General features: G+C 41.7%; 213 protein-coding genes and 1 tRNA gene (1 of these 214 cut by a window edge). 87 read left to right on the top strand and 127 right to left on the bottom strand.

Annotated elements, in window-relative coordinates; all coding sequences use genetic code 11:
* The 5 genes from BLQ87_RS27895 to sucD all read right to left on the bottom strand — a co-directional run.
* On the bottom strand, positions 1-2,062 hold the 5' portion of the coding sequence (locus BLQ87_RS27895) for a ribonucleoside-diphosphate reductase subunit alpha (protein WP_074612188.1). 317 nt of this gene lie to the left of the window's left edge; the window shows 2,062 of its 2,379 coding nt (coding positions 1-2,062); it begins with the start codon at positions 2,060-2,062; its stop codon lies off the left edge, out of view.
* Positions 2,063-2,135: 73 nt separating this feature from the next.
* Complete coding sequence (locus BLQ87_RS27890) at positions 2,136-3,110, bottom strand: ribonucleoside-diphosphate reductase small subunit (protein ID WP_069382420.1); 975 nt, start codon at positions 3,108-3,110, stop codon at positions 2,136-2,138.
* Between the two features lie 385 nt (positions 3,111-3,495).
* Positions 3,496-3,894, bottom strand: coding sequence for a septal ring lytic transglycosylase RlpA family protein (locus tag BLQ87_RS27885; protein ID WP_074612187.1), 399 nt, complete (start codon positions 3,892-3,894; stop codon positions 3,496-3,498).
* A 109-nt stretch (positions 3,895-4,003) separates the two neighbouring features.
* Positions 4,004-4,483 (bottom strand): methionine-R-sulfoxide reductase, encoded by a 480-nt coding sequence (locus BLQ87_RS27880; protein ID WP_083362090.1) that lies wholly within the window; start codon positions 4,481-4,483, stop codon positions 4,004-4,006.
* 157 nt (positions 4,484-4,640) lie between these two features.
* Entirely contained in the window at positions 4,641-5,525 is an 885-nt protein-coding gene (sucD, locus tag BLQ87_RS27875) for a succinate--CoA ligase subunit alpha (RefSeq protein WP_074612186.1), read from the bottom strand.
* Between the two features lie 196 nt (positions 5,526-5,721).
* On the opposite strand from sucD, the gene BLQ87_RS27870 reads away from it, so the two are divergent.
* Positions 5,722-6,153, top strand: coding sequence for a hypothetical protein (locus BLQ87_RS27870; RefSeq protein ID WP_074612185.1), 432 nt, complete (start codon positions 5,722-5,724; stop codon positions 6,151-6,153).
* Positions 6,154-6,160: 7 nt separating this feature from the next.
* On the opposite strand, the gene BLQ87_RS27865 is transcribed toward BLQ87_RS27870, so the two are convergent.
* A complete protein-coding gene (locus BLQ87_RS27865; RefSeq protein WP_074612220.1) occupies positions 6,161-6,958 on the bottom strand; it encodes a slipin family protein in 798 nt (265 codons plus the stop codon).
* A gap of 25 nt (positions 6,959-6,983) precedes the next feature.
* A complete protein-coding gene (locus tag BLQ87_RS27860; RefSeq protein WP_074612184.1) occupies positions 6,984-8,267 on the bottom strand; it encodes an NfeD family protein in 1,284 nt (427 codons plus the stop codon).
* Between the two features lie 285 nt (positions 8,268-8,552).
* On the opposite strand from BLQ87_RS27860, the gene BLQ87_RS27855 reads away from it, so the two are divergent.
* From BLQ87_RS27855 to BLQ87_RS27790, 14 genes are read left to right on the top strand one after another with little or no spacing between them, the layout of a single operon-like run.
* Positions 8,553-8,987, top strand: coding sequence for a CBS domain-containing protein (locus BLQ87_RS27855; RefSeq protein ID WP_074612183.1), 435 nt, complete (start codon positions 8,553-8,555; stop codon positions 8,985-8,987).
* 43 nt (positions 8,988-9,030) lie between these two features.
* Positions 9,031-9,465, top strand: a complete 435-nt coding sequence (locus BLQ87_RS27850) for an NADH-quinone oxidoreductase subunit A (protein ID WP_074612182.1) — start codon at positions 9,031-9,033, stop codon at positions 9,463-9,465.
* Positions 9,462-10,100: an NADH-quinone oxidoreductase subunit NuoB gene (nuoB, locus tag BLQ87_RS27845; protein ID WP_074612181.1), complete on the top strand. Its 639-nt coding sequence runs from the start codon at positions 9,462-9,464 to the stop codon at positions 10,098-10,100. The genes BLQ87_RS27850 and nuoB overlap by 4 nt, the downstream gene beginning before the upstream one ends.
* A gap of 12 nt (positions 10,101-10,112) precedes the next feature.
* On the top strand, positions 10,113-11,861 hold the full coding sequence (gene nuoC / locus BLQ87_RS27840) for an NADH-quinone oxidoreductase subunit C/D (RefSeq protein ID WP_074612180.1): 1,749 nt from the start codon (positions 10,113-10,115) through the stop codon (positions 11,859-11,861).
* Positions 11,862-11,873: 12 nt separating this feature from the next.
* Complete coding sequence (gene nuoE, locus BLQ87_RS27835; protein ID WP_074612179.1) at positions 11,874-12,338, top strand: NADH-quinone oxidoreductase subunit NuoE; 465 nt, start codon at positions 11,874-11,876, stop codon at positions 12,336-12,338.
* Between the two features lie 8 nt (positions 12,339-12,346).
* Positions 12,347-13,618, top strand: a complete 1,272-nt coding sequence (nuoF, locus tag BLQ87_RS27830) for an NADH-quinone oxidoreductase subunit NuoF (RefSeq protein WP_074612178.1) — start codon at positions 12,347-12,349, stop codon at positions 13,616-13,618.
* A gap of 6 nt (positions 13,619-13,624) precedes the next feature.
* Positions 13,625-16,330 (top strand): NADH-quinone oxidoreductase subunit NuoG, encoded by a 2,706-nt coding sequence (gene nuoG / locus BLQ87_RS27825; RefSeq protein ID WP_074612177.1) that lies wholly within the window; start codon positions 13,625-13,627, stop codon positions 16,328-16,330.
* A complete protein-coding gene (gene nuoH, locus BLQ87_RS27820; protein ID WP_245723943.1) occupies positions 16,327-17,289 on the top strand; it encodes an NADH-quinone oxidoreductase subunit NuoH in 963 nt (320 codons plus the stop codon). The genes nuoG and nuoH overlap by 4 nt, the downstream gene beginning before the upstream one ends.
* Positions 17,290-17,330: 41 nt before the next feature.
* Positions 17,331-17,846, top strand: a complete 516-nt coding sequence (nuoI, locus tag BLQ87_RS27815; RefSeq protein ID WP_074612176.1) for an NADH-quinone oxidoreductase subunit NuoI — start codon at positions 17,331-17,333, stop codon at positions 17,844-17,846.
* A 2-nt stretch (positions 17,847-17,848) separates the two neighbouring features.
* Complete coding sequence (gene nuoJ, locus BLQ87_RS27810; RefSeq protein ID WP_074612175.1) at positions 17,849-18,379, top strand: NADH-quinone oxidoreductase subunit J; 531 nt, start codon at positions 17,849-17,851, stop codon at positions 18,377-18,379.
* Positions 18,376-18,687, top strand: a complete 312-nt coding sequence (gene nuoK / locus BLQ87_RS27805; protein ID WP_074612174.1) for an NADH-quinone oxidoreductase subunit NuoK — start codon at positions 18,376-18,378, stop codon at positions 18,685-18,687. Before nuoJ ends, nuoK begins: the two co-directional genes overlap by 4 nt.
* 2 nt (positions 18,688-18,689) lie before the next feature.
* Positions 18,690-20,579: an NADH-quinone oxidoreductase subunit L gene (gene nuoL / locus BLQ87_RS27800; RefSeq protein ID WP_074612173.1), complete on the top strand. Its 1,890-nt coding sequence runs from the start codon at positions 18,690-18,692 to the stop codon at positions 20,577-20,579.
* A complete protein-coding gene (gene nuoM / locus BLQ87_RS27795) occupies positions 20,576-22,147 on the top strand; it encodes an NADH-quinone oxidoreductase subunit M (protein WP_074612172.1) in 1,572 nt (523 codons plus the stop codon). Before nuoL ends, nuoM begins: the two co-directional genes overlap by 4 nt.
* Entirely contained in the window at positions 22,134-23,576 is a 1,443-nt protein-coding gene (locus tag BLQ87_RS27790; protein ID WP_245723942.1) for an NADH-quinone oxidoreductase subunit N, read from the top strand. Before nuoM ends, BLQ87_RS27790 begins: the two co-directional genes overlap by 14 nt.
* Positions 23,577-23,591: 15 nt before the next feature.
* Here BLQ87_RS27790 and BLQ87_RS27785 read toward each other — a convergent pair whose 3' ends face one another.
* Together BLQ87_RS27785 and BLQ87_RS27780 are read right to left on the bottom strand one after the other, a co-directional pair.
* Entirely contained in the window at positions 23,592-24,584 is a 993-nt protein-coding gene (locus BLQ87_RS27785) for a hypothetical protein (RefSeq protein ID WP_143010563.1), read from the bottom strand.
* A gap of 86 nt (positions 24,585-24,670) precedes the next feature.
* Positions 24,671-27,832: a lantibiotic dehydratase gene (locus BLQ87_RS27780; RefSeq protein ID WP_083362089.1), complete on the bottom strand. Its 3,162-nt coding sequence runs from the start codon at positions 27,830-27,832 to the stop codon at positions 24,671-24,673.
* Positions 27,833-28,354: 522 nt separating this feature from the next.
* Here BLQ87_RS27780 and BLQ87_RS27775 point away from each other — a divergent pair.
* The 18 genes from BLQ87_RS27775 to BLQ87_RS27695 all read left to right on the top strand — a co-directional run bounded on the left by BLQ87_RS27775 (position 28,355) and on the right by BLQ87_RS27695 (position 52,504).
* Positions 28,355-29,461, top strand: a complete 1,107-nt coding sequence (locus BLQ87_RS27775; protein ID WP_074612169.1) for a sensor histidine kinase — start codon at positions 28,355-28,357, stop codon at positions 29,459-29,461.
* 2 nt (positions 29,462-29,463) lie between these two features.
* Positions 29,464-30,237, top strand: coding sequence for a LytR/AlgR family response regulator transcription factor (locus BLQ87_RS27770; protein ID WP_074612168.1), 774 nt, complete (start codon positions 29,464-29,466; stop codon positions 30,235-30,237).
* A gap of 100 nt (positions 30,238-30,337) precedes the next feature.
* A complete protein-coding gene (locus BLQ87_RS33900) occupies positions 30,338-30,487 on the top strand; it encodes a hypothetical protein (protein WP_172664977.1) in 150 nt (49 codons plus the stop codon).
* Positions 30,488-30,537: 50 nt separating this feature from the next.
* Positions 30,538-30,927: a response regulator gene (locus BLQ87_RS27765; protein WP_074612167.1), complete on the top strand. Its 390-nt coding sequence runs from the start codon at positions 30,538-30,540 to the stop codon at positions 30,925-30,927.
* Positions 30,928-31,005: 78 nt separating this feature from the next.
* Positions 31,006-31,599, top strand: coding sequence for an RNA polymerase sigma factor (locus tag BLQ87_RS27760; RefSeq protein WP_143010562.1), 594 nt, complete (start codon positions 31,006-31,008; stop codon positions 31,597-31,599).
* Positions 31,600-31,650: 51 nt separating this feature from the next.
* The gene (locus BLQ87_RS27755) at positions 31,651-32,847 is read left to right on the top strand and encodes a FecR family protein (RefSeq protein WP_074612165.1); all 1,197 of its coding nucleotides are present in this window, start codon (positions 31,651-31,653) and stop codon (positions 32,845-32,847) included.
* Positions 32,848-33,104: 257 nt separating this feature from the next.
* Entirely contained in the window at positions 33,105-36,743 is a 3,639-nt protein-coding gene (locus BLQ87_RS27750) for a SusC/RagA family TonB-linked outer membrane protein (RefSeq protein WP_172664978.1), read from the top strand.
* Between the two features lie 20 nt (positions 36,744-36,763).
* Positions 36,764-38,215, top strand: a complete 1,452-nt coding sequence (locus BLQ87_RS27745) for a RagB/SusD family nutrient uptake outer membrane protein (RefSeq protein WP_083362088.1) — start codon at positions 36,764-36,766, stop codon at positions 38,213-38,215.
* A gap of 153 nt (positions 38,216-38,368) precedes the next feature.
* The gene (locus tag BLQ87_RS27740; protein ID WP_074612163.1) at positions 38,369-39,508 is read left to right on the top strand and encodes a TlpA disulfide reductase family protein; all 1,140 of its coding nucleotides are present in this window, start codon (positions 38,369-38,371) and stop codon (positions 39,506-39,508) included.
* 16 nt (positions 39,509-39,524) lie between these two features.
* Positions 39,525-40,679, top strand: coding sequence for an AhpC/TSA family protein (locus BLQ87_RS27735; RefSeq protein ID WP_074612162.1), 1,155 nt, complete (start codon positions 39,525-39,527; stop codon positions 40,677-40,679).
* A gap of 203 nt (positions 40,680-40,882) precedes the next feature.
* Positions 40,883-41,449 (top strand): RNA polymerase sigma factor, encoded by a 567-nt coding sequence (locus BLQ87_RS27730; RefSeq protein WP_074612161.1) that lies wholly within the window; start codon positions 40,883-40,885, stop codon positions 41,447-41,449.
* Positions 41,450-41,530: 81 nt separating this feature from the next.
* Complete coding sequence (locus tag BLQ87_RS27725; protein WP_074612160.1) at positions 41,531-42,697, top strand: FecR family protein; 1,167 nt, start codon at positions 41,531-41,533, stop codon at positions 42,695-42,697.
* Between the two features lie 257 nt (positions 42,698-42,954).
* Positions 42,955-46,335 carry a SusC/RagA family TonB-linked outer membrane protein gene (locus tag BLQ87_RS27720; RefSeq protein ID WP_074612159.1) on the top strand — a complete coding sequence of 1,127 codons (3,381 nt, stop codon included), beginning with the start codon at positions 42,955-42,957 and terminating at the stop codon, positions 46,333-46,335.
* A 19-nt stretch (positions 46,336-46,354) separates the two neighbouring features.
* Complete coding sequence (locus BLQ87_RS27715; protein WP_074612158.1) at positions 46,355-47,764, top strand: RagB/SusD family nutrient uptake outer membrane protein; 1,410 nt, start codon at positions 46,355-46,357, stop codon at positions 47,762-47,764.
* Between the two features lie 10 nt (positions 47,765-47,774).
* On the top strand, positions 47,775-48,572 hold the full coding sequence (locus BLQ87_RS27710) for a DUF4843 domain-containing protein (protein WP_172664979.1): 798 nt from the start codon (positions 47,775-47,777) through the stop codon (positions 48,570-48,572).
* Positions 48,573-48,577: 5 nt separating this feature from the next.
* Positions 48,578-50,089, top strand: a complete 1,512-nt coding sequence (locus tag BLQ87_RS27705) for a PKD-like family lipoprotein (protein ID WP_074612156.1) — start codon at positions 48,578-48,580, stop codon at positions 50,087-50,089.
* Positions 50,090-50,091: 2 nt separating this feature from the next.
* Entirely contained in the window at positions 50,092-51,285 is a 1,194-nt protein-coding gene (locus BLQ87_RS27700) for a TlpA disulfide reductase family protein (protein ID WP_074612155.1), read from the top strand.
* Positions 51,286-51,364: 79 nt separating this feature from the next.
* Entirely contained in the window at positions 51,365-52,504 is a 1,140-nt protein-coding gene (locus tag BLQ87_RS27695; protein ID WP_074612154.1) for a TlpA disulfide reductase family protein, read from the top strand.
* 150 nt (positions 52,505-52,654) lie between these two features.
* Here BLQ87_RS27695 and BLQ87_RS27690 read toward each other — a convergent pair whose 3' ends face one another.
* The 7 genes from BLQ87_RS27690 to BLQ87_RS27660 form a co-directional block, all read right to left on the bottom strand.
* Positions 52,655-53,239, bottom strand: a complete 585-nt coding sequence (locus BLQ87_RS27690) for a hypothetical protein (protein WP_074612153.1) — start codon at positions 53,237-53,239, stop codon at positions 52,655-52,657.
* Between the two features lie 2 nt (positions 53,240-53,241).
* Positions 53,242-53,721: a group II truncated hemoglobin gene (locus BLQ87_RS27685; protein ID WP_083362085.1), complete on the bottom strand. Its 480-nt coding sequence runs from the start codon at positions 53,719-53,721 to the stop codon at positions 53,242-53,244.
* A 101-nt stretch (positions 53,722-53,822) separates the two neighbouring features.
* Positions 53,823-54,398 (bottom strand): RNA 2'-phosphotransferase, encoded by a 576-nt coding sequence (locus BLQ87_RS27680; protein WP_074612151.1) that lies wholly within the window; start codon positions 54,396-54,398, stop codon positions 53,823-53,825.
* A 71-nt stretch (positions 54,399-54,469) separates the two neighbouring features.
* Positions 54,470-55,144: a YiiX family permuted papain-like enzyme gene (locus BLQ87_RS27675; RefSeq protein WP_074612216.1), complete on the bottom strand. Its 675-nt coding sequence runs from the start codon at positions 55,142-55,144 to the stop codon at positions 54,470-54,472.
* 161 nt (positions 55,145-55,305) lie between these two features.
* Entirely contained in the window at positions 55,306-55,542 is a 237-nt protein-coding gene (locus tag BLQ87_RS27670; RefSeq protein WP_074612150.1) for a hypothetical protein, read from the bottom strand.
* Positions 55,543-55,567: 25 nt separating this feature from the next.
* The gene (locus BLQ87_RS27665; RefSeq protein ID WP_074612149.1) at positions 55,568-56,029 is read right to left on the bottom strand and encodes a GNAT family N-acetyltransferase; all 462 of its coding nucleotides are present in this window, start codon (positions 56,027-56,029) and stop codon (positions 55,568-55,570) included.
* A gap of 76 nt (positions 56,030-56,105) precedes the next feature.
* Positions 56,106-57,260, bottom strand: a complete 1,155-nt coding sequence (locus BLQ87_RS27660; RefSeq protein WP_083362084.1) for a TlpA disulfide reductase family protein — start codon at positions 57,258-57,260, stop codon at positions 56,106-56,108.
* Between the two features lie 322 nt (positions 57,261-57,582).
* Between BLQ87_RS27660 and BLQ87_RS27655 the strand changes: the two genes are divergently transcribed.
* Positions 57,583-58,419: a DUF6266 family protein gene (locus tag BLQ87_RS27655; protein WP_074612147.1), complete on the top strand. Its 837-nt coding sequence runs from the start codon at positions 57,583-57,585 to the stop codon at positions 58,417-58,419.
* 21 nt (positions 58,420-58,440) lie between these two features.
* Here BLQ87_RS27655 and BLQ87_RS27650 read toward each other — a convergent pair whose 3' ends face one another.
* Together BLQ87_RS27650 and truA are read right to left on the bottom strand one after the other, a co-directional pair.
* Positions 58,441-60,213, bottom strand: a complete 1,773-nt coding sequence (locus tag BLQ87_RS27650) for an ABC transporter ATP-binding protein (RefSeq protein ID WP_074612146.1) — start codon at positions 60,211-60,213, stop codon at positions 58,441-58,443.
* A 4-nt stretch (positions 60,214-60,217) separates the two neighbouring features.
* A complete protein-coding gene (gene truA / locus BLQ87_RS27645; RefSeq protein ID WP_216857868.1) occupies positions 60,218-60,982 on the bottom strand; it encodes a tRNA pseudouridine(38-40) synthase TruA in 765 nt (254 codons plus the stop codon).
* Between the two features lie 84 nt (positions 60,983-61,066).
* Between truA and BLQ87_RS27640 the strand changes: the two genes are divergently transcribed.
* Together BLQ87_RS27640 and BLQ87_RS27635 are read left to right on the top strand one after the other, a co-directional pair.
* Positions 61,067-61,525, top strand: a complete 459-nt coding sequence (locus BLQ87_RS27640; protein WP_074612145.1) for a DUF4293 domain-containing protein — start codon at positions 61,067-61,069, stop codon at positions 61,523-61,525.
* A gap of 84 nt (positions 61,526-61,609) precedes the next feature.
* Positions 61,610-63,505, top strand: a complete 1,896-nt coding sequence (locus tag BLQ87_RS27635) for a DEAD/DEAH box helicase (RefSeq protein WP_172664980.1) — start codon at positions 61,610-61,612, stop codon at positions 63,503-63,505.
* A gap of 83 nt (positions 63,506-63,588) precedes the next feature.
* On the opposite strand, the gene BLQ87_RS27630 is transcribed toward BLQ87_RS27635, so the two are convergent.
* The 4 genes from BLQ87_RS27630 to BLQ87_RS27615 all read right to left on the bottom strand — a co-directional run bounded on the left by BLQ87_RS27630 (position 63,589) and on the right by BLQ87_RS27615 (position 67,804).
* Positions 63,589-63,912, bottom strand: coding sequence for a hypothetical protein (locus tag BLQ87_RS27630; RefSeq protein WP_074612144.1), 324 nt, complete (start codon positions 63,910-63,912; stop codon positions 63,589-63,591).
* 52 nt (positions 63,913-63,964) lie between these two features.
* On the bottom strand, positions 63,965-64,963 hold the full coding sequence (locus BLQ87_RS27625; protein WP_074612143.1) for an NAD(P)H-dependent glycerol-3-phosphate dehydrogenase: 999 nt from the start codon (positions 64,961-64,963) through the stop codon (positions 63,965-63,967).
* Positions 64,964-65,037: 74 nt separating this feature from the next.
* Positions 65,038-66,384, bottom strand: coding sequence for an efflux RND transporter periplasmic adaptor subunit (locus BLQ87_RS27620; RefSeq protein WP_074612142.1), 1,347 nt, complete (start codon positions 66,382-66,384; stop codon positions 65,038-65,040).
* Between the two features lie 46 nt (positions 66,385-66,430).
* Positions 66,431-67,804, bottom strand: coding sequence for a TolC family protein (locus BLQ87_RS27615; protein WP_083362083.1), 1,374 nt, complete (start codon positions 67,802-67,804; stop codon positions 66,431-66,433).
* Between the two features lie 85 nt (positions 67,805-67,889).
* Here BLQ87_RS27615 and BLQ87_RS27610 point away from each other — a divergent pair, with 85 nt between their 5' ends.
* Entirely contained in the window at positions 67,890-68,507 is a 618-nt protein-coding gene (locus BLQ87_RS27610) for a polysaccharide deacetylase family protein (RefSeq protein WP_074612140.1), read from the top strand.
* Between the two features lie 292 nt (positions 68,508-68,799).
* Complete coding sequence (locus tag BLQ87_RS27605) at positions 68,800-71,076, top strand: aconitate hydratase (RefSeq protein ID WP_074612139.1); 2,277 nt, start codon at positions 68,800-68,802, stop codon at positions 71,074-71,076.
* An 81-nt stretch (positions 71,077-71,157) separates the two neighbouring features.
* On the opposite strand, the gene BLQ87_RS27600 is transcribed toward BLQ87_RS27605, so the two are convergent.
* Genes BLQ87_RS27600 through BLQ87_RS27590 form a run of 3 tightly spaced genes read right to left on the bottom strand, consistent with a single transcriptional unit; the run spans position 71,158 to position 74,840 of the window.
* Entirely contained in the window at positions 71,158-71,622 is a 465-nt protein-coding gene (locus BLQ87_RS27600; RefSeq protein WP_074612138.1) for a putative signal transducing protein, read from the bottom strand.
* Positions 71,623-71,650: 28 nt separating this feature from the next.
* Positions 71,651-72,988: a GH1 family beta-glucosidase gene (locus BLQ87_RS27595; RefSeq protein ID WP_074612137.1), complete on the bottom strand. Its 1,338-nt coding sequence runs from the start codon at positions 72,986-72,988 to the stop codon at positions 71,651-71,653.
* Between the two features lie 37 nt (positions 72,989-73,025).
* Positions 73,026-74,840: a MutS-related protein gene (locus tag BLQ87_RS27590; RefSeq protein ID WP_074612136.1), complete on the bottom strand. Its 1,815-nt coding sequence runs from the start codon at positions 74,838-74,840 to the stop codon at positions 73,026-73,028.
* A 97-nt stretch (positions 74,841-74,937) separates the two neighbouring features.
* Here BLQ87_RS27590 and rlmH point away from each other — a divergent pair, with 97 nt between their 5' ends.
* Positions 74,938-75,411 carry a 23S rRNA (pseudouridine(1915)-N(3))-methyltransferase RlmH gene (gene rlmH / locus BLQ87_RS27585; RefSeq protein WP_074612135.1) on the top strand — a complete coding sequence of 158 codons (474 nt, stop codon included), beginning with the start codon at positions 74,938-74,940 and terminating at the stop codon, positions 75,409-75,411.
* Positions 75,412-75,657: 246 nt separating this feature from the next.
* Here the strand turns inward: rlmH and BLQ87_RS27580 are convergent, their stop codons facing one another.
* The gene (locus BLQ87_RS27580; protein ID WP_074612134.1) at positions 75,658-76,197 is read right to left on the bottom strand and encodes a DUF5606 family protein; all 540 of its coding nucleotides are present in this window, start codon (positions 76,195-76,197) and stop codon (positions 75,658-75,660) included.
* Between the two features lie 31 nt (positions 76,198-76,228).
* On the bottom strand, positions 76,229-76,690 hold the full coding sequence (locus BLQ87_RS27575; RefSeq protein ID WP_074612133.1) for a peptidylprolyl isomerase: 462 nt from the start codon (positions 76,688-76,690) through the stop codon (positions 76,229-76,231).
* 165 nt (positions 76,691-76,855) lie between these two features.
* Here BLQ87_RS27575 and BLQ87_RS27570 point away from each other — a divergent pair, with 165 nt between their 5' ends.
* Positions 76,856-78,118: an asparagine synthetase B gene (locus BLQ87_RS27570; RefSeq protein ID WP_074612132.1), complete on the top strand. Its 1,263-nt coding sequence runs from the start codon at positions 76,856-76,858 to the stop codon at positions 78,116-78,118.
* On the opposite strand, the gene BLQ87_RS27565 is transcribed toward BLQ87_RS27570, so the two are convergent.
* From BLQ87_RS27565 to lpxK, 3 genes are read right to left on the bottom strand one after another with little or no spacing between them, the layout of a single operon-like run.
* Complete coding sequence (locus BLQ87_RS27565) at positions 78,115-80,172, bottom strand: putative porin (protein WP_074612131.1); 2,058 nt, start codon at positions 80,170-80,172, stop codon at positions 78,115-78,117. The genes BLQ87_RS27570 and BLQ87_RS27565 overlap by 4 nt on opposite strands.
* Positions 80,172-80,987, bottom strand: a complete 816-nt coding sequence (locus BLQ87_RS27560; protein ID WP_074612130.1) for a purine-nucleoside phosphorylase — start codon at positions 80,985-80,987, stop codon at positions 80,172-80,174. Before BLQ87_RS27560 ends, BLQ87_RS27565 begins: the two co-directional genes overlap by 1 nt.
* Complete coding sequence (lpxK, locus tag BLQ87_RS27555) at positions 80,959-82,020, bottom strand: tetraacyldisaccharide 4'-kinase (RefSeq protein ID WP_074612129.1); 1,062 nt, start codon at positions 82,018-82,020, stop codon at positions 80,959-80,961. The genes BLQ87_RS27560 and lpxK overlap by 29 nt, the downstream gene beginning before the upstream one ends.
* Positions 82,021-82,132: 112 nt before the next feature.
* Between lpxK and pruA the strand changes: the two genes are divergently transcribed.
* Positions 82,133-83,767: an L-glutamate gamma-semialdehyde dehydrogenase gene (gene pruA, locus BLQ87_RS27550; RefSeq protein WP_074612128.1), complete on the top strand. Its 1,635-nt coding sequence runs from the start codon at positions 82,133-82,135 to the stop codon at positions 83,765-83,767.
* Between the two features lie 81 nt (positions 83,768-83,848).
* On the opposite strand, the gene can is transcribed toward pruA, so the two are convergent.
* From can to BLQ87_RS27535, 3 genes are all read right to left on the bottom strand, one after another.
* Complete coding sequence (gene can / locus BLQ87_RS27545; RefSeq protein ID WP_074612127.1) at positions 83,849-84,529, bottom strand: carbonate dehydratase; 681 nt, start codon at positions 84,527-84,529, stop codon at positions 83,849-83,851.
* A 7-nt stretch (positions 84,530-84,536) separates the two neighbouring features.
* Positions 84,537-86,141 (bottom strand): SulP family inorganic anion transporter, encoded by a 1,605-nt coding sequence (locus tag BLQ87_RS27540; protein WP_074612126.1) that lies wholly within the window; start codon positions 86,139-86,141, stop codon positions 84,537-84,539.
* Positions 86,142-86,219: 78 nt separating this feature from the next.
* On the bottom strand, positions 86,220-86,561 hold the full coding sequence (locus tag BLQ87_RS27535) for a hypothetical protein (RefSeq protein WP_074612125.1): 342 nt from the start codon (positions 86,559-86,561) through the stop codon (positions 86,220-86,222).
* A 199-nt stretch (positions 86,562-86,760) separates the two neighbouring features.
* Here BLQ87_RS27535 and BLQ87_RS27530 point away from each other — a divergent pair, with 199 nt between their 5' ends.
* From BLQ87_RS27530 to BLQ87_RS27500, 7 genes are all read left to right on the top strand, one after another.
* Complete coding sequence (locus BLQ87_RS27530) at positions 86,761-87,999, top strand: porin (RefSeq protein WP_074612124.1); 1,239 nt, start codon at positions 86,761-86,763, stop codon at positions 87,997-87,999.
* A 185-nt stretch (positions 88,000-88,184) separates the two neighbouring features.
* Positions 88,185-89,726 (top strand): acyl-CoA carboxylase subunit beta, encoded by a 1,542-nt coding sequence (locus tag BLQ87_RS27525; protein WP_074612123.1) that lies wholly within the window; start codon positions 88,185-88,187, stop codon positions 89,724-89,726.
* A gap of 7 nt (positions 89,727-89,733) precedes the next feature.
* On the top strand, positions 89,734-90,897 hold the full coding sequence (locus tag BLQ87_RS27520) for an MFS transporter (protein WP_074612122.1): 1,164 nt from the start codon (positions 89,734-89,736) through the stop codon (positions 90,895-90,897).
* Positions 90,898-90,909: 12 nt separating this feature from the next.
* On the top strand, positions 90,910-91,329 hold the full coding sequence (locus BLQ87_RS27515; protein ID WP_074612121.1) for a GNAT family N-acetyltransferase: 420 nt from the start codon (positions 90,910-90,912) through the stop codon (positions 91,327-91,329).
* A gap of 83 nt (positions 91,330-91,412) precedes the next feature.
* Positions 91,413-92,525 carry a M42 family metallopeptidase gene (locus BLQ87_RS27510; RefSeq protein WP_074612120.1) on the top strand — a complete coding sequence of 371 codons (1,113 nt, stop codon included), beginning with the start codon at positions 91,413-91,415 and terminating at the stop codon, positions 92,523-92,525.
* Between the two features lie 165 nt (positions 92,526-92,690).
* The gene (locus BLQ87_RS27505) at positions 92,691-94,232 is read left to right on the top strand and encodes a helicase HerA-like domain-containing protein (protein WP_074612213.1); all 1,542 of its coding nucleotides are present in this window, start codon (positions 92,691-92,693) and stop codon (positions 94,230-94,232) included.
* A gap of 89 nt (positions 94,233-94,321) precedes the next feature.
* On the top strand, positions 94,322-95,221 hold the full coding sequence (locus BLQ87_RS27500) for a nucleotidyltransferase family protein (protein ID WP_074612119.1): 900 nt from the start codon (positions 94,322-94,324) through the stop codon (positions 95,219-95,221).
* A gap of 122 nt (positions 95,222-95,343) precedes the next feature.
* On the opposite strand, the gene dnaK is transcribed toward BLQ87_RS27500, so the two are convergent.
* Positions 95,344-97,257 (bottom strand): molecular chaperone DnaK, encoded by a 1,914-nt coding sequence (gene dnaK, locus BLQ87_RS27495; protein ID WP_074612118.1) that lies wholly within the window; start codon positions 97,255-97,257, stop codon positions 95,344-95,346.
* Between the two features lie 162 nt (positions 97,258-97,419).
* Positions 97,420-98,637: a class I SAM-dependent methyltransferase gene (locus BLQ87_RS27490; RefSeq protein WP_074612117.1), complete on the bottom strand. Its 1,218-nt coding sequence runs from the start codon at positions 98,635-98,637 to the stop codon at positions 97,420-97,422.
* A 113-nt stretch (positions 98,638-98,750) separates the two neighbouring features.
* Between BLQ87_RS27490 and BLQ87_RS27485 the strand changes: the two genes are divergently transcribed.
* Positions 98,751-99,302, top strand: coding sequence for a 2'-5' RNA ligase family protein (locus BLQ87_RS27485; RefSeq protein ID WP_074612116.1), 552 nt, complete (start codon positions 98,751-98,753; stop codon positions 99,300-99,302).
* Between the two features lie 80 nt (positions 99,303-99,382).
* On the opposite strand, the gene rplQ is transcribed toward BLQ87_RS27485, so the two are convergent.
* The 31 genes from rplQ to BLQ87_RS27330 all read right to left on the bottom strand — a co-directional run bounded on the left by rplQ (position 99,383) and on the right by BLQ87_RS27330 (position 115,751).
* Positions 99,383-99,928, bottom strand: a complete 546-nt coding sequence (gene rplQ, locus BLQ87_RS27480; RefSeq protein ID WP_074612115.1) for a 50S ribosomal protein L17 — start codon at positions 99,926-99,928, stop codon at positions 99,383-99,385.
* A gap of 91 nt (positions 99,929-100,019) precedes the next feature.
* Entirely contained in the window at positions 100,020-101,012 is a 993-nt protein-coding gene (locus BLQ87_RS27475; protein WP_062550419.1) for a DNA-directed RNA polymerase subunit alpha, read from the bottom strand.
* A 79-nt stretch (positions 101,013-101,091) separates the two neighbouring features.
* Positions 101,092-101,700, bottom strand: a complete 609-nt coding sequence (gene rpsD, locus BLQ87_RS27470) for a 30S ribosomal protein S4 (protein WP_069379645.1) — start codon at positions 101,698-101,700, stop codon at positions 101,092-101,094.
* Between the two features lie 64 nt (positions 101,701-101,764).
* Complete coding sequence (gene rpsK / locus BLQ87_RS27465) at positions 101,765-102,154, bottom strand: 30S ribosomal protein S11 (protein WP_041878538.1); 390 nt, start codon at positions 102,152-102,154, stop codon at positions 101,765-101,767.
* Between the two features lie 21 nt (positions 102,155-102,175).
* On the bottom strand, positions 102,176-102,553 hold the full coding sequence (gene rpsM / locus BLQ87_RS27460; protein WP_062550421.1) for a 30S ribosomal protein S13: 378 nt from the start codon (positions 102,551-102,553) through the stop codon (positions 102,176-102,178).
* Positions 102,554-102,633: 80 nt separating this feature from the next.
* A complete protein-coding gene (gene rpmJ / locus BLQ87_RS27455) occupies positions 102,634-102,750 on the bottom strand; it encodes a 50S ribosomal protein L36 (RefSeq protein ID WP_073232286.1) in 117 nt (38 codons plus the stop codon).
* Between the two features lies 1 nt (position 102,751).
* The gene (gene infA / locus BLQ87_RS27450) at positions 102,752-102,970 is read right to left on the bottom strand and encodes a translation initiation factor IF-1 (protein ID WP_008244555.1); all 219 of its coding nucleotides are present in this window, start codon (positions 102,968-102,970) and stop codon (positions 102,752-102,754) included.
* Between the two features lie 71 nt (positions 102,971-103,041).
* Positions 103,042-103,827: a type I methionyl aminopeptidase gene (gene map, locus BLQ87_RS27445; protein WP_074612114.1), complete on the bottom strand. Its 786-nt coding sequence runs from the start codon at positions 103,825-103,827 to the stop codon at positions 103,042-103,044.
* Between the two features lie 8 nt (positions 103,828-103,835).
* Entirely contained in the window at positions 103,836-105,170 is a 1,335-nt protein-coding gene (secY, locus tag BLQ87_RS27440; protein WP_074612113.1) for a preprotein translocase subunit SecY, read from the bottom strand.
* 3 nt (positions 105,171-105,173) lie between these two features.
* Entirely contained in the window at positions 105,174-105,620 is a 447-nt protein-coding gene (gene rplO / locus BLQ87_RS27435; protein WP_073232283.1) for a 50S ribosomal protein L15, read from the bottom strand.
* Positions 105,621-105,728: 108 nt separating this feature from the next.
* Positions 105,729-105,908 (bottom strand): 50S ribosomal protein L30, encoded by a 180-nt coding sequence (gene rpmD / locus BLQ87_RS27430; protein ID WP_062550424.1) that lies wholly within the window; start codon positions 105,906-105,908, stop codon positions 105,729-105,731.
* A 4-nt stretch (positions 105,909-105,912) separates the two neighbouring features.
* Positions 105,913-106,431, bottom strand: coding sequence for a 30S ribosomal protein S5 (gene rpsE / locus BLQ87_RS27425; RefSeq protein ID WP_008244566.1), 519 nt, complete (start codon positions 106,429-106,431; stop codon positions 105,913-105,915).
* An 18-nt stretch (positions 106,432-106,449) separates the two neighbouring features.
* Positions 106,450-106,803 carry a 50S ribosomal protein L18 gene (gene rplR / locus BLQ87_RS27420; protein ID WP_073232282.1) on the bottom strand — a complete coding sequence of 118 codons (354 nt, stop codon included), beginning with the start codon at positions 106,801-106,803 and terminating at the stop codon, positions 106,450-106,452.
* A 5-nt stretch (positions 106,804-106,808) separates the two neighbouring features.
* Entirely contained in the window at positions 106,809-107,366 is a 558-nt protein-coding gene (gene rplF, locus BLQ87_RS27415) for a 50S ribosomal protein L6 (protein ID WP_074612112.1), read from the bottom strand.
* A gap of 18 nt (positions 107,367-107,384) precedes the next feature.
* The gene (gene rpsH, locus BLQ87_RS27410; RefSeq protein ID WP_069379639.1) at positions 107,385-107,783 is read right to left on the bottom strand and encodes a 30S ribosomal protein S8; all 399 of its coding nucleotides are present in this window, start codon (positions 107,781-107,783) and stop codon (positions 107,385-107,387) included.
* 114 nt (positions 107,784-107,897) lie between these two features.
* Positions 107,898-108,167, bottom strand: coding sequence for a 30S ribosomal protein S14 (rpsN, locus tag BLQ87_RS27405; RefSeq protein WP_055130472.1), 270 nt, complete (start codon positions 108,165-108,167; stop codon positions 107,898-107,900).
* Positions 108,167-108,736 (bottom strand): 50S ribosomal protein L5, encoded by a 570-nt coding sequence (rplE, locus tag BLQ87_RS27400; protein WP_074612111.1) that lies wholly within the window; start codon positions 108,734-108,736, stop codon positions 108,167-108,169. Before rplE ends, rpsN begins: the two co-directional genes overlap by 1 nt.
* Positions 108,736-109,074 carry a 50S ribosomal protein L24 gene (rplX, locus tag BLQ87_RS27395; protein ID WP_074612110.1) on the bottom strand — a complete coding sequence of 113 codons (339 nt, stop codon included), beginning with the start codon at positions 109,072-109,074 and terminating at the stop codon, positions 108,736-108,738. The genes rplE and rplX overlap by 1 nt, the downstream gene beginning before the upstream one ends.
* A gap of 1 nt (position 109,075) precedes the next feature.
* On the bottom strand, positions 109,076-109,444 hold the full coding sequence (gene rplN, locus BLQ87_RS27390) for a 50S ribosomal protein L14 (RefSeq protein WP_062550431.1): 369 nt from the start codon (positions 109,442-109,444) through the stop codon (positions 109,076-109,078).
* 1 nt (position 109,445) lies between these two features.
* Complete coding sequence (gene rpsQ / locus BLQ87_RS27385; RefSeq protein WP_037442595.1) at positions 109,446-109,700, bottom strand: 30S ribosomal protein S17; 255 nt, start codon at positions 109,698-109,700, stop codon at positions 109,446-109,448.
* A 13-nt stretch (positions 109,701-109,713) separates the two neighbouring features.
* The gene (gene rpmC, locus BLQ87_RS27380; RefSeq protein ID WP_074612109.1) at positions 109,714-109,923 is read right to left on the bottom strand and encodes a 50S ribosomal protein L29; all 210 of its coding nucleotides are present in this window, start codon (positions 109,921-109,923) and stop codon (positions 109,714-109,716) included.
* Positions 109,924-109,998: 75 nt separating this feature from the next.
* The gene (rplP, locus tag BLQ87_RS27375; protein ID WP_008244578.1) at positions 109,999-110,421 is read right to left on the bottom strand and encodes a 50S ribosomal protein L16; all 423 of its coding nucleotides are present in this window, start codon (positions 110,419-110,421) and stop codon (positions 109,999-110,001) included.
* 38 nt (positions 110,422-110,459) lie between these two features.
* The gene (gene rpsC / locus BLQ87_RS27370; protein WP_069379635.1) at positions 110,460-111,308 is read right to left on the bottom strand and encodes a 30S ribosomal protein S3; all 849 of its coding nucleotides are present in this window, start codon (positions 111,306-111,308) and stop codon (positions 110,460-110,462) included.
* Positions 111,309-111,313: 5 nt separating this feature from the next.
* Positions 111,314-111,676 carry a 50S ribosomal protein L22 gene (gene rplV, locus BLQ87_RS27365; protein WP_055130479.1) on the bottom strand — a complete coding sequence of 121 codons (363 nt, stop codon included), beginning with the start codon at positions 111,674-111,676 and terminating at the stop codon, positions 111,314-111,316.
* Positions 111,677-111,683: 7 nt separating this feature from the next.
* Positions 111,684-111,950, bottom strand: a complete 267-nt coding sequence (rpsS, locus tag BLQ87_RS27360) for a 30S ribosomal protein S19 (protein ID WP_069379634.1) — start codon at positions 111,948-111,950, stop codon at positions 111,684-111,686.
* Positions 111,950-112,774, bottom strand: coding sequence for a 50S ribosomal protein L2 (gene rplB / locus BLQ87_RS27355; RefSeq protein ID WP_074612108.1), 825 nt, complete (start codon positions 112,772-112,774; stop codon positions 111,950-111,952). Before rplB ends, rpsS begins: the two co-directional genes overlap by 1 nt.
* 23 nt (positions 112,775-112,797) lie before the next feature.
* Entirely contained in the window at positions 112,798-113,088 is a 291-nt protein-coding gene (gene rplW / locus BLQ87_RS27350; RefSeq protein WP_073232278.1) for a 50S ribosomal protein L23, read from the bottom strand.
* A 1-nt stretch (position 113,089) separates the two neighbouring features.
* Positions 113,090-113,719, bottom strand: coding sequence for a 50S ribosomal protein L4 (gene rplD, locus BLQ87_RS27345; RefSeq protein WP_073232277.1), 630 nt, complete (start codon positions 113,717-113,719; stop codon positions 113,090-113,092).
* A gap of 4 nt (positions 113,720-113,723) precedes the next feature.
* Positions 113,724-114,341, bottom strand: a complete 618-nt coding sequence (gene rplC, locus BLQ87_RS27340; protein ID WP_074612107.1) for a 50S ribosomal protein L3 — start codon at positions 114,339-114,341, stop codon at positions 113,724-113,726.
* Positions 114,342-114,522: 181 nt separating this feature from the next.
* On the bottom strand, positions 114,523-114,918 hold the full coding sequence (locus tag BLQ87_RS27335) for a DUF1634 domain-containing protein (RefSeq protein ID WP_074612106.1): 396 nt from the start codon (positions 114,916-114,918) through the stop codon (positions 114,523-114,525).
* The gene (locus BLQ87_RS27330; RefSeq protein WP_074612105.1) at positions 114,915-115,751 is read right to left on the bottom strand and encodes a sulfite exporter TauE/SafE family protein; all 837 of its coding nucleotides are present in this window, start codon (positions 115,749-115,751) and stop codon (positions 114,915-114,917) included. Before BLQ87_RS27330 ends, BLQ87_RS27335 begins: the two co-directional genes overlap by 4 nt.
* Before the next feature lie 138 nt (positions 115,752-115,889).
* On the opposite strand from BLQ87_RS27330, the gene BLQ87_RS27325 reads away from it, so the two are divergent.
* Positions 115,890-117,254 carry a Fic family protein gene (locus tag BLQ87_RS27325; protein WP_074612104.1) on the top strand — a complete coding sequence of 455 codons (1,365 nt, stop codon included), beginning with the start codon at positions 115,890-115,892 and terminating at the stop codon, positions 117,252-117,254.
* Between the two features lie 121 nt (positions 117,255-117,375).
* Positions 117,376-117,984, top strand: a complete 609-nt coding sequence (locus tag BLQ87_RS27320; protein ID WP_074612103.1) for a hypothetical protein — start codon at positions 117,376-117,378, stop codon at positions 117,982-117,984.
* A 69-nt stretch (positions 117,985-118,053) separates the two neighbouring features.
* Here BLQ87_RS27320 and rpsJ read toward each other — a convergent pair whose 3' ends face one another.
* The 6 genes from rpsJ to BLQ87_RS27290 form a co-directional block, all read right to left on the bottom strand.
* Complete coding sequence (gene rpsJ / locus BLQ87_RS27315) at positions 118,054-118,359, bottom strand: 30S ribosomal protein S10 (RefSeq protein ID WP_008244591.1); 306 nt, start codon at positions 118,357-118,359, stop codon at positions 118,054-118,056.
* Positions 118,360-118,418: 59 nt separating this feature from the next.
* Positions 118,419-120,533, bottom strand: coding sequence for an elongation factor G (gene fusA, locus BLQ87_RS27310; RefSeq protein ID WP_074612102.1), 2,115 nt, complete (start codon positions 120,531-120,533; stop codon positions 118,419-118,421).
* Between the two features lie 17 nt (positions 120,534-120,550).
* Positions 120,551-121,018 (bottom strand): 30S ribosomal protein S7, encoded by a 468-nt coding sequence (gene rpsG / locus BLQ87_RS27305; RefSeq protein ID WP_008244596.1) that lies wholly within the window; start codon positions 121,016-121,018, stop codon positions 120,551-120,553.
* Positions 121,019-121,034: 16 nt separating this feature from the next.
* Complete coding sequence (rpsL, locus tag BLQ87_RS27300; protein WP_008244597.1) at positions 121,035-121,448, bottom strand: 30S ribosomal protein S12; 414 nt, start codon at positions 121,446-121,448, stop codon at positions 121,035-121,037.
* A 481-nt stretch (positions 121,449-121,929) separates the two neighbouring features.
* A complete protein-coding gene (locus tag BLQ87_RS27295) occupies positions 121,930-123,009 on the bottom strand; it encodes an acyloxyacyl hydrolase (RefSeq protein ID WP_074612101.1) in 1,080 nt (359 codons plus the stop codon).
* Positions 123,010-123,100: 91 nt separating this feature from the next.
* On the bottom strand, positions 123,101-123,322 hold the full coding sequence (locus tag BLQ87_RS27290) for a VF530 family protein (protein WP_074612100.1): 222 nt from the start codon (positions 123,320-123,322) through the stop codon (positions 123,101-123,103).
* Positions 123,323-123,396: 74 nt separating this feature from the next.
* On the opposite strand from BLQ87_RS27290, the gene BLQ87_RS27285 reads away from it, so the two are divergent.
* The 3 genes from BLQ87_RS27285 to BLQ87_RS27275 all read left to right on the top strand — a co-directional run bounded on the left by BLQ87_RS27285 (position 123,397) and on the right by BLQ87_RS27275 (position 126,527).
* Entirely contained in the window at positions 123,397-124,038 is a 642-nt protein-coding gene (locus tag BLQ87_RS27285; protein ID WP_074612099.1) for a hypothetical protein, read from the top strand.
* Positions 124,039-124,055: 17 nt separating this feature from the next.
* On the top strand, positions 124,056-125,186 hold the full coding sequence (locus tag BLQ87_RS27280; RefSeq protein ID WP_074612098.1) for a PQQ-dependent sugar dehydrogenase: 1,131 nt from the start codon (positions 124,056-124,058) through the stop codon (positions 125,184-125,186).
* A 72-nt stretch (positions 125,187-125,258) separates the two neighbouring features.
* Positions 125,259-126,527, top strand: coding sequence for a mechanosensitive ion channel family protein (locus BLQ87_RS27275; RefSeq protein WP_074612097.1), 1,269 nt, complete (start codon positions 125,259-125,261; stop codon positions 126,525-126,527).
* A gap of 53 nt (positions 126,528-126,580) precedes the next feature.
* On the opposite strand, the gene BLQ87_RS27270 is transcribed toward BLQ87_RS27275, so the two are convergent.
* The 3 genes from BLQ87_RS27270 to BLQ87_RS27260 all read right to left on the bottom strand — a co-directional run bounded on the left by BLQ87_RS27270 (position 126,581) and on the right by BLQ87_RS27260 (position 129,788).
* Complete coding sequence (locus tag BLQ87_RS27270) at positions 126,581-128,533, bottom strand: M1 family metallopeptidase (RefSeq protein WP_074612096.1); 1,953 nt, start codon at positions 128,531-128,533, stop codon at positions 126,581-126,583.
* A gap of 77 nt (positions 128,534-128,610) precedes the next feature.
* Positions 128,611-129,348, bottom strand: a complete 738-nt coding sequence (locus tag BLQ87_RS27265; RefSeq protein WP_074612095.1) for a hypothetical protein — start codon at positions 129,346-129,348, stop codon at positions 128,611-128,613.
* A gap of 65 nt (positions 129,349-129,413) precedes the next feature.
* Positions 129,414-129,788: an arsenate reductase gene (locus BLQ87_RS27260; RefSeq protein WP_074612094.1), complete on the bottom strand. Its 375-nt coding sequence runs from the start codon at positions 129,786-129,788 to the stop codon at positions 129,414-129,416.
* Between the two features lie 180 nt (positions 129,789-129,968).
* On the opposite strand from BLQ87_RS27260, the gene BLQ87_RS27255 reads away from it, so the two are divergent.
* From BLQ87_RS27255 to BLQ87_RS27245, 3 genes are read left to right on the top strand one after another with little or no spacing between them, the layout of a single operon-like run.
* Positions 129,969-133,451, top strand: coding sequence for a hybrid sensor histidine kinase/response regulator (locus BLQ87_RS27255; RefSeq protein WP_074612093.1), 3,483 nt, complete (start codon positions 129,969-129,971; stop codon positions 133,449-133,451).
* Between the two features lies 1 nt (position 133,452).
* A complete protein-coding gene (locus BLQ87_RS27250; protein WP_074612092.1) occupies positions 133,453-134,277 on the top strand; it encodes a CheR family methyltransferase in 825 nt (274 codons plus the stop codon).
* A 46-nt stretch (positions 134,278-134,323) separates the two neighbouring features.
* Positions 134,324-135,925: a response regulator gene (locus BLQ87_RS27245; protein ID WP_074612091.1), complete on the top strand. Its 1,602-nt coding sequence runs from the start codon at positions 134,324-134,326 to the stop codon at positions 135,923-135,925.
* On the opposite strand, the gene pth is transcribed toward BLQ87_RS27245, so the two are convergent.
* From pth to BLQ87_RS27225, 4 genes are all read right to left on the bottom strand, one after another.
* On the bottom strand, positions 135,915-136,475 hold the full coding sequence (pth, locus tag BLQ87_RS27240; protein WP_074612090.1) for an aminoacyl-tRNA hydrolase: 561 nt from the start codon (positions 136,473-136,475) through the stop codon (positions 135,915-135,917). The genes BLQ87_RS27245 and pth overlap by 11 nt on opposite strands.
* 109 nt (positions 136,476-136,584) lie before the next feature.
* The gene (locus BLQ87_RS27235; RefSeq protein WP_073232260.1) at positions 136,585-137,163 is read right to left on the bottom strand and encodes a 50S ribosomal protein L25/general stress protein Ctc; all 579 of its coding nucleotides are present in this window, start codon (positions 137,161-137,163) and stop codon (positions 136,585-136,587) included.
* A gap of 32 nt (positions 137,164-137,195) precedes the next feature.
* On the bottom strand, positions 137,196-138,137 hold the full coding sequence (locus tag BLQ87_RS27230; RefSeq protein WP_074612089.1) for a ribose-phosphate pyrophosphokinase: 942 nt from the start codon (positions 138,135-138,137) through the stop codon (positions 137,196-137,198).
* A 71-nt stretch (positions 138,138-138,208) separates the two neighbouring features.
* Positions 138,209-138,279 (bottom strand) — tRNA-Gln (locus BLQ87_RS27225).
* A gap of 416 nt (positions 138,280-138,695) precedes the next feature.
* Between BLQ87_RS27225 and BLQ87_RS27220 the strand changes: the two genes are divergently transcribed.
* Entirely contained in the window at positions 138,696-141,725 is a 3,030-nt protein-coding gene (locus BLQ87_RS27220; RefSeq protein ID WP_074612088.1) for a glycosyltransferase family 117 protein, read from the top strand.
* A 73-nt stretch (positions 141,726-141,798) separates the two neighbouring features.
* Here BLQ87_RS27220 and BLQ87_RS27215 read toward each other — a convergent pair whose 3' ends face one another.
* The 15 genes from BLQ87_RS27215 to BLQ87_RS27135 all read right to left on the bottom strand — a co-directional run bounded on the left by BLQ87_RS27215 (position 141,799) and on the right by BLQ87_RS27135 (position 164,917).
* Positions 141,799-142,989, bottom strand: a complete 1,191-nt coding sequence (locus tag BLQ87_RS27215; protein WP_074612087.1) for a serine hydrolase domain-containing protein — start codon at positions 142,987-142,989, stop codon at positions 141,799-141,801.
* A 79-nt stretch (positions 142,990-143,068) separates the two neighbouring features.
* Complete coding sequence (locus BLQ87_RS27210; RefSeq protein WP_083362079.1) at positions 143,069-144,031, bottom strand: acetyl-CoA carboxylase carboxyltransferase subunit alpha; 963 nt, start codon at positions 144,029-144,031, stop codon at positions 143,069-143,071.
* A gap of 28 nt (positions 144,032-144,059) precedes the next feature.
* Positions 144,060-145,595, bottom strand: coding sequence for a S10 family peptidase (locus BLQ87_RS27205; protein WP_074612086.1), 1,536 nt, complete (start codon positions 145,593-145,595; stop codon positions 144,060-144,062).
* Positions 145,596-145,678: 83 nt separating this feature from the next.
* On the bottom strand, positions 145,679-148,285 hold the full coding sequence (locus BLQ87_RS27200; RefSeq protein ID WP_074612085.1) for a DUF4961 domain-containing protein: 2,607 nt from the start codon (positions 148,283-148,285) through the stop codon (positions 145,679-145,681).
* A gap of 24 nt (positions 148,286-148,309) precedes the next feature.
* Positions 148,310-149,653: an MFS transporter gene (locus tag BLQ87_RS27195; protein ID WP_074612084.1), complete on the bottom strand. Its 1,344-nt coding sequence runs from the start codon at positions 149,651-149,653 to the stop codon at positions 148,310-148,312.
* Between the two features lie 12 nt (positions 149,654-149,665).
* Positions 149,666-151,402, bottom strand: a complete 1,737-nt coding sequence (locus BLQ87_RS27190) for an alpha-amylase family glycosyl hydrolase (protein ID WP_074612083.1) — start codon at positions 151,400-151,402, stop codon at positions 149,666-149,668.
* Positions 151,399-153,714 carry a glycoside hydrolase family 65 protein gene (locus BLQ87_RS27185; RefSeq protein ID WP_074612082.1) on the bottom strand — a complete coding sequence of 772 codons (2,316 nt, stop codon included), beginning with the start codon at positions 153,712-153,714 and terminating at the stop codon, positions 151,399-151,401. Before BLQ87_RS27185 ends, BLQ87_RS27190 begins: the two co-directional genes overlap by 4 nt.
* Before the next feature lie 46 nt (positions 153,715-153,760).
* Positions 153,761-154,444 (bottom strand): beta-phosphoglucomutase, encoded by a 684-nt coding sequence (gene pgmB / locus BLQ87_RS27180; RefSeq protein ID WP_074612081.1) that lies wholly within the window; start codon positions 154,442-154,444, stop codon positions 153,761-153,763.
* Positions 154,445-156,292: a glycoside hydrolase family 13 protein gene (locus BLQ87_RS27175; protein ID WP_074612080.1), complete on the bottom strand. Its 1,848-nt coding sequence runs from the start codon at positions 156,290-156,292 to the stop codon at positions 154,445-154,447.
* Positions 156,293-156,348: 56 nt separating this feature from the next.
* Positions 156,349-157,488: a SusE domain-containing protein gene (locus tag BLQ87_RS27170; protein WP_074612079.1), complete on the bottom strand. Its 1,140-nt coding sequence runs from the start codon at positions 157,486-157,488 to the stop codon at positions 156,349-156,351.
* Positions 157,489-157,497: 9 nt separating this feature from the next.
* Complete coding sequence (locus BLQ87_RS27165; protein ID WP_074612078.1) at positions 157,498-158,280, bottom strand: hypothetical protein; 783 nt, start codon at positions 158,278-158,280, stop codon at positions 157,498-157,500.
* A gap of 11 nt (positions 158,281-158,291) precedes the next feature.
* Entirely contained in the window at positions 158,292-158,807 is a 516-nt protein-coding gene (locus tag BLQ87_RS27160; protein ID WP_074612077.1) for a DUF5004 domain-containing protein, read from the bottom strand.
* A 12-nt stretch (positions 158,808-158,819) separates the two neighbouring features.
* The gene (locus BLQ87_RS27155) at positions 158,820-160,235 is read right to left on the bottom strand and encodes a RagB/SusD family nutrient uptake outer membrane protein (protein ID WP_074612076.1); all 1,416 of its coding nucleotides are present in this window, start codon (positions 160,233-160,235) and stop codon (positions 158,820-158,822) included.
* Positions 160,236-160,255: 20 nt separating this feature from the next.
* Complete coding sequence (locus BLQ87_RS27150) at positions 160,256-163,372, bottom strand: SusC/RagA family TonB-linked outer membrane protein (protein WP_074612075.1); 3,117 nt, start codon at positions 163,370-163,372, stop codon at positions 160,256-160,258.
* Positions 163,373-163,903: 531 nt separating this feature from the next.
* Entirely contained in the window at positions 163,904-164,917 is a 1,014-nt protein-coding gene (locus tag BLQ87_RS27135; RefSeq protein ID WP_074612072.1) for a LacI family DNA-binding transcriptional regulator, read from the bottom strand.
* A 185-nt stretch (positions 164,918-165,102) separates the two neighbouring features.
* Here BLQ87_RS27135 and BLQ87_RS27130 point away from each other — a divergent pair, with 185 nt between their 5' ends.
* Complete coding sequence (locus BLQ87_RS27130) at positions 165,103-166,245, top strand: fatty acid desaturase family protein (protein WP_074612071.1); 1,143 nt, start codon at positions 165,103-165,105, stop codon at positions 166,243-166,245.
* Here BLQ87_RS27130 and BLQ87_RS27125 read toward each other — a convergent pair.
* The 3 genes from BLQ87_RS27125 to BLQ87_RS27115 form a co-directional block, all read right to left on the bottom strand.
* Positions 166,224-166,604, bottom strand: coding sequence for a hypothetical protein (locus BLQ87_RS27125; RefSeq protein WP_074612070.1), 381 nt, complete (start codon positions 166,602-166,604; stop codon positions 166,224-166,226). The genes BLQ87_RS27130 and BLQ87_RS27125 overlap by 22 nt on opposite strands.
* Positions 166,605-166,668: 64 nt before the next feature.
* Entirely contained in the window at positions 166,669-167,349 is a 681-nt protein-coding gene (locus BLQ87_RS27120; protein ID WP_074612069.1) for a GDSL-type esterase/lipase family protein, read from the bottom strand.
* Positions 167,350-167,422: 73 nt separating this feature from the next.
* Positions 167,423-168,334 carry a glycerophosphodiester phosphodiesterase family protein gene (locus BLQ87_RS27115; RefSeq protein ID WP_245723941.1) on the bottom strand — a complete coding sequence of 304 codons (912 nt, stop codon included), beginning with the start codon at positions 168,332-168,334 and terminating at the stop codon, positions 167,423-167,425.
* Between the two features lie 156 nt (positions 168,335-168,490).
* On the opposite strand from BLQ87_RS27115, the gene BLQ87_RS27110 reads away from it, so the two are divergent.
* From BLQ87_RS27110 to xrtN, 7 genes are all read left to right on the top strand, one after another.
* The gene (locus BLQ87_RS27110) at positions 168,491-169,255 is read left to right on the top strand and encodes a DeoR/GlpR family DNA-binding transcription regulator (protein ID WP_074612068.1); all 765 of its coding nucleotides are present in this window, start codon (positions 168,491-168,493) and stop codon (positions 169,253-169,255) included.
* A gap of 74 nt (positions 169,256-169,329) precedes the next feature.
* A complete protein-coding gene (locus BLQ87_RS27105; protein ID WP_074612067.1) occupies positions 169,330-169,971 on the top strand; it encodes a DUF47 domain-containing protein in 642 nt (213 codons plus the stop codon).
* An 89-nt stretch (positions 169,972-170,060) separates the two neighbouring features.
* The gene (locus BLQ87_RS27100; RefSeq protein WP_074612066.1) at positions 170,061-170,681 is read left to right on the top strand and encodes a hypothetical protein; all 621 of its coding nucleotides are present in this window, start codon (positions 170,061-170,063) and stop codon (positions 170,679-170,681) included.
* Positions 170,678-170,980, top strand: a complete 303-nt coding sequence (locus BLQ87_RS27095) for a winged helix-turn-helix domain-containing protein (RefSeq protein WP_124581371.1) — start codon at positions 170,678-170,680, stop codon at positions 170,978-170,980. Before BLQ87_RS27100 ends, BLQ87_RS27095 begins: the two co-directional genes overlap by 4 nt.
* A 51-nt stretch (positions 170,981-171,031) precedes the next feature.
* On the top strand, positions 171,032-172,399 hold the full coding sequence (gene creD, locus BLQ87_RS27090; protein WP_074612064.1) for a cell envelope integrity protein CreD: 1,368 nt from the start codon (positions 171,032-171,034) through the stop codon (positions 172,397-172,399).
* Between the two features lie 4 nt (positions 172,400-172,403).
* On the top strand, positions 172,404-174,920 hold the full coding sequence (locus BLQ87_RS27085; protein ID WP_074612063.1) for an XrtN system VIT domain-containing protein: 2,517 nt from the start codon (positions 172,404-172,406) through the stop codon (positions 174,918-174,920).
* Positions 174,911-176,248, top strand: coding sequence for an exosortase N (gene xrtN / locus BLQ87_RS27080; protein WP_074612062.1), 1,338 nt, complete (start codon positions 174,911-174,913; stop codon positions 176,246-176,248). Before BLQ87_RS27085 ends, xrtN begins: the two co-directional genes overlap by 10 nt.
* Here the strand turns inward: xrtN and BLQ87_RS27075 are convergent.
* Both BLQ87_RS27075 and BLQ87_RS27070 read right to left on the bottom strand, forming a co-directional pair.
* On the bottom strand, positions 176,219-177,664 hold the full coding sequence (locus tag BLQ87_RS27075; RefSeq protein WP_074612061.1) for a M28 family peptidase: 1,446 nt from the start codon (positions 177,662-177,664) through the stop codon (positions 176,219-176,221). The genes xrtN and BLQ87_RS27075 overlap by 30 nt on opposite strands.
* Positions 177,665-177,753: 89 nt before the next feature.
* On the bottom strand, positions 177,754-178,725 hold the full coding sequence (locus tag BLQ87_RS27070; RefSeq protein ID WP_074612060.1) for a polyprenyl synthetase family protein: 972 nt from the start codon (positions 178,723-178,725) through the stop codon (positions 177,754-177,756).
* A gap of 72 nt (positions 178,726-178,797) precedes the next feature.
* Between BLQ87_RS27070 and BLQ87_RS27065 the strand changes: the two genes are divergently transcribed.
* Positions 178,798-179,790, top strand: a complete 993-nt coding sequence (locus BLQ87_RS27065; protein WP_074612059.1) for an alpha/beta hydrolase — start codon at positions 178,798-178,800, stop codon at positions 179,788-179,790.
* Here the strand turns inward: BLQ87_RS27065 and BLQ87_RS27060 are convergent.
* From BLQ87_RS27060 to BLQ87_RS27030, 7 genes are all read right to left on the bottom strand, one after another.
* Positions 179,787-180,749 (bottom strand): YpdA family putative bacillithiol disulfide reductase, encoded by a 963-nt coding sequence (locus BLQ87_RS27060; RefSeq protein WP_074612058.1) that lies wholly within the window; start codon positions 180,747-180,749, stop codon positions 179,787-179,789. The two genes, BLQ87_RS27065 and BLQ87_RS27060, sit on opposite strands and share 4 nt — an antisense overlap.
* Before the next feature lie 26 nt (positions 180,750-180,775).
* The gene (locus BLQ87_RS27055) at positions 180,776-182,191 is read right to left on the bottom strand and encodes an MBL fold metallo-hydrolase (protein ID WP_074612057.1); all 1,416 of its coding nucleotides are present in this window, start codon (positions 182,189-182,191) and stop codon (positions 180,776-180,778) included.
* Positions 182,192-182,288: 97 nt separating this feature from the next.
* On the bottom strand, positions 182,289-182,948 hold the full coding sequence (locus BLQ87_RS27050; protein ID WP_074612056.1) for a formylglycine-generating enzyme family protein: 660 nt from the start codon (positions 182,946-182,948) through the stop codon (positions 182,289-182,291).
* Between the two features lies 1 nt (position 182,949).
* The gene (locus BLQ87_RS27045) at positions 182,950-183,969 is read right to left on the bottom strand and encodes an asparaginase (RefSeq protein ID WP_074612055.1); all 1,020 of its coding nucleotides are present in this window, start codon (positions 183,967-183,969) and stop codon (positions 182,950-182,952) included.
* Between the two features lie 3 nt (positions 183,970-183,972).
* Positions 183,973-184,740 (bottom strand): TatD family hydrolase, encoded by a 768-nt coding sequence (locus BLQ87_RS27040; RefSeq protein ID WP_074612054.1) that lies wholly within the window; start codon positions 184,738-184,740, stop codon positions 183,973-183,975.
* A 106-nt stretch (positions 184,741-184,846) separates the two neighbouring features.
* Positions 184,847-185,887 (bottom strand): FKBP-type peptidyl-prolyl cis-trans isomerase, encoded by a 1,041-nt coding sequence (locus BLQ87_RS27035; RefSeq protein ID WP_074612053.1) that lies wholly within the window; start codon positions 185,885-185,887, stop codon positions 184,847-184,849.
* 115 nt (positions 185,888-186,002) lie between these two features.
* Entirely contained in the window at positions 186,003-187,013 is a 1,011-nt protein-coding gene (locus BLQ87_RS27030; protein ID WP_074612052.1) for a DHH family phosphoesterase, read from the bottom strand.
* A gap of 107 nt (positions 187,014-187,120) precedes the next feature.
* On the opposite strand from BLQ87_RS27030, the gene BLQ87_RS27025 reads away from it, so the two are divergent.
* From BLQ87_RS27025 to BLQ87_RS27015, 3 genes are all read left to right on the top strand, one after another.
* Positions 187,121-187,540 (top strand): nucleoside-diphosphate kinase, encoded by a 420-nt coding sequence (locus BLQ87_RS27025; protein WP_073232224.1) that lies wholly within the window; start codon positions 187,121-187,123, stop codon positions 187,538-187,540.
* 118 nt (positions 187,541-187,658) lie between these two features.
* Positions 187,659-188,387 (top strand): BamJ family beta-barrel-assembly machinery protein, encoded by a 729-nt coding sequence (locus tag BLQ87_RS27020; protein WP_074612051.1) that lies wholly within the window; start codon positions 187,659-187,661, stop codon positions 188,385-188,387.
* A gap of 52 nt (positions 188,388-188,439) precedes the next feature.
* The gene (locus BLQ87_RS27015; RefSeq protein WP_074612050.1) at positions 188,440-188,619 is read left to right on the top strand and encodes a hypothetical protein; all 180 of its coding nucleotides are present in this window, start codon (positions 188,440-188,442) and stop codon (positions 188,617-188,619) included.
* A 3-nt stretch (positions 188,620-188,622) separates the two neighbouring features.
* On the opposite strand, the gene BLQ87_RS27010 is transcribed toward BLQ87_RS27015, so the two are convergent.
* Positions 188,623-188,913, bottom strand: a complete 291-nt coding sequence (locus BLQ87_RS27010; RefSeq protein ID WP_074612049.1) for a DciA family protein — start codon at positions 188,911-188,913, stop codon at positions 188,623-188,625.
* Positions 188,906-190,009 (bottom strand): DNA replication/repair protein RecF, encoded by a 1,104-nt coding sequence (gene recF, locus BLQ87_RS27005; protein ID WP_074612048.1) that lies wholly within the window; start codon positions 190,007-190,009, stop codon positions 188,906-188,908. The genes BLQ87_RS27010 and recF overlap by 8 nt, the downstream gene beginning before the upstream one ends.
* A 204-nt stretch (positions 190,010-190,213) precedes the next feature.
* Between recF and BLQ87_RS27000 the strand changes: the two genes are divergently transcribed.
* The 3 genes from BLQ87_RS27000 to ytxJ all read left to right on the top strand — a co-directional run bounded on the left by BLQ87_RS27000 (position 190,214) and on the right by ytxJ (position 191,999).
* Positions 190,214-190,882, top strand: a complete 669-nt coding sequence (locus tag BLQ87_RS27000) for a tetratricopeptide repeat protein (RefSeq protein WP_074612047.1) — start codon at positions 190,214-190,216, stop codon at positions 190,880-190,882.
* Between the two features lie 77 nt (positions 190,883-190,959).
* Positions 190,960-191,451, top strand: coding sequence for a 6,7-dimethyl-8-ribityllumazine synthase (gene ribH, locus BLQ87_RS26995; RefSeq protein ID WP_074612046.1), 492 nt, complete (start codon positions 190,960-190,962; stop codon positions 191,449-191,451).
* A gap of 215 nt (positions 191,452-191,666) precedes the next feature.
* Positions 191,667-191,999, top strand: a complete 333-nt coding sequence (ytxJ, locus tag BLQ87_RS26990) for a bacillithiol system redox-active protein YtxJ (RefSeq protein ID WP_074612045.1) — start codon at positions 191,667-191,669, stop codon at positions 191,997-191,999.
* Here the strand turns inward: ytxJ and BLQ87_RS26985 are convergent.
* The gene (locus tag BLQ87_RS26985; protein ID WP_074612044.1) at positions 191,989-192,393 is read right to left on the bottom strand and encodes an OsmC family protein; all 405 of its coding nucleotides are present in this window, start codon (positions 192,391-192,393) and stop codon (positions 191,989-191,991) included. The genes ytxJ and BLQ87_RS26985 overlap by 11 nt on opposite strands.
* 366 nt (positions 192,394-192,759) lie before the next feature.
* On the opposite strand from BLQ87_RS26985, the gene lipA reads away from it, so the two are divergent.
* The 3 genes from lipA to BLQ87_RS26970 all read left to right on the top strand — a co-directional run bounded on the left by lipA (position 192,760) and on the right by BLQ87_RS26970 (position 195,122).
* Entirely contained in the window at positions 192,760-193,638 is an 879-nt protein-coding gene (gene lipA, locus BLQ87_RS26980; RefSeq protein ID WP_069379571.1) for a lipoyl synthase, read from the top strand.
* Positions 193,639-193,699: 61 nt separating this feature from the next.
* Complete coding sequence (locus BLQ87_RS26975) at positions 193,700-194,251, top strand: RNA polymerase sigma factor (RefSeq protein WP_074612043.1); 552 nt, start codon at positions 193,700-193,702, stop codon at positions 194,249-194,251.
* A gap of 1 nt (position 194,252) precedes the next feature.
* Entirely contained in the window at positions 194,253-195,122 is an 870-nt protein-coding gene (locus tag BLQ87_RS26970; RefSeq protein WP_074612042.1) for an anti-sigma factor, read from the top strand.
* On the opposite strand, the gene BLQ87_RS26965 is transcribed toward BLQ87_RS26970, so the two are convergent.
* From BLQ87_RS26965 to BLQ87_RS26950, 4 genes are all read right to left on the bottom strand, one after another.
* Entirely contained in the window at positions 195,119-196,066 is a 948-nt protein-coding gene (locus BLQ87_RS26965; protein ID WP_074612041.1) for an NAD(P)H-hydrate dehydratase, read from the bottom strand. The two genes, BLQ87_RS26970 and BLQ87_RS26965, sit on opposite strands and share 4 nt — an antisense overlap.
* 10 nt (positions 196,067-196,076) lie before the next feature.
* Positions 196,077-198,920, bottom strand: coding sequence for an excinuclease ABC subunit UvrA (gene uvrA / locus BLQ87_RS26960; RefSeq protein WP_074612040.1), 2,844 nt, complete (start codon positions 198,918-198,920; stop codon positions 196,077-196,079).
* Between the two features lie 114 nt (positions 198,921-199,034).
* Positions 199,035-200,087, bottom strand: a complete 1,053-nt coding sequence (locus BLQ87_RS26955; protein WP_074612039.1) for a 2Fe-2S iron-sulfur cluster-binding protein — start codon at positions 200,085-200,087, stop codon at positions 199,035-199,037.
* Between the two features lie 85 nt (positions 200,088-200,172).
* Positions 200,173-201,027: a lytic transglycosylase domain-containing protein gene (locus tag BLQ87_RS26950; RefSeq protein WP_074612038.1), complete on the bottom strand. Its 855-nt coding sequence runs from the start codon at positions 201,025-201,027 to the stop codon at positions 200,173-200,175.
* A 175-nt stretch (positions 201,028-201,202) separates the two neighbouring features.
* Between BLQ87_RS26950 and BLQ87_RS26945 the strand changes: the two genes are divergently transcribed.
* On the top strand, positions 201,203-202,759 hold the full coding sequence (locus BLQ87_RS26945; protein ID WP_074612037.1) for a pseudouridine synthase: 1,557 nt from the start codon (positions 201,203-201,205) through the stop codon (positions 202,757-202,759).
* A 239-nt stretch (positions 202,760-202,998) separates the two neighbouring features.
* A complete protein-coding gene (locus tag BLQ87_RS26940) occupies positions 202,999-204,069 on the top strand; it encodes a lactonase family protein (RefSeq protein WP_245723940.1) in 1,071 nt (356 codons plus the stop codon).
* Positions 204,070-204,120: 51 nt separating this feature from the next.
* Here the strand turns inward: BLQ87_RS26940 and bshA are convergent, their stop codons facing one another.
* The 3 genes from bshA to tilS all read right to left on the bottom strand — a co-directional run bounded on the left by bshA (position 204,121) and on the right by tilS (position 207,260).
* Positions 204,121-205,266 carry an N-acetyl-alpha-D-glucosaminyl L-malate synthase BshA gene (gene bshA, locus BLQ87_RS26935; protein WP_074612035.1) on the bottom strand — a complete coding sequence of 382 codons (1,146 nt, stop codon included), beginning with the start codon at positions 205,264-205,266 and terminating at the stop codon, positions 204,121-204,123.
* A 71-nt stretch (positions 205,267-205,337) separates the two neighbouring features.
* A complete protein-coding gene (locus BLQ87_RS26930; protein ID WP_074612034.1) occupies positions 205,338-205,820 on the bottom strand; it encodes a hypothetical protein in 483 nt (160 codons plus the stop codon).
* Between the two features lie 57 nt (positions 205,821-205,877).
* Positions 205,878-207,260 carry a tRNA lysidine(34) synthetase TilS gene (gene tilS, locus BLQ87_RS26925; protein WP_074612033.1) on the bottom strand — a complete coding sequence of 461 codons (1,383 nt, stop codon included), beginning with the start codon at positions 207,258-207,260 and terminating at the stop codon, positions 205,878-205,880.
* Between the two features lie 339 nt (positions 207,261-207,599).
* Here tilS and BLQ87_RS26920 point away from each other — a divergent pair, with 339 nt between their 5' ends.
* Positions 207,600-209,939, top strand: a complete 2,340-nt coding sequence (locus BLQ87_RS26920) for an OstA-like protein (RefSeq protein WP_245723939.1) — start codon at positions 207,600-207,602, stop codon at positions 209,937-209,939.
* Here the strand turns inward: BLQ87_RS26920 and BLQ87_RS26915 are convergent.
* Positions 209,902-210,492 carry a non-canonical purine NTP diphosphatase gene (locus BLQ87_RS26915; protein ID WP_143010561.1) on the bottom strand — a complete coding sequence of 197 codons (591 nt, stop codon included), beginning with the start codon at positions 210,490-210,492 and terminating at the stop codon, positions 209,902-209,904. The genes BLQ87_RS26920 and BLQ87_RS26915 overlap by 38 nt on opposite strands.
* The gene (locus BLQ87_RS26910; protein WP_074612030.1) at positions 210,489-211,073 is read right to left on the bottom strand and encodes a hypothetical protein; all 585 of its coding nucleotides are present in this window, start codon (positions 211,071-211,073) and stop codon (positions 210,489-210,491) included. Before BLQ87_RS26910 ends, BLQ87_RS26915 begins: the two co-directional genes overlap by 4 nt.
* A gap of 113 nt (positions 211,074-211,186) precedes the next feature.
* Here BLQ87_RS26910 and BLQ87_RS26905 point away from each other — a divergent pair, with 113 nt between their 5' ends.
* The 4 genes from BLQ87_RS26905 to BLQ87_RS26890 all read left to right on the top strand — a co-directional run bounded on the left by BLQ87_RS26905 (position 211,187) and on the right by BLQ87_RS26890 (position 215,120).
* Entirely contained in the window at positions 211,187-211,777 is a 591-nt protein-coding gene (locus BLQ87_RS26905; RefSeq protein WP_074612029.1) for a hypothetical protein, read from the top strand.
* Between the two features lie 63 nt (positions 211,778-211,840).
* Positions 211,841-213,205: a peptidylprolyl isomerase gene (locus tag BLQ87_RS26900; protein ID WP_074612028.1), complete on the top strand. Its 1,365-nt coding sequence runs from the start codon at positions 211,841-211,843 to the stop codon at positions 213,203-213,205.
* Positions 213,206-213,209: 4 nt separating this feature from the next.
* Positions 213,210-214,172: an AAA family ATPase gene (locus BLQ87_RS26895; protein WP_074612027.1), complete on the top strand. Its 963-nt coding sequence runs from the start codon at positions 213,210-213,212 to the stop codon at positions 214,170-214,172.
* 156 nt (positions 214,173-214,328) lie between these two features.
* Positions 214,329-215,120: a vacuolar protein sorting family 37 protein gene (locus tag BLQ87_RS26890; protein ID WP_074612026.1), complete on the top strand. Its 792-nt coding sequence runs from the start codon at positions 214,329-214,331 to the stop codon at positions 215,118-215,120.
* Positions 215,121-215,161: 41 nt separating this feature from the next.
* On the opposite strand, the gene BLQ87_RS26885 is transcribed toward BLQ87_RS26890, so the two are convergent.
* The 8 genes from BLQ87_RS26885 to mutL all read right to left on the bottom strand — a co-directional run bounded on the left by BLQ87_RS26885 (position 215,162) and on the right by mutL (position 224,247).
* The gene (locus BLQ87_RS26885; RefSeq protein WP_074612025.1) at positions 215,162-215,983 is read right to left on the bottom strand and encodes a hypothetical protein; all 822 of its coding nucleotides are present in this window, start codon (positions 215,981-215,983) and stop codon (positions 215,162-215,164) included.
* A gap of 244 nt (positions 215,984-216,227) precedes the next feature.
* Complete coding sequence (locus BLQ87_RS26880; RefSeq protein ID WP_074612024.1) at positions 216,228-217,112, bottom strand: glycerophosphodiester phosphodiesterase family protein; 885 nt, start codon at positions 217,110-217,112, stop codon at positions 216,228-216,230.
* 139 nt (positions 217,113-217,251) lie between these two features.
* Positions 217,252-218,109: a DUF4440 domain-containing protein gene (locus BLQ87_RS26875; protein ID WP_074612023.1), complete on the bottom strand. Its 858-nt coding sequence runs from the start codon at positions 218,107-218,109 to the stop codon at positions 217,252-217,254.
* 79 nt (positions 218,110-218,188) lie between these two features.
* Positions 218,189-219,649 (bottom strand): cysteine--tRNA ligase, encoded by a 1,461-nt coding sequence (gene cysS, locus BLQ87_RS26870; RefSeq protein ID WP_074612022.1) that lies wholly within the window; start codon positions 219,647-219,649, stop codon positions 218,189-218,191.
* A gap of 18 nt (positions 219,650-219,667) precedes the next feature.
* Complete coding sequence (locus tag BLQ87_RS26865; RefSeq protein WP_074612021.1) at positions 219,668-220,780, bottom strand: endonuclease/exonuclease/phosphatase family protein; 1,113 nt, start codon at positions 220,778-220,780, stop codon at positions 219,668-219,670.
* Entirely contained in the window at positions 220,780-221,643 is an 864-nt protein-coding gene (locus BLQ87_RS26860) for a rhomboid family intramembrane serine protease (RefSeq protein ID WP_074612020.1), read from the bottom strand. Before BLQ87_RS26860 ends, BLQ87_RS26865 begins: the two co-directional genes overlap by 1 nt.
* The gene (locus BLQ87_RS26855) at positions 221,636-222,385 is read right to left on the bottom strand and encodes a rhomboid family intramembrane serine protease (RefSeq protein ID WP_074612019.1); all 750 of its coding nucleotides are present in this window, start codon (positions 222,383-222,385) and stop codon (positions 221,636-221,638) included. Before BLQ87_RS26855 ends, BLQ87_RS26860 begins: the two co-directional genes overlap by 8 nt.
* 5 nt (positions 222,386-222,390) lie before the next feature.
* The gene (gene mutL / locus BLQ87_RS26850; protein WP_074612018.1) at positions 222,391-224,247 is read right to left on the bottom strand and encodes a DNA mismatch repair endonuclease MutL; all 1,857 of its coding nucleotides are present in this window, start codon (positions 224,245-224,247) and stop codon (positions 222,391-222,393) included.
* Between the two features lie 350 nt (positions 224,248-224,597).
* Between mutL and BLQ87_RS26845 the strand changes: the two genes are divergently transcribed.
* From BLQ87_RS26845 to BLQ87_RS26835, 3 genes are read left to right on the top strand one after another with little or no spacing between them, the layout of a single operon-like run.
* Positions 224,598-226,232: an amidohydrolase gene (locus tag BLQ87_RS26845; RefSeq protein ID WP_074612017.1), complete on the top strand. Its 1,635-nt coding sequence runs from the start codon at positions 224,598-224,600 to the stop codon at positions 226,230-226,232.
* Positions 226,219-228,036 carry a serine hydrolase domain-containing protein gene (locus tag BLQ87_RS26840; RefSeq protein ID WP_074612210.1) on the top strand — a complete coding sequence of 606 codons (1,818 nt, stop codon included), beginning with the start codon at positions 226,219-226,221 and terminating at the stop codon, positions 228,034-228,036. The genes BLQ87_RS26845 and BLQ87_RS26840 overlap by 14 nt, the downstream gene beginning before the upstream one ends.
* Before the next feature lie 49 nt (positions 228,037-228,085).
* On the top strand, positions 228,086-228,658 hold the full coding sequence (locus BLQ87_RS26835; RefSeq protein ID WP_074612016.1) for a DUF1579 domain-containing protein: 573 nt from the start codon (positions 228,086-228,088) through the stop codon (positions 228,656-228,658).
* An 81-nt stretch (positions 228,659-228,739) separates the two neighbouring features.
* Here the strand turns inward: BLQ87_RS26835 and BLQ87_RS26830 are convergent, their stop codons facing one another.
* Complete coding sequence (locus BLQ87_RS26830) at positions 228,740-229,702, bottom strand: isopenicillin N synthase family dioxygenase (RefSeq protein WP_074612015.1); 963 nt, start codon at positions 229,700-229,702, stop codon at positions 228,740-228,742.
* A gap of 249 nt (positions 229,703-229,951) precedes the next feature.
* On the opposite strand from BLQ87_RS26830, the gene msrA reads away from it, so the two are divergent.
* Positions 229,952-230,560: a peptide-methionine (S)-S-oxide reductase MsrA gene (msrA, locus tag BLQ87_RS26825; protein WP_083362078.1), complete on the top strand. Its 609-nt coding sequence runs from the start codon at positions 229,952-229,954 to the stop codon at positions 230,558-230,560.
* Positions 230,561-230,686: the final 126 nt, after the last annotated feature.

Here is a 230,686-nt window from a genome sequence, read left to right as displayed (position 1 = left end):
TTTTAATCTCCCAAACTGTTTTGTACAATTCTTTGATATAATCAGGGATCTCAGCGATGTCCTGGATAGAACCGTTCGCCAAAATGATCCTGTCTTTCATTGCAGGGGTCCAAAGACCTAAAGCAACAAGATCTTTCAACAAGTGTTTGTTCACAACGATGAACTCTCCGCTCAATACCCTTCTGGTATAGATGTTAGAAGTATAAGGCTCAAAGCACTCATTGTTACCTAGGATCTGTGAAGTAGAAGCAGTAGGCATTGGTGCTACTAACAGTGAGTTATACACCCCATCTTTTACTACTTTCTTGCGTAATGTTTCCCAATCCCAACGGTTGCTGCTTGGTTTCACATCCCAAAGGTCAAACTGGAATTTACCTTTCGATAAAGGAGATCCTTTAAAAGTCTGGTAAGGGCCATTAACTACCGCAAGATCATGTGAAGCAGTCATTGCTGCGAAATAGATGGTTTCGAAAATTTCTTTATTCAATTCACGTGCACCTTCGCTTTCGAAAGGTAAACGCATTAAGATAAAGGCATCCGCCAATCCCTGCACACCTAAACCAATTGGTCTGTGGCGCATGTTGGAATTTTTAGCCTCTTCAACAGGGTAATAGTTATAATCGATGATTTTATTCAGGTTCAAAGTCGCCTGATAAGTTACATCATACAATCTCTGGTGATCGAACTCACCATTGATCACGTATCTTGGTAAAGCCAGTGAAGCTAAGTTACATACCGCAACTTCATCTTTAGAGGTATACTCAATGATCTCAGTACAAAGGTTGGAACTTTTGATCGTACCCAGGTTTTGCTGATTTGATTTACTGTTGGCAGCATCTTTATACAACAAATAAGGAGTACCGGTTTCAATCTGTGAATCCAGAATGGCGAACCATAATTCCTGAGCTTTGATTGTTTTACGGGCTCTTCCTTCTTGTTCGTAACGCTCGTATAAATCTTCAAATTCTTTACCGAAACAATCCGCTAATCCCGGAGCTTCATGCGGACAGAATAAACTCCAGTCTGCATTCTCTTCCACACGTTTCATGAACAAGTCACAAACCCAAAGTGCATAGAATAAATCACGGGCACGAAGTTCTTCTTTACCATGGTTTTTACGCAGGTCAAGGAAACTGAATACATCTGCATGCCAAGGCTCTAAGTAAATTGCAAAGGCACCTTTACGTTTACCTCCACCCTGATCTACGTAACGTGCAGTATCATTGAACACTTTTAACATTGGAACGATACCGTTGCTTGTTCCATTGGTACCACCAATATAAGAACCTGTTGCGCGGATATTGTGAATGCTCAGTCCGATACCACCTGCACTTTGTGAGATCTTAGCCGTTTGTTTTAAAGTATCATAAATACCTTCAATACTATCATCCTGCATCGTTAATAAGAAACAAGAAGACATTTGAGGTTTTGGTGTAGCCGCATTAAACAAGGTTGGTGTCGCATGTGTAAACCAACGCTCACTCATCAGGTTGTAAGTTTTGATTACGCTGTCGATATCTCCTTTATGGATACCTACAGAAACCCTCATGAATAAATGCTGAGGACGTTCTACAATCTGACCTTCAATTTTCAACAGATATGATTTCTCTAATGTTTTGAAACCGAAGTAATCAAAACCAAAATCTCTGTCGTAAATGATGGTACTGTCAAGAATATCTGCATGCTCTTTAATCACTTCCCATACATCATCAGCAATTAATGACGCATTTTTATCTGTTTTGGAATCTACATACAGATACAACATTTCCATCGTTTTTGAGAACGATTTTGTCGTGTTTTTATGCAGATTGGAAACAGCAATACGGGAAGCCAGTAAAGCGTAATCAGGATGCTTTGTGGTTAAAGAAGCTGCAGTTTCAGCGGCAAGGTTATCCAGCTCTGAGGTAGTTACTCCATCATATAAACCTTCGATTACCTTTTTAGCCACATCGATCGGATCCACCAGTTCGACGTTAAAACCATAACATAATTTTTCGATACGAGCGGTGATCTTATCAAATCTTACCGCTTCTTTACGGCCATCTCTTTTTATTACAAACATATTTTTCAGGTATTTAAAGGTGCATATCGGCTTGTGATGAGCAAGTCAGCATCGGCACCAAATTTCTAATTATTTAAAAGTCGTCGTCTAAGGAGAATGCTGCTGCTTTATCTTCTGTTGAAGTCAGCACGCCGCTCTTCTGGTAATCCCCTACTCTTTTCTCAAAGAAGTTGGTTTTTCCCTGAAGAGAGATCATCTCCATAAAATCAAACGGATTTGTCGCATTATATATTTTGGTATATCCCAATTCCTGCAACCATCTGTCGGCCACAAACTCGATGTACTGAGACATCAGCTTCGCGTTCATTCCGATCAATGCTACCGGAAGTGCATCCGTCACAAATTCTTTTTCAATTTCAACCGCATCGCGGATGATGCCATGAACCTGCTCTTCGCTCAGTTTATTTTTAAGCATACCGTACAACAGACAGGCAAATTCACAGTGTGAACCTTCATCTCTTGAGATCAGCTCATTACTGAAAGTTAATCCCGGCATTAATCCACGTTTCTTCAACCAGAAGATGGAGCAGAAGCTACCACTGAAGAAGATTCCTTCTACCGCAGCAAAAGCAACCAAACGTTCGGCAAAATTTCCGTTGTCAATCCAGCGCAAGGCCCATTCTGCTTTCCTCTTTACACAAGGAACAGTTTCTATGGCATGGAATAACCTGTCTTTTTCGTCAGGATCTTTGATATAGGTATCGATCAGTAAGGCGTAAGTCTCAGAGTGGATATTTTCCATCATGATTTGAAACCCATAGAAGCAACGTGCTTCCGGAAGCTGAACTTCACTCATAAAGTTCACTGCAAGGTTTTCATTTACAATTCCGTCGCTGGCAGAGAAGAAGGCTAAAATATGAGAAATAAAGTGTCTTTCACCATCATTAAGATTGTCCCAATGCTTCTGATCATCCGAAAGGTCGATTTCCTCTGCCGTCCAAAAACTTGCTTCACTCTTCTTATACATTTCCCAGATTTCAGGATATTTAATCGGCAAAAGAACAAAACGATCTTTGTTTTCTTTTAATAATACTTCTTCTTCTTGCATAAGCATCTTTTTAATAGGTAAATGTATAGGATAATTGAAAAGTCTTTAAAAATTCCAGCAGCCGTGCAATCCATACCTAGTTTAAAAAAGATGAAAAGAAATCGAATCTTATAACAACCTTAAGCAACTAAATATTAAACCTTTAACTAAAAATCTGGATGTGATTTATTAAAGAACTTTGTAATAACAAATATAAAGTCTGGGACCTTGATTCGTGTACATAAGTTGTTAACAAGCGGTCATATTTATCAACACGTTGAACAGAATTTGACATACCAGTTACCTTGAAAATTGGTATTTATTTCTTTTTTTCAATTCCGGAACTTTGGCCGCAATGTTAATAAATATTAGGAAACTGACTATAGCCGCTTTAAAGTTAAAAAAGCTATTCTCTGTGAAGCTGGTAGCTGATCTCTACCTTTGAATGTCCCATCCTGTAGAAGCCCAGTTTTTTTGCTGCGCCTGCGGAAAGATCGATGATGTATTTTTTACTATGCGGACCTCTGTCGTTTACCTTTACATCGACAGATTTACCGTTAGATAAATTGGTTACTTTTACTACAGTTCCGAAAGGTAATGACAAATGTGCAGCAGTCATTTTATTCGCACGGTACCTCACCCCACTCGTTGTTTTGCGTCCTTCAAATTTCCGGGCATAATAAGTAGCATATCCTGTTTTTGTACGAACAGTGGAGTCTGCTTCTGTCTCTTGCTTCCTGAAATTTTCCCGGGCAGAGATGCCCGCGAAAGACAACATAAAACATAAAAATAAACAATACTTCATATTTACAATTGTTGGTGAAAGGACAAACATAAGCAAACTCCCCCCGGATAAACAAGAAATGCCCGACAAGTTATCATCGGGCATCATAGCAATATCATTATAAAATAAACTATTTCTTATCTGGCACAAAACTCATGGAGACCGAGTTCACACAGTTACGTGTATTTTTAGCGGTGAAGCCTTCTCCAATAAATACGTGACCCAGGTGAGCCTTACAATTTGCACATACAATCTCTGTTCGCATGCCATCTGCATCAGCGATTCTTTCCACCGCACCTTTGATCTCATCGTCGAAACTTGGCCACCCGCATTCCGACTCAAATTTCGACTCAGAACGGTACAATGGCGCATTACAACGTCTGCAGATATAGGTGCCCTTTTCCTTGTTATTCAACAGTTTCCCTGTACCCGGATATTCAGTACCCTTACGTACAATCACATCCTCTTCTTCTTTGGTTAATTTATTCCACTCCATATTCCTGGTTGTTTTTTTTGAATCTTCTTTTTTCTGCTGCTGGGCGCAAGCCATCAGGCTGGTTAAAACTAACAAACCTGCCAGTATAAATGTTTTGTTGATCAGGGTCTTCATATGCATCTCCTCTATTTTATACAATATACGGCTAAAGTCTTTTCATAGTTTTAGTACTCTGCCATAATTTGGTCATCCTTATCCCAGAAACTTATCCCAATAAAAAAAGCTCCGATGAAATTCACCAGAGCTTTTGAATTTATACAAGAAGATCTTCTTATTTCTTCAATGGTTCAGCCAATAGTTCAGCCATTGCATCACCGATTTCAGCAGGACTTTCTACTACACGGATACCACATTCAGCCATAATTTTCATTTTTGCTGCAGCAGTATCATCAGCACCACCAACGATTGCACCAGCATGGCCCATTCTACGTCCCGGAGGCGCAGTTTGTCCGGCGATGAATCCTACAACTGGTTTAGTACCGTGTTCTTTGATCCAAAGCGCTGCTTCAGCTTCCATACCACCACCGATTTCACCGATCATGATAATACCTTCAGTTTCAGGATCATTCATCAACAATTCAACCGCTTCTTTAGTAGTTGTACCAATGATTGGGTCACCACCGATACCGATAGCTGTAGTAATTCCCAAACCTGCTTTAACTACCTGATCAACGGCTTCGTAAGTCAAAGTACCTGATTTAGATACCACACCAACTGTACCTTTTTTGAAGATAAAACCTGGCATAATACCAATTTTAGCTTCGTCAGCAGTGATGATACCCGGGCAGTTTGGACCGATTAAACGACAATCCCTGTCAGAAATATATTCTTTTACCTGAATCATATCCTTTGTAGGGATACCTTCAGTAATACAAACGATAACTTTAATTCCTGCTTCAGCAGCTTCCATAATGGCATCTGCAGCAAAAGCCGGAGGAACGAAAATGATAGATACATTGGCACCGGCTTTATCAACCGCATCTTTTACCGTATTAAATACGGGCCTGTCTAAATGAGTCTGGCCACCTTTGCCTGGCGTTACACCACCAACAACGTTAGTTCCGTAATCTATCATTTGAGAGGCATGATAAGTACCCTCATTTCCAGTAAAACCCTGAACAATAACTTTTGAATCCTTATTTACTAAAACACTCATGTATCTATTTTTTTTTGTGCAAATCTAAGCTAATTGAAATGGATTGTCAAATGCATTACCATTTTTATTACAATCGATTTTTTTTCTACAAAAAGGGCAATCTATACAGGTTCCAGCCTTAGCCCCCGACATTTACTCAAATATTTTCGCCGGGAAATGCAAATACTTCTTTCTTTGCACAAAACAAATTCCCGCAATGAAACCACTCAGAATCTTTTTTAAAATTATCAAAACAGGGAACGGAAAATTTCTGGCCACTAAAAATGAAGTGAATAACCTGATTGTAGATGTGATCAACAGAAATCCCAGTCAGTCTTCCAGTGCTTTAAGGGAAACTGCCATTAAAGAGCTCAACAGCAAGCCTGCATCGCAACAGGTATTGAAAACAAATGAATATTTCTTTATCGATAAGGTCGCAGATATTGAGATTGTCATCACCTACTTACCACAGGAAAAAATACTTTCAGAACAATTCTATACCCAATGGAGATATGTACAGATCTCTTCTCCTTACCGGCTGATCCAATACCTGGATGAGACCAGGGTAGTCGTATATAGCGAAAAGACCAGGGTACTCCATACCATCAAATTAGATAAGACAGTAACTGTCGTGGTTGACGAGGACTAAAAACGCGTCATTCCTCCTTCAAGGGTTTTTCCTCAGCGGGGTGAACCGTTACAGAAGGCTGCATAAACGGTTTTAAAAGGTCAATTGGAACGGGGAAAATCGTGGTTGAATTATTTTCTGTCGCAATTTCACGCAGGGTTTGCAAATAACGTAAAGTAAGCGCACTCGGTTGTTCACTTAAAATTTTTGCCGCGTCAGACAAACGCTGTGAAGCCTGGTATTCCCCTTCAGCAGAAATCACTTTCGAACGACGTTCACGTTCTGCTTCTGCCTGTTTCGCCATCGCCCGTTGCATTTCCTGAGGAAGGTCTATTTGTTTCACCTCAACAGCAGTCACCTTGATCCCCCAGGGTTCCGTTTTTAAATCGATGATCTGTTGTAAGATGAGGTTAATTTTATCCCGCTGTGAAAGCAGGTCATCAAGTTCAGATTGCCCCAATACACTACGCAGGGTCGTTTGGGAAAACTGAGAAGTAGCCGTTAAGAAGTTCTCGACTTCTACAACTGCCTTTTGAGGGTCTATGACCCGAAAGTAAATGACAGCATTTACCTTAATAGACACATTATCCCTGGTGATGACATCCTGAGGCGGTACATCCATGACTACAATCCGCAGCGATATCCTGACCATTTTATCGATAAAAGGAATCAGCAGGATAAGGCCCGGCCCTTTTGCTCCTCTTTCCAGCACACGGCCTAAGCGGAAAACAACCCCGCGTTCATATTCGCGAAGTATCCGGATCGCGCTGGAAAGAATCATGATGACAAAAAACACGAACACAATAGCAAATACATTGTAGAACATAATACCTCCTTTTTTTTTAAAAAAATTATAGTGCAGGTCCAAGCGGCTCTACAAACAAAGTAAGCCCCTTCACCTTAATTACTTTTACCAGTTCTCCCTTATTAATTTCCCCTTTTACCGACTCTGCCGTCCATACTTCCCCATTGATTTGCAACTGACCAAGGGGATCCAAGACACTCAAAGTCTCCCCCGTTAACCCCAATAATTCATTAACACCCACAACGGGGCTTAACCGCTGCGCCCTCAATCCCATTCCAATCACATATAGAAAGAAGATCGAGCTGATCGCCGTAACCGAAAGCAGGATTCCTGTTGAAATTTCAACCATATCTAAGGAAGAACTTGATTTGAACAACATGATGGAACCGAGCAATAGGGAAACAATCCCGCTTATCACCAGCACCCCGTGGCTAACCACTTTAACTTCCAGCAGGAACAGGATGAGCGCAAAGACAATTAATATCAATCCGGCATAATTCACAGGCAGGGTATTCATAGCATAAAAAGCCAATACCAGACCGATGACTCCAACCACTCCCGGCAAAATTGCACCGGGATTGAATAATTCAAAATACAATCCAAATAACCCAAGCATTAATAAAATATAGGCAACATCGGGATTACTGATGAAGTCAAGAAGCCGGTCGGAGCTGCTCATCTCCACATAGTGAATCTTCGCTCCCCTGGTATGGAGCGTAACCTCGCTGGAATTCAGGCTTACCTTTCTGCCATTGATCTGGTTAAGCAGTGTCATTTCATCCAATGCGATCACATCGATCACCCCTTTTTTGAGGGCTTCATTCTCTGTAATCGACAAGCTATTTCTTACCGCCTCTTCCGACCATTCCAGATTGCGTTTTCGTTTTTCTGCGATACTCCGGATAAAGGCCGCCGCATCATTCGTCGCTTTGATGTTCATCACCGAATCGGCCTTTCCAATAAGGTTGATGGGATGTGCTGCACCAATATTAGTCCCGGGTGCCATAGCGGCGATATGCGCTGCAAGGGTAATAAAAACCCCTGCAGAACCGGCATGTGCTCCGGAAGGAGAAACATAAACAACCACCGGAACCGGTGACACCAATATATCACTCACAATAGTACGTGTGGATTGCAACAAGCCCCCGGGGGTATTCAGCTGAATAATCAGACATACTGCTTTTTCCATTTTTGCCTTTTCAATCCCATGATGAATAAAAGCAGCCGAAACCGGATTAATGGTACCATCGACCCTGATCACCACCACAGTTTGCCCTCTCAGTAATACCGGAGTCCAGAAAAGAAAAAACAGGAACAAGATGCGGTACATGACACGTTTTTTTAAAACTAAACCTCATAGAAAAATCAAAGGGATGGTTAATTTTCAATTAACCGCGGGAAGTGTTACTCCTAGATAAAAACACTTCAAAAGGAAACGCAATTTAACACTTAAAGTTACTGAAAATCAAATACAAACAACAAAAAAAACCGCTAAAACCATATCAATAAGTTAAAAATTTATTACTTTCTTTTTAACTAAAAAAAAGTTAACTTTAATATGACCATCCTATTGTGGCTTTACAATCCAAATGTGTAAACAGAAAGGAGTTCAGTTATGGGAAAAGTTAGAAATATCTTACAGGGAAAACCCAATTCCGCCATCTTTGTAAGCCCAGATGTCACCGTATTTGAAGCGCTGGAATTAATGTTTGAAAAAAACATCGGATCGCTTCTGGTGATGGAACAAAATCAGTTCATCGGGATCTTTACCGAGAGAGATTATGCCCGAAAAGTTATTCTGAAAGGGAAATCTTCGAAAAACATCAAGATTAAGGAAATCATGACCGAAAATGCGCTTACCGTATGTTCTGATACGACTATCGAAGAGTGTATGTGGCTAATGACCAATAAGTTTATCCGGCATCTGCCAGTCATAGACGACGGAAAACTAACGGGCATTATCTCCATTGGTGATGTTGTGAAATACATCATAGAAGAGCAAAAATTCATCATCGGAAACCTGGAGCATTACATTACAGGCAGCGTATAGCATCATCAGCATTTATTGAGGTTCTTTTATAATAAGGAAAATTATGAACTCGTCAAGCCTTTCCAGCCCGCCGCTTTGGCCTTTTGTTGTTTATGGAGTTTTTGTGTTGGTCTTAATGGTCCTTATTATTTCGCTTTCTTTTTTCTTAGGTCAGCGGCATAAAGACCGCGCCACCGGCCAGCCCTATGAATCAGGGATCCTGGAAACGGGATCAGCAAGGCTGCGCTTTTCAGCTCAGTTTTACCTCGTGGCCATGATGTTTGTCATCTTTGATATCGAGGTCGTCTTTATTGTGTTGTGGGCCCTGGCATTTAAAGAACTGGGATGGCCTGGTTACCTCAGTATCTGTATTTTTATCGGACTGCTCTTTGCCGTGTTAATTTATGAGTGGAGTCTGGGAGCCTTGAATTTTGGCCCTGATGGAAAGAAAATTCTGAAAGCATATCATAAACTCATCTTAAAGACCCCTCCCCTATGAAATGGTGGTTAAGCGATCCGGCGGAACCGGCAAATGCAATTAAAGGAACCGGTTCTTTTGAAGAGTCGGTACAGCAAAGTGTCATGCTGACCACCGTTCAGGGCTTACTCGCATGGGGTAGAAAAAATTCCATGTGGCCTTTTCATTTCGGACTCTCCTGCTGCTTTGTAGAGATGGCCACGAGCCTCACCAGCAAATATGATGTGGCGCGGTTTGGCGCTGAAGTGATTCGGGGCACCCCTCGTGAAGCCGACGTGATGGTGATTGCGGGAACTGTTTTTGTAAAAATGGCACCCATCATCAAACGCCTGCATGAGCAGATGATGGAACCAAAATGGGTGATCTCTATGGGTTCCTGTGCAAACTCAGGTGGTATGTACGACATTTATAGCGTTGTGCAGGGGGTAGACAAGTTTTTACCGGTAGATGTTTACGTCCCGGGATGCCCGCCCAGGCCGGATGCCTTCATGCAGGGATTGATGCTGTTGGCCGACTCGGTAGGCAAAGAACAAAGGCCTTTAAGTTGGGCCATCGGTCCTCAGGGTGTAATTAAACCTGAGCAAATATCCATGAAAGAACAAAAAAGAGAAGCGCGTAAAAAGATGATCAATTTTCGTACGCCCGATCAGATTTAAATCAAAGAAAGCATGAACAATGATTCAGGCTTGGCCCAAGAATTGGTCTCCAGATTCGGAGCCTCCTTTTTCACTCCGCAACTTACCGTTGACGAGGTGGTCACACTATGGGTTGCAAAAGAAAATATCAGCACCGTACTTCAATACCTCAAGCAGGAGATCCCACAACCTTTTCAGTTACTTTACGACCTCTGCGCTATCGATGAACGAAGCCGCGCTAAAAATAACGGATCTCCGGCGTCCGATTTCAGCATTGTCTATCACCTGCTCTCCATTCAGCGAAACTGCTTTATCCGGTTAAAGGTAGCCTTACATGGCAGCTACCCAAGCCTCCCCTCCATCAGCTCTTTATGGAAAAATGCAAATTGGTATGAGCGGGAAGTGTTCGATATGTTCGGGATAAACTTTGAGGGCCATCCTAACTTACGACGCATTCTGATGCCATTAACCTGGGAAGGGCATCCGCTAAGAAAAGAACATCCCGCCAGGGCAACTGAAATGGGGCCTTTTAAACTTTGGGATGAAAAGCAAGACAATGAACAGGCTGCCCTTCAATTCCGCCCGGAAGACTGGGGAATGAAAAGACAAAGCGAAGATGCGGATTTCATGTTCCTCAATCTTGGTCCGCAACATCCCGGCACGCATGGCGTTTTACGCATTATTCTCCAGCTGGATGGCGAAGACATCGTTGATGCTGTCCCTGAGATTGGCTTTCATCACCGCGGGGCAGAAAAGATGGGCGAACGCCAGTCGTGGCATACCTATATCCCTTATACCGACCGGGTGGATTATCTGGGTGGTGTGATGAACAACCTGGCCTACCTGATTGCAGTGGAAAAACTGGCCGGTATTATCGTCCCTGACCGCGTAAAAGTAATGCGCATCATGTTGTGCGAATTTTTTCGCATTGCCAGCCATTTGGTATGGTACGGCACCTTCGCACAGGATCTTGGGCAGCTCTCACCGGTATTTTACATGTTCACCGACAGAGAGAAAATTTTTGACATTGTAGAAGCCATATGCGGCGCCAGAATGCACCCCAATTGGTTTAGAATTGGCGGAGTAGCCCAGGACCTGCCCATAGGCTGGGAAAAACCAGTGAGCAATTTTGTGGCCTATTTCCCTAAAAAACTGAAAGAATACCACCAGATGGTGATGCGCAACAGTATTTTCAAGGCACGTACCGTGGGCATCGGCATTTACACCTTAGAAGAAGCACTCGAATGGGGGGTAACCGGCCCAGGCTTACGCGCCTGTGGGCTGGACTGGGATTTCAGAAAAAAACAACCCTATTCAGGTTACGAAAATTTTGAATTTGACATCCCTACCGCACAAAACGGCGATTGCTATGACCGGGCGCTGGTCCGGGTAGAAGAGATGTGGCAAAGCCTGCGCATTATTGATCAATGCCTGAAAAATATGCCTGAAGGAAATTATAAATCTGACCACCCTTTAACCACCCCTCCCCTCAAAAAAAACACCATGCAGGATATTGAGACCCTGATTACTCATTTTTTAAATGTAAGCTGGGGACCTGTAATTCCCTCCGGGGAAGCCATGAGCTGCATTGAAGCCACCAAAGGAGCCAATAGCTATTACCTCAGCAGCGATGGCAATACTTCCGCTTACCGGGTCCGGATCCGGACCCCCTCGTTCCCACACATGCAAATGCTCCCATACATCAGTAAAGGATATACCATTGCCGACTTATTATCCATTTTAGGAAGTATGGATTATGTGCTCGCAGATATTGACAGATAAATAAGAAAAGAGATGTTATCACCGGATGAAATAAGGAAAATAAATCATGAGATCGCACTTGTTCCGGTACGGAAAGCGGCCTGTATAGAGGCTTTAAAAATCGTACAGCAACATCGCGGCTGGATTTCGGACGATAGTCTCCGGGCCATTGCGGCATACCTGGAAATGTCGGCCGAAGAACTGGACAGCGTAGCTACATTTTATAACCTTATTTTCCGTAAACCTGTTGGCAGGAACATTATTCTAATGTGCGACAGCATCAGCTGCTATGTAATGGGCTACAGGGAAGTTTACGAAAAACTGCAAGTCCTGCTGAACATCCGATTCGGAGAAACAACGCCCGATGCCAGATTTACGCTTCTGCCCAATGCCTGCCTTGGCAGCTGTGACCATGCCCCGGTATTGATGATCAACGAAGATACCTATCGGGGTCTGACCATAGAAAAACTGGAAGAGATCTTACAAGAATATAAATAGATAACCAGATGGAAATGCCACTCACACAACACATCAGTTCCAATCGTCCTGCACTCCATCTTAAGGATTATACCAGTGTGGGTGGTTATCAGTCTGTCCACAAAGCCCTGCAATCCCTGACTCCCCAGGAAGTGACAAAAATGGTACAGGATTCAGATCTTAAAGGCCGTGGAGGGGCCGGCTTCAATACCGGGATGAAGTGGAGCTTTGTACCGATGAACACGACCGGGCAAACAAAATACCTGATTGCCAATGCCGATGAGATGGAACCTGGAACGTTCAAAGACCGCCTCCTGCTGGAAGGCAATCCTCATCAGTTAATTGAAGGAATGATCGTATCGGCTTATGCCATACAAGCTAACATTTCCTATATCTTTTTGCGCTGGGCGTATAAAAAAGCGGCCCGGCTCATCCAGACGGCAATTCACGAAGCCTATGCCGCCGGATACCTGGGTAAAAACATTCTGGGCTCCGGCTTCAACCTGGAAATGCACTTGCATACCGGTGTTGGCCGGTATATATGTGGAGAAGAAACAGCCCTGTTGAACGCACTGGAAGGGAAACGGGCCACCCCACGAACCAAACCACCTTTCCCCCAGGTGAGTGGTTTATTTGGTAAACCCACAATTGTTAATAATGTAGAGACGCTCTGCAATATCCCACATATTGTGAACAATGGCCCGGACTGGTTCAGAGGGCTAAGTCCAGGCTCCGATGCTGGAACCAAATTATACGGCATCAGCGGAAGGGTCAACAGGCCAGGATTATGGGAATTACCTATGGGCACGACCATGCGGGAGCTGATCGAGACACATGCCGGTGGCATGAAAAAAGATTTCAGGTTCAGGGCTGCCCTCCCCGGTGGCGCTTCTACTGACTTTCTGGTAGAAGAACACCTGGATGTTAAAATGGATTATCAATCTGTATCCGCAGCCGGCAGCCGTTTGGGCACCGGCACCATGATCATTCTCGACGACCAGACCTGTCCGGTTGGTTTTATCCATAACCTGGAACATTTTTTTGCTCAGGAATCCTGTGGATGGTGTACCCCCTGCAGGGAAGGTTTACCCTGGACAGAAAAAATACTGCTTTCCATTGAAAACGGGGAAGGACGACAGGAAGACCTGGATTTGTTGGCGATGCATACCAGGTACATGGGACCGGGAAATACTTTTTGCGCGCTGGCACCCGGAGCAATGGAACCTCTGCAAAGCGGATTAAAATATTTCAGAGCAGACTTTGAAAGACATATAAATGAAAAAAATTGTCCCTGGAGGTGAAACAAGATGGCCATCATATATATAGATCATAAAGCTTACGAAGTAACACCAGGCAAAAATGTGCTGGAAACCTGCCTTACCCTAGGTTTTAACCTGCCCTATTTTTGCTGGCATCCCGCTATGGGATCCGTAGGGGCCTGCCGCCAATGCGCCGTTAAACTTTTTAAAGACGAAGAAGACACAAAGGGCCGTATCGTGATGTCCTGCATGGAAATGGTGAAGGAGGGGATGTTCCTCTCTGTGGAAGATCCCGCGGCCAAAGCCTTTCGCGCACAGGTCATAGAATGGCTCATGACCAATCATCCTCATGATTGTGCCGTTTGCGATGAAGGGGGCGCCTGTCACCTGCAGGATATGACGGTGATGACAGGTCATACTTACCGCCGCTTCCAATACCAGAAGCGCAGTTATAAAAACCAGTACCTCGGCCCGTTCATCCATCATGAAATGAACCGTTGTATCCAATGTTACCGCTGTGTACGCTTTTATAAAGATTATGCCGGAGGTAAAGACCTGGATGTATTTGCCGCTCATAACCATGTTTACTTTGGAAGAGCAGAAGACGGCATCCTGGAAAATGAATTTAGTGGCAACCTGGCGGAAGTTTGCCCTACAGGCGTCTTCACAGATAAAACCCTCAAAGCCCACTATACCCGCAAATGGGACATGACGATGGCTCCTTCCATCTGTCAGCACTGCAGTCTCGGCTGCAATATCATTGCTGGAGAACGTTATGGGGAACTCCGGCAAATCACCAGCCGCTTTAATGCAGAGGTAAACGGTTATTTCATTTGTGACCGTGGCCGCTTTGGCTATGAATTTGTCAATAGTAAAAACCGGATACAACAACCATTAATACGTACTAAAGTTCCGGATACAAACGATAAACAAAACTTATATCAGCACCTGAAAAAAATCCTGTCTACGCACAAAGTAATGGGCATTGCCTCTCCAAGGGCGTCATTAGAGGCCAATTTTGCGTTAAGACAATTGGTAGGATCAACAAATTTCTACCACGGGATTTCAGAAACGGAGGCCCGACTCATGCGCAGCATCCTTCAGACGTTAGGCTCCGGACAGGTTCAGTCCCCGTCACTAAAAGAAATAGAGGCCGCCGATGCGATTTTGATTCTTGGGGAAGACCTCCACAACTCGGCCCCCATGATGGCATTGGCGGTTAGACAAGCCATCCGCAAAGCGCCTTTTGAAGCTGCACAGCAGATCGGTATTCCTTCCTGGCATGACGCCGCACTTCTCGGCTTTACCCAGGATAAAAAAGGAACACTTTTTATCGCATATCCTACAAAAACCAAACTCGATGAGCTGGCAGCAAATACCATGCATCGCGCTCCCGATGACATTGCCCGTATAGGCTACGCCATTGCCAATATGCTAAATCCTCTTTCCCCTAGCCCTGAAGACATTGGGCAGGATGATTTAAAACTGGCCAAACGCATTGCCGGAATCATCAAACAGGCAGAAAGACCCTTGATCATTTGCGGTACCAGCCTCTGTCATGAAGCCCTGATTAAGGCGGCAACAAATATTGCTGTTGCCCTTGGCACCAAAGAAAAAAAAGCCGGTTTATCCTTTGTCGTACCGGAATGCAACTCAATGGGACTCGCCATGATGGAAGCTCCATCTTTAATGCAGGCCGCCGAAGCATTGAAAAAAGGAGAGGCCGACACCCTCATCGTACTCGAAAACGACTTATACCGCGGTACGCAAAAAAAGGATATAGATGATCTTTTCAGCTATTGTAAAGAGCTGATTGTACTGGATCATCTCCACAATGAAACCACCGGAAAAGCCAGTGTCCTGATCCCCGTTGCCACCTTTGCTGAGGCAGAGGGGACGATGGTAAATAATGAAGGAAGGGCGCAACGTTTCTTCCAGGTATTTGATCCCAAAAATGAAAACTTCAGGGAAAGCTGGAGGTGGCTGGATGAATTCAAACAGTTTAAAAATGGTGTAAATCCTGAAGATCTGGCTGCTCCCGGCAATCTGATCACAACACTTGTCGCATTAATGCCTCAGTTTAAGGGAGCAGAAACCGCGGCACCAGATGCTGGTTTCCGCATTAACGGACAAAAGATCCCACGTGAACCCCACCGTTACAGCGGCCGCACGGCAATGTTGGCCAATATCAATGTCAGCGAGCCTAAGCCTTCCGAAGATCAGAATTCTGCTTTATCGTTTACAATGGAGGGCTATAGAGGGATGCCTCCTGCCCCCTTAACCCCATTTTTCTGGGCACCCGGATGGAACTCCGGACAATCCGTTAACAAATATCAGGAAGAAGTCGGAGGAGCCTTACAGGGCGGTAATCCAGGAAAAAAATTGTTTCCGGAAATTCCGGTTGCCGGAAAAACTTTTCTAAATGATATCCCTCCAGCTTTTACACCATTGCCGGGAGAATGGCTGATGCTCCCATTGTCACACATTTTTGGCAGCGAAGAACTCAGCATTTATACCCCCGGTATTGCAGAACGCGCCCCCCGGCCTTACCTCGCCATCAGCAAAAATGATGCAAAGCGACTGAAAGTCCTGGACGAAGAAATATTGCAGTTGCAACTGCAGGACCAGATTTATCAGCTACCTGTCCTGATAAAAGAAGAGCTTCCGGATGGATTAGCAGGGATTCCACACCATATTCCGGAGCTGACCGCAATCGCCTGGCCGGCAAACGGAATTTTAACAAAACCTAAATGATGAACACGACACTCCAATATATCCTGATGATTGTAATGGTGTTATTTGTATTAACAACCATTGCTGCCTGGCTGATCTGGCTGGAAAGGAGAATGCTGGCCGTATGGCAAAACAGGTCTGGCCCTAACCGTGCCGGTCCCTTTGGTTTATTTATTGTCGTTGCCGACACCATCAAGTTGTTTTTCAAGGAAGACTGGATCCCCCCATTTGCAGATAAAACCATTTTTGTCATTGCCCCGGCCATTGTTGCCGCCACTGTACTGATGAGTTTTGTAGTGATTCCTTTTGCTCCCGGGATCCTGATTGCAGACCTCGATATCGGCTTACTTTTCTTCCTCGCGATGTCTTCTCTCGGGGTATATAGTATCGTTTTGGGCGGATGGGCCTCTAACAACAAATACTCCCTTTTAGGTGCATTGAGGGGTGCCTCACAGATGATCAGTTATGAAGTATTTATGGGGCTGTCGCTCATGGGCGTGGTGATGCTTTCCGGCTCTTTCCGCCTTTCAGATATTGTACTCGCGCAAAAAGATTGCTGGTTTATTGTTACCCAGCCTGTGGCCTTCGTTGTTTTCCTTATAGCAGGCATAGCGGAAACACACCGGCTGCCATTTGATATTCCTGAGGCAGAAAGCGAACTCGTTGCCGGTTTCCATTCAGAATATTCGGGAATGAAATTCGGCATGTTCTTTATCGGTGAATACCTGGGAGTCACACTGATTTCCGCCATGCTGGTAACCCTCTTTTTTGGCGGCTGGCTGGGACCGGCATTCCTTCCCCCTCTGGTCTGGTTTATATTGAAAACTTTTGTTTTCATCCTGTTTTTCATCTTACTGAGGGCTTCACTTCCGAGGCCCAGATATGACCAGTTAATGTCATACGGATGGAAAATATTATTGCCTGTGGCTTTATTGAACTTATTAATTACAGGAGGAATTGTATTGATGATGACTAAATGATCCCTCATATTGGGGTGATCCTCACTTAAAAAACGGAAACAATGATCAGTCTGCTAAGAACGATACGACTCACTTTTCTGCACATGTTCAGAAAGAGAGAAACGATACCCTATCCCGAAGAAAAGGTATCCCTGCATCCACGCTGGCGTGGACGGATTGTATTGACCCGTGACCCTGATATGGGCGAACGCTGTGTGGGCTGCTATTTATGTGCTGCCGCCTGTCCGGTAGATTGTATCTCCCTGCAGGCTACAGAGGATGAAAACGGCAGAAGGTATCCGGAGTTCTTCCGCATCAACTTCTCACGATGTATTTTTTGCGGCTATTGTGAGGAAGCCTGTCCTACTTATGCGATCCAGCTCATCCCCGACTTTGAAATGGGGGAATACAACCGGCAGGACCTGGTCTATGAAAAAGAAGACCTGCTGATCAATAGCCAGGGAAAATACCCGGGTTACAATTATTATAAAGTGGCAGGAATTGATGCCGGCATAAAAGGAAAAGGGGAGGGCGACAACGAAGAACCACCGATTGACATACACAGTTTATTACCTTAGCAATGGAACTCATCTTCTATATCACTGCTGCCATCACCCTGATCTCTACGATTATGGTTATCACCCGGCATAATCCGGTACATGCATTATTGTACCTGGTCATTTCCCTGCTGTCCTTATCTGTGATCTTTTTTTTACTGGGTGCGCCCTTTGCGGCATTGCTGGAAATCATCATCTACGCCGGGGCCATCATGGTGCTTTTCATTTTTGTGATCATGCTTTTAAATCTGGGCAAAGAAACAGCGATCCAGGAAAAAGAATGGCTCAAGCCGAAAGTATGGATTGGCCCGGCGGTTTTGTCGGTCATACTTTTTGCTGAATTATTTTACCTGATCGGCATTCCTCACCAGACATCCCCTGTTCTGCAAACTGTGGATTCCAAAGTAGTCGCAATTTCACTATTCCGGCCCTACCTTATCGGCGTAGAGCTGGCAGCGATGCTGTTAATGGCTGGTGTAGTTGGCGCAGCACATATAGGGCAACATAAAAAATTAGTATTTCACCGCTTTTTAAAGGAGGAGGAAAAAACATGAAATCATCCATATCTATAGAAATGATCCTCTTGCTGGCCGCTCTTCTTTTTGTCCTCGGCATCGCAGGAGTCCTCATCCGGAAGAACATCATTTTTATGTTGCTCTCCGTGGAGGTGATGCTGAATGCTGCCGGATTGGCCTTTGTTGCTGCAGGTGCACACCTGGGGCAACCGGATGGACAAGTGATGTTCCTCTTTATTTTAGCAATGGCTGCAGCGGAGGTATCTGTTGGCCTGGCACTGATCCTCCAAATTTATCACCAGCATAAGTCGCTGGATATTGACCAATTAAAAGAAATGAAAGGATAATCATGAACAACCTGTTATGGCTCATACCCGCTTTTCCCCTTGCCAGCTTTTTAATACTGGCATTGACAGGCAAACGTATGCCTCCATCCTGGGTGGCCATAATTGGTGCAGGCAGCGTCAGTCTTTCTGCCATCGTGACGATCGGAACCGGCATCAGTTTTCTCCTTCTACCACCGGTAACGGGGAATTATTCCCAAACTTTATGGACCTGGATGGAGGTCGCGGGCTTCAACCCTAAAGTAACCTTATTTCTGGATGCATTGTCGCTGGTCTTTGTTTTTGTGATCACCTTTGTCGGGGCGCTGATCCACATCTACTCGGTTGCTTTTATGGTCTATGATAAAGACTATTCCCGCTTTTTTGCCTGCATGAACCTCTTCGTCTTTGCGATGCTCCTGCTCGTTCTGGCAGATAACTTACTGCTGTTGTACCTGGGCTGGGAAGGGGTAGGCTTATGCAGCTACCTCCTCATTGGCTTCTGGTATGAAAATCCCGGCAACGGCTATGCGGCCCGTAAAGCTTTTATCATTACCCGCATCGGGGATACCGCAATGGCCATCGGACTCTTTGTAATTTTTTATCAGTTTGGCACCCTCCTGATTCCGGATATTTTAGCCAATGCGCCCATTGTATGGAAATCCGGGACGGCGATGGCTACAATAACCGCCTTATTATTACTTGCCGGAGGAGTAGGAAAATCGGCACAATTGCCCCTGCAGACCTGGCTTCCCGATGCAATGGCCGGGCCATCACCGGTAAGCGCCCTGATTCATGCAGCCACTATGGTGACCGCAGGGGTTTACCTCATTGCCAGGATGCATGTGATCTTCCAATTGTCGCCAATAGCACAAATGACCATCGCCATCATTGGCGCAGCAACCTTACTCATTGCCGGCTTTAGTGCACTTACGCAATACGATATCAAGCGGGTGCTTGCCTATTCCACCATCAGTCAGATCGGGTATATGTTTCTCGCATTGGGCCTGGGTGCATGGACAGCGGCGATTTTTCATTTCATGGTCCATGCCTTCTTTAAAGCCCTCCTATTCCTCGCCGCCGGTGCCGTGATAGAAGCATTGCATCATGAACACAATATGTTCAGAATGGGCGGACTTAAAAATAAACTGCCCCTTATTTTCTGGACCTTCCTGATTGGTTCTGCCTCGTTGGCAGCCCTCCCCCTCGTCAGTGCCGGATTTTATAGTAAAGATCAGATTTTATGGTATGCCTGGAGCAGCCAAAATGGGAATCCATTGCTATGGCTAACCGCCTTAACGGGCGCCTTCATTACCGCAGCCTATACCACCAGAATGATGATCCTCACCTTCTGGGGCGAGATGAAAACAGCACCTGGGCAGCAACCCGGCAAACTAATGACTGTGCCACTGGTCATTCTTGCTTTCCTTTCTATTTTTGCCGGCTTCCTCGAGCTCCCTCATAATTTTGGCCCTTTCAGTCCTTTTTCTGATCTGCTTCATCAGGTATTACCCGAAACAAGCTTAAAATCGGGCATCAGTGGGGAGTTGCTATTCCAGCTTCTGGCATTCCTGGCCACTTTTTCCGGGATATATATCGCTTATATTTTTTGGTATAAACAACCACAAAGAATTGAAAAATTAAAACAGTCTGAGACCATGATGCGCCTTTATCGCTTCTGGCTTTCGGGCTGGGGTTTTGATAAATTATATCACCTGGCGTTCGTCAGGCCCGTCATTTTTATAGCCAATATCAATAAAAATGATGTGGTGGATAAAATCTATCAGGGAATCACCCTGATGACTGTTTATCTCTACAGGATTTTGTCCTTTACGCAGTCAGGATCGCTGAGGTGGTATATTATGGGTCTGGTTATAGGTGCAATCATCATATTAGGTATACAAATCATGTTATGATACTCGTTTGGCTAATCGGCTTATTAATGGGAGGAGGCTTACTGGCGCTCCTGCTGGGACGGTGGAACAAAAACCTGCCCCGATGGATTGCGCTGTACACCCTATCCATCGCTTTCATCGCATTATTGTCTTTTTGGATTGACCATTCCCAGTCTGCAGGGATCAGTCCTCCTTCCTCCTGGATCATCGACTACCAGCACGAATGGATTCCTTCTTTTGGGATCAGTTTCCATCTGGCAATTGATGGATTAAGTCTGCTATTACTCGTACTGACTTCCTTTCTTGGAATTCTGGCGGTCCTCTGCTCCTGGAAAGAGGTAACCGAAAGGGTAGGCTTTTATCATTTCAACCTACTCTGGATATTGGCAGGAATTTCAGGGGTATTTATGGCAATGGATCTATTTCTCTTTTATTTTTTCTGGGAGGTGATGTTGATTCCGATGTATTTCCTGATCGGCATCTGGGGGAGTAAAAACCGGGAATATGCGGCCTACAAATTTTTCATTTTTACACAGGCCAGCGGCCTGCTGATGTTGCTCGCCATCCTGGGCCTATACTTTATTCACGGCCGGAGTACCGGTGTTTATACCTTTAACTATTTCGAGTTACTTGGAACAGTCCTATCGGCTGATACCGCCTTCTGGCTGATGATGGGTTTTATGATTGCTTTTGTAGTGAAACTGCCCATCGTTCCCTTCCACTCCTGGCTGCCCGATGCACATAGTGAAGCGCCTACTGCCGGAAGTTTAATCCTGGCTGGATTGCTGTTAAAAACAGGGGCCTACGGTATATTGAGGTTTGTCCTTCCTCTATTTCCGGAAGCTTCCCTGAACCTGGCACCCTGGGCGATGGGCTTCGGAGTGATTGGGATTATTTATGGAGCCATCCTCGCTTATGCACAAACAGATCTCAAACGTCTGGTGGCCTATACCAGTGTAAGTCATATGGGTTTTGTCATCCTGGGAATTTTTGCATTTAATGAGCTGGCATTACAGGGCGTTGTGATGCAACTGGTGACACATGCGATCAGCACAGGCGCCCTGTTTATCATGGCGGGGATGCTGAAAGAGCGCCTCCATACCAGAGAAATTGACCAGATGGGCGGACTGTGGCACCAGATGCCAGGAATGGGCGCTATAGCCCTGCTGCTCGTCATGGCTTCCTTAGGTTTGCCCGGATTAGGAAATTTCATTGCCGAGTTCCTCATTTTATTAGGTGCCTTTAAAGCAAATGTATGGCTTGCGGTACTGGCAGCAACCGGGCTTATTTTTTCTGCCATTTACTCCCTGAGGATCGTACAGAAAGTGTTTTTTGGTCCCCCGGAAAAGGTTGGGCCTGTTCCTGACTTCTCATGGAGGGAAATGCTCATCATGGCAACCCTGACACTTTCCATCATATGGCTGGGTGTATATCCGCAACCGGTAATCAATACCGTCAGGCCTATGATCAACAGACTGGAACAGGTTTTCCCGGCCAGGAACCCTAAACATTCGCCTGTCCTTCAGGCAAAACCGTCAATAAAAGATAAATATCAGGTCCAAAAACATACCGCAGATGATGACACATAACGATTTCATAGCCCTTATGCCCTTGCTATTACTTGCCGGCTCGTCTGTGCTCGTTATGCTCCTTATTGCCATAAAATTCAGTCACCGCAGCATCCAGCTGAGTAGCCTGCTGTTATTTGCCCTCTCCTTTTCATCTCTTTTTTATATTCAGAAACTAGTACCCTACCGTATTGAACCGCTGTTGGAGATCGACGACTTCTCGGTATTCATCATGGGCCTCATTATTTTTTCGGGCCTGGTGGTCAACATCTGCTCTTACCTCTATTTTGAAGAAAAGGAAGAAAGTCCTAAGGAATATTATGTATTGCTTTTTCTCTGCACCCTTGGGGCATGTGTCCTGGCAGTGAGCAAGCATTTTATTTCTTTATTCCTCGGCCTTGAAATCCTTACCGTTGGCCTATATGCACTGATTGCTTATTTACGTGCCCGTCATTATAATATTGAAGCAGGAATAAAATACCTTGTTCTGGCAGCTTTCTCCTCTGCTTTTCTTCTTTTTGGGATGGCCCTGATCTATTTTCAAACCGGCAGTATGGAGTTTTCGGCAATTGCCCTCTACCTGAATCCATTTCCATCATTGCCTCCCTTGTTTCTTACCGGTATGGGGTTGATGCTGGTTGGCCTGGGATTTAAACTGGCAGTCGTTCCCTTTCATATGTGGACGGCCGATGTATATCAGGGTGCACCAACACCCGTTACTGCATTTATCGCGACTGCCTCAAAAGGTGGTGTACTGGCCGTTCTGATCCGTTTTTTTATCACAATAGATGGCTTCAGATTCAAAGTTCTCATGCTTGTTTTAATCAGCATCGCTATTGCTTCCATGATGGTCGGAAATCTCCTTGCCCTGCAGCAAAAGAATGTAAAACGCCTCCTGGCTTACTCTTCGATTGCACACCTCGGCTATTTATTAGTCGCCTTTATCCCTGGAAGCAGGATGAGTATCCAGGCGGTCTGCTTTTATTTAACCGCTTATTTTCTAACCACACTGACCGCTTTTGGCGTAATCGCCATGTTATCTGGTAAAGAAAAGGATTCAGAAAATATCAATAATTACAAAGCATTATTTTGGGAACACCCCATCCTGGCATCTATCTTTAGCACATCGTTACTTTCGCTGGCTGGAATCCCGCTTACGGCAGGCTTCGTCGGGAAGTTTTATATATTGGCCGCAGGACTACAAACCGGCTTTTGGCTGTTGGCTTTAACCCTCGTTCTGAGTAGCGTAGTTGGACTATATTATTATCTCCGGATCATTACATCCATGTTTTCCGGACCCGAAAAAGTCTTCCCGAAGGAGCACAAGGTACACCCTGTCTTTTATCTGATCAGCAGTGTGGTCTTATCTGTTCTTACGCTACTGATCATCTGGTTTGGCATTTATCCATCCGGGTTGATGCACTTCATCACGCAATTTCAGATCAGATAACAATTCGCAGGACTGTCAGTCTTTTATTTTGTCTGCAAATCCGAAGTGCTCCACCCGTTTTTGTCCGTCCGGAAGCTCATTAAAGGCCCAGTATAGAACGGCCTGTTTGTCCTCATTAATCCCTTTAAAAATCCGGTTCACCTCCTTTTTAACGGCCTCGTTTTCAACCCTTAAAGCAGCAGTATCCGCCAGCTTAATTCGGGAACGATAATATACCATAGGATAGATACCATCACCAAGCACCTCAGGATAGATCCTAAATACTTCCGGCTTTCCGGGAATCTGATCCAGCACCAATGGCATTTGATATTTTCCATTGGCTTCTTTTGTCACTTTCAGCTGAAAGGCGGTAATTTCCGACTGTTTTTGATATTGTATAAAAGCATTGGCGGGTTGCAAAAGTCTTGTCGCAATCCAGCTATAATTAACCGCATCAATGAGGTTTGCTTTACCGTAACTCTCTTTAGCCATTTTATAATAATCCGGCGCTTTTTTACCCATCACGCTATAGGATCCGAATTGTATAATGTTCAATTTCCAGTCCTCACCATATTTCCCATAAATTGCGGTAATCAATAACTCATTAGTAAGTCCTTCCGGCAGCAACAGGGAAACATACATTTCTTTATTTAAAGCTTTATAATGAATCGTGTAGCCCTGATCGCTTGAAATATTTACCGGGATATTGTTATCGAGGCCTACGGCAGAGTTATTTGCATATTGTTCATTAAGCACCTTATAACCGGTAGTTTTTAACATAAGACCAACCTGCTTAACAAACTGTTCCATATCGTTGCCGCTTTTTTCCATCAATGCATCAGACAACAATGACCGCAGCCCAGCCAGATCATTATTTTTAATACACTTCATCAAGCTGTCGTTAAGCGCCTTGATTTGTCCCTTCGTGTCCTTATTAATATTCTCAGTATTCCAGGTTCTGGTAGTACCGACATTACAGCTGTAAAAAAATAAGGCAAACAGGATGATGGCAAGCGTTTTTAAATTCATTGTAAGTATCTTTTGAATAGGAACCAGCATTCATTCCCTAAACGAATATACATTATTTAGCTTCTTGCTCCGGATAAAATAAGCGGTTAAGAATTCAAGGTCATCTGCTTCCTTTTATGAATTCCCTGTTCAGACAAGTAATACTTTTTCATCAATGTATAAAGCGTCAGTTCATGCAGCCTTGGTTGGGAAAGGAAAAAGCGGTTCATATACATATGAATATAACTGGAAAGCAAATAAAAACCATCTACACCGACTAAAAGGTTACCATCAAATAAAGCAAGTATCGCTTTAATCGTATCCTTTGTCGCCGCAGTCCTTTTGGCAAATTCTGCAGTCGCTTCGTCGATCTCATTCTCTATATCCTGTGCCGGGTCGAGGAAACTTCTGATGGACTTACTATGGCTCCGGAACTGTTCATTCAACGCCACTGTCAACTTTTTATCCCCATTATGCTCCTTAAAGAATGCATCAGATATTTTTTCAAACACATTGATTTTATCTTCCAGTCCGAGTCCAAAGTCATTCAATAACTCATCTAGTCCTCTGGCCGCCAGGAGCCACCTGTACGACTCCCCAACATCCCCCTCGATCATATTTAAAATCTCGGTGATGGCCACACTGTCATGATAAAACAAAGTCTCAGAATTTTCGATATTTTGAGCTCCATACCGCTCCAATTCTCTCTCATACGTATCCAACTGTATTTTATACAATCCATCCCCTTCAAGATCCGCTTTAAACAAACCATAGCATCCGGAAATCACCTGTCCGATTGCAGTTATTTTCCCGGCACTGATCCTTAGCCGTAAACGGATATGGTGGTTCGGATCGGTATACCTGACAAAAAACCACTCTTCAATCAGTTCCTGATCAATCAGCGATTGGAGATATGGCCGAATGCTTTCTACCAATACCTTTTCTGTGGTCCTGGTTCCGCCATATAACTTAAAATAAATCCATTCACTTCCCGGAATAAAAGTCCGCCGGATTTCTGAATCCCTGGAAACATTCGGTTTAGGATATCTTACCAGGTTTTTCTTATTAGAAAGAGGCAATAGAATTTCATGTGCCACTCCTGCTTTCCCTTCTTTTATAAAACAATCCTCAGGCCGGGAAAGAAATTCGGTCAGCTTAACCATCCCTTTTTTATTCAACTGCTGATAGACAAGGGTTCTGCCTAAATAATTATGGGTATCAATTAAAAGTTCATTATCATGTTCTGTAATACAAACATATCTTGGCACCTTCATTCGCTCTAAATGAGCACTTACCGAGGTAATGTCTTCTTCTATTTTCCCCGTAAGGTCATTGAAAGCGAACTTATTTATCGTCCAGGAAGCTTTCGAAAGAATAATATTTTTATAGACTACTCGGGGAAGGAACGGGGAATCACTCAGGTTATCCCAATTCCAGTAGATGCTGTGGTAAAGCCCTTCATGCTGCAAGTCGCAAAGGAAGCGATAAACAGGCAAGCCACCAGTGTAATTATGAGCTGTTGATAACCTTGGAATAACAATTTTATTTAGCCTTACCGATCTCAACACCACTTTTCCTTGTTGTATTGAAACCACGATGTCTTGAATTCTGATCTGATCTTTTAGTGATTTGGACGATCTGCCCAGGAAAGGAATTTCGTAGTTCCTAAGGTCTGGTCTGACCAGGACATTTCCAATCCTTGATTCCGGCAAATGGACAATTTCTGCGTAAATTTTATCTTCATCATCCTGTTCATCCTCAGCGAGCGTTTCCACTATATTCTTATACAATAAGGAATCCCCATGACAAAACCGGGATAATATATTTGCCGTCGATGGCCCGGAACAGCTGCCAAGAGAAAACTGATAATTACCGGCATCCAATTCTTCAGCAGAGGGTGCGACAATAGAACCAAAAGCAAATAAACTGGCAGGCACCAGCTCCTCAAGACCTTCTTTCTCCTCTAATTCTTCCAGATCGGCAGCGGTAAGTTCTCCGATCCTGGTTCCATTGTCCAGCGCTCTTTTAAACACTTTATTCACCATGACAGTAGATGCCGACCAGGTGATTACTCTTGGCATCTTCTTTTCACTCGGTATTATTCCCTCCAGTAAGGGTAAATGATCCGATTTCCCTAATCTTCCATAGCCAATACCAGATTCTCCATCCAGCACCTGAAGCAAAGGAATTTCGCGATCCCCATATCTTTCATAAAAATTCTTTTTAAAATCATCAAGGTCCTTTCCACTCGCCTTGGCAGATAAACGATACAATTCAGAAAGTTGGGAAGTGATTTGAGCTGCCGTTTCAGCGTTCAATTGATTTTTTTTATGTTCAAAGAACAGATCCGTTTGGATCAGATCCTTTGACTGGCACGCACCAAAACAATCATTTATAATCTTATGAACGTGCTCAAATGCACTTATCCCACCTTCATTCAACAGGGAGTTGATTTTCTTAATGTCTTCAATAACACCGGGAGCAACCTTACCAGTAAGCTTATCCACCAGGGTATCCATATATATTTCGCCCGTAATCGTGGGCTCCAGCTCACTAATCAGAATCTGACTTTCGATCAGTTCATCCAAAAAGGTTTCTGCCTCCTCTTTTTCAACCGTGCTAGCCGCAGCCATAAGCAAACCAAGAAGGTCCTCATAGCTCAACTCTTTTTCCGCTTCCTGAATCAGTAAATCCAGGAATTCATTTTTTCTAACGGACGCCAGTGTATAATGCCTTCTTTTATTCTCTACTTTATATTCTACGTAGCGGTAAAATTCAGCTACAGCATATAAACTCGTATTTACACTATAAGATAACTTTCTCTTCAGTTCAGGAATCAATTGTAAATGATTAACAAGCTCATTTACATAATTCATATCCAGACGCGACTCCTTCCTGTGGACTGCATCCGCATAAGAAATATGGGTTTGATCAGCAACTACACCAGTCGAGCAGCCTGCAAATAAACCGTAAGGTGTACAACGCGTACTCATTCTGGATAAATATTTATAAAGCGTCAGGATGAGCCTTGAGCCTGGCTTCGCCTCCTCATTGATCACTTTACAAAACTCGTAATACAGCTCAGGAGAAGCCGTATAAATGGCTTCCATCAGCACCGGATCAGTTTTATATTTATTCAGAAGCGTCTGTTCAAACACTTCATTATTACTATATACCAGTTCATTGATTTCAAAAAACGTATTGACAGATAGTAGTGGGCGTCTTAATAGGTAATATTTCGCGTGCGCTAAAGAAAGCATGCTCTTCATACAAATAAAATTATTTTGGGTCCCGTTATTTTGTTAAAATACAAACAATCCAGGACTTACACCGCGATACCCGATTTAATTTATGTTAAAATTCCCTCTAAAAAAACCGCATTTAACAAGCATGATTTCGATTTTGAAGTTCCAATGTACGTCACACTTGTCTCTTGCAGCTCAGGGATGGTAGATGTCTTTTGTATATGTTTTAAACAATGTTTTCATTTTCATTTCGAAACAAAGTAGCAGCAAAAAGAAATCAAAGGGAAATTATTTAGATGAATGTCACCACTTTTTAGACGTTTGTACAAATGGCATCGACTAAACAACTTCGTGGATGATTCCGGCACATCCCGCTCTATTCGTCTATTCAGAGCGAATATTGGTCGAAAAAACCGTCAATATTCCTGCTCAACAAGACAAAAACAAGAGCTGTAGAATCCATTAAAAACTGTTGAATTTGGAATTGAATGGCTAAAAATTTACCTTAGAATGCAATTATATGCTCAGATCGCCAAAACATTGTAGATGTCAAATATCGTTAATCAAATCACAGCCATTCTTCTTGGAACAAACAAAAACAAGATTGTCACGATTGCTACACATCTCATTTTTTGGGTATGCATTTTCCAATGGTTCCTTTTTCAGGCGCAGTGGGTTACCGGAGATCAACATCCTGAGGCCGCATATCTCATCGGACTCCATAAATATCTGATTATTCTTGCCTGTTTTTACTGCACTTCCTATGTTTTGGGCCTCAAGAAATCAAACCTGAAAATTGGAATTTATGTTCTCCTTATTTTGGTATTGACACTATTTCTATACGGAACCACCGTATATCTGTTGTACAACTACATTAATCAGGACAAGAGCATGCCTGGTTACTACAGGATTTTTGTAAAAAACATTTCTCATCTTGGAATGTGGACTTTTGTCAAAGAAAATGAAGTCCTTTATTTTCATTTTGAGCAGTTAGGATTGGCCTTATTTCCACCGCTAACCGTAAAAATCTTCAGGGCCGCTTTCCAGTCAAAAATTGAGAAACTAAAGCTTGAAAAGAACAATCTGGAGTTGGAGCTCAACTTTTTAAGGTCACAAATCAATCCCCATTTTTTATTTAACACCCTAAATAGTGTCTATTCTCTCATAGAAGATAAAGATGAGGTTGCCGCCTCGATTGTTTTTTCTTTATCCAATATGATGCGTTATGCCCTTTATGATTCCAACACATCAGAGGTTGAAGTCAACAAAGAATTAAATTTCATTAAAAGTTATATCGACATTCAGAACATAAGACATAGCAAAAGGTTATCTATAGAGATGGACTTTACCAATATGCACGACTTCAAAATCCCCCCTTTGCTGTTGATCAATTTTGTGGAAAATGCATTTAAACACGGAGTAGATAAGATTGCTAAAGATTCCTGGATCAGGATCAAGGCTTCAATTGACAATGAAAGTGAATTCTGCTTCCGGATCAGTAACCTGAAACCGAAAAATGGCAGTGCAAAAAGTATTGGGGGAATCGGCTTTTCCAATACAAAAAGAAGACTAAATATTCTATATCCTCAGCGTCACCTCCTGGAAATTACGGAAGACGAACTAACTTACAACCTCCTTTTAAAAATCTGGTAAAAATGGAAAACAGCATTTCGTGTATTATTATTGACGATGAACACCTGGGCCAAGAATTAATCGAAAAATACGTGAAACGTATTCCTTCATTAAATCTTTTAGCAAAATGCGAGAATGCTATTGAAGCGTTGGAGCGGGTATCAACCCTGCGCCCAAACCTGATTTTTTTGGATGTCAACATGCCTGAAATGACAGGTATTGAGTTCATTAAGACCTTCAGCACTTATAAACCGATTATCGTATTGACGACCGCCTATCCTGAATATGCAATTGACGGATATGACCTCGATGTACTGGACTTTATTTTAAAACCCATTACTTTCGACCGGTTTGTCAAAGCCATCAATAAGGTTAGAGAAAAAATGGCCTATGGGAATTTCAGCACCCAATCTCAGATCCCGGAAATCCAGGTTAATGACATGGAGAAAACGAGCTCAGCTGAAGCGCAACTTAAAAACCGGCAGATCCTTTTCAAAGAAAACAAGAAATATGTGAATGTATCTATTGATGAGATTCACTTTGTGGAAGGCATGAAAGACTATTTAAAGATCCATACCACGTCCAAAATGCTCATCACCCATATGACCATGACCAGGATTGAGCAGCTCCTTCCCAGCACTGAATTCCTGAGGGTAAACCGCTCTTTTATAGTTAGAAAGCTCTCTGTAAAGGCCATCAAAGGAAACACTATAGAGCTCACTACAAACCGCGAAGTGCCGATCGGAACCCGATATAAAGAAGTGATTAAAGAGCTGCTGGACGGAGGAGCACTTTAACATCCGTCGATTAGTCGAAATAGTAGGTCAATTCGTCGAAATAAATCGCCCTTTTCCGGATCCTTTTGTTTATTTGGTTTCACCATATCATAAAAAGACCATGAAAAAACTGAACAAAACCACCAAAATTTTAAACTTAAAGAAAGCAACTATCTCTAACCTGACTGCACGTGTCATCAAAAATGAGGAAGCTTCATTTATAACTACGTCCAGACTTTGCTGGGAAACGAGTACCCAGGTATCTCTCTAAACTCCTCAGAAAAACACAAGAATTGACATTTATAAAAGCAGAAGTCATTAATGGAAGGGACAAAATATTATACCTGCGGAATTATAGAAGATGAGGCTCTGGCCTATTCTCTACTAGAAAAATACATCCTGAGAATGGGGCTGATAGAAATTAAATGGTCTACGCCCTCTGTCGCCGATGTACTAGCTGATACCCATGAAAAAGTTGATATCGTTTTCCTCGACCTCATCAACAGTCCCTTATCCATTTATACCAAGATCGATCATGAGATCAATCAATATGGCAATATCATCATTACTACCGCCCACAACGAAAAATATGTAAACACATTGGGGATTGACTACCTTCAATTGTTAAATAAGCCCTTCTCCTATAAAATTTTCGAAGAAACCATTAATGAGGTCATGATCCAGCTTCAATCCGTGAGTAAGATCGCATAAACCTAAAAAATAATTTATTGGATTGTCCTGTATTTTTTTCTATCATTGATCCTTTTAGGGGAATTTTTTATAGAAGAAATGCAAGAAGGGGTAGATGAAGAAGACATCAAACAACGTTGTTCGCGTGGGGATAGAGCGGCTTATGCAGTATTGTATACGTTTTACTTTAAGCCGCTTTATCGCCACGTCTTTTTATTCCTGAAATCAAAGGAAGCGACAGAAGAAATTGTTCAGGACGCATTTGTGAAAATCTGGGAAAACAGAGCCTCACTAACTGAAGTCCACAACCTTAAACCCTACCTGTACCGGGTTACAAAAAACCTGTTACTCGATCACCTGAGAAGACTGCAAATCCAAAACAAAGTCATCAGGATAGCTAGTCCGCAGACAGAACCCCTCGAAGACAGTACTACAAATCAGATCAACCACAAAGATTACATCGCCCTCTCCCAGGAGGCGATCCTGCACCTGACTGAGAAAAGAAGGCAAATATTCTTAATGCGTACACAACAGGAGCTTTCTCTCGACGAGATTGCCCTGAAGCTCGGCATCTCCAAATCTGTAGTAAAAAAGCAACTTTACGCCGCCATCACTTTTGTCAGGGAATACATGCACAAACATGGTGGCATCCCTCTCGGCTTCCTGATTATACTACTCGAAGCTTTATCTTAAATTATTATCACAACAGGGGGCCTTTTATAATTCTCATTCGTCATACTTCATATGGACAAAATCCAGTTACCCATCTTTCTAAAAAAATATGCCAGCAATGAGCATACCCCACTTCAGCACGAAGCATTTATTGCATGGACAAAAACTGCGGCTATAGAAGAAATAGAAGATGCCATGGCACTTTATCTCCAGTATGAGCATCAAGATAAAGATTTTGAATATCCATCTCCCTCGTTTATCAACGGCCTCGAGTCGAGACTTGACAAATTGGACAAAAAGCCGGCCTTATCAGGAATCAGGCTTTGGTATTCCATCGCCGCAGCAATAGCAATGATGGCCTTATGTGTCTTCTTCTACACGCAACCAAAAGCGACGCAAAGCCAGGTCAGCCTGGTTAATGGCGTCGATCTCCAACCAGGAAAGCATCAGGCGATCCTTACTTTAGCCAATGGTTCACAAATCGCATTGGAAGGTTTACAAAAAGGCAGGTTTGCTTCAGAAGCAGGTGTGATATTAGAAAAATCGGAAGATGGACAAATCAGTTATAAATTAAAAAACAAGGTAACTTCCGTTAAAGAAAAGCTGCTTTATTACAACACCATCACCACTCCTAAAGGAGGCCTCTATCAGGTAATTTTGCCTGATGGAACAAAAGTATGGCTCAATGCCGCCTCTTCCTTAAAATATCCGGTTCAGTTTGCCAGTCAGGAACGACGGGTAACTTTAACCGGTGAAGCTTACTTCGAAGTGAGCAAACGTAAGGCACAGCCTTTTGTAGTGAATACCGACCAACAGACCGTCAAAGTTCTGGGCACTCATTTTAACATCAATAGCTATCCCGATTACCGTCAGACCAGCACGACCTTATTGGAAGGTCGTGTCAGTGTATCTGCCTTAGCCAGACCTTTAACGTCAAAAATATTGGAACCCGGACAACAGGCCCAGCTTAGAGGAGCAGAAATAACCCTTGGAGAAGTCAACACTGAGGCTGTCATGGCATGGAAAAGAAACCTGTTCAGCTTCAATGAAGCAGATCTGAAAACCATCATGATGGAGTTCTCGAGATGGTATGACGTTCCTGTCTATTTCGAAGGAACCATGCCTGAACAGAGATTTACCGGTGAAATCTCTAAAAACATTAAGGCTTCCGAATTTCTGGAGATCTTAAGCAGCTTTAAAGTGAAATTCCGAATTGAAGGCAATAGCAAAAATAAAACTTTATCCAGAATCATCGCATCGACTAAATAACCACGACTAATTAACAGAACCTAAACCAAACCAACCAAAGATGAAAAGACGATTACGAAAGCCCTGAGCACCATCGCGTTTTATAAATCACGAAGCCGGAAAATGGGTCGAAGCACTTTCCGGCAGAGCCTGAGTAAAACGCAAAAACAATTGCTATAACCATTTCAGTATGAACTCAAACTAACGCAAAACTAATGAAAATTAATGCGATTACTACCGCTATGCCCCGAAATTGGGGATCATCCAAAATATTGCTGATGATGAAACTGATTACCTTTATGGTCTTTATAACCCTGATGCAGGCCAGTGCTGCAGGTTATGGACAACGAATAAACCTATCGGAGAAAAATGCGCCTTTAAAAGAGGTACTCCAATCTATTAAAAGGCAGAGTGGATACTTGTTTTTTTACAATGTAGATGACCTTAAAGCCCGCAACCTAAGTATCAATGTCAGGAATGCAACACTGGAAGAAACCCTGACCGCTTGTTTTAAAGATCTGCCTTTCACCTATAAAATTGTTCAGAACACTGTGGTCCTGACTAAAAAGGAGGAAACACTTATAGACAGGTTATCCACATACTTTTCCACAATAGATGTAAAAGGCAGAATCACAGATGAAATGGGAAGGCCCCTTGTTGGTGCCACCATAAGTATTGTGATCAGCGAGGGCGACAACGACAAAAAAACGGGCGACTATTCGCTCACTTTAAAGGGAAGGAATGCTGCGGCAATCAGCGGCAAAAACGGAGAATTTTCCCTTAAAAATGTAGATGAAAAAGCGGTACTACTCGTCTCATTTCTTGGGTACAAGACTCAACCAGTGAAAGTTGCAAAAGAAATTGGTGTAATTAAAATGATTCCTGATGCAGGTAATCTACAGGAAGTATCGGTAATGGTGAACACCGGATACCAGTCTATCGCAAGGGAGAGAAGCGCCGGAGCCATTGCCAAGCCGGATATGGATGTATTAAAGAACCGTTCCGGGTCTATGAGTGTAATTCAACGTCTCGACGGACTCATTCCGGGATTAGTTATTAACAATTCCACAAGCCCTACCGGAAATCTTATCAACGGAAAAAGAAGCTCATCAGTAATGATCAGAGGACTCACTACAATCAGTGATTTCACCAACCGTGACCCTCTGTTTGTAGTCAACGGCGTTCCGGTAACAGATATCAATTCCGTAAATCCCAATGACGTAGAAGACATTACCATATTAAAAGACGCGACATCCGCATCAATCTGGGGCTCAAGAGCTGCCAACGGCGTCATTGTCATCGTTACAAAAAAAGGAGCTAACAACGGGGAGTTAAAGGTAAACTATGATGGCTTTATCAATTTCCAGGGGAAGCCCGATCTGGATTACCTGAACACGATGAACAGCAGAGACTTTATTCAAAGCGCCAGAGAAATCTTCGACCCTGTTCTAAATCCCTGGACAACAGTCACCAAACCTGCAACAGGTAATGGAACAGCCCCTGTATCCCCACATGAATTGATTCTTTACAACCAATCCCGGGGATTAATTACTTCAGCTCAGGCAGATGAACAGTTAAATGCACTTGCAGCCCAATCCAATTTATCACAAATCAAAGACCTGTGGTACCGCAATTCCGCACTAATGAACCACTCTCTTTCCTTATCTGGGGGAGGCAGTAAATACAGCTTTTATGGTTCAGGTGCCTATACCAAAACACAGAGCAATACTCCGGGAGCAAAAAATGATGATTACAGCCTCAACCTGCGTCAGGATTTCAAATTCAATGACCGGATAAAAATGCACCTGATTACTGATCTGCGAAACAACCTAAGCAGTTCTAAAAATACAATTAGCCCAGACGCCCGCTTTCTGCCATATGCCATGTTTCAAAATCCAGATGGTAGTAATGCAGATATGTCCTGGCTATACCGCATTGACGATCTGAGAACAAGTTATCAGAACAAAAGTCTGATCAGTCTGAGGTATAATCCAATGGACGAAATCAATACCGGCAGTACAAAAAACAATCTTTTCAGAGGCAGAATAACCTCCGGTATTACCGCCAGCATTCTAAATGGATTAAGGTACGAAGGCGTCTTTGGAATCAGCAGGGCGCAAGGTAAATCAGTCACTTTTCTGGACCAGAATAATTACAATGTACGCTCAGAGCTGACCTCCTTTACTGTCGCTGCTGCTACTGCCGGTGGCAAACCCACCTACTATCTACCAGAATCAGGTGGAAAAAATTCACTCACTAATTCCGTAAATCAGGAATGGACCTTGAGGAATCAGTTGGTTTATGACCGCTCCTGGAAAGAAAAAATACACCAGGTTACTTTCCTGGTTGGGCAAGAAGCACAAAAACAATTCTCCAGCCAGATCCGGACAACAGTGAGAGGCTATAACAATCAGTTGTTATCCTATACCCTCATTGACTACGCTACACTTGCCTTAAAAGGATTGTCAAATCCTGTAATGCCGAGCGGTTTAGGGAACAGCGTCCTGCCCAACGATTTATACAACGAAAGTGAATCGGATGCCCGGTTCAATTCTTATTATGCCAACGGCGGTTATACCTATGCCGGAAAATACACCATCAACGCTGGAGCAAGAATAGATGAATCTAACCTCTTTGGTAAGGATAAATCAGCGCAGAATAAACCCGTATGGAGCACAGGCCTGGCCTGGCAAATAGGAAAAGAGAATTTCATGAGCGATTTTTCCTGGCTAAACGCTTTAGTGATCCGTAGCAGTTATGGAATTACCGGAAACACACCCAATCCGGGAACTGCAGCTTCAAAAGACATCCTATCCTCAGTTAACAATCCATTCTATCCGGGTGGTGTGGGACTCAGCCTCTCCACCCCTGCCAACAGAACCTTAACCTGGGAAACCACAAAGAACCTAAACCTTGGACTGGACTTCAGCCTGCTCAATTACCGTTTAAAGGGAACAATAGATTTTTATAAGAAGAAAACAGAAAACCTCATCGGCTTTATGGACTTAAATCCCTTCACCGGATTCCCAAGCATTACCGGTAATGCCGGCGACATGAACAATACAGGGCTTGACCTGAACCTTTCTTCGGCAAATCTGGTTAAGGGTGATTTTAAATGGAATACCTCACTGACCCTGAGTTTCAACAAAAATAAAATTACCCGTTTAAACCTTGCAAGTCCAATTGTACTTGGCAGCGATAAAATCAACAAACCTTACCTGGAGGGTTATTCTGCCTTTTCTGTATTTGCGTACGATTATGCAGGACTGGACAATACCGGAAATCCACAAATTAAACTGAATGACGGAACGATCACTAAAGCATTGAATGTTGCCAAACCGGAAGATGTGAAATACATGGGTAGTTTTCAGCCTAAATGGAGTGGTGGATTAAGTAATACCCTTGGTTACAAAGCCTTTTCATTAACCATAAACACCGTATTTAACCTCGGCCACGTGATGCGGAGAGATGTCAATTCCCTATATGCAGGAAGAAGTCTTTATTCTGATTCAAACTTTGGCGGGAATATTAACTCGGAATTTGTTAACCGCTGGAAAAAACCCGGAGATGAAACAATGACCAATATCCCGGGATATATGTCTGCCGGATCGGCAAGTCTGGCCGCCAGAGACGTCTCCTATTATACCATGGCCGATGTCAATGTCCTTGATGCGGCTTACCTGAAACTTCGTGATTTAACCCTGGCTTACCGCTTACCAAAACATTTAATGGCCAAACTAAAAGTTGAAGGCATAAGCTTCAGGGCACAGCTATCGAACGTGATGCTATGGAAAGCAAATAAATACGGAATTGATCCGGAGTTTCATAACGCCCTGGGAGGATCGGTTGCCGGAGGATTAAGAACGGCCCCTTTCAACCAACACAGCATTACATTAGGTGCACATATCAGTTTTTAATTTCTCTTAAAATTTTTCAAATGAAAACGCCAACGATAAAAACATATACCATCCTGCTTCTATTGCTGACAGCGGGACTATATTCCTGCAAGAAGAGTTTTCTTGAGGTGGAGCCAAAAGGAAAATTGGTCGCAAAGAACGTCAATGATTACAATCTGTTATTAAACAGTCCTTTTTTTAATGCCAACGACGTTGACGGACAATTGTTTCTGGGTGATGATATTACTTCTACCGAGCCCTATTTCAAGAACATGCTCACCCTAAAATCCAAACGGGCCTTTCAATATGCAGATGTAATTTATGAACCTAATGAAGATGGAACTGAAATTAAAGTCCTGATGAAACAGCTTTACACTTACAACATCATCATTAATGAAGTCATGAATGCAGCAGGGGGAACAGAAGAGCAGAAACTGGCTTTAAAAGCAGAGGCTTTGACAAATAGGGCCTGGGTTTATTTTATGCTGATCAACTATTACGGAAAACCATATCTGGAAGCAACCGCAGTAACAGATCCGGGATTCCCTATTGTTGCAGCGGCTGATGTTACGCTGAACAAATTCGAAAGGGCATCGGTAAAAGCAGTTTATGATTTTATGATCGATGATCTTCAAACCGCGATTCCTGCCCTACCCATCTCTGCCGGAAACAGAACCCGGGTATCGAAGTCAGCGGCAGAGGCGCTTTTAGGAAAGATCTATTTATTTATGGGAAAATATCCTGAAGGACTGGTTCAAATGGACAATGCATTTTCTCATCTTCCAACAACCTACAAAGTAGAACTCTACGATTATAATGTCACACTGGCTGTGAATGGTCCATGGGGATACAATCCAACAACGAGCCCGGCCATGTTTTTGTTAGGTCCATCCTCCGTAAGCGATAACCTGGAAGTGCTCTTCCCCAAACAGCTGACCAACAATTATACTTTTCTTGCAAACGACCTCCTCCTGAACGCGAAGACAGCTGCACTTTATGGAGCAAGAGACCAGCGCTTAAAACTCCTGAGCAGTAGCTATTACGGCGGTGCGCCGATTAAGGCTCCGGGTGTCAAACGAAAGATTGGACCTGTTTTGGTGCAACTGGGAATGAACATGCCCGACATGTACCTGATCAGGGCAGAACTAAAGGCCCGTACATCCGACGTACCAAATGCAAAAGCAATCATGGAAGCTTTCCTTAAAAACAGAATGCCGGCGGCTGATGCGGTCCTGAACATTACAGATCAAACGGCAATGATTAAATTCATTATAGAAGAGAGAATCCGTGAATTTGCCTTACAAGGGCATCGTTGGTTTGATATGCGCAGGTTATCTGTAGACCCACTTTTTGCCGGAACAACTTATTCACATCAGGCCCTCTCAGAAACAGGAGAAGTAGTCGGTGATTTTCCGCTGAAGCCGGAACGCTTTGTATTCCGTTTTCCGGCAAAAGTCATTAATGCCAATCCGGGAATGCCTGACAATCCTTAATCCAATCAACCCTATATATTTAAAAGAGGCCCTCTCAGATCCTATTTCTTCCATAGGATCTGAGAGGGCTCTTTCTTTTTCCTCGGCTTTTAAGGGGGTCTTTTACTTTTCCCATTCGTCTTAAGTATATAAATCTAAACCCAATCTTAACAGATGAAGAAAATAATCCTTACAGGTCTCTTAGGCTTGTTGCTTACCGCTCCTGCCTGGGCGCAAAATGACAAAGAATATATCATTACAGGCAAAATAGAAAACCAGGGCAATGCAAAGGTAATACTCGGCTACGCCGATAAAAGCAAGGCAAAGGGTATGCACCTCGATTCTGTTGCTGCTGTAAATGGTGTGTTTACCCTGAAAGGAACTATAGCAGAACCTACACTGGCTTATTTTCTGACAAAAGTCCAGGGGAAAAACATGAATATGCAGCAATTGATCCTCTCTCCTACCCGGCTTCACATTACCGGAGATGCCAAAAACCTGGATCAGGCAAAGCTAAGTGACGACTTATACAATGCTCCTTTTAACAAGTACAAGCAGTTATCTGAAAAAACAGACCTGATTTCAGCCCGTTTAGATCAACACTACCGTCTGGCAAAAAAAGCGAAAGATACTTTACTAATGAAAAAGTATAGCGATAGCATTAAAGTGGCAGATGATCAAAAAGACCAGATCAGAAAACAATTCATTGCTGCAAATCCAAAAGCATGGATTACACCTTATATCATGCAGGCTTACCTGGTCTCTACCCCACTGGAAGTGCTGGAGCCCATGTACCTGAAACTCGATAAAAGCATACGGCAAACCGCATACGGAAAAGTAATCGCAGATAAGATCAATGGATTAAAGGCAACTAAGACAGGCCAGCAAGCCATCAGCTTTGTCAAAACCGACAAAGAAGGCAATACTATAGACCTTGGGAAATACAAGGGAAAATATGTATTGCTTGATTTCTGGGGAAGCTGGTGTGGTCCATGCCGTGCCAGTCATCCACATTTAAAACAGCTTTATCAGCAATACAAAAATAAGGGCTTTGAAATACTGGGAATCGCCTATGAAAACGGGGCTTCGCTTCAGGAACAAAAAAAGAGCTGGCTGCAAGCTGTTGCAGAAGATGACCTACCATGGATACAACTGTTAAATAACGAGGGTGCAGACAAACAAGACATCGTTAAACTGTATGGCATCAGTGCTTTTCCTACTAAAATCTTATTGGATAAAGAAGGTAAAATCCTGGCCAGATATACCGGAGACGGGACTGAGATAAACGGAAAACTGGCTGAATTAATGAAATAACCATAAACTATATATAATGAAAAGAATAACCTATATGATAGCTGGCATGAGCCTGCTGGCTTTTACTGCAGAGGCACAAAACAGCTTTTCCCTAAACGGAAAGTTCAGCACACTAAAGGAAGAAATGAAAGTCTTTTTAAACTACAGACTGAACGATAAAAGAGTGGAAGATTCTACCCTCACAAAAAATGGAGCATTCAGTTTCAAAGGACAAATTGGCACGGAGCCAGTCAAAGCATCTCTCAGCCTTAAACCGCTCAATTCCGATCCTTCCATATCTTTTATCGAGAGAATGTTGAGAACAGATGAACAGGATTTCTTTCTTGAGAAAGGGATAATTACCGTTAAAGGCATATCAACCGCAAAGACAGCAATAATCAGCGGTGGAAAAACACAGTCGGAATACCTCACACTCCAGGCAAGACTAAAACCAGAAACGGATCAGGCAGCACCTTTGAGGGCAGAAATGATCCCCATATTGGTCCGAACTCAAGGAAAAGGAATGGATACCATAAAACGCCTACAGGAAATCCAGCAACTGATGGGCCCTTTAAGTCAGAAGGTAGACGCAAAAGAACAAGCTTTTATCAAATCTCATCCCGATTCTTACGTCAGCTTTGACCTTGTTAAGGAAAGAGGCAGCATCATCAGACCCAAAACTTTTGAACCTTTATTCAATGGCCTTAGCGACAGGTTAAGAAATACAGTTAGTGGCAAAGCCATGGCGAAAAAACTCGACATTGTAAAGAAAACAGCGGTTGGGGTTAAAGCGATGGATTTTAGTCAGCCTGATGTAAATGGCAAAATGGTTTCCCTCAGTTCCTATAAAGGAAAATATGTGCTGCTAGACTTCTGGGCAAGCTGGTGCGGCCCTTGTCGCGCAGAAAACCCGAATGTTTTAAAGGCTTACAACGAATTTAAAGATAAAAACTTTGACATCCTTGCAGTCTCCTTAGACGACAAGAAAGAGAACTGGTTAAAAGCCGTCAAAGATGATGCTTTGCCATGGACACAAGTAAGTGACCTGATGGGCTGGAAAAATCAGGCGGCTGGATTCTATGCAATCACGGCTATTCCGCAAAATTTCCTGATTGATCCTAATGGCGTCATCATTGCCAGTAACCTTCGTGGAGAAGAACTGGCGAAAAAGCTGAGTCAGTTAATTAAATAAAAAATACTGCTAAATTTCATGCTCAGAGGGCTGTCAAAAATTAGGTAATGGTATCATTAGCGAACTTTTTTGGCAGCCCTTCTTCTTTTACCTTCAAGATCCTTTTGACCCTAATCGCTACATAATCATAATATTGTAGAAAAAATTATTTAACATTGGGTTCGAATAACATTATAATTCTACCCGGGGGGGATAAAGGGGACATGGGATCTTACCAGGCCAATTCAGATTTGGAACTTGTCGACTTGCTGAAGCAGGATGACCGGGATGCCTTTGCCGAAATATACCGCAGGCATGCGCGTCGGCTTACCGATTTTGCCAGTTCAAAACTATATTCTTTAAACGATGCAAGAGATTTGATTCAGGACCTCTTCGCAGCTTTATGGGTAGACCGTATTAAAATACCGGTTAATACTTCTCTGCAATCTTATCTGTTTGCGTCAGTAAGGTATAAGGTCATTGATAAAATCCGTAAAAATGTAACCCGGGAAGAGTATGCCATTATCGTTCAGTCTTTAGCCATGCACACCGGTCATAGTCCTGAAAAAGAACTGGAAGCAAAAGAATTGAAGAAGATCGTAGACCTGGCTATAGCACAACTCCCTCCCCGTACCAGAGAAATCTATAAGCTCAGCCGGGATGAGCATCAAACCATCTCCGAGATTGCAACGCAACTCAACTTATCCGATCAGACTGTAAAAAATCAACTGACCACCGCAATGAAATCACTTCGGGAGACACTCGAGCGGCTTTCTATACTGCTGCTCTGATTTTATTTTCATTTTTTTTTAAATGTTATAGTACCTCGGGTCTTTTCATACGACAATGCAGCAAACCTCAACTGTATTGAAATGAATGAGATAAAAGATCTTCTGGACCGTTATTTTAATGGGACTTGTTCGGAGGCCGAGAAACAAAATGTAGAAACATGGCTTGAAACCTACAACAAGGAAGACAACGAATGGTTGGCCATGAACAAAGCACAACAGGAGCTGTGGTTAAATTCTTTGTTTACTCAGATTGAAGTTGATATTGACCGTCCCGGCCTCCTTAGGAAGATTCCTCAGCGATCTCCCATTCGCATGGGCATACTCTTAAAGATTGCAGCAACTATCATTCTACTGCTTTCCATCGGATTTCTTTTCTTTAAATATCAACAGGCTACACCAACGACAGCAGGTCCTGCAAATCAGGAAATCATAACGGGAGGCAATAGAGCGATTTTAACGCTTGCCAACGGACAAACGATAGACCTTAGTCATTCAAAGAATGGAGAAATCGCCACCCAGGCAGGACTAACCATCACCAAAAAAACGAACGGAGAACTGATCTATGAAACTGCCGGCCAAAAGGAAATATCCGAAAATACCGGACAGGCCATTACCTACAATACCATCAGTACCCCACGTGGCGGCAAATATCAGATCAATTTGCCGGATGGCACTCAGGTATGGTTGAATGCCGCATCCTCAGTCCGTTTTCCCGCGAGTTTCAGGAATCTGCCGGACAGAAGAGTAGAATTGTCTGGAGAGGCTTACTTTGAAGTTACCAAAGATGCAAACAAGCCATTCATTGTGGTTACAGAAAAACAGGAAACACAGGTTCTCGGAACCCATTTTAACATCAACAGTTATCAGGATGAAGGGCAAACCAAAACCACACTTTTGGAAGGCTCCATTCGTGTTTCCGACAAAGCAAATAGAAATATCATCTTAAAACCCGGGCAGCAGTCCACGCTTAAAGCCGGAAATATTGACATCCGGAATGTAGATGAAAATGATGCAATTGCCTGGAAAAGGGGTCTTTTCAGCTTCAATGATGAGAACCTGGAAAGCATTATGCGAAAAATATCAAGATGGTATGATGTCGATATTCATTATCAGGATACCTTCAGTAACACCTCCTTTTTGGGGAACATCTCCCGTTCCAAGAATATCACCTCGGTGTTAAAGATCCTGGAGAAATCCGGGGAAGTTCATTTTAAAATAGAAGGAAGGAGGATCACCGTTATGAGATAATGTTACATTAATTATTGATGCAACAGACAGACGGTTCCGATGAAAACATACCGAAAGTGCTCGACACACTTCCGGTATAAGCATTGGATTTACCTGTCGAACAAGTGCTTAAACTTTTTTAATCAAGAAACCCTGACGTCCGATTCCTTCTGCGAACAGGAGGAGTATGTCAGCTAAACCCGAACAAATGTATGAATTTTCACCATCTGTATAAGCCTAAACCGGGCTTTTATATACCTAGACAATTGCTGCTTATTATGAAACTCACCACACTCATAATTTTCCTTGCGATCATGCAGATCAGTGCGTCGACCACCGCACAAACTGTTACCCTAAACGAAAGGAATGTCTCTCTTGAATCCGTTCTGAAAAAAATAAGTTCACAAACCGGATACGACTTTTTTGGAGATACCAGATTGATCAGGGCCGCAAATCCAGTCAGCATTAATGTAAAAAATGCCCCTGTTAATGAAGTATTGAGGTTATGCATGCTGGATCAGCAACTTAGCTATTCTATAGAAGAAAAAACCATTATTATTAAACAACTCAGCAGCTATGCTCAAGAGCTGAGTGGAACCCGGCAACAAGTCAGAACGATTGAAGGAACAGTCGTTTCTGAAGATGGGGAAATTCCACTCGCCAACGCCACAGTCCTGGCCCTTGGTTCTTCTGTAAAAACCTTCACCAACAAGGAAGGAAAATTTTCCATCACCATCCCGGAAACCGTTAAAACGTTAAGGATTAACTACGTCGGCTATGATTCCAGAGATGTTAAAATAGAGGATAAAACAAGAAAGATTACGGTAAGAATGGTCATTCAAAATAATTCTCTAAAGGAATTTGTAGTGAGAACCGGAGTTTATAAAAGACCGGTAGAAAATTTCACCGGCTCGGCAAAGACCATTACTGCAGAAGAATTAAAACGTGTTTCTTCCCAAAACATACTGGCCGCCATCAGCATCCTGGATCCCTCAGTACAGCTTCCGGAGAACATCAATCTGGGTTCCGATCCCAACCAGTTACCTGATATAGAACTCAGAGGACAGAACAACTTCCCGCAGTCGACCTCCAATACTGCCTTAAAAAATGCTTATGGTGATAAACCGAATGCACCGCTATTTATATTGGATGGATTTCAGGTTCCGCTCCAACGTATTTACGATTTGGACCTGAACAGAGTGGAGCGCATTACGATCTTAAAAGATGCCGCAGCGACTTCAATCTATGGCTCCAGGGCCAGCAACGGGGTCATTATCATTGATACACGACAACCTAAAGAGGGAAGTGTACGGGTTTCGTACCGGGGTGGCGTAACGATGACGACTCCTGACCTGACCAGTTATGACCTGCTCAATGCAAAGGATAAACTGAATTTTGAGAAAGAAGTCGGCTTTTATAATGAACCCGGAAATTCTCCCTTTTTACAAATACTAAGGGATCAGGAATATAACGAACGTCTAAAAGACGTAACCAGGGGTGTGGATACCTACTGGCTGTCACAACCGCTAAGAACGGCCTACGGAAACAATCACTCGCTCTACCTCGAAGGAGGTGATCCGGTGGTACGCTACGGCATCAATTTAAATAGTCAGAACGACCAGGCTGTGATGAAAGAATCCGGTAGAGAAAAAGTCAGTGGCGGCGTTACCCTCACTTACCGTACGCCTAAACTCTTGTTTGGAAATGACCTTTCAGTCAACAGTGTAAAAGCAACAAACAGTGCATATGGAAGCTTCTCCGATTACTCTAAATTAAATCAATACTGGACACCCTACGATGAGGACGGACAACTGGTGAAATTTCTGGGTCAGGGAAGAAGAAATGTTGGCGGAGGTGCTTTATACAATTATTACAGCAACCCATTATACAATGCGTCCTTACCGAGCAAAGATTTTAACCGTCAGCTTGGTTTTACCAACAACTTTAAATTTGAATGGTCACTTCAGCCCTGGATCAGAATTACAGGTGGCGCCAGCTATACCCACAACACGACCTCTGCGGATAAGTACCTCTCCGCCAACAATACGATATTTGAAGATAAACTCATTACCGAACGGGGCAGTTACAAAAAGAGCAATGGAACCAGTGATCTGATCGATGCCAACCTGGGCTTTGACATTCGCAAAAACTGGAATAAAAATTTGGTTTACGTGACTGGAAATGTCAATGTAAATGAGGGAAAGCTCGACGAATCTTCAGTAACGGTCATCGGGTTTCCCAATGAAAAAGTCTCAGACTTAATATTTGGAAGCAAATTCGATCCCACAAAAAACAAGCCTATCGGTACTCAGGGAATCACCCGGCTCATCAGTAGCCGCCTGAATATCAATTATGCTTTCGACAACAAGTATCTTTTAGATCTTTCCGCCAGTGCAGACGCTTCCTCACAATTCGGGAAAGACAAACAACTTGCACCTTTCTGGTCTTTAGGAATGGGCTGGAACCTGCACCGTGAAGAATTCATCAGTAAGTTGAAATGGATCAACTTTCTTAAAATCAGAGGATCTGTAGGCACAACCGGGGACCAGAACTTCCCTCCTTATATGGCCTTAACTACTTATGATTATTTTAACCAGGAATATTACCTGGATCAGTTAAGTGCATTCCTTATGGGATACGGAAATTCTGCGTTGGGCTGGCAGAAAAGTTTCAAGAAAAGCGTTGGCCTGGATGCCACATTTCTGAACAACAGGCTTGCTTTTTCTGCAGATTTTTATCACAATACCACCGATGGGCTAATCCTTGATGTCAGTACTCCACCTTCTTTAGGCTTCGGCAGCTACAAAGAAAATATGGGTGCTTTAAAGAATGTGGGCTGGCAGGCGAGTTTAAATTATGCCATCTTACAGAAACCAAGACAACAGTTGTTCTGGAGAGTAGGCTTGTCTGCATACGGAAACAGAAATACCATTGATAAGATTTCTAATGCTTTAAAGAAACTTAATGAAAAATCAAACAAAGATGATCAGGATCTGAATAATCCAAACAGGAACAAGCCTAAAAGCTATTATCAGGAAGGAGAATCGCTGACCAGAATTTTTGCGGTAAGAAGTCTCGGAATTGATCCGGCAAATGGTCAGGAGCTCTTTTTGGACAGAAATGGAAATGCAACCTATGTATGGAACTCCCTGGATAAGGTCGCCGTGGGTGATACCAATCCAAAAGTTACGGGTACCATCAGCACCGGGGTAGACTATAAAGGCTTTGGTTTCAATATTTACATGACTTATCGTTTAGGTGCAGACCTCTATAATCAGACCCTGGTAGACCGCATCGAGAATGCCAATATCACCTACAATGTAGACCGCAGGATTGCGACCGAAAGGTGGAGAAATCCAGGCGACCGGACTTTCTTTAAAGGCATTGTTGGCAACACAGGAAACAGCCCTGTAGCTGAAACTACCCTGGCCACCTCCAGATTTGTACAAAAAGAATATACATTGGAAGCATCCCGGTTGTCTTTTACCTATCAGTTTCCTGAAAAAAGCCGATGGCTAAAAAAAGCAAATCTCTCCAATACGAGAATTGAGTTCTATATGGCCACTCCATTCCGTCTGTCTTCTATCAAAAGAGAACGGGGGCTGGATTATCCATTTGCCCAAAGTTATACACTAAACCTATCCACAAGTATTTTTTAACCTCCTTAACTATTGCATCATGAAAAGAATTACCTATTTATTCTCGGCGCTGATCCTGATTACAGGACTGGCCTCCTGCAAAAAATGGCTGGATGTGAGTCCTGGAACCCAGGTACAACAGGAAGCGTTTTACAGCACAGAGGCAGGCTTTAATCAGGCGTTAATGGGAAGTTATGTAAAGATGGAACGCGGGCTATATGCGGATAACCTGACCATGACTACCTTAAGTGCAATGGGTCAGAATTATCAGACCTCCCTCACCGGAAACTCATTTTTAGAACATGCCAAATATAACTATAGTGCCCCTGCAGTAAAAGACACGATAAAAGTGATCTGGTCTAAAATGTATACTGCCATTGCGGGGGTAAACAACATACTGGATCATGTAGAAACGTCAAAATCAGTCCTTTTTAAAAATCACTATAACATCGTAAAAGGCGAAGCACTTGGATTAAGGGCCTTTCTTCACTTTGATCTGTTGAGAATGTTCGGTCCGATGCCTGCCACCGGAGGAAATACAGCAGCTATTCCTTATATCAAAACTTTTGGAAAGACCATCACCCCTTTGAGTACCACAAATGCCGTAATCAGCGCCTGCCTCGCCGACCTCGATGAGGCCGAAAGCCTGTTAACCGTCAACAAAGAGGTGCTCTATGCAAATGACGATCGTTTTATCAGCTATACCAGGAACCACTTTAACTACTGGGCGGTAAAGGCGCTGAAAGCCAGGATATATCTCTACAAAGGTGATAAAATCAAGGCTGCCCAATATGCGAATGAGCTGATCAGTTCGGAGAAATTTCCGTTTGTCAGCAGAAGCACGTTCAATCAGAGCGCCAATCAGGACCGTACTTTTTCTACGGAACATATTTTCGCATTGCAAGTCCCGCTACTGAAAGACATGGTCGACCGCAGGTTTAGACTTGAAGGGGTTCCATCTTATCAGACAAGTACTTTATACTTAAGTACCGCCACCGTAAACAGTTTGTACGAGACACAACAGGGAGGAACTACAGATTACCGCTACCTGTACAATATCAGAACTTATACCAATGTGTCTTACACCACTAAGTATTGGCAGGATGGATTGACGAATTTAGAAATCGCAAAACAAGTTCCTCTGATCCGTCTTTCGGAAATGTATTATATCGCTGCAGAAGCCAGCCCTGATTTGGGTCAGGCCTTACAACTGATCAATAAGATCAGGACTCAGAGAGGCCTGGAAAACCTGAACATCACACTCGATGAAAACCGGAGAATGGCCGAAATTGAGAAGGAATACGTTAAAGAATTTTATGGGGAGGGCCAGCTGTTCTTCTTTTATAAACGTCTGGAAAGGCCCGGCATTCCACGATCAACAGTTGCGATGACGAACCTGACTTATACTTTCCCTCTGCCCGATGATGAAACCGAATTTGGTAACCGTTAAATCAAAAATCATGAAAACACCAACCATAAAATATAGTCCCAATCCTATCCTGATCCTATGCCTGCTGCTTTCCCTGATTTCCTGTAAGAAGAAAGATCTTTTATATCAGGATCTCCCGGCAATATACATCAATAAGGAACTGATGACCGGATCCAGAGATAGCATCTCCTACTCTTTTGCAGAAAAAGAGAACAACAGGCTGCTGGACACCATTTTTATCCCGGTAAGGATCTCCGGTACTCCCGCTTCCGCGAACAGAATGGTTCCGCTTACGGCCAACCCAGGCAATTCTACAGCAATACCGGAACAGCACTATACCATCGTAAATACTTCGGTAAATGGTGGTGAGTATACAGCTAAAGTACCTGTGGTAGTCAGGCGAACTGCGGACTTAAAAAACCGTCAGGTAAGAATTTACCTGAGGATGGAACCTAACAGTGAATTTCCGCTGCTCATTTCCAACACAAAAACGCCAAATACAACCAATGGAAATCCGTTAAACATTTATACCAATGTTTTCCTGATCAAATTAAGTGATCAGATCCTGAAACCTGATACCTGGGACCTTTCCGGGAGCTGGTTTAAGTACTTCTTTGGCGCATACAGCGCAGTCAAGTACAAATTCGTTATAGATGTGACCGGCCGGAGCGTCTGGCCTCCCTATGCACGATATGGAGAAAATGCACCCACCTCAGATCAGATGACTATTTACTATTCCAGGATGGTTACCGCATTGTATGAGTACGAAAAGAAAAACGGGCCTATGCTCGACGAAAACGGCAGTCAGGTTACATTTCCTAAACTATAAGCACTATGAAAAAGAACATCAACTTTCTCTTTATCCTGATCATCCTTTCTGCTTTGATGGCGTCCTGTGCCAAAGACAAAGGAAATTATGACCTCCAGCCAATTCATGAAATTACCATTGCAGATTTCAATCAAAGCGGAAATTATGAAATATTGATTAACGATACCCTTCGGATTAACCCTGATATGAAGCAGGAAAATGTACAAAATGGCAAATACAAATACCGCTGGTATCTCTACTCCAACAATTATGATCCGGCAGTAGAATTATCTTCAGAAAAAAACCTGAAGAAGGCCATTACCGTTCCAATCGGTGGTTATACCCTCGTATTTACCGCTACGGATGAGAGCACCGGTATCGGGACAACAAAAACTGCTAATCTCATGGTCAGTTCTAAATTCAGCAGCGGTCTGGTCGTATTGGAAGAAAAAGTACAAGGCGGAGATATCTGTCAGATCGCATTCAACGGCACTGTTTACAGGAATTTATTTAGTGACGCAAATGGAGGTCAGTTTATTCCAAAGCCTGTCGGAAAACTGGATGGATTCTACTTTAAAGGCGGAATAGCAGTTCAGAAGCCCATCAATCTGTTTTTAACATCGGAAAGCAGAAATCCAATGGAATTGAATCCGGAAAACTACAAGCTGAGCAAACCCTTTTCAGAATTTATGGCGATTGCCCCTTCGGGAAATATAAATCTGCAGACTACCCAGCAAAATGGAAACAGCAATGCCATTTATGCAATTGTAAACGGCAAGATGCAATTCGGCTTTCCGTACGAAGCAACACCCATCTTTGAAGGCGCCCTTTTAGGGGATTATGAGCTTGCCCCTTTTATCATCACTTCAACTACCGGAGGGAGAATTAACCTGCCCAATAAAACGGATCTGATCAGTTATGACCAAAAGAACGGGCGTTTTCTGTGGTACTCAGGATTTAAAATCGGAGAATACAATACCTATAGCAAGGACATGTCTACCCCTGGCGCATTTGATCCCAACAACGTAAAGAAAAAGTGTGTGTATGCCGGCTATTCCAATGATTACCTGTATTACAACTGGCTCATGAAAGATGATGCCGGAGAAATGTATTTCTATCAGATATACCCTGTATCTACTCAAAAAGCAGGAGCAGATTATAAAGCCATTACTGACGCTCCTGAGATGAAAACAGCAAAAATATTTGCCGGATCTACCAAATTGCCGAATATCTATTTTGCAGCCCAGAACAAGATCTATTCTTATGACTACAAATCCAATATGACAAGACTGATCTATTCCTTCGCTGCAACAGAAGAAATTACAGATATGAAATTTGCAGTAAGCAGGATCTCTGAATTTGAAAATTTCTATATGCCGCTGCGAACATTGGATAAAATCTATATCGCTACTTACAACGGCACTGAAGGTAAAGTAAACGAGTTTGAGGTATCAGGAACCGGCTCTATAGGTACAGCTACCAACATTTACGGAGGATTCGGCCGCATCACCAGTATGTTCTATAAAGAAAAAAGATAATCATGAAAAAGATCTTACTAGCCTTGTCACTTGTGCCTGCGATAGGCATGTGTCAATTAAAAAATAAGACTTTTACCATTGAAGGAAAAGTCGCAGATACTAAACGTGCCGTTAACAACACCATCTATCTGAAATATCAACAAAACGGACAACAATTTACAGACAGCGCTGTACTCAATAATGGCAACTACCATTTCAAAGGCAGCTTACAGTATCCTGTTAAGGCAGTAATCCAGTTGAAAGTTGCTGATAGTGTCGAAAAATACTACCGCAGCACCCGCCTGTTAAAAGACTATGCCCATGAATTCTATCTTGATGAGGGAACGCTATTGGCCAATTCTTCAGAAAAACTTCAGCAAACCATCATTAAAGGCGCTTTGGCAGAGACAGACCATCAGCAATTAATGGCAAAACTAGCTCCATTTTATACCCGTAGTGCTGCACTGTATGAAAGTGAAGGAAGAAAAATATATGAAAGCAAGGATGTTCAGGCAATTGCAAAATACACGAAGAAAAGTTATGCCATTCAGGATCAGATTGATTCAGTTGAACGGGATTTCATGGTGACCCATCTTGAATCCGGAATTGCATTTGACATGTTGCAGGAATATACCAGAAGCACTCTTGAGCCTTCGGAAATTGAGCCAATGTTTCAAAAACTGCAATCCTCATTAAAGGCTTCGGCCGAGGGTATAGCTTATGCTGCAAGGATTGAAAAAGCAAAAAAAACAGCTATTGGTGCGCTTGCTCCTGACTTTATCCTCAAAGATAGAAACGGGAAAGACCAAAGCCTCTCCTCACTTAAAGGAAAGCTCGTGCTACTTGATTTCTGGGGCAGCTGGTGTATGCCTTGCAGACAAACCCATCCACACCTGAAAGAATTATACAGCGGATATAAATCCAAAGGGCTTGAAATCTTAGGTGTTTCCAATGAATCCGGAAACCCGGAAACTGATTATAAAAAATGGACAACAGCGCTCGATGAAGATAAAATGGATTGGATAAATGTCTTGAATACCAATAACAGAAGTGATAAAAACAAAGGAATACTGAGCGACTATGCGGTTAATGCATTTCCGACAAAAGTATTGATTGACCGGAATGGGATCATCATCAAACGTTTTGTTGGCAATACTTCAAAAAATGCAGAGCTGCTGGACGAGATTGTTAAACAGCAACTTAAATCAACGAAATGAGCTGATTTGATGCCATCTGATGATGATCAAGTCAAAAATCAACTCTAATAGATTAAATGTTTAAAATAAATATATGTTAATGAAAAACACGAAAATAATACTGATCACATTGCTTGCCATACCTTTTCTAGGTTATTCCCAAAGCAATGAATATCTGCTGGATGGCAAAGTCGGCCAACTGAATGCACCCGCAAAAGTCTACCTCAGCTACCGTTTAAATGGCAGCAACGTTCTGGATTCCGTCGCCCTCAATAATGGCACTTTTCAATTCAAAGGAACAATAACCGATCCCCTCAGGGCTTCCTTAATATTAGACCATACAGGAACCGGTATCAAAAACAAGAAGAAGCAGGACGTCCTGGCGGTCTACCTGGAAAAGGGGGAAATCCAGATCAATGCCACAGATTCCATTAAAAAAGCAACGGTTTCTGGTCCAAAGATCAACATGGAATACCTAGGGTATAAAGCCAATGAAAATTACCTTGGGAAGGTGATGACGACTTTAAATTCGAAATATGAAAAGACATCCAAAGAACAACAAAAAGACCCTGAATTTCAAAAGGGTCTTGAAGCCAGGTATGCTAAAGCAGAAGCAGAAAGGGATGTTCTGCTAAATAAGTATATTAAAGCACATCCGGATTCCTTTTTCAGTTTAGTGGCACTGAAAGAAATCGGCGACAGCAATATGGATGTCAATATCCTGGAACCTGTTTTCAATAAGCTGTCTGCAGGTTTAAAAAACAGTGCTGCAGGCAAAGAATTTGCAAAATCAATGGACAAAGCACGGGCAACCTCCATTGGCGCCATGGCAATGGACTTTAGTCAGAATGATGTGAACGACAAACCTGTGAAATTATCAAATTTTAGAGGAAAATATGTATTGCTGGATTTCTGGGCATCATGGTGCGGTCCCTGCAGAAAAGAAAACCCTAATGTAGTCAAAGCCTACCAAACTTATAAAGACAAAAATTTCACGGTACTTGGCGTTTCATTGGATCAACCAGGTAAAAAACAGGATTGGTTACAGGCCATAGAAAAAGACGGTCTGACCTGGACCCAGCTTTCTGATTTACAGGGCTGGAAAAATGCAGCCTCTACTTTGTATGGCGTGAGGGGAATTCCGGCAAACTTCCTGATTGACCCGCAAGGAAAAATTGTGGGAAAAGACCTTAGAGGAGCGGCGCTGGAAAAGAAACTGGAAGAATTATTAGGAAAATAATCAGCCCTTAGTTAAAAAGAGGCTTTCAGCAGTTTGTACAAATTGCATGCAAAGCCTCTTTTTAAGTTCTTTAAACTGTATTTAAATTTTGTTTCTTCCGGAAAATTGATCAAGATATATTTATGTTTTAATGGGAGTTTATCGTACTTCTTATCGCATTAAGTCATTCATTTGCTGTATTATTTTTTCCTGCTGCCGGATGAGTTTTTTCAGCTCGCTTTTATTCGGTAAATGCTCCTTTTGGTATTTCTCCATAACAGTAAGTGTTTTCACAATTTTCAATGCAGCATGATGGTCATTTAAAATCGTATCATTAGCTGGAATTGTTTTCAATAAGGCATTGATTTCAGTCGTTCTGACCTCTTGTGCTTTTTTATGCATTGTGATTAACATCTGCATTTTTTTCATCAACAGACTGTCTTTAATCCCCTTCACCTTGTCATTCACAGAGCCATAATAACGATCAGATTTATCCAGATAATTATGAAATACCTTAGTCACTTCAATTGATCCGGATCTGAAGGCTATAATTTCTTCTTCTAGGTTTCTCAAAAGAGAATCCTTATCTACAAGTCCCTGGTAAAGGTCTTCTGTTAAATCCCCTTTCATTCTTTTTAAACTGGAATACTCGTTCTGAAGTGCGTCCGGGGTTTGCAAGTTATTGTTTTCTTCTTTTGGCTTGCAGGAAACCACGATCATGGAGAAAATCAAAATTATATAGCTTATTTTTTTCATATCTATTGTTCTGATGGGATGTAAGGGCCACCGGTTTCGCCCCAGCCCCATTTCGGCATAGGCTCCCCGGCGTTCATTGGATTTTCGGTGATGACAGAATTGATAACAGCGATTCTGGTTCCCCATTCCAGATAGCCTACAAAGGCAGAACGAAATTCAGGGTCACTTTTTAACCCGATCTCATCGGCAGTCTGTAATAAAAGATACACCCATCGCTGGCGTTTCTCTTCTGTCAGCATTTTGCCAATATGGTGTCCTACCATTTGAGCATGACTTCCTCCATCTTCAGAAGAATATAATTTAGGGCCGCCGAAAACTTCTGCCACAAAATGAGCGACATGGCTTACATGTTCCGGGGACATATTTTCAAAGACTTCAGCAAGTAAATCATCTTTTAAAACTTTATCATAAAACCTGCCGAATAATAATTCGAAGGTTTGCATATCTCCTGCCCATTCGTATAAAGTTGGAATATTCTTCATCGCATTAACATTTACTATGGTAATAGCATTGAAGATAATAACAAAAAACGTTAAAAACCGCAGGCAGTTGTTAAAAATACTCGGGTCTGGTTTTGCAGAAATCAGCGATGATTGACTCTGGGCCGAAGTACATAATCTTTTAAATATTTAGCGGGTACATGGTCGGTGAGCCAAACCTCATTGTCTGATAAAAAGAATTCGTAATTGTCCCGGTACATTTGTCCGGACAATACCTCAAAGACAAATGGCTTTCCATGTCGCTGTCCAACATTAATAGCGGTTTCTTTATGCTGACTCAAATGAACATGATGCCTGCTTTGCTTCTCCAGTCCGGAGCTTTTGATCAAATCCACAAATTTAACCCCTGTTCCATGGTACAATACCTCAGGCGGTTCTTGCGGACTGTATCCCAAATCTACTTCAACTGAATGTCCTTGATTGGCCCTGATCTTATCCAGTTCTTCATTAAAGCTAAATCTCTTTTTGGCATTGCTATCCACGATATACTTCAGCATTTCGAAATCTAATGCCGGCTCTGTTTTTCGGGATTTCTGAATCAGCAAAGACACATCAGTCCAGCCATTTCCATCCAGTTCAACACCAATTAATTCAGGATGGTGTCTTAAGACAAAACTTAGAAACTTGCTAATTCTTTTATTTTCTTTTTCAGTTATCATATTTGAATCGTATATCCTCAGGTTTAGGAATATTGGTTCACATTATAAACAATAGATTTTTTATCTGGTTGTTAATTTGATTTTATCGTTATTAAGAACTCGCTGTTATAAATGCTTTCCGGCGAAATCACCGTTTCATTCATTGGGATTTTGTTGCCATACCGGGCTTTCATTTTTTCCTTTACGGCCAGACTGGTCAAATCAAAGCTTTTTAACTTCTCAAGTTTTCCCAGTTCCAAACCTGTAGCTTCCTTATAGACTTTCCAGATGAGTTCTGAGCAATATATTCTGTCGTCCGTCCATTCAAAATAAAGGTCATAATGCTTCCCTTTAAACCGGTCTCCAACTGTTTTCATTTTGCTCAATACCTCGGGTGTTAATACTTCATCGGCATTTTTCAATCTTTTGATCACAAAATGCCCTCCTGATCCGCGGGCAATCCATTCGTTCAATGGTGTTAAACAGACCGGTTCTACCGCTTCATAAACAAAATAGTTCTCCCCATTCTTATACACAATTCCACAATGGCTGTACTTAGAATGTGTAGCCAGCTGAATCGCTTTGCTTTGTCCGGATACCGAGGTCTGGAAAATAATATCCCCATTTTTTATCTCTGCTTTACTATCCTTACTTTTTTTACCGGCCTTATTCATTTGATGCGGAGGCCCAAAAATCTCATTCCTCGCATAGGTTCCAGCAATAATCAACAATATTAAAACCAGGATGGTGCTGACTCGTCTTTTCATTTTATTTTCAAATGCCATAAAGAAACACAATTCTTCCGGTTTCAACCCATCAGCGAATTGACATTTTTTATTCAATTTATTAAATAACGCATCTTCCATCAACATTCTTATTCCGGATTTTTATTTAAGTTGATCAGAACCGGTAAAGCAGGGCGCTCCGATTAATCGCCAGCCAATTTTTTATTGAGCTGATCATAAAAGATAACAGCTAAAAGCCAGGTCAGAAATATAACAGCCAGAAGAACCATAAAATAAACTGATGGCTTTTCCACTGCAGCATAAATATCATAAGCAGCATGAAATGCCGAAACAGCGAGGATTGAGTTTGTTTTACGGGAAATAGCCGCCATTCCCCAACTTCCCAGCAGCAACACACCAAAAAAGAGCACACTTTCCATGTGTTCAATTCGCTCCTTAAAGTACTTATATTTCCTTTCTCATCTGTATAATATGTCGGGTAAAGCCCGCTTTTTCATAAGCCTTAATGGCAGGTTCATTTGTTTGGTAAACATCGAGCCGGAGTTCCGTAATTCCTCTGGAAGCAGACCAGCTGCTCAGGGCCTCAATAATTTTCTGATTTACCCCTAAACCACGATATCGGGGATCAACATACATAAATCCTAAATAAGCATGTTGTTCATGCAAAAGATAAGGCTTCACGCTTTCTATCCTGGCATAACCAGAACCAATAACTTCATCGCCTGATGCTGCAACAAGAAGTTCTACCTCTGTTGAATTGATCATTTGATCAATATCATAGTATTTGACCCCAGCCGGCTTTAGGGTAGGATCAAAAGGCCTTTCAGCAGCTACCACTCCTTGTTCAAAAAGAAGAAGTGTCTCCATATCATTAAAGGTTGCTTTGCGAATAAGTATATCTTTCATGAATCAAACGTTTATAACAAGAACGACAAAAATAATGGAATTATCTGATGTCAGCCAGAGCAATCACCTTATTCATTTATTTGATATTCACTTGTAAAAATACCTCCAGTTCATCAGGTTTTATGTTCTTCATCACTATACGTCCTTCATGATCTAGCAAATAATTAGTTGGAAAGGCTAAAATCGACAATTTCGCGGATTCTATCCCATTCTTATCCCAATATTGAGGCCATAAGATCTTGTGTTTTTTAATGCCTTTTATCCAATCTTCTTTATCGCGTTCTTTGTCCGTAGAAATCCCTATTATCTCAAAACCTTTAGTGCGATACTTTGCATACAGCTTATTCAGATGAGGAAACTGACTGATGCAAGGATGACAGGCGCTATACCAAAAGTCCACCAATGTGTATTTCTCTTTCAGGAAGGAGCTAACATCAAGTTGCTTCCCTTGAATATTTTTGAAATCCCTGCCCGGGAATTTCTTTCCTTTGGAAAGTACAGCTGCTGTTTCTAACCTTTTTGAGAAGGATTTACCGGAGTAAGTATTTTTCAAAGCCTCAGAAAAGTTAAAGAATATCGCATCAAAAACAGACTCATAACCAAAACTGCTCAGACGCAACAACCTCCAGAAGGCATAATAAGAATTAGGATTGACCTTGACATATTCCAATAAGTTTTCGTCACTCCTATCATAAATCTGTTGCATCTCCCTTTGTAGTTCAGCAGCTATAGCTACTGGTATTTTACGATTGTACTTCAGATTTAAGCTATCATATTTTTTCATATGATTTTTATCCATCTGAACGATCTGTTTTGTAAAATCAAGATACCCATTGGCATATTCCAACATCGCTGCATTACCTACTTTAGGAGTGTTATTATGTGTATTGACATTAACTTCGATTGCCTGGACACCAGGTTCAATGATAAAAACGCTGGAAGAGTATCCCCCGTTGCCATTATATTCAATGCTCATTCCTTGCGGATATGGGATCCCTCCTTTTATAGAGAATTTCCCTTTAACGATCCTGGCGCTAATTAAAGCGGTTTCTTTTATTGCATAGAAAGCCGTATCGGCAACAAATCTCAGCTTTACTGTTCCTGTATCTGCATTGATCGTCCCCTGCAATTCAAACGGAAGCAATTTAAGCTCCTGAGCATGTAATTTTACACATTGCAGGAAAGGCATTGCGCAAAGAAAATAAAGAAATATCTTACTTAATCGTTTCATTTAACTCCAATTAATAAAAAATGAAAGTAAAAAGAAAATAAGAGAAATTCCCCTTTATAACATAGTTTAACATATCAGCGATTACATTCCTGGAAAAATGCGATTAAAATCTGTTGCACATGCCATTTATTTCAATTGATTGTCTTTTGATTTTTATAAGGTAGTTGATAGGTCAATAATTGGACCTGCAGACCTTTAAACGATGTTTTCAAAACCAGATGGCGACCAACTTTAAGTAAACGCATATGCGCAGCATCTGAAAAACATCTGAAAAAAATCCGTAAATTACTCATAATCAATTCAACTAATTAAAAACAGCAAAATGGGAAGATTAATAAATGAGTTATTTGGCGGATTCCATGGTAGGGTCGGCAACCTGGTAGGTTATACCTTAAAAGGTAAACATGTCATCAGAATGATTGGCAAAAGTAATAAACCGCTTACTGCGGCAAGAAAAGCAAATTGTGAAAAAATGAAGGTGGTCAATGAGATCCTTAAGCCTTCCATTCAGGCCATCAGGACAGGCTTCCGTTTGGCAGTTGTGGGAACGGACAAAAACGAGTACAATGAGGCCGTTTCCTACAATAAAAAGAATGCCCTTCAGGGAACATATCCAAACATCAGTCTGAACTATACAAAAGTACTAATGAGCATGGGCAGTCTTCCGGTAGCGCTGAATCCCTCGATCAGCCAAAACGGTCGGGAAATTACATTTAACTGGGAAATATCAGCCAGTCCGGCGAGTGAGTATCATACCGACCGGGCGATGCTGGTGATTTATTTCCCTGATATAAAAGAAACCTGCTGCAGTTTAATCGGGTCAAAAAGAGTGGAGGGAAAAGATGTGCTTGTGATCAGTCATGAACATGTGAATGAACGCATGGAAGCTTATATTTCTTTTATGAAAGATGATGGGAAACGCGTATCAGACAGTGTACATGCAGGTTCTTTGAATAAAAATCATCAGATTTCAACCGGAATAGTCCTGAAAGAAGGCGCAAAGATCAGCGATAAAACACCTTCAAAGAATAATTCGAGCCAGAATCACAAAAAACAACAGCCGCTTTCAAAAAGATCAAAAACAAAAAATGCTATTCATCGAAAATTGTTTGCACAGCTGAATAGGCAAACAACAAACATTTATACTGCTCCATCCTGAACCGATGGCCAATATCCATCATCAGGCAGAGACAATTCCACCGGAATTGAATTGGAGATCGTATAGTCTTTTATAATATCCATCCAGTTTTAACAATTCCTGGTGGGTTCCCATTTCTTTGATCTCTCCTTTATCCAGTACGAGGATTTTATCTGCTTTCTGGATGGTTGACAGGCGGTGTGCAATAACAATGGAAGTTCTGCCTTTCATCAGGTTTTCTATGGCCCGTTGGATCAACATTTCTGTTTCCGTATCTACCGAAGAGGTGGCCTCATCGAGTACCAAAATTGATGGATTATACACCAATGCCCGGATAAAAGAAATCAATTGTGCTTGTCCGGCAGAAAGCGTTGCGCCGCGCTCCATTACATTGTATTGATAACCTCCCGGCAATCTTTCTATAAAATCATGTGCACCAACTTTTTTCGCAGCATCTACCACTTCTTCCATGGTAATTTCCGGATTATTTAAAGTCACATTGTTAAAGATTGTATCTGAAAACAGGAAGACATCCTGTAGAACAGTGGCAATATTGCGCCTTAGGTAGTTGAGTTGATAATCCTGGATTTTAACACCATCCACCTTGATCTCCCCTTTCTGAATCTCATAGAACCTGTTCAGGATGTTAATCGTAGAAGACTTACCCGCACCAGTCGCACCGACCAAAGCAATCGTCTTTCCGGCCTGCACTTCAAAAGAAATATCTTTCAGCACATAGTTCTCGTCATTATAAGCAAACCAAACCTGATCAAATGAAATCGAACCCGCCATCTTTTCAGGGGCAAATGTTCCCTTATCTTCTGTCACCTCGTCGGTATCTAAAACTTTAAAAACCCGTTCTGCTCCTACCATCCCCATCTGAAGGGTATTGAACTTATCCGCAAGTTCCCGGATCGGACGGAAAAGCATTCCGATATATAGAATGAACTCTGCGATTGTACCCGGAGTTACATCGAGTGGTTTAGCAAGAATACTTCTCGAGCCATACCATACCAGCAAGCCCAATGACATCGCCGAAATGATCTCCACTACCGGAAAAAAGATAGAATAATACCAGTTGGAACGGATATTTGCATCTCTATATCTTGCATTGATCTTTACAAACTTTTTGTATTCCTGTTGCTCCCTTGCAAAATATTGAATAATGGAAACTCCGGAAATGTGTTCCTGTAAATAGGTATTCAGGTTAGAAACCTCTGTTCTGATCTCCTGGAACGCCGATTTAATGGCCTTCTGAAAAACGGAGGTCGCCAGCATGAGTAAAGGCATAGGTAATAATACCACCAAGGTCAGTGCCCAATCCCGGTAGATCATCACTCCGATGATCACAATCACCATCAGAATATCACCAATGATGACGATCAGGCCCTCAGAAAAGATCTCGGCAATCGTTTCCAGATCGGAAACCGTCCGGGTAATCAGTTGCCCGATTGGCGTATTGTCAAAATATTTTAGTCTAAGCTTGGTAATGTGGTTAAAAACGTTGATCCTCAGGTCCCGGATGGCCGATTGCCCAAGGGTATTTGTCAGCAGGGTATGGCTAAACTGAATTCCCGCCTGAAGCACCAGCAGGATCAGCATCACGATCGTCATCTTTAACAAACCCCCATGCTGGTCTTTCATGATGTAATTATCCAGGGTATACTGGATTAAGAAAGGCCTTACCGGCGCAATTAAAGCCAATAATATGGTCAATACGATTGCCCAGATAAAGATCCTGCGGTAAGGTTTTACATATTGAAAAACTCTTCTCAACAGGCCAACATTCAACGCATCACCACTTATTTTAGACATATCATTAGTTTACATAGGGATAAACAACATTCACTAAGTATAAACCGCATGCCGGAACGGACTGCCCTGCGTTACTGCGGTTTTTACTTTCAATAATTTCTCTGAGCTGTACTAAGTTAATTTCTTTTTTTCCAATCCGAACCAAGGTACCTACAATGGCCCGCACCATATTTCTCAGAAAACGGTCTGCGCGAATGGTAAATTGCAAGCCACCGTCATTTAGTTCAAAATAAGCCTCGGTTACTTTACAGTTGTTGGTAAATGTCTGGGTATTGGATTTACTGAAACAGGAAAAATCAGTGTATTCCAAAATAATTTTAGCTGCTTCATTCATGGCTTCCACATCCAGCTCGCCTTTAAATAACCAGGACCGCTCTAATTTAAACGGATCTTTATGGAAATGAAGGTGGTAATGGTAAGCCCGTTCCGTGGCATCGAAGCGGGCATGTGCTGCTGCTGCAACCGGAAAAACACGTTTAACCGCAATCTGGTAAGGCAACAAAGAGTTGATCCCGGAAATGGACCGTTCCGCATTGACTGGTTTTTCCTCAGAAATCTCCAGATCGAAATGGGCAAAGAACTCGGTGGCATGAACGCCGGCATCTGTCCGCCCGCAGCCTAAAGTAACCACAGGCTGACGAAAATAAACAGACAATGCCTTATCCAGACATTCCTGCACGGTCATGGCATTTGGCTGTATTTGCCAGCCATGATAATCTGTGCCATTATAAGACAATTCAATAAAATATCGCTGTATGTTCGGTTTCAATAGGACAAATTTAATCTTTTGGATCAAGATATTGATTGGTTAGTAGGGCCCTTTTAATATATTTGTTGAAATTATTGAACTGATATGATACAACGAGTGCAATCCATCTGGCTTCTGTTAGCAGGCCTGGCCATATTACTTTTAATGTTTATCCCGATTGTAAGCAGCCAGTCTAATGGCTCAGAATATTGGATCGTGGCCACCGGTTTATACCAAAAAACAAACGGCATAATTGCAAAAACGGATTATTTTAAGCCCTTATTTCTAAATACAGTATGCGTAGCCTTACTATGTCTGGCCACAATATTTACCTTTAAAAACAGAACCGGACAGAAACGTCTTATCATTGTAGCCATCATCGCGATGCTTTCATTGTGTTTCTGGATCTTCAATTATGCCCAGGGCCTTCCGGGCGGAATCGCTGCTGTTAAGCCGGGTATCGGTGCTTTTTTACCGGCTGCAGGCATCCTGTTTTGTGCCCTGGCTTTCCGCGGAATCCGTAAAGACGAGCAATTATTGAGATCGGCCGACAGGCTGAGATAATTAATTGCCTCATTTTTATTTAGTTACGTATCTGTGAAATACCAAATATTAAGCGTACCTTTGCGGCTTAATTAATATAAATACATGATAAACCCATTTAGTAAATTGGGGATAAGTGATGACGTTGTTAATGCCGTAAAGGATTTAGGTTTCGAAAATCCAACACCTATTCAGGAGCAAAGTATTCCTGTGCTGTTAGAGGGCAATAACGATTTTGTTGGTTTGGCCCAAACAGGAACAGGAAAGACAGCCGCATTCGGTTTACCTCTGTTAGAATTGATCGACTTTAAAAGCAACAAGCCTCAGGCATTAATTTTATGCCCTACAAGAGAGCTTTGCTTACAGATTACGAGCGACATCAAGAATTTCTCAAAAAACATCTCTGGTGCTAGTGTCGTTGCCGTTTACGGTGGCGCAAACATTATGCAGCAGTTGCGTGAAATTAGAAACGGTGTACAAATTGTTGTGGCTACACCGGGCCGTATGTTAGACATTATTGGCAGAAAAGCTATTGATTTCACGAACGTGAAATATGTAGTCTTGGATGAAGCCGATGAAATGTTAAACATGGGTTTCCAGGAAGACATTAACGACATCTTGTCGACTACTCCTGACGACAAAAAAACATGGTTATTCTCCGCTACTATGCCTCCAGAGGTTAGAAGGATAGCTAAAAACTACATGGACTCTCCGGTAGAGTTAACCATGGGTACCAAAAACACAGGTAACGTAAATATCGAGCATGAGTACTATATCGTACGTGCAAGAGATAAATACGCTGCTTTAAAACGTATCGTAGATTTTAACCCTGAAATCTTTGCGGTAGTATTCTGTAAAACCAAAATGGATACACAGGATGTTGCTGAGCACTTGATTAAAGATGGTTATAATGCGGATGCTTTACACGGAGATTTATCTCAACAACAACGTGATAAGGTAATGCAGCGTTTCCGTGACCGTAACATGCAATTATTAATTGCTACAGATGTTGCAGCACGTGGTATTGATGTTCAAAACGTAACTCACGTTGTGAATTATTCATTACCTGACGAAATTGAAAGTTATACCCACCGTAGTGGTCGTACCGGCCGTGCGGGTAAAACAGGTATTTCTATCTGTATCGTTAACTCTAAAGAACTTGGAAAAATCCGTCAGATTGAAAGAATCATTGGTAAACCATTTACTAAAGCTTCTTTACCTACAGGTTTTGACGTTTGTGAAAAACAATTGTTTGCTTTGGTTCACAAGGTTCACAATGTAGAAGTTAACGAAGCACAAATTGAGCAATACATCCCTCGTATTATGGATGAGTTTGCTGAATTGAGCAAAGAAGAAGTGATCAAACGTTTTGCATCTTTAGAGTTTAACCGCTTTTTAGAGTATTACAAAAACGCTCCTGATCTTAATTCTTCGGCTGATGATCGCGGTGAAAGAGGAGAACGTGGTGAGCGCGGTGAAAGAGGCCCTAGAGGTAGTGACGGTTACACCCGTTTGTTTATCAACTTAGGTTCGGTAGATGACTTTACAAGAGGTGACTTATTATCTTTTGTTTGTAACAACGGTAAAATCAGTGGAAAAAGCATTGGCAAAATCGACTTAAAAGGTGTTTATTCATTCTTTGAAGTAGAAGATGCAACTGTAGATTCTCTATTCAATAATTTCAAAGGTGTTGAATTCAACAACCGTGGCGTTAGAATCGAGAAAACTGCTGATGGTGATGGCGGCGGTGGTCGTAGTCGTGGTGGATTCGGTGGCGGTGGTGGCAGACGCGAAGGCGGAAGCTATGGCGGCGGCGGAAGAAGCGGTGGCGGTGACAGAAGAAGCAGCGGTGGTGGCGGCAGACGCGAAGGCGGCAGCAGCAGCGGCGGTGGTTTCAGAGATTTCTCTGGAAGAAGTCGTGAAGATCGTGGTGGAAACACTGGCGGAAGCGGAAGACGTGAAGGTGGAGCCGGAAGTGGCGACAGAAGACGCAGATCTTAATCATTACCCAATCATAAAAAAGGTTGGCTCCGTTATGGAAGCCGACCTTTTTACTTTAACAGCGGATCTATGATCCGAATAGGCTATTTCTCTTTCTTAACAGGACGGTTCTTGATCTGAGATTCTTTCAGATAAACCTTCCCTCCTTTTTTATTGATATAGTATTTCTTGTTCTTACCGTTGATGTACACATCGGAACCATCAGGAGCCATTTTACCTTTATAAGTCTGATCCGCAACTTTAGCCGTTCCCTTCACTGCCACTTCTGCAGTTTTGTTGCCCACCTTTGTAGCCGTTTTGCTAATCACCTGACCAACACTTTCTTTTTTCTCCTGAGCGTTAGCCGTTAAGGCCAATGTGCTAAGGAATGCAAGGGCTAAGCCCCCAAATAGATATTTTCTTTTCATGGTAAGCTGTTTTTTCACTAATAACAAAATACCATAAAATTTGTTTGACCGCTTAGTTCAGCTGTTCCGTCAGCAGACGCATTTCAATATGTGGCGAATGTTGTTCGTAAAGAATAGCATATACCGCCCTGCTGATCGGCATATCTACTTTATATTTCTTATTGATATGGTGCATACATTTCACCGCATAATAACCCTCAGCTACCATATTCATTTCCAGCTGCGCTGATTTCACCGTATATCCTTTACCGATCATGTTTCCGAAAGTCCGGTTCCGGCTAAATTGAGAGTAAGCGGTAACAAGTAAATCTCCAAGATAAGCAGACTCTTTAATGTCTCTGGAAATTGGATGTACTGCATCTACGAAACGCTTGATTTCGCGAATCGCGTTGGAGATTAAAACAGCCTGAAAGTTATCTCCATACCCTACCCCATGACAAATTCCGCTGGCCACGGCGTAAATGTTTTTCAACACCGCAGCGTATTCCGTACCGAAAATATCATCTGAAACATTTGTTTTGATATACCTTGTGCTCAATAAATTCGCAAAGATACCCGCAAGGTCTAAATCCAGGGAGGCGATCGTCAGGTAAGACAGCTTTTCTAAAGCCACTTCTTCCGCATGACAAGGACCACTGATCACGACAATATCCTCCAAAGGAACGCCGAATTTCTGGTTCAGAAACTCTCCTATGATCTGATTTTCATCAGGCACAATCCCTTTAATCGCAGAGATCATTTTCTTGCCCTTTAACATTTCCGGGGTAACATCCTTTAGGGTTTCCTTTAAAAAGGCCGCAGGGACATTTAAAATCACGTATTCAGCCTGCTCAATAATGGTAACGATATCGCTGGAAATATGTGTTTCAGGAATCCTGATCTCCACAGAGCTCAGGTAATTTGGATTGTGCTTATATTTTTGCAGGTGAGTAATCGCTTCCGCATTACGCATCCACCAATAAATTTCTTTTGCAGTCGTATTGTCTGAAAGCATTTTTACAATAGCAGTAGCCCAACTACCCCCACCAATCATTGCAACTTTAGGTATCATACAGTATTAAATAAAAAACCCCGGTTATTGTTTTAACCGGGGCAATTTACTCATTTAAAAATGATTGATAAAGTTTACTTTTTATCAGGATTGGCAAACAATTGATCCTTAGTTGTTTTCTCTACTTTCATTCCGTCTTTCAGTTTGTTCTGAATGGCAGAGTAAGGTCCGGATACCACTTCCTGTCCGGCTTTAAGTCCGCTTTTAATGATGATAAACTGATCATTCTGAATTCCTGTAGTTACTTCTACCTGTTTAACTGTCCCTGCATTGAAAACATACACATATTGCTTTACTGTTTTATCAGCCAGCTTTGTTTTCTGTTTATCCGCATTCTCGTCGTTCCCTGCAGTTTTAACATCTTTATTTTTTTCGCTGGTAAATACCGACTGAATTGGAATGGCCAAACCTTTTACTGATTCGCTTTCGATATCCACTGTTGCCGACAAACCTGGTCTGAAAGGAGAAGGAAGGTCTTTTGCACCACCTTTAACCCCCTGATAAGAATCAGCAATGATCCTTACTTTAACCACGAAGTTTGTGACCTGATCTACTGAAGTCGTTACTGAACCGATGTCTTTTGATGAACTCGCAATTTCAGTGACCACACCTTTGAATTTTTTATCAGCAAAAGCATCCACTTCGATTTTCGCACTATCACCAACATTTACCCTGTTGATGTCGTTCTCGTTTACATCTACGTTTACTTCCATTGTCTTCAGGTTGGAAATCCTCATGATCTCTGTTCCTGCCATCTGTGCAGTACCCAGGATACGGTCACCCAATTCAACAGACAATTTAGAAATGACCCCATCTACCGGCGCATAGATCGTTGCTTTAGCAAGATTCGCATTTGCCTCCTGAACATTCGCACCCGATTGCTCTAACTGGAACTTCGCAGAAATATAGTCTTCTTTAGATTTAGCGACATTGGTTTTCGAGGTTAAAAAGGCAGCTTTTGCAGCATCAAACTCTGATGCAGAGATTACCTTTTTACCGAACAACTCTACATTACGTTTATAAGTTGCTTCTGCGTTCACGAAGTTTCCTTCGCTTTGTTTCATCATTTGCAAAGCAGAAGCTACACCTGCTTTCTGAGAGCTATAGGAAGCTACCGCCCTGTCGTAACCCGACTTTAATACATCAGGACGAACTTTGATCAGCAACTGGCCTTTTTTAACCACGTCGCCCTCTTTTACCAAAAGTTCAGTCACCTCTCCGGAAACCTCAGAGCTTAATTTCACTTCTGTTTCTGGTTGTACCTTTCCACTGGCAGTAACCGTTTCTATTACTTTTCTGTCTGCAGCTTTATCAATGGTCACTTTTTCAATTTTTTCACCACCAATAAGGCCCGTAAGCTTTGCTACAATCAGTAAAGCAATGACTACGCCTAATGTAATTAATATGGGTTTTAGTTTCATTTGTTGTTGTTTATTTATTTTATATCAAATCGAGCCTTATAATGCTTTAAAAGATGATTTGCTTGCCCAGGTAATAGTCAATAACTTTTGCCCTGAAGAGTAAATCATATTTGGCCTGAATCATATCGACTTCAGCTTTATTCATATTGGATTGGGAAGTACTGTAATCTAAAGAGTTGACAAGCCCTACCGCGTAACGTTGTTCAATCACGTTGAATGCGTCTTTTTGCGCCTGGAAAGTATTTGTTGTAGACCTGTAACGGCTTTCTGCAGCTTTAAGATCCGCGACGGCCTGATAGATCACTTTATTCAGGTTGTTTTTTGCCAGTTGCTCGTCAGTTTGTGTTTGCAACAGACTGATTTTCGCTTTTCTAACCCCACTTCTGGCCTGAAGCCCGTTAAAGATCGGAATGCTCAGACTCAAACCAATGTTCTGACCAAAACGGTCATTCAATTGCTCTGAAAAAGTACGCTGAGGAATATTCGCATCATTATATCCGAAAATGTAGGAATAAGAAGAACCCAATCCAGCACTGAAGCCTAATCTCGGATACAAAGCTCCTTTAGCCACATCCACTCCTTTTCGTGCAGCTTCCGTGCGGAGGGCTGCCAGTTTGATGTCCGGATAAAGACCGATCGCATCTGTATAAACCTCATCGGCATTATATCTTGTTTTTGGGGCACTAAAACTTTCCAGCAGAGGGGCCTGAACTTCATATTTCGTAGAAGAAGGGACATCCATAAGCTGAGCAAGTGTCAGGTAAGAAATCGTCAGTGCATTATCGGCATTGGTTACATTTAACTCTGCTGTAGCCAACTGTGATTTTGCCTGTGATAAATCTGCCAATGTTTTGTTACCGACATCCAGCAACTGCTGTTCTCTGTTCAATTGCTGTTTAGCAACCCCCAGCTGAACATTCGCTGCCTTTAAAAGGTCAATATTATAGAGAATCTGCAGATAGGACGTCACTACCTGTAAAATCAGGTCGTTTTTAACCTTATCGGTATTTGCCTTTCCCGCATCCAACAATAATTTATTCTGTTTGATCTGGTTAACCTTAGACCATCCTTCAAAAATGGTAACTCCTGATGACAACGATCCGGAAGAGGTTAACAATTTCTGGGTGATAATCTTATAGGTATTCTGATCCTGACTACGGCCAAAACTGATCCCACTACTGATAGAGCCACTCAAAGTAGGCACCAATGCAAGTTTCGACTGCTTTAGGTTCTCATCTGATAAACTTTCACTGAACTGTGATTGTTTGATGGTAAGGTTATTATTTAAAGTCTTATCTATCGCATCCTGAATGGTGATCACTTCCTGTGCCGCGGAGTTCTGCACAAAACCTGTAATCAATGCTAATGACAAAACTAAGCTGAGCTTGGGTAACGCATTAAAACTGGTAAACTTTCTCATAATTTTAATTTCACAATAATAATATAAACAACTAACTGATTTTGTAAATTTTCAGGTACAACAAAGTATTTTATTACTTTTGGACATGTACCTGGTTAAATCTCCGCTTTTACTGAAATGGTATTACCCATCTCTCATCTGGAACAAAACCCGAGCTCAAAGAGTCATTTATTTAACCTTTGACGACGGACCTATACCGGATGTTACAGACTTCGTACTAAAAACTTTAAAAAGCTTTAATGCGAAAGCCACCTTTTTTTGCATTGGCGATAATATACGAAAGCATCCCGATATATTCGGCAGACTTAAGTCTGAAGGACACCGGATCGGAAACCATACTTTTAATCACTTAAAAGGCTGGAAAACGGAAGACCAGGTTTACCTTCAAAATTTCCGGCAATGCCAGGAACTGACCAACACTAATTTATTTCGTCCACCTTACGGCAGAATTAAAAAATCACAGATTTCGAGTCTGCGCACTGAATTTCCTGAGCTTCAAATTGTGATGTGGGATGTGCTTAGTGGCGATTTCGACCTCAAACTCGCCCCACAAAAGTGTTATGAACAGGTAATTAAACATGCCGAAAACGGTTCGATCATCGTCTTTCACGACAGCCTTAAAGCTTTCGACAGGCTAAAATATGCTTTACCGAGGGCTTTACAATATTTCAGTGAACAGGGCTTTCGGTTCGAGACCCTTTAATGTTCAGAGCTGATTTAAGCGAAGCTCAGGCCAAGAATAGAAAAACACCGCAAAAAACTATATATCAACACCTTATAGCTGAACAATCTTTTAAAACTGTTCATAAACGAACAGCAATGTTCGCAAACGACCAGTGTTATTCTTTTCATTCAGTTTCCAGATCTTCTGTTTATATTATTTAGAATATTTATAAATAATATAATGATCTACAGATGATGTCCTGCGCCTGTTTTTTTTCGTAAATTCGCTACAAATAATTAAGAATAACTTACCCTTTTAACACATATTATCAATGGCTTTTGATATAGAAATGATCAAAAAGGTGTATGCAAACTTTGGCCCCCGTGTAGAGGCGGCCCGTAAATTAGTAGGCAGACCTTTAACACTTTCAGAAAAAATTCTTTACACCCACCTTTGGGATGGAAATACAAATACTTCTTACGTAAGAGGTACTGATTACGTAGATTTTGCTCCTGACCGTGTGGCCATGCAAGATGCAACTGCACAAATGGCTTTATTGCAATTTATGCAGGCTGGAAGACCTCAGGCAGCTGTTCCTTCAACGGTTCATTGTGATCACCTGATCACTGCAAAATATGGTGCTGAGATTGATTTACCGGCAGCAAACACCGAGAGTAAAGAAGTTTTTGATTTCCTTGCTTCAGTTTCAAACAAATATGGTATCGGTTTCTGGAAACCAGGTGCAGGTATCATTCACCAGGTAGTATTGGAAAACTATGCTTTCCCGGGTGGTATGATGATCGGAACCGATTCGCACACTGTAAACGCAGGTGGTTTAGGTATGGTTGCTATCGGAGTTGGTGGTGCTGATGCCTGTGATGTAATGGCAGGTTTACCATGGGAACTTAAATTCCCTAAACTGATCGGTATTAAATTAACCGGAAAATTAAACGGATGGACTTCTGCTAAAGATGTAATCCTTAAAGTTGCAGGTATCTTAACCGTAAAAGGTGGTACTGGTGCGATCGTAGAATATTTCGGCGAGGGTGCCAACAACATGAGCTGTACTGGTAAAGGAACCATTTGTAATATGGGTGCTGAAATCGGTGCAACAACATCAACCTTCGGTTATGATGAGAGCATGGAACGTTATTTACGTGCAACCAACAGAGCTGATGTAGCTGATGCAGCAAACGCAATTAAAGAACACTTAACAGGTGATGCAGAAGTATATGCAGAACCGGAAAAATATTTTGATCAGATCATTGAAATCAATCTTTCAGAGCTTGAGCCTTATTTGAACGGTCCTTTCACTCCGGATTTGGCTACGCCAATCTCTAAAATGAAAGAAGTTGCCGCAGCAAACGGATGGCCAATGAAAATTGATGTTGGTTTGATCGGTTCATGTACCAACTCTTCTTACGAAGACATTTCCCGTGCGGTAAGTATCGCAAAACAGGTTTCGGAAAAAGGCTTAACGGCAAAATCTGAATACTGTATCAACCCGGGATCTGAGCAGATCCGTTTCACGATTCAACGTGACGGTTTCTTAGATGTATTCGAGAAAATCGGTGCTAAAGTATTCACCAATGCCTGCGGACCATGTATTGGTATGTGGGACAGGGTTGGTTCTGAAAAACAAGAGAAAAACACCATCGTTCACTCTTTCAACAGAAACTTCGCGAAACGTGCAGATGGAAACCCGAACACTTTTGCTTTTGTAGGTTCTCCGGAACTGGTAACGGCATTGGCAATCGCTGGTGACCTCAGCTTTAACCCGCTTACAGATACTTTAACAAATGCAAATGGCGAACAGGTAAAACTGGATGCACCATCAGGATTTGAATTGCCTCCAAGAGGTTTTGATGTGGATGATGCAGGATATCAGCAACCAGCTGCCGATGGTAGTGGTGTACAGGTATTGGTATCTCCAACTTCACACAGGTTACAATTGCTTGATCCGTTTACGCCTTGGGAAGGTACAGACCTTAAAGGTTTAAAATTACTGATCAAAGCAAAAGGAAAATGTACTACGGATCACATCTCTATGGCTGGTCCATGGTTGAAATTCCGTGGTCACCTGGACAACATCTCTAACAATATGTTGATTGGTGCAGTAAACTATTTCAATGATAAAACGGATACCGTTAAGAATGAATTAACAGGCGAATATGGTCCTGTTCCTGCAACTCAACGTGCTTATAAAGCAGAAGGAATCGGTTCTATTGTCGTTGGTGATGAAAACTATGGTGAAGGATCAAGTCGTGAGCATGCTGCGATGGAACCCCGTCACTTAGGTGTTCGCGCGGTATTGGTAAAATCTTTTGCCCGTATCCACGAAACCAACCTGAAGAAACAAGGAATGCTTGGTTTAACATTTGTCAACAAAGATGACTATGAGAAAATCCAGGAAGACGATACGATCGACATCATTGGTTTAACTACCTTTACTCCTGATGTTCCATTGACATTGGTATTGAACCATATCGACGGTACTAAAGAAGAGATTTCTGTTAACCATAGCTACAACGCGCAGCAGATTGAATGGTTCAAAGCAGGTGGTGCACTAAACATCATCCGCAGAGAAGCAGCATTGAAAAACGCATAGTTCAGGCTAAAAGATAATGACTAAAAGCTGTTCCTTTCCGGAGCAGCTTTTTTTATGTGCCAGGTGCTATGCGCTGCAAAATTACATATCAAACTCATGCCCGCAGTCGAAACAATGGTGTGTCTGTCTGGCTTTAAAAGGATAAACCATTAACAGCAATGAAACGACCGTTGTAAAGATGTTGAACCGGTTTTTCGTAGCCTGGACATAGCCAACATGGCTGGAGCCACAGTCTGGGCAAATAAAGCCTGAGGCTGCCTGTTCAGCTACAGGGGATTCCCCTTCCTCCTCAACCAGCAGTCCTTCTTTTTCTTCCTCAAAAGAATTTTCAAGTCCTTCTTCCTGAAGAATACTTTTTGCCAGGAGTACATCCCGCTCAAACACATGCAGTTTAACCCCACCAAGTGCCTGTGTGTATAGTGGATTAATGGTTACTGAATTTTCATCAGACAGAAAACACTGCACGTCACTATCCAGCAATCTTGCTTTTACAATATTTGCTTCTATCGGGTTATAAAAAGTCTCCAGTACTACGATCTTATCCATACCTATAATATAGCAAAAATAGTTCCATTTAACAACTCAGGAACTGTTGCCACCAGTAGCCGGAATCTTTGATTGTTCGTTTCTGCGTTTTAAAATCATTATGTACCAGGCCGAAGCGCGCATTAAATCCTTCCGCCCATTCAAAGTTATCCATCAAGGTCCAGGCCATGTATCCGGTGATGTTCAATCCTTCATTTTTCGCCTTTAATACCGCCGCCAGATATTCCTGAAAGTAAGCGATTCTTTCGGCATCATGCACCTTCCCTTCGGTCAGTTTATCGTGGTAAGCCGCACCGTTCTCTGTAATCATTAAACTTCTGATCTTCGGATAAGCCGCAAACTGTTTGATCACATTGTAAAAGCTGTTTCCATTGATTTCCCAGCCCATACTGGTATGTGGAGCTTTCCGGTTTTTAGCCTTCACTTCCCAGGCCTGAATCACCGGAATAAAGGCATTGTATTTAATGGTTAGCGGGAAATAGTTCTGAATTCCTATAAAGTCGAAATCAAAGGTTAGGCGTTCGGTATGGCGCCAGGTAGAGTGCTGAATAGAAAATTTCTCCATTACTTCCCAATCCGTCCCCGGATAGCCCATTCCTAAGGTGGGTTCTATGAACAACCTGTTCATCAGGCAATCTACACGTTGCGCCGCCAGCAGGTCGGATTCACTCTGTGTATAAGGAATAATTTCTGAGCAGGAAAAGCTCGTTCCAATATTTGCGTTGCTCACCTCTGCCCTCAAAATACGGCCACCATCTGCCTGTGCAATCGCCGCATGATGCACTGCTGAGAAAAAGTTCGTTAAACCCGTATTTCCAGGTGCATGGATGCCCAGCATATAGCCCAGGGAGGTAAAGCCAAAAGGTTCATTCAGGACGATCCAGTTTTTCACTTTATCACCATAGGTTTTGGCACAGATGGAAACAAAAGCATTAAAAGCGGTATTGATGCCAAAGGCCGTCCAGCCACCCTCCTGCTCCAAAGCTTCGGGCAGGTCCCAATGATATAAGGTAATATAGGGGATCAATCCATTCTCCAGGCATTCATCAATCACCTGATGGTAAAAGCGGATCCCCTCTTCGTTTACCATTCCCTCTCCGTAAGGCATGATCCTTGGCCAGGAAATAGAAAAACGAAACACAGAAAAACCAAGCAGTCTGACTAAAGCAATATCTTCTTTATACTTATGATAAAAATCACAGGCGATGGTAGGATGGTGTCCTTTTTTTATCTTTCCCGACCTGTTGGCATAGGTATCCCAAATGGAAGGACCTTTTCCATAAAGATCTGCTGCCCCTTCGATCTGGGCGGCAGCAGTGGCCACTCCCCAGGAAAAATCACTCCCAAAATCTGATGCTTTAATCATATCTGTTGAATATAACAACCAAGATGGGAATAAGGTGTTAATTTAACGTTAAGCCAATCTCCTTTAAAAGTAAAGCGGCGTTGAAGGTAGTGCAGGGGCCATGTTTCAATTTATAATCGAAGTTCATTTCTCCTTCATTGATCTGAATGTCGAAATGATAGTTTCTTACCTGTTCCGGATAATCGCTGATCATTTCTGACAGCTGCAAATCGTGAGTCGCAAATAAAACAGGCGTCTGCTGATCGATCAGTTTCTCGATAAAGACTTTTGAGCCCAGGTATTTGTCGCGGCTATTGGTTCCCCTCAGCATCTCGTCAATAAGAACAAGGGAATTTGAAGAGGTCTTAATCGCGTCAAGAATCATTTTCAACCGGTTCAATTCTGCTTTAAAGGTTGAAGTCTGGTCGTTCAAAGAATCCTTGATCCGCATATAAGAAAGTACTTTGAAGATCGAAACAGACATTTCTTTCGCACAAACCGGTGCACCTGCAAAAGCCAGAACCATATTGATCCCTATTGTTCGCAGAAAAGTGCTTTTTCCAGCCATATTAGAGCCTGTTACAATATCTGCTGTAGGATGTGGGTTTAATGTAAAATCGTTCAGCACACGCGTTCCCTGAGGAATCAGCGGATGGCCGACATCAGATGTCCGGAGATGGAAAGTATCTTCAATGGAAGGCATATTCCAATCCGGCTGGTTATAGGTCAGAGTGGCAAAAGAAATCAGCTCTTCAAACTTACAGATCCGGCCTAAACCCTCCAGCACTTCATTTGCATATTTGCTATGCCAATCGGCAAGGTTTACGGAACATTTAAGGTCCCACAATAAAAAAAGGTTTAGAAAAGCAGCCAGAATAACATTCAACCGCGCATCAAAAGCCTGAATGATCTTGGAAAGCTGCCTGATCTGCCTGCTTACCGGGAGCGTCTGCTGTTGTCCCGGAAATAAATCTTTAATATAAGTGCTGTTCCATTTCACCTCTTCCGTCCATTTGATGGTTCCGGAGAAAGCATTTAAAAGATTGGAGCTCCCCGTAAAGCCGTAGTATACCTTATTGATTTTTTTAAGGTTAAAAAAAATAAGCGCCATATTGAACACCGCCCCAAGGCCAAAAACCTGCCAGGCTACACCACCAAGAAAGATTCCCAGTGCCAGCAGCGCCAGCATCACAAAAGGAACTGCCTTTATATAGAATTTTAAAAGGGGGCTATTGGTAAACAGCAACTGCTCGGGCAACTGGTATTTCAGTTTGTTCTGAATGACATTCAGTTGTTCCGGTTTATGGCTTTGCAGCTCTGCACGGAAATGAAAAGTTTGATCGATATGAGTATGGAGTTCTTTGATGGCTTCCTGTCTGTCCAGAATGGTCTTTTTATCGTTCGGCCGACTAAAATTCTCCGCCAGTAAATTCATTCCTTTTTGTGTATTACAACGGTTGGTAAAGGCATATAGAGAACCTGCCCCAAAGATATCCAGGTCTGAAGCATAAGGATGTTGTTCATCCTGATAGGCCTCTCCGTTGTGATAGCCATTTTTACCAAAAAGCATCTGATCCGCTTCATTCTGATAAACCCACAACAGCTGTCCGGCATAGGTTAACTCGTCCTGGACCGCACTTTGCTTTTTTACCAGCAGCATAAACAGTAAAAGAGGAACAACCAGCAAACCTGTAAGGATTGGATTAAAGCCGATATTGATGATCAGGGCGATGATCAGTATTTCCGTAATGAACAAGCCTAAACGGGAAAAAGCGATTTTATTCAACTTCTTTTTTAGCGCTGTAATGCGGCTTTCCTGTGTTTTAATGTTATTTTGGTAGTCGTTTAAAATACTATCTTTTGTTTTTACCATTATCTTTGGATGTGCTCTAAATGGCTAAATATAGAAATTAGAATACATACTTAAGGAAACCATCATAAGCATATCGCTTAAAAACAATATACACTTAATGAAAATTACATTACTGGTTGTTGGAAAAACCGAAGATAAATACCTGATTGAGGGGATTGATAAATATTTGAAGCGGCTGAAGCATTATATCGGGTTTAACCTGCTGGTAATTCCGGATGTGAAAAACACTAAAAACCTGACGGAGGCCCAGCAGAAAACAAAGGAAGCGGAGCTGATTTTAAAGCAGGTCAGCAACCTGGATACAGTGATCCTCATGGATGAAAAAGGAAAGAAATACACCTCCATCTTATTCTCCAATTACCTGAATAAACAGATGATCGGCAGTGTACAACACCTCGTATTTATCATTGGTGGCCCTTATGGCTTTGATGAAACGGTATACCAAAGGGCCAACGGGAGCATGTCTTTGTCTGACATGACCTTTTCCCACCAAATGGTGCGCTTGTTCTTTGTAGAGCAGCTTTACCGGGCATTCAGCATTTTAAAAGGCGAGCCTTACCACCACGAATAAAATCTAATTGGGTATTGTGGAAAACCAATACAAACATCATCATATATAAAAAAAGGAGTTATTATGCATTTGCCAAGTGATTTTAAAAGAGACTACAGATTTAAAAGCGACAAGAAACGGGACCGCCTGAGCTATATTATTGCCATAATAGTGTCCATCATTGCCTTTGTTCTGATCTGGTTTTTTCTCTAAATAAAAAGCCGGATCTCAAGAGACCCGGCCTTTATATAACTGATGGAGTTTATTCTAAACTCCTTTTTTGCTGGTCATATTGGCTTTCTTAGCCGGCTGAGCAGTTTTACTTGGTGCTTTTGCATTAGCTGGTTTTGGAGTTGCTTTAGGCTTCTTCTCTACCTTATCTTCTGTTTTCACACCGTCATGATCTACCGCTTCTTTAGGTGCCTCTTCACTGAAAAGTGGCATATCCTTTAACAAATGGTACCATGATACGATTTTCTTCATGTCCGAAGTATATACTTTCTCCTGGTCATGACCCGGAGCAACTTCTAAGAAAAACGCCTTCAATTCTTTTACATCAGCTTTTGCATCAGGAACGTTTCCTTTAGCCGCAACGATATTAGCTAAAACATCCAATAGCTTCAAATCGTCGTCCTCGCCATATACGGTAATATCTTCTAATGACGCAAGTTTAGTTGTAGTAATATTAGCTACAATTTTAACCTTTTGAGCATCCAGACTTTCTAAAACGTATCCGCCTTTGTTTTGCCCTACAAGCTTAAATAGACCTGGTCTTCCAGATACTGCAACGATTCCTCTTAAATTCATATAAATTGTCTTTTTTTGAGAAGTACAGAAACTAGTCTTCTATTACTTCTATCCCTATAATCTTATCTCCTTGTTTGATATCGTCAACAATATCAACATTTTCTATTACTTTTCCGAAACAAGTATGATTCCTGTCTAAATGAGCAGTATTAGTCCTGCTGTGGCATACAAAGAATTGTGAACCACCAGTATTTCTACCAGCATGTGCCATAGACAATACACCACGATCATGGAATTGGTTCTCACCGGTCAATTCGCAATCAATTTTGTATCCCGGACCACCAGTACCTGCTAAATGTGCTTTAGACGGGTCTTTAGAGTTCGGACATCCGCCCTGAATAACGAAGTCAGCAATTACCCTGTGGAAAGTAATGCCATCATAAAATCCTTCTGAAGCTAATTTCTTAAAGTTAGCAACTGTATTTGGCGCATCCTGATCATAGAACTGAACGGTCATATTGCCTTTATCTGTTTTTATTATTGCTTTGCTCATGATAATTTTTTGTAAACGCCAAATTTAGTAAAATGAAATGATTACTGAATAGTAAATTAATAGTAAAAAAGCATAGATACTGATTATCGTGTATAAACGTTTATTAAACACAATAATTTTATTATAGGTTTATAAAAAATTACATTCGCATATACCCGATTAATTATGGCCCTGAAAAAAACTTACCTCCTGTTTTTGCTGTTGATTTTTAGCCTTGGCCTGAAGGCTTCTTCTATCCTGATTTTTATGGATGAAGACCAGAAAAACCACCTGAAAGCATACGGGATCGCTTATTGGAGCATCAAGCAAAAGGCCGATGTCAGCTGGCTTTTAAACTATAGGGGTGGCAGTTTTTTAATTCAGTACCATAAAGGGATAGAAGAAGAATGTAAAACCAGGGGCGTTTCTTATCAGGTCCTGGCGGATGGAAAGGTGACGGCCATATTAAATGAAATCAGTGATCCGGAAGTGAATATGGAGGTGGTAAAACTGGAAAAATCGCCTAAAATTGCAGTTTACTCTCCCAAAAGTAAACTCCCATGGGATGATGCGGTGACCATGGTGCTGACCTATGCGGAGATTCCTTACGATGTGGTTTATGACGATGAGGTCCTGAAAGACAAACTTTCCGGCTACGACTGGCTGCACCTGCACCATGAGGATTTTACCGGCCAATACGGCCGTTTCTGGAGCGCTTTCAGAAATGCGACCTGGTATCGTGAAGATGTCAAAAATCAGGAAGCTACAGCAAAAAGAAACGGGTTTAATAAAGTTTCTGAGATGAAGCTTGCCGTAGCAAAAAGAATTAAAGAATTTTGTGCCGGCGGAGGCTTCTTATTCGCCATGTGTTCCGGAACAGATAGTTTTGACATCGCCCTGAGTGCTGATGGTGTAGACATTTGCGAAAGCATGTTCGATGGGGATAGCGCCGATCCACAGGCGCAGGCAAAGCTGAATTTCAATAAAACTTTTGCATTTAAAGATTTCAGGCTTGATGTAAATCCCAATAATTACGAATTTTCTGATATTGATGTCACTCAGACGAGGTCATTAACACAGGCCAATGACTACTTTACTTTATTTGATTTCTCTGCAAAATGGGATTTGGTACCCACCATGCTGACTCAAAACCATGATAAAGTGATTAAAGGTTTTATGGGGCAGACCACTGCTTTTAAGAAGTCGCTGGTCAAACCAAACATTACCGTATTGGGAGAAAATAAAGGGGCAGAAGAAGTGCGCTACCTGAACGGAGAAATCGGAAAAGGACAGTTTACCTTTTATGGCGGCCATGATCCGGAAGATTATCAACATGCTGTTGGCGATCCCCCAACGGACCTGAACCTGCATCCCAACTCTCCCGGCTATAGACTGATCTTAAATAATGTGTTATTTCCTGCGGCTAAAAAGAAACCGCAGAAAACTTAATCGTAGAAACTCCAGCTTACACCGAACTTAAACAGCACACGGTCCATCATTGGATAACGGTTTACCGAATAGTAGCCTTTGGATAACAACCCCTGGTTGGCATAATCTGTTTTCACAAACAAGTTCGCCTTTCTCAGACTTGCTTTCACCCAGACATCTACGATTGGATAAGAATCAAAAGTCCTGCCCTCTCCTACATAAAACTGTCCTGCCGGAGCTGAATAGGAATAGTTTTTATAAGGGGTATTGTACCGGATATCAAATCCTACATTCGTTTTTAAGGCTTTAAAGAAAGTATGATCCAGATAAAGACTTGCAAAAGCATACACCTCAGGAGTTCTCAGGATATTGGGATTGTCTGTTTTCTGATAAACCAGGTAACTGTCCAAATTAAACTTGCCGAAATTAAGCTTTTTACCCAGGGTGATTTTTAACAGGTTCACACTTCCCAATTGTGCAGGGACAATATTATTTGCATTCTTTTTATAAAAATCAGCTTCCGACATTGTCGGTACACCATCCTTAACCGGTATTGCAGGCATGGTAAAATACAGATAATCGTTGATCAGATAATATTCAGCGGCAGCTTCAAACTTCAGCTTATCATGGTAGTATTTAAAAGACAGATTAATCGTCTTTGTTCTGTTAAAGGCGGCCTCCCAATCGTAATGATTTCCAAAATACCGGGTATAAACTTCTTCAGGAGATTTGTTTTGAAAATACCCACCCAACACAATCCTGCCCACCGACTTACTCAGCAACACATTACTCTTTGCCTCGTAGAGAAAATCGCCGCTATTTCTTCCCTGAAATATCTGTTGTACATCTACGTTCAGGTCAATGCGGCTGCTAAACCGATAACCTGCAGAACCCAACAGGGTAACATTCTGGAAACTGGACCTATAGTCGTAATAAGCATTCTTCCTATCAGGATAATACACCCCCTGGCCATACTTGTAAAAATCGTGTCTGATCCCGGCATCCAGCTTCAGCTCATTTTTAATGATGGAATTCCCCTTTGCCCGCAGAAAAAAACTATACATAAACTCGTTCTGTACGTTCATATAACGGGTACTGTCGTACGTAAAAGACAGATTTGAAATACCGGCAGGAATTGCGCTACCGTCATCAGCAGTTCCTTTATGGAAAGTATAGGAGTTTGTACTGTATTTAAAGGTATAGGCAATTTTATTCGTAGGCAGGATCTTCTGACTGATTTCCTGTGCCAGACTATCAATACGCCCCACAAAATAAGTTTGCTTGATCATGAAAGTTTTTGACCTGTAGATGTGTCCCGCATCCCCCAGCCGGACGCTCTCAGACATGTGGTCTAAGCCTAAAGTCTGCGAGTTACTATTGTAAACATCATCATTAAACACAGAACCATTTTCACGTGCTTTGAGGGTATTAAAAATAGCATTAACCCATAGGTTATACCGTTTATTAGGACTTTGATACCAGGTAAAAAGATCTGCATTTAAGTGATCTCCACGCTGCCGCGTATAATATCCATTCGCCCCGATCCTGTTAAAATTGGCGCCAATATTCCAGTTTGGTTTAATATTCTGGGAATGGGTCACCTTAAACACGGCCTCTGTTTCTCCTGCCGAAGCGAAGTAAAGATTGGTATAAGGTGTCCTTGCCTGGTAGTATTTAATGTCGTCATGCCCGATGGCATAGAAATCCAGGGAATGAAATCCGGCATCAAATCCAATGGTCTTTAAAGGTTCAAAAAGCATGGGCATCGCTGCCAGTCCGAGGTTACCCGTTCCGATCGTAGGCCTTCTTGGCTGCGCGATGACGCTGAAATTCTGAAAACCATTTAAACTGGTATCCAGTGCTAAAGTTTGAATGCTGTCTTTGGTTAGCTTCAGCGTCGTATACCGGATAAAACGGGAAGTAAAAATAACAGAGTCTAATCCATTTTCTTCTTTCTTTCTCAAAGAGTCCAATAGTTTGTTATCGTTCACTTTCGTCTTCAGATCCTGGGCAAATAAAGTCCCTGCCCCTAAAAAGAGAAAGCAAAAAACAAATAAGGCAATGCTTTTATACATTATAAAGTAGAGATTAATTGGCTCAGTATTTTTGTCATTTTAGGTTCCGCGATTCTTGCGGTTTCAATAATTTCTTCCAGGCTTACCGGTTGTAATACTTCCGTAAATCCTTCATCAGTCAAGACAGAAATGGCAAACACAGGTATCCCCATATGATTGGCCACAATGACTTCCGGAACGGTGCTCATGCCAACAGCATCGCCACCTATGATCCTCAAATAATTGTACTCTGCTTTTGTTTCCAGGTTAGGTCCGGTCACGGCAATGTACACCCCCTGGTGACAGGTAATTTCATTTTCTTTGGCAATTTCTAAAGCCTGTTTCACTAAAGAACGCTGATAAGGCTGGCTCATATCCGGAAAACGAGGTCCCATATCTGAATCATTCCTACCACGTAAAGGACTCTCCGGCTGAAGATTGATGTGGTCATTGATCACCATCAGGTCGCCTTTTTTAAAATCTTTATTCAGGGAACCCGCAGCATTGGATACAAAGAGATGGGCGATTCCCAAAGCTTTCATCACACGGATCGGAAAAGTGATCTGTTGCATGCTGTATCCTTCATAATAATGTAACCGGCCCTGCATGGCCACTACACGTTTTCCATTCAGGATTCCGAAGATCAGTTTACCGGAATGAAACTCCAGCGTAGAAATCGGAAAATTAGGGATATTGGAATACATCAGCTGATGCTTAACCTCGATCTCGCTAACCAATCCGCCAAGGCCTGTTCCTAAAACAATGCCGATCTCCGGTTGGAAATCTTCTGTTTTACGCTTTAAATATTCAACGGTTTCGTGTATGATTTGAAACATAATCTAAAATCTTTTGATCAAATGTAGTTTTATCTTTTGCTCTTATCCCTATCTGAATAGGTAAATAAAAGAGGGGTAAATTTAACAGTAATTCTTTTAAAGTATCACCTAATAAACGTTGCGCATCCTTTTCTGTTGTGATGATGATTTTTTCTGCCGAAGGATCTTTCTCAAAAGCATGGATCAGCTCCAGAATATCCTTTTCTTTGAAGTGGTAATGATCCGGATAATCATGGTGACGAATGTCTGCGGTATATTGCTTTAAATGTGATAAAAGTGGCTTTGGGTTCGCGATACCCGTTAACAGAAAGACGGTTGTTTTCTCCGAAAGAGAAGAACAGCTGCGTTGTTTTCCGGCAATCAAAGGAACAAGATCCTGATAAACGAGGGAAGAAAATACGGCCTGGTCTTTCCATTCGCCATCGAACTTAGTCAGGCATTTGCTTTCCTGTGCCGGACTTATCGCTTCCGGGCTCTTGGTGATCAGGATGGAACTCGCCCTTTTATATCCGGAAAAGGTTTCTCTCAGGTTCCCGGCAGGCAGCAGGAATTGCGGGTGCAATAACTTTTCAAACTCAAACAACAGGATGCTAAACCCGGGACGAATGGCGCGGTGCTGGTAAGCATCATCCAGAATGATCAGGTCGTGCTGAGCCTCCAAAAGCCGGACTCCTTTTACACGGTCTTCGCAAACAGCCACGGTTACTTCCGGAAACTTCCGGTAAAACTGCATGGGCTCATCGCCAATCCTATCGGCAGTGGCCGTATCATCCGCCAGGATAAAGCCTTTCGTTTTCCGGCCATAGCCCCTGCTCAGAATCGCAATGCGATAACCAGGAAAAAGGCGGACAAGATATTCTGTCACAGGACTTTTACCGGAACCACCAACCACAAGATTCCCCACACAAATGACCGGAATATCAAATCCTTCGGACGAAAAAATCCGGGCATCATATAGCTTGTTCCTCAGAAAAACCACGATCCCATAAAGGATGGAAAAAGGAAATAACAGTAACCGTAGGTATTTAATCATGCTGAGCTTCAAAAATAAGAATTATAGCGCGCATTGTATGAAGTTAATCGATATTCAGGGCTACCAGCCAACAAAATAAAAGGCTATCTTTGTGCAAACAATATTTTATATCATGCTTAAAGGATTTTTTAACGTACCCACTCCGACCAATGAGCCGATTTTAGGCTATGCTCCCGGAAGTAAAGAACGTGAACTTTTGAAGGCTGCAATAGCCGATGCCCGCTCTAAAAAAATCGATATCCCGATGTATATCAACGGGAAGGAAGTGCATACCGAAAATAAAGGGAAAGCAACTCCTCCACACGATCATCAGCACATTCTTGCGGAATACAGTAAGGGGAATAAAGACCATGTAAAACAAGCTATTGATGCCGCTTTGGCCGCAAAAGCAAACTGGGAAAATCTGGCATGGGAACATCGTGCAGCGATCTTCCTGAAAGCAGCTGATCTTATTGCAGGACCATACCGTTATAAACTGAATGCAGCAACCATGTTAGGGCAATCAAAAAATGCCTATCAGGCAGAGATTGATTCGGCATGTGAACTGATCGATTTCCTTCGCTTTAACGTAAGTTATATGTCGGAAATCTATAAACAACAACCTCCGGTTTCTCCTAAAGGATCATGGAACAGGGTAGAACAACGTCCGCTAGAAGGATTCGTATTCGCCTTAACCCCGTTCAACTTTACAGCAATCGCAGGAAACCTGCCAACATCTGCAGCAATGATGGGAAATGTGGTAGTCTGGAAACCAGCAAATACACAGATCTATTCTGCAAATGTATTGATGCAGATCTTCAGAGAAGCAGGATTGCCTGATGGCGTAATCAACCTGGTATATGTTTCAGGACCGGAAGCAGGTGAAGTGATCTTCAATCACCCTGACTTTGCTGGTATCCACTTTACAGGATCTACAGGCGTATTCCAGGACATCTGGAAAACAATTGGAAATAACATTCATAAATTTAAAACTTACCCACGTATCGTTGGTGAAACAGGTGGTAAAGATTTTATCCTTGTTCATGGTTCAGCAGAAGCAGAATCATCCAGCACAGCGATCATCCGCGGTTCATTTGAATACCAGGGACAAAAATGTTCTGCTGCTTCACGTGTTTATGTAGCAAAAAGCATCTGGCCTAAGGTCAAAGAATTTATGTTACGCGACTTAGCGACCTTCAAAATGGGCGGAACAGAAGATTTTGGCAATTTCATCAATGCAGTAATCGACGGGAACTCTTTCGATAAACTGACAAAATATATCGATGAGGCTAAAAACGATACATCTGTAGAGATCATTGCAGGTGGTAACTACGATAAATCTAAAGGATACTTTATTGAGCCGACTGTATTGGTGGTTCAGGACCCTAAATATGTAACCATGTGCGAAGAGTTGTTCGGACCGGTATTGACGTTATATGTTTATGATGATGATGAATTCGATCAGATCTTAGATATCGTAGACAGCACTTCTATCTATGCCTTAACAGGTGCGGTGATTGCTCAGGATCGTTATGCGATTGAAAAAGCAACAAATCGTTTGAGAAATGCAGCAGGTAACTTCTACATCAATGATAAATGTACAGGTGCCGTTGTTGGTCAGCAGCCATTTGGCGGTGCCAGAGGTTCAGGTACGAACGATAAAGCAGGATCAATGATCAATCTTTTACGTTGGGTTTCTCCACGTACGATCAAAGAAACTTTCGATCCACCAAAAGATTACCGTTACCCGTTCTTGTCTAACGACTAGAATTATTAAGCATAAAAAAGGAGGATTCTTTACAGAGTCCTCCTTTTTTTATGGAATGCTGAATGCTCAGCATTTTTGATGTTATTTTTCTTTCTCTATACCATCCATACGGAATACAGATTTCATATGGCTGTTGTTATCACAGGTAACACCAAGGTCAGTGATCAAACCATTGGCCAGGCTGTAAGCCCATCCGTGCAGGCTTAACTTTTTACCATTGGACCATCTGTTCTGAACGATAGATGTTTTAGACAGGTTGAAAACGCCTTCTATTACATTTAATTCCACCAATCTCGCTGCTCTCTTTTTATGATCAGAGATCATATCCAGCTCATGGTAGTGTAATCTGTAAGTATCTTTAATGTTTCTCAACCAGTTGTCGATGATGCCAACCTGTTTGTTGCCCATCGCAGCTTCTACCCCACCGCAACCATAATGACCACATACAATCACATGCTCTACTTCTAATACATTTACTGCATAATCCAGCACACTTAACATGTTCATATCTGTATGCACCACCACATTGGCAATGTTACGGTGAACAAAAATATCACCGGGCGCAGTATTGGTGATCTGGTTTGCCGGAACACGGCTGTCGGAACAACCTATCCATAAGATTGGTGGTTTTTGTCCGGCAGATAAGCGCTCAAAATATTTAGGATCTTCCGCTAAGGTGGCAGCCACCCAGTCTTTGTTTCCTTGTAGTAATCCTTCGTATGTAATTTGTTTTGTTTCTGGTGTATCTAATTTTGCGCACATAATAATTCTAATTATTAATTTCTTCTATGATTTTACTGTCCAGTTTTGGAACAATATATTGTGTTTTAATATTCTCTAAAGTCACTATAATCCCTTTGGTATAAGCGTTATGCTTATAATTAAAGATGGTCTCTAAAACATCCGGGTCTATATATCTGGAATTTGTTCCGTCAATGATCACGTTTGTTTCTTTAGGGATTTTAGTCAGCACTACCTGAATGGCAGCCTTATTTAAAAATGATACCTCTTCTGCAAGTTTTATCCGTAGATTTTTCTTGTTGCCTTCTTCCTGAATTTTGTAAAAGAATGGATTCCGCATATTGGTACGCAGCAGGTAGAAGATCGAGAACAACATCCCTATCGCCACACCTTTTAACAAGTCGGTTAACAACACGGCAATGATCGTGATGACAAACGGTATGAACTGGTCCCAACCTTTATGATACATATGTTTGAACAATGCGATACGTGTTAATTTATAACCAGTTACCAATAGAATCGCTGCCAGACAGGCCAGAGGAATCATATTGATGATGCCGGGAATAAATAATAAGGATAAAAGTAACCATACTCCGTGAAATATCGCAGACATTTTAGTTCTTCCACCAGCGTTTACGTTGGCAGAACTTCTAACAATCACTGAAGTCATTGGCAAACCGCCCAACATACCACTCACCATATTTCCCGCACCTTGCGCCATCAACTCTCTGTTGGTTGGAGAAACCCTTTTAATCGGGTCAATTTTATCAACAGCTTCAATACTTAGCAAAGTCTCCAGACTGGCTACTACAGCAATTGTTGCTGCAACGACCCATACTTTGGAATCTGTGATCGCCGAGAAATTCGGAATGGCAAATAAGGCCGTAAATTCTGACCATCCGCTAACTACCGGAATTTCTACCATCTGTTTGGCCTGCAATGCAAATCCTGTATTCTGGAATACAAAAGTCAGGACAATTCCCAATACCACCACAAGTAATGGTGCAGGAACAACGGCCAGTTTCTTGAACTTAGGCCAGAAGATCAGGACTGCAATAGACAATCCACTGATCACAATTGCCGCTAAGCTAAAATGACTAAAAGCATTTCCAATTGCAGAGAAGGTATTTTCATTGTCTTTCTGGAAGAAGCTTTCATCGCCAAAAAAATCTGAATCTATGCCTAAAGCATGAGGAAGTTGTTTAAGGATCAGCGTTAAACCAATAGCGGCAAGCATTCCTTCAATTACACTTGAAGGGAAGTAATTACCTATTGTACCTCCTTTTAATAAACCAAGGACCAGCTGCATTGCTCCGGCAAGCACAACGGCCAGTAAAAAGGTTTCATATCCACCCAACTGAGCAATTGCTCCTAAAACGATGGCTGTTAAACCGGCAGCCGGACCACTAACACTTAATTGAGATCCACTAAGTGTGGATACTACGATCCCTCCCACAATACCGGTCACAAGACCAGCAAATAACGGTGCACCTGAGGCCAGGGCAATCCCTAAACATAAAGGCAGGGCCACGAGGAACACGACAATACTCGAGGGCAAATCGTGTTTTAAATTCTTTTTTAATATATACTTTTTCACTTCCAACCTTGAGAAGATTGAGTTACCATTCTGCATAAAACTACGTTTTAATTCTAATAAACTAATTCAAAAAAATGCATAGCTATCCCATCAAGGGTTAGTCATACGGATAAATTAGCACCAGTTAGGAGGAGGAGTGGGTACGGAGGGATGGAAGGGATCGACATGCCGCTTAAAGTGATCAATATAGCTATTGCTGATCCCAAAGTGGCTAAGGATGGCCATAAAACTTACGGCATAATGAACGTCGATCATTTTAGAATCACATAGGTTCACTTTTACTTTACCACTGTCACCATCAGCACTGTGCTCTACTTCGATCTGCATGATCACAGAGTTGATGCTATCTTTATGGAAATTGCTAAAAAACACTGGAGCACCGGAAATCACCATCTTTACGCAAAAGATGCCCAAAAAGGTAATGATGATTAAAAGACGGTACTTCCTTAGGAACATGCTGATCTATAATTTTTTCTTCAACCCTTCAAAAATAGCTCCAAAACAGTCTTTTTACCAAATTGTCATGTAATAAAAATGTAATTTAGTGATGACAGTCCTAAAAAACAACCGCTGATTTTTTAAAATCCCCCTGCTCCCCATCGAAAAACGAAGCATTAAGTGTAATTTAGGCAGCTCAAAATACTGCTAACCATTCATGAGAAAATTATTACTATTCATTGCCATTTTAAGCCCTTTTTCGCTATTGGCACAAAGCAATAACGCTCCCTCTTCTTATGACCCGCATGAAATTGCCATCACCGGGTATCTTCAGACTCAATATCAACGTGCACAATCGGGAGGAATCAGTTCTTTCTCCGGAGGAGATTTTGCAAAAAACTCTAAAGACCGCTTCATGATCCGAAGAGGAAGGTTAAAAATAGATAGGGCAGATAAGTATTCCAGCATTGTTTTTCAGATAGATGCCACACAAAATGGTGTTCAGCTCATGGATGCTTTTATTCAGCTTCATCAACCGGACTCCAAACAATTCTTGTTTACTGCCGGACTTTTCAACCGTCCTTTTGGCTACTCCATTGTTTATTCTTCAGGATACCGGGACTTTCCTGAGCGTGCCAGGGTATTTCAAACCTTAATGCCCAGAGAACGTGATCTTGGCGCCATGATCACCTTCAGACCTGACAACAAGGCATTTCATTTCCTGACAGCCGAAGTCGCCGTGATTAACGGCAGCGGACACAGTGCCAGGGATTATGACTCGAAGAAAGACATTGTAGGAAACCTGGGTTTTAAGTTTGATAGTCTTGCGAATGGGAAATTACACCTTGGTTTTGGAGGCTCCATTTATAAGGGATATGTGCGCAGTAATACAGATACGCTATTGAGGAGCAATGGAAATGTCTTCGTTAAAGACGCCAGTACCAGCTATACCGATTCGTACGCCAAACGTGATTATTTTGGCGCCAACCTACAATTGCAATATGACAATCCCTTGGGAAGCACATCGTTTAAGGCAGAGTATATCGGAGGTAAACAGCCTGGAGTTGCCGGTTCTTCGAAATTGGCCGGTCCATTGGCCAGTCAGAGTTTCTCTGCACAACCGGAAACCAATCTGTACCTGCGCGAGTTTTCCGGCTATTATCTATGGTTCAGCCACCGAATCGCAAAAACTAAACTTACCGCATTGGCTGCTTATGATGTATACGATCCCAACGACCAGGTCAAGGAAAGTCAAATCGGAGCGGCAAACAGCAATACCACTTCCGGAGATATCAAATTCAGTACACTTGGCTATGGAATGACCTATCTGATCAACGGACGTTTAAAGCTAACCCTTTACAATGAGCATGTGGTAAACGACAAAACACAATTGCCACAATACCTGGACGACATTAAGGATGATGTATTCACGGCCAGGCTACAATACCGCTGGTAACGCCATCGTTTCATTAACAATTGCTATTTTACAAAATCATCCGGTCTGATCCACAATTTGCAAAAACCGGATGTTCAGATCAACATTGAACCAGATATATTCGAATGAAACCATCATCAGCATACCGCTTAAAAACTGCAATAAAAATGCTGATGATCGGTTCGTAACCGTTAAAAAAACTTCTAATGAAAACCAAAATAGATTTACTTCAGGATAAAGTTAAACAAGCTCAAACCGGTGGTGGGGCAGTCAGGATTGAAAGTCAGCATAAAAAAGGAAAACTCACCGCAAGGGAAAGGATTCATTTCCTGATGGATGAAAATACTTTTGAAGAGATTGGAATGATGGTGACCCACAGAAGTACCGATTTCGGAATGGAAAGGGAGAAATATTTAGGCGATGGGGTGGTTACCGGATATGGGAATATCAACGGCCGGCTGGTCTATGTGTTTTCACAGGACTTTACTGTTTTCGGAGGATCTTTATCAGAAACCCATGCCGAGAAGATCTGTAAAATCATGGATATGGCCATGAAAAATGGTGCCCCGGTTATTGGATTAAATGACAGTGGCGGTGCCAGGATTCAGGAAGGTGTAGTTTCTCTTGGCGGTTACGCGGATATCTTTTACAGGAATGTACAGGCTTCAGGCGTTATTCCTCAGTTGTCGGCCATTATGGGCCCTTGTGCCGGTGGTGCCGTATACTCTCCTGCGATTACCGATTTTATATTGATGGTGGAAAATACCTCGTATATGTTTGTAACAGGACCGAACGTGGTGAAAACAGTAACCCATGAAGAGGTAACCTCTGAGGAACTCGGTGGCGCATCAACACATGCCACCAAGTCTGGTGTTACCCATTTTGCCTGTGCCAATGAACTGGATGCCATCAATCATGTGAAAAGATTGCTGAGTTACATGCCTCAGAATTGTGAGGAAACGCCAGCAGCTTTACCTTACACTGCCACAGAGGAAAGTCGCCCGGGATTAAATACCCTGATGCCTGCCAATAACAATCAGCCTTACGACATCAGAACTATTGTTTCTGAGGTGATGGACGCAGATAGCTTTCTGGAAGTCCATCGTGAATATGCGGAAAATATTGTAGTCGGCTTTGCACGACTGGCGGGCAGAAGCATCGGCATCGTGGCCAATCAGCCGGCTTATCTTGCCGGAGTACTGGACAACCATGCCTCGACGAAAGCCGCACGTTTTGTTCGCTTCTGCGATTGTTTCAACATTCCACTATTGGTATTTGAGGATGTTCCGGGATTCCTTCCAGGGACGGATCAGGAATGGAATGGCATTATCAACAATGGTGCAAAACTATTGTATGCTTTCAGTGAAGCAACAGTGCCACGCATTACGGTCATCACCCGCAAAGCATATGGCGGTGCTTACGATGTAATGAACTCTAAACACATCGGTGCAGATATGAACTATGCCTGGCCAACTGCCGAAATTGCAGTAATGGGTGCTAAGGGGGCTGCCGAAATCATCTTCAAAAAAGAGATCAGCACTGCCGAAAACCCGGAAGAAAAATGGCTGGAAAAAGAGAAATTATACTCTGATACCTTCGCCAATCCGTATCGCGCAGCAGAACGCGGCTTTGTGGATGAAGTGATTGAGCCCAGCCAAACAAGAATTAAATTAATCAAGGCATTTAAGATGCTGGAAAATAAAGTTGTGAACCGTCCACGCAGAAAACACGGGAACATCCCACTATAGAAAATAAATGAAGCTTAGTCGTACTGACGTTTTGCTGATGGCCTTTTGCACAGGCCTTATCGTAGCGAATATCTATTACTGCCAGCCCCTGGTGATCCTTGTTGCCCAGGAGTTCGGGCTCAGCGAAAGTCATGCCGGCAAAATCACCTACCTTACCCAGGCCGGTTACGCCCTGGGTTTGTTTTTAATTGTTCCGCTGGGCGATATGTTTGAACGCCGTAAGCAGATCTTAATGATTACCGGTGTGGCCGTAGCGGCTTTATTGCTCGCCGCACTCTCCCACTCTTTCCTGCTGCTGCAAATTGCCAGCGTATTGATCGGGGCCAGTTCTATAGTACCACAGCTCATTTTGCCTATGGCAGCCAACCTGAGTTCCGACGAAAAAAGAGGAGAAACCATTGGCATCATCATGAGCGGTCTGCTGGTAGGCATTCTTGCCTCAAGGGCGATTAGTGGCAGCATCGGCTTTCTCTGGGGCTGGAGAACGATGTATTTTATCGCCGCCGGAATCTGTTCTTTGTTATTGATCCTGATGGCCAAACGTTTCCCCTTAAGTATGCCTTCTTTTAAAGGCACTTATCAGGAATTGATGTCGTCAATGTGGCATTATGTGAAAACGCAACCAGTATTACGGGAAGCTTCGATCATCAATTTCCTGGCTTTCTCTATCCTGAGTGCCTTCTGGACCACCATGGTTTTATTCCTGGCCAATCCTCCTTTTAGTTTTCAAACCTTGCAAATCGGTTTATTTGGGATCGCCGGAGCTGCCGGAGCCCTGGCTGCGCCATTGGTAGGAAAACTAAGCAGTGGTAAAAATCCCCGCAGAAACCTGCTGACAGGCCTGATCTTACAGCTGCTGAGTATCGCTGCATTTTACTTTACCGGAACCCATCTGTACCTGTTTATTGCAGGAATCATTCTGATCGATATCGGTCAGCAAGCCATTCACGTGACCAACCAAACACGGATTTACGCCTTGCTTCCTGAGGCACGCAACCGCCTCAATACCGTATTTATGTCGGTGAGTTTCGTCGGCGCGTCCTTTGGTTCCGCTTTAGGTTTATGGTTATGGGATAAAGGTCAATGGCCCTTATTTTGCATAGGAACCACAGCAGTAATATTGCTCAATATTTGTATCTATAAATTTTATAGCGGAAAACTGAAAACCTAATCTCTCTGGCGAATGGAAAAAATACAGATTGAACAAATCAGACCTGACCTTACCTGGCGCATCAGACATGAAGCGATGTATCCGGATGAGCCATATGACACCATAAAACTGGAAGACGATCCCAATGGGATTCACTTCGGACTGTTCGCCGAGGATCAGCTCGTTACAGTCATCTCTGTCTTTGAGGAAGGTACCGTTTACCAGTTCCGCAAGTTTGCAACCCTTCCTGCTGCACAGGGAAAAGGATATGGGAGCCTGATGCTCCAACACATCATTACCTATGTAAGTAATATCGGGGCAACTAAACTCTGGTGTAATGCCAGAACATCGGCCTCCGCTTTTTACCTGAAATTCGGATTTTCAGAAACCGATCAGCGCTTCAGTAAACTTGGATTGGAATTTGTCATCATGCAGTTACAACTCAACAATTAACTTGTTGGTTAAGCCCTAGTTTATATATTTGTTCAGCTTAAGCATAAATCCGCTTAAAAACACGTTTTAAAGAAAACATCATAATGGCAAAAAAGAAAGACGATAAACAGAAACATGTTTCTGTAGTTACGAAGAAATCACTCCAATTTTTTGAAGAATATATCAACAACCCATCTCCTACCGGCTTTGAATACCCTGGTCAGAAGTTATGGCTGGACTATTTAAAACCTTATATCGATGAAAGCTTTATCGATAATTATGGTACCGCAGTGGGTGTCATCAACCCAAAAGCAGAATACAGGGTCGTGATTGAGGCACATGCCGATGAGATCTCCTGGTTTGTGAATTACATTACTGCTGATGGTTTAATTTATGTGATCCGTAATGGTGGTTCAGATCACCAGATCGCCCCTTCAAAACGTGTAAATATCCATACCGATAAAGGGATGGTGAAAGCCGTTTTCGGATGGCCTGCCATTCACACCAGAAGCGGTGAAAAAGAAGAAGCGCCTGCCTTAAAAAACATTTTCCTTGACTGTGGATGTACGAGCAAAGAAGAAGTGGAAAAACTAGGTATCCACGTAGGCTGTGTCATTACTTATGAAGATGAGTTCATGGTACTGAACGACCGTTATTATGTTGGACGTGCACTAGACAACAGAGCCGGTGGTTTCATGATTGCTGAAGTAGCCCGTTTACTTAAAGAAAACAAACAAAAACTTCCTTTCGCATTATACATTGTAAACTCGGTACAGGAAGAGATCGGTTTACGTGGTGCAGAAATGATCGCCGACAGGATTAAACCTCATGTAGCGATTGTGACCGATGTGACTCACGATACGAGTACCCCAATGATCAACAAGATCACACAGGGTGATCTGGCATGTGGTAAAGGCCCGGTGGTTTCTTATGCCCCTGCCGTACAAACCAACCTGAATAAATTATTGATTGAAACGGCAGAGAAGAATGACATTCCTTTCCAGCGTCAGGCTTCGTCAAGGTCTACAGGTACAGATACTGACGCTTTTGCCTATTCTAACGGTGGTGTTCCTTCTGCATTGATCTCCCTGCCATTGCGCTATATGCACACTACGGTAGAAATGATCCATAAAGAAGATGTAGACAACGTGATCAGCTTAATTTATCACTCTTTATTGAACATCAAAAAAGACCACGATTTCAAATATTCTAAATAAAAACCGGTGATCAGGTATTGATAAAAGCGTGTCTGGCGAAAGCCATTCACGCTTTTATTTTTAATTCCCTATTTTTAGAAAAGTAGCGTTACTGATGAAACCATCATTAGTATGCCGGTTATAAACAGCAATGAACATACTTCCAATGAAAAATTATACCCCCTTATGAGTGATCAAACCCAACAATTTATAGAAAAAGTTAAGGCAGCGTATGAACCTAAAGGTTCCTATATCTATCTGGGTGCCGGAATTTTGGAAGGCGAAGTTCTGGCAGAAGCAGAAGTGAACCTCTATTTACACATGATGAACCGTCATGGGCTTGTTGCCGGTGCGACCGGTACAGGGAAAACCAGAACCCTGCAACTACTTGCCGAACAACTCTCCGATGCAGGCGTTCCTGTGTTTATGCTTGATGTAAAAGGAGACCTTTCCGGTTTATATCAGGCAGGCGAAAGCAATCCCAAAATTGAGGAGAGGGCAAAGCAACTGAATAATCCCTTTACTCCTTCAGGATATCCGATAGAACCCTATTCCCTTTCCGGGAAATTAGGAGCACAAATGAGGGCAACTATTCTGGAATTCGGACCAACCCTACTCGCTAAAATTCTGGACCTTAATGATACACAGACCGGGGTGTTGTCTGTGATCTTTAAATATGCGGACGACAGCAAGCTTCCATTAATAGACCTGAATGACCTTAAAAAACTGGTTTCCTATCTTTCAGACGGACCTGGAAAAGAAGAAATAAAAAGTGATTATGGTTCGATTTCCCCCGCTACCTCAGGAACCATCCTCAGAAAAATCATTACGATTGAACAACAAGGCCTGGGTGCGATGTTCGGGGAACGCTCTTTTGACATTGAAGACCTTTTTCAAAGAACAGATGGCAAGGGCACTATTTCTCTGTTAAATATCTCAGATGTCCAAAATCAACCGAAATTATATTCCACTTATTTGTTGAGTTTACTGGCAGAATTGTATTATAATTTACCTGAGGTCGGAGATCTTGACAAACCCAAACTGGTCTTCTTCTTTGATGAGGCACACCTGCTGTTTAAAGACTCTTCCAAGGCTTTTATGGAACAGATTGAAACGATCATCCGGCTCATCAGATCTAAGGGCATAGGCGTCTTCTTTTGCACGCAGTCGCCCACAGATGTTCCGGAGAGCGTACTCTCCCAATTGGGCAACCGGATTCAACATGCATTGAGGGTATTTACCCCCAATGATGCGGATGCGTTGAAAAAAACGGTGAACACTTACCCCACCTCTACTTTTTATAAAATTGATAAGGTACTTACTTCACTGGGAACCGGGCAGGCCCTCATCACCGTTTTGAACGACAAAGGCATTCCAACGGAGGTGACCGCAACGATGCTCACTCCTCCCAAATCAGTAATGGGCCCCATGAATGCCTCAGACTATGGAAAATTAGTCCAATCCAGCCCCATGAACCAAAAGTATCAGGAAAGCATCGATCCGGAAAGTGCTTATGAAATCCTGACCAATCGCATTAACGACAAACTGGCCGTAGAAAGCCCGGAAGAAGAAATTGCCCCTAAAAAGGAAGGTAAAAGCATCATAGAGCAGGTCATGGGAGCCACCATTACCAGGCAGATTGGCAAGGAAATTGTACGTGGGCTGTTCGGAATGTTAACCGGCAAAAAAACGCGCAGTAGCGGAGGAAAAGGAATCTTTGGTTTTTAAATCAGCGAATCTCTCCCTATTAGTGGTTAAATTATAAATAAACCCGTATTTATTACCTTGAATTTAAACTTAATAATTATTTTAGTCCCATGAAACCAACCTTATTAATACTAGCAGCTGGGATGGCAAGTCGCTACGGCAGCATGAAACAAATTGACGGATTCGGCCCGAACAACGAGACCATTATTGATTACTCTATATATGATGCGATTAAAGCCGGCTTCGGTAAGGTTGTCTTTATTATTAAAGAAGAGTTTTTAAAAGATTTCAAAGAGATTTTCGAAGCGAAACTAAACGGAAAAATCGAAACTGATTATGTGTTCCAAAACTTCGACATCAAACAATTCGGTGTGGATATCGATATTGAAAGAGCAAAACCATGGGGTACTGCTCATGCCATCCTTTCTGGAAGAACGGCCATCAATGAGCCTTTCTGCGTGATCAATGCAGATGATTTCTACGGATTGGATGCTTACCAGAAAATGGTAAAATTCCTGACTACTGAAGTGAGCGACAGCAATTATTCGATGATCGGATATGAGATTGGCAAAACCTTGTCAGACTATGGTTCGGTATCAAGAGGTGTTTGCAAAGTAAACGAGAATGGTATACTGGAAGATATCAATGAGCGTACAAAGGTTTTAAGAGACGGTGACGCGATTGTTTTCGAAGAGGACGACAAACAATACCCATTAGCAGTAGATACGCGTGTATCGATGAATTTCTGGGGCTTTACACCTGCTGTTTTCCAAATCACGGAAGAGTTGTTCAGAGATTTCGCTGTACAGAACAAAGAAAACCCTAAAGCAGAGTTTTTCATTCCATTGGTAGCAGAATACCTGGTAAAATCAAGAAAAGCAGATTTCAAAGTAGTACCTACTGACAGTCAGTGGTTCGGCGTAACTTATAAAGAAGATAAACCAATTGTTAAAGCAAGTATTGATCAGCTGATCAAAGACGGTGCTTACCCAGATAACCTTTGGAACTAACCTCAACACCAGTTTAACAAAAACGGGGATTCGCAAATGTGAATCCCCGTTTTTGTTTTACAGCAAACATAAAAAAGGGGCTCATCGATGATGAACCCCTTTTTATTTTATCGTATGAACGACTATTTTTTATCGTCTTTTACTTCTTCAAAATCTACATCGGTAACGTCGTCACCACCTGCAGGCTGAGCATCTTGTTGAGCACCAGCAGCGCCTTCCGGTTGTGCACCGTCTTGTCCTGCTTTGTACATCTCTTCAGAAGCTGCATTCCATGCATTCTGTAATTCTTCCTGAGCAGCATCGATATCAGCAAAGTTTCTAGCAGCATGTGCATCTTTCAGTTTTTTCAAACCTTCTTCGATAGGTGCTTTTTTATCTGCTGAGATTTTCTCGCCAAATTCTTTCAATTGTTTCTCAGTAGAGAAGATTAAAGCATCAGCGCCGTTGATTTTTTCAGCTTCTTCTTTAGCTGCTTTATCCGCGTCAGCATTTTGCTCTGCTTCTTCTTTCATCCTTTTGATCTCTTCGTCAGTTAAGCCTGAAGAAGCCTCAATACGGATTTTTTGCTCTTTACCAGTAGCTTTATCTTTAGCACTTACATGTAAGATACCGTTTGCATCAATATCAAATGCTACTTCTACCTGAGGAACTCCACGTGGAGCTGGTGGAATACCATCTAAGATGAAACGACCGATCGTACGGTTTTGAGCTGCCATAGGACGCTCTCCCTGTAAGATGTGGATTTCTACTGAAGGCTGGTTGTCAGCTGCTGTAGAGAAAGTTTCTGCTTTTTTAGAAGGGATAGTAGTGTTTGATTCAATTAGTTTTGTCATTACACCACCCATAGTCTCGATACCTAAAGAAAGAGGAGTAACATCTAATAACAATACATCTTTAACTTCACCTGTTAATACACCACCTTGAATTGCAGCACCGATAGCTACAACCTCATCAGGGTTAACACCTTTAGAAGGCTCTTTACCGAAGAAAGCTTTAACAGCATCCTGGATTGCAGGGATACGTGTTGAACCACCAACTAAGATAATTTCATCGATATCGCTGGTTTTTAAACCTGCATTTTTCAATGCTGATTTACAAGGATCAATTGTACGTTTGATCAGATCAGCAGCCAATTGCTCAAATTTAGCACGGCTTAAAGTTCTAACCAAGTGTTTAGGTCCTGTTGCATCAGCAGTGATGTAAGGAAGGTTGATCTCTGTAGAAGTAGTGCTTGAAAGCTCAATTTTAGCTTTCTCAGCAGCTTCTTTCAAACGTTGTAATGCCATTGGATCTTTGTTAAGGTCCATGCCATATTCGTTTTTGAATTCATCTGCTAACCATTCGATAATGATATGGTCAAAGTCATCACCACCAAGGTGTGTATCACCATCAGTAGATTTTACTTCAAATACACCGTCACCTAATTCTAATACGGAAACGTCATGAGTACCACCACCACAGTCAAACACAACAATTTTCATGTCTTTATGTGCTTTATCCAAACCGTAAGCTAAAGCAGCTGCAGTTGGCTCGTTGATGATACGTTTCACTGTTAAACCAGCGATTTCACCAGCTTCTTTAGTTGCCTGACGTTGTGCATCGTTAAAGTAAGCAGGAACAGTAATAACTGCTTCAGTTACCTCATGACCCAAAAAGTCTTCAGCTGTTTTTTTCATTTTCTGCAAGATCATTGCAGAAAGCTCTTGTGGCGTATATTTACGGTCGTCAATTTCTACACGTGGTGTATTGTTGTCGCCTTTAACTACTTTATAAGGTACACGACCAGCTTCTTTAGATACCTCAGCAAAGCTGCTGCCCATAAAGCGTTTGATCGAAGAAATTGTTTTTGTTGGGTTAGTAATCGCCTGGCGTTTTGCCGGCTCACCTACTTTACGTTCTCCATTTTCTGCAAAAGCAACAATGGATGGCGTAGTACGTTTACCCTCACTGTTGGCTATAACTACAGGTTCGTTACCTTCCATTACGGCTACGCAAGAGTTTGTTGTTCCTAAGTCTATACCAATAATTTTTGACATGCTATTTATCTCTGTTTATGTTATGAAATCTTTTTATTTACATCTGTTTAACAAGCAATGTGCCAATTGAGTTTTGGCAGAAAATCTTCCGGATATCTAATCATTAAAGAATTTTATGTCCGAAACCTGTTACAAAAATGTGACAGGATGACAGAATTTTACTTAAACTTGTTTATCCAGGCCCAGAATTCGTTCCAAATGATGGTAGCCAATTCCGAAATAAGCTTTTGATTCGGCGATCTTCTGTTTGATCTCCGCTCTTTTTTCTTCCTGTGCTTTGCTGGCCTGTCCCGGACCAGAGGTTTTGATCCCTACAACCAGCACATTTTTTGGGGTATGGGCATCAGAAATGAATTCAAAGACCTTGGTTTTATAGCCACAGTATTCCAGGATCAAAGCCCTGATGCCATCTGTCACCATTTCCGCCTGACGTTCCATGAAAATTCCGTATTTGGTTAAAAAGGCAAGCTCATTTTTTGCTTTGTTTTTTTCCATTTCCCTCCTGATCTGCTTATGGCAGCAAGGTGCCACCACAATCAATCCGGCATTTGCCATGATCCCCTTATAAATCGCATCATCCGTAGCCGTATCGCAGGCATGAAGCGCAATCAACAGGTCGATAGATTTGACCGGATAGTTCTCTATCGTTCCCGGCACAAAATTAAGCTTGTCAAATCCGGAACTTCCGGCAATCCCATTACACAAAGTCACGAGGTCTTCCCGGTACTCCACTCCTGTAACTCTAGTATCCAGTTTTAAAACATTGTGCAGGTAATCATACAGTGCAAAGGTGAGGTATCCTTTACCCGAGCCCATGTCTACTACATTGTTGATTTTACCGGCCGGCAATTCTTTAATCAATGAACTCAGGATCTCTACATATTGATTAATCTGACGGTATTTATCCTGCGCATTTTTGAATACATTCCCTTCCGCGTCGCTGATCTTCAGCTCCTGTAAATAGGTCTTTCCGCTAGGCTGAATCAATCGCTTCTTTTCTTTGTTATGTGTCAGTGTCGGCGTCAGCACTGCCGTCACTTCTTTTTCCCTTACAGAGATCAGTTGTTTTTTACCATGCTCCAGAATCACTTCTTTTCCGGTCGTAAATAAAGTACAGACTTTGAAATCATTGCTGATGAAATTTCCGATCAAATTAATTCCTTCGGGAATAGGGAAATTCTTGATGATGTCCCTGGTTTGATAACGGTAAGTAAAAGAAAGCATATCTGCTCTTTTGATCTTTACTTTTCGGGCATAGACATTTTTCAGTTCTTTTTCATTTCCCTGATAATTACCAAGAGAAACTTTCAGAAATGTATTTGATGAAATACTTTCAGCAATCTGTTGTTGAAATTGCTGTAGATGGAGTTGATTGGACATGAATTTGGATTACGCCACAAAGGTAACCTTTTGAAAAGGAAATCTAAACCTCTGCTTCAGACAGAAAAATAAAGAGGCTGTATAAATACTAATATTTTTAGTAAATTAGCATTATGGAAGATTTATATATGGTAGGCATCCTTCCTCCAGGCGGACTGAGGGAAAGGATCGATGACATCAGAAAAGAAGTTTCTCTGGAACATGGGGTTTACAGTGCATTGAAACCACCGGTACACATCACCCTTGCGGCCCCTTTTAAATTGAAACCAGCGATGGAACAACAACTGGTGCAAAAGTTGAAATCGGTTTGTCACTTTGATCCTTTTGCCCAGAAACTGGAAGACTTTGATGGTTTTCCGGAACATACTGTTTTTATCAAAGTCTTAAAAAACACCGGAATTTCCACACTGTATAAAAACCTTAAAGCAGCCTTAAAACCTTATGCCGAAGGCTCCAAAAATCCATTCCATCCGCACCTCACCATCGCTTACAGAGATGCGAAAGAAGCCTATCCACAAATCATGGAACAGTATCAAAACAGACGGTTCAGGGAAGAATTCCTAGCGGATCATTTCACACTGTTGAAGCATGATGGAAAACGCTGGAACATCCATAGTGAATATTATGCCCAACCGAAGACCACACAGTTGGAAATGAGTTTATAAGCCGAACAGGCAAACCGGGCTATACGCAAAAAACCCTGTCCGAATCGAACAGGGTTTCCTTATGTTGATGAGGGAATAAATTATTCGCCTTTATCTTCAGATTTTGCTTCAGCTGCAGGTGCTTCTGGTGCTGCTTCTTCAGTAGCCGGAGCCTCTTCTGCAACAACTTCAGCTTTCTCAGCTTTAGGTGCATCAGCTTTTTTAGCTTTGGTTCTACCACGACGTGTAGTTTTCTTCTCAGCAGATTCAGCTTCTTTACCGTAAACTTCATTGTAATCAACCAATTCAATTAAAGCCATCTCCGCGTTATCACCAAGACGGTTGTTTAATTTAATGATCCTTGTGTAACCACCCGGACGGTTAGCAATTTTAGCTGCGATGTCGCGGAACAATTCAGTAACAGTTTCTTTATCTTGTAAGTAACCGAAAACGATACGACGAGAGTGAGTAGTATCAGTTTTAGATTTTGTTAAAAGAGGCTCAACATACATACGCAAAGCTTTTGCTTTAGCTAAAGTAGTTGAAATTCTTTTGTGTTTAATTAACGATGAAGCCATGTTAGCCAACATCGCCTTACGATGTGAATCTGTTCTTCCTAAGTGGTTTACTTTTTTACCGTGTCTCATTTTTGATTTTATTCAGTGTATACCGTCTCTTTGATGTTTATCTGAGGGAATTATACACTATTAACAATATTGTTATTTAATGTTTGGTTGGTTACTCTTCGTCTAATTTAAATTTCGATAAGTTCATACCGAAAGATAAGCTTTTAGATTTCACCAATTCCTGGATCTCTGTCAATGATTTTTTACCGAAGTTTCTGAATTTTAACATGTCAGCAACATCATAAGAAACCAAGTCAGCTAAAGTACGGATATCAGCTGCTTTTAAGCAGTTTAATGCACGTACAGAAAGATCTAAATCAACCAATTCAGTTTTAAGGATCTTACGCATATGCAAGATTTCCTCGTCTACTTCTTTAGTTTCTTCTTTAGCTTGAGATTCCAATACTAAATTCTCATCAGAGAACAACATAAAGTGCTGGATTAAGATCTTCGCAGCTTCTTTTAGTGCTTCTTCAGGATGGATTGAACCATCAGTAGAGATATCTAATATTAATTTTTCATAATCTGTCTTTTGTTCAACACGATAATTTTCAATCGAGTATTTTACATTTTTCATTGGTGTAAAGATCGAATCGATTGCGATCACACCAACTACAGCATCATTAATTTTATTTTCTTCAGCCGGAACATAACCGCGACCTTTATTGATAGTTAATTCTACCTCTAAAGTCACTGTTTTTTCCATGTTACAAATAACGAAATCAGGGTTAAGAACCTCGAAGTTGTTAGAGAATTTTGTAATATCTCCAGCAGTAAACTGATCTTGACCGTTTACTAAAATGAAAACTTTTTCAGAATCACCAGAATCACCAACTTTTTTAAAACGTACTTGTTTTAAGTTAAGGATGATTTCCGTCAAATCTTCTACAACACCTTTCATTGTAGAAAACTCGTGAGATACGCCAGAAAAACGAATACTTGTAATGGCATAACCTTCTAATGAAGAAAGTAAAATTCTTCTTAGGGCGTTACCAATTGTTACACCGAAACCGGGCTCTAAAGGACGAAATTCAAATATACCATCGAAATCTGTTGATTTCTGCATGATTACCTTATCGGGTTTCTGAAATGCTAAAATTGCCATTTATAATGTTTTTAGATCGTTATTAAAATTATGTAATGAAATAAAGTGAATTGCCCAAAAAGGCAATTCACTAAATATATTACTTAGAGTATAACTCTACTATAAGGTTCTCTTTGATATTTTCTGGGATCTCGTCACGGTTAGGATAAGTTAAGAACTTACCTGTCAATTCACTTGCATTCCAGTCTAACCAATTGAATTTATTGATTACTCTGCCTGCTACTGAATTTGTAATCGCTTCTAAAGTCTTAGACTTTTCGCGAACTGCAACAACATCACCAGCTTTTAATTGATATGAAGGGATATTTACTACTTCACCGTTAACTGTTACGTGTTTATGGCTAACTAACTGACGGGCAGCTGAACGTGTTGTAGCGATACCTAATCTGTATACTGTGTTATCTAAACGAGCTTCTAATAATTGCAATAAGTTGTCACCAGTGATACCTTCACGTGAAGATGCTTTTGTGAACAAATTACGGAACTGACGTTCTAATACACCATAAGTATATTTAACTTTCTGTTTTTCCATTAACTGTACTGCGTACTCGGATTGTTTTCCTCTTCTTTTGGAAGCACCGTGCTGTCCAGGAGGATAATTTTTTCTATCTAAAACCTTATCAGGGCCGAAAATTGGCTCTCTGAATTTACGGGCTATTTTGGACTTTGGTCCTGTATATCTTGCCATTGCTTTTTGTTTTAAAGTATCGTACAGCCTTAAACTGCAGACTCTTAGCTTTAAAAGTTAATTATTAAACTCTTCTCTTCTTAGGAGGACGACATCCGTTGTGCGGAAGCGGGGTGATATCTTTGATAGAGGTTACTTCGATACCAGAGATTTGCAATGTTCTAATTGCAGACTCACGACCTGAACCTGGACCTTTAACAAAAACTTCTACTTTACGCAGACCTAAATCAAATGCTACTTTACCGCAATCTGATGCAGCCTGACCTGCTGCATAAGGAGTGTTCTTTTTAGAACCCTTGAATCCCATTTTACCTGCAGAAGACCATGAAATAGTTTGACCGTTGTTATTTGTTAAAGTAACAATGATATTGTTAAAAGTAGCATTGATGTGCGCCTGACCAACAGGCTCGATAACAACAATACGCTTTTTGGTAACTTTTTTACTCTTAGCCATAATTCTTATTCAGTACTAATTTTATTTAGTAGCTTTTTTCTTGTTAGCAACTGTTTTTCTCTTGCCTTTACGTGTACGAGAGTTGTTTTTAGTACGTTGTCCACGTACCGGCAAACCTTTTCTGTGACGTAATCCACGGTAACAACCGATATCCATTAAACGTTTAATGTTCAACTGAACTTCTGAACGTAAAGCACCTTCTACTTTTACGCCGTCGTTGATGATGGTACGGATCGCTGATAACTCATCATCAGACCAGTCCTGTACTTTCTTGTTAAAATCGATACCTGCTTCCGTTAAAATACGTTGAGCAGTTGATCTTCCTACTCCGAAGATGTAAGTAAGACCAATTTCGCCTCTTTTGTTTCTTGGTAAATCAATACCTGATATCCTTGCCATATTTGTACTAATGTTTGATTAACTGAATGAACGAGATTGAGTATCTTGTACATTCAATCTACATCAAATTCAATAATTTCTTAACCTTGACGTTGCTTGTATTTTGGATTTTTCTTGTTAATCACGAAAAGTTTACCTTTACGACGAATAATCTTGCAATCAGCGCTACGTTTTTTAATTGATGACCTAACTTTCATTTTATTTATATCTATAAGTAATCCTGCCCTTTGATAAATCGTAAGGCGACATCTCTAATTTGACTTTGTCTCCAGGAAGAATCTTGATGTAGTGCATCCTCATCTTTCCTGAAATGTGAGCTATTATCTCATGACCATTCTCTAGTTCCACCCGGAACATGGCATTGGATAATGCTTCCCTTATTACACCGTCTTGCTCAATTGAGGCTTGTTTAGCCATATAATATTGATTTTTACTTAATTAGCTGTTACTAAACAGGGTTGCAAAATTAAATAAAAAAATTTAATTATTTACTTTTTTTTATTTAAAACTTCTTCAATTACTGAAAAGGTCGATAAAACGTCTGCATTCCCCTTTTTAACTGCCACTGTATGCTCAAAATGAGCAGATGGCCTATTGTCCTTACTGGTTACTGTCCAGCCGTCAGACCAGAACTTTACACCAGCTGTACCTGCATTGATCATTGGCTCAATAGCGATCACCATTCCTTCCTCCAGTTTGATTCCACTCCCGCGTTTACCATAATTTGGCACCTCAGGTTTTTCATGTAACTGGACTCCGACTCCGTGACCCACTAATTCTTTCACCACACCAAATCCATTCGCCTCCGCATGCGCCTGTACAGCATAGCCTACGTCTCCGATCCTTGAACCTACAACGGCCTTCTCAATCGCAAGCCTCAAGCACTCTTTCGTCACGTCAACCAGTTTCTGTTTCTCCGCAGATATCTCTCCAATGGAGAACGTATAGGCAGAGTCACCGAAGAACTTGTTTAGAATGACCCCACAGTCTACAGAGATCAGATCTCCGTCCTGTATCACATACTCACCGGGAAAGCCATGAACAACCTGCTCATTAGGCGAAATACACAGTGAATACGGGAAGCCGTTATAGTTTAAAAAAGCAGGGATTGCTCCGTGGTCTTTAATAAACGTTTCAGCCAGGTCATTCAGTTTTTTTGTCGTGATGCCCGGACCAATTACTTTAGCTACTTCAGCTAAGGTTTTAGATACGAGTAAAGAACTCTCTCTGATTAACTCGATCTCCTCCGGAGATTTGTAATAGATCTTAGACATGCAATATATTAGATCACTGCATTGCTACCGCTTGCTGCAGCAGGAATTCCTGTGCGGCCGGTAACCCTGCCTGTTTTCATTAAACCATCATAATGACGCATTAACAAATAACTTTCGATTTGTTGCAAAGTATCCAATACTACACCTACCAGGATCAATAAGGAAGTTCCGCCATAGAAATGGGCAAATTCCGACTTGATACCGAATTTAACCGCTATAGAAGGAAGGATCGCAATGATGGCAAGGAAGACAGCACCTGGGAAGGTGATCTTCGAAATTACATCATCTATGAAGCTTGAGGTAGCAAGACCCGGTTTGATACCAGGAATGAAACCACCATTCTTCTTCATGTCGTCCGACATCTGAGTAGGGTTAACCGTAATTGCAGTATAAAAGAATGTAAATGCAATGATTAAAAAGCCAAATGTTAAGCTATACGCTAATGAAGTATAGTCACTGAACTGAACCAACCAGGTATTTTGCAGGGAAGGAAAGAACTGAGGAATAAACCCTGGAATAAACATCAATGCCTGAGCAAAGATGATCGGCATTACACCGGCAGCATTCACCTTTAAAGGGATGTACTGTCTTACTCCACCAAACTGTCTGTTACCAACAATCCTTTTCGCATATTGAACAGGTACTTTACGTACACCCTGAACAATCATGATGGTAAACATCACTACTGCAAATAAGGCAACAATTTCCACGACAAGGGCTATTAAGCCTGCGCCAACAAATCTTGAAGTAATCTCCTGGTATAAAGCGATTGGCAATCTGGCGATAATACCAACCATGATGATCAGTGAAATACCATTTCCAATACCTTTATCGGTGATTTTCTCACCTAACCACATCACAAACAATGTTCCTGCTGCCAACACGAATGTTGCCATTACATAAAACAAAGCATGATCAATAACGATTGCTTCTGCTGGAACCTGTGTTTTAACGTAACCTACAGCCTGAACAGCTGTAATGGCTACCGTCAGGTAACGCGTAATTTGATTTAGTTTCTTCCTGCCACTTTCACCCTCCTTTTGCATTTTCTGGAAGGAAGGAACAGCAATACCTAATAGCTGAACTACAATTGAGGCAGAAATATAAGGCATAACACCCAAGGCAAGGATAGATACCCGTGAAAACGAACCTCCGGCAAACATATCCAAGAGACCCAAAAGTCCAGACTTCTCATTATTGCCTAAAAGAGTTGCATCGACACCTGGAAGAACCACGTGAGATACAAACCTATAAACCAAAAGAATCATGAGCGTAAATACTATACGCTCTTTCAATTCTTGAATTTTCCAAATATTACTTAAAGTAGTAAACAGCTTCTTCATTAATTACAATTTTTCGATTGAGCCTCCAACAGCCTCAATAGCTTTTTGTGCGGTTGCAGAAAAAGCATGTGCTTTAACTTCTAACTTAGTTTTAACTTCACCACGACCAAGAATTTTAACAAGGTCATTTTTATGAGCTAAACCATGATCCTGCAATGTAGCAAAATCAATTGTAGTTAAGCTAAATTTCTCTGCTAATCCTTGTAATACGTCTAAGTTAACGCTTACATATTCAACGCGGTTAATAGGTTTGAAACCTACCTTAGGTACACGACGTTGCAATGGCATTTGTCCACCCTCAAAACCGATTTTAGTTTTGTGACCTGAACGTGATCCAGCACCTTTGTGTCCACGTGTAGATGTTCCACCGCGTCCGGAACCGGTACCACGACCAATTCTCTTGTTGTTTTTTGTTGAACCTGCTGCAGGTTTAAGATTACTTAAGTTCATTTTTTGAAACTTGTGCTGCCCTTCGCTTTCACTAATCAGGGCAACGGTTAAACATATTTAAAGGTTGCAAATGTAATTATATAAACCACATTTACAACCTTTAAAAATTTATATACTCTCTATAGCAACTAAGTGATTCACTTTTCTCACCATTCCGATGATGGCAGCGTTAGCTTCCACTTCAACACTTTGGTTCATTTTAGTTAAACCTAATGCTTTCATCGTTCTTTTTTGGCGTTCGCTTCTATCGATAATGCTTTTTACCTGGGTTATTTTGATCTTAGCCATAATATTATCCGTTAAAAACTTTATTTAAATCGACACCACGTTGCTGAGCGACAGTATAAGCATCGCGCATTTTAGTTAAAGCATCAACAGTTGCTTTTACCACGTTGTGAGGATTTGATGAACCTTTAGACTTTGCAAGTACGTTATGTACTCCTGCACTCTCTAATACTGCACGCATTGCACCACCAGCGATAACACCTGTACCTACTGCTGCTGGTTTGATTAATACAAAACCACCAGAGAATTTACCGATTTGCTCATGAGGAACAGTACCGTTTAACAGAGGAACTTTTACCAAGTTCTTTTTAGCATCATCGATACCTTTAGCGATTGCTTCAGTTACCTCTTTTGCTTTACCTAAACCGTAACCTACGATTCCGTTTTCATCTCCAACAACCACGATGGCTGAGAAGCTGAAAGTACGTCCACCTTTAGTTACTTTGGCAACACGTTGTATGCTAACTAAACGATCTTTTAATTCGATCTCGCTAGTCTTAACTCTTTTTATATTGATAGTTGACATTCTTATCCTATTTTCAGATTAAAATACTAAACCAGCTTCGCGAGCACCTTCTGCCAACGATTTAACACGTCCATGGTACAAATAGCCATTTCTATCGAAAACTACTTCTTTAACACCAGCTGCAAGTGCTTTTTCAGCTACCAGCTTACCCACTGCTACTGATTGCTCAGATTTGTTTCCAGTTCCAGAAAAGTCTTTTGATAAAGACGAAGCTGATACAATTGTATTACCGGTTACGTCGTTAATGATTTGAGCATAAATTCCTTTATTGCTTCTATATACCGATAGACGTGGACGGCTTTCAGAACCTGTTAATCTTTTTCTGATTCCTTTTTTTATACGATCTCTACGAGATAATTTTTTTCCTGCCATTTTGATTATTTTTTAGAAGCTGATTTACCTGCTTTTCTTCTTAACACTTCACCTACAAACTTGATACCTTTACCTTTATATGGCTCAGGAGCACGTAACGAACGGATTTTCGCTGCTACTTGTCCGATCAATTGTTTGTCAATACTTTCTAAAATGATTTTAGGAGTCTGACCTTTTTCAGATGTTGTTGTTACTTTAATTTCTTCCGGCAATTGGAATACATAGTGGTGAGAATAACCCAGAACTAAGTCTAATGTGTTTCCTGTGTTTGTAGCACGGTAACCAACACCTACTAATTCCTGAGAAATTTTGTATCCTTCTGTTACACCAATAACCATATTGTTTAACAATGAACGGTATAAACCGTGCAAAGCTTTGTGTCTTTTCTGCTCTGAGGGACGGGTTACAGTTAGTACTCCGTCTTCCTGACTTACAGTGATATCAGAATCAACTGCTTGAGTCAATTCTCCTTTAGGTCCTTTCACAGTTACTACGTTATCTTTAGCTACTGTAATCGTTACACCTGCAGGTACATTAATTGGGGCTTTTCCTATTCTTGACATTTTGCTATCCTCCTTTAATTAATAAACGTGACACAAAACCTCGCCACCAATGTTCAGTTTGGCTGCTTCTTTATCTGTCATTACACCTTTAGATGTAGACAAGATGGCGATACCTAAACCGTTTAATACTCTTGGCATATTTTCTACGCCGGCATATTGCCTTAAACCTGGTTTGCTGATACGGGTCAATGTACGGATTGCAGGGATCTTAGTGATCGCATTGTATTTCAAAGCGATTTTGATCGTTCCTTGAGCCGTAGTGTCCTCAAACTTGTAATTAGCAATGTAACCTTTGTCAAAAAGAACTTTAGTGATCTCTTTTTTAAGGTTTGATGCAGGAATTTCTACAATTCTGTGATTTGCCTTGATGGCATTTCTTACTCTTGTAAGATAATCTGCTATTGGATCTGTATTCATTTTTATATAGTTGTGACGGTGGTTTCCTTCCTATCGTATTCGGGACGACCTGCCATCGGTTAATATTTGTTGTTCTCTGCCTTGGGAAAATCCCTTAGCATAAAGAAAGCTGTTTTACCAGCTTGCTTTTCTTACTCCAGGGATTTTACCTGCTAAAGCCATATCACGGAACAATACCCTTGATATACCGAAAGTACGCATGTAACCACGAGGACGTCCAGTTAATTTACAACGGTTGTGTAAACGTACTGCAGATGAGTTTTTTGGTAACTTATCTAATCCTTCATAATCACCAGCAGCTTTAAGTTCTGCACGTTTATCAGCATATTTAGCCACCAATTTTTGGCGCTTAATTTCGCGAGCTTTTACACCTTCTTTTGCCATTATGAATTTGTGTTATTTTGGTTTTTAAATGGTAATCCAAATTGTTTTAATAATTCCAATGCTTCAACATCAGTAGTAGCGCTGGTTACAAACGTAATATCCATACCTAAAATCTTGCTGATTTTGTCGATGTTGATCTCAGGGAAGATGATTTGCTCAGTAACTCCTAATGTGTAGTTACCTTTTCCATCAAATCCTTTATCATTGATACCTTTGAAATCACGGATACGAGGTAAAGCTACGGAAATTAAACGATCTAAAAACTCATACATGTTGTTATCGCGCAAAGTTACACGTACACCAACCGGCATACCTTTACGTAATTTAAAGTTTGAGATATCTTTTTTAGATTTCGCTCCAACTGCCTGCTGACCTGCGATTGTGCTCATTTCTAAAATAGAACTGTCCATAATCTTTTTGTCAGTTACAGAGAAACGACCAACACCCTGGTTGATTGAGATTTTCTCTAACTTAGGAACCTGCATAACGCTTTTGTAATTGAACTTATCTTTAAGTGCAGTTACAATTTCCTCTTTATATTTACTTTTTAATCTTGGTACGTAAGTCATTATTTGATCTCCTCTCCTGATTTTTTACTAACCCTAACTAATTTCCCATCAGCATTAAGCTTTCTGCCAACGCGAGTAGTTGCACCTGTTTTAGGATCAACTAATGCTACGTTAGAAATATGAAGAGCAGCCTCTTTTTTAATGATACCTCCGTTTGGAGTAGCAGCATTAGGTTTTGTATGTTTTGATACAAGGTTAACACCTTCTACAAGGATTCTGCTTTTTGTAATTAATACAGAAAGTACTGTTCCTTGTTGGCCTTTTGAATCGCCAGCGATTACCTTAACTAAATCTCCTTTACGGATTTTTATCTTTGGTGTAGTTACTTTATTTTTCATTTTATAATACCTCCGGTGCTAATGATACAATTTTCATGAATTGTTTTTCACGCAGTTCTCTTGCTACCGGGCCGAAAATACGTGTACCACGCGGCTCATCTTGTGCATTTAATAATACTGCTGCATTGTCGTCGAAACGAATGTAAGAACCATCTTTACGTCTGATTTCTTTTCTTGTTCTTACAACCACTGCTTTAGAAACGGTTCCTTTTTTAATGTTACCTGAAGGCAATGCACTTTTAACGGTAACAACGATTTTGTCACCAATAGAAGCATATCTTTTTCCGGTACCACCAAGTACACGGATAACCAATACTTCTTTTGCGCCGCTATTGTCGGCTACGTTTAATCTTGATTCCTGTTGTACCATGTTATTTAGCCCTTTCTAAAATTTCAACTAATCTCCAGTTCTTGTTTTTACTCAGCGGACGAGTCTCCATGATCAGTACTGTATCACCAATACCGCAATCGTTTTTCTCGTCATGAGCCATAAATTTGGTAGTTTTCTTAACAAACTTACCATAGATCGGGTGTTTCACTTTACGTTCTACCGCTACAACAACAGACTTATCCATTTTGTTGCTTACTACCAACCCGGTTCTTGTTTTTCTTAATTGTCTTTCCATTTCGACTCTAAAGTTATTTAGTTTCAGTAGCAGACTGAGCTTTACGCTTAGTCACTTCAGTGTTTAATCGGGCAATATCCCTTCTTACCTTTTTGATACGGGTAGGATTCTCTATAGCCGAAATTGTATGTGCAAAACGTAACTTTACTAAGTTTTCAGTTTCTTCTGCAATCCTGGCTACTAGTTCTTCTTTTGAAAGCCCTGTGATTTCTGAGTTCTTCATTTTATTAATTTTTATGCCTTGGGTCTAGCGGTTATAATAACAAGTTACTTACAACATTCAACCCAAGAGCTTTTTTTATGCTTCTACGTAATCTCTACGTACTACAAATTTTGTTTGGATCGGCAATTTTTGGGCCGCTAATCTCATTGCTTCTTTAGCAATTTCTAAAGGAACACCTTCGGCTTCAAAAATAATACGTCCGGGTCTAACAACGGCAACCCAGTATTCTGGAGCACCCTTACCTTTACCCATACGTACCTCAGCTGGTTTCTTAGTTACCGGTTTGTCCGGGAATATTCTAATCCACACCTGGCCTTCACGTTTCATGAAACGAGTTACCGCAATACGGGCTGCCTCTATCTGACGACTTGTGATCCAAGTCGACTCTAAAGACTTGATCCCGAAGGATCCGAATGATAATTCAGCACCACGAGTTGCTAAACCTTTCATTCTGCCTTTTTGCATCTTTCTGAACTTCGTTCTTTTTGGCTGTAACATCTTATTCTAATATTATCGTTAAACGATCTGTTAACTAATTATTTACGAGGACCTCTGTTAGGAGTATTTCCGCCTCTATTATCTCTTCCTGCACCAGGACCGCCTTGACCTGGACCTCTTCCGCCACGACCTTTATTGTCGTTTCTTCTGTCGCCACCGCCACGGTTATCTCTGTCTCTTCCACCACCGAAAGCACCTTCTGGTCTGCCACCTTTACCAGGAGCATTGCTCACTGCACCGATGTTAGGAGAAAGATCACGTTTACCGTAAACTTCACCTTTACAGATCCATACTTTAACACCTATTTTACCATAAGTAGTTAAAGCTTCTGCTAAAGCATAGTCAATGTCAGCACGGAAAGTATGCAAAGGAATTCTTCCTTCTTTATACTGTTCGCTACGAGCCATCTCAGCACCACCTAAACGACCAGAGGTCATAATTTTGATACCTTCAGCACCCATACGCATTGTTGATGCGATAGTAGATTTCATTGCTCTACGGAATGAGATCCTTGCTTCTAATTGTTTTGCAACACCTTCTGCAACTAATTGTGCATCAAGCTCAGGACGTTTGATCTCAAAAATGTTGATTTGAATTTCCTTTTTAGTCAATTTCTTCAACTCTTCTTTGATCTTATCCACCTCAGCTCCTGCTTTACCGATCACAATACCCGGACGAGCTGTGTGGATAGTTACCGTGATACGTTTTAACGTACGCTCGATTACCACTTTAGCTACACCGCCTTTTGCGATACGTGCAGAAAGGTATTTTCTTATTTTTTCGTCCTCAACTAATTTATCAGCATAGTTGTTGCCACCGAACCAGTTAGAATCCCAACCTTTGATGATCCCTAACCTGTTTCCTATTGGATGTGCTTTTTGTCCCATTTCTGTTAATTAGTTTGAGTTTCAACGTTTTTACTATCTACTACCAAAGTTACATGGTTTGAACGCTTACGGATTCTGTAACCACGTCCTTGAGGTGCTGGTCTAAGTCTTTTTAATTGACGACCACCGCCTACCATTATCGTTTTCACGTATAACTGGTTTTCTTCAGGGCGAGAACCTTCATTTTTAGTTTCCCAGTTTTTGATCGCTGATAATAATAGTTTCTCAACTCTTATTGCTGCATCTTTATTGGTAAACTTTAAAATATGTAAAGCTTTCTCAACACGCTCACCTCTGATAAGATCTACAACCAAACGCATTTTACGTGGTGAGGTTGGACAATTGTTTAATTTCGCTACTGCTTCCATCTCTTAATTATTTTTTCTTTTCAGAGTGACCCCTAAATGTTCTGGTTGGAGCAAACTCTCCCAGCTTGTGACCAACCATGTTTTCTGTTACGTATACCGGTATAAATTTATTACCGTTATGCACTGCAAATGTATGACCCACAAAATCTGGTGAAATCATTGATCTGCGAGACCAAGTTTTAATTACAGACCTTTTGCCTGAATCATTCATAGATACTACTTTCTTCTCTACGTTATGGTCAATATAAGGTCCTTTTTTTATCGAACGAGCCATTATTTCTTCCTTTTCTCTATGATGAAACGATTTGAGTATTTTTTAAGTGAACGGGTTTTGAAACCTTTAGAGTACATACCGTTTCTTGAGCGAGGCTGACCTCCTGATGAGCGACCCTCACCACCACCCATTGGGTGATCGACTGGGTTCATCGCTACCGGACGAGTTCTAGGACGACGTCCTAACCAACGTTTACGACCTGCTTTACCTAATACTTCATTTGCATGATCCGAGTTAGAAACTGCACCGATAGTTGCTAAACAGGTAACTAAGATAGATCTTACTTCACCTGAAGGCATTTTAACAGTTGCATACTTTCCGTCACGTGCTGCCAATTGAGCATACGCACCAGCACTACGTGCCATTTGTGCGCCACGTCCTGGTTGGATTTCAATGTTATGTACAATTGAACCCAATGGAATGTTAGCTAATTTCAATGTATTTCCTACTTCTGGAGTAGCTGTATCACCCGAAACTACTGTTTGTCCTACTTGCAATCCTTCCGGTGCAATAATGTAACGCTTCTCACCATCTACGTAATGCAATAGTGCAATACGAGCAGTACGGTTTGGATCGTACTCAACAGTAGCTACTGTTGCAGGAATATCAAACTTATCACGTTTAAAGTCAATTAAACGGTAAGATTTTTTGTGACCACCACCCATGTAGCGCATAGTCATCTTTCCTGTATTGTTACGTCCTCCCGATTTTTTAGAAGATACAACCAATGATTTTTCGGGCTTGGTTGCTGTAATCTCCGTAAAGCTGGCACCTACTCTAAAGCGGGTTCCCGGAGTGACTGGTTTAAATTTTCTTAAGCCCATAGTTATAAATTATTCAATTCTTATTAAATATTCGCGTAATAATCAATTGTCTCGCCTGCTGCCAGTGTAACAATCGCTTTCTTGTATTTTGGGCTACGACCCGTAACTAAACCACCTTTAGTGTTTCTGGACTTCATTTTACCATTAACAATCATAGTATTGATTGCTAAGATGTTCACGTTGTACATTTTCTCTATGGCTTGCTTAATCTGCAATTTATTTGCTTTGTGTTCTACTCTAAAAGTAAAGCGGTTAGACTTTTCTGTTAATGCAGAAGCTTTTTCTGTTAATATTGGTTTCCTTAAAAATTCCATATTACTTGGCAAATGCCTCCTCCAATGTTTTAAGAGAATCAGCAGTTAACAAAAGTTTGCCACAGTTTAATACATCATATGTATTCAACTGATCTGCAGTAATCACTTTCGCTTTCTGGATGTTTCTGCTTGATAAATAGATATTGTTATTTTGTGAAGGTAAAACCAACAATGTCTTTTCGCCAGCTAAGTTTAAAGCGCTAACTAAATTGATGTAGTTTTTAGTTTTGATTGAATCAAAAGCAAAGTCTTCTAAAACAACAACGTTGTTATCCTGAGCTTTGTAAGTCAATGCTGATCTACGAGCCAGTTGCTTTAATTTTTTATTCAATTTGAAACTATAATCACGTGGCTGAGGACCAAACACGCGACCACCACCATTGAACAATGGAGATTTAATACTTCCGGCACGAGCACCACCAGTACCTTTTTGTTTGTATAGTTTACGGGTTGAACCAGCAATTTCGTTACGTTGTTTAGACTTGTGAGTACCTTGACGTTGATTAGCCAAATACTGTTTTACATCTAAATAGATTGCGTGGTCAACAGGCGTAATGCCAAATACTGACTCAGGAAGTTGCACCTTGGCACCTGTCTCTTTTCCTGAAATGTTTAATACTTTAACTTCCATCTGCTTACTTATCTAAGATTACGTAAGAACCCTTAGCTCCTGGAATGGAACCACTAACTACAACAAGGTTTTGATCAGCATAAACTTTCAAAACTTGTAAGTTCTGAACTTTTACTCTGTCACCACCCATTCTACCCGCCATACGCATACCTTTAAATACACGTGCAGGATAAGATGCAGCACCTAATGAACCTGGCGCACGCATTCTGTTATGCTGTCCGTGAGTTTGTCCACCAACACCGGCGAAACCATGGCGTTTTACAACACCCTGGAAACCTTTACCTTTAGAAGTACCAACAACGTCCACAAAATCGCCTTCATTGAAAATACTTACCGTTACCGTATCACCTAAGTTCAACGATTCTTCAAACGGCTCAAATTCAACCAATTTACGTTTTGGGGTAGTGTTTGCTTTCGCAAAGTGGCCTTTAAGAGGCATGGTAGTGTTCTTTTCTTTGGCTTCATCGAAACCTAACTGAACTGAAACGTAACCGTCTTTCTCTTCGGTCTTTACCTGTGTTACTACACAAGGCCCAGCTTCGATCACCGTACATGGAATGTTTCTTCCATCGGCGTCGAAAATGCTGGTCATTCCTACTTTTTTTCCAATAATACCTGACATTTTCTTTTTTTAAATTAACACCCATCGAAGCAGTAGGGCTTCGTTCAAGGTGGATACAATTCCCGTTAAGGGAGGGCAAAAATACGAAAGAAATCTTAATTTTCAAATAGTTAGCTAATTATTTTTTCAAATAAGCCCTATTTTTTTTCGCGAAGGGGAATCCGTTGAGATAAGTAACTTTTTAACCAACTAACTTGTCACTCAGGCTGTACAAGATAATTGATAAAACGAACAAACCGATCAAAACGTATAAATAATCACGCTCAATCAGGAAACTAAATATAGAAAAAACGACCCTTGCAACGGGTGTAAAAATCAGCAGTAAAGTGCCAAACTGAATGATCGCTTTGGCATCCAGGTCTTTCAGTCCGGTCAGGATCGCAGGAATAGAAGAGAAACCGGATTTATTCGGATTAAAACTGCGGTAATCGATCAGCATGGCATGATCAGAAAACAGGTAAAGCAATCCTCCGATCAGTACCACAGACATCGAAGCAATCACACCTACCCGCAGTAAAGTACCCAGGATGATCTGAATATCGCGGTCTGCGAAGAAATTTTTCTTCTCTGAACTCATAATTTACCTGATAAACCGTTATAAATCATTTGCAGCGCGAGGAAGGTCACCACTACAGCAAACACCACTTTTAACTTATCCGTCTTGGTTCTCACCAGGATCTTTGAGCCCAATGTTGCCCCGCAAAGTACCCCAATCGTTACCGGCATGGCAATTCCCGGATCAATTTGTCCGCGGTGAAGGTATACGATCGCACTGGCAGCCGCCGTCACTCCCATCATAAAATTACTCGTCGTGGTGGACACTTTAAAAGGAATCCTCATGATATTGTCCATCGCGATCACCTTTAATGCACCAGATCCTATCCCCAGCAAACCCGAAATGATCCCTGCAAAGAACATCATCACAAATCCGCCAAGCACCCGGTGAACCGCATATTTCTTCATTCCCCCTTCTGTCGGGTAAGTACCGTTCAGTTTAAAAAACACCGCCAGTTTTCCGGAAGTATCATTGTCTGAGCGATCTACCTTCTTCACTACCATCATTGCGGCAGAGAATAAGAGGATCAAACCAAAGATCACCGCAATATAGCTCGGATCCAGATAGACGGTCACCACCGCGCCTATAATGGCACTGATCGTTGTGGCCATTTCCAGGAACATTCCGATCCGGATATTCGTAATCCCCTCTTTCACATAAGCTGCTGCAGATCCGGAAGAGGTGGCAATCACAGATACAATAGAAGCGCCGATGGCATAATGAATGTCGACACCCAGGACCAATGTCAGCAGCGGGATAATCACTACCCCACCCCCTAAACCAGTCAGAGAACCGACCAATCCAGCTAAAAAAGCTCCTGCTAAAACTATAATTGTAAATAGTAATACCGACATTGCTGCAAATATACTATCTATAGTAATAGTTCGCTAAACTTATCCCTGAGATAAAATAAATAGCTAATTTTGAGAATTAATCAGACACTAAACTGAACTATTCTTCTTTGTAATAATGCAAACTTAAAATGTACCACTATGCAACTTCCTTTAGATAAAGTCGACGATTTAACCACTCAATTGAAATTAGCATCTCCAATAACCATTGAGAACAAACAACGATTAGATAAGAAGTTTCGACTGGAATTCAATTACAATTCCAATCATATGGAAGGGAATACACTTACCTATGGTGAAACTGAATTACTATTAATATTTGGCGACACTAAGGGAAATCACCAAATGCGCGAGTATGAGGAAATGAAAGCACATGATGTTGCTTATCAATTAGTAGAGGAATGGGCAAAAGACAAAGAACGCCCTCTAACGGAGCAAAATATAAAAGAACTTAATAAAACTATATTGATTCGCCCTTTCTGGAAAGATGCGATCACCGCAACAGGAGAAAATACACGCAGGCAAATAAAAGTAGGGGAGTATAAAGAATACCCTAATGCAGTTCGTTTATCAACAGGTGAGTTATTTGAATACGCCTCTCCCACCGAAACCCCTATATTGATGCAAGAATTAATAGATTGGTATAGATCGGAAGAGTCGGTACTTCACCCAGCCACTCTTGCTACAATGCTTCATTACAAATTTGTTAGAATTCACCCTTTTGATGATGGCAACGGCAGGATAGCCCGCTTATTAATGAACTACGTACTATTAAGAAACAATCTCCCTCCAGTCATCATAAAGTCGGACGATAAAGCCAATTACCTCCATGCTTTACATTCTGCTGATGTTGGGGATTATCCACCACTAATTGAATATATCGCCAATCAATTAATATGGTCATTGGAAATTTCAATAAAGGCAGCAAAAGGCGAGGACATTGAAGAGGCTACAGATCTTCAAAAAGAAATATCATTATTAAGTAAAAGGCTGACTACCGAGGAAAAACTTAGCAAACACCCAGCAATTGTACTTGAGGTTTTCAGCTGGTTCTCCAAAGATCTTTGGCCCGAGATACAAGAATCACTAGAACAATTCGATAGTCTATTTGCAGAGATTAAGGAATCAAAATTCGTAAACCACAAACAAGTAATTTTAGATGGCAAAAGGCTTTTTGAGCCCATAGGGTTATCTATTTCAAAAAACTTCGAACCTAAGGATATTAAAATACTTGGTTATGACATTTATAAAGAAGAAATAAACCGGATAGATTGGAATGTCATATTGTATGGATTAAGAGGTGCAAAGACAAAACCAGAAATGGAAATAAATGCAACATTAGAGTTCAAAACCGATATTTATAATATTAATATCATGCTTGATAATCGCAGCCTATCAAGCACAGATTATAGATATGGAGATTTCATACTAAAAAGCGACATAGAAAAACTACAGAATTTTTTGGCCAAACAAGTATTGGAAGAAATTAAGACAAGAGTTAAATAATCAGATATACAGACATGGACAATAAAATCACAATATAATTGTTACATTACTAATACAACCAGTTCTATACTAAAACAACAATACCAATACAGAAACATCCTATTAAAAAAAACAACACTTTATGAAAAAACTGATATTCGCAATTATAGCCGTTCTCCTCTTAAACTTAAATGCACAATCACAAATTCCGGCAGATAGCGCGAAAGCTCCCTCTGGTCTTCGGGGCCAATACGAATTCATGTTGTCAAAATCAAAAACCATTAATGGCTATAAGCTCATTAATCCAGGCAGGCTTTCCGGCCTTTGGAAAAATGTAGCAGATTCACTCAATACCAGTCGCAAACAACTAGGCGCTGTAAAACTGAAACTTACTGAACAAGAAAAAACAATTGCGGCATTAAAAGGACAAATTTCCGGAACAGAAACCTCCTTAGCTACTTCAAATGCCAAATTAAATGAGATCAGCTTTCTTGGGATCTCTTTTACCAAAAGCAATTATAACGTTATTGTATGGAGTCTGATTCTGGTATTGGCAGCCGCTTTAGCGATTATCATCCTGAGATCAGCTAAACATATTCATGAAGCAAAATACAGAAGCTCTTTATATGAAGAGATTTCACAAGAGTACCAGAGCTATAAAACGAAGGCCAATGATAAAGAGAAGAAACTGGCAAGAGAGCTGCAGGATGAGCGCAACAAACTTGATGAATTAAAAAACAGGGGGAGATAATAATTCCCCTGATATAAAAAAAGCCTTCCTGAAACTCAGGAAGGCTTTTTTTGTTAACCGTCTATATAGTTAAACTTTGATTTCAACTTCAACACCGCTAGGTAATTCAAGTTTCATTAAAGCGTCAACTGTTTTAGAGTTAGAGCTATAAATGTCTAACAAACGTTTGTAAGCACATAATTGAAACTGCTCACGTGCTTTTTTGTTCACGTGTGGTGAACGTAAAACAGTGAAGATTTTCTTTTCTGTAGGCAACGGAATTGGTCCGCTAACTACTGCACCCGTAGGTTTAACAGTCTTAACGATTTTCTCAGCAGATTTATCTACCAGGTTGTAATCGTAAGATTTTAATTTGATTCTGATTCTTTGGCTCATCTTGTTTATGTATTAAGGCTGCCGGTTAGAGCTATTAATAACCGGCTGCCGATTTGTTATTATTCTGCGGATTTAACTCTTCCTTTAGATTTCGCGATTACTTCGTCCTGAACGTTTCTAGGTGCAGGTTCGTAGTGATCAAATTCCATTGTAGAAGTTGCACGACCTGAAGTAATGGTACGCAATTGCGTCACATAACCAAACATTTCAGAAAGAGGTACAGTTGCTTTAATTACCTGAGCACCAGCACGTGTATCCATTCCTAAAAGTTGACCACGACGACGGTTCATGTCACCGATAACATCACCCATGTTTTCTTCAGGGGTTAAGATTTCGATTTTCATGATTGGCTCCATCAATACAGGGTTACATTTAGGCAATGCCTCACGGTAAGCCATTTTAGCTGCAAGTTCGAAAGATAAAGCATCTGAATCGACTGCGTGGAATGAACCATCAATTAAACGAACTTTCATGTCTGGTAGTGGGTAACCAGCCAAAACTCCATTAGCCATTGATGCTGCAAATCCTTTCTCTACAGAAGGGATAAACTCACGTGGAATAGATCCACCTGAAATTTCATTCACAAACTGTAAACCGCCTTTTTCATAATCTGCATCGATCGGTGAAATTACAACTTGAATGTCCGCGAATTTACCACGACCACCAGATTGTTTTTTATACGTTTCACGATGTTGAACTGTTCCGTTAATTGCTTCTTTGTAAGCAACTTGTGGCGCACCTTGATTTACTTCTACTTTAAACTCACGTTTTAAGCGGTCAATCAGGATGTCTAAGTGAAGCTCACCCATACCAGAGATTACAGTCTGACCAGTTTCCTCGTCAGTTTGAACTCTAAATGTAGGATCTTCTTCAGCCAATTTAGCTAAGCCCATACCTAATTTATCGATATCAGCCTGAGTTTTAGGCTCAATAGCTAAACCGATAACCGGCTCAGGGAAGTTCATTGACTCCAGAATGATTGGGTTTTTCTCTTCGCAAAGGGTATCACCAGTTTTGATATCTTTAAAGCCTACAACCGCTGCAATATCACCAGCACCTACATTAGGGATTGGGTTTTGCTTGTTTGCATGCATTTGGAAGATACGGGAGATACGCTCTTTGTTCTCAGAACGTGCGTTATAAACGTATGAACCAGCTTCTAAGTTTCCTGAATAAACACGGATAAAGCATAAACGACCTACGAAAGGATCTGTTGCAATTTTAAATGCTAAAGCTGCAAACGGCTCTTTTTCATCAGGTTTACGTAATACTTCCTCTCCTGTATTTGGATTGATACCAACGATACCTTCCTGATCCATTGGTGAAGGCAATAATTCCATCACGTAATCAAGCATAGTTTGTACACCTTTGTTTTTGAAAGATGAACCACAAACCATAGGTACAATTTTAGCATCCAATACTGCCTGACGTAAAGCGTCTAAAACTTCACGCTCAGTGATGGTTTCAGGGGCTTCGAAGAATTTCTCCATCAAAGACTCATCATACTCAGCAACTGATTCCAGCAATTTCTCTCTCCACTCAGCAACCTCATCTAGCATATCTTCCGGAATTGGCACTTCTGTAAAGGTCATCCCTTTATCATGCTCATTCCAAACGATACCACGGTTGTTGATTAAATCAACCACACCTTTGAAAGTATCTTCAGCACCGATTGGCAATTGCAATGGTACTGCGTTACTTCCTAACATGCTTTTAACCTGTCCAACAACTTTCAAGAAATCTGCACCAGAACGGTCCATTTTGTTAACGAAACCGATACGGGCAACGTTATAGTTGTTTGCCAGACGCCAGTTAGTTTCAGATTGAGGCTCAACACCATCAACCGCAGAAAATAAGAAAACCAATCCGTCTAATACACGTAGCGAGCGGTTTACCTCTACGGTAAAATCCACGTGACCCGGTGTATCGATGATATTGATGTGGTAATCTTGTCCTCTGTATTTCCAACCAACAGTAGTAGCAGCAGAAGTAATGGTAATACCACGTTCCTGCTCCTGTGCCATCCAGTCCATTGTAGCTGCACCTTCGTGCACCTCGCCAATTTTGTGACTAACACCTGCATAATAAAGAATACGCTCTGTAGTAGTGGTCTTACCGGCATCAATGTGCGCAGCAATACCAATATTTCTTGTAAATCTTAAATCTCTTGACATTTTATGATTCTGTATGATTAGAAACGGAAATGAGAGAACGCTTTGTTAGCCTCAGCCATTTTATGCGTATCTTCTTTTTTCTTCACTGCTGCACCTTCACCTTTAGCTGCTGAAACGATTTCACCTGCTAATTTCTCTTTCATTGTTTTTTCTCCACGTTTACGAGCGTAAGAAATTAACCATTTCATGCCTAAAGCAATCTTACGGTCAGGTCTTACCTCTGTAGGTACCTGGAAATTTGCACCACCTACACGACGAGATTTAACCTCTACTGCAGGCATTACATTTGTTAAAGCACGTTTCCATACTTCTAATCCGTTCTCACCAGCTTTTTTCTCAGCTAGTTCTACAGCATCATAAAAAATATCATATGCAATGGATTTTTTTCCATCATACATCATATTGTTTACAAACCTTGTCACCTGAACATCGTTAAATTTTGGATCAGGAAGGATAATTCTCTTTTTTGGTTTTGACTTTCTCATTTGTTTTTCCTCCTAATTATTTCTTTTTACCTTTTGTTGGTGCCGCAGCTACTTGTCCTGGCTTAGGACGTTTAGTACCATATTTTGAACGACGTTGGTTACGACCAGCAACTCCTGAAGTATCTAGTGCTCCACGGATGATGTGATAACGTACACCTGGCAAATCTTTAACACGACCACCACGGATCAATACAATGGAGTGCTCCTGTAAATTGTGACCTTCACCTGGAATATAGGCATTCACCTCTTTACCATTGGTTAAACGTACACGGGCAACTTTACGCATTGCTGAGTTTGGTTTTTTAGGGGTAGTGGTATATACACGTGTACATACACCTCTTCGCTGTGGACAGCTGTCCAACGCTGGAGACTTACTCTTGAACTCCAGTGCTACTCTACCTTTTCTAACTAATTGTTGAATGGTTGGCATTGTTCTTTTTTTGTTTTCTATTAATATTTAAAAACTTTACCCCTATAATAAGGGACTGCAAAGGTAAGACAATACATTTTATAAATCAAGGGGTTAACATAAAAATAATTCAATAGAAACGCAACATCGGACAAACGGTCTTGCCCGCCTATAGCTTTACAGTTGTAATTGAAACCCGTATTAGACCTTGTGTAAAGTCCTGTCCGGAATAAGCACGCAAAAACCAGATAAAATTCAGCTTCGGAACAGCAAAATACCTGCTTTTACCTATACGCGCTCTGACCACGCTCTATACTCGGTCTATACTCGGTGGAGACACGCTTGAAAGCGCATTAAAGGCGGGTAAGCATCGACTATAAATCGAGTCATTTTCGGGCGTTTCCCAAAGCTGTTCTCTACCTGCCTCTTTCTATCTCCGGCAAAGCAGGCAACCACAAAAAATTAGCCCCGCCAAACCAGCAGCAGATTTACATTGAGCTTGCTATGGAGTTAACAATACACCCAGTCCTAAATAATCTGCTTCTGCTTTATGGAGGTAAATTTTTGTCTGAACTGCAGCCCAGTTCATCACATAATACTTTAAACCCGCAGTCCAGTAAGTTTTAACCGTTTCGGATGATTTAGAAAAATTATTATAATGCAGATAGTAACCATACTTAGCCATGACTGCCAGCCGGTCCATCCAAAAATCCGGGCCAATAGCCAGCCCTACCCTCCAGCGGTCTAATGAAGTCGCCAATGACTGGGAAGTCTGAAGATTGTTTTGATAAACGGTATGGTAATAAACAGCATCTATTCCCGAACTACAGCCGAGAAGCTCATTTAACCGATAATTATACCCCGCATAAAGCCCCGTTTTATACAAACCTTCCCGACTTCTAACCACGCCCCTGCAACCAATGTTTACCCCAAAGTCAAACTGATGACGGGTCCGCTCCAAACTTTCCTTTCTCCCGGTTGTATCCCGTTTCGGTTGCCCTGAAGAACGCAGAACTCTAAGAACCCCAAAGCTTAAACTGCTGATATTTAACCCATAGTTAGGTGTCCTTATCCCTCCGTTAGAAAAATGAAGCACATCCAGTCCCGCAGACAACCGTGTATAAGGCGCAACTTTAGCCGCTACTTTTACTGCCATTCTGGAAGCAAAATTAAGGTGGCTACCAATCAATATATTCTGGTTTGTGAAATAAGTCTGCCCAAGGTATCCTATCCCCAACCCCGGTGCAGCCCACAATTCGGCATACTTAGATTTTAGCAGTGTGAAATTCAATGCAGCCACCATAGCATAAGCATCTCCAAACAAATTAGATCTGGGATCCGAAGCCAGCATCACCTTCTTCATGTTCTTATAATTAAACACAAGGTCAATGCCGTTTAGATTTAGCATACACATCCAGGGGCTTGGATGATCGTTCTTCTGAATATGGTAAGTAAATTCGCCGCCAAGAGCGGAGCCACTCAGTTTATTTCCAGCAGTAAAAAGTGCTAAAGAAACCTGGGGAGAAAACTCAAGGCTATTCCAGTGGTCCGACTTTTGTCGTCCATAACCATGGTTCGTCAATATTAAAAAGCTAAAAATTAATATGACGTAACAACAACGAGCCCCCCCTATGTAGTTCATTACATAGCATATATATATAAAATCTCCCTAATTAATGGAATGTATTCAGATAAAGTTTTTCAACTTTTTTTCTTGCCCAATCTGTTTTACGCAAAAACTTCAAACTGGACTTCAGGCTGGGGTTATTCTGAAAGCAGTCAATGCGAATCAACACACCCAATTCAGGCCAGCCATAATGCCATACCAGTTGTTTAACAATAAACTCCAGGGTTTTACCATGCAATGGGTTATTTGGCTGTTCTGCTTCCGTCATGCGACAAAATTAAAAAGAATTTCCGGCTCTAATGACTAAATTTGTTGTAATCAGTTTTATTTAATCCATAACAGATGCAATTTAAATTAGGAGATTTTGTTCGTTTTGTAGACGAAAACATAGAAGGATACATTACCAGAATCATAGATAAAGACACCATAGGCGTAACCGATTCCAATGATTTTGAAATTCCTGTCCAAGCCACAAAAGTAACCCTGGTACATGGAGAGATTCCGGACAATGACGTTGTTTCTAACCGCCCTGCCGTAGTCGTACCTGAAGCACAATTTATTAAGGAAGGAATTTATCTTTGCCTGATCACAGATCAGCACAGCAGTTCAGTCGCACATTTCCATCTGGTTAATGAAAGCTCATTCCAGCTGCTGGCCAGTCTCACCACAGAAAAAGGAGATCATTACAAAGGCGAGTTTGCTGCCATAGTCCCGGCACATTCCACAAAGAAAATCTATTCTGCTCAACTTGGAGACATTCAGATCTGGCCGAAATTTAAACTCGAAATCCTATTCCATACGCCCGCAAATGTGGAGCCTAAAGATGCCATCATTTATCATGAACGGATCAAAGGAAAAGATCTTTCTGTGGCTAAAGAAGAAATCGCCCTGCTCAAACAAAAAGGCTGGCTGATTCGTCTTGATGCTGCCGAAGCCTTAATCGACGCAGACAAACTTAAAGAAAGCTTTTTTAAAGCACGTTAACACTAAAACCCAACGTAATGAAAAATCTATCCCCCCTTTTCGCGATTCTTTTTTGCATTCCATTAATGGCAGTCACCTGTAACCGCCCAATGGAAAAAGCCGATGAGCCCCGGCTTAAGGACATCAAACTACCTGATGGTTTCAAAATAGCCGTTTATGCTAAGGTTGACAATGCCCGTTCTATGGCACTTGGCAGCAATGGAACGGTATTCGTAGGCAATCGCGATGGCGATAAAGTCTATGCCCTGGTAGATGCAGATAAAGATGGGGTGGCAGAAAAAACATACGTTATTGCTCAGGGATTGAAAGACATGCCAAATGGAATTGCCTTTAAAGATGGCAGTTTATACGTGGCTGAAGTGAGCAAAATCTGGCGCTTTGATCAGATAGAGGAACACCTCGCCAATCCACCAAAACCTGTATTGCTGTACGATAAGCTTCCTAAGGATACACACCATGGCTGGAAATATCTGGGATTTGGTCCGGATGGGAAGCTTTACTTTCCAATTGGTGCACCATGCAATATCTGTGACAACACGGATAAAGACAAGAGATATGCCTCCATCCTCCGGATGAACCCCGATGGAACAGGCCTGGAGGTTTTTGCCAATGGAGTGAGAAACTCTGTTGGTTTCGACTGGAATCCGCTGACCAAAGATTTATGGTTTACCGACAATGGAAGGGACATGCTTGGCGAGGACATCCCTGGAGATGAGCTGAACCGCGCTGATAAATCGGGCATGCATTTCGGCTATCCTTTTGTCCATGCCGGAGATAGCTTAGATCCGGAATTCGGGAAAGGAAAAGATCCTAAAAATTTCACGGCTCCCCAGAGAAAACTCGATGCGCATGTGGCTGCATTAGGAATGAAATTCTATACCGGAGACATGTTTCCAAAAAGCTATAAAAATCAGATCTTAATCCCGGAACACGGCTCGTGGAACCGTAAGGTTCCATCTGGTTATCGCCTGATGCTGGTAAAATTGGATGGCAATAAGGTCCTGAGTTACGAACCATTTGCCACCGGTTGGCTAAAAGGAGGAAAAGCATGGGGAAGGCCGGTAGACATCCTCCAGTTGGCTGATGGATCCATCCTGGTATCCGACGACTTCGCCAATCTGGTTTATAGAATCTCCTATAAAGACTAATATTTTAGATCAGAATATTGTCTTTCCAATTATTTTTTTGTAATCTGTTGCAATAGCTTAAAATAACGATACATGAGCGCAACAGATTACAATTTTGACTTCCATAATATCGGCAAAAAAACGCATGACCTCCTGATCAAATGGGGAGTTTCCGATAGCATTGCCGATTACATTAACCTGCTTGGACTATCACTGGTCCTTGCCATTGCAGTTTACCTCCTCCATTATGTCCTCAGACGGCTGTTAAGGATTACCTTAATCCGCATTACCAAACGCACCAAGATCGATTTCTTTCATCATTTACTGGAAAACAGATTTTCTCATTTTGTAGCGCTGACTACTGCCGTTACGCTGGTAAAAAGTTCTATCCCAGTGGTGTTTTATTCTTTCCCAAGTCTAATCGCCCCTTTGAATAAACTGACAGAAGTATACCTGGTCATCATTATCATCTGGCTCATCATCTCTCTGATCCGCTCCGGTGCAGACTCCCTGAGAAAAAAGTCTGCGTTCAAATCGAAACCTATAGAAAGTTATATGCAGGTGATCAGAATCATCCTGTTTTTTATAGGAGCGGTGGTCATCTTCTCCAACCTTACCGGAAAATCTCCGCTTACTTTCTTTACGGCCATGGGTGCGATCTCGGCAGTATTGTTGTTAATGTTCAAAGATACCATCATGGGATTTGTGGCCAGCATTCAGGTAAGCACGAATGACACCGTCCGTATCGGCGACTGGATTACAATGGCAAAATATGGTGCCGATGGCGATGTCGTAGAAATCAACCTGACCACAGTTAAAGTGCAGAACTTTGATAAAACCATTACCACCATTCCAACCTATTCCCTGATTTCGGACTCCTTCCAAAACTGGCGCGGCATGACGCAATCCGGAGGAAGAAGGATAAAGAGGGCTATCTTCATCAGACAATCTACCATTCGTTTCCTTACCTACGAAGAGATCGAGCAATTCAGAAGAATTCAATCCCTGACCTCTTATATTGACCACCGCCAAAAAGACATTGATAAACATAACGAACGCATTGGGGCAGACAAAAGTCTGTTGATTAACGGCAGAAACTTAACCAATGCAGGCTTATACAGAAAGTACATCGACAACTACATTTCAAACCATACCGGCTTACATAAAAAGATGACGATGATGGTCAGACAACTTGCACCTACCGCTAACGGATTACCCCTGGAGATCTATGCGTTTACCGGCACCACCAAATGGGTAGATTACGAATACATCATGGCAGATATATTTGATCACCTGCTCGCTTCTGCCAGTTATTTCGATCTGAAGGTCCAGGAGATGGACATCCTATCTCCGGATAAATAAAAAATCCCCCTGCGAAAAATATTCACAAAGGGATTTTTTATGCAATTTGAAACTTACTTAGTCCAGCTGTTATTTGCAGCATTGCTGTCGGGAAGAACCTGCTCCGGATCCAGGGTAACCGAAATGACTTCCTCTGTAGTCGGATAATTAACCGTCCATTTCGTATTACGCATCCAGATGTCTACCGGAAGCTTAATGATGTCCGTCTTCCCGCTTTTTGTTTTCACCTCGATGATCACTGGCATCGGCATTTTCTCCAGGTTCGCAACCACGATATTATAACCTGTTCTTGCGCCATCTTTTGTCAGCTCTTTGACCTCTGTGATGGCCTGATCTGTTTTCCAGTTTTCCATAAACCAGCCTCTCCAGAACCAGGAAAGATCTTCTCCTGCCCCATTTTCCATGGCACGGAAAAAGTCGAAAGCACTTGGGTGTTTATAGGCCCAGTTTTCAATATATTTTTTAAAGGCATAATCAAAACGATCCGCCCCTAAAACATGATTTCTTAATACGTTTAGTCCCCAGGAAGGTTTATAGTAAAGATTTACACCAATATTCGCTTCCTTCATCGCGTCAGGACTTAACATCACATATTCTAAAGCATCATTACTTAGATATTTAGCAACACCCTGCATATTTTCAGGTTTGTTCTTATATTCTCCATTGTTAAATGCAGCTTTAGACAAGCCATTAATAAAGGTGTTAAAGCCCTCATCCATCCATCCAAATTTACGCTCATTGCTTCCTACAATCATTGGAAACCAGGTATGGCCAAATTCATGATCAATTACTCCCCAGGCACTTCCATTCTTCGCTTTCCAACCGCAAAAAACGATTCCCGGATATTCCATCCCCCCAACATTGCTGGCTACATTTACCGCCATTGGATAAGGATATTCAAACCATTTATTGGAATAATATTCTATAGAAGATTTCACATACTCTACTCCTCTGCCATAACCATCTTTACCATTGCTCTCTACCGGATGTGCAGAAACCGCCAATGATTTCTTTCCACTTGGCAGGTTAATCCTGGCAGCATCCAAAACAAATGCTTTTGAAGAAGCCCAGGCTACGTCCCTTGTGTTTTTAATTTTAAATTTCCAGGTTAACGTTCCTTTTGCAGGACGAGATTTAGGATCTGTTACTTCCGACTCAGACCGGATGGCAATCGTTTTATCACTCAGCTTTGCGGCATTCCAGCGTGCCAGTTGTTCGGCCGTAAATACCTCCTGAGGGTTTAACAATTCACCAGAGCCCATCACAATGTGACTGGCAGGCGCAGTAACCGAGAAATCTACATCTCCATATTCACAATAAAACTCACCTGCTCCCCAATACGGTAAAGTATTCCAGCCCAGAATGTCATCATAAACACTCATCCTTGGAAACCATTGTGCAATGGCAAATATTTCGCCGTTTTTGGTCACCAGGTGCCCCATGCGGTCCGAACCATTGATCGGGATCACAAATGAAAAATTCATTTTAATCGTGATGCTTTCTCCATTCGCCGCCAAAGGCGCATCCAGACGGATTTGCATCCTTGTATCTTCTGTCAGCGAGGTGAATTTTACAGGCTTCGCTTTCTGGGAAACACTCAGGCCTTCTATTTTATAACCGCCTTCTACTTTCTCACCCCTTGCTCCATATCTGCTGCCTGCGGCAATCAGAGAATTCCCTCTTGAACTTTCTGCAAACAGATTCTGGTCGAGCTGTAACCACAGAAATGGCAGTTTATCAGGACTATTATTCTTATAGGTAATGGTCACAGACCCTGTAACCGTGTTTTTTGCTTCATCCAGGTTTGCAGTAATGTGATAATCTGCACGGTTCTGCCAGTATTTAGCTCCGGGATATCCATTTGCGGAGCGGTATTCATTGCCATTTTGCGTGTAAAAAAGGGGATTGAATGCAACATGGGGGTCATAGTTCCCTGTGGCTTGTTGCCCCATGGAACTGAAACCGAATGCGCATAACAAGGCCAATAATAAGGTAGGCTTATTCATGATGTTTAGTTGTTGGTTTTAGATTCGAACTAAAGGTATAAAATGAAATGCTATACCTGACCATTGTAACGGTTTTATTAGTTCCCCTTCAATTTAGGCATCGGATAGACCTTTCGTTGTCCGGCAGGAAGTTTAAGCCAGCTATGATAAGCTTTAACAATATAATAGGTATAGTTAAAAGGTCGTTCGTCTTTAATCAGGGCTTCCGTTGGCCGGTATATGGCCATAAAGTCTTTGAGGTCTTCCCCCTGGAGCTTCACGAGTTTAGTGATGGTTTCTTCATTAAAATTCTCCCTGATCTCCGTTTCATACACATCCCGCTCTTCCAGCCTTCTTTCCTTCTCCCGTTCCCGTTTCATTTTGCCATAGCCCAGGTTAAACATCATCCCTCCGGCTCTGTCGTTATTTCCTTTGCCCCTTAGTCCATCCGCTCCAAATCGCTTTGATTCTTTTGCATTCGGGTCCCGGTATAATACAGAAGGATTTACTTTTGCACTCAAAATCTCCACCTCTTTTAAGGTTTTTGAATTTCCTGGCAGAAAAATGGTCTTGGGCTTCAGATCAATCAGAAAAAGCGTATCTGTATGGTAACCGACAAAAGAAAACTCCAGGAGATCCCCGATTTTAGCGGGAAGGGTAAACTGGCCGGCAGCCTTCGTTCTGGTAAGCTCTTTACTGTTCAGGTTCCGTACAATCACATCCTGAATAGGAAAAGTTTTATTATCGTAATCATACACCGTACCGGACACAGAAGTTTGTGCCCAGACTCCGAAAGGGGCAATGCAGATGAACAACAATAATAAATGCTTAGACATATTCAAATGTAACGCTGTTTTTACGCCTTGATTATATTTTAACAAAATTTAACAACAGCGTGTCATTACTTCAAAAGACTTTGATAACTGTCTTCGTCAAACCCGATAAGGACTGCTTTCTGATCAATCTCAACAACAGGTCTTTTGATCGCACTGGTATGTTGCAATAAGATCTTAACTGCTGACTCCTGATCAACAACTCCATCCTGTTCTTCCTTACTCAGCTTTTTCCAGGTTGTTCCTTTTTTATTCAACACCTTTTCCCAGCCAAAAGCTGTGGACCATTCATTCAGCTTTTCAGCGGTAATGCCGCTCTTTTTGAAATCGTGGAACTCGGGATTAAATCCATTCTCTGCCAACCAGGTCCTGGCTTTCTTTACTGTATTGCAATTTGGTATTCCGTATATGATCATATCGGCAAAAATAAAATTTATTATCATTAATATTGTTGTTGATTTTATCTCTCTCTGTGGGGGGCGACTTGAAATTGCAAAAGATATGGCCAAAAAACTAAGTTTAGTACAGGATAGTACTGAATTTCGAGCGCTTTTGTGCAGCACTTTAATTTCAATCCTAATTCACAATTTCAGATAAGTTCTTAACATCTAATTGTTCAGTCTATGTTTAAGCTAACTTTTAAACAACAAGTATTAACAGGTTTTACTGTTTCCTTATTGTTTGTCCTGGTATCCGCCATCACTTCGTACTTCGGTGTGGAGAAACTGAATGAAGATACAAAATGGCAAAGCCATACTTACGAGGTCATAGACCTGATCAAAAATGTAGAAACTCAGGTCCTGAACTCAGAAAGTGCATTGCGTGGCTTTATTTTGTCGCAGAAAAGTTTGTACCTGAGACCTTACAATAAAAATGCACCGTTGATACTCGAGACAGTCCAGAACCTAAAAAAATTGATCACCGATAATCCTGAACAAGAAACAAGGGTCGATTCTTTAGATGCTTATGCGCATAAAAAGGTAACAGAAATGCAGGAAGTGGTCCGGATTTATGACAGTAAGGGACCGGCAGCAGCAACCGACCGGGTATTAACCGGAGGCGGACAATATTATAAGGATCAGATGCTGTTCATCAGCAAAAAAATGATTGAGACAGAATTCCGCCTGTTGGCGGAACGGAAAGCCAATACCGTTCGCAGTAGCCAGAGAAGTACCTGGATCATTTTATTAAGCGCTTTAGTCATATTCTGCCTGATTCTTTTTCTCTTTACTTATATCCGAAGGACATTCGATCAGCAAAAATTAAAAGAAGCCCAGATTAGAAAGTCCAATCTCCAGCTGGAACGCTTGTCTGTTGAAAATGAACAGAAAAACTGGCTTTTATCCGGTGTTACCACCGTAAATGATGCCATGCGTGGAGAACAGGAGATCGAGGAATTATCCGTCAATATCATTACACGGATCAGCAATTATATCAATGCTCCTATCGGTGCCTTCTTTCTGATCAATCGTGCTAAAAAGACTTTCAAATTTACCGGAGGATATGCGTATCAACCTAAAAAAGGAGAAACAAGTCAATACCATATCGGAGAAGGCCTGGTTGGCCAGGTTGCGGCAGAAAAAAAGGTAAAACTACTCAACAACATCCCTTTGGATTATCTGAAAATCAGTTCAGGTCTGGGAAATACCCTGCCAAAATGCATTTACCTCATCCCCATCGTATTTGAAGACGAAACACTGGCAGTGATTGAGCTCGGGCTTCAGGAGAACCCCGATGAAAAAATGACATTATTCCTGAACAGCATCAGCGAAAGTGTTGGCGTTGCGGTAAACAGTGCAGTTGCAAGAGTGAAACTCAGAGCACTGTTTGAACAAACCCAGCAACAGGCAGAAGAGCTGGAGAGCCAGCAGGAAGAGCTACGGACAACCAATGAGGAGCTGATGTACAAAACAGACCAGCTTCAGTCGTCTGAAGAAGAACTGAGGGTACAACAGGAAGAATTACGTCAGACCAATGCGGAGCTGGAGGAAAAAGCCCAGCAACTGGAAGAGCGCAACATTTCTATCAACCAGGCAAGAGAGGCGATTAGCTTAAAGGCAGAAGAACTGGAAATTTCCAGTAAATATAAATCAGAGTTTCTGGCCAATATGAGTCATGAGCTCAGAACACCATTGAACAGCATTCTGATCCTGGCGAGGATCTTAAAAGAAAACAGGCCTGAAAACCTGAATGAAGATCAGATCAAGTATGCCGGCGTTATTCACAATGCAGGGAACGACCTGCTCAGCCTGATCAACGACATTCTGGACTTATCGAAAATAGAATCCGGAAAGGTAGACCTGAGTATTGAAACCGTAAAACCGGATGCCATTAAGCATGGGATGGAATCCCTGTTTACGGAGCTTGCCCGAAGTAAAAAGATCCAGTTCAGTACTATTATTGACGATGACCTGCCGGAAAATATCCTTACAGATCAGGCCAGACTGGAACAGATTGTCAAAAATTTACTGTCTAATGCCTTCAAATTCACACCGGAATATGGCCAGATCACTCTTAGCATCAGCAGGCCATCCAGAGGTGTTCGCTTTTTCTCTGACCGCTTAAAAAATACGTCGGAAGAAATCATCGGCATTACGGTTAAAGATTCGGGCATTGGCATTCCGGAAGACAAGCAAAAACTGATCTTCGAGGCCTTCCAGCAGGCCGACGGATCTACGAGCAGGAAATTTGGTGGAACAGGGCTTGGCCTCTCCATCAGCAAAGAACTGGCTTACATTCTTGGCGGAGAGATCCAGGTGAGCAGTAAACCTAATGAAGGAAGTACCTTTACCCTATTTGTTCCCAGAAACAATTCCTTCCAGTTACCGGAGCAACTGAATACTTATCATGCAGAAGAAGCAGTTGTCATTCCTTTTATTCCGGAAATAGCGACCAGCCCGGTAAAACAACCTGATGAGCCGCAAACTTTACTGATTATAGAAGACGATGTCGTTTTCGCAGATGTATTAAATGACTATGCACTGGAAAAAGGATTCCAGCCAATTCTGGCACACAGTGGTGATACCGGACTGGAAATGGCCTTTTCTCAGCTACCTGATGCCATTGTCCTGGACATTATGTTACCGGTAATGGACGGCTGGACCATCCTGAAAAAGTTAAAGGCTGATCCAAGAACCAAACACATCCCGGTGCATATGATGTCGGCAGGAAATGAAAAAGCCAGCAAAGCTAAAAAAGAAGGCGCCATAGGCTTCCTGAAAAAACCGGTTGAAAAAGAACAACTGGATGAAGCTTTTAACCTCCTCAGTGCCGCTTACCTGAAATACAATTTCAAAAGCGTTTTAGTGATCGAAGATCAGGAATTGCAAAGCAGGGAACTGACACAACAGCTGACTGAAAAAGGGGTGGATGTGAAACAGGCATTCACAGGAAAAGAAGCATTGGACCTTCTGGACGATCAGGTTTTTGATTGTATCATCCTGGACCTGAAGCTTCCTGACATTTCCGGATTTGATTTGCTCGACCAGATCAAGTCGCAGGCCCTGCACGCACATATTCCGGTAATCATTAACACGGCTATGGAGCTGGATCAGGAAAAAATGGCTCATATCATGAAGTATACCGATGCCATGGTCCTGAAATCAAACAAATCCAACGACCGCTTGATCGATGAGGTCAGCTTGTTTATCAATAAACTTAAACAGGATGGCCCTTCTGCACCTGCAAAACCTGGAGCGGTGAAAGGCAAAAGCGTTTCCACGATGGAGAAAGTTCTGAAAGATAAAACCATTTTAATTACCGATGATGACATGCGAAACATCTTCGCCCTTTCCAGTGCACTACAGCTTTACGACCTCAGGATCGTGATTGCCAACAATGGTAGAGAAGCCCTGGAAAAACTGGAAGAATCAGAGCAGATTGATCTGGTACTGATGGACATCATGATGCCGGAAATGGATGGCTATGAAGCGATGAAAGCCATCAGAATGGAAAAACGTTTCGCCAAACTACCGATCATTGCATTAACCGCAAAAGCGATGAAAAATGATCGTGAAAAATGTATCGAAGCGGGAGCAAATGATTATATTTCTAAGCCGGTTGATATGGATAAACTATTGTCAATGTTAAGGGTATGGTTAAGTTAGTATGCATAAGGAGGAGGATTACATCAGCTATGATCAATTAGCAGAGTTAGTTGATTTCATAAAAAACATTCATGGTTTTGATTTTAGCGATTACTCTGCGGCCTCTCTGAAAAGAAGGGTGACCAGGATTATGCAATTGCAAAAACTAAGTTTATTTGACTTACGTACCTTATTGACAAATGACCATGACTATTTCGAATCCTTTTTAATAGAGATCACCGTTAACGTGACAGAAATGTTCCGGGACCCTGCATTTTACAGGTCTGTGAAGGAAAATATCATTCCCTATCTTCGTTCCTATCAAAGGATTAAAGTTTGGAATGCAGGTTGCTCTACGGGGGAAGAATTATATTCTTACGCCATCATGTTTGCCGAAGAAGAGTTGTATGACCGGAGTTTTTTCTACGGTACAGATATCAATAATGATGTTCTGGATTTCGCTAAAGACGGGATCTATGATTTACAAAAGATGAAGCAGTACTCTGAAAATTATCAAAAGACAGGAACCATGCATACGCTTTCTGATTTTTATACCGCCCGCTATGAAGCAGCTTCCATCAACCGTTCCCTCAAAAAAAACCTGTTGTTCTCGGCACATAACCTGGCTTCAGATGGCGTATTTAACGAATTTCAGGTCATCTCCTGCCGCAATGTATTGATCTATTTTAATACAGATCTGCAAAAGAGAGTAATTGAGTTATTCTATAATAGTTTAGCTAATTTTGGATTCCTGTGTTTAGGTGCCAAAGAAACTTTAAGAAGTACAGAAACCGGTCGTTTTAAAATTATTGACAAGAGAAATAACATTTACCAAAAAATAGCATAGGGGACATTCAAACCATCCCCGAAACACTACCTCATACCTGAGACCTATGGAAAAGATTAATATCTTAATTGTTGATGACAGACCTGAAAACATCATTGCCCTCGAGGCATTGCTTCAGCGTGATGACATCAATATTATTACCACCACCAATCCCAATGAAGCCTTGAGAATATCCTGGGAAATGGATATTGCCATTGCCCTGGTGGATGTTCAAATGCCGGAGATGGATGGGTTTGAGCTGGTAGAAATTTTAAAAAGCAACCCCAGAACAAAAGGAATCCTCATCATATTTGTGACTGCAATTTCCAAAGAAACGAAATATGCCGTAAAGGGCCTGAATACCGGAGCAGTGGATTACCTCTACAAACCGCTTGATCCCTATGTGACTTCCGCTAAGGTAGACTCCTTTATACAGCTGGTAAGAAATGAAAGAGAGATCAAAAAGAAAAACCATGAACTGGAGGCTTATCAGAAAGAACTGATCAAGGCAAAGGAACAGGCAGAACAGGGGAAAAGGATTAAGGAGAATTTCCTGGCCAATATGAGCCATGAAATCCGCACACCTATCAATGGGATTATCGGCCTGGCCAACCTGTTGGGAAGAACAAATTTAACAGCGGAACAGAAAGAGATGATCAACCTTTTGGAGATCTCCTCAGACTCCTTACTGGGGGTGATCAACGACATTCTGGACCTTTCAAAGATTGAATCCGGAAAGTTCAAAATTAACAGGTCCGAAACAGATATTGTAAAAATTTGCAATTCGGTAGTGAACCTGCTGCGCATCCGTGCCATTGAGAAGGAGCTTGACCTGATCACTGAGTTTGATGCAGAATTGCCAAAACTGGTCCTGGCGGATTCGCTTCGCCTGAACCAAATCCTGATGAACCTGATTGGAAATGCGATTAAGTTTACCATTCAGGGAAGTGTCACTTTGAAAACGGAAATTCTCGATAGAAAAGGGAATAACCTGCAGATCAAATTTTCAGTCATCGATACCGGCATCGGCATTGCCAAAAACAATATTGATAAAATCTTTGAAACCTTTGAACAGGCGGACGAACAAACAACCGTAAAGTTTGGAGGCACAGGACTAGGCCTGTCTATTGTTAAAAACCTGGCAAAGTTAAAAGGAGGTGTCCTGGAAGTCATCAGTGAAGAAGGCGTAGGCAGCACCTTCTGTTTCACCAATTGGTATGAAGTGTTAAAAGATACAGTAGTTGTTAAAAAAATGAACAAACCTCATTTAGGTCCCTTTAAAGGATTAAGGGTTCTTGTCGCAGAAGACAATCCCATCAACAAATTTCTGATTGTAAAAATATTAAAGGACTGGGAAGTTAATCCCGATGTGGTAGAGAACGGTAAGGATGCATTAGATAAGCTCAGAGAGTCGGACTACGACCTGATTCTGATGGATACCTTTATGCCGGTCATGAACGGACTGGATGCCATTAAACTCATCCGTGAAGGATTTATTAAAGGCAAGGAAAACACCCCTATCATCACCTTCTCCGCTGCGGTATTAGAAACGGATAAACAGACGGCTATCGACGCCGGTGCAAATGATGTGGTCAGTAAACCTTTCGAGTTAGAGGTCCTGCATGAAAAAATAACCAGGTATTCCGGGATAGCCGATACTACTTATTAAAAGCAGTCATGGTAAGCGCAGGGCCTACGGTCACAAAACTTTTGATCAGGTCCACGCTTTTATCAATCAATGCCGGAAGTTCCGGGAGCTCGTCTTTATCAAAAGAACTGAGCACATAATCCGCTTGCCTGCCTTTGGCAAAGTTATCGCTGATGCCGAAACGTAAGCGGGGATAGCCTTGTCCGCCACAAAGGCCTTCAATACTTTTCAATCCGTTATGTCCGGCACTGCTGCCCTGCATTTTCAGCCTCAGTTTACCCAATGGCAATGCCAGGTCATCTACAATAACCAATACGTTTTCCAATGGGATTCTCAGTTCCTGCATATAATAGTTGACCGATTTACCGCTCAGGTTCATATAGGTGGTTGGCTTGATCACATGCAGTTTTTTTCCTTTAAAAGAAACCTCCGCATAATAGGCCAGGCGGACATTTGAAAATGATCCCCCCAGGTCTCTCACCAGCTCATCAGCGATATTAAAACCAATATTGTGTCGCGTATCCATATATTCAGGACCGATATTCCCTAAACCAACGATTAAGTATTTCATGTGCTGCAAATATAATAGTTTAGATGAGAACAAACATTTACCATAAATCTATTCCACAAAAAAAGCAGCACCGTTGCCGATGCTGCTTTTCTGAATAAGCTGAAAGAAATTATTTCTTGTTAGCTTCGTTTTCTGCTTGTTTTAAAGCTCTTGACATTCCTACAGATACGATCGTATCTTCCGGAGTGTTTGTGATCACGTAGTCAGCTTTTGCAAGGTCACGTACGCGGAACAAGTTTCCAACTTCTAATTTAGCAATGCTCACTTCAACTGTCTGAGGCATATCTTTAGGGAATGCTCTAACACGAAGTTTACGTAATTTCTGTACTAATTTACCACCCATTTTAACACCTGGAGAAGTACCGGTTAATTTAACAGGGATTTCCATTAAGATCTCTTTGTCGTCAAATAACTGAAGAAAATCTACGTGTAATAATAAGTCTGTAAGCGGGTGAAATTGTAATTCTTTAATGATCGCTTTAGTTTTAGTACCATTAATGTCAATTTCAACAAAGTTTGCTTCAGGAGTATAAATAGCATCCTTTAATTCGGTTGTAATTACAGCAAAATGTTTTTGCTCTTTACCACCATACAATACTGCAGGAACTTTACCTTCATAGCGAAGCTCTTTAGCATCGCGTTTCCCTACGTTCTCTCTTGGAGAACCGCTAATTGCGATTGTTTTCATTTTTTATTGATTATATATGTTGTATTAAAATATTAAACTTTAAAAAGGTCACTGATAGAACCGTGTTCATTTACATTGGCAATTGCTTTTGCAAATAATTCAGCAGTACTCAATACCCTGATTTTATCACTCTTACGTTTCAGTGGGATGGTATCTGTAACGATCAGTTCTGCCAGCATGGAGTTCTCAATCGTTTCGTAAGCATTCCCCGACAATACCGGGTGTGTACAAACCGCTCTCACACTTTTCGCTCCTTTTTCCATAATCAGCGCTGCTGCTTTGGATAAAGTTCCGGCGGTGTCGCAAATGTCGTCAATTAAAACGATATCCTGACCAACTACATCTCCAATGATAGACATCGATTCGATTTCATTGGCACGTTTACGTCTCTTATCACAAATCACCACCTCTGCATTGAAGAACTTTGCAAATGTACGTGCTCTGTAAGAACCACCCATATCCGGAGAGGCAATGGTTAAATTCTCCAGGCCTAAGCTTTTGATATAAGGAACGAAGATCACTGAACCATCTAAATGGTCTACAGGGATATCGAAGAAACCTTGTATCTGAGCAGCGTGAAGGTCCATTGTCATGATCCTGTGGATACCTGCAGACTTTAATAAGTTGGCTACCAATTTCGCTCCGATCGCCACACGTGGTTTATCTTTCCTGTCTTGTCTGGCCAAACCATAGTAAGGAACAACAGCAGTAATGTAATGAGCAGATGCACGTTTTGCGGCATCAATCATTAACAAAAGCTCCATTAAGTTGTCGTTAGGCTGGTAAGTAGAATTGATTAGGAAGACATCACAACCGCGTACTGTTTCATCGTAAGAAGGTTGAAATTCACCGTCGCTAAACCGGTTTAAAGTGACGTCGCCTAGAGGCTTGCCGTAGCTTTCGGCAATTTTGATTGCTAATTCTTTTGTACCGGTTCCGGCAAAAAGCTTAACTGGGTTAAACTGCAATGGCATGATTGAAGGTGTATCAATGCTGGTTAAAAAAAATCGGATTGTGAGTAAAACCACAATCCGAATATGTTTTGTTGCCCGACCAGGATTCGAACCTAGACAAACGGTACCAAAAACCGTTGTACTACCTTTATACTATCGGGCAATCTTTCCTTTTTAAAGCGTGATAGGCTTGCTTTGTAAGGGAATGCAAATGTACGCACATTTTTGATTTTTGCAAGGGCTGACACAAAAAAAATTAAAATAATTTAAGCCCCCCGGTTCACAGGGCAAATAAATTATTTAAAATCAGGAAGTTGTAAATGATCTTTTTTTTAAACTTTTTTTAAAAAAAATTGAAGAAGAGAATTCAGACCTTAAAAAAGGCACTGTTCTTCAACCCGCTCTTCTAAAAATAACCAGCCCTACTTATGGTAACATATAAGTGATACTGTAATAAGAGGGCCCTGATCCTTCGTTTAATTTGTTAAACTCCCCATTACTTTGTGCGTTTATCAATCTTATTCTTTATTTTCGGCTGCATTTTATTCGCTCGACTTTAATAACTATTCAATACAAGAAATGAATTATTCAAAAACCAACAACCTTACCGGCTGGATTTGTTTTCTGATAGCTACAGTAACGTATGTCCTGACATTAGAACCCTCAGTGAGTTTCTGGGACTGCGGTGAGTTTATCGCCTCTGCCTTAAAAATGCAGGTAGTCCACCAACCGGGAGCCCCTTTGTTCCTGATGATCCAGCGATTCTTTTCACTCTTCGCTTTTGGGGATGTCACTAAAGTAGCTTACTTCATGAACGTAGGTTCTGCAATCGCCAGTGGCGCAACGATCTTATTCTTATTCTGGACCATCACCGCATTGGCGAAAAAAGTCCTGGTAAAAGAAAATGAAGCAGTCAGCAAATCTAACCTGATCTCTATTATGGGTGCAGGTATCGTAGGTGCCCTTGCTTATACCTTTTCCGACAGCTTCTGGTTTTCGGCAGTAGAGTCTGAAGTATATGCGCTTTCTTCCTTATTCACCGCTATTGTATTCTGGGGAATATTAAAATGGGAAGCCAATGCGGATGAACCACGTGCAGACAGGTGGTTGTTGTTCATCGCTTATATCATGGGTTTATCCATCGGGATTCACTTATTGAACTTATTAACCATTCCGGCAATTGCTTTTGTATATTATTTCAAGAAAACAAAAAACCCCACTACTGCTGGTACTATTAAAGCCGGGATCGTAGGTATTCTTATTCTTGCGGTGATCCAGTATGGAATCATACAATACCTGGTTTCATTTGGTGCATATTTCGACTTGTTCTTCGTAAACACTTTAGGAATGGGCTTTGGCAGCGGCGTAATTTTCTTTGCCATCCTGCTTATAGGCGGATTAACCTGGGCGATCAGGTATTCCATCAAACACCAGAAAAAAATCCTCAACCTGGCTTTGCTATCTACCGTGCTGATCATTTTTGGTTACGGTTCATTTGCCATGATCATTATCCGTGCAAAAGCAAACCCTAACCTGAACAACAGTTCTCCTGACAATGCCTTCTCTTTCTTAGGCTACCTGAACAGGGAACAATATGGCGACAGACCTTTATTATTCGGTCCTAACTATAATTCTCAGGGTGTAAATGTAGTAGAAGGAAAAACACTATATAGAAAAGGTGCTGAAAAATATGAAGTAGCCGGTAAAAAGACCGAATACGAATATGACAGAACTACTCCTTTCCCGCGTATGTATAGCGATGATCCAGGTCACGTAGCTTACTATAAAGACATGATGGGCTTTAGTGACGATCATTTCCCAAGTTTGATTGACAATGTCGGCTTCCTGATGTCTTACCAGGTCGGACAGATGTACATGAGGTACTTTATGTGGAACTTTGTCGGCAGACAAAATGACGACCAGGGACAAGGCAGTATTTACGAAGGCCAATGGCTGAGTGGCATCAAGCCTATCGACGGTATGATGCTTGGAGATCAGAAAAACCTGCCACCTTCCATCACAGAGAGTAATGCTTATAACAGGTTCTTCTTCCTTCCTTTAATTATGGGATTGTTAGGAGCGATATGGCATTTCAAACGGAATCAGAAAGACGCCGGTATTGTTGGCCTTTTATTCTTCTTTACCGGTATTGCCATTGTATTCTACCTGAATCAGAAACCAATGGAACCAAGGGAACGTGATTATGCTTATGCGGGATCGTTCTATGCCTTTGCCATCTGGATCGGATTTGGTGTCCTTGCTTTAAGGGAATGGATCTTTAAAAAGATGACCCCGGCCACGGGAGGGATTTTAGCGACGGCAGCCGGTTTATTCGCTGCGCCGATCATTATGGCTGCTCAGGGATGGGATGACCATGACCGTTCTACGAAAATGGTTGCTCATGATATTGCAGTCGACTATCTGCAGTCATGCGCTCCGAATGCCATTCTCTTTACTTATGGAGATAATGATACTTATCCCCTATGGTACGCACAGGAAGTAGAAAACATCAGACCGGATATCCGTTTGGTTAACCTGAGCTTATTCGATACGGATTGGTACATCAATGGAATGAAACGCAAACAAAATGAGTCTGCGCCGCTTCCGATTACCATGAAAGAATCTCAGTATGTTCAGGGGGAAAGAGACGTGATGTACTATCAGGATAAAGATATTGCAGGAAATGTGGAGTTAAAAACGATTGTAGAGCTCTTGCTTTCTGAGAACAATGAGGATAAAGTTCCTTTGAATGATGGAAGAAAAGTAAACTTCATTCCGACAAAGAACTTTAAACTAACGATCAATAAAGCGGATGCCATCAAAAACGGTGCTGCCACTACAGCGGATTCTGCAAGAATTGCTCCTGCACTGGAATGGACTTTCAATAAAGGTTATGTAACTAAAGGAACGTTGGCAATGTTCGACATCCTGGTACATAACGACTGGAAGAGACCAATTTATTTCGCAAGTACTGTTCCTTCTGATCAATATAATGGATTAGATAAATACTTATATAACGAAGGTCTGGCTTTGCGCCTGATGCCTTTCAAACCAGATACTGCAGCAGCTAAAAATGAGCAGCTTAATATTGCACCACTATACAACAATGTGATGAACAAGTTTGTATGGGGTAATGTTAAAAATGCAACTTATCTGGATACACAATCAGGTGATGACATCTCGATCTTCACCAATGTGTTTAACAATACGATCTCAGGATTACTTAAAGAAGGTAAAACAGAAGATGCTAAAAAAGTAGTGAACCGTTATTTTGAAGTGATGCCGGAGAAATTCTATGGCATGCGTTCTATGATGGGGGCTTATTTTATGGCAGAAAACCTATACCTGCTCAATGATCCGAAAAGAGCAAATGCACTGATTGAAAAATCGGCTGCCTATATTGAAAAAGAACTGATTTACCTTGCCGATGTTTCTCAAAGCAAGAAGAAGTTTGTAGGCGGACAAAATGTTCAGCTGGGCATGTCCTTCCTGAACCAGATGGCAAGAACTGCTGCTGAATACAAACAAACGAAACTCAGTAAAGACCTGAATGATAAGTTTTCGATGTTAGAAGCAAGATTCTCTGCTTTCTTTCCACCGCAACAATAAGATTTCAAATCCATAAAAAAAGAGCATTCCGTTTTGGGATGCTCTTTTTTTATGCCTGTATTTTCTATTTACGCTATTTAGGATAGGTAAAAGGTAATCCTGACAAGTAACGGCTGATCTTACGATAGGGATAATCTCCGGCTCCTCTAAGGGCAAACTGAACAATAATCGTATGTGTCAAAGGATCTACATATAAACGTTGCCCACGCATTCCCTCTGCTGCGAAGTCACCATTGATTCCTTCCTGAGGAAGCCACCATAGATAGTTTTGCCGCGTCTTCTGCCAGCCTTTTACAGGAACAGCAGGATCTGCATTTGCATGGACCGAGTGTGCTACCCATGCTTCAGGAACCACCTGATCCCCGTTGTAATTGCCCTTATTAAGGTATAACCTTCCGATTTTGGCCAGATCTATGGCGGTAGCCTGAAACCTGCTTGCGGTATTGGCCAGCCCATCAACATGGTCCAGCCCCCAGCTTGCCGGATGTGCAGCTCCTATTTTTTTCCAGATGTTATCCTGAAAATAAGCAGCGATCTTTTTTCCCGTTGCCTGCTCCAATGCCCAGCTGAGTAGCATGACATCAACGCTTTTATATTTCCAGACCTTTCCCGGAGGATGATCTGCTTTAAGCTTTGACAACTCTTTTTTTAGGTCTTCTGTATAATAGTATTTGGCTTCATCCGATAAAAATGCAGCAATCAGTCCACCCTCAAGGCCACTGAACTCCAGGCCTGATTTCATCTCCATCAGGTTCCTTAGAGTAATCTGATCAAATGCAGGGTTCTTTTTCAATTCAGGAACATAGACCAGCAGGCGATCGTCCAGACTTTTAATCTTTCCTTCTTCAATTGCCTGTCCCAACATGATCGAGACCATCGACTTGGCTACAGAAAAGAGTGTGGTTAAGCTGGTATCACTATAACCTGGCTTAAACTTCTGGTAAATCACGGTATCATTCCTGATCACCATAAAAAGGTTGATCTTTCCTGCTTCCAGGTAATCTTTAAAGGTCATCCTTTTTTTATCCCGGTCGAAGACCATCATCGTATCCAGGTCCTCCCTCATCTTTTCCGCTTTTACGAAATGAAAAGGGGTATCTGCCGGACTTACCAACGATTGTGGATATATTTTATAGGTTTCCGCAGCAGGCGTCTGGTAGCGTAAAACACGGATCAGCTCCGGCCGCCGGATGAAGAGTATACAAAGGAGCAATACAAAGAGAGAGAGTATCAAGGCAAGGCCGTATCCGATTTTCTTTATCATACGATTTTATGGAAAATATTAAAAAGGAAAAGGCCGCAGTGTGAGTTGCAGCCTTTTCCTTTGATTTCTTTATAATGATTTATTCGTTTACCACACCCATTGCACAGAATTTATCAATTCTCTGGGTGATCATGGTATCCGTTTTTAACTTTTTAAGTATAGCCAGGTCTTTTAAGATCTGTTCTTTCACTGTTTCACCCATTGCCTCAGGATTCTGATGTGCACCTCCCAGTGGCTCTTTAATGATGCCATCGATCAGTTGATTTTTGTACATATCATCGGAAGTCAGTTTCAGACATTCTGCTGCTCTTTCCTTATAATCCCAGCTCCTCCATAAAATAGATGAGCAGGATTCCGGAGAAATTACAGAATACCAGGTATGCTCCAGCATATAGACACGGTCGCCGATTCCGATTCCCAATGCACCACCTGAAGCGCCTTCACCTACTACAAAACATAGGATCGGTACTTTCAGCACAGACATTTCTAACAGGTTACGTGCAATTGCTTCTCCTTGTCCGCGTTCTTCTGCTTCCAATCCCGGATAAGCACCCATTGTATCAATAAAAGAAATCACCGGTTTATTGAATTTCTCGGCAAGACGCATTAAGCGCAATGCTTTTCTATATCCTTCAGGATTAGCCATTCCGAAATTACGGTACTGACGTTCTTTCGTATTTTTACCTTTCTGGTGTCCGATCACCATTACCGTCTGGCCTGCAATGCTTGCAAAACCGCCAATAATAGCTTTATCGTCCTTTACAGTTCTGTCGCCATGCATTTCTATGAAATCATCGCAGATCATGCTGATGTAATCCAGGGTTTGAGGCCTTTCAGGATGACGTGACATCTGAACTTTCTGCCATCCGCTAAGGTGGCTGTAAAGTGTGAGCTGAGTTTCAGCCAACTTCTCTTCCAGTTCTGCTAGTGTCGCAGACATATCTACTTTGGTTTTATCGGCAACCTGTTTAACCTTTTCAATTTGCTGCGCCAATTCAGCTAAAGGTTTTTCGAAATCAAATGATGTTTTTATCTGTTCCATAAGTGGGCTGTAAAAATAGGCATTTTATTTAAAACTTCGCAGGCACCCCGGGTTTAGGTAAAGATTTTAATATAAATTCACGGATATGGCGATTTCCTTTTGAGAGATCGTCCTTCCTTAAATACATCATATGGCCGCTTTCATAGCCCTCAAAGCTCAATCTGTCTTTTAATCTGCCTCCGGGATCTAATTGCCACATGCTGTATTTTGCGTTAAAATAATCACATGCGCCATCAAAATATCCCGACTGCACCATTACATTCAGATATGGATTTTGTGCCATCGCCTGTCGTAAGTTCTCTCCGGTTTTGTCGTTACTATTGTCCCATGGCCTTACCGATCCGAACATATTGTACTTCAGGTCCGTTTTATAATTCAGTTCATTTCTAAGGTACATATTAATCGCAGGGGTAAAAGAATGCAACCAGGAAGTCAGCTCGGCATTGTAATCAGGCCGGTCTCCTCCATCATTTTTATCGATTCCTTTATACCTGGAATCTAAACGGCCAACGGTAAAACCTTTATCCCGCAGCAACTCTTTCCAGAAAAAATTGGTAGACACATCCAGGTTATATTGTAGGATCACCTTTTCTGAAATTCCGGAATAACGCGCCATCTTAGCGGCAATTTCTTTCTTCTTTTGTTCCGTCAGGAAGTTGCCCCTTGCCATCGCCGGTAAAAGTTCATTGATGGTAAACTCCTCCACTTCGGGTAAAAAAGCCGACAGTGTTTTAGACTGCAAGTCAGAGGGAAGCACTTTATGGTACCAGGCAGTAGCTGCATAGTACGGCAAGCGTAAAGCAGCTTCAACAGGTCCGCTTCTTTCGATTCCAAGTTCTGTTGGCGACACCAGGATTACTCCGTTTAAATACATCCATTGCGAATTCTGAAGCTCCAATGCCAATCCCGAAACACGGGTAGTTCCATAACTTTCCCCGATCAGGAATTTAGGAGATGCCCATCGGTTGCTCCTGGTCACAAAAGTATTGATCCATTCTGCCAGGTATTTGATATCGGCATTAACGCCAAAAAACTTAGCTCCCGGAACATCTTTACTTGTTGGTCGTGAGTAACCGGTATTGACCGGGTCGATGTAAATGATATCCGCAACATCAAGGATGGAGCTGGGGTTTTCTTTATACCCATAAGGCTGCACCGGATATCCCTCATCGTCGATCTTTAAAACTACAGGTCCGGTATAGGCGATGTGCATCCATACAGAAGCAGAACCCGGGCCTCCGTTAAAGGAGATCACCAATGGCCTGCTGTCGCGGTTTTGAACATCGGAACGCTCATAATAAGTGTAAAACAGACCTGCAATTGCTTTTCCCTCTTCATCCCATACCGGCAGGGTTCCTGCAGTTGCCTTATAAGCAATGCGCTGTCCGTTGATGGTGGCCTGATGTTGGGTAACGACTGAACTTTCAGGAACGATGGTCCTGGAAGGGCTTACCGGTTCGGTCTTTGCAGCCGGTTCAGTTTTCGCCGAGGGAGCCCTTTGTGCATATGAAAGGCTAAAACAGCATACACAAGCCAATGCAAGGGTAAATACTTTTGTTCTCATTAGTGGTTTAGGTTGGTTTATGGATATAAATATCATAACTAAACCCAATCAATGCATCCTATGCTTTAAAATTGTTACTCTTTTTATCTGAGATACAAAGGCTTTCTGCTATATATATGGTATTCGCCAGGGCTCAGTGTTTTTGTATAGGTATTTCCGGTAAGGCTCATCGTATTTCCTCCCGGCCATTCCAGCCATTGTCCGGATTGCCCGAAGTCTATGCTGATGACCTGTTCCTTCACATCAAAATTGCCAAGCACCACGACTGTATTGTCTGTATTCGTTAACTTCAGGTATTTGGCAGATCCGCTAAGATTATACGTTGGAATACCCGTTTTGAAAATGGAATTGTTCGTTTTATAATTAATAAGATCGGCATAAGTTGCCCTCAAAGACCAACGTGCCGCCTGCCCGAGGTAGTCCCAGTGTATTGGTTTTTCTCCTGTTCTTCCATTTTGCTCTATCGACACCTCATATCCCAATTCTCCAAACTGCCATAACATTTTCGGTCCCGGAATGGAGAAGAAGAATGCTGCCGCCATCTCCTGACGTTTCAATGCCGTGGTAAGGTTTTTCACTTGATAACTTCCCGAAGCATTGCCATAACTCAGGTTTTTAAACATGAGCCGCTCTTCATCGTGGCTTTCCATATAGCTGACCAGATTTTCCGATCTGCTAAAGCCATGCGTTCCGGAGAAAGCGCGCGAAAAATCGGAATTTTCCTGATAACCCATCGTTGCCTGGTTAAAACTTGCATTGACATTGTTCCAGAACATCATCCCTTCCTCAGAAAGCTCTTTCTCTTCTCCATCTGCAGCAAAGTGCTCCAGAATGACGTAGAAGTTATCCGGATTATTGGTTTTAATATATGAATTGTAGTCTTTCCAGATGGCCACCCTACCCGGATCATAAGCACTCCAGGCAGAAACTCCGGCATCAGAAGTTCCGGAGTTCTTTTGAGTGAATCCCTTGGAAAGGTCAAACCTGAAGCCATCTACCTGATAGGTATCCATCCAGAACTTAAGCACCTGCTTAACAAAGCTTTTCGTCGCCGGACTTTCATGGTTAAAATCGTACCCTACATTAAAAGGATGGGTGGGTGTTGCATTAAACCAGGGACTATTTGTGGCAGGTTTTCCTGAAGCTTCATCAAAATACAATTGCACCATCGGCGACTGCCCAAAAGAATGGTTCAGCACCATGTCCATGATTACCGCAATCCCACGTCCATGACACTCGTCTATGAATTGCTGTAATGCGGCCTTTGTTCCATAATATTTATCAGGAGCGAAATAGAAGGAAGGGTTATAGCCCCAACTGGAATTTCCCTCAAACTCATTGATTGGCATCAGTTCGATGGCATTCACATGAAGTTTAGTCAGGTAGTCCAGCGTATCCCTCAGGGTATTGTAATTTGCATTTTTAAGAAAATCGCGAAGGTGCAGTTCGTAGATCACCAAATCGTTCTTTTCCGGTCTTTTAAAGTTTTTGTATTTCCAGGAATAAACAGGCTGACTGCTCTGCATTACGCTCAGGATGCCCGAAGTCTTTCCCGTTGGATAAGGCATGATGGAAGGATAATTTGCAGAAGGAATACTCTTGTCATACTGAGGATCGATCACCTTTTCTGTATAAGGATCGGCAATTCTTAATTTGCCATCGACCAGGTATTGATAGGCATACTCCTTACCCGCCTGTAGATTATCAATCTGAACCCACCATTTGTTACCATCGGGTGTCCTTTTCATGAAATAAGGAAGGCCGGACTGCCAGTCGTTAAAATCGCCGATGGCATAAACATATTGTTTGAAAGGAGCATACAAAGTAAGAATGGCTGATTTTCCTCCATTGATAAAGACCACTCCTTCTTTTGCCCCTGCCGGCAGTTCAGCAGTCTCTACGCTTCCATTTAAAAGAAAGGTAAAAGAGCGTTCTATGGTAGTTGTACCATCTGTTCCGCTAAGTTTCAGCTCGTGTCTTCCCGCAGCGTTCACTTTGACCTTTCCATTGATCTCTTTTGCGTTGGTTACCGAAGCAAAGCCGACACCGTCCAGAGAAAGGTTCAGTGTCGCTGCTTTCGAGGCAACGGCATTAATGCTCAGTTCCTCTCCGACCATTTGAATGCTGATCACCGGAACGGGATTGAAGGTAGGTTCAAATTCAGGCAGTTTAAACCGGATGCCAAGTTGATTGGCTTCATAAATAGGCAGGTACAAATCGCTTTGGTCTTTGTTTCGCCCCACAATCTTTCCATCACCGGTACGGAACAACATCACCAGCTGAAGGATCTTCTCCCCCGGCGGAACGCCATAAAAACTACGGGGACTTAAACTGATCTGAAACTTCCCGTTTCCAATGGCAGTCATCTTTGCCGCGGGATCCGGACTGCTAAAAGAAGCACTTTTAACATATTTCCAGTCGGCAGCTCCTGTACTTTTGTCGGTGATGACCCCGGTATACATGTAGATGTCTCCGGAAGTGTTTTGTAAAGCAGCATTTCCTTTTGCAGCGTCAAAAGTAAGGGTAAAGGTTTCTTCTGCTGTCGGGAAATCGGTAGAAGTCGTAAGTAATCCAGTCTGTGAAACCACTACCGGCGGCGCTGTCCCCGGATCTTTGACAATTGGATCCGACTTCCTGCAAGCTGCAGCGAATACCATAAAAATCAATAAGAGTGCATATATTTTTCTCATGGCATTCGTTTCAGCGTTTCAGTTTTATAATTCTTTTTTATTTCGGATATACAGGACAGAGATGGCTCCAAGAAGCATAAAGACTCCGGCCATCACAATGGCATAAATGGCCTTGCCATCGTAGAACTTTTCGACGATCATTCCTCCGAAGAATCCATTGACGATTTGTGGCATCGTGATAAAGAAATTAAAAATCCCCATATAGACGCCCATTTTACGTGCAGGAATCGAGCTCGATAAGATGGCATAAGGCATAGACAGGATACTTCCCCAGGCCAGCCCGATTCCAATCATAGAGAAGATCAGGTATTGTGGATTGCTGATGAAATAAACAGAAAGTAAACCTATCCCCCCTGCTGTTAAAGAGAAAGCATGTGCGATCTTCTTGCTGGTTACTTTCGCAATTGAGGGTAATAATAAAGCGTAGATGGCAGACACCCCATTGTAAATCCCAAAGAGGATCCCCACCCAGTTCCCGGCATCTGCAAATTTCACAGAAGAGGTATCACCGGGAGCTACTTTATAAATATGTTGTGCAATTGCCGGAGTCGTAAAGACCCACATCGAGAATAAGGCGAACCAGGAGAAAAACTGTACCAGCCCCAATTGTTTCATCGTTAAAGGCATCTTGGAAAAATCCGTAAAAATAGACATGATCCCTTTATTTTCTCCTTCAGAAGATTCGCCATGGTAGCGTTCCATCTCTTCAGGTGGATATTCTTTTGTCGTCACGACAGTCCACAGGATGGTCAGCACCAATACCGCAGCACCGACATAAAAGGAATAGATCACATTGTTCGGGATCTGCCCTTGTGCAGCAACTTTCGATACCCCTACGTATTCTGAAAGAATGTAAGGTAGCCAGGAACCGGCAATGGCTCCGGCACCAATCAGAAACGTCTGCATGGAAAAGCCAAAACTCCTTTGCTCCTCCGGGAGCTTATCTGCGACCAGTGCGCGAAAAGGTTCCATGGCCACGTTAATCGAAGCATCCATGATCATCAGCATCCCTGCGCCAATGATGATTGGCGGTAAAAGACTGGCCATAGCGGCCGAATTGGGCATAAGGATTAAAGCAAGGGCCGTTAATACCGCACCGATCAGAAAGTAGGGTCTTCTCCTTCCGAACCTGTTCCAGGTCCGGTCACTGTAATAGCCAATAATCGGTTGAACAATCATCCCGGTTAGCGGTGCTGCCAGCCAGAATAGAGAAAGGTGTTCTACATCCGCTCCATAGGTTTGCAGGATTCTGGAGGCATTTCCATTCTGTAAGGCAAATCCAAACTGAATTCCGAAGAATCCGGCGCTCAGGTTAAATATTTGTAACGATGATAGTCTTGGTTTACTTACAGCAATTTTCTTTTCCATCGGGCAATTTTTTTAAAATTCTATGATTTGTGCCGTTCCCGGCAAAACCTTTAAAGATATAGATAGATTGGTATGGGCGTTCGTCGTTCCTGTTAATAAATCAACGGCCTGAGTGATGTGACGTCCTTTCAGTAGGTTTTCAGGAACATTGAGCTCCTGGATGACCGATTGATCCCGGTCGAAATTGGCAACAACCAGCAAACGTTGATTTCCGGAATACCGGATAAAGGCATAAGCCCTTTCTGTTTGCAGTGGAACTTCCAGGATATCGCCTTTCAGCACTGCTTCCGCAGTACCTGAAACTTTCATCAGTTGCTGATAGAAAGCCCTTAATTTTTGTTGCTCCGGGTTTAGCAATCCGCCGTCAAATGCCCCTTTGTTCATCCATTTCTGATGTTCTGGTACACCCCAGTAATCGAAGATGGTCGTTCTGTTGTCTTCGCCACCAAAACCTTCAATTCCCTTTCCAGGTTCCCCAACTTCCTGTCCGAAGTAAAGCATCACCGGACCGGCAGATAAAGTAGCTGAAACCACCATCGCCGGAATGGCATATGCCGCATTTCCAGCGAAACCGGCAGAAGCAATTCTTTCTTCATCATGGTTTTCCAGAAAGCGAAGCATCTTGTCGCCAAAACCAGCACTTTCTACCTGCCATACTTTGCTAATGTCTTTAACACTTGCGCCGGGCTCGTTCCTGATCAGCTTTTTCAAGCCGTCATATAATCCGACTTTATCATATAAGTAATCAAAATGACCCGTGTACAGGTATTCTTTATATACTGCCGGATTGTAAGCTTCTCCTATAAAAATCAGGTTAGGGTATTGTTTTTTAACCTCTGGAATCACCCATACCCAAAAGGCTACAGGAACCATTTCTGCCATATCACAGCGAAATCCGTCTACGCCCTTTTTTGCCCAATACGCCAGAATATCACGCATTTTTGTCCAGACCGGAGGAATAGGGTCGAAATATTTCTTTTCTCCATTTCCATAATCGACGCCATAGTTCAGTTTTACCGTTTCATACCAATCGCCATTTGAAGGACTTTGAGAGAACACATTGTTTCCCGTTGCTTTAGCTGGATTTTCCTCAAACTGACCATCTTTTAAAGCAGTTAAAGCATTTGGATTACCTTCATTCGCCGGAACAACAAAAGGCTTTCCGGGAACATAATAGTAATCATTTGCAGGACTGAAGCTCTGTTTTACATCATCACGAAAGCCAAAATCTTCTACTCCCGCAGGTTTCGCCAGAGAATGGTAATGACGGGCCACATGGTTGGGCACAAAATCAATGATGACTTTTAGCTCCTTTTGATGTGTCCGGGAGATCAGCGCTTCAAACTCGGCCATTCGGTTTTTCACCTCTACCGCCAGATCAGGATCTACATCATAATAATCTCTGATGGCATAAGGGGAACCAGCACGTCCTTTCACCACGTCGGCATCATCGGCTTTAATGCCAAAGGCACTATAATCCGTCAGACTGGCATGGGCAACAACCCCTGTATACCAAACGTGAGTAACGCTCAATTCTTTCAGTCCATCCAAAGCTTTAAAGCTGATGTCATTAAACTTGCCCGTTCCATTCTGTTCAATGGTACCAAAGGGAATATTATTGCTTTGCTGATTGCCGAATAAACGGGGCAGCAGCTGATAAATGATGGGTTTGCTTTGTGCCATGCTCATATCGGAAGATCCTACATACATCAATACGATCAAAGTAATATTTCTGAAACTTTTGCTCATGCCAGCGCTCCTTTATAGGAAATCACTTTTTCTCCATGAGGGACAGGATAAGCCTGATTAAAGACCAGCACCTGTAATTCCTGATCTGAATTGTTCCGGATACTGATCTGATCAGCAGTGATGCTTACCTTTAACTGTACGCCTCTAAAGCCGATGCTGAAAGAAAAAGCATTCCAGTTTTTAGGTAAAAACGGATGAAACACCAGTTGTCCGTTACGCACACGCATTCCTGCAAAACCTTCTACCACACTCATCCAGGTACCTGCCATCGAAGTAATGTGTAATCCATCTTCGGTATCGTTGTTATAATCGTCAAGGTCCAGACGGGCAGTGCGCAGGTAAAACTCATAGGCTTTCTCTTCGTCATTCAGCTTTGCGGCTAAAATGCTGTGTACACATGGTGATAATGAGCTTTCATGAACCGTTCTGCTTTCATAGAAATTGAAATTCTTACGAAGCGTCTCCAGGTCATATTCTTCTTCAAAGAAGTACATGCCCTGTAATACATCCGCTTGTTTAATAAAGCAGGAACGCAAGATCCTGTCCCAGCTCCATTTCTGGTTTAGCGGGCGCTCTGCCGCCGGTAAGTCTTTGACTAAGATTTGTTCCTTATCCAGGAAGCCATCCTGCTGTAGGAAAACACCGGTTTTTTCATCAAAAGGATAATACATTTGTTCGGCTACGGAGGTCCAGTCCTGAAATTCCTGTGCTTCCCGAAGACCTGTTTTTTGGATAATCTCCAGGTATTGCTCCGGAGCCTGTTCTTTGACTTTCGCCGCAGCGGTAATCGTATATTTTAAACACCAGGCCGCCAGTTTGTTGGTATACCAGTTGTTATTAATGTTGTTCTCGTACTCATTTGGGCCGGTTACACCGAGCATCACAAATTTGTTTTTATCTGCACTCCAGTTCACTCTTTGTTTCCAGAAACGGGCAATGCCGATCAATACTTCCAGGCCATATTGGGCAAGGTAACTTTCATCACCTGTGTATCTGATATAATTGAAAATGGCAAAAGCGATGGCTCCGTTTCGATGAATTTCTTCAAATGTGATTTCCCATTCATTATGGCATTCTTCTCCATTCATGGTCACCATTGGATAAAGGGCAGCCCCATCTTTGAATCCTAATTTAGCTGCGTTTTCTATGGCTTTATCCAGGTGTTTATAGCGGTAAACCAATAGGTTTTTAGCCACTTCTTCCGGAGCTACAGACAGGTAAAAAGGAATACAATAGGCTTCCGTATCCCAATAGGTAGAACCTCCGTATTTTTCGCCGGTAAAGCCTTTAGGTCCGATATTTAAACGGGCATCTTTTCCGGTATAGGTTTGGTTGAGCTGGAAAATATTGAAACGGATGGCCTGTTGAGCTGCAACGTCACCTTCGATAATGATATCGCCTTCCTCCCATTTCTTTGCCCATGCTTCAACTTGTTCTTTCCACAATTGTGAGAAACCTTTAGCCGATGCCATGTCTATCCTCAGCTTTGCTTCGTTTAGCAATTGTTCTTTATCATAATTCTCGGAAGAGAGGTTGGCGACGATTTTATAAAGGTCGATATGCCCGCCTTGCGTTAGATTAACGGTTGCGGTTTGTCCCAGGTATTTTTCTTTGCTTACCTGTTTTAATTCCTGCGCTGCTCCGTTATTTAATATACTGGTACTGCTAACCGTGCAAACTTCAAACTCCGTTTTTTTAGTCCGCAATACCAGATAATCGGTATTGCCTTCCTGTTGTTGACTCACCTGATCCCAGAACTTTTCATCATAATTGGAATCCTGGTTTTTCACATCTCCGTCCAGAAAGGACGTCAACTGAACCGCTGCATCAAAATTGATGGCAGAAAGACGGTAATGTAAAGCCCCAACTTCATCATCGGCAATGCTGCAAAAACGAATGGCTTCTACTTTTAGGATTTTTCCACTTTTCAGTTCAGCGCTAAAACTTCTGCTCAGCGTTCCTTCTTTCATGTTTAGTATCCGCTTAAATTCGGTTACCTTACAGGTATTCAGGTCTAAGATTTCTTCGCCGATCTGGATGTGAATTCCAATCCAGTTGGTGGCATTCAGAACTTTTGCAAAATATTCAGGATAGCCATTCTTCCACCAGCCCACACGTGTTTTGTCCGGATAATATACACCGGCCACATAGTTCCCTTGCAAAGTTTCTCCGGAATAGCTTTCTTCAAAATTGGCACGTTGCCCCATGCGGCCGTTGCCAATGCTAAATAAACTCTCTGATATCTTATTCAAATGAGGATCAAAACCTTCCTCAATAATATTCCACTCGTCTGCTTTTATGTAATTCTTCATCTTATATACTGCTCTGGTATCCCGGGGGTGATTAAACCGGTTTACGTTATCCTTTATCTGTGGTCAGACTTTTTAGTCTTTCAATTTCTGTTACGGTAATTTCTGATAGGTCTTTGATGACGATATCTGATCCGGGAAGGTTTTCTATTGTTCCTATCCCTACGACTTTCATTCCTGCTGCAATTGCGGCTTGTACTCCGGCGGCGGCATCTTCAAAAACCACGCAATCCTCCTGCGAGGCATTTAGCAATTCTGCAGCTTTTAAGAAAACCTCCGGGTCCGGCTTGGAAGTCGTCACGGAATTTCCGTCTACAATAGCGTCAAAGAAATGAGCCAATGCGGTACGCTCCAGAATGAGGGAAGAATTCTTGCTGGCAGAACCCAATGCAATCTTTATTCCTTGCGATTTGAGCTCCTGCAAAAGCTGTAAAGACCCCGGTAATACTTCCGCTTCGGTCATTTTACTGATCATGGCCACATACCATTCGTTTTTTCTGGCTGCCAGTACTTCTTTTTCTTCAGCAGATTTCTCTACTCCTCCCCATTGGAGGATCATGTCTAATGAACGCATCCGGTTTACGCCCTTCAACTGCTCATTTTGGTGTTCGGTGAAGTCAAAGCCCAAAGAATTGGCCAGTTGTTTCCAGGCCTTATAGTGATAAACTGCAGTGTCTACCAGTACCCCATCGAGGTCAAATATGCAGGCGATATGTTGTTTGATTTCTTGCATTTAATTTAATTCAAGTACCAATGTGCCTTTTGCAGGTACAGCAATGGTTTTTAATGTATTCAATTGTTCTTTTGTGATGATATTGATGGCGGTTGTTGCGCCAGTCATGCGTTCGGCAAATCTTGCCGTTTCCAGGTTTTTAGCCTGATCATCTCCGTTGACGATGACCATGACGGTCTTGCCACCTTCAGGCAGATACCTGAAATAAGTATATAGGCCATTTTCAGGCACGTATTGCATCATTTTACCACTCTGTAACGCCGGACTGTTCTTTCTGTAATTGGCGAGGGTACGGAAGTAGTTCCAGGCCTCATTCTCTTGTGGGGTACGCCCTGCTGCTGTAAATTTGTCCGATTTATCGCCAACCCATCCACCAGGGAAATCGGAACGTACCAGTCCGTCGGGATTGGAATAATTTTTCATCAGAATTTCTGTGCCATAATAAACCTGAGGGATTCCGCGAAGGGTAAGTAATAAGGCCATTCCCGATTTGTATTTATTCAGGTCTTCATTTACCATGGAATAAAAGCGGCTCATGTCATGGTTGTCCAGGAAGATCACATTACGGTCTGCATCCTGATAAAGGAAGTCCTGGGCAATGGTCGTATATAACCGGAATACGCCGTCCGTCCAGCCTGATTTGCCATTCAAAGCTTCATAGATGGCATTCTTCATCACTGCATCGGTAACACCGGGTAATTCGGTATCAAAACCTCTGCTCACCGTATTTCCTCCGGTAAAATAAGCTTGTGCCGCAGCAGAGTTCACCAATGTCTCTCCGAAGATGGACAGGGTAGGAAATTCTGCTTTTATTTTGTTGGCCCAGTCTTTCATATATTCCGGATCATTGTATGGATAAGTATCCAGTCTCAATCCATCAATACCGGCATATTCTACCCACCAAATGTGATTTTGAGTAATGTAATTCTGTACATAAGGGTTTCTTTGGTTAAAATCCGGCATGGTTGGTACAAACCAGCCATCCAGCATTTTCTTTTGATCTGTTTTTGAAGCATGAGGGTCCATTACGGGCTCATCGCGATAGCTGGTTTGGGTAAAGACCGGCCATTCATTGACCCAATTTTTCATTGGCATATCTTTGAAGAACCAATGTTCGGTTCCCATATGGTTGTGTACAATATCTTTTACGATCTTCATCCCCTTTTCATGCACCTTATCTACCAGTGTTTTATAAAGCGCTAAGCTGCCATACCTTGGATCTATTTTATAATGATCTGTGGCGGCATATCCATGATAGGATGCCAATGACATGTCATTTTCAATTTCCGGAGTCATCCAGATTGCAGTTATGCCAAGGTCTTTCAGGTAATCCAGCTTATTGATCAATCCCTGCAAATCGCCACCATGACGGTAATACATAGAATCGCGGTTCAGCTTCGTTTCTTTCATCCCCTTTACGATGTCGTTCTTCGGATCCCCGTTAGAGAAACGGTCCGGCATCAGTAAATAGATCAGATCTTTATTGGTGACTGCCTGAATTCTGTTTGTGTTTTGTGTTCTTTCTTTTAATTCGTAGACGTTTTCAAATCTTTTCTTTCCGTTGAGAAAAAAACCAATGGTCATTTTTCCGGCTTTAGCAGTGGTAGAAATCTCAAGATCTGCGAACAGGTAATTTGGGTTTTCTACTTTATGTACTTCCAGGAGTTTTACACCAGGATAATCAATCCGGACCTCATACCCTGCAATTTGATTTCCATGAATCAGGAGCTGAAGTTTAGGATTGTGCATCCCCACCCACCAGTTCATCGGTTCGATGCGTTCTAATTTGGATTGCGCAAAAACAGTACTGGAAAGGAGTAAAAAGAATAAAAATGAAAATCGTCTCATGCTTAAAAAATTAGGAAGGAATTGAGGAGACCGGGTTTACCGGCCTCCATAGACATTTAGTTTTTTACGACTGTATATTTTTTATTGACCTCATCGAGGGTAACGGTATACATCGCTGTTTCAGAAATGGAGATGTTATCACCACCAAGGTCACTTCCATTAGGAGAGCCTCCATAATTAACATCCCAGCTTCCTTTCTTAGGGATAAACTTGAATCCCCCCGGCTTCAGCTCTAAAGTAATGGTCCATTTCCCCTCTCCTAAATTGGTCATTTCAGCAATTTTGCCATTACCTGCAGAATTGTCCCAACCTCCAGGCGTCGCATCACCAATCAGGTACATGGTCAGTTTCGTTCCACGCTTAATCACGATATCATTCGGATAGTCAGCAAACTTTTTAAAGGCTCCTGAATTCGCTTCCACATTCCATTTCAAACTGTCAAGATGAGTCCGGTCTGTTAACCCTGCTGCTTTCATGGCCACATCAAGATCACTATAGCTGATAGACAATGTACTGTCGGCACCGTTATTTGCCGATGTAAACACCATTAAAGGGCTGTTAAAGTCGCCGCCATTCTTAATGAATTTTACTTTATAAGTGATGTTGCCTGCAGGTTTACCTGCAAAAGATTTCTGCCATTTGAACTTCAAAAACTCCGTGGAGGAAAGAGATTCTACAGATATCACATCGAATGATGATGCCGGACTATAGAGCGCAAAATTGGATGCACCATCTCCAAAACGGGTGATAGAAAGGTTAAATATTTCTGTAGCGCGAATGCTGACACTTCCATTCTTTGCAAGAATGGTCCAGATCAGATCTGTTTTTAGTCCATCTGCAATGCCTTTAGCTTTTAATGCTTCGTCCAATGCTTTCTGACTAATGGTTAGTTTATTGGTTAACCCTTTATTGTCTGAAGGAATCTCCAGCAATGGCGCATCAAGTGAGCCTGTTTTAAGGGCAGCAATCCAGGTGTAGGTCGGTGCTGTATTTACACCGGGTAAGGCTGCGGTCCAATCGATCACGACCTGTTGATCAGGTGTGGCAGAATTAAGGACCAGCATTGCGTTTTTTTCCGGAGTTTTCAGGCTAAAGTTTCCCAGCGCTTCCCCCTTTATGGTATTGTCAAATTCGTTTCGTTTACAACCTGTAATTGCAATTACGGCAATGATGAGCAGGCTTAGTATTTTCTTCATAATTGCGTGTTATTTAAGATCCAGAAATACAACCTCGGCCTCTTCAGTAGTATAAGGAACCGTTAAACCATTTACATCTTTTACCGTTCCGCTAAAGCTGTATACCGCTTTATTTACCTTTTGACCTTCAGGAATACCGAACAATATTTCCGGCAGGAAAGTATAGCCAAAAGAGCCATCTTTCTGTTTAACAACCGGAAGACCTTTCTTTTCCTGTCCGACAAGCTGTCCGGCCGGATCGAGCATTCTGATATTGATACTTGTTGGAGAAAAACGTTGGTTATTCGGACTTGCGGTATAGCGTTGATCCAGATATAGGCTCAAGGCATCATACTGACTGGTCCGTACAGGAAAATTTCTGAATAATGTGGGTACAAACAAAATCGGAGAAAACTTCGTCGGCGTATAATCTTCTGATTGAATTCCACCGTCTTTTGTTTTTACCAGGAAGCTAAAAGGCTTACCGATGATGTCTGATGCTCCTTTATTATAAAAGCTGGTTCCGACAAATATGTATTTCCATTTATCATCAGCTACTTTAGTGAACTTCGCGATATCCGGAGAACTCGTCCAGCTGGTATTCGTAATGGCATCTCCAGGACCGAAAGCCCAGATATAAGGTTCTTTTCCTGCTAACGAAGAGCCGGCAAGATCAATCTCTAAAATCACTTCATCTTCGGGCGTAAAAACACCGGGTGTAACCGTATATTTTATCTGCGCCTTCTGCGCCTGCGCAGTAATGCCAATCAAACAGAAAAAGGCAACCAGCGATAATTTGTAAATTCTTTTCATTTTATAACTGTTTAATTGGCTTTTTTGAAATAGTAGTTATTAGATAAAACGAGCGTTTTCTCGCCTTTGCTGCCTACCTGATACTTTTTAACGGTCAGCAACAACTGTCCCTGATCCAGTAATCCATACTTCCCAATAGTGATTTGATCAGTGGTTGTTCCACTGGTCAAAGTCATCGTTGCAGGAGCATCGTTATTGTCTACCGTCCAGTTGCCCTGAGTCAGTTTTAAAAACTTAGGGGAATCGCCAAACGAGATGCTGAAGGTGCTCGGTTTTTGATCTTCCGTGGTATTCAGCGTTAACTTAGCTTCACGATAAGGATATAGATCGGTAAGCTCTACTGTAGTGAAAGGGAACTGCTTATCCTTAGCATATTCATCTACCTGAATTACGGAACTCAGGCTCCAGTTGCCTTTCATCGCACTGATCACCTTGCGTGCAGGGCCTATGTCTTTCAGCTCATCCTGCTTACATGCCGCAGCACTTAGCAGCACCAGCAGGAAAATGATATATTTTAACTTTTTCATATCTGTATATTTTTAATTACATCCACCTTCTGGATTTTTAACGAACAAAGGATTCAGGTTGAACTCAGTACCTGGAAACTGAAGGATCATCCCATTACAGTTCCAGACTACACCACGACTGAAAGAAGTTTCTCCTTTCGCTCCGATCCTCTTGATCTGTTGCGCACGGTCACCTTCTCCAATCATTTCCTTTTCACGCTGAATGCGTACCTGATCTTTCAATAGAGATGCACTGGCATTCGCTGGCAAAAGTGCCGCAGCATCACCATAAGCACGGGATTTGATGTCGTTCAGGTCCGCAATCCCTACTGGCAGGTTTAATCCTGTTTCGGCTGCTGATTCTGCCCTGATCAGTTTCATTTCTGTAAAATGGATCAAGGTTGTTGTGAAGTTCTGCACGTCAAATTTTTTGAGCATCTTCCAGTCTGCAGATGTTCCGGCAGCATACCAGGCAGCACCTCTTTTATCGTTGACATCCGTCGCGTTTGCAGTATAAATACTGTTCATCAATTTCATTTCAGGGTTGCTTCCTTCTGATTTATAAAGGTCTCTGTAGCTGTTGGAACGTCCCGACAAGCCTGCTTCATTTACGACTTCGAAAATAGATTCTTTAGAACCGGCCACTGAAAAACGATCGGCATAGGCCAATTTTGTATAATCAATCTGTGCATAACTTTGACCTCTCACACTCAAACCGTTGGTAAGTACATCATTTGCATAAGTATAGGCTTCAGTGAATTTATTCATCTGAAAATATACACGCGCCAATAAAGCCTTCGCAGCCCATTTTGTAGGGTAAATTCCGTTTTGGGAAGGAAGTTTGGCTTCGGCATCTTTAAGGTCCAGAATGATCTGATCATAAACTTGTTTTATCGTAGCCCTGGCAACTGCACTTTCTACACTTACCGTCAATTGTAAAATAATTCCCGCATGCGCATTGTCAGTATTGGTATTATAAGGCTGTGCGAATAATTTCACCAGGTCAAAATGCCCCAATGCCCTTGCAAATTTGGCTTGTCCTTCGGCATTGTCTTTAAATCCGGCAGAAACAATACCAATGTTATCCAATACCTGATTAGCACGCTGAATGGCATAATAAGGTTCTTTGTGAAGGCCCTTAATATCATCATTAAAAACGCTGGTATTGCGGTTATAAATTTCTCCTTTGGTAGAGCCCAGCTGTGCGCCAAAAAACTCGTCTCCCAACAAATCGTTAAATTGCGGAATCCTTCCGTTAGACCATTTATCGGAACCAATAACGGTATAAACAGAATTGAGTAAAGATTTGATGTTTGCTTCAGAGTTGAAGACTTCTTCTTTCTCAATTCCTCCCAGTGGATCTAATTCCAGTGCTTTTTCACATCCCTGAAAACCCAGCACTGCTGTAGCGGTCAGAAAGGTGAATATATATCGGTTTAATGTTTTCATCTCTAGTTGTGCTTAAAAATTTAGAAATTAAGGTTTACACCCAATATGAATGATTTTTGCTGCGGCGGAGTAAGGTAAGTGACATTCGCACTCAGGTTACGGTCGGTCGCATTTTCATAATCACGGGCCACCTCAGGATCTCCCCCTGGATATTTTGTAAATGTCAGCAGATTGACACCTGTCAGATAAAACTTCACATTACTTAGCTTTAACTTCCTCATCGCTTCGGCAGGAAGGGTATAAGCAATCGTTGCCTGTTTAAGTTTGATGTAAGAGCCATCATACAGGAACATGTTAGAGTTGAATAAATACTGTGCAGTTACCCCTGGATATCCATTGGCAGTATTGTAATAAGAACGTGGATATTTAGCAATATCCCCGGGTTTACGCCAGCGGTCAAAGAAATCTTCCCTCACTACCCAGTTTTGAGTAGAAGCACCCTGGAACTGAAATTTCGCAGAGTTATCCCATAAATCCTGTCCTTTTACAAAGGTGAATAAGGTCGAGAACTCAAAGCCTTTATAGTTAAAGGTATTGGTCAGTCCTCCGGAAAAATCAGGAGTTACCTTACCTGCTGCAACACGGTTATCCGGGCTATAGGTTTTGGTTTGATTGCCGTCCTTATCCAGCCAGATCGGGTTTCCATCAGCAGGGTCAACTCCGGCATAACGAACCAGGAAGTTTGTTCCGATAGGATAACCAACAATCACGCGGGTATCATTTGTTCCACCCTGAATGGCCTCAGATGGCAAACCACCAACGTCAAGAATTTTGTTGTTATTGGTAGCAATATTGAAATTCGTAGTCCAGCTAAAGTCTTTGGAAACGATATTCTTGGTATTTAAGCTCAATTCAAAACCCTGGTTTCTGATTTTACCCAGATTTCTGTACTGACTTTCGTAGCCCACATGATCCGGCAGGTTAATGTTTAGCAAAGCATCCGTGGTCTTTTTGTTATAATAAGAAATCTCACCAGTGATTCTGTTGTTTAGGAATCCATATTCCAATGCTAAGTCAATGCTGCGGATATCTTCCCATTTCAGGTCTGGGTTAGCCAGTTGTGAAGGATAAATAATTGGCTCGTTTCCGTATTTACCTTCATCTACTTTATAATAAGAACGCCATTTGTCGGAAGGGATATTCGCATTTCCGGTAATTCCATATCCGGCACGGAATTTCAACAGGGAAACCCATTCCATAGATTTGACAAAATCTTCCTGACTGGCAATCCATGCGCCTGAGATGGCAGGAAAGAAACCATATTTATTGTTCGGACCGAAACGGGAAGAACCATCGGTACGTGCCAATGCCTGAATAACAAACTTATCGTTATAAGTATAGTTTAACCTCGCGAATACGGAAGCAAATGCCCATCGTCCATCAGGAGCAATTAATCCTCCTTTATCATTTACATAATATTTGGTAGCCTGATCCAATAGATCTGGATTCTTATAAAAAACTCCGGTTGCATTTGGGCCAAATAATTCGATGCGACTGTATTGTTTGGTTACTGATCTTTGATATTCAACCCCTGCTAATGCCGTAAACTTATGTTTATCAGTAAATTTAAAATTATAAGTAGCGGTTGCATTTGTATTGTAATTGGTTACCCATACCGGAAAGCGAAGCGATTGCCCATTTATTGGCTTTGCACCATCAATAAGGTATTTGCTCTGGTAACGGTCCTGCTGGGTATCGTTATAATCCAGGGAACCGCCAACACGAATGGTCAGGTCTTTAATAGGGGTATAATTCAGGTATACATTGGAAATCCAACGGGTATCCAATGTTCTCCAATCTGTATTTTCTTCAGATCTTACCGGATTTGCCCCGTTAAAGAAGTAAGGGTTTCCGTCGTTGGTTGCCGGATCTTTATAGATCGGGAAAATAGGCAGAGCCGAAGACATCGCATCTCCAATCCCCCCTGCCCAGGCAGCCAATACACGTTGGTTATCACCCTGTGCCCAGCTTGAAGACAGGCTGGCACTCAGTTTATCATTAAAAGTATAATCAAGATTTCCTCTTGTGCTCAACCTTTTATAACTATTACCAACAATGTAGGAAGGATTATCATTCCATGCACCACTTAAGAATGCTTTATATTTCTTACCTCCTCCACTTACGGAAAGGCTGTAATCCTGAGAAACGGCTTCTCTGGTTGTTAAATCCCACCAGTCAGTATTGGTATTTTTAGCCTCATCCCAGGTAATATTTGCAGGTAAAGGGGCCAGTCCGGTATTTCCGTCATTTTCCCATGCCTCCTGGCGAAGCTGTAACCATTGTTCGCTATTGGTATAATGAGGCCTGTTAGAAGCACTTGATAATCCAACTTTAGAAGAAAAATTAAACTTTGGTGCTCCTGCCTTACCGCGTTTTGTGGTGATCAGAATCACACCGTTCGCTCCTCTGGAACCATAAATACCTGCCGCACCGGCATCTTTCAGGATGTCTACCGATTCAATGTCATTTGGATTCAGGGTAGCCAGGGGATTCTGATTAAATCCCGCGCGTACTCTCCCATCTCCGTTTGCGCCTGCACCTGAGAAAATATCGGAGGTCATTGGAATTCCATCAATCACGTATAGCGGCTCACCACCACCTGAGATGGAACCAATTCCACGGATTCTGATTTGGGCAGAAGAACCGGCTATCCCGGATCCAGTGGTCACCTGTACACCGGCGGCCCTACCTGCTAAAGCAGATTCAAATGAAGGTGCAGGGGTAGAAGCAATCTGATCGCCGGTAACTTTGGCAATGGAACCTGTAATCTCTCTTCTGGTTTGCGTACCATAACCAACTACGACCACCTCATTAAGGCTTTCCGCACTTGGCTTTAAATTGAAATTAAGGTTGGTGTTTCCTTTGATGCTGACTTCCTGGCTGTGCGACTGATAGCCGATATAGCTCACGGTAACCGTTACAGTCCCGTTGCTCAGTCCGCCTAACTGGTAGGCACCATCGCCTGTAGTGGTGGTACTCTTCTGGAGATTTTTGATCTGAACAGAAGCTCCGGGCAAAGGTTGTCCGGTCTCATCAAGTACCTTTCCAGCTAAGGAACTGGTTTGCGCATTTGCCGTCAATGTGATTAGCGCTAACCACACCAAAAGACTATGCTTCATCAGGTAAAATACTTTCATATTTGGGCTCTTTTTTAATGTAAATATTTGGTTAATGTTAAGTGTATGTAACACTTATGGTAAATTTACAAGCCCACCTGAGAAATCAAAATTTTATATTATATTTTTTTTTAACACCATATTTTATACTTCAAAAACCAAAAAACGTGCATATAAATTTGCAAGTCCGATTTTCATAAAATTAGGAGTAAAAATAATTAACAGCTCATTATCAATTAATTACAAACAATTTTAAGCTTTATAAGTGTATTTTTTACACTTATGCTATTTTGACTGTTTTTCCGGGAACGATACCGGGAACGTTCCCGTAATTATTCACACATTTTGCAAAGCCGGCTTTAAAATCCCAGGGGAATTCTGCGTGAAATCGGAAAATCCTTGTTATTTTTTTCAAAAAACATCTCTTTTGTACCTCCAAAAAAGCAGCCTTTCAGCAGGAGAAAAAGAGAAAAAAATCAGACCGGATTTTCTTGTTTTCCGGAAGCTTTTTGAAAGCTCAAAAACCGGAGCATCCGGTAAAAAAAACAAGGCTTAACTCCGATCGGTAGACCTTCTTTTAATCAGTTTAGAATTCAGTATAATTTTTTCACTGGGGTTTACCGCTCCTGGTGTTTCCAGCATCTTGAATAAAAGATTGGCAGCGGCAATCCCTATTTTGGTAGCGGGTTGTGTAATCGTCGTTAAAGATGGATTTAATAGAGGGGCGATCTCCAGACTGGAGAAGCCGATGACCTTCAGGTCATCAGGGATAGAGATGTTAAGGTCATAACAGGCATAATAAGTTGCAAATGCCAGCCTTTCCACAGAAGTAAAGACCCCATCAGGCTTAATGTCCAGAAGTAAACGCTTTAAGATGGCGTCGTTCTTTGCATAACTATTTGTACAATCGACAACCAGGCGGTCGTCAAAAGGGATGCGGTGTTTCTCCAGAGCATCAAGATAACCCTGCATCCTAAACTTTCCGATAGATAGATTTTTGTTGATCACCAGGTAAGCAATTTCTTTACACCCCTGCTTGATCAGGTGCTGTGTAGCAGCAAAACTGCTGTCGTAATCATTGGTGATCACCCTTGGGGTCACGATGTCTTCGTAAACCCGGTCAAAGAAGACCAGGGGAAGCCGGTTCTGGCTCAGTTCATTCAGGTAGGTATGGTCATTCGCCTCTCCGGATACCGACATAATGATGCCATCGGCACGTCCGTTATGAAGGTGTCTGATAAAAGATACTTCTTTCTCATAATCATCTTCTGTCGCATAAATCAGGATATGATAACCTTTATCTCTGGCAATGCGTTCGATCCCCCGAATGGCTTGCGAGAAAAAATTATTGGCCAGCTCAGGAACAATTACAGCAATGGTTTTACTTTTTTGCTCCCTCAGATTACTGGCGTAATGGTTGGGCTGATAATTTAATTCCTTCGCTTTGGAAAGTATCTTTTCCTTCGTTTCCTTACTAATGTCACTGTTATCTCTGAAAGCCCTGGATACCGTTGAAGTGGATAAATTCAGTGCTTTAGCTAATTGCTTGATATTTACGCTCTCCATCTATGTTTCAATAATGATTGATATAGAACCATTAATTTATGGTAAATATAGATGAAAATCTAAACTGCCGGCGTTTTCGTAACTAAATAATAATATAAGAAAGCAGTACGTACCTATTTAATTATAGTACATTAGCCAAAATTACACGGGGAGCAAGCGATTCATTTTTAGGGGAAAACACATTTATGACGAGAAAAGTCAAATTCACTAATGCCAATAAGTCAACATTTTACATTACAGTACGGAAGCGGGTTGATGCCTACTTTATTGAAAATAATATTTCAACGCATGCCAATGCTGCCATGTGGTTCAAGGTTTTTTTCTTTATTACCGGACTAACCGGTATTTATCTCCTGTTGTTGCTGGGTAACCTAAGCTTACCCATTATGCTTTTACTGGCCATCCTTCTGGGGATGTTCGGTGCTTTTGTCGGCTTTAATGTTTGTCATGATGCCATTCACAAAGCTTTATCTCCCAACCCTACCGTCAACAAAATATTCAGTTTTGTATTTAACCTGATTGGTGCCAGCCCTTATGTCTGGAACATTTGCCACAACATTGTTCACCATACCTATACGAATATTGCCGGGCATGACGAAGATATTGACGTTGCCCCTGGCCTGATCCGGTTCTCTACCTCTGAAACCGTTAACAGGGTACAACAATACCAGCATTTTTATGCTTTTGCATTGTACAGCCTGGCCATGCTTTCCTGGGTATTCAGAAAAGATTATAAAAAGTTCTTCCAGAAAAAGATCGGCGAGCATGTATTGAGCCATCCTAAAATTGAATATTTTAACCTCTTCTTTTATAAGGCAATTTATTACTTCCTGTTTATTGTACTTCCCCTTCTGGTGATGAACATCAGCTGGTGGCAGTTTATCACCGGCTTTCTGGTCATGCAATTTGCACAGGGTTTAGTCCTTGGCCTGGTATTTCAGCTTGCGCATGTAGTAGAATCGACGGAGTTTCCTTTCCCTAACGATGAAGGCAATATTGAAGAGGCCTGGGCAGCGCATCAGCTACAGACAACCGCTAATTTTGCGGTAGAAAGCCAATTGGCAGCATTTTTATGCGGAGGATTAAACAGACAGGTAGAACACCACCTTTTCCCTAAAATCTGCCACATCCACTACCCCGCCATTGGCGCGATCGTTAAGCAAACAGCGGCAGAATTCGACCTGCCTTATAATGAATGTATCACCTTTGGGGATGCTTTAAAATCTCATTACAGGATGCTTAGGAAATTAGGTAAAGAAACCTATAAAGAGAACAGATATGTCAATAGAGAAGTAGACTTAGCCATTTATACGGCACCCATTTCCTGATTGAGATCGGTTTTACGTTGAATCAGCGCCTTATTGAAATTGATTAGGGTATTAAACTCTTTCAATAGGGTATCACACTTCATCAACTGATAAAATTCATCATCTGTCAGGTCTTTCTTCATCTTTAGGGAAACCTTTAAGCGGATAACTATATCTGCCAGTCTGCAGGATTCCGACAGGTGAAACTCACAGACCTCAATCGTATCCTCCAGATGCTGATAAGGCAGCTTTTCCAGTTCGGACTTGATCCGCTTAAATTCTTTTTGTAAAAAACTCCCCTTTAAACCATGGTCTCTTACCACCATGCCAGCGCTCAGATTCCCGATTAAGCGCGCTAAAACTACCAATTGATTTTCCATTAAAACACCCCTGATTCCTGATTATAATCTAATGTGATAAACGTTATAAATAGTTAAACAGATTCTATTTTAGATAATTGCCTGCTTTAAGCAGATTAGCCCATTCCTGATACCCCGCAGCATTCAGATGCAAACCGTCGTTAGTGAGGTTTTCTTTAAGTCTGTTTTCTGCATCTATGAAATGAGGATAGAGATCGATAATGGTCACTCTTTTACCTGCCAGCTTCCTGATTTCTTTATTTAGCCAGGTAATGTGTTCATTCCTTTCTACTTGTTTATCGCCGGTATAGCGAACCGGCAAGAGTGTATTAAAGTAGATTTTCGACTTTGAGCCTTTCTGAATCCGGCCAATCATCCGCTTATAATTCCTTAGGATAAGGCTATCGGGAATGCCTTTGGAAAGGTCATTGATCCCGATGAGTATAAATATTTTGCGAGGGTTGGCCTCAATGATTTCTGACAAGCGGTCCAGAACGCCGAAAGTGATGTCGCCGGAAATCCCCCTGTTTTTTGCATTAGGTAAATCCAGCAAAGTCGCCCAGTTGGCTCCTGCAGTAATGCTGTTCCCCAGAAATACAAAATCCTGCTCTGAAATCGGATCGGATTTAAATTTCAACAGCTTTTCTGCATAATATTTCGCTCTGGAAGTGGTATCCCATTTTACATTCTGGGCACTTAACTTAAAAGGGGCTAAAAGAAAGATCAGGCAAGTTCCTGTGATCAGGTAATAGCATACTTTTTTCATACAGAACTAAACTACGACTTTAGCTGATCTTTCTATAGTGTCAATGCACAAAACTCATTAACAAATATGTTACTTAATGACCTAGCAGATCAGGATAATCGGAGATGATTCCATCTACATTCAAAGCTTTGAGTTCTGTGATTTCTTTAGCCGTATTCACTGTCCATGGAATCACCTTAATCTGCTGTTCATGGCACTTTTTAATGAGCTCTGCGTTCACCATCTGATACATCGGACTCAGGATAAATGGATTAAATCCCAGATCGGCAATATTTTCTTCAAAACTCTTTTTATTGGCAACCAGATAAGAAGTTTTCATTTGAGGGTATTTCTTGTGGAGGACCTGTAAAGTTCTCTTGTCAAAAGATTGAATCACGACAAATTGCTGAATTCCTTTCTTCTCAATCACATCCATCAACAGCTGGACAAAAGTTTCAGGATCTGGATTCAGCAAGCCGTCTCCTTCCGGACTGCATTTCGTCTCAATGTTATAAAATATTTGTTTTTTACCTGCTTTCTTCAAATATTGCTGAACAGCATCTATCAGCTCTCCCAAACGGGGAATATAGCTTTTCATCTTTTTCTGCTGAGGAAATGCCTCATAATATTTAGAGCCCAGATCGAATTGCTTCAGTGCCACATAGTCCATTTGAAAAACAGCATATTTCCGGGCATCGGATTTTGAAATTTCCTGACCTTGCGGATCCAGCATAAAAGCAGGACTCAGGTAATCATCATGAGTCACTACCACTTCCTGATCTTTGGTAATGTGTGTATCCATTTCCAGTGTAGTCATCCCGAGGTCTATAGCATGATACATTGCTGGAATGGTATTTTCAGGCATTAAACCCCGCCCACCCCTGTGGCCCTCGTTACTAAAAGCAGGAAATTGAGCTGTAGTTGTCATACGCTGTTGCATGGTCTTACACGAAGATAAGCCGATTGCGGCGATACAGAGTAGGAAGTTAGCATTTTTCATGGTCATGTTTTGATGATTTTAGGGCAAATGTCCCGGTTTCCTTATTAAGGAGGTATTATAGATATGTTAAACTAAAAAACAAATGGAATAATTTATTTTTCACTTAAGTTTGTTGCATCTTTAATTTCAAACCAGGTACCCGAACCACAATCAAGACCTTCGATGATCAATATAGCAGAAAGACACCAATATATTCTTAATAAAATTCAGACTGACGGATCAGTAGATGTTCAGGCTTTATGTAAAGAACTGGATGTTTCCTCTGTAACGATCAGAAAAGACCTGAAACTACTCGAAGATAAAAATCTTTTGTTCAGAACGCATGGAGGAGCAACACTAAACAATCCATATACTGTAGATAAGCCTGTAAATGAAAAAGAGCAGTTGCAATCTACAGAAAAGATGAGAATTGGTGCACTTGCTGCAGACCTGGTCGAAGATAACGACTCCATCATCATTGCATCAGGTACAACTGTGCTGGCACTAGCCAGGTGTATCAGGCCCAAAGGCAACCTTACCGTCATCACTTCCGCATTAAATGTAGCTCTGGAACTCGTTCACCATAGCAATATTGAAGTGATTCAGTTGGGGGGATTACTTAGAAAAAGCTCTTCCTCCGTAACCGGCCCCTATTCCGATAATATCCTGGGTAATGTTTTTTGCAGTAAGCTTTTTCTCGGGGTAGATGGCATAGACCTTGAGTTCGGCTTAACCACCACCAATGCTTTTGAGGCACACCTCAACCGCCAGATGATCGATTCTTCGCAAAAAATAATCGTCCTCGCCGATTCTACGAAATTCGGAAAAAGAGGATTTGGTAAAATTTGCGGCATCGATGAAGTAGACCATATCATTACCGATAGCGGTATTTCTCCGCAAACGGTAAAAAATCTGGAGAGTATGGGGATAAAGGTATCCATCATTTGATAGCCATCAGATAGCAAAAACTTCATCCTGGGTTAATATTACGATCGATATTTTTGAGTTATATCATCCGTAATATGAACAGCTTTTTCAAAGTCTTTAGCCCTAAGGATAAAAAATTCCAACCACTCTTCGAAGAATGTGGAGGAAATCTAGTCAGTATATCAGAAGCACTCCTGCTTACTTTGAGTACGACCGATATAGAAAAACGAAAAATATACATCAAGGAAATTGAGCGCATGGAGCATATCGGTGAACTCATCCGGACCAGGGTTTTCCTGAAACTCAGCACCAGTCTCATCACACCATTTAGCAGAGAAGACATTCATTCCCTGATCAGCTCCTTATACGATATTGCCGATCACATGCATACCGCAGCCATTAACATTGATCTATACCATGTAGTTGACCTCAACAAGCCCATGATCAAAATGGCCCAGCTCCTGATCGAAATGTGTAAAGACCTGGAAATCGCACTTAAAGAGCTCAAAACTTTTAAAAACACCGGACTCATCAGTGATGTATGTCTGAGGATTTACAAAGGCGAAAGCAAGGCAGACTCGCTCTGTAATCATGCACTGGCAGGCTTATTCGAGTCGGAAACGAATGCCATTGAACTCATAAAACAAAAAGAAATCCTTCAAACGCTGGAAATGGCCACAGACAAATGTGACGATGTCGCTAATGTATTGGAGAGCATTCTGGTGAAAAACGCTTAATACAACCCTCCCCTTTTTTTTATTGAATTTGCAATACACTATTGCAAGTTCAATTTTTAATACTTTACTTTGCAACACAAAGTACTTTTATGGAAGAGAAAGAAATTTATACCGAACTCAATTCTATCAGGAACCTGATGGAACGTTCTGCCAAATTCATATCCTTGAGTGGATTGTCAGGAATCATGGCTGGAGTTTATGCACTGATTGGTGCAGGTTATGCTTACTATCTTGTCTACGGTCCTTATGGTGGTTTGCAATACAGAGACTATTATATCAGTGATCAACAGGTACTTTGGAAATTATTTTTTATTGCCCTGATCGTATTGATTCTGTCCTTAGGAACAGGAATTCTATTGACGCTAAGGAAAGCAGCAAAGAAAAATCAGAATGTATGGAACCCAAGCAGCAGAAAGCTGATGGTCAACATGGCCATTCCTTTACTTACCGGAGGTCTGTTTATCCTGATTTTAATTGCGAGAAGTTATTACGGCGTTGTTGCCCCGGCTAGTTTAATATTTTATGGCCTGGCCCTGGTTGCCGCAAGTCATTATACTTTTGAAGACGTAAAGTGGCTGGGTATCCTCGAAATCATTCTTGGCTTATTTGCGACCTTACTCCCTGGATATGGCCTTATTTTCTGGTCCATGGGCTTCGGTGTACTACACATCATTTACGGTTCTATCATGCATTTTAAATACGACAGGTGAGATCAGCATTAGAACATTTCGATAAAGCCTTTGAGAACAGGATACGCCTGCAGGTCATGAGCATTCTGGTAGCCAATGAGAATTACGACTTTAATTCCCTGAAGGAATTACTGGAGGTAACCGATGGCAACCTGGCATCCCATCTGAAGGCACTGGAGAAAGAAGAATATATCATCATTTATAAGTCCTTCCTGGGCAGAAAACCCAATACCAGTTATGCAGCCTCTGAAAAAGGGAGAGCCGCCTTTCTGAAACATCTGCAATCCCTTGAAAATTTAATTAAACAACAGAAACGTTAATTTTTTTTATCCAACTACTTTGAAATACAAAGTACTTTTAAACATCAAACCATGGAACCATTTCAATTGCCCCCACAAAAATCAATCTTCGCTCAACTACAGGAATCTGTAGGTGCCAAGCTCTTCTTAATTGGTATGCTTACGGTATTGCTGCTCCTGCCCTCTTCCTGGATTCAGTCGCTGATCACAGAGCGTGAACAACGCCAGAACGAAGCGATCACAGAAATTGCAGAAAAATGGTCGGGAAAACAACTGATAGAAAGTCCTGTGATGCAGCTGCCCTACAAAACCTTTGTGAAGGTGATAGATGCGGCAGGCAAAACGAGCTTAAAAGACGGCCTTTCCGTAGTATATATCTTACCCGAAGACCTCAACATCCAAAGCCAGGTAACTCCAGAAATTCTCCACCGTGGTATTTTTGATGCCGTCGTCTATAACACAAAACTGAAAATTCAAGGCCGCTTCAGCGAACTGGAATTGAAAAAATCAGGCATTAATCCAGACCTCATCTTATGGGATAAGGTCAAAGTGATTGCCGGATTAAGTGATCTAAAGGGCTTAAAGAATAACCCAATTATAAAACTTGAGGACCTGGCCTATACCGCAGAACCTGATTTCTCCCCGGAAAACCTGTTCAACAATAGTCTCGCGGTACATGCCAACCTTAGTAATGCTAAAAGTACTGCCATCCGTTTTAATTACGACATCGACCTTCGCGGAAGCGGAGAATTAGATTTCCTCCACCTGGGGAAAAATACTTCTGTGAGCGTAACAGGAAGTTGGAACAATCCGAGCTTTACCGGCAACTACCTACCCGAAACGAGATCAATCACTGATAAACAATTTAGCAGCAATTGGAAAATGTCCAATTTCAACCGACCTTTCCCGCAGCAATGGCTGGGCAGCAATGATGCACTGAACGAGCAGAATAAAGCTAAAGCTACTTTCGGTGTCAAATTTCTGCTTCCTGTGGATCAGTACCAGAAAACTACGCGTTCGGCGAAATATTCTGTGCTGATCATTTTATTGAGCTTTATCTCTCTTTTCTTTATTGAACTGCTCAATAAAATAAAAGTCAACCTGCTTCAGTATGTCCTGATCGGCGCAGCAATGATCATCTACTATAGTCTGTTGTTGTCTTTCACAGAACAGATTGGTTTTGCACTGGCCTACTTAATTGCTTCCATAGCTACCATTATCCTGGTGAGCGTGTTTATCGGAACATTTTTGAGAAACAGGAAAGCAGCACTTGTATTCGCCATTATCCTCAGCATATTTTATAGTTTCATTTATGTGATCATTCAATTGCAGGATATGGCCCTCCTTTTCGGAAGTATCGGTTTATTTATCACCGTTGCCTGTCTGATGTATTTCTCTGTTAAAATCAACTGGAATAAAAATCAACCTGCAATCGCTTAAGTCAATGAAACGATTAAGATCCATCCTTTTAGAAGACAAATTCCGCCTGAGCGGAATTGTCTCTATTCTTATTTCGACAACAGTATTTGTGATTTCCAGTTCTTCCAAAGAAGACGCCGCATTTTTGCTATTTATCCTTTGTTACGGGTTCTCGGCCATCTTTACCTTACTGCTTTTATACAAAACCATTTTCTTGTACAAAAGAAAAGCGAGTCAGGTCAAAATAGAATACACCGCTCTTGTACTTGTCCTCTGGTTCATCAGTGCCTTCTCTCTGAACAGATTCATGAACATTTTTAACAGTTCCAGCACCTGGCTCTCCGTATACATTTGTATCGCATGCGTAGCCCTGGTATTGAGTACCATACAAGAGGCCTTCGGCCTGGTGGTTAAACACCTGCTCACGTTCATACTGGCTGCATCAACCTTTCTGTTCATCTACTATGCCATCTATCTAATTCCATACTATGCCCTTAGTGCTTTAGCAGCCATATTCCTGGGTTTATCTATTCACTCTTATATCCCGCTCTTTCTTTCCATCGTTACCCTTGCATTTCTGGTGATATCCGTTAAAAGAATTCCTGCGCTTAAATACACCATCGCAGCCGGTTTTCTGATTCCGGTATTCATCATAGCCTGGTTTACCTTTGAATGGAGCCAATTGAATAAAAGTGTCAGTCTATCTCAAAATCACAATTCACTAAATGAAAGTCCGCTTCCTGAATGGGCAGTCATTGCAGCTCAACTTCCAAAATCACTGATTACGGAAAAATACATGAAGGCTGATCTGGTATACACCACTCCGGATGAAGACACAAATTGGTTTTGGGGAGATGTAAAGTCTTCTTTTGCAGAGCCTAAAAAGCATGATCCTCTGATTGTCTTCGCCAGTCTGTGGTCGGGCAAACCGAACCTCAGTGACGAAGACCGGATTAAGATCCTCAAATCTATTTATGATTCCAGACACCTCGCTGAGGAAAGACTTTGGTCTGGCGATGACCTGGAAACACAAAGTGTAACTACCAATATCAAAATGTATCCGGAATACCGGATGGCTTATACAGAGAAAACATTGAGCATTCACAATAATAGCCAAAGACGATGGGTCACGAACCAGGAAGCCATCTATACCTTTCACCTTCCGGAAGGATCCGTGGTCAGCTCGCTTTCTTTATGGATCAATGGTATTGAAGAAAAGGCACGCCTCACCACAAAAGGGAAAGCGGACTCTGCTTACAAAACAATTGTCGGAGTCGAATCCCGCGATCCTTCTGTAGTTCACTGGCAGGAAGGCAATACAGTAAGTGTTCGTGTTTTTCCATGTACCAACGAAGAAAACAGGAAATTTAAGATCGGCATCACGAGTCCTTTGAAAAAAGAGAACAATCAGCTCATTTATGAAAACATCTGGTTTGATGGTCCTACCGCGAAAAGTGCAGAAGAAAGCATTCAACTGGATTTCTCCAACCCTCCAAAACAACTTGAAACCGACATCAAGCTTCAGAAAAATGGAAAATATACGGCAGATCGCCAGTACAAAGACAAATGGACATTGAGTCTCGGCAAAACCGAATTGTCTCCCCAGCTCTTTTCATTTGGAGGTAACAGCTATCAACTGAAAGAAGCCAAGGCTATCCCTGCGGCATTCAAACCAACAGCCATTTACCTGGACCTCAATCGTTCCTGGTCTGAACAGGAGCTAAGAACCCTATGGCCACAGATCAGTCAGCAAAACGTATATGTTGTTAAGGAGAAACTGATCAAAGTAACTGCAGAGAATTTAAGTTCAGTTTACCGCGACTTTAGCGACCTGAACTTTAGTCTGTTCCCATTCTATGAAATCCCGGATCCGGAAAACGCCCTGGTCATTAGTAAAAGCAGTGGAAATGAACCCAACCTCAGAGACCTGGAAAACAGTAAATTCCAAAAAAAGACAAGTACGTTTTTTGCCAGGGCCAAACCATTTCATTTATATCAATTGGGCGGACAAAGTAGTCCTTACCTGAAAACATTAAAGGAGTTTGGCCTCTTCAGCTATAATGAAGGGGATCTGGACGAGCTCCTTGCCCAGCTGCGGACAAATCAATTTAAAACCTTCCATGTGGAGGAAAACTCCCTGATGATTCCCAATGCAGAAATGAAAGTAGAAAAGATAAAAGGCAGCGTAAATACAAATGCCCCTGATCATTTACTTCGTTTGTTTGCCTACAATGATATTCTTAAAAAAGTAGGGCCCACTTATTTTGAGAAAGATTACGTTCAGGAAGATCTGATCACCGCAGCAGACCAGGCCTTTATTGTTTCACCCGTGTCCAGTATGATCATTTTAGAAAGTCAGAAGGACTATGATCGCTTTGGGATAGAAGAGAGCAAGGACAGCCTAAAAAATGCATCTATTCAATCTTCCGGTGCCGCTCCCGAACCACATGAATGGATGCTCATCATGCTGTGCGCAACCGTCATCATTTATTTCAGTTACCAGTCGGGACATTTTAACAGATTTAGCCAATTATGGAAATAGCAGGATTAAGAAAGCCGCTGACGGTTCTTTTGCCAGTCATCTTGTGTTTTTGCTATGCATTGATCTCCTTTAGGTTGCTTTCGGTATACCTGATCCGGGACATCACTTTATACATCGGAATGGCCATTATTCCCTATGTATGCCGTATAGAAAGCGGAAGCCGGTCTTTGCGCTTTCTGATCCCTGCTTTGCTTTTTACTTTGCTTGCCATTTTTATCCCGGCAAAATCCACCCTGTTCTTTACCTTGGTATTTACCATATTGTTGCTATTTGAAAACTTCATGGGGAAGATCAGCCTGAACTTTTTCTTCGTCCTGGTTCTGTTGTCCCCACTTTTTAAATTCTTTAGCGACACGCTCAGTTTCCCGCTTCGGTTATGGCTAAGTAACAACGTCGCTGAAACCATAACCCTGGCGGGGATACCTGCCAGGGCAGCGGGAAACATCATTACCATTGATGGTTACGATTTTTATATTGATCAGGCCTGTGCCGGATTAAATATGCTCAGTATCTCTTTGCTGATCTGTCTCTTTATCCTTAGCTATCATCAGAAGAAGAACGAAAAATCTCTTTCTTTTTATAGCCTGCTGGCGATGCTGATCCTGACATTCCTGCTCAACATTGTTTCCAACTTTTTCAGGATCATGATGATTGTCATTTTCAAGATCATGCCTGGAACAGCAATGCATGACCTCGTTGGGATGTGTACCCTGATCTTTTACGTCATTTTACCTTTGATTGCATTCAGTGGTCCTTTTGTACGGCGCTTTGGTAAAATATATCCGGAAAAAGAAAACACATCCGCAGCAACAGAACGCCTATTTAAACATCCTGTTCTACACTTTGCCTTTTTTGGCATTGTCATTTTTCTCTCCTTCAATTCGGCTGAGAATGTACCTGCAGCACACAACAACAGCAAGCACATCGCATTGAAAGGATATCAGAAAACCCTTCTTCAAAACAACGTATTAAAGTTTGAGAATAAAGAAGCATTGATCTATATGAAGCCTACTTCTTTCTATGCTCCGGAACACAATCCCACGATCTGCTGGACCGGAAGCGGTTATGAGTTTCAATTGATAAAAAAAGAAATGATCAACGGAACGGAAATTTATACCGGCACCCTGGTAAAAGGGAAAGATAAAATCTATGCCTCCTGGTGGTTTGACAATGGGAAAATGAAAACCATTGACCAGCTCCAATGGAGGTGGAACGCAGCCGGGGGAGATCAGGATTTTTACCTTGTTAACGTAAATGCCAGCAAAAGCGAAGACCTTAAAAGAATTACTGCGGCACTCCTACCATCGCCATTCGCCGGCAATCCTTAACGGAACTTCCAGTTCATTATCCTGAAGGAAGACTTTCAAGGCTTCCTCTGTTTGTTTAACAACAGGGATGGTCGGCGTATTGGCAAGTGCATAAGCCAGCATGGCACTGTATCTTACGGTATTTTTCAAACCTTGTTCGTCTACCAGTTTAAACACATCTCCATCAGAATGGTAATAAGGGCCGGAATTATTAGGTAATTTACCTCCTGCACCACCACCCGTTGGCACACCTTGCAATAGGAAGGGCTGATGGTCACTATGCAATCCCGCACCGGAATAAAAAACATTCTTAAAACCAGTATCGAGTTTACTGATCTGCCCGCCCCATTCGGTAAACAAAGTTTTCATTTCTTTTCTGCTGGTAGAAAATCCTTTAGGATCATTGGTCATATCATAATTCAACATGAACCGCAGCTGTTTCAATGTATTTTCCTTTTTTGCAGCATCCACATAGGCTTTAGAACCCAGCAAACCTTGTTCTTCGCCCATAAACAGGATGAATTCCAAGGTACGGTCTGTGCTTAGGTTCAACTTTTTAAAAGTACGTGCCATATCCATAATGGCAAAAGATCCTATTCCATTGTCTATCGCACCGGTAGCCAGGTCCCAGCTATCCAAATGTCCACCTACCACAATCTTTTCTTCCGGATGTGTTTTTCCTTTAATCGTTGCTATCACATTTCGGGCTTTGATCATTCCCGAAAAATTGGTCATGTTTAAACTGGCGAATTGCTTTTTCGTTTTTAAAGCTTCTTTCAGGCGCATTCCATTTTCCAATCCGATGCAAACTGCCGGAATAGGGATCAGCTTTCCGGTTACAGAGGCCGTACCGGTAAGTAATACGCCACCTTTAACACCATTGATGATGATGATTCCGCTTGCACCGTATTTGGTGGCTATGGCTGCTTTTTCAGAACGGTGTAATGAGGGTGTATTTGCCGGAGAGCCTGGTAAAACACCCAGGTAAACCAATGCAATTTTCCCTTTTACCTGACCTCCATCTTTCTGATAATCCTCTTCCAGTCCATTTCCAAGGTCTACCATTTCGCCAATAACAGTTGCTTTAACCGGCGAATGGGCTAAGGTCACGGAACTGATCTTTTTCAATTCATTTTCAGCATCCCCTATTTTAGTTTCATTGGTCAGACGACTCCAGCTTTCTACTTCAAAGGGCTGGTATTTTACGTCATAACCATAGGATTTCAAAAGATGGAAAGCATATTCTTCGGCTTTGGCACCGTTGGCGGAACCTGTCAGACGATGTCCGATATTTTCTGTGGCAAACTTTAAGTTTCCATAAGCATTGGAATTGGCCTGTACCTCTTTGCTGATTTTCTCAAAAACGGGAGTAAAATTATCTTGCGACTGCGCGGAAAGGGCCATACCACAAATGAGCAAACTAAAGAAAGCTTTCATAAAGATGTTTTTTTGATGAAAATAAGAATTTTGACCGCGATGTCCTACGTTCTTTCTTTTTTGTTCTGCAACAAATCTATTGCGAAAGACTATTTCTTACGTTCTGTCGTATAGCGAACCAATTGCTCCAGGCCTGTTCTTGCCTCCCCAGGTTCAAAGCTGTGAAGGATCTCGAAAGCTTCCTGCTGGTACTGCACCATTTTCTCATTGGCATAGCGAACTCCTTCTTTGGCATTCACAAAATCAATGATCTCCTGTATTTTTGCAGGCTCATCCTGATGGTTTTTCACGAGATTGATAATTCTCTTTTTTTCTGCTTTTTCTGATCTGTTTAGGGCATAAATCAAAGGAAGGGTTACTTTCTTTTCTTTAATGTCTATTCCTAAAGGTTTCCCAACATCATCGGTACCAAAATCGAAAGTATCGTCTTTGATCTGGAAGGCGATGCCTACCTTTTCACCGAACAACCTCATTTTTTCTATTGTCTCTTCATCCGCACCGGCTGAGGCAGCACCACAGGCACAACAGGAGGCAATTAAGGAAGCGGTCTTCTGACGGATCACATCGAAATAAAGTTCTTCGCTGATGTCCATTTTCCTTACTTTCTCAATCTGCAACAATTCCCCCTCACTCATCTGCTTCACCGCTTCAGAAACGATTTGCAGCAATCGGAATTCTCCATTATTTACGGAAAGCAATAAGCCCTTCGCCAATAAATAGTCACCTACCAGAACAGCGATCTTATTTTTCCATAAAGCATTGATAGAAAAGAAACCTCTTCTTTCATAGGCATTATCGACTACATCGTCATGAACAAGCGTTGCGGTATGTAAAAGCTCTACTAATGCAGCACCTCTATGTGTAGATTCAATGATTCCGCCACAAAGTTTTGCAGCAAAGAAGACGAACATCGGACGAATCTGTTTACCCTTTCTTTTAACAATATAATGGGTAATCCTATCGAGCAATGGTGCATCACTATGCATCGAGGCCTTGAATTTTTCTTCAAAGGCAGCTATGTCGGCGGCTATGGGGAGTTTTATCTGATTTATTCCTGGCATTCAGGTAAAAAAATATGTGTGCAAACATAAATTAAATATCTTTAAAAGCGTACTTTTAGTAAAAAGTTTAAAGTGAAAATAACATTTAAAGTACTTATCGCCGTTATTTTGGTGGCTACCGTGGTATATTTCATGGGCCCCAAGCCTAAGCATCCTGAATATAACACAGAGATCCCCCCTGTTCCAGACCTCAATCAGTTGGAAGATTATGTAAAAAAGATCGAATCCCAGCATAAAGTAAAACCTGGTAACGAGGCTGAAATTATTTGGGCGGACTCCGCTTTAAAAAACCAATCGGAGTATGCCGTAGTCTATTTACACGGTTATTCGGCCTCCAAAGAAGAGGGAAATCCTGTCCACCTTCATTTGGCAAAAGAGATCAAAGCCAACTTATACCTGGCCCGTCTTGCAGATCATGGTGTAGATACCACTGCTGCTATGGAATATTTCACCGCCGACCGTCTTTGGGAAAGCGCCAAACAAGCCATGGAAATCGGAAAGAAACTGGGAAAGAAAATTATTCTTGTCGGCACTTCTACCGGAGGAACACTGGCTTTAAAGCTGGCCGCAACCTATCCTGATCAGATCAACAGCCTGATTCTCATTTCTCCAAACATTGAGATCAATGATAAAATGGCCTTCATGCTGAATGCGCCATGGGGATTACAAATCGCCCGCTTAGCCCTTGGGGGTAAAGAAAGGGTGATCGAAGGAGAGTCTTCCACTTATGAAAAATACTGGTACACCCGTTACCGTCTGGAATCTACGGTGCAACTTCAGGAACTGGTAGAAACCAGTATGAACAAACAGACTTTTGAAAAAGTAAAACAACCTGTTCTCCTGCTTTATTATTATAAAAACGAACAGGAACAGGACCATACCGTGAAAGTTTCTGCAGAACTGAGCATGTTTGATGAGCTTGGTACGCCAAAAGATCTAAAAGTTAAAACAGCGATCCCTAACGGTGCAAGCCATGTATTGGGTTCTCACATTACTTCCAAAGACATTCCGGCGGTAGAGAAGGCTATAGATAGCTTCACACACACCGTATTAAAGATTAACTAGAACTGAGCAGCAATATGGGCAAAGATTTGCTCCGCATGCACCCTACTGTTTTCTATAAACCATTTATGGGTATCCATCCCGCCACAGACCACTCCTGCCAGGTATAAGCCTGGCAGATTGCTTTCCATCGTTTCCGGATCATAGAAAGGCTGACTACCATCCCCCATCTCTACTCCCAATTTTGCCAGCATTCCAAAATCAGGCTGATAACCAGTCATGGCGATTACAAAATCATTCTCAATCACCTGCTCTCCTTCCGGCGTCTTAATCCTCACCTGATCTGGTGTAATAGACAGGACTTCTGAATTAAAATGAGCGGTAATCTCTCTTTCTTTAATCCTGTTTTCGATGTCAGGCCTTACCCAATATTTCACGTAAGAACCGATCTCTCCGCGACGGATCACCAGGGTTACTTTTGCACCCTTCCGGTAAGTTTCCAATGCCGCATCTATGGCAGAATTGTTTGCCCCGATCACCACGACATTCTGAAAAGCATACAAATGTGGATCTTTATAATAGTGCGTAACCTTAGGCAAGGTTTCACCCGGAATGTTCATCAGCAAGGGGATATCATAGAACCCGGTAGCAATGATCACCTGCTTCGCTTTATAAGTTGTTTTAGAAGTTCCGACTTCAAACAGTCCATCTACCTCTTTCCTTACTTTGTCTACCCTTTCAAACAAATGGATATTTAAAGAAAACTTTTCAGCTACTCTCCTGTAATACTCCACTGCTTCATTCCGGTTAGGTTTAGGGTTGATGCTCACAAAAGGAACATCACCGATTTCCAGACGCTGGGAAGTTGAGAAGAAGGTCATAAAAACCGGATAGTTATACAAACTGTTAACCAGGGCACCTTTTTCCACGATGACATAACTCAGCCCGGCCTTTTTCGCTTCAATAGCGCAAGCCATACCTATAGGGCCGGCACCGATAATCAGTACATCGTAGTCGCTCATTAATTTTCTTATGTTTTTATCTATAGTTAAGCCTTCATTGCTTTTGAAGGACAGGCAAAGTCTGTGCGTTTTAAACCGGTAGATTTAATCGCTCCATAACCACCTGCAACATCAATCACATTTTCTACTCCACGGGCTTTAAGAATTGAAGCAGCAATCATCGATCGGTAGCCACCTGCACAATGAATGTAGTAAGTCTCCTTATGGTCAATCTCATTGGTCCAGTCGTTGATATAATCCAACGGACGTGTTAAGGTTTGTTCCAGGTGTTCAGCTTCATATTCACCTGGTTTCCTAACATCCAGCGCATGAATATTTTCATTGTTATTCAACACATTCTCAAATTCTGATGCAGAAATAGAGCTGATCGTATCCAGGTCTTTACCTGCGGATTGCCACAATACAATTCCATCAGATAAGAAACCGATGGTATTGTCGTACCCTACCCTAGCCAGACGTGTAATGGCTTCTTCTTCTTTTCCGGCTTCACAAACCAATAATAACGGTTGTTTTAAATCGGTGATCAACGCGCCCACCCAAGGGGCAAACTGTCCGTTAAGTCCGATATTTACCGAAGAAGGGATAAAACCTTTAGCAAAAACCTGTGGATCTCTGGTATCCAGAATCACGGCTCCGCTGAGGTTGGCCATGGCTTCAAACTCATCAGGTGATAAGGGCGTCAGGCCTTTTTCATAAACTTCGTCAAAACTTTCATAGCCATGTTTATTCATGGCCGCATTTTTGGCAAAATATTGTGGTGGAGGTAAAATACCCTCTGTTACTTCTTTTATAAACTGTTCTTTTGTCGCCGCTTTCAATGCGTAATTCACTTCTTTCTGGTGTCCCAATGTATCGAAAGTCTCTTTGCTCATATTTTTACCACAGGCAGAACCCGCTCCATGAGCAGGATAAACCAGGATATCATCCGGAAGGGTCAGAATCTTATTTTGTAAGGAGTCATATAAAGTGGCCGCCATATCTTCCATGGTCAACTCTCCTTTTTGAGCCAGATCAGGACGCCCAACATCTCCGATAAACAGGGTATCACCTGTAAAAATACAATGTGCTTTACCATCCTCATCCGTCAACAGATAGGTCGTAGATTCCGGCGTATGGCCTGGTGTATGCAAAGTCGTAATGGTCAGTGCTCCGATCTTAAATTGTTCTCCGTCTTTTGCAATCAGCGACTTGAAGGTTGTCTGAGCAGTCGGTCCGTAGACAATCTCAGCTCCTGATTTTTCGGCAAGATCCACATGTCCGGACACAAAATCTGCATGGAAATGAGTTTCAAAAATATACTTTATCGTTGCATTGTCTTTTTGCGCACGTTTCAGGTAAGGTTCAACCTCACGCAAAGGATCAATGATTGCCGCTTCGCCGTTACTCTCTATGTAATAAGCCGCTTCTGCTAAACAACCTGTGTATATCTGTTCTATCTTCATTCCTGTCTATATGCTATTGAAATACAAAATTAAGGTTATAATTGAAGTATCGAAAATATTCCCTTATTAATGACACAACTATACAGAAAGCGATACCTTATAAAGACCTGGCGAGCCGAAATCCAAGGTCATCAATTTTGAACGAGGTTGGATGACTACGTCTGCGGTTGGTTGTCAAACATCCTCTCGCCTCATCACACCAGCCTCCTCCGCGAAAGATGCGGTAAGAACCGTAAACCTCTTCGTCATAGATATCCGAGCACCATTCCCAAACATCCCCCAGCATATCATATAAGCCCCAGGCATTTGGAACTTTTGTACCAACTTCATGGGTGCTACCTTGAGAATTCCCCTTATACCAGGCAATTTCATCAAGATTACCATATCTGGCTTCCTGGGTTCCTGCTTTACAGGCATACTCCCATTCGGCCTCTAATGGAAGCCGATAACCATTTGCCTTTACATCAAAGAGAATATCATCACCGATGAGGTAACATTCATTGAGTCCGGATTTCCGGGAAAGCAGGTTACAGAAAGTAATGGCATCTTTCCAGGTTACTTGTTCCACAGGTTTTTTATCTCCCTTAAAGAAAGATGGAGATTCTTTTGTAATGGAAAAATAAAGATCCTGAGTTACCGGATATCTGGCAATCAGAAAAGGATCGATTTTCACCGACCATTCTTTTTTGATCCTATCGTCCCGCAATACAATCTCCCCGGCAGGAATTTCAACCAGTAGATCCTTATCTATTTCCATATTAGCTGGCCGTCAGCTCTCCTCTTAAAGATTGTTCCATTAAAACTGCAACTTCTTCATTTGATAAGCCCTGCCCCATCAGGTACATTAATTTAGTGATAGTGGCTTCAAAAGTCGTATCATAGCCACTAATGACCCCCATTTGCTGAAGTTTTTTACTCGTTTCATACTTACCCAACTCTACAGAACCTCTTTTGCATTGGGTAATGTCGATGATCAGCTTACCGCTATTAACAGCATCCTGTAAACTGGAAATGAACCATTCGGCAGTCGTCGTATTTCCGGAACCAAATGTTTCCAGCACGATGGCATCTACACCTGATTTGGTAATCGCATGAACAGCCTGGGCTGAAATTCCGGGATAAAGTTTTAATACGCCGATATTTGAATTGAAGCTGGTATGTACCTTAAGTGCTTCAGTAGGTTGTTTTGCAATGTAATTCTTAAAGAAAGACAGGTGTACCCCTGCTTCTGCAAGAATCGGATAATTTGGCGAACGGAAGGCCTCAAATTTCTCAGAATTGTACTTAATAGACCTGTTGCCTCGAAACAACTGGTAATCAAAATAAATACATACTTCCGGAACCATTGCCTTTCCTTGTTTTTTCATGGCCGCTATTTCCAGTGCCGTGATCAGGTTCTCTTTTGCATCTGTTCTAATCTCACCTATTGGCAATTGAGACCCGGTAAGGATGACTGGTTTAGAGAGATTTTCCAACATAAAGCTCAATGCAGACGCGGTAAAGGACATGGTATCTGAACCATGCAGCACTACAAATCCATCAAACTCTTCATATTTATCCTGAATCAGCTTCGCTAATTGCTCCCAAATCAGGGGATCCATATTAGAGGAATCAAGAATGGGATCAAAAGAATACACCGAAAGGTCGTAATTTAACCTGGCCAGTTCAGGTACATTTTGTTGAATTTGCTCGAAGTTAAAAGGAATAAGGACACCGGTTTTAGGGTCATTTACCATCCCTATGGTTCCACCGGTGTAGATGATCAGTATTTTGGTCATTGATTAAATGTTAAAGATGCTCCTGGAATTTGCTGTGGTTACTTCAGCGATTTCCTCTATATTGGTCTGGTAAATATCTGCTAATTTCTCGGCAATATGAACAAGATAACTGCTTTCATTTGGTTTCCCGCGGAAGGGAACCGGAGCCAGGTAAGGAGAATCCGTCTCTAAAACCAGGTTTGCCAATGGAATATCTTTCAATACTTCATCAAGACCTGCTTTTTTATAAGTCACCACGCCACCAATTCCTAAATAAAATCCCAGGTCTATGGCTTTTCTGGCTTGTTCCAGATTACCGGTAAAGCAGTGCAAAATCCCTCTTAATTTATCGTCTTTCTCTTTTTCCAGAATCTCAAAGATCTCGTCAAAGGCCTCACGACAATGGATAACGATGGGTAGATTAAGGTCTTTTGCCCATTTAATTTGCTCAGAAAAGGCTATCTGTTGAATTTCTAAGGTTGTTTTATCCCAATGAAGGTCAATTCCAATTTCGCCAATGGCATAGATTTCCCGGTCTACAATACTTTCGCAAATCTGGTCCAGTACCAGCTCATAATCTTCTTTTACATCGCAGGGATGTAGTCCTGCCATTGCAAAACAATGACCAGGGTATCGTTTAACCATGTCATCAATCTTAGCGATCGAAGCAATATCAACATTAGGTAAGAACAAACGTTCTACTTTGTTATCAAGGCAACGTTGTATCAATAAGTCCAGTTTTTCAGGGTCTGTTTCGTAATATAGGTGGGTATGGGTATCCGTAAAAAGCATGGACAAAGTTAATAAAAAAACCCTGTCCGGAATATCCGGACAGGGCTTCTATTTTATGAGCAACACCCGGTCATGCTTTCAGACCATGATGTTCCTTTTTACTTTATTAGTGTTTGTGACCTTCATGTCCCGCTGCAGCTGGTGCAGTTGCCGGAGCCGCAGTTACTGGTGCAATAGTAGCACCTGCTACGCCTGCCGGAGCAGCTTTAGGTTTTTTGATGTCAGATAATTCAACTTCAAATACCAATGGAGAGAAAGGACTGATACCGCCTTGTTGCATACCACCTTCACCATAAGCAAGGTTTGAAGGAATGATCAACGTCATTTTTCCACCTTTACCGATTAATTTTAAGCCTTCATCAAATCCTGGGATTGCACGACCTAAAGTGATCGGACGAGGACCGTAGGTAGCCATAGGATTGTGTTTACCTGATTCCTTAGCGATTTTCTCATCACTGGTATCAAACACATTGTCTTTACCGTTAGATTTTTTAGTCGTTAATTTACCAGTATAGTTTACCATCATGGTATCACCTAAAACAGGTTTTTCTGCGTTACCTGGTTTGCTGATCACATATTGTAATCCTGATGCAGTGGTCACAGTTTTAAGGTTGTTATCAGCGATGTATTTTTTGATTTTTCCTGCTTCAGCACCTTTCAATCTTTCGATGTTTGCTTTGTAGTCTTTTTCAAAGAAATCTCTTGCTTTTTTCTGGAAAGTAGAGTCAGCCTCACCTTTACCTTTTTGCAATACTTTTTCTACTTTAATTGTAAATACAAGGTATTTATCTTTTGTATTTGCTGGTTTTGGTTGTCCTGAATATTTAGCAACTGTATCTAAATCTAATTTGAATGTTGCACTATCGCCTTCTCCAAATAAAGTCAACACGTCGTTCATATCACCTGCATATACTTTTTTCTGAACAGGGAACACCTGTGGTGCATCCATATCCCAAGTATTTACAGTTACTGAATCTTTTTCAGTTTTCTGGATAAAGTTCAATTTAACGATATCACCTTCTTTGATTTTATCTTTACCGCCATCTTTGTGGATGGTGTACATCAAGCCTCCCGGGCCTTTTTTGTATTGGTTACAAGCAGCTAATCCAAGTGTGGCTGCGAAAAGAATTACTATACCTTTCTTCATGTGGTTTTTAAATTATTTTTTTTCGTTTTATGTTTATTTTTCTTTCAGCGGTACTCAAGAGGGCTTCGCCGTTTTTTAATTCATCTTTGCTTGCTACTAAAAAAGCCGAGGTATTTTACTGTAACAACTGCGTTTTATAATCACTTAATAACGCCTTAAATTCCAGTACAGTATCTTCCAGATTATGGTCAGAATACCCACCTGCAGCATTCCTATGGCCTCCTCCGTTAAAATATTTCTTGCAAATTTCATTGGCAGGAAAATCCCCGGTGGAGCGCAAAGATAATTTAACTTTATCAGTTCTTTCAATAATAAATGCAGCTAGTTTTATTCCGTTTACAGACAGTGCATAATTTACAATTCCTTCCGTATCACCTGTTTGAATATTGAATGCTTTCAACTCCTCTTTAGTCACGGTAATGATCGCTGTGCGGAGATCCCGAAGAATTTCCAGCTTATTGCTCAAACAATGTCCAAGGAAACGCAAACGGTTTTCAGTTGCATTATCGTACACCAGTTGATGAATCCTCCAATGTTCGGCACCACAGTCGATCAGGTCTGCTGCAATCCGATAAACGGTCGAATCTGCAGAAGGAAAACGGAAAGATCCGGAATCGGTCATGATCCCTGTATATAAACAGGTCGCAATATCCTTATTCATGAATTCCCCTTCTTTCAGTTCATTTACGATAAAATCATAAACCAGCTGAGCTGCTGCGCAGGCACTGATACTCCAATGACGATAGTCATCAAAATCTTCAGGATCCAGGTGATGGTCGATCATAATCTTATAGGCATCAGATGCCCTTACCAATTCTCCAAGTTCATTGATTCTGCTCAGACTGTTGAAATCCAGGCAAAAGATCATAGAGGCCTCTTCCACTAATTTAGCAGATAGCTCCTGTTGCTCTGTGTAAATAATTACATCTGAGTTATTGGGAAGCCAATGTAAAAAGTAGGGATAGTCCGTAGGTGTAATCACCTTTACATGGTGCCCCTTTTGGATCAGATAAGCATATAAGCCCAGAGATGAACCCATCGCATCACCATCAGGTTTATGATGGGTGGTAATTACAATTTTCTGCGGCGTAGCCAGCAATGATTTTATTTCAGAAACAGATAGCATATTTTTCGTTGCAAAGCTAATGATTAAATGATAAATGGAGCGTATTATATTTGAAGCTTTAATATTAGCAGTATAAAATGTAATTTTGCAAAAAAATTGAAATTAAGATGAGTACAAACAGAACATTTACCATGATTAAGCCGGATGCTGTTGCAAACGGACATATCGGCGCAATAATCAATGACATTACTGCAGCAGGTTTTAAAATCATTGCATTAAAATATACTAAACTAACTGACGAAACTGCTGGTCAGTTCTATGCAGTTCACAAAGAACGTCCTTTCTATGCTGATTTAGTAAGCTTTATGTCTTCAGGACCTATCGTTGCTGCGATCTTAGAAAAAGACAATGCAATCGAAGACTTCAGAAAATTAATCGGTGCAACTAACCCTGCAGATGCAGCGGAAGGTACTATCCGTGCTAAATATGCAAAATCTATTGATGCAAATGCGGTTCACGGTTCTGATTCTGACGAAAATGCACAGATTGAAGGAGATTTCTTCTTTACTGCTGCTGAGCGTTTCTAGTATTCAGTCAACATACAAACATTAACGGCTACCGTTAAAAAATAAGCACCCCAACAAGGTGCTTATTTTTTTAAGGATACTTTGTACCTTTCCAACCAAATTAAAACCATTGAAACTGATGAAAAGAATTTTTATCACCTTATTACTTCCATTTTGTACGCTCATTACGCTTGCACAAACAAAAGGAAAGAAGGCAACTGCCACAAAAAAGACAAGCACACAAAAAGCCACGACAAAGGTCACCTTTAGCAACAGCCTTGACTCTGCCAGTTATGCCTTCGGAGCAAACATGGCCAGCAGCATGAAAAATGATGGACTCGGTGCTTTAAATTATGACCTTTTGGTTAAAGGACTGAAAGATGCTTTTGAAGGAAAGACTTTGCTCATCAGTAAAGAGCAATCACAATTGCCGATCAGCAACTTGTTTAACGGACTGAGCAAGAAAAAATTTGCGGCCAATATTGCCGAGGGAAAAAACTTTCTGGAAAACAATAAGAAACAACCTGGCGTGCAGGTAACCCCAAGCGGATTGCAATACATCGTCGTTAAAGCCGGAGACGGAATCAAACCTAAGGTTACCGATACAGTTTTAGCACATTACAAAGGAACTTTATTAAACGGTAAACAGTTTGACAGCTCCTACGACCGGAATGAGCCACTTTCCCTTCCTTTAAACAGGGTAATTGCCGGATGGACAGAAGGAATGCAGCTGATGCCTGCGGGTTCGAAATATAAATTCTTTATCCCTTACCAACTGGCTTATGGCGAGCGTGGTGCCGGACAGGATATTCCACCATACAGCACGCTGATTTTCGAGGTAGAACTCTTAAAGGTAAACGGTAAATAAGGCCATAAAAACCATCGGGGAATTTGTTTGTTAGTCTATAAAGCAAAAACTTATGATGACAAAAAGATATTTCCCCCTGGCAATTATTGCGTTATTATCGACCAGCCTTGCAAGTTGTGAACTCGTTCAAGGTATATTCAAAGCCGGCGTTTGGACCGGAGTTATTGTTGTCGTATTGGTATTGGCTCTGCTCATCTGGCTGATTAGCCGGATTTTTGGTGGCCGAAGCTAAATCCTAAAGAAATACGATTTCTGTGATCACTTCAGAACCGGCCCGCTCATTTAATTTTTCAATGATCCCGGTTCTGACCATCATCAACTCATTCTTAATTACCGAAGATTCTATCCTCACAAACAGTTTCTTTTGGCTGATGTAAATCTGTGTCGTGCGGTTCCCGATAGCCACGCCCATCAGCTCCGGCCAAAGCGCAATGATCGTGGTCTCATCGAACTTACCTTTGAGCTTATATACATTGAGCATTTTTCCGATACCTTCTTTTAAGGTGATGTCATTAGGTTTACGCATGATTTACTGCTCCGTTATTTACTTCAAATAAAGTGACTGCTACATCTATTTTATTAAACACGGCCATCACCCGCTCTCTTCCTGTGTCGGTAATAAAAATCTGTCCGAAATCCTGATGGGATACCATTTCCATCAATTTATGCATCCTGTTATCGTCCAGTTTATCAAAAATATCATCTAACAGCAACAAAGGCTTGAATCCTTTAAACTTCTGAAGATAAGCATATTGAGCCAACTTTAACGCAATTAAAAAAGATTTCTGTTGCCCTTGCGAACCGAACTTCTTCAAAGGCATTCCGGTGATCGTAAAGATCAGTTCATCCTTATGAATTCCAGTAGTCGTTCTTTCTAAAATCTTATCTTTTTCAATAGATTGCCCCAGCAGTTTGAGAAAAGGTGTCTCGCTTAATTGCGACTGGTAAAACAGACTTACTTCTTCTTTATCATCCGTTAAAAACTGATAATACTTATCAAACAGGGGAATAAAATCCTTCATAAACTGCTCGCGTTTGGCGAAGATTTTATTTCCGGACTGTACGAGCTGCTCATTGTAAATCTCCAGTAAAGTAGGGTCATAGCTTCTGGTTACCGCAATCTGCTTCAACAACGCATTTCTATTTAAGAGGTGCCTGTTGTATAAAATGAGTTCATCCAGATAATGTGCATCTGTTTGCGAAATTACATTATCCATAAAACGACGACGCTCCTCACTCCCATCCATAATGATATTAGTATCATAAGGAGAGATCATGACCAGGGGAAACAACCCAATATGACTGGCCAGCTTATCGTACTCTTTCTTATTCCGTTTAAATTGTTTCTTCTGGTTTCTTTTTACACCACAAGTAATCTTCTCATTTTTTTGCTCGCGCTCAAAATCCCCCTGGATCATAAACAGATCTTCGGAAGTCTTAATTTGCTGACTGTCTATTGGATTAAAGTACCCTTTACATAAACAGAGGTAATGTATGGCATCCAACAAATTTGTTTTGCCAGCACCATTATTACCCACAAATGCGTTCACAGTTTTTGAAAAACTGAGACTGGCATCGGCATAGTTCTTAAAATTGAGGAGTGTAATGTTTTTTAACCACATATTATTATGCAGCAAAGTTACCTTTTATTTCTCTTCTCTTATTCCGTAATATTTCAGTTATTTTAATGGCTCTCTACTAGAATATTAAACATCAGGTAGTTCTGTTTGGAAGTACCCTTCAATAAAGTTTAATAAATCCGCAAAAAGGGGTTGATACTTTGATGTAAAAATGTATTTTTGCAATCCTTAATTTTTTTAAATAAAATGTCTACAACAGAAAAAGAAGTAAATCACCCGGTAAAGAAGGGTTCCTTTTTAGAAGAAAACTCAAAAAGCCTTTTGTTCATTGCAGGCGCTGTAGTGTTATTGATTGGAGTTTACCTTTGGTATCAAAATGTATATTTAAAAAACAGAGCATTGGAAGCTTCTGCAAAAATGTACAAATCAGAACAGTATGTTGGAGTCGATTCCCTTGCCAATAAAGCAATTAATGGCGCTGCGGGTTATCCTGGTTTAGAGAAAATTGCGGAAGAGTACGACAATACCAAATCAGCAAATTTAGCTAACCTTTATTTAGGTGGTATCTATTTGCGTAAAGGTGAATACAAAAAAGCAACTGAAGCTTTAGGTAAATACTCAGAAACAGGAAGCCCTGTTGCAGATCCATTGGCCTTAGGTTTATTAGGTGATGCTTACAGTGAGTTGAAAGACTTTAAACAAGCTGCAACTTATTACAAGAAAGCTGCTGATAAAGCCAGCAACAAATTCACTTCTCCTTTGTTCCTTAAAAAACTAGGATTGGTTTATGAACATCTTAAAGATTTCAAATCTGCGGAAGATGCTTACACGAAAATTAAAACTCAATATCCTGAAAGCCAGGAAGCAGCTATGGCAGATGAATTCATCGCCCGCGCTTCAGCTCAGGTAAAATAGTTGAGCAGAAAAATATTATGACAAAGGTTAGCCATTACGGCTAGCCTTTTTTTGTACCCTTTACTTATATTTGCAAAATGGCAACACAACTTAAGAACCTATCTGACTTTTCTCATACCACCATCCCTAACGGAAGTGCATTTAAAATCGCGATCGCCGTTGCAGAATGGAATGCAGAAATTACAGGAAGCCTGTATAATGGCGCTTTACAAACCTTACTCAACAATGGGGTATTGGCAGAAAATATTGTTTCTATTGCAGTACCGGGTACTTTCGAGCTGACCTCCGCTGCAGACATTTTATTGCAAAAACACAAAGATCTTGATGCAGTAATCTGCCTGGGATGTGTGATTCAGGGAGAGACCAGACATTTTGACTTTATCTGCGATGCAGTAGCTCATGGCATCACACAGGTCAGCGTGAAATACAGTAAACCCGTAATCTTCGGTGTACTGACCACAAATGACCAACAACAGGCAATTGACCGCGCAGGTGGTAAACATGGCAACAAGGGCGACGAGGCTGCGATTACAGCACTAAAAATGGCAGAGCTGGTGGCTACAATTTAGCAATACCTTGTTTCTTCATATTAAAATCTGTAAATTAGTAGAGAATTTTTATAAAAATTAACCTCATGAAAAAAGTAGCCATATTATTGCTTGGCGTATTCTTAACCATAGCGCTTCTGGAAGCCTGCTCAAACCGTCTTTGTCCGGCATACGGCTCTTATCCGGAAAGCAGGAGAAGAAGATAAGCAACAAACATACATTTTAGGAGAATATTGATGCAGTGGAAATTTATAACTGATTTGGCACAAATCAGTGACATACAAAAAGAAACCGGGTACAGCTTAATTTTTAAACACAGCACCCGTTGTTCGGTGAGCATGATGGCAAAAAGACGCTTTGAAATGGATTGGGAAGCCATCCCGACAGACACGTCCTTATATTTTTTAGATTTAATCAGCTATCGTGCGATTTCCGCACAAATAGCTGAGACTTTTCAGGTTCACCATGAATCCCCACAAATCTTATTGATTAAAGACGGGGAATGCGTTCTTGATGCTTCACATAGTGACATTTCCGCAGAGGAAGTTGCTGAAGTAATTAATAATTAAAAGAAACTGTTTTCTTAAGATCAGGATGTAAACTGAAAGCTACCGGACAGGTATTGGCCGATCTTTCAATGATCTTTTTATCCTTATCAGAATAGTCATTTGCAGGGAATTGGAAGTTGACCACAATTTCCGAAACCCTTCTTGGATTTTCGGCCATGATCTTCGTAATCTCGCAGGTCGCGCCATCGATGTTAAATCCATGTTCATTCGCTGCAATTCCCACAATCGTCAACATACAGTTTCCCAGTGAAGTCGCCAGCAAATCTGTTGGTGAAAAAGCAGCGCCCTGTCCTTTATTATCTATCGGTGCATCAGTAATGATTTCATTTCCGGAACGTTCATGAACGGATGTGGTTCTTAAACCACCATTATAGGTTATTTTTGAAGTTGCCATCGTCTATATTTTAGATTACAAGATTAACATAATTTTTCAAAGGAGGCAATTCAATTCGGCTTTTCATCCTTCCTGGTCTACAACAACTCCTCGCATTTACCTCCTGTCCGGCGTTTTGATGTTCCGTTTAATTTCCGTTAAAGTTGTGTCTCCCTAAAATTGATCGTCAATTGACCTTCAATAGGAGGTTGATAGGTCCATAATTGGTCTAACAGGCCTATCAATAGCCATACACCAGGCAGTTAACGTTCAATTTTAGGAAAACACACATGAATATCATCTGAATATCACCGAAAACAGAGAACATTACATCCGGCAAACACTTCATTTTTATAACTATTCAAACCTATTGCTTAACTTTGCATCATGATCGCACTTCCGGTTGTTTCCGCAAACCCAGTACAACGTAAACCAGATTGGCTTAGAGTTAAGCTTCCTGTAGGTAAAGAATATGCACAAGTACGTAGTCTTGTAGACACACATAAGCTGCACACCATTTGCGAAAGTGGCAATTGCCCGAACATGGGTGAATGCTGGGGCGCAGGTACCGCTACCTTTATGATTCTTGGAAATATCTGTACCCGCTCCTGCTCTTTCTGCGCAGTAGCAACAGGCAGACCATTGGCAGTAGATACCGATGAGCCAAACCGTGTAGCCAATTCTGTGAAGTTAATGCAGGTAAAACATTGCGTAATCACTTCTGTGGATAGAGACGACCTGAAAGATGGTGGCTCCATCATCTGGGCAGAAACATTACAGGCAATCAGAAGAGAAAGTCCGGAAACAACACTGGAAACCCTGATTCCTGATTTCAGAGGGATCTGGGACAACCTATACCGCGTATTGGAAGAAAGACCAGAGGTGATGTCGCACAACATTGAAACAGTAAGACGTTTAACCAAACAGGTCCGCATCCAGGCAAAATACGACAGAAGTTTAGAATGTCTTAAACGCATTTCGGACTTTGGCTTGAGAACAAAAACAGGCATCATGCTTGGATTAGGAGAAACTGAAGAAGATGTATATGAAGCCATGGATGATCTTGTTGCCAATGGTGTACACATCCTTACTTTAGGTCAGTATTTACAACCTACCCGTAACCACCACCCTGTATTGGACTGGATTCATCCTGATCAATTTGCAAAATACAAAGAAGTGGGAATGGCAAAAGGATTTAAATATGTGGAAAGTGGCCCATTAGTGCGTTCTTCTTATCATGCCGAAAAGCACCTATTCGATTTGTAATTTTTATACCATAAAACAAATTTTATCTTTTGCTGTTGTTGTTTCTGTATATTAGCTGAACTTGACCGCAACAAAGAAAATATCCCTCTCTGAAGAAGAACTTGTCCGGGCCCTAAAAAGCCAGGAAACAATTGCTATTAAAGCATTGTACGAGATGTATTCAGGAGCATTGTTCGGTGTCATTTCAAGAATCATCCTTCAACCTGAGGTTGCGGAGGATATATTACAGGAAACTTTCATAAAAATCTGGAAATCTGCTGACAATTATGACAGCACTAAAGGGCGTCTATTTACCTGGATGATGAATATTGCCAGGAATTTAGCCATTGATAAACTCCGTTCAAAGGATTTTAAAAATGCCAATAAAAACCAGGACATAGAAAATAACGTAGATTTCATTGACGCTCAAAAAGAGGTCACTTTCAATGCAGATGCAATTGGTTTAAAAGACATGGTTACGTCACTTAAACCAGAGTTTAATCTGGTATTAGATATGGTGTATTTTAAGGGATATACCCATGTGGAAGCGGCAGAAGAATTGGATTTACCATTGGGTACAGTGAAAACGCGTATCCGAATGGCAATTATGGAACTAAGAAAGAATTTTAATTAAGGTGGAAGAGGGAAAAGCATATATAGAATCAGGCATACTTGAGCTTTATGTTCTTGGCGAGTTAAACGAGCAGGAGCAACATGAAGTGGAAGCAATGGCGGCACAATACCCTGAGGTAAAACAGGAGATTTCTGCGATTGAGCTTGCTATGGAAGAATATGCGATTCAACATTCTGTTCAGCCTTCTATAGGCTTAGCAAATAAAATATTAGAAAAAATAGAAGCGGCAACAGTGGCCACGCCTAAAGTTTCTGAAAATTTAACTCCTGCAACTCCACAGGAAGCTAAAATCCTTCCTTTATATCCTGAAGGTTATGAATCAAAATTAAAAACCCTTAGGATTGCCTTAATCGCTTGCGCCGTTCTCCTTATCGTAGCTGGAATTGCGCTTTACACTGCACATACAGAATTGGGTACTGCCAAAGAACAAATCATTGCCCTCAATCAGGATAAGCAGAAATTCGCCAATACGGTGAATTACATGAAAGAGACCAATCGGGAATTACAGACCATTGCCGATATGCCGAATGATCCGGATTGGAAGATCGTCAAACTTGCCGGTACAAAAATGGATCCTCAGGCTAAAATGATGGTTTACTGGCATACTTCAGGACGCCATGTGATGGTAGACAATTCCAAAATGGGACTTCCAAAAAATGACCAGGCACACCAGTACCAGCTTTGGGCTTTGGTCAACGGAAAACCGGTAAATCTTGGTGTATTTGATGTTAAAGCGGATACCACACACATTCTGCTTAAAATGAAAGAAATCGGATCAGCACAGGCTTTCGCTGTCACTTTGGAAAAACGTGGTGGAGTAGCAAGCCCAACGATGGATCAGATGATCGTTATGGGTAGCGTATCAATCTAATCTTCCGGTTTAAAATCTATAAACCTTTTTACTGCTTTTGGAATTTCCCGGGCCACTTCTGATGCGGTAACGTTAATGTGATGTGCAGCCAGTTCATCTCCTGCTTTTCCATGAAAGAAACAAGCCAGAATTGCAGCAGCTTTAGCACTATATCCTTGTGCCACATAAGCGGCAGTTAAGCCGGTCAGAACATCTCCCATCCCACCCTGTGCCATAGCGGGGTTACCGGTCTGATTAATCATTACATCTCCCTGCTGGTCTATAATGAAAGTAAATTGATTTTTCAGGACAATCACTGCACCTAATTTCTTAGCTTCTGTACGGGCAGTCTGTAGTCGTTCCCACCAGTTTTTATGCTTGCCAAACAGGCCGTCAAATTCTTTTACATGAGGAGTGAGAATCGAATCCTTCGGTAAATGATACAATAGGTCCTGATGTTCAGCAAGAAGGCCCAACGCATCAGCGTCGGCAATGATTGGCCGTTTCAATGCAAACAAGCCCTCCAGCACCGCCATACCGTCCAATAGCTTTCCAATTCCCGGACCTATGGCAACAGCATTATACTTCTTCAAAGATTTCATTTTAATGAGCTGCTTTCTTTCCAGAAACATCACCTCTGGTAAAGTGGAATTTAATGCAGTCAACCCACTCTCCGGAATGGAAAGTGTCGTTAAACCTGCGCCGCCATAAAGGCAGCCTTTTGCAGACAACATGGCCGCTCCCATTGTCCGGATTTCTCCGGCAATGATCAGCGCATGGCCATACGTACCTTTATGGGAAAAGGGCAGTCTACGCTTGACCAGGCCCCTGATATCTTCTTCTTCTATTAATTTATAAGGAGAAGCGGATGCTTCTGTACTTTGTTTATTTAATCCCCGATCAACGACCTGCAATTTACTCAATGGATCTGTATCGGGCAGAAAAGTATTCAGGAAGACTGACATAACTTTAATTTTATAAGCCCATTTCTTTCTTCAAAAATTTACCGGTTAAACTTATCGGGTTTTGTACCAATCCTTCAGGAGTTCCTTCAAATATGATTCTACCGCCACCTGCGCCACCTTCTTCTCCTAAATCAATTACCCAATCTGCTACTTTTACGACGTCAAGGTTGTGCTCAATCACCAATACGGTGTTCCCTTTCTCTACTAACTCGTTCAGCACACCTAACAAAACATTTATATCCTCAAAATGCAGGCCAGTTGTGGGTTCATCCAAAATATAAAATGTTCTGCCAGTATCTTTCTTAGACAATTCTGTAGCCAGTTTAACGCGCTGAGCCTCACCACCTGAAAGCGTTGTAGACGACTGACCTAAAGTAATATAGCCTAAACCTACGTCCTTCAGCGTTTTGATCTTCCGGTAAATTACCGGCATGTTTTCAAAGAAATCACATGCATCTTCAATACTCATATCGAGTACATCACTAATGGATTTACTCCGGTAACGAACCTCCAGCGTTTCCCTGTTATATCTCTTTCCACCACATTCTTCACATGGCACCTGAACATCGGGAAGAAAGTTCATTTCTATAACTTTCATTCCGCCCCCCTGACAGGTTTCACACCTCCCACCTTTTACATTGAAGGAAAAACGACCGGGTTTATAACCTCTGATTTTTGCTTCCGGCAATTGTACAAATAGGTTTCTGATGTCGGAGAATACTCCGGTATAAGTAGAAGGATTCGATCTTGGCGTACGCCCGATGGGTGCCTGATCGATCTCAATCACTTTGTCTATTTCTTTGATCCCATTGATCTTCTCATAAGGCAAAGGATGTTTCTTCGCCCTGAAAAAATGGTGGTTTAATATCGGGTATAAAGTTTCCGTAATCAGACTTGATTTTCCGCTTCCGGAGACACCGGTTACTGCGATGAATTTTCCAAGAGGGAAATCTACAGACACCTCTTTCAGGTTATGTCCGCTCGCTTTTATGATGGATAGCTTATGTCCCGTTCCTTTTCTGCGCTTTTTAGGTACTTCAATCCCTTTTTTACCATTCAGGTAAGCCGCGGTCAATGTATCAGATTTTAAGATCTCCGCAGGTGTCCCCTGTGCAACAATCTGACCACCGCGAACGCCTGCTGCCGGCCCCACATCAATCACGTGATCTGCTTCCAGAATCATGTCTTTATCGTGCTCTACCACCAATACCGTATTTCCAAGGTCACGCAGATTTTTAAGTGCCCCGATCAGACGCTCATTGTCGCGCTGGTGAAGGCCAATACTTGGCTCATCCAGAATGTACATGACATTCATCAGTTGCGAGCCGATTTGTGTAGCCAGACGAATCCGTTGCGCCTCTCCTCCTGATAACGTACGCGCAGTACGGTCAAGAGACAGGTAGTTCAATCCTACATCCGTCAGGAAGCCTAATCTCGCCCTGATTTCTTTAAGAATCTCCTTGGCAATTGTATTTTGTCGTTCATTTAAACGGTTTTCCACGTCAACATACCAGTTTTTAAGGCTATTGATGTCCATTTCTGCCAGTTCAAAGATGTTTTTTCCGTCAATCTTAAAATGCAGGCTTTCTTTCTTTAACCTTGCTCCATTACAAACCGGACAGGTTTTCAGTTTGCGGAAAGTCTCCATATCATCTATTGCCCCTTCCCCTTTCTTCTCCTGCTGCTCTTCCAGCAATTTGATGATGCCATCGAAGGTAATCTGATAGTTCTGAACATTCCACTTATTATATTCCACCGCCACACTTACCAACTCGTGTGATCCATTAAGGATGATACTGATGTGTTCTTCGCTTAGTTTTTCCAACGGGGTAGACAAAGAAAAATTATATTTTTTTGCCACCGCCTTTAATACCTGGAACACCCAGATGTCGCGGTATTCCCCCAGTGGGGCCAATCCCCCGTTCATAATGCTCAACTTTGGATTCGGCATCACCGATTCCTTATCAATAACGAAGATATACCCCAGTCCGTCGCAGTTCTCACAGGCCCCATAAGGAGAGTTAAAAGAGAAACTGTTAGGTTGTGGTTCATCGTAAGAGATTCCCGTTGTAGGACACATCAGAAAACGGCTGAAATGGGAAACATTATTGTCCTTATCGCTGATTTTAATGATTCCTTTTCCCAGACGCATTGCCGTTTGCAGGGAATCCTGTAATCGTTTCTGGTCTTTTCTATCAATAATGAGCCTGTCGACTACAATTTCAATGTCGTGGATCTTATAACGGTCTACCTGCATCTTCGGGCTAATGTCCTGAATATCCCCATCCACTCGCACTTTTACATAGCCTTGTTTCCGGATCTGCTCAAACAATTCCCTGTAATGTCCTTTACGCCCTTTTACCACCGGCGCAAGGATATTAACCGGCATGTCTTCAAATTTATTGTAAATATTACCGAGGATCTGATCTTCGCTCATACGCTCCATCTTCTCCCCTGTATTGTAGGAGAAAGCATCCGCTGCACGGGCATATAACAAACGCATGAAATCGTAGATTTCTGTGATCGTTCCCACAGTAGACCTTGGGTTTTTACTGGTAGTTTTTTGCTCAATGGCAATCACCGGGCTTAAACCGGATACTTTATCCACATCCGGACGCTCCATTCCCCCCATAAACTGACGGGAATACGCACTAAAGGTTTCCATATACCTCCGCTGCCCTTCTGCATAAATGGTATCAAAAGCCAGTGAGGACTTTCCACTGCCACTGAGACCGGTAATGACTACCAGTTTATTCCGTGGAAAGGAAATGTCTATATTTTTAAGGTTATGTACCCTGGCTCCATATACTTCTACATCCTTTTGCTCGCCCAGGTCAACGGTATTTTTGCTCATATTTTTATTAAAACTGTACTGATATCTATATATTTAGGATAACAAATTTTCAGCCACAAAAATGCTAAAAATTTTATCAAAAGAAAAGTTTACGCAAGGCAGACCCGAGATTGTTTACCAAACCAGTGTGGTGCCATTTTCAGTAGGGTGACCGGTACAAACCAGCACTCTTCCTGCTGCAATTTCATCATCCATTAAAACTTCATTATAATCCATTTCCACATGCCCCTTGATACAATTGGCAGTACAGGTGCTGCAGATGCCAGCATGACAGCTATATGGCAGGTCTATTTTCTGTTCCAGTGCCGCATCAAGAATACTCTGGTAGTAAGGCACCTCGATTTCATGTACTTTCCCACGGTAGTTCAGAATCACAGCATAAGTGTTGGTATCCCGGACTTTCTTTTCTGTCATGTCATCTTCGTCTGCTTCATCTTCCGGAAGCACAAAAGTTTCTCTTTTTATCTGCGTTCTGTCGAAACCCAGATTCAGTAAAGTGATCCGGCATACGTCCATGTAATCCACTGGTCCACAAGTATAAAGCAAGGCGTCTTCTTTTTCAAATTCCAGCTGCTCCGCCACAATCCGTTCGATCAACTGTCCGTTTAAGCGCGCCATCAATAAGTTCTTCGACTGACTGAACAGATAAATCAGTTTAAAACGATCCGGATACTGCGCTTGTAAAGCATTGAGTTCTGCGTAAAATAATGTTCCTTCTGCAGACCTGTTGCTATAGATTAATATGACTTTACTGTGTTCCTCCCTGATGAGTGCCGTCTTCAAAATCGAAAATAAAGGGGTGATTCCCACGCCTGCAGCAAAAAGGAAAACGGTCCTTCTGATTTCCTGCTCGGGAAGATAACTGAATTGCCCGTTGGGATCCAATGCAGTTAAAACATCTCCTACCGCAGTTTTATGGTGTAATAATCTCGAAATCGCTCCATTTTCAACTCTTTTAATGGCAATAGACAAAGGTTCGTCCACATCCGGAGAGCTACATAAAGAATAAGACCGCCTCAGTTCTTTCCCTTTTTCTTCAAAAACCAGGGTCAGGAACTGACCGGCAAGATAATCCGGCTTGGGTCCTTCCAGGGGTTCAAAGCTGATGATTAATGTCTCCCCCGGACAATAGGTCATCGTGGTAATACGCAGTTTTAACAATCCCATATCGGGTAAAATAGTAAAATTCCAAGAAAAACAAAAAGCCGGAATAAATTCCGGCTTCCCCCATTTGTGTGTCTTTTATCTTTTATTATTCCGCGTTTGTGGTCTTTTCTGCATTATTTGCAGCTTTTTCAGCATTGTATGCCAACAAGGCTCTTGGCGCTTTATAGCCATACCTGCCAGGAAATTCCAGAATCTGCTTCATGGAAATCAATTTGTACACATAACCCGCCGTTTCACGGTTTAGCTTCATCTTGAAATAATTGTCCTGTTTTTGCCTGTTGATCTGCCTTTGCATATGGCCATCACCTACATTATATGCAGCTGCAACCAATGTCCAGCTATCAAAAATGCCGTAAAGCTCTTTGATATACTTTGCCGCTGCAATTGTTGACTTACGTAAGTTGTTACGCTCGTCGACATTTGAGTTGACTTTCAAACCAAAACTACGGGCTGTCCCTGGCATAAATTGCCAAAAGCCTGCAGCACCTTTAGGTGATACGCCTGCCTTTAATCCTGATTCAACTAAAGGGATGTATTTAAAATCCTCTGGAATGCCATAAGCGGCGAGGATTGGTTCTATTACAGGAAACCATTCTGCCGCCTTATTGTGCAAACGATTGGTCTGTAATTTACTGTGACTGAATGCAGCAAGAACTTTTTTCATTTTACGTTCCACCCTGGCATCGCCCAGTGGAAGTGTCTCTTCTGCAAAATTTAACCGGGCAATTACTGCGACCGGTCCTTCGATTTTTGGTGTTAATGTATCTGTATTCTTTGTTGTTGTTTCTTCTTTTAAAAGACTTTTTGCTGCTTGGGGCATGTTGTAAGCAAACACTTTTGCCATAACCAGTAATGCAATTATTACCGTACATGTTATTATGTGTTTCTTTATCATTTTCCTCCTTTTTTTGGTTAACAATTTTAAAACGTTTGCAAACATACGGTATATTATGTTAATTATCAACCTTTTACAAAAACTGTACTCAAAATCAACGTTTAAACACCCATAGGCTATGATTTTTTACATCTTGTACAAATCCTAAAAATTTAGCTGTAAATTGGCCGATTTTTACTAAATTTGCAGCCGCATAAATTATGCGGTTATATAGCGTATCATGATCAAAGACAACAACAGGAACAGTCGGGATGACAAGTCCAAACCGGGAAACAGAAGTACAACAGGCAAAAGTCGTAGTGGAACAGACAGTTCTTACAAAGGCAAAGGCAAGTTTGACGACAAAGAGGGGAAGGATAATAAGTTTGGTGGCCCGAGAGATTTTAAACCAAGAGAAGGCGATAGAAAAGACTTCAAACCAAGAGAGGGAGACAGAAAAGACTTTAAGCCAAGAGAAGGCGGTTCAAGAGATTACAAACCTAGAGAAGGTGGATCAAGGGATTACAAGCCAAGAGAAGGTGGCTCAAGAGACTTCAAACCGAGAGAAGGTGGTTCGAGAGATTTCAAACCAAGAGAAGGAGATTCAAGAAGCTTCAAACCAAGGGGAGAGAATGAGTCGAGAGACTTCAAACCCAGAGAAGGTGGTTCAAGAGATTACAAACCGAGAGAAGGTGGTTCGAGAGATTTCAAACCAAGAGAAGGCGGTTCAAGAGATTACAAGCCTAGAGAGGGTGGATCGAGAGATTTCAAACCAAGGGGTGATAATGAGTCAAGGGATTACAAACCTAGGCCACACAGTGCAGGAAGCTCAAGAGATGTTCCTCCTACAGATAAAACCCGTAGTTATATAAAGAAAGACAATTTCGGAAGTGGTGATCAACCTTTCAGAAAATTCGACGATAAAAAAGGATCAGCTTCCAGAAGTACGGACAGCAGACCATTCAGAAAAAGAGAAGACGACAATACCAAACCAGGATTCAAGGCACGTGGAGAACGTTCTGAACGCGACGACAGCAACACTGTTATGCGTGGCAGAAAAGCGCCGATTCCTAAAGATGACGGACTGATCCGTTTGAACCGTTACATTGCCAATTCAGGCATTTGCTCCCGCCGTAAAGCGGATGAGCTGATCGCAGCAGGTGTTGTATCTGTAAACGGAGAAGCAGTTTCGGAACTGGGACATAAAATTGACCCTGCGAAAGACGAAATCCGTTACAACGGAGAATTGTTGAAACGCGAAAAGAAAGTTTACGTTTTATTGAACAAACCAAAAGATTACATCACCACTACTGACGATCCTCAGGAACGTCGTACCGTGATGCAACTGGTAGATAAAGCAAGCAGAGAACGCATTTATCCGGTAGGAAGATTAGACCGCAACACGACAGGTCTTTTATTGATGACCAATGATGGTGACCTTGCGGACAAACTATCGCATCCTAAAAACGGCATCACTAAGATCTATCATGTGGAATTGAGCAGAAGCTTGAGCCAGGGAGATTTGAACAAAATTCAGTTCGGTATTGAACTGGAAGATGGAATCATCAAACCAGATAACGTATCGTATGTAACCGGAGGTAGTAAACGTGAGGTTGGTATCCAGATCCATAGTGGTAAAAATAGAATCGTAAGAAGGATATTTGAACACTTAGGTTATGACGTGGTAAAACTTGACCGCGTTGTTTATGGTAACCTGACTAAAAAAGATCTTCCACGTGGAAGATGGCGTTATTTAGAAGAACATGAATTGATCCAGATTAAACATCTGATCAAATAAAAAATACCTGAAGAACCGGTTACGTTTGATGTAACCGGTTCTTTTATTTATACCCCTTTCCGAATAGGACATCGCCGCCTGGCCGATCTTCTTTACCACCCTTCTTTTCCGGAAAACAGATCAGATCTCTCAACAATCTGAACATATTTCCTATAATTTCAAGTTTAATATGATATTATTGCTAAATAATAAACATTCAAATGAGAGCACTTTTATTTTTTCCAGTAATACTTCTAGCCATGCAAAGCTATGCACAACAAACAGATTATAACCTAATCATTGGAACCTATACCAACACAGGAAAAAGTGAAGGAATTTATGTGTATAACTTCAATACAAATACTGCTGATTTCAAAGCAAAAAGCATCACTAAAAATGTAGAAAACCCAAGCTATCTGGCTTTAGGAGCAGGAAATAAAACAATTTATGCCGTTAATGAAACCGGAGCAAGCAGCGCAGTCAGTGCTTTTCGTTTCGATGCGGCATCCGGCAAGCTGACTTTCTTAAACAAACAGGCAACCGGTGCCGATCCATGTTATGTAATTGCCGATCAGAAGAACGTCATGACGGCCAATTATTCCGGAGGAAGCATTTCCGTGTTCGGTATTAAAAAGGACGGCTCTTTATCTGCGTTAAAACTACTCGCACAACATACAGGAAAAAGCATTGTTAAGCCTCAACAGGACCAGCCACACGTTCACATGGCACAGTTTACACCAGACGGTAAATATATTGTGGTGAACGATCTGGGTACAGACAAGATCTTTTTATACAAATACAATCCAAACCTGAATGAAAAGGTATTGCAAACACAATATAGCATCGAGGTAACGCCGGGAACTGGCCCCAGACACCTCGTATTTAGCAAAGATGGTAAATATGCCTACCTCGTTGGAGAAATCAACGCAGGGATCACGGTATTCAGTTATAGCGACGGGAGTTTAAATGAAATTCAACAAACGAAACTCACTGAAGAAGGATTTAACGGACAAAATGGGGCAGCAGATATCCACCTTTCACCTGATGGCAAGTTTTTATATGCCAGCAATAGGGGATCAGAAAATAAGATCACCATTTTCGCGATTGAAAAAGGAGGCTTGTTGAGCATTAGAGGATATGCAAGTACACTGGGTAAAGGACCAAGAAATTTCGTCATTGATCCAAGTGGAAAATATCTCCTTGTAGGACACCAATACACCAATGACGTGGTTATTTTTGAACGTAACCTGGAAACAGGCGCATTAAAAGATACCGGCAAAAGGATTGAAGTGGGTGCTCCGGTATGTCTGGTATTTGCTCCGGTAAAATAACAGCATTAAAAAACAAAAGCCCTTTGGATGATCCAAAGGGCTTTTTTATGATTAAACAATTTTCAGCTTATGCGCTTCCTCTATTACCTGATTATAATAATCTATATAGATTGGCAGGATTTTCTTCAGGTCAAAATCCTGAGCCCTGATGAAGGCATTCTCTTTAAATCGTTGTAACACCTCATCATTCTCCAGAATCTGGATTCCTTTCGCTGCCATATCATCTACGTCCCCTACATTGCTCATAAAACCGCAGAAGCCGTCAATGTTCAATTCTGGCAAACCACCCGCGTTGGAAGTGATTGCAGGAACTTTACAGGCCATCGCCTCTAATGCCGCCAGTCCGAAGCTTTCCGACTCTGAAGGCATCAGGAACAAGTCAGACACCGAAAGAATCTCTTCTATCGCATCTTGCTTCCCTAAGAAGCGTACATGTTCACAAATTCCCAGTTCACGGCAGAGCTGCTCATTATAAGCACGTTCCGGACCATCTCCTACCATTAATAGTTTGGAAGGGATTTTTTGTTGAATCTTCTCAAAGGTCTTGATCACATCTCCTGTACGCTTCACTTTTCTGAAGTTAGAGGTATGGATCAGGATTCTTTCGTTATTAGGTGCGATTGCTTTCTTGAAATGGTCTTTAGGCTTCAGGCTAAACCTGTTGAAATCGATAAAGTTTGGAATCACTTTGATCTCATTGGTGATCTCAAAATGTTTTTCCGTATCCTCTTTCAGGTTTTGTGATACCGTCGTCACACCGTCAGATTTATTGATGGAAAAAGTAACTACCGGCTTATAGGTTGGGTCTTTACCCACCAGGGTGATGTCCGTTCCATGCAGCGTAGTGACAAACGGGATATATATTCCATAAGTTTCCAGAATTTGCTTGGCCATAAATGCAGCAGAAGCATGTGGAATCGCATAATGTACATGCAGAATGTCCAGCTTTTCAAAGCGTACGACATCTACCAGTTTACTCGCCAGTGCAGATTCATAGGGAGCATAATCAAATAAAGGATAATCCCTTACAGATACTTCATGATAGAATAAGTTGGCAGAGAAAAAGTCGAGGCGGGCAGGCTGACTATAAGTTATAAAATGGACCTGGTGACCTTCATCAGCAAGTGCTTTACCTAATTCAGTAGCAACTACTCCACTACCTCCAAAAGTTGGGTAACAAACGATACCTATTTTCATTCTAGCGAATTTGTTTTACGATGCAAAGTACAATACTTAAACTGAGCTTTGTGTTAAACAATTGCAATTATTTAAGATTTCATCTGGTCCTTCAGAACAAGGTACATCTCATTGGGGCGTTGTGTCCCGATAAAGTACTCAAAACCATCACGATCGGTAAGTACTACGGCATCTTTTCCGGAAGAATAAAAGCGGACACTTCCTTTACGGTGCAGGTTATATACCGGATTGTTGAATAAGTAATTGCTATAGGTATCTTTTCTAACGCTTTTTATCGTATGCAAATCAATCTCCACCTTTCTGGCAGACCATAAACCGTCGATCAGGATTTTTTTATCATCGATGATCGTTTTATACTGAATCATGAAAAGGAGAATAATAGAAACGCCGATAATTCCAAAACCTACCACCAAAAACAGGTCCTGGGTATTGTCGCGATCACGCTCATAAACATAAGCAGCAAAACAAAATGCAGCCATAACCAACCGAATACATATTCTGATGTAATCGCGGCCTATATATTGTTTCTCCAAAAATGCGTATCGGTTCCCCATCTATATAATTTTCAATAAAGTTACTTGTTTTTTCCTTTGCTTAGTAAAACAACCTGCTTAAGATTGTTTAGAAATTGTAATATGTAGATTTCTAAAAGTCAATATTGTTACATTTTTCGTCGCAGGAGTGATCTTATACCGGTTATCCTGTCTCAGGCCCATCACCCAAATAATTTCGCCATTCCCGTTTACCAGGATAGGAATATCATCCTTGCTCGTCACCGGCACTTTCTCATCAATGAAGAAGTCGCTGAGTTTTTTAAAGCTGCTCATCCCGATCGGTTTAAACTTATCTCCGTTTTGTCTGTTTCTTAATACTAACGGATAAATCAGCTTTTCCGCATCGAGGTAAGCTTCAAAATGGTCTTTTTTAAACGAATGCGTTTCTTCAAATTTCGATTTGGGAAGGGTAACCATAGTCAGTTCTCCTTCAGGAAGTACGGTAGTCAGATCCTGGGAATGTACCATCAGGTGCTGCCGGGGCATTGCATCCTTATCTCTCAAGGCTACCAAAATCAGATCTTCCCGATCCAGTGTCAGCTGATGAGAAGTGCTAAAAAATGAAATCCCACTTTGCTTATCCAATGCCTGCAGCACATCCGCCACCAGGTGTTCAGAAAAACCATAAGGCTTCAAAACCTCGAACAACAGCAGTTTCTGCGGGGATAAGCTTTTAACCTCCGCTATGGAAAGGTGAACGCCATCCTGTTTTTTAACTAGAAGCTTCCCGCTTAAATCTGCCACGACCTTTTGCAACACTAATTCCGTATCTGCAAAACGCTGAATGTTGTGCTGAAAGGTAACCTCCAGATTCCCATTGATCTCTTTCAGTTGCGGCAAAACTTTTAACCTTATTTTGTTCCGGGCATAATTAGTACTTAGGTTGGAGCTGTCTTCCACGTAGTCGAGATGCGCCCGTTCCATCAGCTCATTGATCTCTGTTCTGGAGAGGAACAAAAGGGGGCGGATTAAATGCCCTCTTTTGGGAAGAATCCCGTGTAATCCGGCAATTCCGGTACCACGGGTCAGGTTAAGCAAAACCGTCTCAATGGCATCATCCTGATGTTGCGCAAGGGCGATGAAGGCATAACCTTCCCTGATTCTCAACTCTTCAAACCATTGGTAACGCAAATCCCTCGCCGCCATCTGTATGGAAACCTTATGCGCAGCGGCATATCCCTTGGTCTGAAAATGCTGCACATAAAAAGGGACATCCAGGGTCGCAGACAACATTTTCACAAAATGTTCATCACGCATAGATTCCTCTCCCCTTAAATTAAAATTACAGTGTGCAATACCAAAATCATATCCGGAGAGTTTAAATAGATGAGCCATTAAAACAGAATCTCTACCCCCGCTTACGGCTAGAAGAACCCGGTCATTTGTAATGAAAAGAGCATTTTGGCTGATGTAATCTTTAAAATTCTGAAGAGGTAACATCTTTCAAAAATATTTAATTTAAACCACAATGGGATAGCTTTAAAAAAAACAATAATTTAAAGGCTGGTAATTACCGTTTCATACCAGCTTGATCATCATTAAAAAAAACGATAGCCAGCAATGAAACCTATATGTTGATGGTCAGTTCACAACCTGTAAACCGAGTCTAAGCGTTCCAGAGAACCTTTAAAATCAATAAATAACACGAAAAAAACAAATATATTTCAATGGAAATGGTACTCAAAAAACTAACTTTGTAAAGTGCAGAAATTACGCCTTTTTTTAATTCTATTCTTATTACCGTTTTCTTTGCTCGCGCAACAGAAAACAAAGATTTTCTTGTTAAGTTTTACTACGACCACCGTAAAGAAGACTCCTTCCGGCGCGGTTTCCTACTTAAGGAACCCCGTATTCAAACAAGACAACGCCACACTTGCCTGTGACAGTGCCATATTTTATGAAGAAAAAAATATGTTTGATGCGTTTGATCATGTGCACATCAACCAGGCCGATACCATAAACATTTATTCTGACAGGCTTACTTACGATGGGAACACCAAAAATGCCCACTTAACAAGTAATGTTAAAATGATTGATAAAGAGTCTATATTGACTACCAATATTCTGGATTACAACCTCGGCAGTAAGGTTGGAACCTATGTGACCGGGGGTAAAATTGTGAGTAAGGATGTCACGCTGACCAGTAAAAACGGCTATTATTTTTCCAATAGCCGCGATGCTTACTTCCGTTATAATGTCGTTGTAGTTACACCCGAATCTACCATTAAATCAGATACCTTAAGATATAACACCCTTACCAACTGGACTTATTTTTATGGCCCTACCAATATTATGGGAAAGGACGACAACCTTTATACCGAAAACGGAGCTTACAATACCAAAACACAATATGCCTACTTCGGCAAGAAGAACCTGTACACTCAGGGCTCTAAATCTTTAAAAGGAGACAGCTTATATTATGATGGAATTGCCGGATATGGCAAAGCAGTAAGAAATATCGTATTTAAAGACACTACCGATAAAACGGTGATGTATGGACAACTGGGTTATTATTACAAGATCGACCAGCGAACCATTGTGACGAAAAATCCTTACATAGGATTAGGCACTTCAGATTCTGTAATGGTGGATAAAAAGCTTCGTCCCGACAGCTTGTGGATGGGGGCCGATACACTGGAAACACAAATGGTCCTTTTAAAAACATTGAAACTCATCTCCTCTCCGGTACTTAAAAAAGACAACGAAATGGGCGAAGAGGAAAAAGATGAGAAGAAAGTTGGAGATAAAAAAGGGATAACTGCATCTGCAACAACAAAAAAAGGACAAAAAAAGGACGACAAGAACAATAAAGACCCAAAAACAGGAAATAAACCTGTTGCCATTAGCGATAGTACGAAAGTTAAAATCCCCGGATTAACGGACAGCCTCAAAAAGGACAATATTCCACTGAAAAAAGACAGCATTCCGATTAAGACAAAAGAGGTCCCCATTGTTAAAAAAGCGACGAAACAGATCCTCGCCGACAGCACTATTCTAACCGTATTAAAAGCCGCGGAAGTCATTCAGCCTGCAATAGCAAAAGACTCTGTTAAGCTTGTTAAAGCAGATCCTAAAAAAGCCAAAACTACGGATGCCAAAAAGGGTACTGATCCGAAAAAAGCAACCGACCTCAAAAAAGGGCCGGGAGGAAAAACGCCTGTCGCAAAACCAGGTACAAAACCTTCAGTTCCCGATTCCCTTCCTTTTAATCCTGCTGATACGATCAGGACCAGGGCAATTAAGGCTTACCACAATGTAAGGGTGTTTAAATCGAATATGCAGGCAAGGGCAGATTCTCTGTTTTATACCAGCTCAGATTCTACACTACGCTGGTATGGAAATCCTGTATTATGGGCAGAAGGGTCTCAACAAACTGGTGACACGATTTACCTGAAATTGAAAAATAAACAACTGAATACTTCACAGGTGCTCAACAACGGGTTCATGGTAAACGTAAACCTGGATTCTGCAAGATACAACCAGGTTAAAGGGAAACTCATTACCGGCTTTTTCATCGAGGGTAAACTGAACCGGATGTTTGTAGATGGAAATGCAGAAAGTATCTATTTCAATAAGGAAAAGGACAGCATTTATACAGAAATGAACCAAACGGTGAGTGCCAGGATAAAAATTATTTTTCAAAATAAGGAAATCAAAGACATCATCACCATTAAGGATACTGAGGGAGCGAGAACGCCAATAAAAGAGCTCAAAGAAGATGTATTCCTGACCGGATTTACCTGGAAACCAGAACTCAGACCTTTATCGAAAAAAGAAGTGATCAATGGTAAACCGAAGCCCAAACCAGGAGCAAAGAAAGCACCGGGACCTAAGGGACCAAAGATGCCGCTGAAACCTAAGGATAAGGATGATCCGGCTGCTGTTCCGGAAAAAGGAAGTGCGATACCTAATGTGCCATTGAAGCAAACCGGAGGAAAAGAAAGCCTTAAAACAGATTCGACAAAAACAAACCTCATTAAGCCGGGAATGATAAAACCGGCAGCAGTTAAAGCAGACAGCCTTTCCAAAGCACCTGTTAAAGCGGATAGCCTGAAAGGCCTTCCGCTTAAAACCGATGTGATTAAAGCACCGGCTGTTGCTCCTTTAAAAAAGCAATAAGCTTACGCATGGCGATTGCCCGGTGACTGATCTGATTCTTCTGTTCAATGTTCATCTGCGCAAAACTCTGCTCATATCCTTCCGGCACAAAAACAGGATCATATCCAAAGCCCTGATCCCCGATGGGATTTTCCAGGATATATCCATTTATCACGCCTTCAAAAAGGTAGTTTTTTTGGCCCTGAATCAAGGAGATAACCGTTTTAAAACGGGCCTTTCTATTACTCAGTCCTTTCATCTTCTGAAGTACCAGTTTCATATTCACCTGATCGTCTTTCTGTCCAGAATACCTGGCAGAATAAACCCCGGGCTCATTATTCAACGCTTCAATCTCGAGCCCACTGTCGTCTGCAAAGCAATCCAGCTGGTAGTTTTCCACTACATAGCTGCTTTTTAAAAAAGCATTCTCCTCAAAAGTATCTCCAGTTTCCGGGATGTCTACAGTACAACCGATGTCCGAAAGGTTAAGTACCTTATATTCGTTCAGCAGAAGTTTGCTGACTTCTTCTGTCTTATGTTTATTGTTGGTGGCAAATACCAGTTCTTGTCTCATAATCCTAATTGTTTAAGGCTGGCCCATAATACTTTCTTTCCTGCAGGATCTTCCTCCAGCGTCTTCAACTCTGAAGAGAAAATCAACCTGACCCCTTCTTCCAGCACAATGCTGTTCTGAGGGTATGTTTTCATTTTCAATTGCTCAGGTGTCACACCAAAAACAAAGATCAGCACACTGGAAAAATGCTGCTGCAATTGTGCATAGCTTGTTCCGCGATAACCAGCGTAATTCAACAGGGCAAAATCATTGGCACTGAGGTTTACTGATTTGACGATCTTACGCAATAATTCCCGTCCTTTCTCATCGCTGACCTCATGTTCTGGGTCATTTACGAGAATAAGAATATTGCGACTGTTTTTCCCCAGAAATTTAAAAGATGGGCTTTCTTTTGGCGTTTCTACAGGAATTGGCAGCGAAACTACCGGGCTAACCGGAGGCTCAGAAACCATCATAACCGACTGACTTTCAGAAACAATTACTTCATCCGTTGATAAAATCTCCTCTCCTCTAATCAAATAAATATCATCTGTAAAAAATAAACGTAAAGCGTCTCCGTTAGTTGTAAGTTGGCTGGCCATTAATGCTGATTTTATTGGAAATCTTTTTTCTGTTAAAATTAGTTAAATATCTTATTATAGCGCCTTTATTTGTTACTTTTATGCCTTAAAATATATTATAGTATATATCTTTCGTGAGAAAAACTTATTGCATTATTATCTTCAGCCTAACCTTTGCCGGCGCATTTGCACAAAATGTGGCGAGTATCAATGGGAAGCCTGTGGGCAGCAAAGAATTTATGTGGGTTTATAAGAAAAACCACTCCGGAGTTGCAAATGCAGCATTTAAAGAGTTGGAAGATTATTTAAACCTTTACCTGAATTTCAAGCTTAAAGTACTCGATGCCATAGAAATGGGCTTTGACAAGGATACAGCCTATCTCACAGAGATAAAGAATTATGAGGCTGCTTTACGTACCAGGAAGAAGATCTCCAACACAAAAGCAACGTATTCCATGGTCTTAAATGAATATAAGAATGCGGTATTGATGTTTAACATTTCGGAGTTAAAGGTTTGGGATAAAGCACAGAATGATGAAGACCAGCTCCGCAGTTTTTACGAAAGAAACAAGCTCTTTTATAAGGATGGTTCGTTCGAAGAGCTTAAAGGAAAGATCATCAATGATTACCAGGACGTGCTGGAAAGAGAATGGGTGGTCGCATTGAGAAAGAAGTATCCGGTGAAAGTATACGAAGCAGAATTAAGAAAACTGGCTAAATTATAAATATACCGCCTGAAGATTATTAATATTAAATTTGCAAAAAGAATATAATTGAACGTACATAGAATGAAGAAATTTTTAGCGATTGCAGGCGGATTGATCTGTTTGTTTTTGAACGCACAAGCACAACCAGCAAAGAAAAATATAGATAAAGTGGTTGCAGTATTAGGGAACAATATCATTTTATTATCGGACCTGAACCAGCAATATGCACAATATCTGAATTCGGGAAATCCGGCTGATGAAAAGGTAAAATGCTATATTTTGCAACAGATGCTTGCCCAGAAACTGCTGAAACAACAGGCAGAAATTGACTCCATCACTGTGGAAGAAGCGCAGGTAGATGAAGAAGTCGATAAAAGGATGCGTATGCAGATCCAGCGTGCCGGCGGACAAGAGCGTCTGGAACAATTTTTAAACCGCTCTGTTCTCCAGTACAAAGACGAGATCAGACCTGATTTAAAAGAGCAGCTGATCTCTAACAAGATGCAGGCCCACATCACACAGGACGTAAGCATTACTCCTTTGGAGGTTAAAAAATATTTTGACGGGTACAAGAAAGACAGCCTTCCTGATATTCCTACAGAGTTTGAGGTTGGAGAGATCGTGCTTCACCCAAAACTGACCAAAGCAGAGAAACAAAAATTCTATGATAAAATCGATGCTTTAAGACTTAGGGTAAAAAGTGGAGAAGACTTTGCGTTCCTTGCAAAATCCTACTCTGAAGATCCGGGATCGGCACCTGATGGTGGTGACCTGGGATTCTTTGACCGGACCAGAATGGTGAAAGAATTTACCGCATGGGCTTTCAAACTGAAAGCCGGTGAACTCTCTCCTGTTTTCGAATCAGAGCATGGTTTCCACATCTTACAGGTAATCGAACGTCGTGGTGAACAGGTTCAGGCCCGTCACATTTTGATTCGTCCTCAAACCACTCCACAGAGTTTAGATCGCGTGAAGCTTCAGGCGGATAGTCTTTACACAAACATTAAAACCGGTAAAATCACCTTTTCTACAGCAGCATCTTTATATTCAGATAACAAAGAATCTCAGTACAATGGCGGGATGATCCTTTATGCAGATAACGTAACTGCAAGAACCACCTTTATCCCTGCTGATAAGCTTGATCCTAAAGTATTCTTAGTGGTAGATACCATGAAAGTTGGTGAGATCTCTCAACCGGTCCTTTTCACAGGACAGGATGGTAAAGAAGGCTATAAATTACTTTACCTTAAATCTAAAATTCCACCTCATAAAGGAAATCTGGAACAAGATTATGCCAAGTTCAAAGAAAGAGCACAACAAGGTAAAATCGACCGTATCCTGAGCGAATGGTTCGAGAAAAGAAGAGAAAATACCTACATCAGAATTGACGAAGATTACAACAAATGTGATGAGTTAAAAATCTGGACTAAAACGGCTAAAAAATAGGTCTATGCAGTTTGATAACGATATAAAAGCCGTAGACGCATTACATCAATCGTACAAAGATATTAAAGCCGAGATCGGCAAAGTGGTCATTGGACAGGATGATGTCGTAAAATCCGTTTTAATATCCATTTTCAGTAATGGTCATTGTTTACTTGTTGGGGTTCCCGGCCTGGCAAAGACCTTACTTGTTCAAACTGTAGCCAATGTACTGGATCTTAATTTTAACAGGATCCAGTTTACCCCGGATTTAATGCCCAGCGATATCATTGGTGCAGAAATTCTTGGGGAAGACAGAAATTTCAAGTTCATTCCAGGGCCCATATTTTCGAATATTATCCTGGCCGATGAGATCAACAGAACACCGCCAAAAACGCAGGCTGCATTACTGGAAGCCATGCAGGAAAAAGCGGTAACGGCGGCGGGACAAAGACATATTTTACCGAACCCTTTCTTTGTACTGGCGACACAGAATCCAATTGAGCAGGAAGGCACTTATCCTCTTCCTGAGGCGCAGTTAGACCGCTTCATGTTCAATGTACATCTGGACTACCCTTCCTTCGAGGAAGAGCTGACGATCGTTAAAAATACGACGAGCAATCAGGATGTTCATTTGAAAAAGATCATCAATGCACAGCAGATTCAGTATTTCCAGAAACTGGTAAGAAACATCCCTGTTGCAGATAACGTAGTAGAATATGCGGTCAAACTGGCGACTAAAACCCGTCCTCATACTCCTTCTGCTACTGAAGACATCAATAAATACATTAGCTGGGGTGCAGGCCCAAGAGCTTCTCAGTTCCTGGTGATCGGCGCAAAATGTCATGCCGCAATATCAGGTAAATATTCTCCTGATATCGAAGATGTACAAGCCGTTGCAGAAGCGATTCTACGTCACCGTATCGTGCGCAACTACCGCGCAGAAGCTGAAGGCCTAAGCATCGAACAAATCATTAAAAATTTATATTAATACTTTTTGATATGGAAAAGCCCTTGATTAAAATCAAGGGCTTTTTTTGCTTTAATAAGCAACATGGAAATAACCAGCCTCTATATCCGATAAATATATATCTTTATAATAAAGATAATCCATCAAAAATCAAATACTTTACAATCCTTAACGCTTATGAAAAAACTATTTTTCACCCTGCTGACCAGTCTCATGATCTCCTATTCTTATGCCCAAAATAAGCTCCAGGAAAGTGGCAATGTTGGGATAGGTACAACCAGCCCACAGGCTCTCCTTGATGTTGGTAAATTATTAACTCCCGGAGAACTGGGAACTGTTCTCGCACGGCTCCAAGAAGGCAATTACATGGGAGATGGAACCTATTTAGGAATCAAAGGCTATGAAACTCAGACAAGCACTGCTATACCAAGCCTCTATGATATTAAAAGTTTTGCGCTTGAGCATAGCTTCTATGGAAATACCAATAGCTCCATTAATTTTCTCCGCGGTCCCAGCTATACTGGTGGCAGCATTTCGTTTGCCACTGATAACAACACAGAAAAAATGCGAATTCTCTACAATGGAAATGTAGGAATAGGCCTTAGCAATCCGCTCGAGAAATTAGCTGTTAATGGCAAGATCCATGCTCAGGAAATAAAAGTCGACATGCAAGGCTGGCCGGATTATGTCTTCAAGCCGGCTTATCGCCTATCCCCACTAAAAGAAATCAAAACTTTCATTGACCTTAATCATCATTTACCAGGAATTCCTTCAGCAGAACAAGTCGAAAAGGAAGGAGTTCATCTGGGAGATATGAGTGCTAAGCTCTTAAAAAAAATAGAAGAACTTACCCTTCATCTCATTGAAAAAGAAAATCAGCTTGAAGAACAAAAAGCCGAAATAAAAGATCTCTCCCAGGAATTTCAACAGCTAAAGAAAGAAATGGAAATGTTGAGAAACAAGAAATAAGTCTATTATTATACGCCTGTTAATCATAGTTAACAGGTGTATTAATGTTCTGATTCTTCAACAGCTGTCTTTTTTGCATAATACCTGTAAATAAAGAACTCGACTAAAGGAACCAGTAATATGGCGATAAACAGGTAAAGCGCCCCCTTAAACAAGCCGTCCATTTGTTTCGAGACAATGTCATCCACTTCTTCAGTAAGCTTTAATTTTATTGATTTTTCGATATCCCTGGGATCAAGCGTATTAAGGGTTTTAACAATGACATTAAAATCTTCATAAGAAAGACTCTTCAAATCTACATGACCTCTGCCGGCAGCTAAAAGCATTCCATATAAACCTGCCGAATAAATATCGTCCTGATATTTAGCCGTCAGATAATTACTAAGCTTATTCTTGCCATTATCGACCAATTGAAAACCGGTATTTTTGGAAGCCACATATTTGTTGATGTCGGCAGTTAACAGCTTACTCCCCTGCTGCACACCCCCTGCCCCATCCTGTATCTTCTTTATGAATTTATTCCTTTCTTCAGGGGAATTAAAAATTTGCTTAACCCCTTGCTCGTAAATTTCAGACACGATCCTTGGTTCTTCTTTTTTGATGATTTTTCCGGCTGATGAAATGATTGCAAAATGAGCAAAGAAATAAACAAATGCAATCATGCTTGTCAGGATATACAGCTTTACTCCCCAGTTATAATATTTTGGTTCCCTGGTATACACTTTCTTTTTCCAAAGGACCACATTATAGATAATGCCAAGTATAAAGCCAATCGAGATAAACAAGATCAGGGAAAGAATGATGGTACCCAAATGTGGCAGTACATTGTCTTTAACTATTCCCCACCAATTTACATTTTCCATAAGTTTTATTATTTCATTAAAAATCCGGCATCATTCTGAAACCAAATATATAATTATTAACGATCATTTTATTACTAAGAAAATTTGGCTAAAATATTTACCTGTCAATCCATTGTAACTGACCAAAGGGCTATTTTGCAAAGCGGAATAAACATCGAATCAGGCCACCTTACTGATCAGAATAGTCCTGAAATGAAATGCCCCAAAAAGCCAGGGGCTGATTTCATAGGTTGATACCGGAATTCTACTGTTCCAGCAATTCTGCTTTAAATAAGTTGGGATAATCAGTAACGATGCCGTCTACACCAAGGTCAATCAGGTATTTCATCTGTTTAGTCGAATTAATCGTCCATGGAATGATCTTAATTCCTGCAGCATGACAACGGTCTACCAGGCCCTTTCCTACCAATACCGAATACGGACTGTATATGGTAGGGTTAAATCCTAACTCCTGAATGTTATTCTCAAAATCTTCTTTTTCATCAATCAGCAAAGCCGTTTTAATCTTAGGAAAATGCTCATGCAGGTATTGGAGCGTGCGGACATCAAAGGACTGGATCGTAACTCTTTTTTCTATTTTCTTTCTTTTTACCACTTCCATGATCAGCTCTACAAACTCCGCAGGTTCCGGCTGAAACTCATTATCTCCCTTAGGAATCGTCTTCGTTTCGATGCTGTAATTTGGCTTTGCCAATCTATTTTCTTTCACGTAGTTCTCCACAGAATCGATCGTTTCTTCTAACAACGGCTTATAAGCTTTGAACTTTTGTTGCCCCGGAAACCGGTTATGCACCTTGCTACCCACATCATATTTCTTCACATCCGCGTAATCCATCTTATAGATATTATGCTTTTTCTGATCTTTTAAGCTAATTGCCTTCCCATCCGGTTTCAGGCTGATCTCCGAATTGAAATAAGGTTCCTGAGAAAGTACTACCTGTTTATCCTTCGATATCACTGCATTCATAATTAAGGTGTTTACACCCAACTCCAGCGCCTTTATCATTCCGGGAATGGTATTCTCAGGCATGATTCCCCTGGCTCCTCTCTGCCCCTGCAAATCGAATTTCTGAGCCTGGCTTTGGAAGGCCAACATTATGGCCGCAACGAATAGTATACTTTTCTTCATGAATGTCTTTGTTTTTACCATTGATAACGGGAATAACGACGAATCCTTATCCCCTGCGACGGGCCAATGGCCGGGTCAAAAAAAAGGTTTCTTAAATCAAATCTTTAAGAAACCTTTTTTATAAGTTATTTTCTCTTGATTAACGCTCAGCAGGTGCAAATACCTGTACAATCAGGTTCCAGTTATGGTCTGCCTGACGCTCATAAATAAAAAGATAATTAAAGCTTTCTCTAAGATCTGCCCTATAATCTACTGTAGCTACGCCATAAGTATAAGCAAGGTCTCCGCCATCCGCTTTATTCGCTTTGGTTGTTTTCAAAGTCATGTTTTTCACCATTCCATTAAAGAAAGCCAATGCTTTGTCTTTTCCTATGATCGGCTCATATCCGGGAAACAAAACCCTTGCATCTGGATTTAAGAATCCTGCGAAAGCAGCAGCTCCATAAGATTTCAGCATGGTATTCAGCGTTTTTTCAGTTGTTGCAATAATGTCAACCCCTGCCGCCCTTTGTTTATCACCAGCGAACTTAGGCTTATAAAAATCTTTAGGCTCAATGAATAAAGGTTCTACCTTATTTAAGGGTTTGTTATGTGTAACTCCTAAATCCATCGCTAACTCCCACTTTCCTTCTTTCGCTTTCCATACGGAAAGGTACTGACCATAGGTTTTAGTTTCACCATCAGCAGTAAAAGGACCGGTTGTAAAACCCCAGTCGCCACTTCTTGCCACTTTAGCATAAACCGGGTTCCAGCTCAATCCTTTATCATCTCCCTGACCAGCATAAAAAGTTTTCGCATTTACCGGATTGGGTCTGAATACCAGCGCATCATCCGCAGAATAAGTAGTAAATGCAGTTTTTGCACCATGCTTAGCAAGGTCTTCTGCAAATTCTTTCTCGGCCTTAACCAGAGATTTAGTGCTTCCATCCGATTTTTGTGCGTAAGCACCAAGGGTCATAGAAACCGCTATAATTGTATATAAAAATTTATTCATCATGTTTTAGGTATAGTTTGGGTACTAATATAATCGTTGTATTGCTTTTGCCCTGTAAAAAGTAATTAACAATTAAACAATGTTAAGCTTTGTTCCAGGTGGTACCTTCTTTACTATCTTTCAACTGGATGCCCATACTTTGAAGACCCAGACGGATTTTATCAGATGTGGCATAGTCCTTATTCTCTTTGGCTGTCTTTCTTAGCTCGATCACCATGTCCAATACCGAATTCAATTCCAGATTCGAAGTATCTTCCGCTTTCAATCCAAAAATGTCAAATACGAAATCTTTCATCAGCTTTTTCAGCTTATCCAATTCTGCAGCAGAGATCGTTCCTTTCCCATCATACACGGTATTGATCATGCGGACTGCTTCGAACAATTCTGCGATCACCACAGGACTGTTGAAATCATCATTCATTGCTTTCACACAATTGTCCATAATCGGGCCAACCTCAAAATCACTGTTTTCGGAAACGCTTAATTTATCCATCAAACTGATGGCATTCATCAACCTTTTGAATCCTTTTTCCGAAGCATCCAATGCTTCATTAGAAAAATCGAGCGTACTGCGGTAATGTGCCTGGAGCATAAAGAATTTAACCGTCATTGGGCTAAAGCCTTTTTCCAGCAAGACATGGTCCCCTTTGAACAATTCCTCAGGAAGAAAGCCATTCCCTAAAGTTTTAGACATTCTCGTTCCATTTACGGTCAGCATATTGGTATGCATCCAGTATTTGGCGGGTTGTTTATGACTGCAAGCTTCAGACTGTGCAATTTCATTCGTATGATGTGTTGCAGCAAGGTCCATTCCTCCTCCGTGAATGTCAAATTCTTCACCAAGATATTTCGCACTCATTGCCGAACATTCGATATGCCAGCCTGGAAAACCTTCACCCCATGGAGAAGCCCAGCGCATGAGTGTTTCTGGTTTCGCTTTAATCCAAAGCGCGAAATCCAATCTCCCGCGTTTCTCATCCTGACCACCCAATTCCCTGGTATTGGCCAGCATGTCTTCCATGTTTCTGTTGGTAAGAATGGTATAATTATATTCTTTGCTATATTTTTCTACGTCAAAATAAACCGTTCCATTCGCTTCATACGCATATCCGTTGCTGATGATCTCTTTGATCATTTCAATCTGCTCAATAATATGCCCGGTTGCTGTAGGCTCGATGCTCGGTGGCAGCGTATTGAACATTCTCAATACATCATGGAATCCAAGAGTGTACTTCTGTACAATCTCCATCGGCTCCAACTGTTCCAGTTTTGCTCTTTTTGCAAATTTATCATCCCCCTCATCACGATCACCTTCCAAATGGCCGGCATCGGTAATGTTCCGCACATAACGGACTTTATACCCACTATATGTTAAATACCTGAAGATTAAATCGAAAGAGATGAACGTACGACAATTCCCCAAATGAACGTCACTGTAAACAGTAGGGCCGCAAACGTACATACCTACATGAGGTGCGTTTAGCGGTTCAAAAATTTCTTTTTTACGCGTAAGGGTATTGTAGAGCTGTAGACCTGTATCCATTTTGCAAAGGTAAAAATTTTAGGGGTTTAATATCAAATCACTGCGAACAGGAAAGTGGTCTGACAATTTCGCCGGGATCACCAGGTGGTTCATCACCTTGATGTCTTTTGTAGTGGCAATATAGTCGATCTGAAAGTTGGGGAATTTACCATTATAAGTTCGTCCCAATCCAGTTCCTTGTTCCTGAAATGTGTTGTTTAATGATTTCGTTAATTGGGTTACCGCATAAGATGCGGGTGTATCGTTAAAATCGCCGGCAATAAGGAACGAACTCTGGCATTTTGCCATGTGTTCCTTCATAATATCTACCTGCTCACTTCGTTTTAGAAAAGCATTCCTGAGCAACGTCAGAATGCGTTTGGAAGGCTTAATTTCCGCATCCATCTTTTTCTTTACCTTATCAATATAGCTATAATCCTGCTTATCAAAAGAGATAGATTGTAAATGCAAATTGTACACTCTGAGCTTCTTTTTGTTCACTTCCACATCAATATAGATGGAAGCATTGCCACCGAAATTTGGGCCGAAAGCAATCGTTCCTTTATCCTGAATCGGGTAACGGGAAAAGATGGCCAGCCCTGTTGCTTCATAACTGTTCTCACTTGAAGGAACGAAATAAAAATATCGGGTATTCAGAATTCTCTTCAGGCTGTCGGTAATGTCAAAAGATCCTTTTCTGCGGGTAAAATACTCCTGGAAGCAGATGACATCCGGATTTTCTCTACCGATGAGTTCCAGCATCTGCTGTTTTACAGACTCTATATTTTCCTGCCCATAGGGTTTAAAACTATGCACATTATAAGTCATCATACGCAGCGCCTTGGGATCAGTTTTAGGACCTTTCCCTGTTTCTCCCGAGATGCCCATCGTAGCGGTCAATGCCTGCCATCCCATGAGGATTAAAACCAGGGTAGCTCCGGCAAAAATCCATCGTTTACGGATGCACCACCAGAGAATCATAAACATATTCAGAAACAAAATAAAGGGATAAGCTAAACCGAAAAAAGCAATCAATTGATACTTTCTGGGATCGAATCTGCCCGCCATAAAGCCCAGCAGTAAAGTCACCGCCAGCAGAATCGCCAGGAAACGAACCAGTTTATCAAGAAATGTCGGTTTAGATTTCTTCATTAATGTTTGCTTGCCTTAAATAAAGTCTCTTTTTCTGCCCTGCTTAACTGATCATATCCTGATTTAGAAATCTTATCTAAAATCGCATCTATCTCCTGCTGATTAACTCCTGTACTTCTTGAGTTGGCAGAAGATTTCGCCTGTTCATTTCTAACCACCTTTAACTTAGGTTTTCTTTTAAACAGATTGCTCCAGTCTTTTCCATTTTGCAGCAGTTTAATGTAAGCGAATCCCAGTACCGCCCCCCCCAGATGTGAAAAACTTCCTCCTGCATTTACAGAAGCAATGCCAATCAGGTCCAGGGCAATATAGCCGATCGCCAGGTATTTTAGTTTCACATCCCCAAGAAAAAGCAGGCGGATGCTGTAATCGGGAACCAATGTAGCCGTGGCGACAATGATTGCCATTACTGCAGCAGAAGAGCCAATTACTGTAGCTTCAGCTACACTACCAGAGAAAACCGGAAATATATTGTAAGCCAAACTATACGTTAAAGCTCCTGCAATGCCTCCAACGAGATATACGAAATGAAACTGCCTTGGTTTCAGGAAATCCAGAAAGATTTTCCCCATCCAGAACAGCCAAAGCATGTTGAACAACAGGTGCATTACTCCTTCATGGAAGAACTGATAAGTGATTGCCGTATAAAAACGGGTTGGCAATTTATCAATCGCTGCCGGATAACCTGCATACTCCCTGATGAGAAGAGAAAAATCAGCGCTCCCTGTTCCCGACAGGAAAAAAGGAAGCCCTATCAATGTCACCACCAGAAAAATGAGCACATTGATTCCTATATAAAAAAACAAAGGGTTTCCTGATTGGAATACTTTGTACTTCAGGTCCTGGAAGAGATTCTTATTCATAATACTTATAAAATCTGTTGTTATCCTTGTCTTTCCATAATTTCACCAGGATAAAGCCTAACAACGCACCACCAAGGTGGGCATAATGGGCTATAGAATCGCCCGGAACACGGGCAACACCTAGTGAAAGTTCCGCCAGAATATAGACCGGAATGATATATTTAGCTTTTACCGGGATAGGAATGAACATGATGTACATTTCTGTGTTCGGGTATAACATTCCAAAAGCCACTAATAAACCGAAGATTGCTCCTGAAGCACCTACCATAGGAAAACCGTAAATTCCGATCAAAGTACTTTTACCCATATCTGATATGCCAGGAATCGCTATTGCATCCATATTAGCAGCCATGGTAGCTCCAAGATCGACTGCTACAGGATTATTAATAGCCGAGCCCGTAATCTGATATACTTCATAAGCTTGCACACCCATTTGAAGTGCTACCGCTCCCAAACCTGTGATCAGGTAAAAGTTAATGAAGCGTTTCGCGCCCCATCTGCTTTCTAAAACGCCTCCAAACATGAATAGCGCAAACATGTTGAAAAAGATATGTCCAAAACCACCATGCATAAACATGTAAGTGATCAGCTGCCACACCCTAAAATAAGGCGAGTCAAAATAATAGACACCTAAAACACGACCTAAGTCCATCGAGCTGGCCAAAAAGTAGGTAGCAACAAAGAACAGCACATTAATAATGAGCAGGTTTTTAACTACCGGTGGTATATGAATGTTATTCATGGTATCTATTTATCAAATTTCTTATCTAATTCTGTCAGGCCAATGGTTTGAATCACCGGCTTTCCACTAATGCTAAAGTTAGGAGTTTGGCAGGCAAAAAGTTGCTCAATGAGTGTATTCATTTCCTGTTGCCCCAATGCTGTTCCGCTCTTAATGGCGCTATTTCTGGCCATACTTTTAGCCAGGGCATCCCTTCTATCCAGTTTCAGTTCCTGCTGAGAATTTTTAAACCCTTCGATCAGGTGTTCAAACAACTTTGTTTCATGCACATTGTTGCTGCCCAGGTCTACAGGGATTCCCTCTATGATTAACGTATTTTTACCGAACTCTCTTACTTCAAAACCTAAACTTTTAATGTCTTCCAGTAAGCTTTTTGCCAGCTCATAGTCGTTCGGACTTAAAGTTACCGTTTGGGGGAAAAGGCTTTGCTGAGAAGCACCTTTACGGTCTTCCAGATTTTTGCTGAAACGCTCATAAAGAATACGTTCATGCGCAGCCTGCTGATCAATCAACATTAATCCCGACTTAATCTGAGAAATGATGTAACGGTTGTGTAGCTGCATCAGTTGTTTTTGCACAGGAACCAATGAATCATCAGGCAAAGGAGCCGTTCCCGGCAAGTCTATCGCAGTCTGTTCTGCTTCCGTATGGTTCGCAATCTCATATAATGAGCCCCAGTTTTTAGTACTCGGCGTAATTGCAGCACTTGAATTCCTGGAAAATACGGTTGGTTCCTTTGCCGGACTTGCCTCAGCAAAAGGGTTAAAATTCGGATTAAAGCTAATGCTTGGCGGCACAATTTCTTCTGGCGCCTTATGGGTAATCATTCCACTGAATCCGGTTTCCTGATCAAAATCAATCGTTGGGCTAATGTTAAACCTACCGATCGACCGTTTTACCGCCGAATGCAAGATCGCATAAATAGATTTTTCATCCAGGTATTTGATCTCTGTTTTTGTCGGATGCACGTTTACATCGATCTTTGCCGGGTCGATGTCAATGAATAACACATACAAAGGAAAATGATCATCCGGCAACAGGTCTTCATAAGCCTTATTGACCGCATGGTTCAGATAAGTATCCCTGATATAGCGATTGTTGACAAAGAAAAACTGCTCCCCGCGGGTTTTCTTGGCAAACTCAGGTTTTCCAATAAATCCTTTCAGGTTGATGATGCTCGTTTCTTCTTCTACGGGAATCAATCGCTGGTTATAATTATTTCCAAATAAATGGACTATTCGTTGTTTCAAAACAGAAGAAGGCAGGCGGAAAATCTCTACACCATCATGATGCAGACTAAAGGCAATCGTAGGATTGGCCAGCGATACCCTTTGAAATTCTTCCAGCACATGACGCATTTCTGCCGGATTACTCTTCAGAAAATTTCTTCTTGCCGGAGTATTATAGAACAGATTTTTGATGCTGATGCTTGTTCCTTCAGCGGTCGCCACCGGTTCTTGTTTCAGAAAAACAGAGCCTTCGATTTCCACCATCGTTCCCAGTTCATCTTCATGCCTGCGGGTTTTCATTTCTACCTGGGAAATCGCGGCAATAGAAGCCATTGCCTCCCCTCTGAAGCCCATCGTACGGATGGCAAACAAGTCTTCGGCTTTACGAACTTTAGAAGTTGCATGGCGTTCAAAACACATACGTGCATCTGTAACACTCATTCCACAGCCATTGTCAATCACCTGGATTAAGCCTTTGCCGCCATCTTTTAAAATTAACTGTATCTTGTTTGCACCTGCATCTATCGCATTCTCCAAAAGCTCTTTCACGGCTGATGCCGGTCGTTGCACCACCTCTCCGGCTGCGATCTGGTTGGCAACACTATCCGGTAAAAGTTGTATTATATCTGACATTTATTTCTCGCTGGTAAAGGTGGCTAATTTAAGGAAAATAAGCCTCAATCCTTGTTTTTCATTTGTATATAATTTGTCTTTTTCATTAAAATTTATTTGTTTTTTAGCGGTTATGAAGCGATCATCAGCATATTAGTGACTGTCTTTAAGCAGTATCCCCGATGATGGTTTCATTGTTATCAAGCCTTCATCGCTAGTTTTATTCTTCAAAATAGCAAAATTCTTTAGAATCCTCGCACAACGATACACTTCTCGTTTTCATTGTTCCTTTTTCTATCTTTAACTTATGAAACCAACATGATCTGACAGATCAGCCAGGGACATCAAGGTCACCACAAAAATCTATATTAATGAAAAATCTCCTCGCAACCCTAACCATCACAAGCCTGCTTTTCACCAGCTGCAACGCTCAAAAAGCAGATTTAATTGTCTACAATGGCAAGGTTTATACTGTAAATGAGAAATTTGACACTGCAGAAGCCTTTGCGGTGAAAGATGGCAGAATTATCGGGGTCGGAAGCAGTGCCAGGATCAGAAAGCAATTCAAAGCGACAGCAGAAGTCGATGTTGCCGGAAAAAGCGTCTACCCTGGCTTCATTGATGCACATGCCCATTTTTTCGGCTACGGGGAAAGCTTGCAAACCGCCGACCTGAGGGGTACCGGCAGCTGGGAGGAAGTTACACAACGCCTGAGTCAATTTGCAACAACCCATCCAGAAGGCTGGCTGATTGGCAGAGGCTGGGATCAGAACGACTGGACAGATAAACAATTTCCAGACAAAGCGCAACTTGACCTCCTCTTTCCTGACCGCCCGGTATTACTCACCAGAATAGACGGACATGCCGCGGTGGCCAATCAAAAAGCACTGACCACTGCCGGAATTACCGGGAGCTACGCACTCACCGGTGGAGAAATTGTGGAAAACAACGGAAAACTGACCGGACTACTAATAGACAATGCCGTAGACCTTGTCAACCGTAAAATCCCGGAATCAACAGCTTCACAGGCAGAAAAAATTTTACTGGATGCTCAGGCCAAATGTTTCGCCGCCGGGCTCACCACCATTGACGATTGCGGGGTTGATGCCAGCCTGGTTAGCCTCGTTGAAAAACTCCATGCATCAAAAAGCTTAAAAATGCGTTTATACCTGATGCTGTCAGATAGCGAGCCGAATTACACCTATTTATTTAGTCGCGGGGCGATAAAAACCGACCGCCTTAATGTGCGTGCCTTTAAAGTTTACGCGGACGGAGCCTTGGGTTCCAGAGGCGCCTGCCTATTGCATCCATATCATGACATGCCGAATAAAACAGGCTTTATGCTCAGCAACCCAAAGCATTTTGAAGAAATTGCAGAAAAGATCGCCAAACACAATTTTCAGATGTGCACCCATGCGATCGGCGATTCGGCCAACCGCAGTATCCTGAAAATCTACAACAAAGTCCTTGGCGGAAAAAACGACAAGCGCTGGCGGATAGAACACGCACAGGTGGTTGCCCCTGAAGATTTCGGGCTTTTTGGCAGCGCCAATATAGTCCCTTCTGTTCAGCCTACCCATGCTACCTCCGATATGTATTGGGCTGGCGATCGCTTGGGCAAGGAGCGGATAAAAGGTGCTTATGCTTACAAACAATTGATGCAACAAAATGGTTGGTTACCTTTGGGCACAGATTTCCCGGTAGAAGACATCAACCCTATCTTCACATTTTATGCGGCAACAGTTAGAAAAGATTCAAAAAATTATCCTGCAGGAGGTTTCCAAATGGAAAATGCACTGAGCCGAGAAGAAGCACTGAGGGGCATGACCGTTTGGGCGGCGAAAGCAAACTTTGAAGAAAAAGAAAAAGGAAGCATTGAAATAGGGAAATTTGCAGATTTCATCATTCTTGATCAGGACCTGATGAAAAGCGACCCTTCAAAAATATTAAACACACAAGTATTAAAAACCTATGTTAACGGAGAAAAAGTATATGAGAAAAAATAACCTTGCAGGGATCATTGCCACCAGTTTCATTGCCTTATTTACCTTCAATGCCTGTGCGCAGAATCACCAGCAAAACCAACAACAACTATCTCTTCTTCGTACCATCAGCAGCAATACCGTATTGCTGAACAACCAGGAAAACACCATTCCTTTGATCGACCTGGATAAAAAGAACATTGCCTCGGTCAGCCTTGGTTTTACCTTTCATACCACATTCGACAGCCTGTTGAACAAATACGCCAAAGTAAGCAGCTTCTCTTCGGATCAGTATTTAAGCTCAACCACATTAAACGACCTGGAAGATGACCTTAAATATTTCAACCTGATCATCATCTCCCTTCCTGTCTCCGCAACCAACGATCCCAGAAATACCAGTTTCATCAATAGCCTGGCAAAAAGTAAAAAAATTATCATTTCCTTATTCGGGGAAACCGGAAGTCTGCTTTCCTTCGATGGACTCAGTGCACCGCTCATATGGGCCAACCAAAACAATGAGGAAGCGGCCGCTACCATTCCTCAAATGATTTTTGGCGGAATTGGCATCAGCAAAAAGCTAACGGCCAATTATTCGCCAAAATATACAACAGGATCAGGAAGCCTGACCATGCCTACCCGCTTAAAGTATACACTTCCGGAAGACGCAGGCATCAACTCAGACAACCTGAAAGAAATAGACAACATCGCCAACGAAGCCATCCGCGCGCAGGCAGCTCCAGGAATTGTAGTGCTGGTTGCCAAAGACGGAAAGGTCGTTTTCAATAAAGCCTATGGAAACCATACCTACAACAATGGACTCCCTGAAAAAGTAACGGACATTTTTGATCTGGCTTCCTTAACCAAAACCACCGCCACCACCCCAACGGTAATGCGTCTTTTTGAAGAACACAAACTGAACCTGGATACCAATATCGGAGCCTATATCCCTAAAGCAAGATTATCACCTATGAACAACATTAAAGTTCGTGAAGTGATGCTGCATCAGGCAGGTTTCATTCCCTATATCCCATTTCACAATTTCGTAAAATCAGGAGATTACAGCAGGGATTCCAGTACTGCTTACCCGACCAAAGTAGCCGACTTCTATTACATCAAAAAAGGGTTCTTCAAAGATTTCATGTGGCCCAAAATGTTAAACTCTCCGATTCAAACCCGCGGAAAGTATGTATACAGCGACATCAGCATGTATGTCATGAAAGAAATTTCCGAACGCCTGAGTGGAATTCCACTCGACACCTATGTATGGGATAATTTCTACAAACCGCTAGGCATGCAAACCGCAGGCTTCCTGCCCCGAAACCGCTTTACCAAAGATCAGATCGTCCCTACAGAACAGGACACCTATTTCAGGAAAACCTTACTGGAAGGCTATGTACATGACCAGGGCGCTGCATTGGCAGGAGGCGTTTCCGGACACGCAGGTTTATTTGCCAGCGCAAACGACGTGGCGATCATTTACCAAATGCTGCTAAATAAAGGCACCTATGGTGGCAACCGTTATTTTCAACCACAAACCGTAGACCTTTTCACTCAAAAGCAATCCGATGTGAGCAGAAGAGGATTGGGCTTTGACCGCTGGGATCCGGATGCAAGCAAGAAATACCCCTCAGAACTGGCCTCCCCACAAACCTATGGACATACGGGATATACAGGGACCTGTGTATGGGTAGATCCCGCAAAAGGCCTGGTATATATCTTTCTATCCAACAGGGTAAACCCCTCAGTATCAGAAAAATTAGGCAACATGAAAATCCGACCAAGAATTCAGGATGCAATTTACAGAGCGATACAATTGGGTAGTAATTAATGATTTATTTTTTCGTAAATTAGTTAGGACCATACAAAACCATATACTAATGAAAAAATTAACATTAACTGTTGTGGCATTGCTGATGCTTGTCACAACCTGCCGGGTTCAGGCACAGGACGATGCTATGATGAAAGCATGGCAAGCCTATATGACCCCTGGCGATGTCCACAAAATGATGGCTAAAGATAATGGGCAATGGGATGCAGAAGTAACAATGTGGATGGTACCCGGAGCAGCCCCGGAAAAAAGTAAAGGGAGCTCAGAAAATTCAATGATTATGGGCGGCCGTTATCAAAAATGTATTTTTAAAGGAACCATGATGGGAATGCCATTTGAAGGAATGAGCATTACGGGCTATGACAATTCAAAAAAAGCTTTCGTCAGCACCTGGGTAGACAACATGGGTACAGGCATCATGCACATGGATGGCACCTGGGATGACGCCTCTAAGTCGATCAACTTTAAGGGCACCTGTGTAGATCCGATGACTGGGAAAGACACGAACATTCGTCAGGTGATGAAGTTTGTGGATGACAACAACCAAATTCTGGAAATGTACTGTAACATGGACGGCAAAGAAATGAAAAACATGGAGATCAAATATTCAAGAAAAAAATAAGCTTGAATTCTTTCTCTGAACTTTAACAAAAAGGGTCCCTAACTTTCATTAAGGACCCTTTTATAGCTCATCGAAAATGGATTATTTCTTTAATCCGATTTCTCTTAAACGCTCGTCAAGATATTCTCCTGCAGTCATATCTTCATATACCTTCGGATGTGCCTCGTCAATTGTAGAATCCAGACTTGTTAAATCCATATCTGAACGTGGATGTAAGAAGAAAGGAACAGAGAAGCGGGAAGTTTTCATCAGTTCACGTGGTGGATTTACCACCCTATGCGTAGTAGAACGCAATTTATTATTCGTTAAACGTTGTAACATATCTCCAACATTTACTACGATATCGGTATGACCTGCTTTGATTGGCAGCCATTCATTACTACGGGTCAGAACTTCTAATCCGTCGGCACTTGCACCGATCAATAAAGTAATCAGGTTGATGTCTTCATGTGCTCCTGCACGAACTGCATCATCAGGTAAAGCATCCGGATTTTCGATCGGGAAATAATGGATTCCTCTCAGGATCGAATTACCGTTATGTACATGTTTATCGAAATAATCTATTGGCAGGGACAGGTAGGTAGCAATGGCACGTAAAAGATGTTTACCATTATCTTCCAGTCGCCGATAGATTTCCCGGGTTACTTCATTGAATTCAGGAAGCTCTTCTAATGCCTCATTATCAGGATATTCTGCTTTGATCACATCACCATCAGTCACTTCCTGACCAATCTGCCAGAATTCTTTCAGATCGGCAGTTTTAGCACCTTTAGCCGTTTCCTTTCCCGGACTAGTGTATCCGCGCTGACCGGCAAGTTCCACCTTTTCGTATTTCTTTTTCTGCTCCGGGCTCAGTCCAAAAACTGCCTGAATATTTTTGTATAGCTTATCAATTAACTCCTGACTTACACCATGATTAGTGATGGTTACAAAACCAGAATCATTGAAGGCCCTGCCTAATTCGTCAGAGAACTTTTTACGCTGTGCTTCATCGCCATCGATGTAAGAGCTCAGGTCTAAACTTGGAATATAAGGTGTTGACATATTGATTTATTTATAGGTATTAACAGTATAAATTTAAGAAAGAATTGTTAATAAACGTTAAATAACAATACTTATCTTGCGTAACGTTCTGCAAATAAATAGATTAAGTTATGCACATTTTTCTGACTAAAAAATCAAATTATCAGTCAAATGTAATTTAGATTACGAAGGGCATCCTGTAAAAAACTATAAAGCCTGCTCTTACGTAATATATCTTGAAAAGTGTTTTTTCAACTTGTATTTAAAATCATGAAGTATTTATCAATTATGGTCCTAATTCTCTTATCAGCATTGTCAGCAGACCAGGCTGATGCACAGTCTAAAAAATTACAGAAAGCAACGTTTGGAATGGGATGTTTCTGGTGTTCAGAAGCGCTTTTCCAGCGACTTGACGGAGTCAGCAGTGTGAGATCAGGTTATGAGGGTGGAGATGTAGCCAACCCTTCTTATGAAGATGTCTGTACCGGAACAACCGGACACGCAGAAGTAATTGAGGTGACTTATGACCCGCTTAAAATTAAATACGATGAACTTTTAGAGGTTTTCTGGAAGAGCCATGATCCAACTACCTTAAACCGACAGGGGGCAGATGTGGGCACTCAGTACCGTTCAGTGGTTTTCTACCACAACGAGGAACAGAAACAAATTGCGGAGAAATATAAAAAAGAACTGAATGATACTCATGCTTTTGGAAAACCGGTGGTTACCGCAATCAATAAAGCCGCGACCTTTTACGTGGCAGAGAACTATCACCAGGATTATTTTAATAAAAATGGAAGCCAGCCTTATTGCCGCATGGTGATCCTTCCTAAACTGGAAAAGCTGGAAAAAATATTTAAAGCAAAGCTGAAGCAGTAAAATAACGGCTAAAAGTTAAAAGCGGTTTGGATTGAAGTGAACCCCAAAAGTTGGACAAAAACTTTTGGGGTTTATCATTTATGGCAAAACACACATTTGAGGAGAAGCTCGATATAGTTTCTCAAG

It is taken from the genome of Pedobacter steynii (genome assembly GCF_900103665.1).
GTDB classification, from domain to species: domain Bacteria; phylum Bacteroidota; class Bacteroidia; order Sphingobacteriales; family Sphingobacteriaceae; genus Pedobacter; species Pedobacter steynii.
The sequence above is the reverse complement of the archived record's forward strand: the minus strand, read 5'-3'. Positions and strand labels throughout refer to the sequence as shown.

Bases quoted from the DNA above. Each gene is read 5' to 3' on its own strand.
- BLQ87_RS27890 (WP_069382420.1), bottom strand. From the start codon at position 3,110: ATGCAAGAAGAAGAAGTATTATTAAAAGAAAACAAAGATCGTTTTGTT.
- BLQ87_RS27885 (WP_074612187.1), bottom strand. From the start codon at position 3,894: ATGAAGTATTGTTTATTTTTATGTTTTATGTTGTCTTTCGCGGGCATC.
- BLQ87_RS27880 (WP_083362090.1), bottom strand. From the start codon at position 4,483: ATGAAGACCCTGATCAACAAAACATTTATACTGGCAGGTTTGTTAGTT.
- sucD (WP_074612186.1), bottom strand. From the start codon at position 5,525: ATGAGTGTTTTAGTAAATAAGGATTCAAAAGTTATTGTTCAGGGTTTT.
- BLQ87_RS27870 (WP_074612185.1), top strand. From the start codon at position 5,722: ATGAAACCACTCAGAATCTTTTTTAAAATTATCAAAACAGGGAACGGA.
- BLQ87_RS27865 (WP_074612220.1), bottom strand. From the start codon at position 6,958: ATGTTCTACAATGTATTTGCTATTGTGTTCGTGTTTTTTGTCATCATG.
- BLQ87_RS27860 (WP_074612184.1), bottom strand. From the start codon at position 8,267: ATGTACCGCATCTTGTTCCTGTTTTTTCTTTTCTGGACTCCGGTATTA.
- BLQ87_RS27855 (WP_074612183.1), top strand. From the start codon at position 8,553: ATGGGAAAAGTTAGAAATATCTTACAGGGAAAACCCAATTCCGCCATC.
- BLQ87_RS27850 (WP_074612182.1), top strand. From the start codon at position 9,031: ATGAACTCGTCAAGCCTTTCCAGCCCGCCGCTTTGGCCTTTTGTTGTT.
- nuoB (WP_074612181.1), top strand. From the start codon at position 9,462: ATGAAATGGTGGTTAAGCGATCCGGCGGAACCGGCAAATGCAATTAAA.
- nuoC (WP_074612180.1), top strand. From the start codon at position 10,113: ATGAACAATGATTCAGGCTTGGCCCAAGAATTGGTCTCCAGATTCGGA.
- nuoE (WP_074612179.1), top strand. From the start codon at position 11,874: ATGTTATCACCGGATGAAATAAGGAAAATAAATCATGAGATCGCACTT.
- nuoF (WP_074612178.1), top strand. From the start codon at position 12,347: ATGGAAATGCCACTCACACAACACATCAGTTCCAATCGTCCTGCACTC.
- nuoG (WP_074612177.1), top strand. From the start codon at position 13,625: ATGGCCATCATATATATAGATCATAAAGCTTACGAAGTAACACCAGGC.
- nuoH (WP_245723943.1), top strand. From the start codon at position 16,327: ATGATGAACACGACACTCCAATATATCCTGATGATTGTAATGGTGTTA.
- nuoI (WP_074612176.1), top strand. From the start codon at position 17,331: ATGATCAGTCTGCTAAGAACGATACGACTCACTTTTCTGCACATGTTC.
- nuoJ (WP_074612175.1), top strand. From the start codon at position 17,849: ATGGAACTCATCTTCTATATCACTGCTGCCATCACCCTGATCTCTACG.
- nuoK (WP_074612174.1), top strand. From the start codon at position 18,376: ATGAAATCATCCATATCTATAGAAATGATCCTCTTGCTGGCCGCTCTT.
- nuoL (WP_074612173.1), top strand. From the start codon at position 18,690: ATGAACAACCTGTTATGGCTCATACCCGCTTTTCCCCTTGCCAGCTTT.
- nuoM (WP_074612172.1), top strand. From the start codon at position 20,576: ATGATACTCGTTTGGCTAATCGGCTTATTAATGGGAGGAGGCTTACTG.
- BLQ87_RS27790 (WP_245723942.1), top strand. From the start codon at position 22,134: ATGATGACACATAACGATTTCATAGCCCTTATGCCCTTGCTATTACTT.
- BLQ87_RS27785 (WP_143010563.1), bottom strand. From the start codon at position 24,584: ATGAATTTAAAAACGCTTGCCATCATCCTGTTTGCCTTATTTTTTTAC.
- BLQ87_RS27780 (WP_083362089.1), bottom strand. From the start codon at position 27,832: ATGAAGAGCATGCTTTCTTTAGCGCACGCGAAATATTACCTATTAAGA.
- BLQ87_RS27775 (WP_074612169.1), top strand. From the start codon at position 28,355: ATGTCAAATATCGTTAATCAAATCACAGCCATTCTTCTTGGAACAAAC.
- BLQ87_RS27770 (WP_074612168.1), top strand. From the start codon at position 29,464: ATGGAAAACAGCATTTCGTGTATTATTATTGACGATGAACACCTGGGC.
- BLQ87_RS33900 (WP_172664977.1), top strand. From the start codon at position 30,338: ATGAAAAAACTGAACAAAACCACCAAAATTTTAAACTTAAAGAAAGCA.
- BLQ87_RS27765 (WP_074612167.1), top strand. From the start codon at position 30,538: ATGGAAGGGACAAAATATTATACCTGCGGAATTATAGAAGATGAGGCT.
- BLQ87_RS27760 (WP_143010562.1), top strand. From the start codon at position 31,006: ATGCAAGAAGGGGTAGATGAAGAAGACATCAAACAACGTTGTTCGCGT.
- BLQ87_RS27755 (WP_074612165.1), top strand. From the start codon at position 31,651: ATGGACAAAATCCAGTTACCCATCTTTCTAAAAAAATATGCCAGCAAT.
- BLQ87_RS27750 (WP_172664978.1), top strand. From the start codon at position 33,105: ATGATGAAACTGATTACCTTTATGGTCTTTATAACCCTGATGCAGGCC.
- BLQ87_RS27745 (WP_083362088.1), top strand. From the start codon at position 36,764: ATGAAAACGCCAACGATAAAAACATATACCATCCTGCTTCTATTGCTG.
- BLQ87_RS27740 (WP_074612163.1), top strand. From the start codon at position 38,369: ATGAAGAAAATAATCCTTACAGGTCTCTTAGGCTTGTTGCTTACCGCT.
- BLQ87_RS27735 (WP_074612162.1), top strand. From the start codon at position 39,525: ATGAAAAGAATAACCTATATGATAGCTGGCATGAGCCTGCTGGCTTTT.
- BLQ87_RS27730 (WP_074612161.1), top strand. From the start codon at position 40,883: ATGGGATCTTACCAGGCCAATTCAGATTTGGAACTTGTCGACTTGCTG.
- BLQ87_RS27725 (WP_074612160.1), top strand. From the start codon at position 41,531: ATGAATGAGATAAAAGATCTTCTGGACCGTTATTTTAATGGGACTTGT.
- BLQ87_RS27720 (WP_074612159.1), top strand. From the start codon at position 42,955: ATGAAACTCACCACACTCATAATTTTCCTTGCGATCATGCAGATCAGT.
- BLQ87_RS27715 (WP_074612158.1), top strand. From the start codon at position 46,355: ATGAAAAGAATTACCTATTTATTCTCGGCGCTGATCCTGATTACAGGA.
- BLQ87_RS27710 (WP_172664979.1), top strand. From the start codon at position 47,775: ATGAAAACACCAACCATAAAATATAGTCCCAATCCTATCCTGATCCTA.
- BLQ87_RS27705 (WP_074612156.1), top strand. From the start codon at position 48,578: ATGAAAAAGAACATCAACTTTCTCTTTATCCTGATCATCCTTTCTGCT.
- BLQ87_RS27700 (WP_074612155.1), top strand. From the start codon at position 50,092: ATGAAAAAGATCTTACTAGCCTTGTCACTTGTGCCTGCGATAGGCATG.
- BLQ87_RS27695 (WP_074612154.1), top strand. From the start codon at position 51,365: ATGAAAAACACGAAAATAATACTGATCACATTGCTTGCCATACCTTTT.
- BLQ87_RS27690 (WP_074612153.1), bottom strand. From the start codon at position 53,239: ATGAAAAAAATAAGCTATATAATTTTGATTTTCTCCATGATCGTGGTT.
- BLQ87_RS27685 (WP_083362085.1), bottom strand. From the start codon at position 53,721: ATGAAGAATATTCCAACTTTATACGAATGGGCAGGAGATATGCAAACC.
- BLQ87_RS27680 (WP_074612151.1), bottom strand. From the start codon at position 54,398: ATGATAACTGAAAAAGAAAATAAAAGAATTAGCAAGTTTCTAAGTTTT.
- BLQ87_RS27675 (WP_074612216.1), bottom strand. From the start codon at position 55,144: ATGAAAAGACGAGTCAGCACCATCCTGGTTTTAATATTGTTGATTATT.
- BLQ87_RS27670 (WP_074612150.1), bottom strand. From the start codon at position 55,542: ATGGAAAGTGTGCTCTTTTTTGGTGTGTTGCTGCTGGGAAGTTGGGGA.
- BLQ87_RS27665 (WP_074612149.1), bottom strand. From the start codon at position 56,029: ATGAAAGATATACTTATTCGCAAAGCAACCTTTAATGATATGGAGACA.
- BLQ87_RS27660 (WP_083362084.1), bottom strand. From the start codon at position 57,260: ATGAAACGATTAAGTAAGATATTTCTTTATTTTCTTTGCGCAATGCCT.
- BLQ87_RS27655 (WP_074612147.1), top strand. From the start codon at position 57,583: ATGGGAAGATTAATAAATGAGTTATTTGGCGGATTCCATGGTAGGGTC.
- BLQ87_RS27650 (WP_074612146.1), bottom strand. From the start codon at position 60,213: ATGTCTAAAATAAGTGGTGATGCGTTGAATGTTGGCCTGTTGAGAAGA.
- BLQ87_RS27640 (WP_074612145.1), top strand. From the start codon at position 61,067: ATGATACAACGAGTGCAATCCATCTGGCTTCTGTTAGCAGGCCTGGCC.
- BLQ87_RS27635 (WP_172664980.1), top strand. From the start codon at position 61,610: ATGATAAACCCATTTAGTAAATTGGGGATAAGTGATGACGTTGTTAAT.
- BLQ87_RS27630 (WP_074612144.1), bottom strand. From the start codon at position 63,912: ATGAAAAGAAAATATCTATTTGGGGGCTTAGCCCTTGCATTCCTTAGC.
- BLQ87_RS27625 (WP_074612143.1), bottom strand. From the start codon at position 64,963: ATGATACCTAAAGTTGCAATGATTGGTGGGGGTAGTTGGGCTACTGCT.
- BLQ87_RS27620 (WP_074612142.1), bottom strand. From the start codon at position 66,384: ATGAAACTAAAACCCATATTAATTACATTAGGCGTAGTCATTGCTTTA.
- BLQ87_RS27615 (WP_083362083.1), bottom strand. From the start codon at position 67,804: ATGAGAAAGTTTACCAGTTTTAATGCGTTACCCAAGCTCAGCTTAGTT.
- BLQ87_RS27610 (WP_074612140.1), top strand. From the start codon at position 67,890: ATGTACCTGGTTAAATCTCCGCTTTTACTGAAATGGTATTACCCATCT.
- BLQ87_RS27605 (WP_074612139.1), top strand. From the start codon at position 68,800: ATGGCTTTTGATATAGAAATGATCAAAAAGGTGTATGCAAACTTTGGC.
- BLQ87_RS27600 (WP_074612138.1), bottom strand. From the start codon at position 71,622: ATGGATAAGATCGTAGTACTGGAGACTTTTTATAACCCGATAGAAGCA.
- BLQ87_RS27595 (WP_074612137.1), bottom strand. From the start codon at position 72,988: ATGATTAAAGCATCAGATTTTGGGAGTGATTTTTCCTGGGGAGTGGCC.
- BLQ87_RS27590 (WP_074612136.1), bottom strand. From the start codon at position 74,840: ATGGTAAAAACAAAAGATAGTATTTTAAACGACTACCAAAATAACATT.
- rlmH (WP_074612135.1), top strand. From the start codon at position 74,938: ATGAAAATTACATTACTGGTTGTTGGAAAAACCGAAGATAAATACCTG.
- BLQ87_RS27580 (WP_074612134.1), bottom strand. From the start codon at position 76,197: ATGAATTTAAGAGGAATCGTTGCAGTATCTGGAAGACCAGGTCTATTT.
- BLQ87_RS27575 (WP_074612133.1), bottom strand. From the start codon at position 76,690: ATGAGCAAAGCAATAATAAAAACAGATAAAGGCAATATGACCGTTCAG.
- BLQ87_RS27570 (WP_074612132.1), top strand. From the start codon at position 76,856: ATGGCCCTGAAAAAAACTTACCTCCTGTTTTTGCTGTTGATTTTTAGC.
- BLQ87_RS27565 (WP_074612131.1), bottom strand. From the start codon at position 80,172: ATGTATAAAAGCATTGCCTTATTTGTTTTTTGCTTTCTCTTTTTAGGG.
- BLQ87_RS27560 (WP_074612130.1), bottom strand. From the start codon at position 80,987: ATGTTTCAAATCATACACGAAACCGTTGAATATTTAAAGCGTAAAACA.
- lpxK (WP_074612129.1), bottom strand. From the start codon at position 82,020: ATGATTAAATACCTACGGTTACTGTTATTTCCTTTTTCCATCCTTTAT.
- pruA (WP_074612128.1), top strand. From the start codon at position 82,133: ATGCTTAAAGGATTTTTTAACGTACCCACTCCGACCAATGAGCCGATT.
- can (WP_074612127.1), bottom strand. From the start codon at position 84,529: ATGTGCGCAAAATTAGATACACCAGAAACAAAACAAATTACATACGAA.
- BLQ87_RS27540 (WP_074612126.1), bottom strand. From the start codon at position 86,141: ATGCAGAATGGTAACTCAATCTTCTCAAGGTTGGAAGTGAAAAAGTAT.
- BLQ87_RS27535 (WP_074612125.1), bottom strand. From the start codon at position 86,561: ATGTTCCTAAGGAAGTACCGTCTTTTAATCATCATTACCTTTTTGGGC.
- BLQ87_RS27530 (WP_074612124.1), top strand. From the start codon at position 86,761: ATGAGAAAATTATTACTATTCATTGCCATTTTAAGCCCTTTTTCGCTA.
- BLQ87_RS27525 (WP_074612123.1), top strand. From the start codon at position 88,185: ATGAAAACCAAAATAGATTTACTTCAGGATAAAGTTAAACAAGCTCAA.
- BLQ87_RS27520 (WP_074612122.1), top strand. From the start codon at position 89,734: ATGAAGCTTAGTCGTACTGACGTTTTGCTGATGGCCTTTTGCACAGGC.
- BLQ87_RS27515 (WP_074612121.1), top strand. From the start codon at position 90,910: ATGGAAAAAATACAGATTGAACAAATCAGACCTGACCTTACCTGGCGC.
- BLQ87_RS27510 (WP_074612120.1), top strand. From the start codon at position 91,413: ATGGCAAAAAAGAAAGACGATAAACAGAAACATGTTTCTGTAGTTACG.
- BLQ87_RS27505 (WP_074612213.1), top strand. From the start codon at position 92,691: ATGAGTGATCAAACCCAACAATTTATAGAAAAAGTTAAGGCAGCGTAT.
- BLQ87_RS27500 (WP_074612119.1), top strand. From the start codon at position 94,322: ATGAAACCAACCTTATTAATACTAGCAGCTGGGATGGCAAGTCGCTAC.
- dnaK (WP_074612118.1), bottom strand. From the start codon at position 97,257: ATGTCAAAAATTATTGGTATAGACTTAGGAACAACAAACTCTTGCGTA.
- BLQ87_RS27490 (WP_074612117.1), bottom strand. From the start codon at position 98,637: ATGTCCAATCAACTCCATCTACAGCAATTTCAACAACAGATTGCTGAA.
- BLQ87_RS27485 (WP_074612116.1), top strand. From the start codon at position 98,751: ATGGAAGATTTATATATGGTAGGCATCCTTCCTCCAGGCGGACTGAGG.
- rplQ (WP_074612115.1), bottom strand. From the start codon at position 99,928: ATGAGACACGGTAAAAAAGTAAACCACTTAGGAAGAACAGATTCACAT.
- BLQ87_RS27475 (WP_062550419.1), bottom strand. From the start codon at position 101,012: ATGGCAATTTTAGCATTTCAGAAACCCGATAAGGTAATCATGCAGAAA.
- rpsD (WP_069379645.1), bottom strand. From the start codon at position 101,700: ATGGCAAGATATACAGGACCAAAGTCCAAAATAGCCCGTAAATTCAGA.
- rpsK (WP_041878538.1), bottom strand. From the start codon at position 102,154: ATGGCTAAGAGTAAAAAAGTTACCAAAAAGCGTATTGTTGTTATCGAG.
- rpsM (WP_062550421.1), bottom strand. From the start codon at position 102,553: ATGGCAAGGATATCAGGTATTGATTTACCAAGAAACAAAAGAGGCGAA.
- rpmJ (WP_073232286.1), bottom strand. From the start codon at position 102,750: ATGAAAGTTAGGTCATCAATTAAAAAACGTAGCGCTGATTGCAAGATT.
- infA (WP_008244555.1), bottom strand. From the start codon at position 102,970: ATGGCTAAACAAGCCTCAATTGAGCAAGACGGTGTAATAAGGGAAGCA.
- map (WP_074612114.1), bottom strand. From the start codon at position 103,827: ATGTCTAAGATCTATTACAAATCTCCGGAGGAGATCGAGTTAATCAGA.
- secY (WP_074612113.1), bottom strand. From the start codon at position 105,170: ATGAAGAAGCTGTTTACTACTTTAAGTAATATTTGGAAAATTCAAGAA.
- rplO (WP_073232283.1), bottom strand. From the start codon at position 105,620: ATGAACTTAAGTAATCTTAAACCTGCAGCAGGTTCAACAAAAAACAAC.
- rpmD (WP_062550424.1), bottom strand. From the start codon at position 105,908: ATGGCTAAGATCAAAATAACCCAGGTAAAAAGCATTATCGATAGAAGC.
- rpsE (WP_008244566.1), bottom strand. From the start codon at position 106,431: ATGTCAACTATCAATATAAAAAGAGTTAAGACTAGCGAGATCGAATTA.
- rplR (WP_073232282.1), bottom strand. From the start codon at position 106,803: ATGGCAGGAAAAAAATTATCTCGTAGAGATCGTATAAAAAAAGGAATC.
- rplF (WP_074612112.1), bottom strand. From the start codon at position 107,366: ATGTCAAGAATAGGAAAAGCCCCAATTAATGTACCTGCAGGTGTAACG.
- rpsH (WP_069379639.1), bottom strand. From the start codon at position 107,783: ATGAATACAGATCCAATAGCAGATTATCTTACAAGAGTAAGAAATGCC.
- rpsN (WP_055130472.1), bottom strand. From the start codon at position 108,167: ATGGCAAAAGAAGGTGTAAAAGCTCGCGAAATTAAGCGCCAAAAATTG.
- rplE (WP_074612111.1), bottom strand. From the start codon at position 108,736: ATGACTTACGTACCAAGATTAAAAAGTAAATATAAAGAGGAAATTGTA.
- rplX (WP_074612110.1), bottom strand. From the start codon at position 109,074: ATGAAAAATAAAGTAACTACACCAAAGATAAAAATCCGTAAAGGAGAT.
- rplN (WP_062550431.1), bottom strand. From the start codon at position 109,444: ATGGTACAACAGGAATCAAGATTAAACGTAGCCGACAATAGCGGCGCA.
- rpsQ (WP_037442595.1), bottom strand. From the start codon at position 109,700: ATGGAAAGACAATTAAGAAAAACAAGAACCGGGTTGGTAGTAAGCAAC.
- rpmC (WP_074612109.1), bottom strand. From the start codon at position 109,923: ATGAAGAACTCAGAAATCACAGGGCTTTCAAAAGAAGAACTAGTAGCC.
- rplP (WP_008244578.1), bottom strand. From the start codon at position 110,421: ATGTTACAGCCAAAAAGAACGAAGTTCAGAAAGATGCAAAAAGGCAGA.
- rpsC (WP_069379635.1), bottom strand. From the start codon at position 111,308: ATGGGACAAAAAGCACATCCAATAGGAAACAGGTTAGGGATCATCAAA.
- rplV (WP_055130479.1), bottom strand. From the start codon at position 111,676: ATGGAAGCAGTAGCGAAATTAAACAATTGTCCAACCTCACCACGTAAA.
- rpsS (WP_069379634.1), bottom strand. From the start codon at position 111,950: ATGGCTCGTTCGATAAAAAAAGGACCTTATATTGACCATAACGTAGAG.
- rplB (WP_074612108.1), bottom strand. From the start codon at position 112,774: ATGGGCTTAAGAAAATTTAAACCAGTCACTCCGGGAACCCGCTTTAGA.
- rplW (WP_073232278.1), bottom strand. From the start codon at position 113,088: ATGGAATTTTTAAGGAAACCAATATTAACAGAAAAAGCTTCTGCATTA.
- rplD (WP_073232277.1), bottom strand. From the start codon at position 113,719: ATGGAAGTTAAAGTATTAAACATTTCAGGAAAAGAGACAGGTGCCAAG.
- rplC (WP_074612107.1), bottom strand. From the start codon at position 114,341: ATGTCAGGTATTATTGGAAAAAAAGTAGGAATGACCAGCATTTTCGAC.
- BLQ87_RS27335 (WP_074612106.1), bottom strand. From the start codon at position 114,918: ATGAGTTCAGAGAAGAAAAATTTCTTCGCAGACCGCGATATTCAGATC.
- BLQ87_RS27330 (WP_074612105.1), bottom strand. From the start codon at position 115,751: ATGTCGGTATTACTATTTACAATTATAGTTTTAGCAGGAGCTTTTTTA.
- BLQ87_RS27325 (WP_074612104.1), top strand. From the start codon at position 115,890: ATGCAACTTCCTTTAGATAAAGTCGACGATTTAACCACTCAATTGAAA.
- BLQ87_RS27320 (WP_074612103.1), top strand. From the start codon at position 117,376: ATGAAAAAACTGATATTCGCAATTATAGCCGTTCTCCTCTTAAACTTA.
- rpsJ (WP_008244591.1), bottom strand. From the start codon at position 118,359: ATGAGCCAAAGAATCAGAATCAAATTAAAATCTTACGATTACAACCTG.
- fusA (WP_074612102.1), bottom strand. From the start codon at position 120,533: ATGTCAAGAGATTTAAGATTTACAAGAAATATTGGTATTGCTGCGCAC.
- rpsG (WP_008244596.1), bottom strand. From the start codon at position 121,018: ATGAGAAAGTCAAAACCAAAAAAGAGAATTATCCTTCCTGATCCAAAA.
- rpsL (WP_008244597.1), bottom strand. From the start codon at position 121,448: ATGCCAACCATTCAACAATTAGTTAGAAAAGGTAGAGTAGCACTGGAG.
- BLQ87_RS27290 (WP_074612100.1), bottom strand. From the start codon at position 123,322: ATGACGGAAGCAGAACAGCCAAATAACCCATTGCATGGTAAAACCCTG.
- BLQ87_RS27285 (WP_074612099.1), top strand. From the start codon at position 123,397: ATGCAATTTAAATTAGGAGATTTTGTTCGTTTTGTAGACGAAAACATA.
- BLQ87_RS27280 (WP_074612098.1), top strand. From the start codon at position 124,056: ATGAAAAATCTATCCCCCCTTTTCGCGATTCTTTTTTGCATTCCATTA.
- BLQ87_RS27275 (WP_074612097.1), top strand. From the start codon at position 125,259: ATGAGCGCAACAGATTACAATTTTGACTTCCATAATATCGGCAAAAAA.
- BLQ87_RS27270 (WP_074612096.1), bottom strand. From the start codon at position 128,533: ATGAATAAGCCTACCTTATTATTGGCCTTGTTATGCGCATTCGGTTTC.
- BLQ87_RS27265 (WP_074612095.1), bottom strand. From the start codon at position 129,348: ATGTCTAAGCATTTATTATTGTTGTTCATCTGCATTGCCCCTTTCGGA.
- BLQ87_RS27260 (WP_074612094.1), bottom strand. From the start codon at position 129,788: ATGATAATAAATTTTATTTTTGCCGATATGATCATATACGGAATACCA.
- BLQ87_RS27255 (WP_074612093.1), top strand. From the start codon at position 129,969: ATGTTTAAGCTAACTTTTAAACAACAAGTATTAACAGGTTTTACTGTT.
- BLQ87_RS27250 (WP_074612092.1), top strand. From the start codon at position 133,453: ATGCATAAGGAGGAGGATTACATCAGCTATGATCAATTAGCAGAGTTA.
- BLQ87_RS27245 (WP_074612091.1), top strand. From the start codon at position 134,324: ATGGAAAAGATTAATATCTTAATTGTTGATGACAGACCTGAAAACATC.
- pth (WP_074612090.1), bottom strand. From the start codon at position 136,475: ATGAAATACTTAATCGTTGGTTTAGGGAATATCGGTCCTGAATATATG.
- BLQ87_RS27235 (WP_073232260.1), bottom strand. From the start codon at position 137,163: ATGAAAACAATCGCAATTAGCGGTTCTCCAAGAGAGAACGTAGGGAAA.
- BLQ87_RS27230 (WP_074612089.1), bottom strand. From the start codon at position 138,137: ATGCCATTGCAGTTTAACCCAGTTAAGCTTTTTGCCGGAACCGGTACA.
- BLQ87_RS27220 (WP_074612088.1), top strand. From the start codon at position 138,696: ATGAATTATTCAAAAACCAACAACCTTACCGGCTGGATTTGTTTTCTG.
- BLQ87_RS27215 (WP_074612087.1), bottom strand. From the start codon at position 142,989: ATGATAAAGAAAATCGGATACGGCCTTGCCTTGATACTCTCTCTCTTT.
- BLQ87_RS27210 (WP_083362079.1), bottom strand. From the start codon at position 144,031: ATGGAACAGATAAAAACATCATTTGATTTCGAAAAACCTTTAGCTGAA.
- BLQ87_RS27205 (WP_074612086.1), bottom strand. From the start codon at position 145,595: ATGAGAACAAAAGTATTTACCCTTGCATTGGCTTGTGTATGCTGTTTT.
- BLQ87_RS27200 (WP_074612085.1), bottom strand. From the start codon at position 148,285: ATGAGAAAAATATATGCACTCTTATTGATTTTTATGGTATTCGCTGCA.
- BLQ87_RS27195 (WP_074612084.1), bottom strand. From the start codon at position 149,653: ATGGAAAAGAAAATTGCTGTAAGTAAACCAAGACTATCATCGTTACAA.
- BLQ87_RS27190 (WP_074612083.1), bottom strand. From the start codon at position 151,402: ATGAGCAAAAGTTTCAGAAATATTACTTTGATCGTATTGATGTATGTA.
- BLQ87_RS27185 (WP_074612082.1), bottom strand. From the start codon at position 153,714: ATGAAGAATTACATAAAAGCAGACGAGTGGAATATTATTGAGGAAGGT.
- pgmB (WP_074612081.1), bottom strand. From the start codon at position 154,444: ATGCAAGAAATCAAACAACATATCGCCTGCATATTTGACCTCGATGGG.
- BLQ87_RS27175 (WP_074612080.1), bottom strand. From the start codon at position 156,292: ATGAGACGATTTTCATTTTTATTCTTTTTACTCCTTTCCAGTACTGTT.
- BLQ87_RS27170 (WP_074612079.1), bottom strand. From the start codon at position 157,488: ATGAAGAAAATACTAAGCCTGCTCATCATTGCCGTAATTGCAATTACA.
- BLQ87_RS27165 (WP_074612078.1), bottom strand. From the start codon at position 158,280: ATGAAAAGAATTTACAAATTATCGCTGGTTGCCTTTTTCTGTTTGATT.
- BLQ87_RS27160 (WP_074612077.1), bottom strand. From the start codon at position 158,807: ATGAAAAAGTTAAAATATATCATTTTCCTGCTGGTGCTGCTAAGTGCT.
- BLQ87_RS27155 (WP_074612076.1), bottom strand. From the start codon at position 160,235: ATGAAAACATTAAACCGATATATATTCACCTTTCTGACCGCTACAGCA.
- BLQ87_RS27150 (WP_074612075.1), bottom strand. From the start codon at position 163,372: ATGAAAGTATTTTACCTGATGAAGCATAGTCTTTTGGTGTGGTTAGCG.
- BLQ87_RS27135 (WP_074612072.1), bottom strand. From the start codon at position 164,917: ATGGAGAGCGTAAATATCAAGCAATTAGCTAAAGCACTGAATTTATCC.
- BLQ87_RS27130 (WP_074612071.1), top strand. From the start codon at position 165,103: ATGACGAGAAAAGTCAAATTCACTAATGCCAATAAGTCAACATTTTAC.
- BLQ87_RS27125 (WP_074612070.1), bottom strand. From the start codon at position 166,604: ATGGAAAATCAATTGGTAGTTTTAGCGCGCTTAATCGGGAATCTGAGC.
- BLQ87_RS27120 (WP_074612069.1), bottom strand. From the start codon at position 167,349: ATGAAAAAAGTATGCTATTACCTGATCACAGGAACTTGCCTGATCTTT.
- BLQ87_RS27115 (WP_245723941.1), bottom strand. From the start codon at position 168,334: ATGACCATGAAAAATGCTAACTTCCTACTCTGTATCGCCGCAATCGGC.
- BLQ87_RS27110 (WP_074612068.1), top strand. From the start codon at position 168,491: ATGATCAATATAGCAGAAAGACACCAATATATTCTTAATAAAATTCAG.
- BLQ87_RS27105 (WP_074612067.1), top strand. From the start codon at position 169,330: ATGAACAGCTTTTTCAAAGTCTTTAGCCCTAAGGATAAAAAATTCCAA.
- BLQ87_RS27100 (WP_074612066.1), top strand. From the start codon at position 170,061: ATGGAAGAGAAAGAAATTTATACCGAACTCAATTCTATCAGGAACCTG.
- creD (WP_074612064.1), top strand. From the start codon at position 171,032: ATGGAACCATTTCAATTGCCCCCACAAAAATCAATCTTCGCTCAACTA.
- BLQ87_RS27085 (WP_074612063.1), top strand. From the start codon at position 172,404: ATGAAACGATTAAGATCCATCCTTTTAGAAGACAAATTCCGCCTGAGC.
- xrtN (WP_074612062.1), top strand. From the start codon at position 174,911: ATGGAAATAGCAGGATTAAGAAAGCCGCTGACGGTTCTTTTGCCAGTC.
- BLQ87_RS27075 (WP_074612061.1), bottom strand. From the start codon at position 177,664: ATGAAAGCTTTCTTTAGTTTGCTCATTTGTGGTATGGCCCTTTCCGCG.
- BLQ87_RS27070 (WP_074612060.1), bottom strand. From the start codon at position 178,725: ATGCCAGGAATAAATCAGATAAAACTCCCCATAGCCGCCGACATAGCT.
- BLQ87_RS27060 (WP_074612058.1), bottom strand. From the start codon at position 180,749: ATGAGCGACTACGATGTACTGATTATCGGTGCCGGCCCTATAGGTATG.
- BLQ87_RS27055 (WP_074612057.1), bottom strand. From the start codon at position 182,191: ATGAAGATAGAACAGATATACACAGGTTGTTTAGCAGAAGCGGCTTAT.
- BLQ87_RS27050 (WP_074612056.1), bottom strand. From the start codon at position 182,948: ATGGAAATAGATAAGGATCTACTGGTTGAAATTCCTGCCGGGGAGATT.
- BLQ87_RS27045 (WP_074612055.1), bottom strand. From the start codon at position 183,969: ATGACCAAAATACTGATCATCTACACCGGTGGAACCATAGGGATGGTA.
- BLQ87_RS27040 (WP_074612054.1), bottom strand. From the start codon at position 184,740: ATGCTTTTTACGGATACCCATACCCACCTATATTACGAAACAGACCCT.
- BLQ87_RS27035 (WP_074612053.1), bottom strand. From the start codon at position 185,887: ATGAAGAAAGGTATAGTAATTCTTTTCGCAGCCACACTTGGATTAGCT.
- BLQ87_RS27030 (WP_074612052.1), bottom strand. From the start codon at position 187,013: ATGCTATCTGTTTCTGAAATAAAATCATTGCTGGCTACGCCGCAGAAA.
- BLQ87_RS27025 (WP_073232224.1), top strand. From the start codon at position 187,121: ATGAGTACAAACAGAACATTTACCATGATTAAGCCGGATGCTGTTGCA.
- BLQ87_RS27020 (WP_074612051.1), top strand. From the start codon at position 187,659: ATGAAAAGAATTTTTATCACCTTATTACTTCCATTTTGTACGCTCATT.
- BLQ87_RS27015 (WP_074612050.1), top strand. From the start codon at position 188,440: ATGATGACAAAAAGATATTTCCCCCTGGCAATTATTGCGTTATTATCG.
- BLQ87_RS27010 (WP_074612049.1), bottom strand. From the start codon at position 188,913: ATGCGTAAACCTAATGACATCACCTTAAAAGAAGGTATCGGAAAAATG.
- recF (WP_074612048.1), bottom strand. From the start codon at position 190,009: ATGTGGTTAAAAAACATTACACTCCTCAATTTTAAGAACTATGCCGAT.
- BLQ87_RS27000 (WP_074612047.1), top strand. From the start codon at position 190,214: ATGTCTACAACAGAAAAAGAAGTAAATCACCCGGTAAAGAAGGGTTCC.
- ribH (WP_074612046.1), top strand. From the start codon at position 190,960: ATGGCAACACAACTTAAGAACCTATCTGACTTTTCTCATACCACCATC.
- ytxJ (WP_074612045.1), top strand. From the start codon at position 191,667: ATGCAGTGGAAATTTATAACTGATTTGGCACAAATCAGTGACATACAA.
- BLQ87_RS26985 (WP_074612044.1), bottom strand. From the start codon at position 192,393: ATGGCAACTTCAAAAATAACCTATAATGGTGGTTTAAGAACCACATCC.
- lipA (WP_069379571.1), top strand. From the start codon at position 192,760: ATGATCGCACTTCCGGTTGTTTCCGCAAACCCAGTACAACGTAAACCA.
- BLQ87_RS26965 (WP_074612041.1), bottom strand. From the start codon at position 196,066: ATGTCAGTCTTCCTGAATACTTTTCTGCCCGATACAGATCCATTGAGT.
- uvrA (WP_074612040.1), bottom strand. From the start codon at position 198,920: ATGAGCAAAAATACCGTTGACCTGGGCGAGCAAAAGGATGTAGAAGTA.
- BLQ87_RS26955 (WP_074612039.1), bottom strand. From the start codon at position 200,087: ATGGGATTGTTAAAACTGCGTATTACCACGATGACCTATTGTCCGGGG.
- BLQ87_RS26950 (WP_074612038.1), bottom strand. From the start codon at position 201,027: ATGTTTGCAAACGTTTTAAAATTGTTAACCAAAAAAAGGAGGAAAATG.
- BLQ87_RS26945 (WP_074612037.1), top strand. From the start codon at position 201,203: ATGATCAAAGACAACAACAGGAACAGTCGGGATGACAAGTCCAAACCG.
- BLQ87_RS26940 (WP_245723940.1), top strand. From the start codon at position 202,999: ATGCAAAGCTATGCACAACAAACAGATTATAACCTAATCATTGGAACC.
- bshA (WP_074612035.1), bottom strand. From the start codon at position 205,266: ATGAAAATAGGTATCGTTTGTTACCCAACTTTTGGAGGTAGTGGAGTA.
- BLQ87_RS26930 (WP_074612034.1), bottom strand. From the start codon at position 205,820: ATGGGGAACCGATACGCATTTTTGGAGAAACAATATATAGGCCGCGAT.
- tilS (WP_074612033.1), bottom strand. From the start codon at position 207,260: ATGTTACCTCTTCAGAATTTTAAAGATTACATCAGCCAAAATGCTCTT.
- BLQ87_RS26915 (WP_143010561.1), bottom strand. From the start codon at position 210,492: ATGAGACAAGAACTGGTATTTGCCACCAACAATAAACATAAGACAGAA.
- BLQ87_RS26910 (WP_074612030.1), bottom strand. From the start codon at position 211,073: ATGGCCAGCCAACTTACAACTAACGGAGACGCTTTACGTTTATTTTTT.
- BLQ87_RS26900 (WP_074612028.1), top strand. From the start codon at position 211,841: ATGAAGAAATTTTTAGCGATTGCAGGCGGATTGATCTGTTTGTTTTTG.
- BLQ87_RS26895 (WP_074612027.1), top strand. From the start codon at position 213,210: ATGCAGTTTGATAACGATATAAAAGCCGTAGACGCATTACATCAATCG.
- BLQ87_RS26890 (WP_074612026.1), top strand. From the start codon at position 214,329: ATGAAAAAACTATTTTTCACCCTGCTGACCAGTCTCATGATCTCCTAT.
- BLQ87_RS26885 (WP_074612025.1), bottom strand. From the start codon at position 215,983: ATGGAAAATGTAAATTGGTGGGGAATAGTTAAAGACAATGTACTGCCA.
- BLQ87_RS26880 (WP_074612024.1), bottom strand. From the start codon at position 217,112: ATGAAGAAAAGTATACTATTCGTTGCGGCCATAATGTTGGCCTTCCAA.
- BLQ87_RS26875 (WP_074612023.1), bottom strand. From the start codon at position 218,109: ATGATGAATAAATTTTTATATACAATTATAGCGGTTTCTATGACCCTT.
- cysS (WP_074612022.1), bottom strand. From the start codon at position 219,649: ATGGATACAGGTCTACAGCTCTACAATACCCTTACGCGTAAAAAAGAA.
- BLQ87_RS26865 (WP_074612021.1), bottom strand. From the start codon at position 220,780: ATGAAGAAATCTAAACCGACATTTCTTGATAAACTGGTTCGTTTCCTG.
- BLQ87_RS26860 (WP_074612020.1), bottom strand. From the start codon at position 221,643: ATGAATAAGAATCTCTTCCAGGACCTGAAGTACAAAGTATTCCAATCA.
- BLQ87_RS26855 (WP_074612019.1), bottom strand. From the start codon at position 222,385: ATGAATAACATTCATATACCACCGGTAGTTAAAAACCTGCTCATTATT.
- mutL (WP_074612018.1), bottom strand. From the start codon at position 224,247: ATGTCAGATATAATACAACTTTTACCGGATAGTGTTGCCAACCAGATC.
- BLQ87_RS26845 (WP_074612017.1), top strand. From the start codon at position 224,598: ATGAAAAATCTCCTCGCAACCCTAACCATCACAAGCCTGCTTTTCACC.
- BLQ87_RS26840 (WP_074612210.1), top strand. From the start codon at position 226,219: ATGAGAAAAAATAACCTTGCAGGGATCATTGCCACCAGTTTCATTGCC.
- BLQ87_RS26835 (WP_074612016.1), top strand. From the start codon at position 228,086: ATGAAAAAATTAACATTAACTGTTGTGGCATTGCTGATGCTTGTCACA.
- BLQ87_RS26830 (WP_074612015.1), bottom strand. From the start codon at position 229,702: ATGTCAACACCTTATATTCCAAGTTTAGACCTGAGCTCTTACATCGAT.
- msrA (WP_083362078.1), top strand. From the start codon at position 229,952: ATGAAGTATTTATCAATTATGGTCCTAATTCTCTTATCAGCATTGTCA.